The organism is Pseudomonas sp. S3_A09, from assembly GCF_054668065.1.
The window spans coordinates 4,625,001-4,846,235 of the sequence record NZ_CP162752.1 but is presented as its reverse complement, the minus strand read 5'-3'; the positions used below and the strand labels follow the sequence as shown (position 1 = coordinate 4,846,235).

222 protein-coding genes, 2 rRNA genes and 16 pseudogenes (2 of these 240 running past the window's edge) are annotated in these 221,235 nt (G+C 58.9%); 104 read left to right on the top strand and 136 right to left on the bottom strand.

Features of this window, described 5'->3' with window-relative positions:
• Both gacA and AB4N92_RS22815 read right to left on the bottom strand, forming a co-directional pair.
• A protein-coding gene (gacA, locus tag AB4N92_RS22820) for a response regulator transcription factor GacA (protein WP_010211277.1) crosses the window boundary here: on the bottom strand, positions 1-375 show its 5' portion. The gene continues 267 nt to the left of window position 1, outside the view; only the first 375 of its 642 coding nucleotides appear in the window; its start codon is at positions 373-375; its stop codon lies beyond the left edge, outside the window.
• 151 nt (positions 376-526) lie between these two features.
• Positions 527-892, bottom strand: a complete 366-nt coding sequence (locus AB4N92_RS22815; RefSeq protein ID WP_010211278.1) for a helix-turn-helix domain-containing protein — start codon at positions 890-892, stop codon at positions 527-529.
• A 112-nt stretch (positions 893-1,004) separates the two neighbouring features.
• On the opposite strand from AB4N92_RS22815, the pseudogene AB4N92_RS22810 reads away from it, so the two are divergent.
• Positions 1,005-1,155, top strand: a pseudogene (locus AB4N92_RS22810) (helix-turn-helix domain-containing protein); the annotation flags it as partial.
• 35 nt (positions 1,156-1,190) lie between these two features.
• Here the strand turns inward: AB4N92_RS22810 and AB4N92_RS22805 are convergent.
• A complete protein-coding gene (locus AB4N92_RS22805; RefSeq protein WP_010211279.1) occupies positions 1,191-1,622 on the bottom strand; it encodes a GNAT family N-acetyltransferase in 432 nt (143 codons plus the stop codon).
• Between the two features lie 612 nt (positions 1,623-2,234).
• On the opposite strand from AB4N92_RS22805, the gene AB4N92_RS22800 reads away from it, so the two are divergent.
• A complete protein-coding gene (locus tag AB4N92_RS22800) occupies positions 2,235-3,314 on the top strand; it encodes a 3-deoxy-7-phosphoheptulonate synthase (protein ID WP_021493367.1) in 1,080 nt (359 codons plus the stop codon).
• Between the two features lie 19 nt (positions 3,315-3,333).
• On the opposite strand, the gene AB4N92_RS22795 is transcribed toward AB4N92_RS22800, so the two are convergent.
• The 6 genes from AB4N92_RS22795 to AB4N92_RS22770 form a co-directional block, all read right to left on the bottom strand.
• Positions 3,334-4,035 (bottom strand): NAD(P)H-dependent oxidoreductase, encoded by a 702-nt coding sequence (locus tag AB4N92_RS22795; RefSeq protein ID WP_010211281.1) that lies wholly within the window; start codon positions 4,033-4,035, stop codon positions 3,334-3,336.
• 90 nt (positions 4,036-4,125) lie between these two features.
• The gene (locus AB4N92_RS22790; RefSeq protein WP_010211282.1) at positions 4,126-5,733 is read right to left on the bottom strand and encodes a 5-guanidino-2-oxopentanoate decarboxylase; all 1,608 of its coding nucleotides are present in this window, start codon (positions 5,731-5,733) and stop codon (positions 4,126-4,128) included.
• Positions 5,723-7,831 carry an acetate--CoA ligase family protein gene (locus AB4N92_RS22785; RefSeq protein WP_010211283.1) on the bottom strand — a complete coding sequence of 703 codons (2,109 nt, stop codon included), beginning with the start codon at positions 7,829-7,831 and terminating at the stop codon, positions 5,723-5,725. Before AB4N92_RS22785 ends, AB4N92_RS22790 begins: the two co-directional genes overlap by 11 nt.
• Positions 7,832-7,847: 16 nt before the next feature.
• Positions 7,848-9,008, bottom strand: a complete 1,161-nt coding sequence (locus tag AB4N92_RS22780; protein WP_010211284.1) for an acyl-CoA dehydrogenase family protein — start codon at positions 9,006-9,008, stop codon at positions 7,848-7,850.
• 27 nt (positions 9,009-9,035) lie between these two features.
• Positions 9,036-9,827: an enoyl-CoA hydratase/isomerase family protein gene (locus tag AB4N92_RS22775; protein ID WP_045792303.1), complete on the bottom strand. Its 792-nt coding sequence runs from the start codon at positions 9,825-9,827 to the stop codon at positions 9,036-9,038.
• 152 nt (positions 9,828-9,979) lie between these two features.
• On the bottom strand, positions 9,980-10,618 hold the full coding sequence (locus AB4N92_RS22770; RefSeq protein WP_010211286.1) for a TetR family transcriptional regulator C-terminal domain-containing protein: 639 nt from the start codon (positions 10,616-10,618) through the stop codon (positions 9,980-9,982).
• 255 nt (positions 10,619-10,873) lie between these two features.
• Here AB4N92_RS22770 and dkgB point away from each other — a divergent pair, with 255 nt between their 5' ends.
• Positions 10,874-11,692, top strand: coding sequence for a 2,5-didehydrogluconate reductase DkgB (gene dkgB / locus AB4N92_RS22765; protein WP_021493368.1), 819 nt, complete (start codon positions 10,874-10,876; stop codon positions 11,690-11,692).
• Here dkgB and AB4N92_RS22760 read toward each other — a convergent pair.
• The 7 genes and pseudogenes from AB4N92_RS22760 to AB4N92_RS22730 form a co-directional block, all read right to left on the bottom strand.
• Positions 11,689-12,114 carry a hypothetical protein gene (locus AB4N92_RS22760; protein WP_010211288.1) on the bottom strand — a complete coding sequence of 142 codons (426 nt, stop codon included), beginning with the start codon at positions 12,112-12,114 and terminating at the stop codon, positions 11,689-11,691. The genes dkgB and AB4N92_RS22760 overlap by 4 nt on opposite strands.
• Before the next feature lie 134 nt (positions 12,115-12,248).
• Positions 12,249-15,863, bottom strand: coding sequence for a transporter substrate-binding domain-containing protein (locus AB4N92_RS22755; RefSeq protein ID WP_198832172.1), 3,615 nt, complete (start codon positions 15,861-15,863; stop codon positions 12,249-12,251).
• 1 nt (position 15,864) lies between these two features.
• Positions 15,865-16,491, bottom strand: coding sequence for a response regulator transcription factor (locus AB4N92_RS22750; RefSeq protein ID WP_010211290.1), 627 nt, complete (start codon positions 16,489-16,491; stop codon positions 15,865-15,867).
• A gap of 298 nt (positions 16,492-16,789) precedes the next feature.
• Positions 16,790-17,506 carry an MgtC/SapB family protein gene (locus tag AB4N92_RS22745; protein ID WP_236266792.1) on the bottom strand — a complete coding sequence of 239 codons (717 nt, stop codon included), beginning with the start codon at positions 17,504-17,506 and terminating at the stop codon, positions 16,790-16,792.
• A gap of 16 nt (positions 17,507-17,522) precedes the next feature.
• Positions 17,523-20,227, bottom strand: a pseudogene (mgtA, locus tag AB4N92_RS22740) (magnesium-translocating P-type ATPase).
• Between the two features lie 421 nt (positions 20,228-20,648).
• Positions 20,649-21,251 (bottom strand): GNAT family N-acetyltransferase, encoded by a 603-nt coding sequence (locus AB4N92_RS22735; RefSeq protein ID WP_236266794.1) that lies wholly within the window; start codon positions 21,249-21,251, stop codon positions 20,649-20,651.
• 12 nt (positions 21,252-21,263) lie between these two features.
• Positions 21,264-21,422: pseudogene (locus AB4N92_RS22730) on the bottom strand (FKBP-type peptidyl-prolyl cis-trans isomerase); the annotation flags it as partial.
• Positions 21,423-22,072: 650 nt separating this feature from the next.
• Between AB4N92_RS22730 and AB4N92_RS22725 the strand changes: the two are divergent.
• Both AB4N92_RS22725 and AB4N92_RS22720 read left to right on the top strand, forming a co-directional pair.
• Positions 22,073-23,155, top strand: a complete 1,083-nt coding sequence (locus AB4N92_RS22725) for a hypothetical protein (RefSeq protein ID WP_460128308.1) — start codon at positions 22,073-22,075, stop codon at positions 23,153-23,155.
• A 142-nt stretch (positions 23,156-23,297) separates the two neighbouring features.
• The gene (locus AB4N92_RS22720; protein ID WP_460128305.1) at positions 23,298-23,978 is read left to right on the top strand and encodes a hypothetical protein; all 681 of its coding nucleotides are present in this window, start codon (positions 23,298-23,300) and stop codon (positions 23,976-23,978) included.
• A gap of 398 nt (positions 23,979-24,376) precedes the next feature.
• Here the strand turns inward: AB4N92_RS22720 and AB4N92_RS22715 are convergent, their stop codons facing one another.
• The 7 genes and pseudogenes from AB4N92_RS22715 to AB4N92_RS22685 form a co-directional block, all read right to left on the bottom strand.
• Positions 24,377-25,003, bottom strand: a complete 627-nt coding sequence (locus AB4N92_RS22715; protein WP_460128303.1) for a recombinase family protein — start codon at positions 25,001-25,003, stop codon at positions 24,377-24,379.
• 1,493 nt (positions 25,004-26,496) lie between these two features.
• On the bottom strand, positions 26,497-26,973 hold the full coding sequence (locus AB4N92_RS22710; protein WP_460128301.1) for a hypothetical protein: 477 nt from the start codon (positions 26,971-26,973) through the stop codon (positions 26,497-26,499).
• A complete protein-coding gene (locus tag AB4N92_RS22705) occupies positions 26,966-27,217 on the bottom strand; it encodes a hypothetical protein (RefSeq protein WP_460128298.1) in 252 nt (83 codons plus the stop codon). The genes AB4N92_RS22710 and AB4N92_RS22705 overlap by 8 nt, the downstream gene beginning before the upstream one ends.
• Positions 27,210-27,398 carry a hypothetical protein gene (locus tag AB4N92_RS22700; protein WP_460128296.1) on the bottom strand — a complete coding sequence of 63 codons (189 nt, stop codon included), beginning with the start codon at positions 27,396-27,398 and terminating at the stop codon, positions 27,210-27,212. The genes AB4N92_RS22705 and AB4N92_RS22700 overlap by 8 nt, the downstream gene beginning before the upstream one ends.
• 201 nt (positions 27,399-27,599) lie before the next feature.
• Entirely contained in the window at positions 27,600-27,830 is a 231-nt protein-coding gene (locus tag AB4N92_RS22695) for a hypothetical protein (RefSeq protein ID WP_460128295.1), read from the bottom strand.
• A 761-nt stretch (positions 27,831-28,591) separates the two neighbouring features.
• Positions 28,592-30,337, bottom strand: coding sequence for a recombinase family protein (locus AB4N92_RS22690; RefSeq protein ID WP_460128292.1), 1,746 nt, complete (start codon positions 30,335-30,337; stop codon positions 28,592-28,594).
• Positions 30,338-30,397: 60 nt separating this feature from the next.
• Positions 30,398-30,589 (bottom strand): annotated as a pseudogene (locus tag AB4N92_RS22685) (FKBP-type peptidyl-prolyl cis-trans isomerase); the annotation flags it as partial.
• 120 nt (positions 30,590-30,709) lie between these two features.
• Here AB4N92_RS22685 and AB4N92_RS22680 point away from each other — a divergent pair.
• From AB4N92_RS22680 to AB4N92_RS22670, 3 genes and pseudogenes are all read left to right on the top strand, one after another.
• A pseudogene (locus tag AB4N92_RS22680) lies at positions 30,710-30,874 on the top strand (FAD-dependent oxidoreductase); the annotation flags it as partial.
• Between the two features lie 112 nt (positions 30,875-30,986).
• A complete protein-coding gene (locus AB4N92_RS22675) occupies positions 30,987-31,874 on the top strand; it encodes a nitrilase family protein (RefSeq protein WP_010211295.1) in 888 nt (295 codons plus the stop codon).
• A 14-nt stretch (positions 31,875-31,888) separates the two neighbouring features.
• Entirely contained in the window at positions 31,889-33,061 is a 1,173-nt protein-coding gene (locus AB4N92_RS22670) for a hypothetical protein (protein ID WP_010211296.1), read from the top strand.
• 53 nt (positions 33,062-33,114) lie between these two features.
• Here AB4N92_RS22670 and AB4N92_RS22665 read toward each other — a convergent pair whose 3' ends face one another.
• Together AB4N92_RS22665 and AB4N92_RS22660 are read right to left on the bottom strand one after the other, a co-directional pair.
• Complete coding sequence (locus AB4N92_RS22665) at positions 33,115-33,735, bottom strand: transglycosylase SLT domain-containing protein (protein ID WP_021493370.1); 621 nt, start codon at positions 33,733-33,735, stop codon at positions 33,115-33,117.
• A gap of 165 nt (positions 33,736-33,900) precedes the next feature.
• Complete coding sequence (locus tag AB4N92_RS22660) at positions 33,901-34,869, bottom strand: hypothetical protein (protein WP_183703908.1); 969 nt, start codon at positions 34,867-34,869, stop codon at positions 33,901-33,903.
• A 175-nt stretch (positions 34,870-35,044) separates the two neighbouring features.
• Here AB4N92_RS22660 and AB4N92_RS22655 point away from each other — a divergent pair, with 175 nt between their 5' ends.
• Together AB4N92_RS22655 and AB4N92_RS22650 are read left to right on the top strand one after the other, a co-directional pair.
• Positions 35,045-36,535: a PAS domain S-box protein gene (locus AB4N92_RS22655; protein WP_010211302.1), complete on the top strand. Its 1,491-nt coding sequence runs from the start codon at positions 35,045-35,047 to the stop codon at positions 36,533-36,535.
• Between the two features lie 109 nt (positions 36,536-36,644).
• Positions 36,645-36,917 carry a DUF1652 domain-containing protein gene (locus tag AB4N92_RS22650; protein WP_010211303.1) on the top strand — a complete coding sequence of 91 codons (273 nt, stop codon included), beginning with the start codon at positions 36,645-36,647 and terminating at the stop codon, positions 36,915-36,917.
• Here AB4N92_RS22650 and AB4N92_RS22645 read toward each other — a convergent pair.
• Together AB4N92_RS22645 and AB4N92_RS22640 are read right to left on the bottom strand one after the other, a co-directional pair.
• Positions 36,880-38,073: an MFS transporter gene (locus AB4N92_RS22645; RefSeq protein ID WP_010211304.1), complete on the bottom strand. Its 1,194-nt coding sequence runs from the start codon at positions 38,071-38,073 to the stop codon at positions 36,880-36,882. The two genes, AB4N92_RS22650 and AB4N92_RS22645, sit on opposite strands and share 38 nt — an antisense overlap.
• 77 nt (positions 38,074-38,150) lie before the next feature.
• Positions 38,151-38,459: an RcnB family protein gene (locus AB4N92_RS22640; RefSeq protein WP_010211305.1), complete on the bottom strand. Its 309-nt coding sequence runs from the start codon at positions 38,457-38,459 to the stop codon at positions 38,151-38,153.
• A 153-nt stretch (positions 38,460-38,612) separates the two neighbouring features.
• Between AB4N92_RS22640 and AB4N92_RS22635 the strand changes: the two genes are divergently transcribed.
• From AB4N92_RS22635 to AB4N92_RS22620, 4 genes are all read left to right on the top strand, one after another.
• The gene (locus AB4N92_RS22635) at positions 38,613-39,170 is read left to right on the top strand and encodes a helix-turn-helix domain-containing protein (protein ID WP_010211306.1); all 558 of its coding nucleotides are present in this window, start codon (positions 38,613-38,615) and stop codon (positions 39,168-39,170) included.
• An 11-nt stretch (positions 39,171-39,181) separates the two neighbouring features.
• Complete coding sequence (locus tag AB4N92_RS22630) at positions 39,182-40,528, top strand: glutamine synthetase family protein (protein ID WP_010211307.1); 1,347 nt, start codon at positions 39,182-39,184, stop codon at positions 40,526-40,528.
• A gap of 18 nt (positions 40,529-40,546) precedes the next feature.
• The gene (locus AB4N92_RS22625; RefSeq protein ID WP_021493371.1) at positions 40,547-41,647 is read left to right on the top strand and encodes a DNA alkylation repair protein; all 1,101 of its coding nucleotides are present in this window, start codon (positions 40,547-40,549) and stop codon (positions 41,645-41,647) included.
• Between the two features lie 148 nt (positions 41,648-41,795).
• Positions 41,796-43,655, top strand: a complete 1,860-nt coding sequence (locus tag AB4N92_RS22620) for a DUF3857 domain-containing transglutaminase family protein (protein WP_010211309.1) — start codon at positions 41,796-41,798, stop codon at positions 43,653-43,655.
• 5 nt (positions 43,656-43,660) lie between these two features.
• Here AB4N92_RS22620 and AB4N92_RS22615 read toward each other — a convergent pair whose 3' ends face one another.
• Positions 43,661-44,554, bottom strand: a complete 894-nt coding sequence (locus AB4N92_RS22615; protein WP_010211310.1) for a LysR family transcriptional regulator — start codon at positions 44,552-44,554, stop codon at positions 43,661-43,663.
• 128 nt (positions 44,555-44,682) lie between these two features.
• On the opposite strand from AB4N92_RS22615, the gene AB4N92_RS22610 reads away from it, so the two are divergent.
• The 6 genes from AB4N92_RS22610 to AB4N92_RS22585 all read left to right on the top strand — a co-directional run bounded on the left by AB4N92_RS22610 (position 44,683) and on the right by AB4N92_RS22585 (position 52,509).
• Entirely contained in the window at positions 44,683-46,329 is a 1,647-nt protein-coding gene (locus tag AB4N92_RS22610) for a GMC family oxidoreductase (RefSeq protein WP_010211311.1), read from the top strand.
• A 74-nt stretch (positions 46,330-46,403) separates the two neighbouring features.
• Entirely contained in the window at positions 46,404-48,029 is a 1,626-nt protein-coding gene (locus tag AB4N92_RS22605; protein WP_010211312.1) for an MFS transporter, read from the top strand.
• Positions 48,030-48,257: 228 nt separating this feature from the next.
• Positions 48,258-50,207, top strand: a complete 1,950-nt coding sequence (locus AB4N92_RS22600; protein WP_031291485.1) for a DNA topoisomerase III — start codon at positions 48,258-48,260, stop codon at positions 50,205-50,207.
• A 131-nt stretch (positions 50,208-50,338) separates the two neighbouring features.
• Positions 50,339-50,779 (top strand): CBS domain-containing protein, encoded by a 441-nt coding sequence (locus AB4N92_RS22595; protein ID WP_016977364.1) that lies wholly within the window; start codon positions 50,339-50,341, stop codon positions 50,777-50,779.
• Positions 50,780-50,787: 8 nt separating this feature from the next.
• Positions 50,788-51,633, top strand: a complete 846-nt coding sequence (locus AB4N92_RS22590; protein ID WP_042571486.1) for an NAD-dependent protein deacetylase — start codon at positions 50,788-50,790, stop codon at positions 51,631-51,633.
• Between the two features lie 546 nt (positions 51,634-52,179).
• The gene (locus AB4N92_RS22585; protein ID WP_010211317.1) at positions 52,180-52,509 is read left to right on the top strand and encodes a hypothetical protein; all 330 of its coding nucleotides are present in this window, start codon (positions 52,180-52,182) and stop codon (positions 52,507-52,509) included.
• A 59-nt stretch (positions 52,510-52,568) separates the two neighbouring features.
• Here AB4N92_RS22585 and AB4N92_RS22580 read toward each other — a convergent pair whose 3' ends face one another.
• Positions 52,569-53,474: a LysR family transcriptional regulator gene (locus AB4N92_RS22580; protein WP_069672706.1), complete on the bottom strand. Its 906-nt coding sequence runs from the start codon at positions 53,472-53,474 to the stop codon at positions 52,569-52,571.
• 133 nt (positions 53,475-53,607) lie between these two features.
• On the opposite strand from AB4N92_RS22580, the gene AB4N92_RS22575 reads away from it, so the two are divergent.
• From AB4N92_RS22575 to AB4N92_RS22565, 3 genes are read left to right on the top strand one after another with little or no spacing between them, the layout of a single operon-like run.
• Positions 53,608-54,306: a CoA transferase subunit A gene (locus AB4N92_RS22575; RefSeq protein ID WP_010211319.1), complete on the top strand. Its 699-nt coding sequence runs from the start codon at positions 53,608-53,610 to the stop codon at positions 54,304-54,306.
• 34 nt (positions 54,307-54,340) lie between these two features.
• The gene (locus AB4N92_RS22570) at positions 54,341-55,000 is read left to right on the top strand and encodes a CoA transferase subunit B (RefSeq protein ID WP_010211320.1); all 660 of its coding nucleotides are present in this window, start codon (positions 54,341-54,343) and stop codon (positions 54,998-55,000) included.
• An 11-nt stretch (positions 55,001-55,011) separates the two neighbouring features.
• Positions 55,012-56,193, top strand: a complete 1,182-nt coding sequence (locus tag AB4N92_RS22565) for an acetyl-CoA C-acetyltransferase (protein ID WP_106120010.1) — start codon at positions 55,012-55,014, stop codon at positions 56,191-56,193.
• A gap of 187 nt (positions 56,194-56,380) precedes the next feature.
• On the opposite strand, the gene AB4N92_RS22560 is transcribed toward AB4N92_RS22565, so the two are convergent.
• Positions 56,381-56,797 (bottom strand): PaaI family thioesterase, encoded by a 417-nt coding sequence (locus tag AB4N92_RS22560; protein WP_047542796.1) that lies wholly within the window; start codon positions 56,795-56,797, stop codon positions 56,381-56,383.
• 149 nt (positions 56,798-56,946) lie between these two features.
• Between AB4N92_RS22560 and AB4N92_RS22555 the strand changes: the two genes are divergently transcribed.
• Complete coding sequence (locus AB4N92_RS22555) at positions 56,947-57,795, top strand: DUF4349 domain-containing protein (protein ID WP_069672707.1); 849 nt, start codon at positions 56,947-56,949, stop codon at positions 57,793-57,795.
• On the opposite strand, the pseudogene AB4N92_RS22550 reads toward AB4N92_RS22555, so the two are convergent.
• A pseudogene (locus AB4N92_RS22550) lies at positions 57,796-58,880 on the bottom strand (DUF1615 domain-containing protein).
• Positions 58,881-59,027: 147 nt separating this feature from the next.
• On the opposite strand from AB4N92_RS22550, the gene AB4N92_RS22545 reads away from it, so the two are divergent.
• Positions 59,028-59,642 carry a LysE family translocator gene (locus tag AB4N92_RS22545; protein ID WP_010211325.1) on the top strand — a complete coding sequence of 205 codons (615 nt, stop codon included), beginning with the start codon at positions 59,028-59,030 and terminating at the stop codon, positions 59,640-59,642.
• A 54-nt stretch (positions 59,643-59,696) separates the two neighbouring features.
• On the opposite strand, the gene hemB is transcribed toward AB4N92_RS22545, so the two are convergent.
• The 3 genes from hemB to AB4N92_RS22530 all read right to left on the bottom strand — a co-directional run bounded on the left by hemB (position 59,697) and on the right by AB4N92_RS22530 (position 62,332).
• Positions 59,697-60,671: a porphobilinogen synthase gene (gene hemB / locus AB4N92_RS22540; protein ID WP_010211326.1), complete on the bottom strand. Its 975-nt coding sequence runs from the start codon at positions 60,669-60,671 to the stop codon at positions 59,697-59,699.
• A gap of 116 nt (positions 60,672-60,787) precedes the next feature.
• Positions 60,788-61,630, bottom strand: a complete 843-nt coding sequence (locus tag AB4N92_RS22535) for a PhzF family phenazine biosynthesis protein (protein ID WP_044286961.1) — start codon at positions 61,628-61,630, stop codon at positions 60,788-60,790.
• Positions 61,631-61,633: 3 nt separating this feature from the next.
• Positions 61,634-62,332: a glutathione S-transferase N-terminal domain-containing protein gene (locus AB4N92_RS22530; RefSeq protein ID WP_236266795.1), complete on the bottom strand. Its 699-nt coding sequence runs from the start codon at positions 62,330-62,332 to the stop codon at positions 61,634-61,636.
• Positions 62,333-62,582: 250 nt separating this feature from the next.
• On the opposite strand from AB4N92_RS22530, the gene AB4N92_RS22525 reads away from it, so the two are divergent.
• Both AB4N92_RS22525 and AB4N92_RS22520 read left to right on the top strand, forming a co-directional pair.
• Positions 62,583-63,284, top strand: a complete 702-nt coding sequence (locus AB4N92_RS22525; protein WP_236266796.1) for a histidine phosphatase family protein — start codon at positions 62,583-62,585, stop codon at positions 63,282-63,284.
• Positions 63,285-63,328: 44 nt separating this feature from the next.
• A complete protein-coding gene (locus AB4N92_RS22520; protein ID WP_010211330.1) occupies positions 63,329-64,384 on the top strand; it encodes a permease in 1,056 nt (351 codons plus the stop codon).
• 110 nt (positions 64,385-64,494) lie between these two features.
• Here AB4N92_RS22520 and mnmH read toward each other — a convergent pair whose 3' ends face one another.
• From mnmH to AB4N92_RS22500, 4 genes are all read right to left on the bottom strand, one after another.
• Positions 64,495-65,589 (bottom strand): tRNA 2-selenouridine(34) synthase MnmH, encoded by a 1,095-nt coding sequence (gene mnmH / locus AB4N92_RS22515; protein ID WP_236266797.1) that lies wholly within the window; start codon positions 65,587-65,589, stop codon positions 64,495-64,497.
• Positions 65,589-66,623, bottom strand: a complete 1,035-nt coding sequence (gene selD, locus AB4N92_RS22510) for a selenide, water dikinase SelD (RefSeq protein WP_010211332.1) — start codon at positions 66,621-66,623, stop codon at positions 65,589-65,591. The genes mnmH and selD overlap by 1 nt, the downstream gene beginning before the upstream one ends.
• A 93-nt stretch (positions 66,624-66,716) precedes the next feature.
• Positions 66,717-67,469 carry a TerC family protein gene (locus tag AB4N92_RS22505; protein WP_010211333.1) on the bottom strand — a complete coding sequence of 251 codons (753 nt, stop codon included), beginning with the start codon at positions 67,467-67,469 and terminating at the stop codon, positions 66,717-66,719.
• A 28-nt stretch (positions 67,470-67,497) separates the two neighbouring features.
• Positions 67,498-67,749: a hypothetical protein gene (locus tag AB4N92_RS22500; RefSeq protein ID WP_010211334.1), complete on the bottom strand. Its 252-nt coding sequence runs from the start codon at positions 67,747-67,749 to the stop codon at positions 67,498-67,500.
• 134 nt (positions 67,750-67,883) lie between these two features.
• Between AB4N92_RS22500 and nhaR the strand changes: the two genes are divergently transcribed.
• Positions 67,884-68,786 (top strand): transcriptional activator NhaR, encoded by a 903-nt coding sequence (gene nhaR / locus AB4N92_RS22495; protein WP_010211336.1) that lies wholly within the window; start codon positions 67,884-67,886, stop codon positions 68,784-68,786.
• A 4-nt stretch (positions 68,787-68,790) separates the two neighbouring features.
• On the opposite strand, the gene AB4N92_RS22490 is transcribed toward nhaR, so the two are convergent.
• Positions 68,791-69,948: an MFS transporter gene (locus AB4N92_RS22490; RefSeq protein ID WP_236266798.1), complete on the bottom strand. Its 1,158-nt coding sequence runs from the start codon at positions 69,946-69,948 to the stop codon at positions 68,791-68,793.
• Positions 69,949-70,174: 226 nt separating this feature from the next.
• On the opposite strand from AB4N92_RS22490, the gene sstT reads away from it, so the two are divergent.
• Positions 70,175-71,395 (top strand): serine/threonine transporter SstT, encoded by a 1,221-nt coding sequence (gene sstT, locus AB4N92_RS22485; RefSeq protein ID WP_021492028.1) that lies wholly within the window; start codon positions 70,175-70,177, stop codon positions 71,393-71,395.
• Positions 71,396-71,464: 69 nt separating this feature from the next.
• Here sstT and AB4N92_RS22480 read toward each other — a convergent pair whose 3' ends face one another.
• Positions 71,465-71,974, bottom strand: coding sequence for a DUF1993 domain-containing protein (locus tag AB4N92_RS22480; RefSeq protein ID WP_010211342.1), 510 nt, complete (start codon positions 71,972-71,974; stop codon positions 71,465-71,467).
• 115 nt (positions 71,975-72,089) lie between these two features.
• On the opposite strand from AB4N92_RS22480, the gene AB4N92_RS22475 reads away from it, so the two are divergent.
• Complete coding sequence (locus AB4N92_RS22475; protein WP_010211343.1) at positions 72,090-72,737, top strand: YceH family protein; 648 nt, start codon at positions 72,090-72,092, stop codon at positions 72,735-72,737.
• A 57-nt stretch (positions 72,738-72,794) separates the two neighbouring features.
• Here AB4N92_RS22475 and AB4N92_RS22470 read toward each other — a convergent pair whose 3' ends face one another.
• Positions 72,795-73,613 (bottom strand): shikimate 5-dehydrogenase, encoded by an 819-nt coding sequence (locus AB4N92_RS22470; RefSeq protein WP_044286959.1) that lies wholly within the window; start codon positions 73,611-73,613, stop codon positions 72,795-72,797.
• 156 nt (positions 73,614-73,769) lie between these two features.
• On the opposite strand from AB4N92_RS22470, the gene AB4N92_RS22465 reads away from it, so the two are divergent.
• The 3 genes from AB4N92_RS22465 to AB4N92_RS22455 all read left to right on the top strand — a co-directional run bounded on the left by AB4N92_RS22465 (position 73,770) and on the right by AB4N92_RS22455 (position 74,823).
• Positions 73,770-74,141 (top strand): hypothetical protein, encoded by a 372-nt coding sequence (locus AB4N92_RS22465; RefSeq protein ID WP_047542811.1) that lies wholly within the window; start codon positions 73,770-73,772, stop codon positions 74,139-74,141.
• Between the two features lie 225 nt (positions 74,142-74,366).
• On the top strand, positions 74,367-74,561 hold the full coding sequence (locus tag AB4N92_RS22460; RefSeq protein WP_010211349.1) for a hypothetical protein: 195 nt from the start codon (positions 74,367-74,369) through the stop codon (positions 74,559-74,561).
• Positions 74,562-74,652: 91 nt separating this feature from the next.
• The gene (locus AB4N92_RS22455; RefSeq protein WP_010211350.1) at positions 74,653-74,823 is read left to right on the top strand and encodes a hypothetical protein; all 171 of its coding nucleotides are present in this window, start codon (positions 74,653-74,655) and stop codon (positions 74,821-74,823) included.
• On the opposite strand, the gene AB4N92_RS22450 is transcribed toward AB4N92_RS22455, so the two are convergent.
• The 4 genes from AB4N92_RS22450 to AB4N92_RS22435 all read right to left on the bottom strand — a co-directional run bounded on the left by AB4N92_RS22450 (position 74,820) and on the right by AB4N92_RS22435 (position 77,749).
• Positions 74,820-75,887, bottom strand: a complete 1,068-nt coding sequence (locus tag AB4N92_RS22450; RefSeq protein WP_010211353.1) for an AI-2E family transporter — start codon at positions 75,885-75,887, stop codon at positions 74,820-74,822. The two genes, AB4N92_RS22455 and AB4N92_RS22450, sit on opposite strands and share 4 nt — an antisense overlap.
• A gap of 103 nt (positions 75,888-75,990) precedes the next feature.
• Positions 75,991-77,199: a cytochrome c biogenesis protein DipZ gene (locus AB4N92_RS22445; protein WP_236266799.1), complete on the bottom strand. Its 1,209-nt coding sequence runs from the start codon at positions 77,197-77,199 to the stop codon at positions 75,991-75,993.
• Between the two features lie 31 nt (positions 77,200-77,230).
• Entirely contained in the window at positions 77,231-77,443 is a 213-nt protein-coding gene (locus AB4N92_RS22440) for a hypothetical protein (protein WP_236266800.1), read from the bottom strand.
• A 42-nt stretch (positions 77,444-77,485) separates the two neighbouring features.
• Positions 77,486-77,749 carry a DUF2790 domain-containing protein gene (locus tag AB4N92_RS22435; RefSeq protein WP_010211377.1) on the bottom strand — a complete coding sequence of 88 codons (264 nt, stop codon included), beginning with the start codon at positions 77,747-77,749 and terminating at the stop codon, positions 77,486-77,488.
• 224 nt (positions 77,750-77,973) lie between these two features.
• Between AB4N92_RS22435 and trhP the strand changes: the two genes are divergently transcribed.
• A complete protein-coding gene (gene trhP, locus AB4N92_RS22430; protein WP_198729844.1) occupies positions 77,974-79,287 on the top strand; it encodes a prephenate-dependent tRNA uridine(34) hydroxylase TrhP in 1,314 nt (437 codons plus the stop codon).
• A gap of 69 nt (positions 79,288-79,356) precedes the next feature.
• Here the strand turns inward: trhP and AB4N92_RS22425 are convergent.
• The 4 genes and pseudogenes from AB4N92_RS22425 to AB4N92_RS22410 form a co-directional block, all read right to left on the bottom strand.
• A pseudogene (locus AB4N92_RS22425) lies at positions 79,357-79,947 on the bottom strand (methyl-accepting chemotaxis protein); the annotation flags it as partial.
• Positions 79,948-80,262: 315 nt separating this feature from the next.
• Positions 80,263-81,036: pseudogene (locus AB4N92_RS22420) on the bottom strand (cache domain-containing protein); the annotation flags it as partial.
• Positions 81,037-81,156: 120 nt separating this feature from the next.
• Positions 81,157-81,987: an N-acetylmuramoyl-L-alanine amidase gene (locus AB4N92_RS22415; protein ID WP_021492040.1), complete on the bottom strand. Its 831-nt coding sequence runs from the start codon at positions 81,985-81,987 to the stop codon at positions 81,157-81,159.
• Positions 81,988-82,170: 183 nt separating this feature from the next.
• Positions 82,171-83,490, bottom strand: a complete 1,320-nt coding sequence (locus AB4N92_RS22410; RefSeq protein ID WP_162098524.1) for a Na+/H+ antiporter family protein — start codon at positions 83,488-83,490, stop codon at positions 82,171-82,173.
• Between the two features lie 277 nt (positions 83,491-83,767).
• Between AB4N92_RS22410 and AB4N92_RS22405 the strand changes: the two are divergent.
• A pseudogene (locus AB4N92_RS22405) lies at positions 83,768-85,009 on the top strand (PDC sensor domain-containing protein); the annotation flags it as partial.
• A gap of 396 nt (positions 85,010-85,405) precedes the next feature.
• Positions 85,406-85,915: pseudogene (locus AB4N92_RS22400) on the top strand (methyl-accepting chemotaxis protein); the annotation flags it as partial.
• Between the two features lie 25 nt (positions 85,916-85,940).
• Here the strand turns inward: AB4N92_RS22400 and AB4N92_RS22395 are convergent.
• The 4 genes from AB4N92_RS22395 to AB4N92_RS22380 are packed head-to-tail and all read right to left on the bottom strand — an operon-like array spanning position 85,941 to position 88,538.
• A complete protein-coding gene (locus tag AB4N92_RS22395) occupies positions 85,941-87,260 on the bottom strand; it encodes a sensor histidine kinase (RefSeq protein ID WP_010211383.1) in 1,320 nt (439 codons plus the stop codon).
• Positions 87,257-87,925 carry a response regulator transcription factor gene (locus AB4N92_RS22390; RefSeq protein ID WP_010211385.1) on the bottom strand — a complete coding sequence of 223 codons (669 nt, stop codon included), beginning with the start codon at positions 87,923-87,925 and terminating at the stop codon, positions 87,257-87,259. The genes AB4N92_RS22395 and AB4N92_RS22390 overlap by 4 nt, the downstream gene beginning before the upstream one ends.
• Positions 87,925-88,236, bottom strand: a complete 312-nt coding sequence (locus tag AB4N92_RS22385; protein WP_010211387.1) for a PepSY domain-containing protein — start codon at positions 88,234-88,236, stop codon at positions 87,925-87,927. Before AB4N92_RS22385 ends, AB4N92_RS22390 begins: the two co-directional genes overlap by 1 nt.
• Positions 88,236-88,538 (bottom strand): PepSY domain-containing protein, encoded by a 303-nt coding sequence (locus AB4N92_RS22380; protein ID WP_183703881.1) that lies wholly within the window; start codon positions 88,536-88,538, stop codon positions 88,236-88,238. The genes AB4N92_RS22385 and AB4N92_RS22380 overlap by 1 nt, the downstream gene beginning before the upstream one ends.
• Positions 88,539-88,695: 157 nt before the next feature.
• Between AB4N92_RS22380 and AB4N92_RS22375 the strand changes: the two genes are divergently transcribed.
• From AB4N92_RS22375 to AB4N92_RS22360, 4 genes are all read left to right on the top strand, one after another.
• On the top strand, positions 88,696-89,775 hold the full coding sequence (locus AB4N92_RS22375; RefSeq protein ID WP_010211389.1) for a hypothetical protein: 1,080 nt from the start codon (positions 88,696-88,698) through the stop codon (positions 89,773-89,775).
• Between the two features lie 1,230 nt (positions 89,776-91,005).
• Complete coding sequence (locus AB4N92_RS22370) at positions 91,006-92,190, top strand: tyrosine-type recombinase/integrase (RefSeq protein WP_198729842.1); 1,185 nt, start codon at positions 91,006-91,008, stop codon at positions 92,188-92,190.
• A gap of 206 nt (positions 92,191-92,396) precedes the next feature.
• Entirely contained in the window at positions 92,397-92,759 is a 363-nt protein-coding gene (locus tag AB4N92_RS22365; RefSeq protein ID WP_010211391.1) for a hypothetical protein, read from the top strand.
• Positions 92,760-92,787: 28 nt separating this feature from the next.
• On the top strand, positions 92,788-93,474 hold the full coding sequence (locus AB4N92_RS22360) for an SOS response-associated peptidase family protein (RefSeq protein WP_198729841.1): 687 nt from the start codon (positions 92,788-92,790) through the stop codon (positions 93,472-93,474).
• Here the strand turns inward: AB4N92_RS22360 and AB4N92_RS22355 are convergent.
• Positions 93,461-93,565: pseudogene (locus AB4N92_RS22355) on the bottom strand (lysis protein); the annotation flags it as partial. The gene AB4N92_RS22360 and the pseudogene AB4N92_RS22355 overlap by 14 nt on opposite strands.
• Before the next feature lie 149 nt (positions 93,566-93,714).
• Here AB4N92_RS22355 and AB4N92_RS22350 point away from each other — a divergent pair.
• The gene (locus tag AB4N92_RS22350) at positions 93,715-94,194 is read left to right on the top strand and encodes a DUF3617 domain-containing protein (protein WP_232920620.1); all 480 of its coding nucleotides are present in this window, start codon (positions 93,715-93,717) and stop codon (positions 94,192-94,194) included.
• Positions 94,195-94,538: 344 nt separating this feature from the next.
• Positions 94,539-95,021: a hypothetical protein gene (locus tag AB4N92_RS22345; protein WP_198729839.1), complete on the top strand. Its 483-nt coding sequence runs from the start codon at positions 94,539-94,541 to the stop codon at positions 95,019-95,021.
• 266 nt (positions 95,022-95,287) lie between these two features.
• Here the strand turns inward: AB4N92_RS22345 and AB4N92_RS22340 are convergent, their stop codons facing one another.
• From AB4N92_RS22340 to AB4N92_RS22300, 9 genes are all read right to left on the bottom strand, one after another.
• The gene (locus AB4N92_RS22340; protein ID WP_460128268.1) at positions 95,288-95,785 is read right to left on the bottom strand and encodes a DUF2514 family protein; all 498 of its coding nucleotides are present in this window, start codon (positions 95,783-95,785) and stop codon (positions 95,288-95,290) included.
• Positions 95,782-96,315, bottom strand: coding sequence for a glycoside hydrolase family 19 protein (locus AB4N92_RS22335; RefSeq protein ID WP_460128266.1), 534 nt, complete (start codon positions 96,313-96,315; stop codon positions 95,782-95,784). Before AB4N92_RS22335 ends, AB4N92_RS22340 begins: the two co-directional genes overlap by 4 nt.
• A 56-nt stretch (positions 96,316-96,371) precedes the next feature.
• Positions 96,372-96,749, bottom strand: a complete 378-nt coding sequence (locus AB4N92_RS22330; RefSeq protein ID WP_198729836.1) for a hypothetical protein — start codon at positions 96,747-96,749, stop codon at positions 96,372-96,374.
• The gene (locus AB4N92_RS22325) at positions 96,749-98,242 is read right to left on the bottom strand and encodes a hypothetical protein (RefSeq protein WP_460128264.1); all 1,494 of its coding nucleotides are present in this window, start codon (positions 98,240-98,242) and stop codon (positions 96,749-96,751) included. Before AB4N92_RS22325 ends, AB4N92_RS22330 begins: the two co-directional genes overlap by 1 nt.
• Before the next feature lie 9 nt (positions 98,243-98,251).
• Positions 98,252-98,887: a hypothetical protein gene (locus AB4N92_RS22320; protein ID WP_305469209.1), complete on the bottom strand. Its 636-nt coding sequence runs from the start codon at positions 98,885-98,887 to the stop codon at positions 98,252-98,254.
• Between the two features lie 328 nt (positions 98,888-99,215).
• Positions 99,216-102,779: a TipJ family phage tail tip protein gene (locus AB4N92_RS22315; RefSeq protein ID WP_460128262.1), complete on the bottom strand. Its 3,564-nt coding sequence runs from the start codon at positions 102,777-102,779 to the stop codon at positions 99,216-99,218.
• Positions 102,780-102,838: 59 nt separating this feature from the next.
• The gene (locus AB4N92_RS22310; RefSeq protein WP_460128259.1) at positions 102,839-103,432 is read right to left on the bottom strand and encodes a tail assembly protein; all 594 of its coding nucleotides are present in this window, start codon (positions 103,430-103,432) and stop codon (positions 102,839-102,841) included.
• Between the two features lie 55 nt (positions 103,433-103,487).
• Positions 103,488-103,907 carry a hypothetical protein gene (locus tag AB4N92_RS22305; RefSeq protein WP_460128258.1) on the bottom strand — a complete coding sequence of 140 codons (420 nt, stop codon included), beginning with the start codon at positions 103,905-103,907 and terminating at the stop codon, positions 103,488-103,490.
• A gap of 25 nt (positions 103,908-103,932) precedes the next feature.
• Positions 103,933-104,307, bottom strand: a complete 375-nt coding sequence (locus tag AB4N92_RS22300; protein WP_460128255.1) for a DUF2513 domain-containing protein — start codon at positions 104,305-104,307, stop codon at positions 103,933-103,935.
• A 164-nt stretch (positions 104,308-104,471) separates the two neighbouring features.
• Here AB4N92_RS22300 and AB4N92_RS22295 point away from each other — a divergent pair, with 164 nt between their 5' ends.
• The 3 genes from AB4N92_RS22295 to AB4N92_RS22285 all read left to right on the top strand — a co-directional run bounded on the left by AB4N92_RS22295 (position 104,472) and on the right by AB4N92_RS22285 (position 105,928).
• Complete coding sequence (locus AB4N92_RS22295; protein ID WP_460128254.1) at positions 104,472-105,074, top strand: DUF6338 family protein; 603 nt, start codon at positions 104,472-104,474, stop codon at positions 105,072-105,074.
• Positions 105,064-105,219 (top strand): hypothetical protein, encoded by a 156-nt coding sequence (locus AB4N92_RS22290; RefSeq protein WP_460128252.1) that lies wholly within the window; start codon positions 105,064-105,066, stop codon positions 105,217-105,219. The genes AB4N92_RS22295 and AB4N92_RS22290 overlap by 11 nt, the downstream gene beginning before the upstream one ends.
• A 91-nt stretch (positions 105,220-105,310) precedes the next feature.
• The gene (locus tag AB4N92_RS22285) at positions 105,311-105,928 is read left to right on the top strand and encodes a hypothetical protein (RefSeq protein ID WP_010211407.1); all 618 of its coding nucleotides are present in this window, start codon (positions 105,311-105,313) and stop codon (positions 105,926-105,928) included.
• A 212-nt stretch (positions 105,929-106,140) separates the two neighbouring features.
• Here the strand turns inward: AB4N92_RS22285 and AB4N92_RS22280 are convergent, their stop codons facing one another.
• From AB4N92_RS22280 to AB4N92_RS22235, 10 genes are all read right to left on the bottom strand, one after another.
• Entirely contained in the window at positions 106,141-106,905 is a 765-nt protein-coding gene (locus AB4N92_RS22280) for a C40 family peptidase (protein ID WP_460128251.1), read from the bottom strand.
• 2 nt (positions 106,906-106,907) lie between these two features.
• Complete coding sequence (locus tag AB4N92_RS22275; RefSeq protein ID WP_460128249.1) at positions 106,908-107,660, bottom strand: phage minor tail protein L; 753 nt, start codon at positions 107,658-107,660, stop codon at positions 106,908-106,910.
• Between the two features lie 11 nt (positions 107,661-107,671).
• The gene (locus AB4N92_RS22270) at positions 107,672-108,010 is read right to left on the bottom strand and encodes a phage tail protein (protein ID WP_183703351.1); all 339 of its coding nucleotides are present in this window, start codon (positions 108,008-108,010) and stop codon (positions 107,672-107,674) included.
• Positions 108,010-111,066: a phage tail tape measure protein gene (locus AB4N92_RS22265; protein ID WP_460128246.1), complete on the bottom strand. Its 3,057-nt coding sequence runs from the start codon at positions 111,064-111,066 to the stop codon at positions 108,010-108,012. The genes AB4N92_RS22270 and AB4N92_RS22265 overlap by 1 nt, the downstream gene beginning before the upstream one ends.
• A 27-nt stretch (positions 111,067-111,093) precedes the next feature.
• Complete coding sequence (locus AB4N92_RS22260; RefSeq protein ID WP_460128245.1) at positions 111,094-111,396, bottom strand: DUF1799 domain-containing protein; 303 nt, start codon at positions 111,394-111,396, stop codon at positions 111,094-111,096.
• 17 nt (positions 111,397-111,413) lie between these two features.
• Positions 111,414-111,794 (bottom strand): phage tail assembly chaperone, encoded by a 381-nt coding sequence (locus tag AB4N92_RS22255; RefSeq protein WP_042572017.1) that lies wholly within the window; start codon positions 111,792-111,794, stop codon positions 111,414-111,416.
• Between the two features lie 3 nt (positions 111,795-111,797).
• Positions 111,798-112,454, bottom strand: coding sequence for a phage tail protein (locus tag AB4N92_RS22250; RefSeq protein ID WP_460128243.1), 657 nt, complete (start codon positions 112,452-112,454; stop codon positions 111,798-111,800).
• Between the two features lie 72 nt (positions 112,455-112,526).
• The gene (locus tag AB4N92_RS22245; RefSeq protein ID WP_460128241.1) at positions 112,527-112,943 is read right to left on the bottom strand and encodes a phage tail terminator-like protein; all 417 of its coding nucleotides are present in this window, start codon (positions 112,941-112,943) and stop codon (positions 112,527-112,529) included.
• Positions 112,940-113,536 carry a hypothetical protein gene (locus AB4N92_RS22240; protein WP_460128239.1) on the bottom strand — a complete coding sequence of 199 codons (597 nt, stop codon included), beginning with the start codon at positions 113,534-113,536 and terminating at the stop codon, positions 112,940-112,942. The genes AB4N92_RS22245 and AB4N92_RS22240 overlap by 4 nt, the downstream gene beginning before the upstream one ends.
• Entirely contained in the window at positions 113,533-113,901 is a 369-nt protein-coding gene (locus tag AB4N92_RS22235) for a hypothetical protein (RefSeq protein WP_460128238.1), read from the bottom strand. The genes AB4N92_RS22240 and AB4N92_RS22235 overlap by 4 nt, the downstream gene beginning before the upstream one ends.
• A gap of 81 nt (positions 113,902-113,982) precedes the next feature.
• On the opposite strand from AB4N92_RS22235, the gene AB4N92_RS22230 reads away from it, so the two are divergent.
• Positions 113,983-114,363, top strand: a complete 381-nt coding sequence (locus AB4N92_RS22230) for a hypothetical protein (protein WP_460128235.1) — start codon at positions 113,983-113,985, stop codon at positions 114,361-114,363.
• On the opposite strand, the gene AB4N92_RS22225 is transcribed toward AB4N92_RS22230, so the two are convergent.
• From AB4N92_RS22225 to AB4N92_RS22155, 15 genes are all read right to left on the bottom strand, one after another.
• The gene (locus AB4N92_RS22225; protein WP_460128233.1) at positions 114,360-114,863 is read right to left on the bottom strand and encodes a DnaT-like ssDNA-binding protein; all 504 of its coding nucleotides are present in this window, start codon (positions 114,861-114,863) and stop codon (positions 114,360-114,362) included. The genes AB4N92_RS22230 and AB4N92_RS22225 overlap by 4 nt on opposite strands.
• A gap of 59 nt (positions 114,864-114,922) precedes the next feature.
• On the bottom strand, positions 114,923-115,507 hold the full coding sequence (locus tag AB4N92_RS22220) for a hypothetical protein (RefSeq protein ID WP_460128231.1): 585 nt from the start codon (positions 115,505-115,507) through the stop codon (positions 114,923-114,925).
• 47 nt (positions 115,508-115,554) lie between these two features.
• The gene (locus AB4N92_RS22215; RefSeq protein ID WP_460128228.1) at positions 115,555-116,520 is read right to left on the bottom strand and encodes a major capsid protein; all 966 of its coding nucleotides are present in this window, start codon (positions 116,518-116,520) and stop codon (positions 115,555-115,557) included.
• Positions 116,521-116,532: 12 nt separating this feature from the next.
• Complete coding sequence (locus AB4N92_RS22210) at positions 116,533-117,261, bottom strand: hypothetical protein (protein WP_166589390.1); 729 nt, start codon at positions 117,259-117,261, stop codon at positions 116,533-116,535.
• A gap of 79 nt (positions 117,262-117,340) precedes the next feature.
• Positions 117,341-117,805 (bottom strand): DUF6998 domain-containing protein, encoded by a 465-nt coding sequence (locus tag AB4N92_RS22205; RefSeq protein ID WP_241912441.1) that lies wholly within the window; start codon positions 117,803-117,805, stop codon positions 117,341-117,343.
• Between the two features lie 32 nt (positions 117,806-117,837).
• Positions 117,838-118,923, bottom strand: a complete 1,086-nt coding sequence (locus AB4N92_RS22200; RefSeq protein ID WP_460128225.1) for a minor capsid protein — start codon at positions 118,921-118,923, stop codon at positions 117,838-117,840.
• Entirely contained in the window at positions 118,898-120,316 is a 1,419-nt protein-coding gene (locus tag AB4N92_RS22195; protein WP_460128223.1) for a DUF4055 domain-containing protein, read from the bottom strand. Before AB4N92_RS22195 ends, AB4N92_RS22200 begins: the two co-directional genes overlap by 26 nt.
• Positions 120,313-121,614, bottom strand: a complete 1,302-nt coding sequence (locus tag AB4N92_RS22190) for a terminase large subunit domain-containing protein (protein WP_460128221.1) — start codon at positions 121,612-121,614, stop codon at positions 120,313-120,315. Before AB4N92_RS22190 ends, AB4N92_RS22195 begins: the two co-directional genes overlap by 4 nt.
• Positions 121,601-122,062: a DUF2280 domain-containing protein gene (locus AB4N92_RS22185; RefSeq protein ID WP_460128219.1), complete on the bottom strand. Its 462-nt coding sequence runs from the start codon at positions 122,060-122,062 to the stop codon at positions 121,601-121,603. The genes AB4N92_RS22190 and AB4N92_RS22185 overlap by 14 nt, the downstream gene beginning before the upstream one ends.
• Positions 122,063-122,093: 31 nt before the next feature.
• On the bottom strand, positions 122,094-122,717 hold the full coding sequence (locus AB4N92_RS22180) for a putative metallopeptidase (RefSeq protein WP_460128217.1): 624 nt from the start codon (positions 122,715-122,717) through the stop codon (positions 122,094-122,096).
• A 1,363-nt stretch (positions 122,718-124,080) separates the two neighbouring features.
• Positions 124,081-124,425, bottom strand: coding sequence for a hypothetical protein (locus tag AB4N92_RS22175; protein WP_460128215.1), 345 nt, complete (start codon positions 124,423-124,425; stop codon positions 124,081-124,083).
• Positions 124,422-124,760, bottom strand: a complete 339-nt coding sequence (locus tag AB4N92_RS22170; protein ID WP_460128213.1) for an MFS transporter — start codon at positions 124,758-124,760, stop codon at positions 124,422-124,424. Before AB4N92_RS22170 ends, AB4N92_RS22175 begins: the two co-directional genes overlap by 4 nt.
• Positions 124,761-124,806: 46 nt before the next feature.
• The gene (locus tag AB4N92_RS22165; RefSeq protein WP_460128211.1) at positions 124,807-125,511 is read right to left on the bottom strand and encodes a hypothetical protein; all 705 of its coding nucleotides are present in this window, start codon (positions 125,509-125,511) and stop codon (positions 124,807-124,809) included.
• Positions 125,512-125,765: 254 nt separating this feature from the next.
• Positions 125,766-126,005 carry a hypothetical protein gene (locus AB4N92_RS22160; RefSeq protein WP_044287500.1) on the bottom strand — a complete coding sequence of 80 codons (240 nt, stop codon included), beginning with the start codon at positions 126,003-126,005 and terminating at the stop codon, positions 125,766-125,768.
• Between the two features lie 102 nt (positions 126,006-126,107).
• Positions 126,108-126,341 (bottom strand): hypothetical protein, encoded by a 234-nt coding sequence (locus AB4N92_RS22155; protein ID WP_460128208.1) that lies wholly within the window; start codon positions 126,339-126,341, stop codon positions 126,108-126,110.
• 387 nt (positions 126,342-126,728) lie between these two features.
• Between AB4N92_RS22155 and AB4N92_RS22150 the strand changes: the two genes are divergently transcribed.
• Entirely contained in the window at positions 126,729-128,504 is a 1,776-nt protein-coding gene (locus AB4N92_RS22150; RefSeq protein ID WP_457243875.1) for a sensor domain-containing phosphodiesterase, read from the top strand.
• Between the two features lie 137 nt (positions 128,505-128,641).
• On the opposite strand, the gene AB4N92_RS22145 is transcribed toward AB4N92_RS22150, so the two are convergent.
• From AB4N92_RS22145 to AB4N92_RS22110, 8 genes are all read right to left on the bottom strand, one after another.
• Positions 128,642-129,187: a hypothetical protein gene (locus AB4N92_RS22145; protein WP_460128206.1), complete on the bottom strand. Its 546-nt coding sequence runs from the start codon at positions 129,185-129,187 to the stop codon at positions 128,642-128,644.
• Positions 129,184-129,789 carry a recombination protein NinG gene (locus AB4N92_RS22140; RefSeq protein ID WP_460128203.1) on the bottom strand — a complete coding sequence of 202 codons (606 nt, stop codon included), beginning with the start codon at positions 129,787-129,789 and terminating at the stop codon, positions 129,184-129,186. The genes AB4N92_RS22145 and AB4N92_RS22140 overlap by 4 nt, the downstream gene beginning before the upstream one ends.
• Positions 129,786-130,301: a hypothetical protein gene (locus AB4N92_RS22135; RefSeq protein ID WP_460128201.1), complete on the bottom strand. Its 516-nt coding sequence runs from the start codon at positions 130,299-130,301 to the stop codon at positions 129,786-129,788. Before AB4N92_RS22135 ends, AB4N92_RS22140 begins: the two co-directional genes overlap by 4 nt.
• A complete protein-coding gene (locus AB4N92_RS22130) occupies positions 130,298-131,095 on the bottom strand; it encodes a hypothetical protein (protein ID WP_460128198.1) in 798 nt (265 codons plus the stop codon). The genes AB4N92_RS22135 and AB4N92_RS22130 overlap by 4 nt, the downstream gene beginning before the upstream one ends.
• Positions 131,082-131,996, bottom strand: a complete 915-nt coding sequence (locus AB4N92_RS22125) for a helix-turn-helix domain-containing protein (RefSeq protein ID WP_460128197.1) — start codon at positions 131,994-131,996, stop codon at positions 131,082-131,084. The genes AB4N92_RS22130 and AB4N92_RS22125 overlap by 14 nt, the downstream gene beginning before the upstream one ends.
• Positions 131,993-132,709, bottom strand: a complete 717-nt coding sequence (locus tag AB4N92_RS22120) for a Rha family transcriptional regulator (protein WP_460130372.1) — start codon at positions 132,707-132,709, stop codon at positions 131,993-131,995. Before AB4N92_RS22120 ends, AB4N92_RS22125 begins: the two co-directional genes overlap by 4 nt.
• Positions 132,710-132,859: 150 nt before the next feature.
• The gene (locus AB4N92_RS22115) at positions 132,860-133,474 is read right to left on the bottom strand and encodes a hypothetical protein (protein ID WP_460128195.1); all 615 of its coding nucleotides are present in this window, start codon (positions 133,472-133,474) and stop codon (positions 132,860-132,862) included.
• A gap of 50 nt (positions 133,475-133,524) precedes the next feature.
• Positions 133,525-133,737, bottom strand: coding sequence for a transcriptional regulator (locus AB4N92_RS22110; RefSeq protein ID WP_042570967.1), 213 nt, complete (start codon positions 133,735-133,737; stop codon positions 133,525-133,527).
• Positions 133,738-133,825: 88 nt separating this feature from the next.
• On the opposite strand from AB4N92_RS22110, the gene AB4N92_RS22105 reads away from it, so the two are divergent.
• From AB4N92_RS22105 to AB4N92_RS22080, 6 genes are all read left to right on the top strand, one after another.
• Positions 133,826-134,485 (top strand): LexA family protein, encoded by a 660-nt coding sequence (locus tag AB4N92_RS22105; protein ID WP_241912504.1) that lies wholly within the window; start codon positions 133,826-133,828, stop codon positions 134,483-134,485.
• Between the two features lie 18 nt (positions 134,486-134,503).
• A complete protein-coding gene (locus tag AB4N92_RS22100) occupies positions 134,504-134,731 on the top strand; it encodes a hypothetical protein (RefSeq protein WP_460128193.1) in 228 nt (75 codons plus the stop codon).
• Positions 134,732-134,888: 157 nt separating this feature from the next.
• Entirely contained in the window at positions 134,889-135,194 is a 306-nt protein-coding gene (locus AB4N92_RS22095; protein WP_460128192.1) for a hypothetical protein, read from the top strand.
• Entirely contained in the window at positions 135,184-135,549 is a 366-nt protein-coding gene (locus AB4N92_RS22090; protein WP_460128191.1) for a hypothetical protein, read from the top strand. Before AB4N92_RS22095 ends, AB4N92_RS22090 begins: the two co-directional genes overlap by 11 nt.
• A 108-nt stretch (positions 135,550-135,657) precedes the next feature.
• Complete coding sequence (locus AB4N92_RS22085; protein ID WP_183703709.1) at positions 135,658-135,984, top strand: DUF2388 domain-containing protein; 327 nt, start codon at positions 135,658-135,660, stop codon at positions 135,982-135,984.
• 172 nt (positions 135,985-136,156) lie between these two features.
• On the top strand, positions 136,157-136,375 hold the full coding sequence (locus AB4N92_RS22080) for a hypothetical protein (RefSeq protein WP_460128189.1): 219 nt from the start codon (positions 136,157-136,159) through the stop codon (positions 136,373-136,375).
• 67 nt (positions 136,376-136,442) lie between these two features.
• On the opposite strand, the gene AB4N92_RS22075 is transcribed toward AB4N92_RS22080, so the two are convergent.
• On the bottom strand, positions 136,443-136,700 hold the full coding sequence (locus AB4N92_RS22075) for a hypothetical protein (RefSeq protein WP_460128187.1): 258 nt from the start codon (positions 136,698-136,700) through the stop codon (positions 136,443-136,445).
• 290 nt (positions 136,701-136,990) lie between these two features.
• Between AB4N92_RS22075 and AB4N92_RS22070 the strand changes: the two genes are divergently transcribed.
• Positions 136,991-137,242: a DUF1654 domain-containing protein gene (locus AB4N92_RS22070; RefSeq protein WP_460128185.1), complete on the top strand. Its 252-nt coding sequence runs from the start codon at positions 136,991-136,993 to the stop codon at positions 137,240-137,242.
• Positions 137,243-137,654: 412 nt separating this feature from the next.
• Positions 137,655-137,909 (top strand): hypothetical protein, encoded by a 255-nt coding sequence (locus AB4N92_RS22065; RefSeq protein WP_305437223.1) that lies wholly within the window; start codon positions 137,655-137,657, stop codon positions 137,907-137,909.
• 9 nt (positions 137,910-137,918) lie between these two features.
• Here the strand turns inward: AB4N92_RS22065 and AB4N92_RS22060 are convergent, their stop codons facing one another.
• Together AB4N92_RS22060 and AB4N92_RS22055 are read right to left on the bottom strand one after the other, a co-directional pair.
• Positions 137,919-138,122: a hypothetical protein gene (locus tag AB4N92_RS22060; RefSeq protein ID WP_460128182.1), complete on the bottom strand. Its 204-nt coding sequence runs from the start codon at positions 138,120-138,122 to the stop codon at positions 137,919-137,921.
• Positions 138,123-138,198: 76 nt separating this feature from the next.
• A complete protein-coding gene (locus AB4N92_RS22055; protein WP_241912417.1) occupies positions 138,199-138,714 on the bottom strand; it encodes a hypothetical protein in 516 nt (171 codons plus the stop codon).
• 578 nt (positions 138,715-139,292) lie between these two features.
• On the opposite strand from AB4N92_RS22055, the gene AB4N92_RS22050 reads away from it, so the two are divergent.
• The 8 genes from AB4N92_RS22050 (at position 139,293) to AB4N92_RS22015 (ending at position 144,038) form a co-directional block, all read left to right on the top strand.
• Positions 139,293-139,730, top strand: coding sequence for a hypothetical protein (locus AB4N92_RS22050; RefSeq protein ID WP_460128181.1), 438 nt, complete (start codon positions 139,293-139,295; stop codon positions 139,728-139,730).
• Positions 139,727-139,918, top strand: coding sequence for a hypothetical protein (locus AB4N92_RS22045; RefSeq protein WP_460128180.1), 192 nt, complete (start codon positions 139,727-139,729; stop codon positions 139,916-139,918). The genes AB4N92_RS22050 and AB4N92_RS22045 overlap by 4 nt, the downstream gene beginning before the upstream one ends.
• Positions 139,915-140,118, top strand: coding sequence for a hypothetical protein (locus AB4N92_RS22040; protein WP_123351017.1), 204 nt, complete (start codon positions 139,915-139,917; stop codon positions 140,116-140,118). The genes AB4N92_RS22045 and AB4N92_RS22040 overlap by 4 nt, the downstream gene beginning before the upstream one ends.
• Positions 140,119-140,484: 366 nt before the next feature.
• Positions 140,485-141,579, top strand: coding sequence for a hypothetical protein (locus AB4N92_RS22035; protein ID WP_460128178.1), 1,095 nt, complete (start codon positions 140,485-140,487; stop codon positions 141,577-141,579).
• On the top strand, positions 141,579-142,322 hold the full coding sequence (locus AB4N92_RS22030; RefSeq protein WP_460128177.1) for a hypothetical protein: 744 nt from the start codon (positions 141,579-141,581) through the stop codon (positions 142,320-142,322). Before AB4N92_RS22035 ends, AB4N92_RS22030 begins: the two co-directional genes overlap by 1 nt.
• Positions 142,319-142,882, top strand: a complete 564-nt coding sequence (locus AB4N92_RS22025; protein ID WP_460128176.1) for a siphovirus Gp157 family protein — start codon at positions 142,319-142,321, stop codon at positions 142,880-142,882. Before AB4N92_RS22030 ends, AB4N92_RS22025 begins: the two co-directional genes overlap by 4 nt.
• A gap of 7 nt (positions 142,883-142,889) precedes the next feature.
• Entirely contained in the window at positions 142,890-143,483 is a 594-nt protein-coding gene (locus AB4N92_RS22020; RefSeq protein ID WP_460128173.1) for a hypothetical protein, read from the top strand.
• A gap of 69 nt (positions 143,484-143,552) precedes the next feature.
• Complete coding sequence (locus AB4N92_RS22015; RefSeq protein WP_460128172.1) at positions 143,553-144,038, top strand: hypothetical protein; 486 nt, start codon at positions 143,553-143,555, stop codon at positions 144,036-144,038.
• An 88-nt stretch (positions 144,039-144,126) separates the two neighbouring features.
• On the opposite strand, the gene AB4N92_RS22010 is transcribed toward AB4N92_RS22015, so the two are convergent.
• Positions 144,127-144,912 (bottom strand): toll/interleukin-1 receptor domain-containing protein, encoded by a 786-nt coding sequence (locus AB4N92_RS22010; protein WP_460128170.1) that lies wholly within the window; start codon positions 144,910-144,912, stop codon positions 144,127-144,129.
• Positions 144,913-145,016: 104 nt separating this feature from the next.
• Between AB4N92_RS22010 and yejK the strand changes: the two genes are divergently transcribed.
• Positions 145,017-146,024, top strand: coding sequence for a nucleoid-associated protein YejK (yejK, locus tag AB4N92_RS22005; RefSeq protein WP_460128168.1), 1,008 nt, complete (start codon positions 145,017-145,019; stop codon positions 146,022-146,024).
• Positions 146,025-146,340: 316 nt separating this feature from the next.
• Here the strand turns inward: yejK and AB4N92_RS22000 are convergent, their stop codons facing one another.
• Together AB4N92_RS22000 and AB4N92_RS21995 are read right to left on the bottom strand one after the other, a co-directional pair.
• The gene (locus AB4N92_RS22000) at positions 146,341-146,571 is read right to left on the bottom strand and encodes a hypothetical protein (protein WP_010211474.1); all 231 of its coding nucleotides are present in this window, start codon (positions 146,569-146,571) and stop codon (positions 146,341-146,343) included.
• Positions 146,572-146,703: 132 nt separating this feature from the next.
• A complete protein-coding gene (locus tag AB4N92_RS21995) occupies positions 146,704-147,069 on the bottom strand; it encodes a response regulator (RefSeq protein WP_173603463.1) in 366 nt (121 codons plus the stop codon).
• A 72-nt stretch (positions 147,070-147,141) separates the two neighbouring features.
• On the opposite strand from AB4N92_RS21995, the pseudogene AB4N92_RS21990 reads away from it, so the two are divergent.
• A pseudogene (locus tag AB4N92_RS21990) lies at positions 147,142-147,318 on the top strand (DUF2303 family protein); the annotation flags it as partial.
• A 38-nt stretch (positions 147,319-147,356) separates the two neighbouring features.
• On the opposite strand, the gene AB4N92_RS21985 reads toward AB4N92_RS21990, so the two are convergent.
• Positions 147,357-148,040, bottom strand: a complete 684-nt coding sequence (locus AB4N92_RS21985; protein WP_460128165.1) for a hypothetical protein — start codon at positions 148,038-148,040, stop codon at positions 147,357-147,359.
• A 57-nt stretch (positions 148,041-148,097) separates the two neighbouring features.
• Here AB4N92_RS21985 and AB4N92_RS21980 point away from each other — a divergent pair, with 57 nt between their 5' ends.
• Positions 148,098-150,155, top strand: a complete 2,058-nt coding sequence (locus tag AB4N92_RS21980) for a DNA cytosine methyltransferase (RefSeq protein ID WP_460128163.1) — start codon at positions 148,098-148,100, stop codon at positions 150,153-150,155.
• A gap of 102 nt (positions 150,156-150,257) precedes the next feature.
• On the opposite strand, the gene AB4N92_RS21975 is transcribed toward AB4N92_RS21980, so the two are convergent.
• Positions 150,258-150,866, bottom strand: a complete 609-nt coding sequence (locus AB4N92_RS21975; RefSeq protein ID WP_460128162.1) for a hypothetical protein — start codon at positions 150,864-150,866, stop codon at positions 150,258-150,260.
• A gap of 295 nt (positions 150,867-151,161) precedes the next feature.
• On the opposite strand from AB4N92_RS21975, the gene AB4N92_RS21970 reads away from it, so the two are divergent.
• The 3 genes from AB4N92_RS21970 (at position 151,162) to AB4N92_RS21960 (ending at position 152,355) form a co-directional block, all read left to right on the top strand.
• Entirely contained in the window at positions 151,162-151,434 is a 273-nt protein-coding gene (locus AB4N92_RS21970; protein WP_460128160.1) for a DUF4406 domain-containing protein, read from the top strand.
• A gap of 46 nt (positions 151,435-151,480) precedes the next feature.
• Positions 151,481-151,681 (top strand): hypothetical protein, encoded by a 201-nt coding sequence (locus tag AB4N92_RS21965; RefSeq protein ID WP_198730232.1) that lies wholly within the window; start codon positions 151,481-151,483, stop codon positions 151,679-151,681.
• Between the two features lie 404 nt (positions 151,682-152,085).
• Positions 152,086-152,355, top strand: a complete 270-nt coding sequence (locus AB4N92_RS21960; protein WP_198730236.1) for a hypothetical protein — start codon at positions 152,086-152,088, stop codon at positions 152,353-152,355.
• Between the two features lie 143 nt (positions 152,356-152,498).
• Here AB4N92_RS21960 and AB4N92_RS21955 read toward each other — a convergent pair whose 3' ends face one another.
• The gene (locus AB4N92_RS21955) at positions 152,499-152,912 is read right to left on the bottom strand and encodes a TonB family protein (RefSeq protein ID WP_010211484.1); all 414 of its coding nucleotides are present in this window, start codon (positions 152,910-152,912) and stop codon (positions 152,499-152,501) included.
• Between the two features lie 324 nt (positions 152,913-153,236).
• On the opposite strand from AB4N92_RS21955, the gene AB4N92_RS21950 reads away from it, so the two are divergent.
• From AB4N92_RS21950 to codA, 10 genes and pseudogenes are all read left to right on the top strand, one after another.
• Positions 153,237-153,473 (top strand): hypothetical protein, encoded by a 237-nt coding sequence (locus AB4N92_RS21950; protein ID WP_460128157.1) that lies wholly within the window; start codon positions 153,237-153,239, stop codon positions 153,471-153,473.
• An 85-nt stretch (positions 153,474-153,558) separates the two neighbouring features.
• The gene (locus AB4N92_RS21945; protein WP_010211488.1) at positions 153,559-153,771 is read left to right on the top strand and encodes a helix-turn-helix transcriptional regulator; all 213 of its coding nucleotides are present in this window, start codon (positions 153,559-153,561) and stop codon (positions 153,769-153,771) included.
• Between the two features lie 63 nt (positions 153,772-153,834).
• The gene (gene queD / locus AB4N92_RS21940; RefSeq protein WP_003190259.1) at positions 153,835-154,191 is read left to right on the top strand and encodes a 6-carboxytetrahydropterin synthase QueD; all 357 of its coding nucleotides are present in this window, start codon (positions 153,835-153,837) and stop codon (positions 154,189-154,191) included.
• Positions 154,192-154,318: 127 nt separating this feature from the next.
• Positions 154,319-154,693, top strand: a complete 375-nt coding sequence (locus AB4N92_RS21935; RefSeq protein ID WP_010211492.1) for a hypothetical protein — start codon at positions 154,319-154,321, stop codon at positions 154,691-154,693.
• The gene (locus AB4N92_RS21930) at positions 154,690-154,887 is read left to right on the top strand and encodes a helix-turn-helix transcriptional regulator (protein ID WP_010211493.1); all 198 of its coding nucleotides are present in this window, start codon (positions 154,690-154,692) and stop codon (positions 154,885-154,887) included. The genes AB4N92_RS21935 and AB4N92_RS21930 overlap by 4 nt, the downstream gene beginning before the upstream one ends.
• A gap of 25 nt (positions 154,888-154,912) precedes the next feature.
• Positions 154,913-155,086: pseudogene (locus AB4N92_RS21925) on the top strand (N-acetyltransferase); the annotation flags it as partial.
• A gap of 3 nt (positions 155,087-155,089) precedes the next feature.
• A complete protein-coding gene (locus AB4N92_RS21920; RefSeq protein ID WP_010211495.1) occupies positions 155,090-155,713 on the top strand; it encodes an NUDIX hydrolase in 624 nt (207 codons plus the stop codon).
• Positions 155,714-155,904: 191 nt separating this feature from the next.
• Positions 155,905-157,173 (top strand): cytosine permease, encoded by a 1,269-nt coding sequence (gene codB, locus AB4N92_RS21915; RefSeq protein WP_010211496.1) that lies wholly within the window; start codon positions 155,905-155,907, stop codon positions 157,171-157,173.
• Positions 157,170-158,375 carry a PucR family transcriptional regulator gene (locus AB4N92_RS21910; protein WP_198832164.1) on the top strand — a complete coding sequence of 402 codons (1,206 nt, stop codon included), beginning with the start codon at positions 157,170-157,172 and terminating at the stop codon, positions 158,373-158,375. Before codB ends, AB4N92_RS21910 begins: the two co-directional genes overlap by 4 nt.
• A gap of 27 nt (positions 158,376-158,402) precedes the next feature.
• Entirely contained in the window at positions 158,403-159,638 is a 1,236-nt protein-coding gene (gene codA / locus AB4N92_RS21905) for a cytosine deaminase (protein WP_010211502.1), read from the top strand.
• 8 nt (positions 159,639-159,646) lie between these two features.
• Here codA and AB4N92_RS21900 read toward each other — a convergent pair whose 3' ends face one another.
• From AB4N92_RS21900 to AB4N92_RS21880, 5 genes are all read right to left on the bottom strand, one after another.
• Entirely contained in the window at positions 159,647-161,797 is a 2,151-nt protein-coding gene (locus AB4N92_RS21900; RefSeq protein WP_021492048.1) for a lipase family protein, read from the bottom strand.
• 14 nt (positions 161,798-161,811) lie between these two features.
• Positions 161,812-162,588 (bottom strand): hypothetical protein, encoded by a 777-nt coding sequence (locus tag AB4N92_RS21895; protein ID WP_236267151.1) that lies wholly within the window; start codon positions 162,586-162,588, stop codon positions 161,812-161,814.
• Complete coding sequence (locus AB4N92_RS21890) at positions 162,581-163,417, bottom strand: DUF4123 domain-containing protein (RefSeq protein ID WP_236267150.1); 837 nt, start codon at positions 163,415-163,417, stop codon at positions 162,581-162,583. The genes AB4N92_RS21895 and AB4N92_RS21890 overlap by 8 nt, the downstream gene beginning before the upstream one ends.
• Positions 163,417-165,435 (bottom strand): type VI secretion system tip protein TssI/VgrG, encoded by a 2,019-nt coding sequence (gene tssI / locus AB4N92_RS21885; protein ID WP_236267149.1) that lies wholly within the window; start codon positions 165,433-165,435, stop codon positions 163,417-163,419. The genes AB4N92_RS21890 and tssI overlap by 1 nt, the downstream gene beginning before the upstream one ends.
• A 305-nt stretch (positions 165,436-165,740) precedes the next feature.
• A complete protein-coding gene (locus AB4N92_RS21880; RefSeq protein ID WP_047542840.1) occupies positions 165,741-166,715 on the bottom strand; it encodes a diaminopimelate epimerase in 975 nt (324 codons plus the stop codon).
• Positions 166,716-167,189: 474 nt separating this feature from the next.
• On the opposite strand from AB4N92_RS21880, the gene AB4N92_RS21875 reads away from it, so the two are divergent.
• The gene (locus tag AB4N92_RS21875; protein WP_021492053.1) at positions 167,190-168,341 is read left to right on the top strand and encodes an MFS transporter; all 1,152 of its coding nucleotides are present in this window, start codon (positions 167,190-167,192) and stop codon (positions 168,339-168,341) included.
• A gap of 58 nt (positions 168,342-168,399) precedes the next feature.
• Here the strand turns inward: AB4N92_RS21875 and AB4N92_RS21870 are convergent, their stop codons facing one another.
• From AB4N92_RS21870 to AB4N92_RS21800, 15 genes are all read right to left on the bottom strand, one after another.
• Positions 168,400-169,311, bottom strand: coding sequence for a hypothetical protein (locus AB4N92_RS21870; RefSeq protein WP_235364519.1), 912 nt, complete (start codon positions 169,309-169,311; stop codon positions 168,400-168,402).
• A 494-nt stretch (positions 169,312-169,805) separates the two neighbouring features.
• On the bottom strand, positions 169,806-170,006 hold the full coding sequence (locus AB4N92_RS21865) for a zinc finger domain-containing protein (RefSeq protein ID WP_420820064.1): 201 nt from the start codon (positions 170,004-170,006) through the stop codon (positions 169,806-169,808).
• Positions 169,963-170,772 carry a hypothetical protein gene (locus tag AB4N92_RS21860; protein WP_235364520.1) on the bottom strand — a complete coding sequence of 270 codons (810 nt, stop codon included), beginning with the start codon at positions 170,770-170,772 and terminating at the stop codon, positions 169,963-169,965. Before AB4N92_RS21860 ends, AB4N92_RS21865 begins: the two co-directional genes overlap by 44 nt.
• Positions 170,773-170,996: 224 nt before the next feature.
• Complete coding sequence (locus AB4N92_RS21855; protein WP_045792324.1) at positions 170,997-173,402, bottom strand: TonB-dependent siderophore receptor; 2,406 nt, start codon at positions 173,400-173,402, stop codon at positions 170,997-170,999.
• Between the two features lie 97 nt (positions 173,403-173,499).
• Positions 173,500-174,450 (bottom strand): FecR family protein, encoded by a 951-nt coding sequence (locus AB4N92_RS21850; protein ID WP_010211524.1) that lies wholly within the window; start codon positions 174,448-174,450, stop codon positions 173,500-173,502.
• Positions 174,451-174,467: 17 nt separating this feature from the next.
• Positions 174,468-174,968 carry a sigma-70 family RNA polymerase sigma factor gene (locus AB4N92_RS21845; protein WP_010211526.1) on the bottom strand — a complete coding sequence of 167 codons (501 nt, stop codon included), beginning with the start codon at positions 174,966-174,968 and terminating at the stop codon, positions 174,468-174,470.
• Positions 174,969-175,013: 45 nt separating this feature from the next.
• Complete coding sequence (locus AB4N92_RS21840) at positions 175,014-175,697, bottom strand: CGNR zinc finger domain-containing protein (RefSeq protein ID WP_236267148.1); 684 nt, start codon at positions 175,695-175,697, stop codon at positions 175,014-175,016.
• Between the two features lie 96 nt (positions 175,698-175,793).
• Positions 175,794-176,408, bottom strand: coding sequence for an adenylyl-sulfate kinase (cysC, locus tag AB4N92_RS21835; RefSeq protein ID WP_047542846.1), 615 nt, complete (start codon positions 176,406-176,408; stop codon positions 175,794-175,796).
• On the bottom strand, positions 176,405-177,634 hold the full coding sequence (locus tag AB4N92_RS21830) for an MFS transporter (RefSeq protein WP_047542850.1): 1,230 nt from the start codon (positions 177,632-177,634) through the stop codon (positions 176,405-176,407). The genes cysC and AB4N92_RS21830 overlap by 4 nt, the downstream gene beginning before the upstream one ends.
• Positions 177,635-177,644: 10 nt before the next feature.
• On the bottom strand, positions 177,645-178,415 hold the full coding sequence (locus AB4N92_RS21825) for a class I SAM-dependent methyltransferase (protein ID WP_010211531.1): 771 nt from the start codon (positions 178,413-178,415) through the stop codon (positions 177,645-177,647).
• Between the two features lie 7 nt (positions 178,416-178,422).
• The gene (locus tag AB4N92_RS21820) at positions 178,423-179,559 is read right to left on the bottom strand and encodes a Rossmann-fold NAD(P)-binding domain-containing protein (RefSeq protein WP_021492059.1); all 1,137 of its coding nucleotides are present in this window, start codon (positions 179,557-179,559) and stop codon (positions 178,423-178,425) included.
• A complete protein-coding gene (locus AB4N92_RS21815) occupies positions 179,556-180,281 on the bottom strand; it encodes an SDR family oxidoreductase (protein WP_010211533.1) in 726 nt (241 codons plus the stop codon). The genes AB4N92_RS21820 and AB4N92_RS21815 overlap by 4 nt, the downstream gene beginning before the upstream one ends.
• A gap of 10 nt (positions 180,282-180,291) precedes the next feature.
• Positions 180,292-181,020: a sulfotransferase-like domain-containing protein gene (locus AB4N92_RS21810; protein ID WP_010211534.1), complete on the bottom strand. Its 729-nt coding sequence runs from the start codon at positions 181,018-181,020 to the stop codon at positions 180,292-180,294.
• Positions 181,017-182,240: a transaldolase family protein gene (locus tag AB4N92_RS21805; RefSeq protein WP_047542853.1), complete on the bottom strand. Its 1,224-nt coding sequence runs from the start codon at positions 182,238-182,240 to the stop codon at positions 181,017-181,019. The genes AB4N92_RS21810 and AB4N92_RS21805 overlap by 4 nt, the downstream gene beginning before the upstream one ends.
• A gap of 25 nt (positions 182,241-182,265) precedes the next feature.
• Positions 182,266-182,988, bottom strand: a complete 723-nt coding sequence (locus AB4N92_RS21800) for an HAD family hydrolase (RefSeq protein ID WP_047542856.1) — start codon at positions 182,986-182,988, stop codon at positions 182,266-182,268.
• A gap of 253 nt (positions 182,989-183,241) precedes the next feature.
• Between AB4N92_RS21800 and AB4N92_RS21795 the strand changes: the two genes are divergently transcribed.
• The 4 genes from AB4N92_RS21795 (at position 183,242) to AB4N92_RS21780 (ending at position 187,372) form a co-directional block, all read left to right on the top strand.
• Positions 183,242-184,042, top strand: coding sequence for a glucose 1-dehydrogenase (locus AB4N92_RS21795; RefSeq protein WP_047542858.1), 801 nt, complete (start codon positions 183,242-183,244; stop codon positions 184,040-184,042).
• Positions 184,035-185,861, top strand: coding sequence for a glycoside hydrolase family 15 protein (locus tag AB4N92_RS21790; protein ID WP_460128147.1), 1,827 nt, complete (start codon positions 184,035-184,037; stop codon positions 185,859-185,861). The genes AB4N92_RS21795 and AB4N92_RS21790 overlap by 8 nt, the downstream gene beginning before the upstream one ends.
• Positions 185,862-185,909: 48 nt before the next feature.
• Positions 185,910-186,383, top strand: coding sequence for an isochorismatase family protein (locus tag AB4N92_RS21785; protein ID WP_010211539.1), 474 nt, complete (start codon positions 185,910-185,912; stop codon positions 186,381-186,383).
• Positions 186,384-186,457: 74 nt separating this feature from the next.
• Positions 186,458-187,372 carry an alpha/beta fold hydrolase gene (locus AB4N92_RS21780; RefSeq protein WP_010211540.1) on the top strand — a complete coding sequence of 305 codons (915 nt, stop codon included), beginning with the start codon at positions 186,458-186,460 and terminating at the stop codon, positions 187,370-187,372.
• Here AB4N92_RS21780 and AB4N92_RS21775 read toward each other — a convergent pair.
• Entirely contained in the window at positions 187,306-188,310 is a 1,005-nt protein-coding gene (locus AB4N92_RS21775; protein ID WP_045792332.1) for a GlxA family transcriptional regulator, read from the bottom strand. The two genes, AB4N92_RS21780 and AB4N92_RS21775, sit on opposite strands and share 67 nt — an antisense overlap.
• Before the next feature lie 90 nt (positions 188,311-188,400).
• Here AB4N92_RS21775 and inhA point away from each other — a divergent pair, with 90 nt between their 5' ends.
• The gene (gene inhA / locus AB4N92_RS21770; RefSeq protein WP_021492064.1) at positions 188,401-189,081 is read left to right on the top strand and encodes an isonitrile hydratase; all 681 of its coding nucleotides are present in this window, start codon (positions 188,401-188,403) and stop codon (positions 189,079-189,081) included.
• A gap of 362 nt (positions 189,082-189,443) precedes the next feature.
• Here inhA and AB4N92_RS21765 read toward each other — a convergent pair.
• Positions 189,444-190,072: pseudogene (locus AB4N92_RS21765) on the bottom strand (LysE family translocator).
• A gap of 160 nt (positions 190,073-190,232) precedes the next feature.
• Here AB4N92_RS21765 and AB4N92_RS21760 point away from each other — a divergent pair.
• The 3 genes and pseudogenes from AB4N92_RS21760 (at position 190,233) to AB4N92_RS21750 (ending at position 194,273) form a co-directional block, all read left to right on the top strand.
• A pseudogene (locus tag AB4N92_RS21760) lies at positions 190,233-190,747 on the top strand (sigma-70 family RNA polymerase sigma factor).
• Entirely contained in the window at positions 190,734-191,684 is a 951-nt protein-coding gene (locus AB4N92_RS21755) for a FecR domain-containing protein (RefSeq protein ID WP_021492066.1), read from the top strand. The pseudogene AB4N92_RS21760 and the gene AB4N92_RS21755 overlap by 14 nt, the downstream one beginning before the upstream one ends.
• A gap of 105 nt (positions 191,685-191,789) precedes the next feature.
• Positions 191,790-194,273, top strand: coding sequence for a TonB-dependent siderophore receptor (locus AB4N92_RS21750; protein WP_038453069.1), 2,484 nt, complete (start codon positions 191,790-191,792; stop codon positions 194,271-194,273).
• Between the two features lie 247 nt (positions 194,274-194,520).
• On the opposite strand, the gene AB4N92_RS21745 is transcribed toward AB4N92_RS21750, so the two are convergent.
• The gene (locus AB4N92_RS21745; protein ID WP_186007426.1) at positions 194,521-194,817 is read right to left on the bottom strand and encodes a hypothetical protein; all 297 of its coding nucleotides are present in this window, start codon (positions 194,815-194,817) and stop codon (positions 194,521-194,523) included.
• Here AB4N92_RS21745 and AB4N92_RS21740 point away from each other — a divergent pair.
• The 12 genes from AB4N92_RS21740 (at position 194,717) to AB4N92_RS21685 (ending at position 210,140) form a co-directional block, all read left to right on the top strand.
• The gene (locus AB4N92_RS21740) at positions 194,717-196,156 is read left to right on the top strand and encodes an undecaprenyl-phosphate glucose phosphotransferase (protein WP_010211547.1); all 1,440 of its coding nucleotides are present in this window, start codon (positions 194,717-194,719) and stop codon (positions 196,154-196,156) included. The genes AB4N92_RS21745 and AB4N92_RS21740 overlap by 101 nt on opposite strands.
• Positions 196,156-197,616 carry a mannose-1-phosphate guanylyltransferase/mannose-6-phosphate isomerase gene (locus AB4N92_RS21735; protein ID WP_236267146.1) on the top strand — a complete coding sequence of 487 codons (1,461 nt, stop codon included), beginning with the start codon at positions 196,156-196,158 and terminating at the stop codon, positions 197,614-197,616. Before AB4N92_RS21740 ends, AB4N92_RS21735 begins: the two co-directional genes overlap by 1 nt.
• Position 197,617: 1 nt before the next feature.
• Positions 197,618-198,529, top strand: a complete 912-nt coding sequence (locus AB4N92_RS21730) for a glycosyltransferase family 2 protein (RefSeq protein ID WP_010211549.1) — start codon at positions 197,618-197,620, stop codon at positions 198,527-198,529.
• 29 nt (positions 198,530-198,558) lie between these two features.
• Positions 198,559-199,335, top strand: a complete 777-nt coding sequence (locus AB4N92_RS21725) for a polysaccharide biosynthesis/export family protein (RefSeq protein ID WP_010211550.1) — start codon at positions 198,559-198,561, stop codon at positions 199,333-199,335.
• 14 nt (positions 199,336-199,349) lie between these two features.
• Positions 199,350-201,341 (top strand): GumC family protein, encoded by a 1,992-nt coding sequence (locus tag AB4N92_RS21720; protein WP_045792334.1) that lies wholly within the window; start codon positions 199,350-199,352, stop codon positions 201,339-201,341.
• On the top strand, positions 201,341-202,531 hold the full coding sequence (locus AB4N92_RS21715) for a glycosyltransferase (protein ID WP_045792335.1): 1,191 nt from the start codon (positions 201,341-201,343) through the stop codon (positions 202,529-202,531). The genes AB4N92_RS21720 and AB4N92_RS21715 overlap by 1 nt, the downstream gene beginning before the upstream one ends.
• On the top strand, positions 202,521-203,849 hold the full coding sequence (locus AB4N92_RS21710) for a GH39 family glycosyl hydrolase (protein ID WP_045792336.1): 1,329 nt from the start codon (positions 202,521-202,523) through the stop codon (positions 203,847-203,849). The genes AB4N92_RS21715 and AB4N92_RS21710 overlap by 11 nt, the downstream gene beginning before the upstream one ends.
• Before the next feature lie 8 nt (positions 203,850-203,857).
• The gene (locus AB4N92_RS21705) at positions 203,858-205,075 is read left to right on the top strand and encodes a glycosyltransferase family 4 protein (RefSeq protein ID WP_241912390.1); all 1,218 of its coding nucleotides are present in this window, start codon (positions 203,858-203,860) and stop codon (positions 205,073-205,075) included.
• Complete coding sequence (locus AB4N92_RS21700) at positions 205,066-206,169, top strand: glycosyltransferase family 4 protein (protein WP_236267144.1); 1,104 nt, start codon at positions 205,066-205,068, stop codon at positions 206,167-206,169. Before AB4N92_RS21705 ends, AB4N92_RS21700 begins: the two co-directional genes overlap by 10 nt.
• Before the next feature lie 2 nt (positions 206,170-206,171).
• Positions 206,172-207,599 carry an O-antigen ligase family protein gene (locus tag AB4N92_RS21695; RefSeq protein WP_010211556.1) on the top strand — a complete coding sequence of 476 codons (1,428 nt, stop codon included), beginning with the start codon at positions 206,172-206,174 and terminating at the stop codon, positions 207,597-207,599.
• Entirely contained in the window at positions 207,599-209,008 is a 1,410-nt protein-coding gene (locus AB4N92_RS21690) for a lipid II flippase MurJ (protein ID WP_236267143.1), read from the top strand. Before AB4N92_RS21695 ends, AB4N92_RS21690 begins: the two co-directional genes overlap by 1 nt.
• Before the next feature lie 85 nt (positions 209,009-209,093).
• Entirely contained in the window at positions 209,094-210,140 is a 1,047-nt protein-coding gene (locus tag AB4N92_RS21685; RefSeq protein WP_010211559.1) for an acyltransferase family protein, read from the top strand.
• A gap of 26 nt (positions 210,141-210,166) precedes the next feature.
• On the opposite strand, the gene AB4N92_RS21680 is transcribed toward AB4N92_RS21685, so the two are convergent.
• The 4 genes from AB4N92_RS21680 to AB4N92_RS21665 all read right to left on the bottom strand — a co-directional run bounded on the left by AB4N92_RS21680 (position 210,167) and on the right by AB4N92_RS21665 (position 214,558).
• Positions 210,167-210,742, bottom strand: coding sequence for a DUF4174 domain-containing protein (locus tag AB4N92_RS21680; protein WP_010211560.1), 576 nt, complete (start codon positions 210,740-210,742; stop codon positions 210,167-210,169).
• Positions 210,743-210,906: 164 nt separating this feature from the next.
• Positions 210,907-211,539: a glutathione S-transferase N-terminal domain-containing protein gene (locus tag AB4N92_RS21675; RefSeq protein ID WP_044286936.1), complete on the bottom strand. Its 633-nt coding sequence runs from the start codon at positions 211,537-211,539 to the stop codon at positions 210,907-210,909.
• Positions 211,540-211,551: 12 nt separating this feature from the next.
• A complete protein-coding gene (locus AB4N92_RS21670) occupies positions 211,552-212,130 on the bottom strand; it encodes a GNAT family N-acetyltransferase (protein WP_042571016.1) in 579 nt (192 codons plus the stop codon).
• Positions 212,131-212,200: 70 nt separating this feature from the next.
• Positions 212,201-214,558, bottom strand: a complete 2,358-nt coding sequence (locus tag AB4N92_RS21665; protein ID WP_236267142.1) for a DNA polymerase II — start codon at positions 214,556-214,558, stop codon at positions 212,201-212,203.
• 195 nt (positions 214,559-214,753) lie between these two features.
• Between AB4N92_RS21665 and AB4N92_RS21660 the strand changes: the two genes are divergently transcribed.
• On the top strand, positions 214,754-216,991 hold the full coding sequence (locus AB4N92_RS21660; RefSeq protein ID WP_236267141.1) for a TonB-dependent receptor: 2,238 nt from the start codon (positions 214,754-214,756) through the stop codon (positions 216,989-216,991).
• Positions 216,978-217,182: pseudogene (locus AB4N92_RS21655) on the top strand (hypothetical protein); the annotation flags it as partial. The gene AB4N92_RS21660 and the pseudogene AB4N92_RS21655, both read left to right, overlap by 14 nt.
• Positions 217,183-217,229: 47 nt before the next feature.
• Here the strand turns inward: AB4N92_RS21655 and AB4N92_RS21650 are convergent.
• Positions 217,230-217,697 carry an SRPBCC family protein gene (locus AB4N92_RS21650; RefSeq protein ID WP_010211569.1) on the bottom strand — a complete coding sequence of 156 codons (468 nt, stop codon included), beginning with the start codon at positions 217,695-217,697 and terminating at the stop codon, positions 217,230-217,232.
• A gap of 98 nt (positions 217,698-217,795) precedes the next feature.
• Between AB4N92_RS21650 and AB4N92_RS21645 the strand changes: the two genes are divergently transcribed.
• Positions 217,796-218,197 (top strand): GFA family protein, encoded by a 402-nt coding sequence (locus AB4N92_RS21645; RefSeq protein ID WP_031290841.1) that lies wholly within the window; start codon positions 217,796-217,798, stop codon positions 218,195-218,197.
• Here the strand turns inward: AB4N92_RS21645 and mrdA are convergent, their stop codons facing one another.
• Entirely contained in the window at positions 218,198-220,090 is a 1,893-nt protein-coding gene (gene mrdA, locus AB4N92_RS21640; protein WP_010211572.1) for a penicillin-binding protein 2, read from the bottom strand.
• A gap of 142 nt (positions 220,091-220,232) precedes the next feature.
• On the opposite strand from mrdA, the gene AB4N92_RS21635 reads away from it, so the two are divergent.
• Positions 220,233-220,355: a hypothetical protein gene (locus AB4N92_RS21635; protein ID WP_258189770.1), complete on the top strand. Its 123-nt coding sequence runs from the start codon at positions 220,233-220,235 to the stop codon at positions 220,353-220,355.
• Positions 220,356-220,426: 71 nt separating this feature from the next.
• Here the strand turns inward: AB4N92_RS21635 and rrf are convergent.
• Together rrf and AB4N92_RS21625 are read right to left on the bottom strand one after the other, a co-directional pair.
• Positions 220,427-220,542, bottom strand: a 5S ribosomal RNA gene (gene rrf, locus AB4N92_RS21630).
• Positions 220,543-220,698: 156 nt separating this feature from the next.
• Positions 220,699-221,235, bottom strand: a 23S ribosomal RNA gene (locus AB4N92_RS21625) (it continues 2,355 nt past the right edge of the window).

The following is a 221,235-nucleotide window of genomic DNA, read 5'->3' as shown; positions in this document are numbered from 1 at the left end:
TATGTAGCGCTGGCCGGCAAACACCAGGCGAATGGCTTGCACCATCTCCGCCAAGCCCGCGCCCTTGGTCAGGTAACCCGCCGCTCCCGCCTGCAACAAGCGCGTCGGGAACGGGTCTTCTTCACACACAGTCACCACCACGACTTTGATGTCCGGATGGCTGCGCAACAATTTGGTCGTGGCGCCAAGACCGCCGATACCAGGCATCTTGACGTCCATCAGCACCACATCGGGTTTCAACTCCCGGGCCTTGATCAGGGACTCTTCCCCGGACTCGGCCTGGCCGACTACTTGCAGGCCATCGATGTCAGCCAGCATTCGTGTAATGCCTGTACGAACGAGATCATGGTCATCGACTACTAGCACCCTAATCAAGCAGACACCTCGCGATATGGTCTTATAGGTTGCTGAACACCTTAGCAAAAAACCAAGGCGCAGACCTAGCTGCAAGCGTCATATATATAGAGTTTGAACACACAGTAGCCATCCACCGAGTGGCGAACGGCTCTATTTGCTGGGCAATAGGTCAGGAATTCCGGGGCTGCGGCTTGATTTTTCTACTCTGCAAAATGGAGTGCTCGGCCAGGGTTGCCGTCAAGCGGCGTATAGCAGCCTGGTCTTCCTTGAACATTACGCGGTAGTCACCCAGTACCTTTTCTTCAATCTGGCTGAGGTTTTTCAGTTGAATCGGCGTAATCACGCCGGTCAGCACGTACAACACATCAACGCCTCTCTCGGCAACACGCGACAAGTAGTCGGCCTTGGGCACGCGCCCTCCACTTTCGTATTTGCCTTGTGCGTTGGCTTCAACGCCGCCTATTTCACCAAAGACTTTTTGCGACAGGCCAAGTCGCTCTCTTTCTTGCCTCAAACGCGAACCGATTCCACTCATTTGAATGCATGCTCCTATTTGGCACACCTCAAGAGGTGACACGCTCATCTCTTTATTAAACGAACTTGAACGGCTTTAAACTACGCCCGGAATCCGTAATGCTGCATAAGCCAATCCGGCAACCACCTATCAAGTGCTCGCTGGGCGCAAAAAGGGACGGCGTGGAGAAGCCCATAAGGTAGCGGTCCTTTTGGGCATGAAAGAAGGGATCATCCTTTATTAAGGCTGATGGCCAAAACAACGATCAGGAGGTCGTCTCCTGAAGCCAGTATGCGCCTATTAGGATTGACTGCATGATTTAGCGGGATGGGCAGACACGCTCCATACGCCAGAAGCAGTCCTCCTCACCGACAATGCTCAACCCCCTACGCTGATAGAGCCGCCTGGCCGGATTGGTCTTGAATACCGTCAAACGCAGCAAACCCAACGCCTGCGCCTTGAGCGCCATCTGCTCCAACACCCAACTGCCCGCACCCAATCTGCGACACGTTTCGAGCATATGCAGCTCTCGGATGTAGAGCGCACGGCTGTCGCGGCTCAGGCTGACAAAGCCCATCACCCCGTCGTCATTGCAGATCAGCCAGTTTTCACGGCCAGCCCAGGCGACGTCAAAACCATCGTTGGACCACATCAGCCCGTATTGCCGGTAGTAATGGCTCATAGCCTCAAAGGTCAGGGTGCGTGCGAACGGCAGGTCAAGGTCCGTGGCTGCGCGTAAGTGAAACGCCATCTGTCCGTATCCATCCCAATTAGAGTGTCCACAGCATATCGGCACTCACCCCATAGTCGTAAGTAGCCCATGACAATAGAAATTTCTGATTGAAACTACCGGTGTGCGTCAAGTAAGCTCTGCCAATCATTTGGAGACACACCATGTTGCAACTCACCCACACTCAGGTCTGCCCTGCTACCAGCGCCCCGCGCGCGGTATCGGCTACCCGTGTGAACGGTTCGAGCGCAGCAGTAAGCTTTTATTTTGGGTATTGGTTTAGCCACTGGCGCGCCTGATACCTGAAATCGGCGCCCACTACTCAAGGGGTCGCCTACCAGAGAAATCTAAACCCCCGGTCGGCTCCCCGACCGGGGGTTTTGTTTTTTCAGGCCTCTATTAATTTCGCAGAACACTTAAAGGACACACGACATGAACTACGCCACCTATTACCGCTACGACACCTCCACCGCATGGCGATTTAGCCAGCTCCGCTCGGGACAGCCTGCCGCCTCCGATCGGTCACCTCTTGGTGGCAAGCCAACACACGTAGCCAATACGGCCAATTGTCGAACACCCCAGTAGGGCAGAGCGCGCGGGAACAGCCCGCCGCTTGCCCAGGAAGCCTTGAATATGAACTCCGCCACCGCCGCTCTGCCGATTTCTGCACTGACCAGCGCCAATGAAGCCCTGACCCAGCGCCTGCCCAGCTCCCTTGAGCTCAAGCACCAACTGCCCCTCAGCCCGTTCCTCACCGAACAAGTCCACGCCCATCGCCACGCCGTGCGCGCCATCCTCAATGGCGAAGATTCGCGTTTGCTGGTGATTGTCGGCCCGTGCTCGATCCACGACCCTGAGTCGGCCATGGAATACGCGCGCAACCTAAAGAAGCTCGCGCTCGAAGTCAGCGACCAGATGCTGCTGGTGATTCGCGCCTACGTCGAAAAACCGCGCACCACTATTGGTTGGAAAGGCCTGGCCTACGACCCACACCTGGACGGCAGCGATGACATGGCCGCCGGCCTCACGCTGTCCCGCCAGTTGATGCGTGAAATGCTGCGCCTGGGCTTGCCGGTCGCCACGGAGCTGCTGCAACCCATGGCCGCCGGCTACTTCGATGACCTGCTCAGCTGGGTCGCGATTGGCGCGCGCACCACTGAATCGCAGATCCACCGCGAGATGGCCAGCGGCCTGGGCATGCCCGTGGGTTTCAAGAACGGCACCGACGGTGGCGTCGCAATTGCCTGTGACGCGATGCGCTCGGCGTCCCACCCGCACCGTCACTTCGGCGTCGACAGCCAGGGCCACCCGGCGATCATCCAGACCCCAGGCAACCCTGACACTCACCTGGTGCTGCGCGGAGGTCACCGTGGGCCGAACTACGATGCGCAAAGCGTGGCACAGGTGAAGCACGATCTGGCCAAGTCCAAGGTGGCGGCGCGCATCATGGTCGATTGCAGCCACGCCAATAGCGGCAAGGACCCGTTGCGCCAACCGGCGGTGTTCAACGAGGTGCTGGACCAGCGCCTGCAGGGCGACACCTCGCTGATCGGCATGATGCTCGAAAGCCATCTGTTCGAAGGCTGCCAGCCGCTGAGCGCGTCGATGAAATACGGCGTATCGGTGACCGATGGTTGCCTGGGCTGGAATGGCACCGAGCGGTTGTTGCGCAGTGCGGCCGAAAGGTTGCGGGAACAACGCAAGACCGACTGACATTTAAACGGTAATCCGCTCAGGATAGGGGGTATAGCGCCTCATCGAACTGCGCCAGCTTCGGAAACACCAAGGGCTGTTCATCCGCCAGCCCTTGCAACCGCTGCTCATACGCCACCAGGAAATCCTGCCGCGCTTCAGCGCTGATGTACGGCACATGCCACGCCACAAACGGGGCCAGCACGTCATAGCCCACATACGCCAACGTCCCGCGCAGAATCGGCCGCAGCATATCCTCCAGCGGCCCATGAATCGCGCCCTCACCGAACATATGCTCGCGCCCGCCCAGGGTCACCGTGATCATCGCCCGTTTGCCCGCCAGCCCGCCCTGATCATAAAAGCGCTTGCCGCCGTAACACACCCCCGACACCAGCACCCGGTCGATCCAGCCCTTGAGCATCGCCGGCGCCGAGAACCAGAAGATCGGAAAGTTGAGGATCAACAGGTCAGCCCACAGCAGCTTGTCCAACTCGCCCTGGATATCTGCGGCGATTGACTGCTTCTTCACCCCCAGGCGCTGCTCCAGGGCATATACCAGGTAATCCGGATTTTCCCGCGACGAAAAGTCCGCCGCCGACGCCACCGGGTTCCACCGCATGGCGTACAAATCGCTGACCTTTACCGCATGCCCCAGGCCCTCCAGCGTGGCGACCGCCCGATCGCGCAAGGCCGCGGTGAATGACTGCGGTTCAGGATGGGCGTGAACAATCAAAACCTTCATGGGATGTCCTCAAACAGTGTGCGCCGCCCGTTGGGCCAGCAGATGATCGAGCCAGTCGGGGTCCCCCCCCTGATCTTGTCTCTCCAAAGGTCAACAGGCACAGGCATGTTTCAACTCGATCAAGGTCACGCCATTGCGTTTGAAAGCGTTGCGCAGGTCCGTCTGTAATTCATCCAGGTTGCGGGGCTGGTTCACGGTGCACCCGAACGCCTGGGCGAACAGCGCGAAATCCGGATTGCGGGGCAGCACGCCGATGGGCGCGATATCGAGGCTCAGCATGTCGTCACGAATCTGGCCAAGGGCGTCGTTGTTCCACAACAGCACCACCAACGGGCTGTCCAGTTCTTCCACGGCGGTGGCCAATTCCTGGGCGGTATAGAGGAAACCACCGTCGCCTACCAACACCAGGCCCGGCCGTTGTGGCGCGCCAAACTTGGCGCCGATGCCGGCAGGCAGGCCGTAGCCCAGGGTGCCGTAGCCGGTAGGATGCAACCAGCTGCGCGGCGCACGGCTGCGGTAGGCGTAATTGCCGGTGTAGGCCAACTGGGTCATGTCACTGCTGATGAACGCATTGGCCGGCAATTCGGCTTCAATACGGTCGAGAATGGCTTGGTGGATGGACTGCAACGGGCCGTGCCCCGATTCGATCGCGTGCAGCAACGCCGCCACTGTCGAGATGGCGGCTTCAGCGTTGCGCGCGGTGGTCGGCAGGCGTTCCAGCAAGGCCAGCACGGTCTGCTGCGCATCGCCTTTAAGCGCCACGGCACAGGGGTAGAAATCATTGAACTTGCGCGCGTCGATATCCACCCGCAGTAGCTCGCCGCCGAGAGGCAAACGCTCACACCAATAGTCGGTATCGGCCATTTCCGTGCCCACCGCCAGCACCACATCCGCCTCACTGATCAGTTGCCACCCGGGTTCGACGCAGAGGGTGGAACCGGCATTCAGCGGGTCATTGACAGGCAGTAAACCCTTGCCGGCCACGCTGGTGAAGAACGGCGCCGCCAACTGCGTGCTCAAGCGCTGCAATGCCTCGCCAGCCGCCAACGCACCGCCTCCGGCGATGATCATTGGGCGTTTGGCTGCCGCGAGTTTGGCCGCGCCCTGATCCAGGGCTTTGGCCGGCGGCAAACCGCGATCTGGCCGGCGTACGACCTCGTTGCTCCAATCGCGCTGGATTGGCGCGGCCAACACGTCCAGCGGCACCGAGATATGCACCGGGCGGGGTCGCTCGCTGTCGAAGATGGCGTAGGCACGGGCGACCAGTTCAGGCAAGTCCTCAGCGCTCAGAGCGACCGCCGAAAACGCGGTGATCGGCGCCGTGATCGCGCGCTGGTCCTGGGTCTCATGCAGGATGCCCCAGCCCTTGCCGAGGCTGACGGTGCTGTTGACGCTGGAAATCACCAGCATCGGAATCGAATCGGCATAGGCCTGGCCAATAGCGGTGGCGGCATTGGTCACGCCGGGGCCGGTGATCACAAAACACACCCCCGGCTTGCCGCTGACCCGCGCGTAGCCATCAGCCATAAAGCCGGCACCTTGCTCATGGCGCGTCAGCACATGGCGAATGCCGCTACCGGGCAGGCCGCGATACAGCTCCAGGGTGTGCACACCGGGAATGCCGAATACCGTGTCGACGCCATAGTTGGCCAGCAGTCGCACCAGGGCCTGGCCACCGGTCATCGCTTTATCGTACATGTTCATCTCCTAGACGGATCAACGCATCGACCGCCGTGGCGCCCTGGGCATTGACCAACAATGGGTTCACATCCAGCTCCAGCAACTGCCCGGCATTGGCGCAGGCGTAGTCGGCCACGGCACGAATGGCCGTCACCAGGGCGTCCAGATCCGCCACTTCACGCCCGCGAAAACCTTGCAGCAATGCTGCGCTGCGCAGGCTGAGCAAGGCGTTGCGGATGGCACTGTCGGTGGTCGGCAACAACAGGCTGCGGCTGTCCTTGAGCAACTCCACCAGGATGCCGCCGGCGCCGATGACCAGGGCCAGGCCAAAGTCGTTTTCGCGTTTGATGCCCACGATCAACTCCGCCAACGGCGGTGTAGCCATCGACTCCAGCAGCAATTGATCGAAGACGACATGCGGTGCATAAGCCGAGATGTGCGCGCGCATCTGCTCAAGTGCAGCGGTCAGGGCCCTGCCGTTTTGCAGGTTCAGCACCACGGCACCGGCCTCGGTTTTATGCGGCAACTGCGCGCTGACCGCCTTGAGCACCAGGGGATAGCCCAGCATTTCTGCATCGCTGACCGCCCTGCCCGGCGTACTCAATACGCCGGCCGGTGTCGTAAGGCCGAATGCACGCAAGGCTTGCTTGGAGGCCCATTCGTCCAAGGCCTCGCCTCTGTCATCCAGGGCTTTTGGGCACAACGGTTCGAGGATCGATTCTCCTCGCTCCAGCAACACGCGGCGGTTGCGCGGGTAGTCGGCAATCCGCCCCCAAGCGGCCAATGCATCCTCTACGCCTTGCAGCGCAGCAATTCCCTGAGCATGCAGGCGCTCGCGGGCATGGGGCGGCAACAGTTCGGGAAGTGCCGAAGTGACGAACCCGGTCTTGCCATGGCGACCGAGCGCGGCGCAGAACAGCTCCAGCAACAGGTCGCACTCCTTGCGCTCACCCGTGAATTCGGCCGGGTAATCCAGCACTAGCATGGCGGCGTCGGCGGCGGTTCGCAGCACGGTGTCGAGCATCGCGTCGAGGGCATCACGGTCGCCCCAGATGGCGGTGGTGAAATCCAGCGGATTGACCAGGTTGGCGTAACTGGGCAGCACCTGGGCCAGTTCAGCACGTTGGTCGTCGTCCAGTGTCGGCAAGGCCAGGTGATTGCGTTCGGCGTAGTCGGCAATCAGCCCCGCATCGCCACCAGAACAGGCCAGTGCAATCAAGCGATTCCCCTCCGGAAGATTGCCGCACGCGGCGGCCTTCAGGGTTTCGACAAAACTCACGGGGCCGCTGACGCGGATCACGCCCAGGCGCGCAAACAAGCTGTCGTACAGCGCGTCGGAGCCCGACAGCGAACTGGTGTGACTCAAGGCCAGTTCCGCACCGATCTGCGACACGCCGGTTTTCAGCGCAATGATCGGAATGCCTTTCTCCAACGCCTTGTGCGCTGCTCGGGCAAACCCCGGCACATTCTTCAAGCCTTCCAAATGCAGGCCGATGGCGGTGACGCGCGGCTCATCGAGCAACACGTCCATCAGCTCGGCAACGCCCAGTTGCGCCTGATTACCGACCGAGGCCATGTAGGCCACTGGCAGCGAACGGTCGCTCATCGACAGGTTGTAGGCGAAGTTGCCGCTCTGGGTGAGCACCGCCACGCCCTTCTCTACCGACTTGCCGCCATGGGCCACCGGCCACAGCGCCGAGCAGTGCAGGTAGTCAAGCAGGCCGTAGCAGTTGGGGCCAAGCAAGGCCATATCGCCCGCAGCCTTCAGAAGTTGCTGCTGCAGAGCTGCACCGCCGGCCCCCGTCTCGGCAAAACCGGAGGCGTAGCATATGGCACCACCCGTGCCGATAGCGGCTAGCTCAGCCACGCAGGTCAGCGTCAACTCGCGATTGGTGGCGATAAACACCGCATCCGGCCCGCACGGTAAATCGGTCACGCGGCGCACGCAGGGGATGCCATCAAGGCTGTCATGCTGCGGGTTGACCAACCACATCGGCCCGGTAAATCCGCCGTCGGCACAGCGCTTGAGCGCACGCGCCATGCTGCGTCCACCAACGAAAGCCAGGTGCCGGGGCGCCAGCAGGCGTTTGAGATTGTCGCGAATAGCCTGGGACATACGCTCTCCTCGCCGATCAGCGCAACAGCGGCCGCAACAGTTCACGGGCGATGATATGGCGCTGGATTTCCGAAGTGCCTTCCCAGATCCGCTCGATCCGTGCGTTACGCCAGATACGTTCAACCGGCCCTTCATCCATCAAGCCCATACCGCCAAAAATCTGCACCGCCTCATCGGCGACCTTGCCCAGGGTTTCACTGGCGAACAGCTTGGCCATGCCGGCCTCGCCATCGGTCATGCTGCCCTGATCCATCTTCCAGGCAGTGTGCAGGGTCAGCAGTTCAGCGGCCCGGATCTGTGTGGCCATGTCGGCCAGCTTGAAGCTCACGCCTTGGTAGGTGCCGATCGGCTGGCCGAACTGCTTGCGGTCCGCCGCCCATTGCAACGACACATCCAGGGCGCGCTGGGCCTGGCCGACGCAGTTGGCGGCCACCATCACACGGCCGGCCGTGAGCCAGGCATTGGCCACCTCCCAGCCTTTGCCCACTTCGCCCAGCACCTTGGAAGCCGGGACGCGGCAGTCATCGAAGAACATTTCATAGGTGTGATAACCCCGGTTGCTTACGCACTTGGGGCCACGGCGGATGGTCATGCCGGGGGTGCCACGATCGACCAGGAACGAGGTCACGGCATTGCGCTGCCGGCCATTGTGTTCGTAGGTATCGGTGACCGCGAACACGATGGCAAAATCGGCGTGCCCGGCATGGCTGATAAAGTGCTTGCTGCCATTGATTACGAAGTCATCGCCACTGCGCACGGCGCGGGTCTTGATGGCGTTGGCATCGGAACCGGCGCCGGGTTCGGTCAAGGCAAAACAGTCGACTTTCTTGCCTTGCACACAGGGCAACAGGTAGTCGCCAATCTGTGAGCCGGTGCACGCCATCAGGATCTTGGACGGCCGCGCGACAAACACATGCAAGGCCCACGAGACTTTGGACAGCTCCCGCTCGATCAGGGCCTGGGACAGGTAATCCAGGCCGCCGCCCCCCACCTCTTCCGGCATGTTGAAGGCATAGAAACCGGCAGCAATGGCCTTGTCGCGAATCTGCGCAGCCAGCTCGGGCGAGACCGCGTCGGCACGGTCCACCGCCTCTTCATGGGGCAACAATTCCTTGGCAACAAAACTGCGTACCGCGTCCACCAACATGTCTTGTTCTTGGCTGAGTTGGAAATTCATGGCGCTACCTGTTCGGAGGTGTTGTTGTTATTTGCCGCTGAAAATCGGAAGGCGTTTTTCCAGGGAGGCGCGCAAGGCTTCGGTACCGTCGGCGCTGCGTCCGCACAACAGCCCAGCGGCCAGTTCGGCCTGCAGTTGCGCGGGCAGGCTGCGCTCGGCGCCGTCACGGATCAGGGTCTTGGTCTGGGCGAAGGCAAAGGTCGGGCCGTTGGCCAGGCGCGTGGCGAGTGCGGTGGTATGGGCGTGCAGGTGATCATCCGTGACCACTTCACCGACCAGGCCCGCAGCCAGGGCACGGTCGGCGCTCCATAGCTCGTCAAGGAACAGCAGCCGCTTGGCTTGCTCGCTGCCGATCAGGCGCGGCAAGTGCCAACTGGCACCGGCATCCGGCGAGTAGGCCATGCTGGTGTAACCGGCCTTGAAGCGCGCCGATTGGGCGGCGACGCGCAGGTCGCAGCACAGGGTCAGGTCCATACCCGCGCCGACAGCGGTGCCGTTGATTGCGGCAATCGTGGGTTTGTCGAGGGTGTGCAGGCGGGTCATCAAGGCGTGGGCAGTGTCGGTCCAGCCATAAGTTTCGAGGGCGCCACGGGCTTCGGCGGCGGCCCACTCAGCCAGGTCGGCACCGGCGCAGAAGCTGCGACCGTTGCCGGTCAATACCACCACACGCACAGCGGGGTCGGTGTTGAAGGTATCGAGCAAGGCGTGCAGGTGCTTGAGGGTGGGAATGTCCAAGGCATTGCGCTGCGGGCCACGGTTGAGGGTGATCCAGGCAACGCCAGCTTGCACCTGAGTGAGCACGGGCGAATCGATAGTCATGGCTTCCTCGAATTATTTTAGTTGGCTTGAGGGGTGCGACACGAAACGATACTAAACAAGTGTTCAGTAAGAAGGCAATCGGCAATCAGCAAATATTTTCAGGAGGGGTAAACGGCCGGCCTGAACCGTGCGTCCAGGCGGCTGGAGAAGGCTCAGGGTTTGAGCTGATAACGCTGGCGCCCACCGGCCTGCAGGCCATCGACCCAGGCTTCGCAGATCTGGATGCCCTGCTCCGGCGTGAACGTGCCAGGGTTGAGCCCCGACTCCAGCCACAACCCATCGAGCAGCGCGCTCAGTCCGATGGCGGCCAGATCGGCGTCGAAGTGCTTCCAGCCCTCCTCCCTGGCCATGTCGGTCAGGGCCGAACGCATGATGGTGCGGTACTCGCCATAGGAGTGTTCGTGAGCCAGGTTGATCGCCGGCGCTGTCTTGACCGCGCCCCAGAAAACCAGCCAGGCGTCCAGCAAGTGCGGGTCGAGCAATTCGGCGGAAAATGAGCCGCGGAACAATGCCGACAGGCGCTCCCGAGGGTTAGGCGGCGCCTTGGCCATGGTCGCGCGCAGCAGGCTCATGACCTGATCGGTGATGGTGCGGTAGGCCTCGGCCACCAGTTCGTCCTTGCCCGAATAGTGATGGCTGATCAATCCCACCGACACCCCGGCCTCGGCACTGATCTTGCGAATCGACGCCCCCTGAAAACCATCACGCTTGAGGCACGTGAGCGTGGCCTGGACCAGATTGGCCTTGCGCACTTCCGGGTCCATCCGGGAAAAACGGGATTCCTGGGTCATGCGGCGAATTCCTACGATTGAGACGGCAGCACGACTCTACATCAGTCGCGATAACCCGGCGACACCTGATCCAGCGTCCGCAGCTCAGGTCGCTCATGCGGCAATGCGCGACCAATCGATAGCACGCCGCGAGCTGTTCACGGCGCTGCTATTCGTGATTTGCGGTAAAGAGTCCTTTTCGGATTCGGCGGTTTTTCCGAAGGAACAACGGGCGGATACTCAACGCCATTGTTCACACCCCTTCAGGAGTTACCGATGTCTATCCCAACGCAAAACGTCCCAGCCTTCGGCCTTGGCACATTCCGCCTGCAAGGCCAGGTGGTGATCGATTCCGTGAGCACCGGCCTGGAACTGGGGTACCGCGTGATCGATACCGCGCAGATCTACGAGAACGAAGCCGACGTCGGCCAGGCGATTGCCAACAGTGGCGTCCCGCGTGACGAGCTGTTTATCACCAGCAAGATCTGGATCGCCAACTTCGCCGAAGGCCAGCTGATTCCAAGCCTGCGTGAAAGCCTGAGCAAACTGAAGACCGACTACCTGGACTTGACACTGATTCACTGGCCCTCACCGGAAAACCAGGTACCTGTCGCCGAATTCATGGGCCAATTGCTGGAAGCCAAGCACCTGGGCCTGACCCGCCAGATCGGCATTTCCAACTTCACGGTCGACTTGATGAAACAGGCGATTGCAGCCGTTGGGGCCGAAAACATCGCTACCAACCAGGTCGAACTGCACCCCTATCTGCAAAACCGCAAGGTCGTGGATTTCGCCACCGCCAACGGCATTCAGGTCACGTCCTACATGACCCTGGCCTACGGCGAGGTGCTCAAGGACCCGGTGATCCAGCAAATCGCCGAGCGCCATCAGGCGACCCCGGCGCAAGTGACACTGGCCTGGGCCATGCAATTGGGCTACGCCGTGATCCCATCATCGACCAAGCGCGCCAACCTGGAAAGCAACCTCAAGGCCCTGCAACTGACCTTGAGCGCTGCCGATATGGCACAGATTGCCGAACTGGAACGCGGCCATCGCCTGACCAGCCCCAAGGGTATCGCGCCAAAGTGGGATTAAACACCGGCCACGGGCGCACGGGATAACTCCCGCAGCCACGGCAGCACGCGCAGGCCGGTGGTGGCTGCGGGTGGGTCGATGATGTCCATGAAGTGTTCGAGGTTGACGTTATCAGGCATGCCGGGCAGCCGCATCAGCACCGCCGGGGTTGCATCAGCGGTGCGGGCGCTCAGGTCCAGATAATCGTAGACCAGCACATGGTGTGCCTGAGGTTGAGGCCCGCAAGCGTGGGCCGTCAGCCCCGAATTGATGATCAGCACATCAAACGGCCGGGCCGGGATGGCGGTGAGCAACAGGACCTCTTCAAGGGTTTCCACCGGTACGATTCGGAAGTACCCCAACCGGTTGAGCATTTTTTCGATATGCAGGCGTTGCAGGTGTTGTTCATCGGCAATCAGTATGGTCAATGCTTTGTTTGGCATGGCGGAACCCTGGGCATGCAGCGCTCGTCAGTGAGCGAGGCCCATTTTCCAGACATATCCCGAGGACAAAATCAGGCTTATTCCCGTCCAACGTAGGAGTTCTCCCAAATCCACCGAATGGCTAGCCACCTGGGTCAAGACTGCTTGATGCACGTGCTCAAGCTGTGATGCAAGCGATCCATGGCATGGCCAATCGCGTCAACCGTAGCCGCCAACGCATCACGGTCCCTCCTTTCACACACGTCCTCCAGCGTTTCACAACAAGCGACCAGCGCCTGCGACTTGACCATACGAGCCCCACCTTTGACGCGATGGGCCAGGTCATGCAACTTGCCGAAATCCGTGCGTGCTCTCAGCGTCGATAGCACCAAGCGGTCCTCTGCCAGGCTGTCGAGCAATGGCGCCAGCAACTCGTTGAGCCCAGCAGTATCGCCCCCTGTCAGGGCGACCAGCGTACTCAAGTCACATACCGGCACGACCTCTTTCTCCTCCGGCGCCGCGGTGCGCGATGCCAATGCCGTGCGCAGATCATCGAGGCCGGTCGGTTTGAAGAGACAGCCGTCCATGCCCGCCTGCCGGCAGCGCTCGGTCTCCTCGGGCTGGGCGTTGGCGGTGAACCCCAGCAACAGGCATGGCACCAGCCCACGCTGGCGCTCTTGGGCACGGATATCACGTGCCAATGTATAGCCATCCATGATCGGCATGTTGCTATCAGTGATCACGCCATCAAACTGCCCGTCCTGCCAGAGCGCAAAACCCTCGGCGCCGTCTTCGGCCGTGACGATGCGATGCCCCAGGAAGCTCAGTTGCCGAGCTAACAACAGACGGTTGGCCGGGTAGTCGTCAACCACCAGGAGGTTCAACGCGTGAGTCGCAGGCGCGGGAGGCGCAGGTGCGTAAACCGGTGTGGCCGTGGCCGTGGCCAGCGTCAACGTCAGGTCCACCCTCGTCCCCTTGCCCAACACACTGCTCAAATGCAATTGGCCGCCCATCATTTCGCACAGGTTGCGGCTGATCACCAACCCCAGGCCAGAACCGCTGCGCGCCGACTGGTCGTTGTTGCTGCCTTGGATAAAGGGGCTGAACAAGCGCTGCTGATCTTCGGCACTGATGCCAATCCCCGTATCCTCCACACACAACCTGAGGCTCAAGTGATCACCGGCCAATGTCGGTGTGCTCTGGGCCCCCAGGCGCACCTGCCCGGTGGCGGTAAACTTGATAGCGTTGCCCAGCAGGTTGGACACCACTTGCTTGAAACGCAAAGGGTCGATCAGCACCGCCCGGTCGATCATCGGGTCGAGCTCGACTTGCAGCAGCAGCCCCTTGTCCCGCGCCAGCCCTTCGAACACCCGCGCTACGGACGCCAACAACTCATGGAGATTGGCCTGTTCCAGGCTCAGGGACAGGTGACCGGTTTCAATGCGCGCAATGTCCAGGATATCGCCGATCAACTCCAGCATGCTCCGGGATGCCATCGAAGCCACCTCCAACGCATCCTGATCGACACGGCCCTGCTCGGCGTTTTTCTGGGCCAATTCGATCATGCCAATCACCGCATTCATGGGGGTGCGGATCTCATGGCTCATGATCGCCAGGAACGTCGTTTTGGCACGGTTGGCGGCGTCCGCTTCCTCCTTGGCTTCCTGCAGTTGGCCAAGCAGGCGCTGACGTTCGCTGACATCCACCCAACCGGCAATCATGCCCACGACGGCGCCGTTGCTGTCACGGTACGGCAGCATCCACTGGTAAATAGTCAGCACACCGCCACCCGGCACCTTGAGCACGCGATCCTGGATCTGCGGCTCGCCGCGCTCCATCAGGCTCAAGTAATCGGCATGGAACGACTGAGCCTGCGGCGGGTTGCCCGTGTCGGTTTGCACCACGGTCTTGCCGATCACGTCCTCCAACTTGAAGCCAAACACATCCAGGTAAGCGTTGTTGCAAGCCATCAAGCGGCCTTGGCGATCGCGCACGTAGATCGGATGGGGAGTGCCGTCGATCAGCACGCTCATGAACCGCATCTGGTCGCTCAAGGCCTGTTCTGCCTGGGCACGCTTGTGGATCAAGTTGCGCAGGTAGAGCACCCAGCCCAGGGTCACCAGCAGCAGCAACGCAGCCAGGCCAAACCCCTGGATGATCACATTGCGATGGCTGCTCCAGTAGCTGTCATCAATGATGATCTCACTGCGCCAACGGTTGCTCAGTTCGTCCATTTCCTCAGGTGTGATACTCAACAACGCCTTCTCGAGGATCGAATACAGCTCCAGTTGGCTGCGGTTGACGCCAAAGGCAATGCGTGCCGGTTCCGTGCCGATCGTGGTGGTGATACGCAGACGGTCTCGATAATTGCGCGCAATCATGTAGCGTGCGCTGATCAACGACACGATAGTCGCATCGACACTCCCCTTCGCGACCAGGTCCATGGCGGCCTCAGGGTTCCCGACGTCGACAAACTGGATACCTGGATAGTCGCGTGCTATCTGTGCACCGAGGCTGTTGCCACCAATGAACGCCAGGCGTTTACCGGGCATGTCTTCCAGGGTGAGCAGCCGTTCATCACTGGCACGCGCCACCAACACGTAAGGATTGGACAGATAAGGTCGGGTAAAGCGGACCTTTTCGGCACGCTCGACGCTGGGGGTGATGACCGCGAGCATGTCCGCTTGCCCGCTGCTGACCTCATCAATTTGCCGAGTTAACGAATTGCCGTGGACCATCTCGAACTTCAAGCCCGTGCGCAAGCTGATCCGCGACAATACCTCGTCGCTCAGCCCCACGAACTGCCCCCGCTCATCTAAAAATGACAGCGGCATGAACTTGTCGAGCACCGCGACCTTTACCCGCGGGTGCTTCTCCAGCCAGCGCTGCTCACTGTCGCTCAAGCGCAGTCGGTCTGCCTCCAGAACCCCACTGTCTGCGGCGCTCCAACGGCGCAGGATGCTCATTTGCTGACTGGCGGGGATCACGGCCAGCGCTGCGTTGATGATATTCAGCAGGCGGATGTTATCCGCAGTGAAAGCAAACCCGAACGGATTGACCTCCAGCCCGGAAAAATCGGCCATACGGATATTATTGAGGTGGTTCTTTTTGATCAGATAACGGGCACTGATAATGTCGCCGAGGTACACATCCGCCTGACCAAACGCCACGGAGCCGATGGCTTGGTGGGTCGAGCCATACAACAGCAGTTGCGCCTTGGGGTAATAGGCCTGGACAGCGTCGGGTTGCATGTAGTGGTAGAGCATCGCCACGCGTTTGCCGGCCAGGTCGGCGCTCAGTAAATGACTGTCACCCGCGCGGGTTATCAGCACGGGTTGATCATTGGCGTAGGAACGGGACAGCACCAGGCCCTTGTCGGCGGCTTCGTAACCATTGGCCGATCCTACTAAATCCACTTGGCCCAGCTTGAGTGCCTCGATCACCTCATCGCGGGTGTCATAGCGTCGAACTTCGATAGGCACGCTTAAGATGAGGCTGATCAGCCACGCGTAGTCAGCGGTGATACCTTCAAAATCCTTGTTATTGCTCAAGTCAAAAGGTGCGTAGTCCGGCGCCGACACCCCCATCACCAATGTGCGTCGCTGGCGTAACCAGCGCCAGTCGCTCTCATCGAGCTCCAGCCCTGGGTTTTCAAGGGTCGCGTGGCCAAGGAGCTGTAGGGTGTGCGGCTCATCCAGGGCCATCGCTGCAGGGGAAAACAACCCGATCAGCAGGATGGCCGTGAATCTCAACAGCCGGGTGGTCGTCATTTCAGATCAGATGATTGCGCTGGGCGAACTTGGACAGGTGCACCACCGAAGACATGCGCAGCTTCTCCTTGAGTCGCGTCTTGTAGGTGCTGATGGTTTTGTGGCTCAACAGCATATCCTCGGCGATTTCCTTATTCGTCAGGCCTGTGGCCAGTCTTTGCAGCACCGTCACTTCGCGGTCCGACAGCGAATTGACCAGCTCTTGCTCAGTGGTCTGCAAATCGTCACGGCGCACTGAACTGGTGGCCACGCTGGGGAAGCAGCTGTAGCCGGACCGGATCGCCCTGATCGCCTTTTGCAACTCGTCCAGTTCACCCGTCTTGGCCACAAAGCCCATGGCCCCGGCGCGCATGCAGCGGGTGGAGAAGAACACGGCCAGATAGGAGGTCAGCACCAGGATCTTGCAAGGCAGTTCCAGCGCCTTGATCCGGCTGATCACCTCCAATCCGCCAAGCTTGGGCATGGCCAGGTCGAGAATGATCAGATCCGGGCGCCGCTCACGCGCCAGCTGCATGGCATCGGCACCATTGCCCGCTTCATAGATTTCATCGAAGCCTTCTTGCTTCAACAGGTACTTCACGGTGGCGCGGATAAAAGGGTGATCATCCACAATTAAAGCTTTGCTCATAAGACTCCCCGAGGGATCAGTACGCTTACATATCACACGGGACCTATCTACCTGTGAAAAGTAACAGTTCCGACAAACGGTGCTGATAACTCTGCATGACACTACAGGTAGTAAAGACCCCTCCTTTTGATAAATCACGGTCAATACGTTGAGCTGCGCCTTGGTTCCTGAGGCGCAAGGGCGCAACCTTAACAACGGCGCGGCTTATCAAATGAAGGGATAATCTCGATTGATTGTAGGACTTTTCCTCGCAGTAGCTTAGTCCGCTTTGCACGGGATAACGCCTGACGGCCGGGAACTACTCGGTGGTACTCGGGCTCCAGAATGCCTGCACCACCAGGGTCGACATCGAGATTCGCGCTACCAGCGCATCCAGTTCGTCACCGTCCACCGACGTGACGGCCAGGGTCGCTTCGATCTCCACTTCTTCCGTGCCGAAGGGGCGCACGTCCACGTCGCTGGCCGGGTAGTTGCAACGTGCCAGCTCTGCTTCCAGCAAGGCCAGCACGGCTTTCTGCTGGGTACGCCGGGCGATCACATACAGGATGTTGGTGACCTCTGCCGATACCACGTCCAATGGTTGACGGTTGATGTTGTTGACGATCGGGCGCAGCAAGGTGTTGGCGGCCAGCACAAACAGCGTGCCCAGCAGCGCTTCGAGGACCAGGTCGGCACCCGCGCAGGCCCCCACTGCCGCCGATGCCCAGAGGGTGGCCGCCGTGTTGAGCCCACGCACGTTGCCCTCCTCCCGCATGATGACACCGGCACCGAGAAAACCGATGCCCGAGACCACGTAGGCCACCACCCGCACCGCGCCTTCCGCGCCACCGAGCCGGCTGGCCATGTCGATGAAGATCGCCGCGCCCACCGCCACCAGCACGTTGGTACGCAGGCCCGCCGTGCGCTGGCGGTACTGACGCTCGAAGCCGATCAAGCCGCCGAGGACAAAGGCCGCAGTGAGGCTGACCAGGGTGTCGACCAGGGATTCGAGGTTGATGTTGTTGATTGCTTGCATAGGACATCCTCCCTGCTTATTGCCAGCCAAACTTACGGATGTAGTAGCCCTTCACCGCCTGGGTCAGCGCCATGTACGCCAGCAGGATCACCGGCAGGAATACGAAGTACAGCGACGGCAGCGCCTGCAACTTGAAGTAATGCGCCAGCGGCCCCATCGGCAGGAAAATGCCCACCGCCATGATCACGCCGGTCATCACCATCAACGGCATCGCGGCACGGCTTTGCAGGAACGGAATTTTCGGGGTGCGGATCATGTGCACGATCAGCGTCTGGGTCAGCAGCCCCACCACAAACCAGCCGGACTGGAACAGGGTCTGGTGGTCGGGGGTATTGGCGTCGAAGACATACCACATGAGTGCGAACGTGGTGATGTCAAAGATCGAGCTGATCGGCCCGAAAAACAGCATGAAACGGCCGACATCTCCCGGCTGCCAGCGTTGAGGTTTGCTGAGCATTTGCGCGTCGACGTTATCGAACGGTATCGCGATCTGCGAAATGTCATACAGCAGGTTCTGCACCAGCAGATGCATCGGCAACATCGGCAAAAACGGGATGAACGCACTGGCCACCAGCACCGAAAACACGTTGCCGAAGTTGGAGCTGGCAGTCATCTTGATGTACTTGAGCATGTTGGCGAAGGTGCGCCGGCCTTCCAGCACGCCCTCCTCCAGAATCATCAGGCTCTTTTCCAGCAGGATGATGTCGGCGGCTTCCTTGGCGATATCCACCGCGCTGTCCACCGAAATGCCGATATCAGCAGTACGCAGCGCCGGGGCATCGTTGATGCCATCGCCCATGAAACCCACCACATGCCCATTGGCCTTGAGCAAGCGCACGATGCGTTCCTTATGGCTCGGGGTCAGCTTGGCGAACACATTGGTGGTTTCCACGGCCTTGGCCAGTTCGGCGTCGGTCATGGCCTCGATGTCGTTGCCCATCAGCAGGCCCTGTTGCTCCAGGCCCACTTCGCGGCAGATCTTGGCAGTGACCAACTCGTTATCACCGGTCAGCACTTTCACTGCAACGCCGTGGGCTTTGAGCGCCTTGAGCGCAGGCGCGGTGCTTTCCTTGGGGGGTCGAGGAAGGCGACGTAGCCGATCAGCGTGAGGTTGTTCTCATCCGCCAGGCTATAGGTGTCGCGACCCGGTGCCATCGGCTGCGCGGCCACGGCGACCACGCGCAGGCCTTCTTCGTTGAACGCGGCAGTGACCTGGCGGATGCGCGCCAGCAGGTCTTCGGTCAACGCTTCATTGACGTCGCCATGGCGCACGTTGTTGCACACCGACAAAATCTCTTCCACCGCGCCCTTGCAGATCAACAGGTGCGGCTGGCCTTGCTCAGCGACCACGACGGACATGCGGCGACGATTGAAATCGAACGGGATCTCATCGACCTTCTGGAACGCCGTGCCGACTTTCAGCTCGCGATGCACCTCCACATGCTCCAGCACCGCCACGTCCAGCAAGTTTTTCAAGCCCGTCTGGTAGTAGCTGTTGAGGTAGGCCATTTCCAGCACATCGTCGGACTCTTCACCCCACACGTCCACATGGCGCGCCAGGAAAATCTTGTCCTGGGTCAGGGTGCCGGTCTTGTCGGTGCACAGCACATCCATGGCGCCGAAGTTCTGGATCGCATCCAGGCGCTTGACGATGACTTTTTTGCGCGACAGAAACACCGCCCCCTTGGCCAGGGTGGACGTGACGATCATCGGCAGCATTTCCGGGGTCAAGCCCACGGCAATCGACAGCGCGAACAGCAGTGCTTCGGTCCAGTCGCCCTTGGTGAAACCGTTGATGAACAGCACCAATGGCGCCATCACAAACATGAAGCGGATCAGCAACCAGCTGACCTTGTTGACGCCGTGCTGGAACGAGGTGGTCGCACGGTCAGTCGCGGTCACACGCTGGGCCAAGGCACCGAAATAGGTGCTGTTGCCGGTGGTCAGGATCACCGCCGTCGCCGCCCCGGACACCACGTTGGTGCCCATGAACAGGATGTTCTCCAAGTCCAGCGGGTTGCGGGTCTTGGTGTCCTGCTGCTGGGCGAACTTCTCCACCGGCATCGACTCACCGGTCATCGCCGCCTGGCTGACGAACAGGTCCTTGGCGCTGAGTACTCGGCAATCGGCAGGGATCATGTCCCCGGCCGACAGCACGATCAGGTCGCCCGGCACCAATTGCTTGATCGGCAATTCGATGCGCTTGGCTTCATCGCGGCGTAGCACCGTGGCGGTGTTGCTCACCATGGCTTTCAGCGCATCGGCGGCCTTGTTGGACTTGGCCTCCTGCCAGAAACGCAGCAGCGTCGACAGCACCACCATGGAGAAAATCACCGTGGCGGCCTTAATGTCTTCGGTCAGCCAGGAGATCACCGCCAGCAAGGTCAGCAACAGGTTGAACGGGTTTTTGTAGCAGTGCCACAGGTGCACCCACCCTGGCAGCGGCTGTTCGTGCTCGACTTCGTTGAGGCCGTATTGCACGCGCAGAGCGTCAGCTTCCTGGGTATTCAAACCCTCAGAGTGGCTGCCCAGCGTGCCGAGCAGCTGCACCGCACTGCTGTTGGCCGAAACCACCAGGGTTTGCGCCAGTGTCGGCGGCACTTCGCGGCTGACGCTGGCGTCGGTCACGCTATCGAGCATCGCCAGGCGGCGGAAATGCCGGGCGATGTGCCGGGTCCGCAGGAAGCCGGCAAAGAACTCTTTCAACAGAGTCAAGTTCATGGTGTTACTCCTGCGCGAGGAAAAAACCGTCGTGCAGGTACCGCCGTCTGCACCGCGCCCGTTTTATAGGCACAGCCAGCGTGGCCCGCCTGCCGCAAAAGGCAGGCGCGTCCGTAGCATCCCGAGGTGAACCGGGTGCTGGTCAGCGTCGATGAGAGGGATTCGGGCAGGTGCCAGGACTGGCCGCTGCCGGGATGCCGCTTCTCGCTTTTAGTGGCGAGACAACGGCATCGGAAAAATGCGCGTTACCTTGCCAAGCCTGTGCCGGTTACCGAAACCGGCCGACTACTGTCACTCGAACAAGTACCCACTGAGGGTCTCCGCTATTGATGAAAACGCGCGAAGCTTACGCCCCGATGATGGGAGAGTAAACCGTAGGAAAGTGTCCGCATGGGGAATAAGAAAATTCTTCAGGATGGGTTCAGGAAGGCGCATCCACTTGATCCCGCTGAACCAACGCCAAGTAATCACCCACCTGCCCACCTGTCAGCGCCTTGACCTGAATCGATACCCGGTTCACCTGGCGGCCCAGGGTGATCCCCTCGCGGGTGCGTACCTGCACATAGCCAAGCTTTTGCCAGAAGCGCTCCGCCTTGGCGTTGCCGATGACCACTGTCAACCGCAACCAGTGAGCGCCATTGCGAACCGCCCAGGCTTCAAGATCCCCATGCAGTTGCTGCGCCAGCCCAGTGCCATGCAAGCGTGCATCCACCAGCAACAGCCCGATATGCCACACGCCAACGGCCAGCAAGTCCGCCGCGATGTTCACCACCGCGACCAGCCGGTTTTCCACATCGCGGTAACCCAGCCAATACATCCGGCTGCATGCCCACCCTGCGGGCAACTGTCCCTGCAATTCTTCATGCGCTTCGGTCGCCGTGGCCGGCTCGCCGTTGACCGCAATGAAGTAATCCGGCGCCCGCTCGAAAAACCGCTGCAGCTCCTGCTCATCACTGCTGTCCAGCTCAACGACCTGAATGCCCGCGACAGAGCACCCCGGCAACAGCGGTGAATCAACGTCCATGTTCACTCGCCCTCAATCGTCCCGCGTCAGTACTTCCAACAACTCAATCTCAAAACGCAGATTGCTGTTGGGCTTGATATGCGCACCCATCGATCGCTCGCCATAGGCCAGATGCGCCGGCACGAACAAGGTACGTACACCGCCCACCTGCATGCCCATCAAGCCCAGGTCACAACATTTTCGTATGTAACACTACCATTAGCTCAAAACAACCAAGCTCACAAACGATACTCATTCGCTTGGTTACGGCGGTGAAGTCCCCTAAAGCTGTAGCCTTTTCATAGCCACTCGTCAGAAAATACAGTATTTGAGCGAGCTTTCTAACGTGAGGCATTTGTGAAATGATGGCTCGATGATATTTAACGCAGATTTGGCGCGTAAAAAGGGACTTTTATGTCATATACGTATAGTGCTCAGCTAACTGAGTTATGTATCAGGGGCTTCCAGTGCCCCCCACAAGGGTCTGTTCTTATTCAAAGGGATGCTTGGAGGTGGGTAGCCAACCCGGTGAGCGCAGAGTGCTTCGCTCCTGTAGGTGTCCGCAATCCGCCAAGACTGCTCAAGGCAACCGATCCAGCTGAAAAATGCTCATGCTGGGGTTTATCCATGTATTGCTCTTACGACCAAAGTGTTAGCGCATTTCAGAGTGTACAAAGGAGCTTTCCTAAAGCCCGCAAAATCTTCGGAGGGTACGCAGCGAACGTACTGATAACTCCCGCTGACGGTGCATGTACCTCGGCTGATCGCTACGGTCATTTTGACTTGCATCCATTTTCGGCAAGTGCTTTGCAGAGCAGCATATCGGCCTTGAGATCTATACCATGAGTTTTCCTAGAATCGTTGGTCCAAAGGTCGAACCAAAAGTTCTTTCCAAACATTCTTGGAATGCCGACCTTATCGAGTTCGAAGGGCCGTTACTGAGCTTGTACAAAGGTGAGCTTGGTAACGACTTACTGTATGCATGGCTGGACTGTACTGAAACTCGAAATAGGTGGTGTGTAATTCCCATTGGACGAAAATCGCTTAGAGATTATCTTGAGCAAGAAAAAACTCTTCTTACGGTGTATCAGGAGTCTGAATGGCTAATTATTTTCCACACCGGATCAGCCCCCAACAGAAGAAACTCGATACAGCAAACCACTTGGCAAAACTTGCCTCAGGAATATTTACCCGACCAAGATTCATATCTTGCTCCAGCAATCGCAACTCAAGCAGCTGCAAAATTAGCCGAAGAAGTCAGCGAAGAATACTTTCTGGGACTTGATGGAGATATGTACCTCGACGACATATCAGTCATTCCGAAAGTTTACCAGCAACTGTATTCATTTCACTATGGATTAGAACACTTGGATCGCAGCGCTGTGCGGGGAGCTTTAAGTCGCCTAGCTGGCAGTTGGACTGGTGGCTTTAGTGCAGTGCATCTGTTCACTGGACTCAACGCTGTGACTCCGTCGATTCATCGCGCACAAGTTACCGAACTGCGATTTAACTCGCCGGGACATATTAAACTAGATCTACTACCAGAACTTGCTAGACGGATTGAAATATCCGCATTGCAAATCCAAAACGACGACTCCTACGTTGCACTTGAACAATATTATGCAAGCGTGTACAGATACTTCAAAGACAATAGAATCTCTGGATTTGACGATGACCGCAACCCTGCTGATGCAAACCTCACAGCGGAAGTAAATGTGCGCTTAAATGAACTAATAGAGTTTTTCTTTCGACTAATGCAATGGGAAGGCTACAGAACGTCTTTTGCATACCTCAACATAGACGCCCTACATCAGCTTCGCGTCCTACTCGCCTACTACAGAAGACTAAGAAAATTACGACCATACCTAATTACAGGCAGACTTTTTCTAGGTGAATCGAAGCTTATAAACCCGGACGCCACCTGAAGCAACGCACAATACTAAAAGTTATAGTTACGATGAACCAAAAGAGCTAAACCCTCTCAAACCCAACAGTTAGTTGGGCTTGCGAGCCGGTCGCGGCCGAATTTGTGACATCTTCGCTTGAAGCTAAATTTAAAGGGTCGCCATGACACAAAAAGCCAACATGACTGTGGATGAATTCAGAAATGCCATGGACGACGACACAGGATTCAAGTCTAAGCGAAGAGCATTAACATTTGTCTCACTATTATTAATAGCTCTAATTGCAAGTGGCGCAGAAATCAAAGAGGCCAACACCTTCATCTTTAAGATAGTATTTACGAACCACGCGGGTCTCAAATACTTACTGGCACTCGCTGTAACGTGCTGCATGTTAAGGTATTTTGCATATTCAGAAAAATATCATGCCCAATTATATAACTTCTGGTCAAATAGAATGCTAAATGATTTCAAGATTTTCTATTATGATCACGAAAGCGAATCAGTGGGAGGATTGCTTGGAAGAAAGATCGACATCTATGGAGGTGATGAACCCGGATTAAAATCACCAACATATATAAAGACCGGCCTCCTAAAGAGAACCATTGCGTATCCATCAACAGGAAGTAATGATTACCATGGAGAATACACTTACTTTGAACACATCAACCTAAATGACTATACAGAAAGTTGGAGTAAGGCAGAGTTTCGCAAGCTGCTGCTTGCCGAGACAAAGTATCGACTAGAAGCTTGGATCAAATACCGAGAGACACTTGATTTAATCTCACCATACCTGCTTGGATTTAGTTCTCTAACGATATTCCTGTACAAATATTTCTACCCATAACTCCATTTAAATGGATCATTTGCGTACTTGTGACTTTCCGCCTCCCGTTTCAGACTCCGCATTTAGATCGAGCTTCTAGTAACTTGATTATTTCAATGTAGAACGAGTACTAGAGGAGGAACAATACTCCCCAAAAATATTCAACCTCCTTGTATTTAGGTTCTCGACTCCAAGTCGAATCCTTATTTGCAGATGGCCAAATCCGGTAGGTATGGATATTGGTCTGATGGGTTTAACGCCCTAGGTTTTTTGGCAGACCACCCCCGTCAAAGAATGCAGAAATCCGGCGGGGTGTCTGAAGTGACGCATAGGACTGCGTAGGAGTGCGTATAGGAAGGTTTAACCGAGTGGGAATGCACCAGCTCACCCGGCTTTCTCGTTACACCTGTGAGCTTTGCTTATAACTCTGGATTGATAGATGCCTTCACCTTTTGGACTGTGGTTGTGCTGCACTCCAATAGCCCAGCAACTGAACGAATACTCTTGCCGTCATTCAGCAGTGTTGTAATGCGGTTGCGCAGTTCTGTGTCCGCCTGACGCCCTTTGTAGGAACCCTGCTGCTTCGCCCTCTCGATACCTTCAGCCTGACGACGACGACGGTCTTCATAGTCCTTACGGGCGACTACAGCCAGCATGTCGAGCAACATGCTATTGATCGCTGCAATCATTCCCTTTGTGAAGTCGTTCATACCTTCGGTTGGTTTCAATACTGCGTGACTGGTGCTCAGGTCGAGGGATACCACTGTCACTTTCTTAGATGCGATCTTAGCTTTCAGTGTTGCCCAATCAGCAGGAGACAAGCGGGAGAGTCTGTCGACTTGTTCAATCAGCAGCACGTCGCCTTCATGACTGTCTTCCAAAAGACGGAACAGCTCAGGACGTTCCAGCTTCGTGCCTGATTCGTTCTCTATGTAGAAGGCTGCGATCTTATGACCATTTTCAGCAGCGAACGATACAAGGGCTGCTTTGGCACGGCTGGCATCTTGCTCAGAGGTTGATGCCCGAAGGTAGGCACGGATAAACATGCTGAAGCCCCTGCGTGTCATTTAGGATGTATCACATTTTGATGTGTCACGCAGGGTGTGTCAATAAATGTATTCACGTTCTTTCAAAGTTCGTTTTGGATACTTTATGTACAGCTATGCTGTGGTGCCTGATGTACACCCTAAATGCCACGCTGGCGACTTGTTGGGTTGGGGTTTACTCCGTGTAAGGTTCAACACGTCTGCCGTGGCGATATGGCGAGGTTGTCGTCTGTCGGGAAAATAGTCTGTGAGAGGCTACAAAGATTATGGCTCAGACGCTTCTGAGTGACGCACGACGGTATTGCCACTGGTACCTAAGGATGCCATAGGATAGGAGCTAACAACGCCCAGCGGCTATCACAGGGGGTTTGTAGCTAGCTTGCTGATGGGTGATCATCCAGCACTGGCTGTGACTAGCTTTCTTCTCAAAATCAACCAGATTGCATTGCTTGCGAGGAAATCAGGGAGAAAGTGAGACTTGTGCTTAACGCAAAAATGACTCAACCCTTATAAAATCAGGGCTGTAGCGGAGGTGGTGTGTAAATTCGTATGTGATGGGTGTAGTTATATCCCTGATAATGCTCCTGATAGCGATCAACCATGATGGCAACCGGAATGTAGTACGAATTTTTAAATGGAAAATATCATCATCCACAATAAGCCCCTGACGCTGTGTGGGCAGTCAGAGGTCGGTAGGCTTGGATTGGTATTGAGTTGAGCGTAAAGCCTTTCAGGCGCGACTATGGAGCGTTACAGCTATCATCAAATGACGATGGTGAACCATCAAGAGTATGATTGATGAGAATGTTGTATCACCTTAACGGTGGGAGGTGAACGTCTGGTATTTGGTTCCACTTCGTTCCTCCTTGCCTGAATGTTCTTCAAATGATTTCTGTGTGAGACACAGAAGATGCTGATATGTTCTGATTGACAATCAGCGATGGCATCTAGAGTTTAACCACTCTCATACAAAGACGTGTCCGCCAGTGAGCGTCAGCGAATGCCTTTCAGAAGAGATGAGTAGCGAAGCCATCTCGCTTTTGATCTTACCCTGAGTTTACTCAGAAGAGTTATTCTTAATAGTTATACAAGGTAGTTACCTTGTAATATTATTCTTTAAAGATAATACTCTTTTATTAGAGAGGTGTATCCTCTCTCTCCTCTTATCTATCTCTAATATACTTACTCTGCTTGCTAGCAGAGAATATACATATTCTTAAATATAAAGCTTTTGCTTTACCCACCTCGCTACGCTCGGCGGCTGAATGCCCATTCTACAGGTAAAAACACATTCTGTCAAGACCTATTCTCATTTAGTGATCATTCTCGTTTAGAAAAGTGGAGCAGTTCACCACCTTTCCTGTGGGCAAAAAAAAGCCCCGTACAGCCTTTTAAGCTGTCGGGGCTACGCTGGGTAGGGTTGCATCAGGAACGCTCTGTAAAGCCGTTGTGGGAGCTTTTAGCAGGTATCGCTAGCAGCGTCTGTCACTGGATTACCCCGGAATAACAAGTGAGGAATATGTGTCGCTCACCTCTTTGTCGATTTCTAACAGTCGTTTGTTACGAGCGTCGTCGAGCTTCTTCTGCTCTTTCGCTTCAGCTGCCTGCAATAGTTGTTGACGTAGCAAGTCTTGATATCGGACGTGTTCAGCTCGTAAGAATTCAACATATTCAGCCTTCACTCGCACTCGAATGTCATCAATATCTTTCTGCTGCGCATCGTCTGGCTTAATCATCCAACACGAATGATTGAGTGATTCATGTGTGACTGCTTGATTACGAGCCACTGTGTAACCCTCTGCTACTTTCGAAGCTACTAGCTCAAGGAAGTCGTGAGTTAATGGTGACCGTACATGGTCCATACTCTGCGTAGTCCCCCGGTAGACATTAACCCAGCTATCAACACGAGCTTCGAACTCAGCATCATCCCATTTTGGTGGTACGCCCTTGATGGTAATTTTATCAGTCATTTTGTTTTTCCTTCTTTTGTCGAATGTGATTGACCATCAACTGAATGATGGTGGTTTGGTATTGTTCCTCACTGAGCTTAGTGATGGTGTTGTTAAAGGTGGTGATTGTATTTGCATCACCTTCAACGCTATCAGCGCTCTGTACTTGTACCAGATGTTGTTTTGTTTGTTGTTGCATTGCACGTCGTCGTTCAAATGCTTTTGCGAGGCCAGCCGTAAAATAATCTAGACTAGTACTACTCATTTGAATTCTCCTGAGCTTCATAAAACGCTGACACACCGTACTCAGTTGTCAGTTTGTCGATGATGTCTGTGGCTCTACGAGCTTCAACCTTGTCGCCAACTGCAATTGCTGAATTGCGCAGTGATAGGTAATGTTTAAGTTGAAGCACCGCCAAGTGCCTTTCGAGTAGTGGCGTATTCATCTGTTGTTTATCCTTTTGGTTTGTTTGTATTGAAACTAGGCTGACATAAGGCTGATTTGACATATTCAACCCTTGATTTACGTGGCTTACAGAGGCTTAAAAGTGGCAAGCTATAGGGTGGCCTAGGGTGGCAGATATTTAGGGCTGTAGGCGCCTTATAGAGGCTCAGCGATAACGAGCGGCAACAAGCTCAACCTTACTTTATTTACCATTACTGACTTGTTCTCTAAAGCTTGGAGAGCTAGCCATAAGTTCACCGACAGACACATGCACACCTTTGGCAATTGCTTTCTTATGTAGTTTATAAAAGTGGTTCAGTACGATGATTGAGACTTCATAAAAGCTATAGTCATTGCTTGGTGTTAGCGGTGTTGAACTGGTTATCACTTTCTGAATGAGTTGTGATGGCTTATGGACGACGATGTAATTCAATGCTCTATTCCTTTTGTTCGATAGGGTTGTGATCCTCTGACTTGTGGTTAAGTATTTTGGATTATGGTGGTTAGATATTTGCAGCTTTCTTCGCGTCAGCTTTTCTGAGGTTGTTCGTGATAGTACTGATCATCACGTTTACCATGTGAGTTGGATTAGTATTGCCAGTGCGCACCATCAATGCTTCCAACTGCTTCACAGACTCTTGATTGAGGAATATTTTCATTGCGAACTCTCATTGCACATTACGCGATCATGCGCATATTGATTAATCGAAGCACCAGCAGTATTAGCAGCAGCCTTCAACAGTGCGTAGTTGGTGAGACTGAACAGGATGGATACTGGAATCATTGTTACTCTTGATTGCCTCCAATACTTTGCACGACAGGCAGCATTACAAGTTTTCGTTTGTGGGCGTCGGTTGATCAATTCTTTATTACAGGCGATGCAATGGGTTGTATGCATAAGATGCTACCTCGTTAGATAATTAGGAAGTGTTAATTGTGTTCGCTATGGACAAACAAAAAACCCACACCGGTTAGGGATATGGGTTTTTTGTTCAGGAGAGAGATTGTTGGAGGATCAGACCACAGTGCAACGCCGAGAAGGAATGGGCAAGGGTTACATTAGAGGGAACCGCAGCTGCTGGCTAAAAAACAACTGGAAAGACGGTGTGACCTGATCAACTCCAATGAAGACATTATGACACAAATAAGAATGATTGTCAATACCGTTTCGTGTATCGCGAACACAAATGTCAACTATTTTGAGTCTGTTTCAATTCCAGACTTCATGTACTCCATTGCAATGTCCGCACTTTCAAATCTCAGCACAGATACTCCCTTGCGGCTGTGTTTGTCGGTCGAATTGAGTAGGGTTGGAGGTTTAGCGTATTTATATGATCGTTCCGCAATATGTACTAAATCCCCGTTCGGAATGTTTCCATATAAACGTACATCAGGCACTTCAGGTATGGCTTGAGAAATAGTGAATTCTTCTTCACCATTACGAATGCGGTAACCCAATGTCATGTTTCCCTTGCGAACGACACCAGCATAAACCCATGGATGATTCTCATTAGGCAGGTAAAGCTTTCTTCCCGGCTGTACGACTATTGAATACCCCGCTTGTTTGAGCAATGCAGAAAGTTGTATAGGGTCACGGAAGGCAAGACGATCATGCTCCAAATTTGATTCATAACCAACATAGTTTGACTTGGACTTAGACTCAACACCATCGTCGTCTGTGCGCCCCAATATATTCAACTCAATGTCAATTGCTGCACGACGTTCATTTACCAAATCAAACTCAGCCTCTAACTCCACTGAGTCTACTTTTGCTATCTTCTTTGCCAACCTTTGGATTGAGGCTGTCACTTCATTACGTTCAGTAGTAAGGGTAAGCTTTCGCTTTTCATTGTCGGTTAGTTGAATAACTTTCATCGCTTTGTCAATCCATGCTGGTGCAGTCTGCAAATAGACAAAGTGAAAAACTTGATAAGGTATTGTTTCTTTGTTCGTACAACCAGCATCTTTAAGACGATGGTGTGTAAGACACCTCATATTGTTAGGCTTACCATTTTTATTATGAATGATTAGGTTTGCACCACACACACTGCACTTCACAATACCAACAAGAAAATTCTTTGAGGTTCGTTCTCTGGGCTTTGTTGCTACGGCGCTCTTTCTGTGTTGTGCTTGCAGGAACAATTCATTGGAAATTACTGGTGGGTACACACCAAGAATGATCTGAGAGGGCTTGTCTGGATCATCCTTACCATACTCCCAATTACCAATCGCCGCTTGATTCCTTAACCATGCTTCTACAGTTGGTCCAGAACATTTTACCAACTCTGGTACTCCGCTAGCTCTCAGGCGATTAGCAATCGCCGTCTTGCCAACACCAGACACATACAGTTCGAATGTTTGCTTGATGTAGGGTGCAACATCATCATTCAACCTGCCATCACTGTGAAGCCAGATAGGCGTATTCCGCTTTACCTTATTTCCTTCTTTGGCTTGTTCAAGGCGTATCGCATAACTGGCCTTTGTACGCTCACTCAGCTGTTTTGAGTAGCCATACGCTGCTTGTATCTTGGCTACAAGCAAGAACAAGTGACCGCTTGCTGCTGATTCATGGGTATACGTCACCTTGTCATCAAGGGTGATGATGGATACACCGGCAGCAAGGATTGGTGTTATCACCTTGTTCAACATGTCCAGCGGGTGAAGCCTGCCTGTACGGTCAATGGCTTCTACCAACACAACATCACCAGCTTTGATATCACCAGCTTCGACGGCTGCCAATAGCTTGGCAAAGCCACCACCGTCCTTTACGTGTTCACCGTGGTAGCCAGATTTGCCAAAGTCTTTGTAGGTGAGTTCGGACAGGGTGTACTCAGGATGCTCTGTGAGCCACTGGGTCACCATCTGCTGCTGACGTTCGGCACTGCTGCCTGTGGTCTGACGGGCACTGCTAAAGCGAATGTAGGGAATGGCTGACGGCATACTGCCTGCTTCCTGCTGCTCAAAAGAGCAGGATACATCGTAGTGTCACCTAGAACAAAGCTGGTCCCAGCCCTTGATCACGCGCCCGGTGCCAATCACACACTGGAACGGCTTGCCGCGCTCCCAGGAAGAATCGAACACCGTGCCGTCTTCCAGGGTGCCGGTGTATTGAGTGGTGATCAGCGCGCCCTTCACCACGGTTTTGCCGGTGCCGGGGCGGATGTCGGTGATTCGGAGTTCTTCGGTGCTCATAGGGCGCTCGTTGACGGTACAAAAGGGTGGGTTTTCCCAGAATCGGGTGGGTTTGGCAAGTGTGAAGGTGGAACCGTCGCTGGAGGGCATGCACTCGAGTTAACGCGGTGTCGTTCAGGGGGTTTGTACCTCTGCGGCGAATCCTTCTCCGTAGATTCGGGCTGGACAGAGCCCTGCTTCAGGGGAGCAATTGATACCGTGATAGCCATTTGTAATAGAACCCAAGCCAATTTCAACGGAGGCTTTACCATGCATGACTACCCAATCTACAAAGCCGAACCATAAAAGAAAGAGACTACAACTCAAGGGGAATCACCTGACTTTCAATTAAACATTCGGTCGCCTCTTATAAACGCCCAACCGACTCCCGGTTGTATAACAATAAGAGGTCACCGCCATGAGCGAACCAGCAAGCCCCGCCCGCGTAGCAGTCATCCAACTGGACCCTCAGGTTGGCATGAACAACCGGTCCAGCAACCTGCATCAAAGTCTTGCACTGGCGACCGAAGCTGCAAACGGTGGAGCCAACCTGATCGTACTGCCCGAGCTCACCAATTGCGGGTATTTCTTCAGCAGTCGCCAGGATGCCTTTGATCATGCCGAGCTGATTCCAGGCGGCGAAAGTGTGCGGGCATGGATAGATTTTGCCTGCAAACACCAGGTGTACCTGGTGACAGGCCTGTGTGAAATAGACGGTATGCAGTTGTTCAACACAGCTGTGCTGCTAGGTCCCGACGGGTTCATCGGCAAATACCGCAAGGCACATCTATGGAACCTGGAAAAACTCTGGTTCACTCCGGGTGATACCGGATTTCCAGTATTTGAAACACCGATAGGCCGTATTGGCTTGCTGATTTGTTGGGATATCTGGTTCCCGGAGGTGCCACGTATTCTCAGCCAGCAGGGCGCCGATATTATTTGCAGCCTGAACAATTGGGTATGGACGCCACCGCCGCTATTCGATGAGGCAGGCAAATGCATGGCGTCGTACCTGACGATGACCGCCGCCCACGTCAATAACGTGTTTATCGCTGCCGCCAGCCGCATCGGCGAAGAGCGTGAAGCGCGTTACCTCGGATGCTCGTTGATTGCCGGAACCAACGGCTGGCCGATTGGCGCGGTAGCTTCAGCCAATCGCCAGGAAATCCTGTTCGCCGACGTTGATATCACCAGCGCCCGCAGTGCTCCGATCTGGAACAGCCTCAATGACCTGCAGCGTGATCGACGCATTGATCTCTACGATCAAATGCTCGGCTACTCCCGACACCCTGCCCTTCCACGCTGATCGGAGGGCGCTATATGAAAACCTTCATTACCGAAACGAGGGCCCGCCGGTCCAGGGTAGATCTCACCGTCCTGATGTTGGGGTTTGCCAGCATGGTACTGGTGCTCTGGGTGGCGCTCAGCAATCAATGGTCATGGCCGGGCTACGCCGAAATGGTTGCAAGCCTGCCCCATCCTGTTGCCTGGCTTCGATGGATAGTCGGGGATATCAGCGAAGTAGCCTTCTATAAGCACGAATTGGCATCACTCGGTTTGTTGAGCGGCGCCTACCTGGCATGGTGGGCGAGCAAGCACGGTAAAGCCTGGCAAGGATTTTCTATTTCCTACGGAACAGGGCTATGGCCTTGGCTGGTGACAAGTTCACTGCTGGGGCTAATGCTGAGTAATCTTCTGTGGGGCTGGAGCGTCACTGCACAGACCTGGCAGCCAACGTTTGCGGCATTCGTCTCGTTACCGGCAGCCATGGTGCTGATGTTCGGCGGTGGCTGGAAAGTTGCTGTAAACGGTGCTGTATTGGGCGCATTGCTGGTGACACCCATTTGCATGCTGATCGTGAACTTCGTATGCGTTCCACTGGGTCTTCCAGTGGTGATCGGCAACGTGGTGGGCATGGCGATCGGCAGTGTCATTGCGTTTGTACTGTGTCGTCGAGTGCCGTCGTTGGTGAGTTCTGACTACATAGCCCCCGCCAAGCCAGCACCCGCCAGACCGCCCACTTACGGTATTGTTTGGAGCCTGCGTCGGGTGCTGGCAGATTTTTCCGAAGCGCCTTTTTTCGGCAACGAGCTCGCCAGTCTCGGGTTGCTGGCAGGTGTGCTGGTGGCCTATGCACTGAACCCGATCAGCCCGGCGTATGGATCAGGCCTGGTCTTGCCCCTGCTGGCGGCCCAAGCGTTGACATCGGCGTTGGGCGTCGCGATCTGGCGAAAACAGTGGATGAAACGAGGCTGGTATCCGACCTACGTTCCGCTGGTCTCTGTAGTCCCGGCGGCTGTATTGACCCATGGTGGCAGTTGGACAGTCATCGCTTCAAGTGCACTGCTCGGGGCGCTGATCGCTCCGCCACTGGCCTCTGCGATTGCGGGGCGCTTGCCCGTACACTTTCATCCGTATATAGGCAATGTCACTTCCATGGCGTTGAGTACGTTGATGATAGTGCCTCTGGTAGGCTGGTTGATCAAGATGTAGATCCTCCCCCACGCTGCACTATTCATGCAGCGTGGGGAACAGCGTTTACCCTCTTACAACCACCGCCAAAACCGACTCCAAAACCCCCGCCCCAAATCATCCTTGCACCGCGCATATTGCGCCGCATACATCTGCGAACGCGCCTGTACCTTGCTGGCCACTGGCGGCAACCACGCCTTCGCGGCATAGGTGCGCTGGCGGTAGCCGCCCCAGCCTTCGTGGTAGTTCAGGTACTGGCCGTAAGCGTCGTATTTGTATACGCCGTTAACGGTGTAGGTCTTGTCCATGTACCAACCGACAAAGTCGATGGCGTCGTCGAAGTCCTGGCGGCTGGCGCCGCTGCGGCCAGTACTCTTGCGGTAGTCGTTCCACACCTCGTCCTTGGCCTGGGCGTAGCCGGCAGCGGTGGAAACGCGGCCCCAGGGGATGATCCACAACAGGTATTTGCGTGGGGCCAGGGCGTCCTGGTGGAAGCCGGACTCCTGATACATGATGGCGAACGGCACCTGGATCGGCACGCCCCAGCGTTTTTGCGTGACTTTGGCGGCGTCGTACCAGTCGTCCTTTTCGCGGAAGATACCGCAGAGGTCATTGGGCGTGCGTGGCGGCGAGGTGCCGCACGCCGCCAGCATGGATGTGAGTAATAACAGTCCGACAGCTTTGCCTGCACTCAAGGGGCACCTTTGCGGGATACGCGTAAAAGGCCGGCATTTTACCCATTCATTGAGGTTGATGCCGACCTGTCATCCGCACCTGCCCAACTGATCCAGCAACCGGATGGCTGCCGACGGTGGCAGGTTTGATGCCGGCGAAAAGCAGCGTCCTTGCTGCACACGCCGTTAAGCCAACGGCACTCGACGCGTGGTCAGGGCCATGCGTCCCACAAAGAAACTCAGCGCTGCGCCCAGCAGCAACATAGCCAAGGTGCTCCAAGCCGCACGGGAGAGTTGTTGAGCCGCCACTTCACCGGCTTCACGGGCTTTCTGCTCGGCCTGCTGCTTCAACTCATCGACCTTTTGCATGGCTTGTTGGTAAGCCTGGGCATAGTTGTCGACGATCTGCGTGGCCTCTGCCTTGCTCTTACCGGTGCGGGCAGCAACGATGTTGACCAACGCGTCTTTATCCGCAGCATTCAACGCAGGCTCACCAGACGCTTTGACACGCTCGAACCATTGCTTCAACTGATCGCCCGCCTGGGCCGGGTTGATCGCAGCGTCGGTGGCGGTCTGTTTGCCATCGGCGGCGGCCTGATCGGATTTCTGTTCGACGTTGGCCGGGTCCAGCTCAGGCTTGCCGCTTTGCTTGAGCAAGGTGTCGAGTTCACCTTGCAGGCTGTTCCAATCCAGCTGGATGCCCTGCTCGTTCAGTTGCTGCTTGACGCTGTCGCCAAGGCCCGGCGCTGCCGCCGCGATGCCGCTTCCGGCTGCCGACAGGCCCTTGCCCACCACATTACCGGCGGTGCCGACGACACTGGCGGCCAGCCCGGCCAGCAGCCAAGTAGTGAGCAAGGTGGTCAGGGTCCAGGTGAGCACGCCGTGCAGGCCGCCACGATCCGGGGCGGTCCGCCCAGCCACAAAGGCCCCCACGCCGATTGCCACCAGCGTCGAGACGAACAGCCAGATCCCCGCGCCCGTGCCAAAACCGCTGAGCGGGTTGCCCGCCTTCATCGGGTCGACAGCGCTGGCACCGATGGCCGTTCCCAGCACACTCAGCACCAGGTAGGTCACCAGCGCAATTGCACTACCGGCCAGCACGGAACTCCAGGACACGCGAAACAGCGAACGGTTGGCTTCATAGACAGTGGTCATGTTCGATCCTTTTACAGTGATTGACCATTTCAGTCTGGCGAGCCTGCGGCTTGCCGTCCCCGCTCAAATGCACCAGGTCATCTAGTGCATTCGTACCCCGTATTGCGGATTTTCTTTGCACTATCCTGAGGTGCGGATGTCGTACTTTCCATGCGCCCAAAACCCCGGAGATCTCATGACCCAGGACGTTCTAGCCAAAGAAACCAACCGTCGCCAACTGCAGCAGATCATCTCCGGGCTGTCCGACGGTGTGATTCTGGCCGAGATGGATCAAACTATTCTCTGGGCCAACGAAGCAGCCCTCGCCATGCATGGTGTGGGCGACGTGATGGGGCTAGGGGCCGATGGCCAGCAATATGCCAAGCGCTTCGCCCTGCGCTACCGCAACAACCACCCAATACAGCCAGAAAACTACCCGTTGGCCCGAGCGGCCGCGGGCGATGAATTCAGCGACGTGGTGGTGGAAGTCACGCCCACTGCCGATGAAGAGAAAACCTGGGTCCACCGCCTGCGCAGCCTGGTGATCACCGACTCCCGTGGCGAGCCTGAATTACTGGTACTGATCCTCAGCGACGCCACCGAATGGGCCAGCGCCGAACAGCGCTTCGAAAAAACCTTCAACGCCAACCCGGCGCCGGCGGTGATCTGTCGCCTGAGTGACTTGCGTTACATCAAGGTCAACCAGGGTTTCCTGGAAATGACCGGCTACAACCGCGACCAGGTCATCGGTAAATCCGTCTATGAGCTGGATGTGCTGGAACAGGCCGAACGCAAGGACCTGGCCATCCAGCGCCTGGGTGAAGGCGCCACCATCCCGCAGATGCAGGCCGAGCTGCGTTTGCCTGAGGGCGGCAGCAAATTGGTGATTGTTGCCGGTCAGCCTTTGGACATGAACGAAGAAGACTGCATGCTGTTTTCGTTCATGGATCTGGAGCCGCGGCGCAAAGCAGAAATCGCGCTGCGCCAGAGTGAGGAGCGCTTCGCCAAATCCTTCCGCCTGACGCCCGTTCCGACCCTGGTGTGCAGCGCCAGCAACCGCCAGGTAGTGGATATCAACGAAGCCTTCATGAGCATCACCGGCTACACCAGCGAAGAGCTGATCGGCAAGTCCATCGAAGACATCAGCTTTATCGACAGCCCCCAGGCGGGCGCGCAGTTGTTCACCACCCTGGAAAAAGCCGGCAACCTCGACGGCCAGGACCTCAAGGTGCGCAAGAAAGGCAATGAGGTGATCGACTGCGTGGTGTCCGCCGACACCGTGATCATTGAGGACGTGCCGTGCTACCTATTGGTGATGATGAACATCACCGAACGCAAACGCTCCGAGCTGGAGCTGGTGGCGGCCATCGAGGAAGTGATGCAGGACGCCTCGTGGTTCAGCCAGACGCTGATCGAAAAACTCGCCAACGCCAAAAGCGTCAACAGCCCCAACAAGCCGAATATCGCCTACACCGACCTCACCGCCCGTGAGCGTGACGTGCTCGGCCTGATCTGTGAGGGCCTGGCCGACAAAGAGATCGCCTCACGCCTGACACTGGCGCCCAATACCGTGCGTAACCATGTGGCCACGGTGTATTCGAAATTGGGCGTGCACAGCCGCAGCGCGGCCATCGTTTGGGCCCGTGAGCGCGGGCTGTTTGCCGGGGAATTGCGTGTTAAGAAGTAGGCCATGAAAGTGCAAATGCACTAGTGTGGCTAGTGCGAATTCGCCTTATTGCAACGCGAGGCGCGCCCTACCCTTCAGGGAACGAACATTTTGCCCTGAAGGAACTTGCATGTTTACCCTCTCGCAACTGCGAAATTGCATCGAAGAAGGCCTGTCGCCACTGACGTGTGAGTTCACCCTGTGCAGGGACGCGTCGCTGACCCTCAAGGTCTACGACGCCGAAACCGGCCGGGTCGACCTGGTGGTGACCGGGATCAGCACCAATCGGCTGCAAACCCCGCAAGAAGTCGAAAAGATGGTGGAAGAGTTGCGGTACGAACTGCACAGCAACACCATGGGCAAGCTCACGCTGGATGATTTGCCTTTAACGACGCCCCGATGAAATAGAACACCCCGCCCCCGACGATGAACGCTCCCAGCATGTAAAACATGTAGTGGGCCGGTAGGCTGGCCAGCACTAGCCCACACAGCACCGGCCCCAGAGCCGCCCCCAGGTTGGACAGATTCTGCGCCCCGTAGTACATGCCGCGCAGGTGGTCCGGGGCAATTCGGTCGATAAACATGTACTCGGCCGGAAACACGATGATCTCCCCCACCGTGAACACCGCCATCGCCAGCACCCACCACAACACACTGGTGGACAGCGCGAATCCGACGATTCCCAACATGAACATGCCCAGACCCGCGATCAGCCACTGGCCCAGGTAGCGGTGCGAAATACGCCGCCCGATCACGTATTGCAGGGTAATCACCAACACCGCGTTGGTGGTCAGCACAGCGCTGACCACGGTGTAGGTGTATTCGGCGGTGGTGGTGGTCACCAGGTATTGCGACAGCCACGCGGTGAACTGACCGAACACCACGGCGCTGAGCACGCCGCCTAGGGTGAAGCAGACCAGGCGATGATCCCTTAACAACACCCGGCCGACGGCAAGGAACGGCACTGGCTTTTGCGTGGCATCCACGGTCGTCAGAGTACGGTCGCCCCAGCGCCAGTACAGCAGGAAAAAACTCACCCCCAGCAGCGCCGAAAGGATGAACGGCAAGCTGATATCCAGCTTGGCAATCATCGCCCCGAAAAAAGGCCCTACGGCATAGCCAATATTGGTCAGGGTGTACTTGATGGAAAACACTTCGCTACGTGCATCTTCGGGCAACAGGCTGGCGAAGCCGGCTTTGACGGCGATATCGATTACCGCGTAAGCCAGGTTGATCAGGATCAGGCAGCTGTAGAACGCCCAGATATTCCGCGCCAGCACGGTGCCGATGAAGCCCAGCACAAACAACACGCTGAAGGCCAGCAGCAACCGATAACTGTTGATACGGTCGACCAGAAACCCGCCATACACGCTGAGCAGCGAGCCGACGATCAGCGAACTGCCGATCACCAGACCGACCTGTGTGATATCGAGGGCGAAGTGACTGGTGAGGTAAATCACCAGGTACGGAAACGTGATTGCCTTGGCCAGCGTGAGCAGCAACGTGGCGGACAGCAGCAGGTTAACGGTGCGGGGGTAGTTTCTTATTGTGGCAAGCATCCTGCTCTCTTTCCTTGAAGGTAACGCGGACTTTTCAGCCGGTTACCTTAACTCAAGAACAGGGCAGAAATGCAAGGTCATTTCTTGACGGGCGTGATCTCAAGGATGGTGCCGTTGGTGGTCTTGAGCAGCACGAATTTATCGCCCACCCGCGCCCACTGGCTGTCTTCTTCAGGCTGTTTGAGGCCGCGTTTTTTCCAGTCGCTGACAGCCGACTCCTTGCGCATCAGGATATCAGGCGCACGGTCGCCTTCTTTCAGGTCGCGGGTGTTGATGTTCGAAGGTTGCACGGTTTCCTGAGGGGTATCACCGGCCTGCACGACGAAGCTGGCGGTGGACAGGCTGGTGGCGACCAGCAGGCAGGCGAGTAGGGATCTGGACTTCATGGGTGCTCCTTCAATGAATGGTGCGTACCCAACTTCGGACCGCTAGCGCGCATGATCATTCAATCAAGCCTCACACCCAACCGCTTTAAGGACGTCATTGCCTGCGTGAAATAAATCCTGTAATTTTTCATGAAATTTATCGAAATAAATTTCATGACCCCACAAGAAGAACTCGCCACCCTCGCCGCGCTGATCCACGACCTGCGCAAGCACAAAAAGCTTACCCTCGCCCAGCTCGCGCAAAAAATCGAGCGCTCGGTGGGTTTCCTGTCCCAGGTCGAGCGCGGCCTGTCACGCCCGACGGTGGCGGACCTCACCGCCATCAGCCACGCGCTCGATGTCCCGACCACCTACTTCTACAGCCAGCCCAAGCCCAAGGCCGTGGACTGGATCACGCGCCCCAACGAGCGGCGCACGGTGTATTACGCCAATGGCATCACCGACATCCTCGTCTCGCCGAGCATGAACGGCGCCTTTTCGATGCTCGACAGCCTGTTGGCGCCCGGTGCCAACAGCGGCGAACAAACCATGAGCGACCGCGCCGAGCAGGCCGGTTTTGTGCTGGAGGGCGAGTTGACGCTGTGGGTAGAGGGTGAGGCCGACTCCGTCACCCTCGGCCCCGGCGACAGCTTTCACCTGGCCAGCTTTGCCCATTGCCGCTACGCCAATCTGACCGACCTGCCCGCCCGCGTGTTGTGGGTTTACAACTAGGAGCTGCACCCGTGAAAAGCCATGCCTCCACGTTACTGGCCGAAGTCCGGACCTTTCGCCAGAACCATCCCGACGTGCGCTATGTCGACCTGATCGCCCTGGACATTCCCGGGCATTTCTACGGCAAGCGTTATCCCATCGAGATGCTGGAAAAAGTCGCCGCCGGCAGCCCGTTGAAGCTACCGCAAAACGCCGTGCTGCTGGGGGTCCAGGGCGGGCTGTTCAAGATTGGCGACTATTGCTTCAACGACGGCGACCCGGATGCCAACCGCCGCTTGGTGCCGGGCACGCTCAAGCCGGTGAGTTGGGAATCGCAGCCATTGGGTCAGATGCTGATCACATCAGACGGCACCGAAGCGCCCATCGAATTCGAACCCCGTGAAGTGCTGGCCAAAGTGCTGGAGCGCCTGCAGCACAAGGGTATTCACCCGGTGGTGGCGTTCGAGCTGGAGTTTTATCTGTTCGACAAAAAACTCGACAACGGGCTGCCGCAATTTGCTCGCGACCCACTGAGCGATGACGCCGACGACCAGCCCAACCTGCATATCGAACGGCTGTCGCGCTTCAGTGAAGTGCTGGACGACATGGCGCAAACCGCCAAGGACCAGGGCGTAGACATTACGGTGATAACCGCTGAAATCGGACCCGGTCAGTTTGAGATCAACTTCGGTCACCTCGACGATGGAATGCGCGCCGCCGACTGGGCCGCCCTGTTCTGCCGCAGCACCCGGGGCGTGGCGCTCAAGCACGGTTACCGCGCCAGCTTCATGGCCAAGCCCTACCTGCAATACCCCGGCAGCGGCATGCACGTGCATGTCAGCCTGTATGACGGCGCGGGCAATAACCTGCTGGCGGCGCACCAGCAGCAACCGTTGCGCCATGCCGTGGCCGGTTGCCTGGAATTGTTGCCCCACTGCATGCCGATCTTCTCGCCCAACCACAACGCCTTCCGCCGCCTGGGCGCTACGGTCAACGCCGCCACCCGTGCGAGCTGGGGTTTTGAAGACCGCGACGCGTGCGTGCGCATCCCCGAGTCCGACCCACGCAACCTGCGCATCGAGCATCGCCTGGCCAGTGCCGATGCCAACCCGTATCTGGTGCTGGCGGCGATCCTCGTCGGCCTGGAGCACGGCCTGGAAACCAAGCACGAACCCATCGCCCCGCTGAACGAGGACCGCAGCAGCGGCACTGACTTCCCCCTGGAAATGCTCGACGCCGTGCGCGCCATGCAGCATCAACCGGTATTGCGCGATAAGCTGGGCGCCGAATTTGTCGACGTGTACTGCGAAAACAAACGCCAGGACCATCTGGCCTTCCAACAAGAGATCCACGCGCGGGAATACCGCTGGTTTCTCTAACCGCCACTGGAATCACCGATGACCGACCAAAGCGCCCCGGCCCTCAAGGACATTTTCAACGTCGAACGCCTGCAACACATCGCCAATGAGATGACGGCGGTGTACCCGGCGTTCGACGCCAAGGGCTTCCTCAAGCACGCCAAGGCCGGGTTGGCCGAGTTGTCGGTGATGCAGCGCATGGCGCGGGTCAGCGAGAGTCTGTACGCGGTGATCCCGCTGGACTATCCGCAGACCCTCAAGGTGCTTTACGCGCTGGCCCCGCGCCTGAACAGCGCGTTTGTCAGCCTGTTCCTGCCGCATTTCGTGGCGAGTTACGGGCTGGATGACTTCAAGCGCTCCATGGCCGCGCTCAAGTACTTCACCACCTTTGGCTCCGCCGAATTCGCCATCCGCCACTTTTTGCTGCACGATTTCCCGCGCACGCTGGCGGTGATGCAAGCCTGGTCGCTGGATGACAACGAGCACGTGCGCCGCCTCGCCAGTGAAGGTTCAAGACCGCGCCTGCCGTGGTCATTCCGCCTGGCCCAGGTGCAGGCTGACCCTGAGCTGTGCGCGTTGATCCTCGACAACCTCAAGGCCGACAGCAGTCTCTACGTGCGCAAGTCCGTGGCCAACCACCTCAATGACATCACCAAGGATCATCCGGACTGGGTGCTCAGCCTGATCGAGGGCTGGAGCCTGGATAACCCTCATACCGCGTGGATCGCCCGCCATGCCTTGCGCAGCCTGATCAAGCAAGGCAACACCCGCGCGCTGACGATCATCGGCGCCGGCGCCAAGGCCGAGGTGCAGATCCACCACCTGCAGGTCACGCCAGCGGTGATCAACCTGGGCGAACGCATCAACCTCTCCTTCACCCTCGAATCTACGGCCGCCACGCCACAGAAGCTGGTGGTGGACTACGCCATCGACTACGTGAAAAGCGCCGGCCACAGTGCGGCGAAGGTATTCAAGCTCAAGGCGTTTACCCTCGGCGCGGGTGAGCGTCACAGCCTGCGACGCGAGCAACATATCCGCGAGTTGACCACGCGTAAGCATTACCCCGGCAAACACGTGGTCCACGTGCTGATCAACGGAGAGAAGCTAGCCAGCGCCGACTTCGAACTGCGAGACGACTGACACAAATCAAAGAAAAGGCTCTAGAACGGGCCTTTCAGCCGTAATAATTGTCGAACAATCCTGGCTTTCTCAGTTGCGACCCATTATCATCCAGCGCCTTCTCGCTACCCGTCGGGGTAGCTGTTTCAATGTGTCACCTGAGGCGCCCATGTACCGTTTTTCGTTTCACCGCCCCCTGATTGCACTCAGCCTGGGGCTTGCCGCTCCTGGCGTGTTCGCCGCGCTACAGCCCCTGGCCGAAGCGCCACTGGCCAGCGACACCGAGTTGCACTGCCACTTCAACCGTGACGCCAGTACCGACTGCACCACCACCTACCGCTATACGATCCTCAAGCCGAACGGCCGCGAAATGCTTTCGCGCATCGACTTCGATTACTCCGAGGGCGACACCTTCGAAGTGCTCAGCGCGCAGTCCACCCAGCCCGGCGCCAAGCCGGTGGCCCTGGATGCCACGCAAATCGACACCCGCACCGCGCCCAACCCGGACCAGGGTTTCAGCCGTGATAAGCAGACCTCCCTGGCCTTCCCCAACCTGCGCGTCGGCACGCAGATTCGCTACACCGTGCGCGAGCACCACGCCGCCAAGCCCTTGATGACCCAGTTTCATTACGTCCTCAAATTCGGCCCCAGCCCGGCGCGGCGCGACCGGTTCAAAGCGCGGTTTACGGCAGAGCGCCCCCTCCAGTGGCGCAGCGAACTGTTCGAGGGTTTCAACGTAAGCGTGTCGCAGAACGGCAAGACCCTGGACGTGGTGCAGAAGACCCCGACCTATCTCAACTACATCAACGAAGCGTCCAACGCCGCGTTGTTGCGCATCCCGCGTATCGAGGTGGGTAGCGCCCTGGAGCGCCAGGCGTACTTCGGTGGTTTCGCTCAAGCCTACAACCAGATCCTCGGTGCCAACCTGCCGCCGCAAAGTGCTGCAGCTGTAAAGGCCGTACGCGGTTTGGCGCCGGCGGAACAGGTGGCCGCGTTGATGCAGCACATCAACGATCACTACCGTTACCTGGGTGATTGGCGTGCGACCGAGCGCGGCTATGTGCCGTTCAACCTCGATGAAATCGAGCAGCACGGTTATGGCGACTGCAAGGACCTGGCAATCCTGCTGACCGCCTTGCTCAAAGCCACTGGCATCAAGGCCGAGACCGCCTGGGTCAGCCGTGGTGATGTGGTCGAATCGCTATTGATCCCCGGCACCCAGGCGCCGAACCACGCGATCGTGCGCGCCGAAGTGGACGGCCAGGTGTGGTGGCTCGACCCGACCAACCCGGTGTTTGCTCCCGGCCAAGTCATGCCCGACATCCAGGACCGTTGGGTGCTGGTCAACGACGCGCAGGGTCAAGTGCGCGAAGAACATATCCCCCTGGAACGTCCCGAAACCACCCTGCGCCTGGACAAACAGGTGCGCTACGACCAGCAAGGCGCCGGCACCACCCAGGCCACGATCACCTTCAGCCGCCTGCCGCTGATGCAACTGAGCGTCGCCGACCGCCAGCAAGGCAGCACCGCGACCGACCAGGACATCTGCGCCAACTTCGGCAACGAGATCAGCGACTGCCACATCACCCGCGCGGCCACCGGCTTTGTGGTGCATGACGGGTATACCGTCACGGCGCAGATGAATGACCAGCGGGCGCTGGAAAAGCTGGCGAATGACTATGTGTACAGCGATGAATCGCTCAAGGGTCGTTGGGATGGCTTTATCAACTATCGCCGACAAGGGCAGCAGGCCGAGCTGGATCTGGGTAATCCGCAAACCCATGACTACACCATCACCCTGAGCGGCGGGCAGATGGAAAAAACTATCCCTGGCTGCCAGGTGCGCTCGCCCTGGTACGACATGGATCTGGAGGGTTCACGACAGGCTGGCGGGTTGCGCTACCACTATCGCCTGAGCCAGAAGGTGCGATGGTTGGGCCATGACGAGATTGTCAGCACGGCGTTCGGGAAGATGATTGAGGATGCGCGGGCTTGCGCGGAGCAGGTGCATCAGGTGGTGAAACTCTAACGCGGCTACAGGGGTTCGCCGAGCAACAAACGTTGCTCGCGCGCACACAATTCCACCACGTAATCCCACAACACCCGCAACCGCACCGACTTGTGCAACTCCCGGCGCGAGCTGATCCAGTAGCTGCGCTGGATCCCCTCCCCCGGCAGCAACGGCACCAATTCCGGATCGCCCGAGGCCATGAAGCACGGCAACACTGCAATCCCCAACCCGGATCGCGCGGCCTGGTGCTGGGCGATCACACTGGTGCTGTGGAACACCACCTTGGGGTTGCGGCAGAAACTGCTGAGAAACTTGAGTTCCTGGCTGAACAGCAAGTCGTCCACGTAATCGATCCACGCATGTGCCGCGAGGTCTTCGCGCTTCTCAATCGGTGGGTTGCGGTCCAAATAAGTGCGGCTGGCGTAGAGGGCCAGGCGATAATCAGTGAGTTTGCGTGTGACCAGTTGATCGACACTTGGACGCTCAAGATGGATGCTGATTTCCGCTTCGCGGTTGAGGATGCTGACAAAGCGCGGCACCGCCACCAATTCCACTTCCAATCCGGGGTAGCGATCGAACAGCCCGCCCATGCGGCTGGCGAGGAACATCACGCCCAACCCTTCGGCCACCCCGAGGCGGATCTTGCCCAGAGGCGCGGCGGAGTGGGTCAGTTCGTCTTCGGCCAGCAGCGCGACATTTTCCATGGCTTCGGCATGCTTGAGCAGGGCTTCGCCGGCGGGGGTCAGCTCGTAGCCCTGGGCATGCTGCACAAACAGTGCGGTGCCGAGGCTCTTCTCGATGGCCTCGATGTGCCGGGCCACGGTGGCATGCGTGGTTTTCAGGCGTTGCGCGGCGGTGAGCAGGCGGCCGCTGCGCTGCAACTCGAGAAAGTACCGCAGATCGTTCCAGTCGAACATAACGCCTCCATTGCATGAGCCTCGGTTACGCTGTTTAAAAACGCACAGCAGCTGGGTAAAAACTAACATTTTTAAGACGAAAACTAACAACTAGGATGGAACCATAAGAAAAACAAGCGAGGCTTGCGATGCCCATTGCTACTGCTGAATACGATTACATCGTCGTAGGCGCCGGCCCCGCCGGCTGCCTGCTGGCCAATCGACTGTCCGCCAACCCTGCTCACCGGGTGCTGCTGCTTGAAGCCGGCGGCCGCGACAATTACCCCTGGATCCATATTCCCGTCGGCTACCTGTTCTGCATCGGCAACCCGCGCACCGACTGGTGCTTCAAGACCGAAGCCCAGGAAGGCCTGCAAGGCCGTGCGCTGAGTTACCCACGGGGCAAGGTGCTGGGCGGCTGCTCGTCCATCAACGGCATGATCTACATGCGCGGCCAGGCTCAGGATTACGACGGCTGGGCGGCAGAAGGCAACGCAGGTTGGGCTTGGAAAGACGTGCTGCCGCTGTTCAAGCAGAGCGAAAACCACTTTGCCGGCGGCTCGGAATTCCATAGCGACGGCGGTGAATGGCGCGTCGAACAGCAGCGCCTGCATTGGCCGATCCTGGATGCCTTTCGTGATGCGGCAGCGCAGAGTGGCATCGCCCCTGTCAACGACTTCAATCAGGGCGACAACGAAGGCTGCGGCTACTTCCAGGTCAACCAAAAGGCCGGCGTACGCTGGAACGCGGCCAAGGCGTTCCTAAAGCCGGTCCGCCAGCGCCCCAATCTGACGGTGTTGACCGACGTGGACGTAAACCGCGTGCTGCTGGAAAACGGTCGGGCCTCCCAGGTGATCGCGCGCCAACATGGCCAACAGGTGAGCTGGAAAGCGCGCAAGGAGATCGTGCTGTGCGCCGGCTCCGTCGGGTCGCCTGGCATCCTGCAGCGCTCGGGGATTGGCCCGTCCAATGTGCTTAAACCTTTGGGTATCGACGTACTGCATGAATTGCCGGGCGTCGGTGGCAACCTGCAAGACCACCTGCAACTTCGGCTCATCTACAAGCTGGAAAACGCCCGCACCCTCAACCAGATCGCGGGCACGCTGTGGGGCAAGATGGGCATGGGCCTGCGCTACCTGTACGACCGCAGCGGCCCGTTGTCGATGGCGCCCAGCCAACTCGGCGCGTTTGCCCGCTCGGGCCCGGAACAGACGTCGGCCAACCTCGAATACCATGTACAGCCGCTGTCGCTTGAGCGCTTTGGCGAACCGCTGCACGCATTTCCGGCGTTTACCGCATCTGTCTGCGACTTGCGCCCGCAAAGTCGCGGACGAATCGACATTCGCTCGGCCAACCCGGCGGACGCACCGCTTATCCGCCCTAACTACCTCAGTCATCCGGAAGACTTGCGGGTGGCCGCCGACGCGATTCGCCTGACACGCCGTATTGTTGCCGCACCCGCCCTGAGCCAGTTCAAACCGGTGGAATACCTGCCGGGCGATTCGCTGCAGTCCGAAGAGCAATTGCACGAAGCCGCCGCGCGTATCGGGACGACGATCTTCCACCCGGTCGGCACTTGCCGCATGGGCAGCGATAAAGACGCGGTGGTGGATGCTCAACTGCGGGTGCACGGGGTGCCCGGATTGCGCATCGCCGATGCGTCCGTCATGCCGCGCATCACGTCCGGCAACACCTGTTCGCCTACGCTGATGATCGCGGAGAAGGCCGCCCAGCTGATCCTTTCGCCGACTACAAGGAACCTTGCCCCCGAGAGAGAAATGACTGCACCCGCATGACCCGTAGGACAACCGGCGCTGAGGTTGGCGCCGACAGTGGAACAACAATAAATAATCACTGTGAGGGCTACCCGATGTCAGAACAAGCTCAACCCCTGGGCGCGGCGGTCAATACCGCCATCACCCGCAACGAATCCAAGAAGGTCATCTTCGCCTCGTCCCTGGGGACGGTGTTCGAGTGGTATGACTTTTTCCTCTACGGCGCCCTGGCGGCGGTGATCAGCAAGCAGTTCTTTGCCGGGGTCAACGACACCACGGCGTTCATTTTTGCCTTGATGGCCTTCGCGGCTGGCTTTGTGGTGCGCCCGTTCGGTGCACTAGTGTTTGGCCGCCTGGGCGACATGATCGGGCGCAAATACACCTTTTTGGTCACCATCATCCTGATGGGCGTGGCGACTTTCTGCGTCGGGCTGCTGCCGACCTACGCCAGTATCGGTATTGCGGCACCGATCATCCTGATCGTCCTGCGCATGCTGCAAGGCCTGGCGCTGGGCGGCGAATACGGCGGCGCGGCCACGTATGTGGCGGAGCATGCGCCTGCGGGCAAGCGTGGGTTCCACACCAGCTGGATTCAGTCCACCGCAACGCTCGGCCTGTTGCTGTCGTTGCTGGTAGTGCTGGCCTGCCGTTACTTCACCGGGGACCAGTTCGAAGTGTGGGGCTGGCGCATTCCGTTCCTGTTCTCCATCGTGCTGCTGGGTATTTCCACCTGGATCCGCATGAGCCTGCATGAGTCGCCGGCGTTCCTGAAAATGAAAGAGGAAGGCAAGGCCAGCAAGTCGCCGATCCGCGATTCATTCGGCAAATGGGAAAACCTCAAGATCGTGCTGATTGCCCTGTTCAGTATCAACGGCGGCCAGGCGGTGACTTTCTATGCGGCGCAGTTCTATGTGCTGTTCTTCCTCACGCAGTTCCTGAAAATGGACCCTGCCCTGGCCAACATGCTGCTGATCATCAGCGTGGTGATTGGCGCACCGTTTTTCATCTTCTTTGGCTGGCTGTCGGACAAAGTGGGACGCAAACCGGTGCTGATGCTCGGTCTGTTGCTGGCGACCGCACTGTACTTCCCGATCTTCAAGAGTCTGGCGCACTACACCAACCCGGCGATGGACCAGGCCAGCAACCAGGCACCGATCACCGTGCTGGCCGACCCGGCCACCTGCACCTTCCAGTTCGACCCGGTGGGCAAGGCGAAATTCGACAGCCCGTGCGACAAGGTCAAGACCTTCCTCGTCAAGCAGGGCCTGCCTTACAGCAGCGCCGCCGCTCCGGCCGGCAGCCCGGTACAGGTGAGCGTGGGCGACGTGCGGATCGAAGGGTTTGACGAAAAAGCCCTGCGCGGCGCCGTGACCCTCGCCGGCTACCCGTCTTCGGCGGATGTGGCCCAGGTCAACAAGACCATGGTGGTGGTACTGATCGTGGCGCTGATCCTGATCGCCGCGATGTGCTACGGCCCGCTGGCAGCGTTGATGGTGGAATTGTTCCCGACACGTATCCGCTACACCTCGATGTCCCTGCCTTACCACATCGGCAACGGCTGGTTTGGCGGGTTCCTGCCGACCGTATCGTTCGCCCTGGTGGTGTACACCGGCGATATTTTCTATGGCCTGTGGTACCCGGTGGTGGTGACCGGCGTGAGCCTGATTGTGGGAATGATCTGCCTCAAGGAAACGCGGCATGTGGATATCGATAAGAACTAACCCGGTCTCCTGAACACTGGAACACCCCTGTGGGAGCGGGCCTGCTCGCGAAGAGCGTGGATCAGTCGCAGAAAAGTTGACTGATCCACCGCCTTCGCGAGCAAGCCCGCTCCCACATTTGTTTTGTGATGACCACACAAATTGCTGTACATCCATACAGATAAAGGTTGATCAAAGCCCTCCGACTGAGCATCCTGCAAGGCATCAACCCGATCTGATGTGATGACCATGCGGCTGTACCTCTGTGAAAAACCCTCCCAGGCCAAGGATATCGCGGCCGTACTCGGCGCCAGTCGCCGGGGCGACGGCTGCTGGCTGGGCAATGGCGTCACGGTCACCTGGTGCATCGGCCACCTGCTGGAAACCGCCCCGCCCGACGCCTACGACGAGAAGTACAAGCGCTGGGTACTGGCCGACCTGCCGATCGTCCCGGAAAAATGGAAGATGCGCGTCAAACCCAAGACCGCCAACCAGTTCAAGGCCGTCAAGCGTTTACTGGGAGAGGCCCAGGAACTGGTGATCGCCACCGATGCCGACCGTGAAGGCGAGATGATCGCCCGTGAGCTGGTGGAGCATTGCCGCTATCGCGGACCGATCCAGCGGCTGTGGCTGTCGGCGCTGGACGACGCCTCCATCCGCAAAGCCCTGGCGGCCCTCAAGCCCGGCGCCGAGACCTTCAGCCTGTACCACTCGGCCCTGGGCCGTTCTCGCGCTGACTGGCTGATCGGCATGAACATGAGCCGCCTGTTTACCTTGCTTGGGCGCCAATCCGGCTACCAGGGCGTATTGCCCGTGGGACGGGTGCAAACGCCGACCTTGCGCCTGGTGGTGGACCGCGACCGCAGTATTGCCGATTTTGTACCGGTGGCTTACTGGGCCATCGATGTCGACCTGCAGCACGAGCGCATCACGTTCACCGCCCAATGGCGCGCGGCCGAGGATGCCTGTGATGACCAGGGCCGCTGCCTCGACCCGCAACTGGCGCGAGACGCCGCCGACGCCATGCGCAACGCCGCCACCGCGCGGCTGGTCAAGCTGCGCACCGAGCGCATGCGCGAAGTTGCCCCCCTGCCCTTCGACCTCGGCACCCTGCAGGAAATCTGCTCCAAGAAACTCGGCCTTGGCGCCCAGGAAACCCTGGATATTGCCCAGTCGCTGTATGAAACCCACAAAGTCATCACCTACCCACGCAGCGATTGCGGCTACCTGCCACTGAGCCAGCACAGCGAAGCGCCGAAGATTCTTGCTGCACTGGCGCGCGCCGATGCCGCGGTGAACGAACTGATGCCACATATCGAGACCCAGCGTCGCTCGCGGGCGTGGAATGACGCCAAGGTCAGCGCCCACCACGGCATCATCCCTACCGGTGCCGGCAAGGACGTGGGGCAACTCACCGGCAAGCACCGCGCGGTGTACACCTTGATTCGTGCACGCTACCTGGCGCAGTTCCTGCCCAACCATGAATACGACCGCACCCAGGCGGACTTCGATTGCGCGGGGCAAGCGTTGCGCGCGGTGGGTAAAGTGGTGATCGAACCCGGTTGGAAACGCGCGTTGCCAGAAGCCCTGGCGCCGGCAAAAGGGCGGGAAGCGCCAGCCCCACAAGCATTGCCGGCATTGGTGCAGGGCCAGGATTATGCGGTGGCCAAGGTCAACCTCAAGGACCTGTGGACCCAACCGCCCAAGCCCTTCACCGAAGGTGACCTTATCAAGGCGATGAAAAACGTCGCCAAGCTGGTGGAAGATCCGCTGCTCAAGCAAAAGCTCAAGGACACCACTGGCATCGGCACCGAGGCCACTCGCGCCGGCATCATCCAGGGGTTGCTGGACCGGGGTTACCTGGTGAAGAACGGCAAGGCGCTGTCGGCCACGCCGGCGGCGTTCAGCCTGATCGATGCAGTGCCCCGCGCGATTGCTGACCCGGGCACCACCGCGATCTGGGAGCAGGCGCTGGACATGGTGCAAAGCGGCGAAATGAGCCTGGAAGAATTCGTCGCCAAACAGGCGGCCTGGATGAGCAAGCAAGTCGCGCGCTGCAATGGCATGCGCATGACCATCACTGGCCCGGCCAGCCCGGCAGGTCGAGGCGCCACACCGTGGAAAAAGAAACGTAAAAGCGCGCCCCGCAAGACGGCGGCCAGCCCCAAGCGGGCGAAAAAACCGACAAATGCCGGTTAAACACCGAAAAAATCCGGCGAATGACGTTTTTCGACGGGTTTAACGCCGCTTTGGACCTTGCCGCGGCGTGGGCCGTCTAGGATTCTGTATGGGGACCCTGACCCACTAACAACAACACCGGAGTGGCCGCCATGAAAACCGTTGCACAAGTGCTCAAAGCCAAGGACCAGAAAAACCAGGAAGTCCATGTCATCAAACATGACCACACCGTGTTTGAAGCACTGGTGCGGATGTCGGAGAAAAACGTCGGCGCCTTGCCGGTCGTCCAGGATGGCGTGGTGGTAGGCATCATCAGCGAACGTGACTACGCACGAAAAATCATGCTCAAGGGGCTGTCGTCGGTCACCACAAAAGTCCATGAGGTGATGAGCTCTCCGGTGATCACCGTCGACACCCATAAAAAGGTCGATGAGTGCATGAACATCATGACCGACAGTCACCTGCGCCACCTGCCAGTGGTCGAAGACGGCAAACTGCTGGGGTTGCTCTCCATCGGTGACCTTGTAAAAGAAGCCATTGCCGACCAGGCCGACCTGATCAAACAGCTGGAGCAATACATCCGCGGCGAATAGGGGAACCCATGCTCGACACGCTGGAACATACAGAGGAGCACCTCGACACCCTGTACCGGGCCTTGGCGGAACGGCGTTTTCTGGTATTGACCGGTGCGGGGATCAGCACGTCGTCTGGTATTCCCGATTACCGCGACAGCGAAGGCGTGCGCCGGGGCAAGGCGCCGATGATGTACCAGGAATTCCTCGCCACTCCGCAGGCGCGGCGCCGTTACTGGGCGCGAGCAATGCTGGGGTGGCCGAGGGTACGCATCGCGCAACCGAACAAGGCGCACCTGGCGCTGGCGGCGCTGCAACAACGTGAGCGAATCAGCGGGTTGATCACCCAGAACGTCGACACCCTGCATGATCAAGCCGGCAGCCATGACGTGATCGAACTGCACGGCAGCCTGCACCGGGTGCTGTGCCTGGACTGCCAGTTGCGCAGCCAGCGTGATGCGATCCAGCGGCAGATGGAAATCGACAACCCCTACCTGGCGCACGTCCACGCGGTGCAAGCACCGGATGGCGACACCTTGCTCGATCCTGCGTTTGAAGAACACTTCCAGGTTCCCCGCTGCCCCCATTGCAATGGCGAGCGCCTGAAGCCGGATGTAGTGTTTTTTGGCGAAAACGTAGCCCCGGCGACAGCCGCCAGGGCGATGAATGCGGTAGAGCATGCCGAGGGTTTGCTGGTGGTGGGCTCGTCGCTGATGGCCTACTCGGCGTTTCGCCTGTGCAAAGCCATGGTCGAACAGGGCAAGCCGGTCATTGCCATCAACTTGGGCAAGACTCGAGGGGATGAGCTGTTGCACGTGAAGATCCAGGCGTCGTGCGAGCGGTTGTTGCCGCTGTTGACCGACCGTTTGCGGTAACCCGTACACCGCCAATCAAAACTGTAGGCGCTGGCTTGCGGGCTCCTACCGAGCTTTGTGTCGAATTCACTGGCTCGGCCCTACGACTCCCCCCTCCAGAAAATGACGCCCAAGTCACGTTTTCCTGCATTCTCCCGTCCTCACGGCGATTTATGTAGTGATAAAAAATAATCACTACATAATCGTTGACGTAACGTTTTTGTCCTTGCATTATCGAGACGTCTCCCGGATCGGGAGCGTTGGTAACAAGCGTTTTGAACAAGCTCGTCTGACCGCCGAGCTGTTTTTTCCGGATGTGCACTGCCCACAAGGCGGATTGATGAAGCTGACCGGACCGAGAGGCTCGGTACAAGGCGCTCAAATGCGGCTTGTCTTCGTTATGAAAGCATTGCGTAGCAGTTCATCAGCAAGACTACATGCATCAGGTTCAAGACCCTGCCCGTATTCGGCAGACAGTCGCTGACGCCCGGTTTTCTTAACCGGAGACAACTAAAGATGTTTTAACGAACCAACTGATAGATCGCCAACTGGTCAAGGGGCTTACACATGAATCTGAACAACCAACCAACTATCGAAGAATTGGCTGAGATGTTCGCAGCGCAGAAAGACACACTCGACGACCATATCCTGTGGATTGGCAAATCGGGCGAAGTCCAAATCGACTGCCTGGCGCCCCACACCGAAGAAGCCGAGTTCGACCGCAATAACCGTGAACTGGCAGCGCGTCTGAAAATGTACCGTCGTGGCCAGGGCTATGTCGGAAAGAAAGCCGCCGCCGATCGCAACTTCATCGAGCAGGTCTTCCACACACTTAATACCGAATGGCAGAACCTCAAAGGCCAATCGAACGTTAAAGTGATTGATAGATACTGCTGATAACAGCATTAAACAGTTAAGCCCGCTTGTTAGTGCAAGCGGGCTTTTTAATGCCTGTCTTATAACAATGCAGGAAACCGCCCCTTTGCCGCCTCATCCCGGAAAATATCAAACAACACCTGCGCCGCCGCCGACAGCTCATGCCCTGGCTTGGTCAGTACACCAATCGGCCGTTCGATCACCGGATCGCTCAAGGTGATGCAATGAGCGCCCGCCTCCTCCATTTGCCGTGCGCACAACGCGGGCACAGCGCTGACGCCCAAACCGCTGGCAACCATCTTGCCCACCGTCGCCAGTTGATGGCTTTCCAGGGCTACCGGCAGCTTCATGTGGAGAGCGCCCAGGTGTTCTTCCAGCATCACCCGCACTGTGGAAGGCCTTTGCAACGTGATGAACGGCTGTTCCAGCAAGGTGTTCCAATCGATTTCAGCACACTCTGCCAAAGGCGAATCACCAGGCACCACTGCGATGAAGCGATCAAGGTACAACGGCGTAAACGCCAGTGATGAACCTTCCGCAGGCTCGAACGCCACGCCCAACTCCACCTGCCGGTCGCGCACCATCTCCAGCACCTGCTCATTGATCAAGTCATGCACGGTCACATTCACTTGAGGGTAACGCGCGCGGAATGTCTTCAGGATCGGTGGCAGCAAATTGCCCGCAAACGATGGCATCGCCGCGACGGTCACTCGGCCACGCTGCAAGGTGAACCGCTGGCGCAGTTCGTCTTCAGCGTTGTCCCAGTCGGCAATCAGCCGGCGCGCCAGGGGCAGCAGGGACTCGCCCTCAGGCGTCAGGGCAACGTTGCGTGTATTGCGGCTGAATAAACGCCCGCCCAGCCCTTCTTCCAGGCCCTTGATGGTCAGGCTCAACGCCGATTGGGAAAGGTGCAGACGCTCGCAGGCGGCGGCAAAACTCAGGCTTTGGGCCACGGCGAGAAACGCGCGCATCTGTTTAACTGTCATGACGCGACTCCAAACGGTTCGGCGACTATGCTGTTTTTTAAATCAATCAACCTTAAAAAACAACTTAACAAATCAATCAGCCGGAGCAACACTCGGTTCATTGGCTGGCCCACAAACAATAAAAGAGGTGCATATGGCAGGTTTCGATAAACGCGTGGCGTCCTACGAGGAAGCACTGGCAGGCCTGGAAGACGGCATGACCGTACTCTCCGGCGGTTTTGGCCTGTGCGGCATTCCCGAAAACCTCATCGCCGAGATCAAGCGCAAAGGCACCCGCGACCTGACCGTGGTTTCCAACAACTGCGGCGTCGACGGTTTCGGCCTGGGCGTGCTGCTCGAAGAGAAGCAGATCAGCAAGGTGATCGCGTCCTACGTCGGCGAGAACGCGCTGTTCGAGAAGCAATTGCTCAGCGGCGAAATCGAAGTGGTGCTGACCCCCCAAGGCACCCTGGCCGAAAAAATGCGCGCTGGCGGCGCCGGCATCCCGGCCTTTTTCACCGCTACCGGCGTTGGCACGCCTGTGGCCGAAGGCAAGGAAACCCGCGAATTCAACGGTCGTCCCTACCTGATGGAAGAGTCCATCACCGGCGACTTCGCCATCGTCAAAGGCTGGAAAGCCGACCATTTCGGCAACGTCATCTATCGCCACACCGCCCAGAACTTCAACCCACTGGCCGCCACCGCCGGCAAGATCACCGTGGTCGAAGTGGAAGAAATCGTCGAACCGGGCGAGCTGGACCCGGCGCAGATCCACACCCCTGGCATCTACGTCGACCGGATCATCTGCGGCACGTTCGAGAAGCGCATCGAACAGCGCACCGTGCGCAAATAATCCGCCTCCAGCCCGAATAATAAGGACACCTAAAATGGCTCTTACCCGCGAACAAATGGCTCAACGCGTCGCCCGCGAAATGCAGGACGGCTTCTACGTCAACCTCGGTATAGGCATTCCGACCCTGGTGGCCAACTACATCCCCGAAGGCATGGAAGTGATGCTGCAATCGGAAAACGGCCTGCTCGGCATGGGTCCTTTTCCTACCGAAGAAACCATTGATGCCGACATGATCAACGCCGGCAAGCAGACCGTGACCGCTCGCATCGGTGCGTCGATCTTCTCCTCCGCCGAGTCCTTCGCGATGATCCGCGGCGGCCACGTCGACCTCACTGTACTTGGCGCGTTTGAAGTGGACGTACAAGGCAACATCGCGTCGTGGATGATCCCCGGCAAACTGGTCAAAGGCATGGGGGGCGCCATGGACCTGGTGGCCGGTGCAGAAAACATCATCGTGATCATGACCCACGCGTCCAAGGACGGTGAGTCAAAGTTGCTCAGCCAGTGCAGCCTGCCGCTGACCGGCGCCCACTGCATCAAGCGTGTATTGACCGACCTGGCCTACCTGGAAATCGAAAATGGCGCTTTTGTCCTCAAGGAACGCGCACCTGGCGTCAGCGTTGAAGAGATTGTGAGCAAGACCGCCGGTAAACTGATCGTCCCGGACCACGTTCCAGAAATGCACTTCCAGTGAGGACAGATTCCATGCAAGACGTCGTGATTGTTGCTGCCACCCGCACCGCCGTGGGCAGCTTCCAGGGTTCGCTGGCAAGCATTCCGGCTCCGGAACTGGGCGCCGCCGTGATCCGTCGCCTGTTGGAACAGACCGGCCTCGACCCGGCCCAAGTGGATGAAGTGATCCTCGGCCAGGTACTCACCGCCGGCAGCGGCCAGAACCCGGCACGCCAGGCCTCGATCCTCGCCGGCCTGCCCCACGCGGTGCCGAGCCTGACCTTGAACAAGGTCTGCGGCTCCGGCCTCAAGGCCCTGCACCTGGGTGCCCAGGCCATCCGTTGCGGTGACGCTGAAGTGATCATCGCCGGCGGTATGGAAAACATGAGCCTGGCCCCTTATGTACTGCCAGCCGCCCGCACCGGTTTGCGCATGGGCCACGCCAAAATGATCGACAGCATGATCATCGATGGCCTGTGGGATGCGTTCAACGACTACCACATGGGCATCACCGCCGAAAACCTGGTGGACAAGTACGGCATCAGCCGCGAAGCCCAGGACGCTTTCGCTGCGGCGTCCCAGCAGAAAGCCACTGCTGCTATCGAAGCGGGCCGCTTCGTCGATGAGATCACCCCGATCCTGATTCCCCAGCGCAAAGGCGACCCGGTGGCCTTCGCCGTGGATGAGCAGCCGCGCGCCGGCACCACTGCCGAGTCCCTGGCCAAACTGAAACCTGCGTTCAAGAAAGACGGCAGCGTCACCGCCGGCAACGCCTCCAGCCTCAACGACGGCGCCGCTGCAGTGCTGCTGATGAGCGCCGACAAGGCCAAGGCCCTCGGCTTGCCGGTACTGGCGCGCATCGCCAGCTACGCCAATGCGGGCGTAGACCCTGCCATCATGGGCATTGGCCCGGTATCGGCCACCCGCCGCTGCCTCGACAAAGCCGGCTGGAGCCTGGGCGACCTGGACCTGATCGAAGCCAACGAAGCCTTCGCCGCGCAATCCCTGGCGGTGGGCAAAGAGCTGGAGTGGGATGCAGAGAAGGTCAACGTCAACGGTGGTGCCATCGCCATCGGCCACCCGATCGGCGCATCAGGCTGCCGTGTGCTGGTGACGCTGTTGCACGAAATGATCAAGCGCGATGCCAAGAAAGGCCTGGCAACGCTGTGCATCGGTGGCGGCCAGGGTGTGGCCCTCGCTCTCGAACGCAGCTGATTCAAAGAGCAACATAGAAGAGGCCCGGTTCCACGAAAACCGGGCCTTTTCTTCTTCTCGATCCCCTGAAAGGACACGGTCAATGTGGGAGCTGGCTTGCCTGCGATGGCGGTCTACCTGTACCCGATGGTTAACCTGACCCACCGCTATCGCAGGCAAGCCAGCTCCCACATTTGACCTCCAATCGTCAGTCAGAACGCGGCACCGCAAACACCGCACTCGCCCGCGCCACCACCTTCTCCCCCACCTGCAGGCTCACCGTAGCAAACGCCATCTGCCGCCCCCGCTTGTGATGTTCCAAGCGCACCACAATCCACTCCCCCACCTGCACTGCACCCAGGTAATCCAAGGTCATGCTCGCGGTAATCAACGGCAACGGCGGCTCACTGGAAAACGCCATCGCATAACCCATGCCGATATCTGCGAGGGTCGCCAACACTCCGCCATGCACGGTGCCGCGTCCATTGGCGTGACGATTGTCGGCACGCAGGCCGATTTCCAATTGCAGTCCCTCCCCTCGGCAATATGCCGGGCCGAGCAGATCAAGCAAGGGACTGCTGCGCGGCAGTGAAACAAAGCCTTCTGGTACGACGTGAGTGATCATGACGGGCTCTTCCTTAGCATGAGGGTTGAGATGTACGCCTCGCCGGTACCAGCGGCCATGACCATCCATCATGCAAATCCCCCGTGATGCTTTGCGTTAATCCACCAGACCCGCTTTAATCGCCGCACCGCCCCCTTCAAGGAACTGCAATGCGCCACACGGACGGCAAATCCCACCCACTTCGTGGACCAATTTTGATGCTACTGGCCGGCCTGGCGCTGGTCGGCTGCTCGCCCAGTGACTCTTCGCGCGCGAGGGTGATCAACGGCGAACAAAGCCGTGCCGGCGCTCAATTGGCCTACGAACACGAACTGAGCCTGGCCCTGCCCGGCGCCCTGCTCGCACCGCGTATGCAGGCCACCCGCGAAGCCTGCGAAACCGCGCGCTTTGGCGCCTGCAATATCCTCGGCATCACCGAAAACGGCAGTGGCGGTCAGATCATCCTGCGCATCGCGCCCACCGGTGTTGAGCCGATGGTCGCGATGGCCGCTGAAGGTGGCACGCTCGGCCAGCGCATTACCACCGCCGAAGACCTGGCCGATGCCGTTGCCGATGTGCGCCGTCGCCAGGATCGGCTGCAATCCCAGCAACTGCGCCTCGACGAACTGGCCAAGCGCAAAGACATCACCGTCAGTGACCTGATTGCCTTGAGCAAGGAACAGGCGGGCATTGAAAACGAACTGCAGGAACTGGCGCAGGTCGCCGCCGGCCAGCAACGCCGACTCGACACTAACCGTGTGACCCTGAATTTCCGCTCCTCCGACGGTGCGAACCAGCAGTCACGGTTCAGCCGGATGTTCAACAACCTGGGCGACAACTTGGTGGAAGGCACCGCCGACGCCCTAGAGCGGTCAAGCTATGTGCTGCCGTTCGTGATCCTGGCATTCCCGGTGGTGTGGTTGTGGGTATGGCTGTGGCGGCGCTTTGTAGTGAGGAGCCGTCCTGTGGTGAGCGGGCAAGCCCGCTCACCACAGGAGCCCCGCTCGAACAAAAATTGATCAGCGTTTCAGGCAACGCTGATACCGCTCATCCACCCGTTTGGCGAACCAGGCGGTGGTGAGGTTGCGGGTGATCTTGGGACTCTTGAGCGCGATGCCCGGCAGGATCGCCCGTGGCATCGGCTTGCCCGCCGCCTTGTCGGCCAGGGCAAACACGCGTTTGTAGAGCGTGGTGTCCTCGAAATCCAGCTGCTCGCCCTGCTCCAACTGGCTGCGGATGCTGGGGTTGCGCATGTCCAGCTTGGCGCCCAATGAACGCACCGCCAGCTCAGTTGTGCCCGGCAGCAGTGAACCGTAGCGAATCAAATCTCCATCCAACGCCAACTCTTTGCCCGCCGCACGGCTGACGGCGGCCTGGAACGCGGCATTGCGACTGGCGTACCAGCCAGCATTGAAGTCGGCAAAGCGGTACAACGGCTGGTCATAGTTCACTGGGTAGCCGAGCAAATGCGCGATGCCAAAGTACATACCCCCCGGCGGGTAAAGACTTCGCGGCGAATGGTGCCGTCCACCGTGTAGGGATAACCCCGCGCCTGTTTTTGCGCAAAGTCGATACTCACCTGCATCGGGCCTGCGGTATGCACCGGGTTGAAACCACCAAACAGCGTATTGCCCAGGGGCACCATGCTGATGAAGTCATCAAAGATGGCGCTCAGGTCTTTCTCCGTGCGCGCGGCACTCAGGCGGTCAGCGTAGGTCTTGCCGGTGGGCGAGCGCAGTTGCAGTGCGCTGCGTACGACGAACGCCGGTACGTGGACTTTTCCGGCACGCCGCAGGATTTCATCCTGGGCGATCTTGCCCATGTTCGGTACCGGCGGGTCGACCTGAAAAGTGGATTCCTGCTCGGTAACCGCCAGCACGGCGCAGATGTTTTCTGTGCTGGGGTAGATTTTTTGGGTGTCGAAGGCGGTGTAGATATCCTCGGCCCAACCTTTGCGGTCAGGCACCTGGGCCGGCAGCAGGCGCACGATCTGCGCCTTCACCTCGGCCTCGCTGCGCTCCGGCTGTTGCGGGTTGCGCGTGGTAGAGCAACCGGCCAGCACCAGCAAAGTGGCAAGGCAGAGGAACAGGCGGCTTGAATACATTGGGCTTCCTTGGATGGCGACGGGCCAGGCGTTGCAGATATCGACCGGCAAGTCTAACCAGGGTTCGCCCACCTTGTGCACTCGCCAGTGACCCGTAAAACGTGACAGGATCGGTCATCGACCATTCGTACACGGAGTTTGAATGCCATGCTCAGCCTGAACTTCCTGATTACCTGCCTGATTGTCGTATTGATCCCCGGCACCGGTGTGATATTCACGGTGTCCACCGGCCTCACCGCCGGCAAGCGCGCCAGTGTATTCGCAGCGCTGGGCTGTACCGCCGGGATCATCCCGCATTTGCTCGCGTCGGTACTCGGCCTTTCCGCCCTGCTGCACACCAGCGCATTGGCGTTCGATATGCTCAAGTACGCAGGCGTTGCCTACCTGCTCTACGTGTCATACGCCACCTGGAGGGACCGCTCGGCCTTTGCGGTCAGCGAAACCCCTACGCTGTCCAGTGCACGAAGCCTGATGTTGCGCGGACTGTTGATGAACATTCTCAACCCTAAGCTGACGATTTTTTTCCTGGCCTTCCTGCCCCAGTTCGTCACGCCTGGCAGCACTGCGCCGGCCCTGCAAATGCTGGTGCTGAGTGCTGTCTTCATGGGGATGACGTTTGCGGTGTTCGTGGTGTATGGCCTGCTGGCCAATGTATTTCGCCGCGCAGTGATCGAATCGCCACGGGTTCAGAATTGGTTGCGGCGCAGCTTTGCGGCGGCCTTTGCGGGGCTGGGGTTGAACCTGGCGTTTGCGCAGCGCTGACACACCGAAAAAACGGTAGGCGCTGGTTTGCCAACGCCTACCGTGGGGATGGGCTTAGATCCCGGCCAGCGCCAGGTCCATCGCGAAGTAGGTGAAAATCAGGTCCGCACCTGCACGCTTGATCGATCCCAAGGTCTCGCGCACCACGCGATCCTCATCAATCGCACCCGCCTGGGCGCCGAACTTGATCATCGCGTATTCGCCGCTGACCTGATACGCCGCCACCGGCAGGCGCGAGGCTTCGCGGATGTCGCGGATGATGTCGAGGTAGGCACCGGCTGGCTTGACCATCAGCGCGTCCGCGCCTTCCTGCTCGTCCAGCAGCGACTCGCGCACCGCTTCACGGCGGTTCATCGGGTTCATCTGGTAGCTTTTGCGGTCGCCCTTGAGCGCGCTGCCCCCGGCTTCGCGGAACGGGCCGTATAGGGCCGAGGCGAATTTGGTCGAGTACGCCATGATCGGGATATGGGTGAAGCCCGCATCATCCAACGCGCGGCGGATCGCCTGGACCTGGCCGTCCATCGCTGCCGAAGGCGCAATAACGTCAGCACCGGCGCGGGCGGCAGCCACGGCTTGCTTGCCGAGGTTGACCAGGGTTGCATCGTTGTCGACATGGGCACCGTGCATCACACCACAGTGGCCGTGGTCGGTGTATTCACAGAAGCAGGTGTCGGACATCACGATCATTTCCGGCACGGCGTCCTTGATGATCGAGGACATGCGCGAGACCAGGCCACGCTCCTTCCAGGTGTCGCTGCCGCTGGCATCCAGGTGATGTGACACGCCAAAGGTCATGACCGACTTGATGCCGGCACGGGCATAGCGTTCGACTTCACCGGCCAGTTTTTTCTCAGGGATGCGCAATACACCGGGCATGCTGGTGATGGGCACGAAGTCGTCGATTTCTTCTTCGACGAAGATCGGCAACACCAGGTCGTTGAGGGTGAATTCACTTTCCTGAAACAAACCACGCAGCTCCGGAGAGCGGCGCAGGCGGCGTGGGCGGGCTTGGGGGAACTGGCTGGTCATGGCTTTCCTATCAGAAGGCAGAAATCTTTGGGGCGAAAGCTTATGCCCCTTCGCCCCGGCAGCACAAACGCCGAGGGGCCAATAGTGTATTGCGCCGCCCGTAACAATTCATTGATCTAGAGCTGCAGTCGCCCTTCGATACAGACGGCCACCGCGCCGCCAACCCAGATTTCATCGCCCTGACGCTCGACGCGAATCCGCCCCGCCCGTCCAATGGCCGTGCCCTGGCTGACCACATAACACTCAGGCGCCAGGCCCTCGGCCAGCAGCCATTGGGCGACGCCAGCGTTCAGGCTGCCGGTGGCCGGGTCCTCCGGGGCGCCATCACCCGCGATGAAGGCGCGGACCTCAAACTGCGCGTCCACATCGTCGTGAGCAGGGTCGCACGGTGCAATCACCCCCACTGCCAAACCGAGCAGTTGCGAATAGTCCGGTTGTAGAGCCAGTACCTGATTGCGGTCAGCCAGCATCACCGCCAGCCAGCCCGCGCCGTTGTCGACCCATTGGCTGCGCACGATGGCCTCGGGTGCAAGGCCCAGCGCCAAGCGCACGCGTTCAACCAACGAGGCCTCCAGCGGCCCGGAGCGCAATAACGGTGGCGCGATAAATGCCAGTTCTTCGCCCTGGCGACGGATACGCACCAGGCCGATTTCGCACTCCTGGATGATCTCCTCGCCTTTTGAGACCCCGCCGGCCTGCAGCCACGCGTAGCAACTGCCCAGCGTCGGGTGCCCGGCGAACGGCAGCTCCGTCAAGGTGGTGAAAATTCGCACCCGATAGTCAGCCCTTGGATCACGCGGTGTCAGCAAAAACGTGGTTTCACTGAGGTTGGTCCAATTGGCGAAGTCCGCCATCTGCTGGTCAGTCAGGCTGTCTGCACCGAACACCACCGCCAGCGGGTTGCCTTTGAGCGCCACACGGCTGAAGACGTCCAGCTGTTTGAAATCGAAAGTCGGCATGCTTTAACTCGGAATATTGAGGCCACGGATCACTGCCGGCCGTGCGACGAAACCGTCCAGCGCGCGCAGCACGTTAGGAAAGTCGGCAATGCCCACGAGGTCACCGGACTCGTAGAAGCCGATCAGGTTGCGGATCCACGGGAAGGTCGCGATATCGGCGATGCTGTACTCGTCGCCCATGATCCAGGTCCGGCCCAGCAGGCGTTTCTCCAGCACGTCGAGCAAACGCCGGGATTCGGTGGCGTAACGATCGCGGGGACGCTTGTCTTCGTAGGCCTTGCCGGCGAATTTGTTGAAAAAACCCAACTGGCCAAACATCGGGCCGATACCGCCCATTTGGAACATCAGCCATTGGATCGTTTCATAGCGGGTGGCCGGGTCTTCGGGGAGCAGTTGGCTGGTTTTTTCCGCCAGGTAGATCAGGATCGCGCCGGACTCGAACAGCGCCAGTGGCGAACCGCCGGGGCCATTGGGGTCGATGATCGCGGGGATCTTGTTGTTGGGGTTCAGGGACAGGAACTCGGGAGACAACTGGTCCTGTGTCTCGAAGCTGACTTTGTGCGCTTCATAGGGCAGGCCCAGCTCTTCGAGCATGATTGAGACTTTCACTCCGTTGGGCGTCGGCAGTGAATAGAGTTGCAAGCGCTCGGGATGCTGAGCAGGCCATTTGCTGTTGATCGGGAAAGCGGCGAGTGGGTTCATCGCAAGTACCTGGGCAGAAAGCAACCATGATAGTCATCTACCACGCGTCCTGCATGAGTCATCAATGCGCAATAACTGCTGGCTATTATCCCGTTTGGGCGAACCAATAGGCCCGCGGGCACTCTCAAGTACGCTCAAACAGTGAATGGAGGCAACGCGTTATATCGACAGGGAACACCGCAGGACGCCGGATGCGTTACTGGGGCCGGGCTTGTCCGCCTTAACCCGATGCACTGAAGACTCGACACTAATGACCATCAAGCCTTTGTGCCTTGCGCGACATGTGAAACGATATTCATACATCATGTTGCCGCTGTTATTGGTTGGCGGCGCTCTCGGCCTGACCCTGGAATCGCGCATCAGCAGCGCCGAACCCGTGGATGGCGTGCAAACCCTGGTGTTCCTGCGCCATGGTGAAAAACCCGCCGGGGGCCTGGGGCAACTCAATTGCCAGGGCCTCAACCGGGCAATGAACCTGGCCACGGTATTGCCAGACAAATTCGGCAAGGCCGATTTCGTCTTCGCCGCCAACCCGACACGCAATGTGGAAGAAGGCGAGCTGGACAATTCCTACAGCTATATTCGACCGCTGATGACCATCAGCCCCAGCGCCATCAAGCTGGGCCTGCCGGTGAACATCAAGTTTTCCGCGAATGACACCAGCGCCCTCGCCGACGAGCTGGTGGAAGACAAGTACCACAACGCCACCATCTACACCGCATGGTCCCACGGCTACCTGCCGGAGCTGATCAACAAGGTGGCCAGTGAAGCGTCGGGCGAAAAACACACCATCACCGACGACTGGTCCGGCAGCGACTACGACACGCTGTATGTACTGACGCTGACCTGGCACAACGGCAAGGCCTCCTTGCTGAGCCGCAACTACAAGCAAGGCTTGAACGACGGCGCCGAAGGGTGCCCGGCACCGACACAAGTGAGTGCCGATAGCTGACAGCGTATGATGCGTCGCTATTGACTCACCTGCGGACTCACACCATGCCCAACGTCACTTCATCCCAGCCCAACCGAGGCTGGTCTTTCTGGTGGAAACCAGCGCTGTTCCTGCTGATTGCCTGTGTTGGCCTCTACTACGTGAAGTGGTCGCCCTACTACCTCAAGGCCTTCGTGGCCGCCGACAACCACAGCATCGGCGCTTCGATCCTCAACGATCAGCAAAGCGCGCCACTGGCCGCTGCGCTGGCCTATGCCCAAGTGTATTTCCTCGCGATCTGGAAGGCCGCCGTGCTGGCGGTGATCCTCGGTTCGCTGTTGCAAGTGCTGATACCCCGCGATTGGCTGCTGCGCCTGTTTGGCCGTGCCGGACTCGGGTCTACCTTGCGCGGCGGGCTGTTTGCCTTGCCGGGGATGATGTGCAGCTGCTGCGCGGCACCGGTTGCGGCAGGCATGCGCCGCCAGCAGGTGTCCGTGGGCGCGGCGCTGGCCTTCTGGATCGCCAACCCGGTACTCAACCCTGCCACCCTGGTATTCATGGGCTTTGTGCTGGGCTGGGGCTTTACCGCGTTACGCTTGGTGGCAGGCATTGTGCTGGTGGTGGGTGTGTCGCTGGTGGCGCAGCGCATTTCGCGGCCGGATCAGGTTCCTGAGCCAGCGCTGGAGGCGATGGCCGAAGTCAGCGTTGTCGAGTCCCAACCCTTCCTGAGCCGCTGGCTGCGCACCCTGTGGCAACTGTTCTGGAGCACCATCCCGGTCTACATCCTGGCGGTGCTGATCCTGGGCGCGGCGCGGGTGTGGCTGTTCCCGCATGTGGATGGGGCCATGACCAACAGCCTGGTGTGGCTGGTGCCGTTGGCGATTGTCGGCACGTTGTTCGTGATTCCTACGGCGGCAGAGATACCTATCGTACAAACCATGATGGCCCTGGGCATGGGCACCGGCCCGGCCGTGGCCCTGTTGATGACCTTGCCCAGTGTGAGCCTGCCGTCACTGCTGATGCTGCGAAAGGACTTTGATGCGCGAGTGCTGGCAACGGTTGCCGGATTGACCATGCTGGTGGGAGTGGTGTGTGGGTTGATCGGAGCGGTGCTTCTTTAGGTTTTGGATGAGCTTCAGGCGCTCATCGAAGGCACGCCAGCTTGCACGTTTGACGGTGTTCACACACCAGCCTGTGGGTGCCGGCGTGCCTGCGATGGCACCCGAAAAGTTCACCCCATTCGTTCGCGCAGATACTCCAACACCGCGCCCTGCTCCCCGGCAAACTCGATCCGCGCGCCTTTGCTTTCACGCTGGAACGCGTACATCGGGTCGTAGTACTCGCGCAGCAGCCCCTCGATCCAGACCCGATGCAAATCCACTGCGCCACTGCGCGCCTGCTCCGCCAGGGCGTCCTGCATCACCGCTTGCAGTCGCTGGAAACGTTCGCCACCGAGGCGCTTGTGAATATTGGCCAGGCTCTGGGTCAGCCGCTCGGCAAACAGCGCGTGGCCCTGCTCGCCAAATACGTCGACGAACTCCGCACACAGGTCCACGACATAATCGCGCAGGATGCGTTCGACTCGCCCCTCGACGCTGTCCTCCAGCCAAACCATGGGATAAGTCTGCATCCCCTTGTGCAACGGCAACGGCAACGCACAACTGCCAATCATGCGGCTCTCGTCCTCGACCACGAATCCCTCGATGCCGCCGGCACGTTTCTTCAGCAGGTCCACTGCCAGGCGGTTTTCAAAGTCGATGTTGGACGGCTGGCCCGTAGCACGCTTACCGAAGCTGGAACCGCGATGGTTGGCATGCCCCTCCAGATCCAGGGCATTGCGCAACTGGCCGAGGACTTCGGTCTTGCCGGTGCCGGTCATACCGCCCAGCAACACGAAATCACATTGTGTGGCCGCTTGCTCGACGGTCTCCAGCAAAAAGGACCGCATGGCCTTATAGCCGCCGCCGACACGCGGGTATTCAATGCCCGCCTCGGTCTTGAGCCATTGCTGCACGATCTGCGAACGCAGACCGCCGCGAAAGCAATACAGGTAGCCCTCGGGATTGGCCTGGGCGAACTGCGCCCACTGTTCGATGCGTTGCGCCTTGATCGCGCCGGACACCAGTTCGTGTCCGAGCACGATTGCCGCTTGCTGGCCCTGCTGCTTGTAGCAGGTGCCGACACGCTGGCGTTCATCGTCGGTCATCAGCGGCAGGTTGACGGCCCCAGGGAACGCGCCTTTGACGAATTCGACCGGCGCGCGGGTGTCCATCATCGGCCGGTCATTGAGGAAGATGTCGCGGTAGTCAGTGATGTCAGTCGCCATTAAAACACCTCTACCGCGTGGCGCTGTCGCTCAACCAATGCGCCGATAGGCTCAAGGCTCAGGCCCAGTTCCGCGGCCACTGAATGGAACTCGGCATCGCCCTCGGGGGTGACCGCTATCAAAAGCCCGCCACTGGTCTGCGGATCGCACAGCACGCGCTTATGCAGCTCCTGCAGACGCCCGAGCTTGCTGGAATAACTGTCAAAGTTGCGCAGGGTCCCCCCCGGCATACAGCCCTGCTCCAAGTAGTCCTCAATCCCAGGCAGGCGTGGGACTTTTGCGTATTCGATGCGTGCCGACACCCCGCTGCCGTCAGCCATTTCCACCAAATGGCCCAAGAGGCCGAAGCCAGTGACGTCGGTCATGGCCGTTACCCCCGCCAGTTTGCCGAAACGGCTGCCAGGCTTGTTAAGGGTACACATCCAGTCACGTGCGAGGCCGATGTCTGCCTCGCGCAACTTGCCCTTCTTCTCAGCGGTGGTCAGGATGCCGATGCCAATGGGCTTGGTGAGATACAGGCGGCAACCGACGGTAGCGGTATCATTGCGCTTCATATGGCGCTTTTGCACGATGCCGGTCACCGCCAGCCCGAAGATCGGCTCCGGGGCGTCGATGGAGTGACCGCCCGCCAGGGGAATACCGGCTTCATCGCATACCGAACGGCCGCCACGGATCACCTCCCGCGCAATCTCCGGCGCCAGCACATTGACCGGCCAGCCGAGAATGGCGATGGCCATCAGCGGGTCGCCGCCCATAGCGTAGATGTCGCTGATTGCGTTGGTGGCAGCAATCCGGCCGAAATCGAAGGGGTCATCGACAATCGGCATGAAGAAGTCAGTGGTCGAGACCACGCCGCGCTCGTCATCAATCGCGTACACCGCCGCGTCATCGCGCGACGCGTTGCCCACCCACAGGTTGGGATCGAGGTTCTGTGCGCCGCTACCGGCGAGGATCACCTCCAATACCTGGGGCGATATCTTGCAACCGCATCCCGCGCCATGGCTGTACTGGGTAAGACGAATCGGCTCGTTCATGGTGGACCTCACGCTATCAAGTGCGCGAATTCTAACAGACAGCAAAAGCCGGCTGGGCTCTTGTGAGCGCAGCCGGCCTATTGGGTGCAGCGGTTACTGACGGGCAGCCAGCAAACGCTTGTGACGGTTACGTCGGGCGATGTTCAGGCACTCGATCGCCGCCGAGAACGCCATGGCCGCATACACGTAGCCTTTAGGCACATGGGCGCCGAAGCCTTCGGCGATCAACGTCATACCGATCATGATCAGGAAGCCCAGGGCCAGCATTACCACGGTCGGGTTGTCGTTGATGAACTTGGCCAACGGCTCGGCCGCCACCAGCATTACGATCACCGAGGTCACGACGGCAATGATCATGATCGGCAAGTGCTCGGTCATGCCCACGGCGGTGATGATGCTGTCGATGGAGAACACCAGGTCGAGCAACAGGATCTGGCCGATGGCCGCGGCGAAACCGATGGCCACGACGTTGCCGGCGCTGGTTTCCTTCTCTTCCGGCTCCGGGTCCATGCTGTGATGGATCTCGGTGGTCGCCTTCCACACCAGGAACAGGCCACCGGCGATCAGGATCATGTCCTTCCACGAAAACGCCTGGCCAAACACTTCGAATACCGGCGCGGTCAACTGCACGATGAACGCGATGGTACTCAACAGGCCCAGACGCAACACCAACGCCATGCTGATACCGATGCGCCGCGCCTTGGCTCGATGCTGCTCCGGCAGCTTGTTGGTGAGGATCGAGATGAAGATCAGGTTATCGATGCCCAGCACGATCTCCATGACGATCAAGGTCGCCAGGGCAACCCAGGCGGTGGGGCTGGCGGCCAGTTGTAAAAGGTAATCCATAGGTCAGTCCTGACGTTGTGCGGGAAAATTAGGCTTCTTTGCTGTTCGATTCTGTTTCTTTCTCTTCCTGATCATCCTTCTTCTGTGGGTTGATCAGGCCATTTGTCGCTTCACTCAATGCCTGCTCGGCCGCCTTATGCGTGTCATCGATGGCTTGCTTGGCCGATTCGGTGGCCTTGCCCAGCACCTGCTGCGCGCTTTTTTCGACCTGATCGCAGCCGCTGATCACCACCAATGAAAGCGCAAGCAACGATGCCGCGCCCAGGGAATTGAGTTTCATGATGTCTTCCTCGTTAGAACCATTGGGTCCAGATAGTGGCCCCGCGATAGCGAGGCATTCTATGCAGGTGAACAGTTCAGGAAAATTCGTATTTTTCTCGCGTATACTTCGATTTTTACGAAGTGATGGTTGCCATGCTCAATTACCGACAACTGCACTATTTCTGGGTGGTGGCCAAGACTGGCAGCATCGTGCGTGCGTGTGAGCAGCTTAACCTCACGCCCCAGACCATCAGCGGGCAGATTAGCCTGTTGGAACAAACCTTTGGTATCGCGCTGTTTCAGCGCGTCGGCCGTCAGCTGGAATTGACTGAAGCCGGACGCCAGGCCCTGCCCTATGCCGAGCAGATGTTCCAGACCGGCAATGAATTGGAGGCCATGCTGCGCGCGCAGCCCAATGAACAGCAGATCCTGTTCCGCGTCGGCGTGGCGGATGTGGTGCCCAAGTCCATCGTCTACCGGCTGATTGCGCCGACCATGGAGTTGAGCGAGGCGATCCGCATTACCTGCCGCGAAGACAAGCTCGAACGCCTGCTGGCCGACCTGGCCATCCAGCGCCTGGACCTGGTGATTTCCGACAGCCCCATGCCGACACACTTGGACATCAAGGGCTACAGCCAGAAGTTGGGCGAGTGTGGCATCAGCTTTTTCGCCACCCAGGCGTTGGCTGACACATACGGCGGGGATTTCCCACAATGCCTGCACGGCGCGCCACTATTGATTCCAGGGGCGGAAACCGTGGTCCGCAGTCGTTTGCAGCGCTGGTTTGCCGAACAGCAGATCCAACCAAAAATCATCGGTGAATTCGACGACAGCGCCTTGATGCAGGCATTCGGCCAATCCGGCAGCGGGATCTTTATCGCCCCCAGCGTGATTGCCGATGAAGTGGTGCGCCAGTACGGCGTGGCGCTGATTGGCCAGACCGTGGCGGTGACCGAGTCGTTCTACGCGATCTCGGTGGAACGCAAGGTCAAGCACCCCGGCATCGTGGCGATTACCGAAGGCGCTCGACGGGAGCTGTTCACCACCCTGCCCTGACGGCTCAGGCCTGGGAGGCGACCGGTTGCTTGGCGGTCATCAGCCACAACGCCAGCAGGATCGACACGAGGATAAACCCGGACGCGGCAAAGCCCAGGCTGCCCAAGCCGAGGGTGTCGATCACATGGCCACCCACCATGGCGCCCAGGCCGATTCCCAGGTTGGCCCCGGCGATGTTGAGTGACGCCGCAAATGCCGGTGCATGAGGCGCGGCCTTCATCAAGCGCACATGGCTGACCAGAAACATCGCCGCCTGGGTCACGCCCCACACGGCCATCGCCGCCGCCAGGCCAATGGTGGAATGGATCGCTGGCACCAGCGCGACCATGCCCGCAATCATGAAGCCACAGAACACCATCGACGCGATCAACGGATGGCGATCCACCGCACGCCCGCCCAACGAATTGCCAATCAGCCCGACGGCACCGAAGCCCATCAGGCACCAGCCCACCAACGTACCGTCGAAACCGGCCAGGCGCTCCAGGATGTCCGCTAAGTAGGTGTATGCCGTGAACATGCCGCTGAACACCAGAGTCGACAGCAGGATATGCGCCTGCATCAGCGGGTTACGCAGGATCTTGAACTGCGAGCGCAACGTCACTTCATCATTCTTGGGCTGGGTCACCGGCAGGTAGATAAACAGCAGCAAGGCCTTGGCCAACGCCACCACCGCGAGGATGGCAAACGCGGCGCGCCAGCCGAACATATCGGCAATCAAGGTACCCACCGGAATGCCGAAGACCGTGGCGCAGACGATACCAAAGCCGATCTTCTCGATGGCACGCCCGGCGAATTCCGGGCCGACGATGTCCACCGCCGTTTCGCTGGCCAACGCCCAGAACACCGGTAGCCCCAGCGCCGGGATCAACCGCGCCAATGCCATCACCCAGATATTCGGTGCCAGCGCCGCCACCGTATTGGCCACGCCGAACAGGATCAGGATGCTGATGAACAGCCGTTTGCGTGGGAAACGCGCGCAATAGGCTGTCAGAAACGGACCAAAGGCCGCCACGGTAAACGCGAACAAGGTCACCAGCAGCCCAGCCTGGGACACACTCACATTCAGGTCCCGCGCGATGGAGGGCAGCAGGCCGACAATGACGAATTCCGTGGTCAGCACCGTAAAGCCGGCGGCTGACAGCAGCAGGATGGGAAACAACATGAAAACTCCAGAAACGACGACATCAACGACAGCCCGAAGGGCCCGCTGACGGAAGGAAAGATGAGAGGACGGAATCTTAACAGGATTTTGCAAAGACTGGGACGGGCGGGTGACGCAATGCCGCACAGGCGAGGACATTTCCTACAGCGTGCTAGACTTCGCGATCCGCGTCCTACAGCCATTTCTGCGTACGCCGCTGTGCCTCCAAAAACTAGAGACAAGTGTTATGACTGCTGCCCCATCCCTCCTGCAACGACTGGCGCGCGTCAGCCTGGTCACGCAAATCGTCATCGGCCTGATCGCCGGCATCCTGCTCGCCCTGCTGCTGCCCGAGGCGGCCAAGGCCACCGGGTTTATCGGCAAGGTGTTCGTCACGGCGCTCAAAGCCGTGGCACCGATCCTGGTGTTTGTGCTGGTGATGGCGTCGATCGCCAACCATAAGCACGGCCAGGAAACCCATATCAAGCCGATCCTGTTCCTGTACCTGCTGGGCACCTTTGCTGCCGCCGTCGTCGCGGTAATTGCCAGCATGTGGTTCCCCTCCTCGCTGGTGCTGGCAACCCATGATGCAACGGTCAGCGCACCGGGCGGCATTGGTGAGGTGTTGCAAAGCCTGCTGTTGAGCGTGGTGGACAACCCGGTCAGCGCGCTGATGAACGCCAACTTCATCGGCATCCTGGCCTGGGCCATCGGCATGGGCGTAGCCATCCGTCATGCCGGCGAGACCACGCGCACCGTACTCGACGACCTGTCCAACGGCGTCACGCTGATCGTGCGTGTGGTGATCCGCTTTGCGCCGTTGGGCATTTTCGGCCTGGTAGCCTCGACCCTGGCCACTTCCGGCTTTGGCGCCCTGCTCGGCTACGCCCACCTGCTGGTGGTGCTGATCGGCTGCATGTTGTTCGTGGCGCTGGTGGTCAACCCGGCCATTGTGTTCTGGAAACTGCGCCGCAATCCGTATCCATTGGTGCTGATGTGCCTGCGTGAAAGCGGTATCACCGCGTTCTTCACCCGCAGTTCGGCGGCGAACATCCCGGTCAACCTGGCCTTGAGCAAACGCCTGGGCCTGCATGAAGACACCTACTCGGTGTCGATCCCACTCGGTGCCACCATCAACATGGCCGGTGCTGCGATCACCATCACCGTGCTGACCCTGGCCGCCGTGCACACCTTGGGCATCGCCGTCGACCTGCCAACTGCCGTGCTGCTCAGTGTGGTCGCGGCCATCTGCGCCTGCGGTGCTTCCGGCGTGGCGGGCGGCTCGCTGTTGCTGATCCCGCTGGCGTGCAGCTTGTTTGGCATTCCCAGTGACATCGCCATGCAAGTAGTCGCCGTGGGTTTCATCATCGGTGTGCTACAGGATTCGGCGGAAACCGCGCTGAACTCGTCCACCGATGTACTGTTCACTGCCGCCGCTTGCCTGGGCAAGGAAGAACAGCCGGCTTAATCGCCAGCCACAAAAAAGCCCGGGGCCGTTCACTGAAGAACGACCCCGGGCTTTTTTGTGGCTGGATGCTTAGAAAGCGCCCATGTAGTCGCGCTTGCCCACTTCCACGCCATTGTGACGCAGCAGAGCGTAGGCGGTGGTGACGTGGAAGAAGAACTGCGGCAGGCCGTAGGTCAGCAGGTAGGACTGGCCGCTGAAGCGCTTTTCTTTCGGCGTGCCTGGGCGAGTGATGATCTCGATGCCTTCCTTGCCGTCGATCTGCTCGGGCTTGATGGTGTCGACAAAGGCCAACACTTTGGCGATCAGGGCTTGCAGGTCGGCAAAGGTGACTTCGGTATCTTCATATTTCGGCACTTCGATCTCGGCCAGGCGTGCGGAAACGCCCTTGGCGAAGTCGACAGCGATCTGCACCTGGCGAACCAGTTGGAACATGTCCGGGAACAGGCGTGCCTGCAGCAAGGCGTTCGGCTCGATGTTCTTGGCGGTGGCGTGGGCTTCGGCTTTGGTCAACACACCGCTCAGGGCGGTGAGCATTTGCTTGAAGACCGGGATGGAGGCGGCGTACAGGGAAATAGTCATGGCAGTCTCTGGGTAATGTCACGGTTTGAACCAGCGGCGATTATAGACATGCCGGGCGCTTGTCTTTTATTTTTTCCGGCTTACGCTAGTGAGCTCACTGCATAGGGAAAGCGCGATGACCGCCGAGCACGACACCGAGACCCCTGAGCCGCGCCTGAACAGCACGGAAATCCGCATCCTGGGCTGCCTGATCGAAAAACAGGCGACCAACCCGGAAACCTATCCCCTGACCCTCAATGCCCTGGTACTGGCCTGCAACCAGAAGACCAGTCGCGAACCCGTCATGAACCTCAGTCAGGGCCAGGTCGGCCAAAGCCTGCGCGCATTGGAGGGCCAGGGTTTTACCCGCCTGGTGATGGGCAGCCGCGCCGACCGTTGGGAACATCGGGTGGACAAGGCGCTGGAACTGGTGCCAGCCCAGGTCATCCTGATTGGCTTGTTATTCCTGCGAGGGCCGCAGACGGTCAACGAACTGCTCACCCGCAGCGGGCGCATGCATGATTTTGAAGATACTGAGCAGGTGGTGCACCAGCTTGAGCGTTTGATTGCGCGAGGGTTGGCGCTGCTGGTGCCGCGTCAGGCCGGGCAACGGGAAGATCGGTATACCCATGCGCTGGGTGACCCGGCGGACATCGAGACGATTATTGCGGCGCGGGGTAGCCCGGCAGAGCGTGGGGTTGGGGTTTCCGTGGACCGGATTGAAGAGCTGGAAGCGCGGATTGCAGCGTTGGAAGAGCGGTTGGCGCTACTGGAACAGGCCTAAAACAGTCAACGTGTGGGAGCGGGCTTGCTCGCTCCCACGTTCGTTCCAGGCAAGGCTTCAGTTTCGGGCGAAGGCCACTGCCGCCTGAAACTGCTCATCGGTCGGCCGCACGCCGGTATAGAGCACAAACTGCTCCAGCGCTTGGATGGCAATGACTTCCAAGCCGGTAATCACCCGCTTGCCCTGGGCCCTTCCACGCACGATCAATGGTGTTTCCGAGGGGATCGCAACCACATCGAACACAGTCTCCGCGACATCCACCGCATCAGCGTCAAACGCCAACGCGTCTGCCTCAGCCCCGCCGGTCATGCCGATGGGCGTCACGTTGATCAGCATCTGCGGACGCATATCCGCCAATTCGGCTCGCCACTCATATCCCAGGTTCTGCGCCAGCGCCCGGCCTGCTGCTTCGTTGCGCGCAACGATTACGCCATTGGCGTAACCACCGTCACGCAAGGCACTGGCCACGGCCTTGGCCATACCGCCGCTGCCACGCAGAGCGAAGGTCGAGTCCTTAGGCACGGCATGCTTCTTCAGCAGTTGCTCGATGGCGATGTAGTCGGTGTTATAGGCCTTGAGGTGCCCGTCGGTGTTGACGATGGTGTTCAGGGAGTCGATGGCTTGAACCGAATCGTCCAGTTCATCCACTAAGGCAATGGCAGCCTCCTTGAAGGGCATGGAAACCCCGCAACCCCGCACGCCCAGCGCGCGGATACCACCGATCGCGCCGGGCAAATCCTGGCTGCTGAAGGCTTTATAGTAGAAGTTCAGACCCAACTGCTCGTACAGGTGGTTATGAAACCGCAGGCCGAAATTCCCGGGACGCGCCGACAGAGACATGCACAGTTGGGTGTCCTTGTTGGGGTGCATCTGCATGGATAACTCCTTTGAGTAAGCAATTGGGTACAGACCTTACACAACCTTTACCTAGCGGCTGTGCTGTTTTTCAGAAATACGTTGTCTTAAAAGTATCCCCGCGACATTACTTGAGTCTATTGATTGCAGACCACAAGCGCTGGGGCTAACCGAGGAATGACCATGATTCGTACAATCCCCAAGATCGCCTTGCTGGTTGGCGCACTCGCGATGGCAGGCCAAGCCTCCGCCCATGGTGGTGGTTGGGGTGGCCCGGCCGTATTGGGTGCTTTAGTCGGCGCAGCCGTCGTGGGCTCCGTGGTTGCCAGCCAGCCGCGTGACGTCTACGTGCAGCAGCCGGTGTATGTGCAACCGCAGCCGGTGTACGCCGCGCCGCCGGTCTACTACGCACCGCCGCCACCGGTGTATGTGCAACAGCAGGTTTATTATCGTCCGGCGCCGGTGTATTACGGCCCACCGCGTGGCTATTACGGTCCACCACGCGGCTACTACGGCCCTCCCCACGGCTATTACGGTCGCGGCTGGTAAGCGGATCGTCTGAAACAGGCCTCGCCGGATTGCGGGGCCTTTTTTTGCCTGGAAAGTCCGGATTCATGCCGTCAAGGTCGCTCTGAGGACAATGCCCGGTGCGCAATCGCACATCATCGACACCAATGTCTACTTGCTCGAACCGGCCTTGCGCTGTCATGTTTGTGTCACGACAGCCTTCCACTATCGATCCTGTCCACCCAATAACAACAAGGACGACTGACCATGCCCACGCAAAACCCGCACCGCACCGCTGGCCTCTGCACATCCAGCAAAGTCTACAGCGCCCTCACCGAACTCAAGCACCTGGAGGGCCACCGCAGCGCCAAATTCCTCGCGCTGCTGGCGGAAAACCTGGTGCGCAAGGGTCTGCTCAGCGAGCAGGAAGTGGTGAACATGCTCGATCAAGTGGTGGACTGACGTCTCGCGTCGATGTCGACTATCGAGCCAGGTGATTTTTCCTAGATCAGCCTGCCCCGTACAGTGACCTCCATAGCAATCGGAGGTCCTTATGGCCACTATTCAGATCATGTCCGTCATCGGCAGCGCCGTCCCCGCCCCTCTTCGCCAGCTGGGCTTGCTCGCCTGCTGGTACCTGGTCCGCGATGGCGAAGCCATCAGTGGTCCTTTTATAAGCAGCCGTGAAGCAGCTGCAAGCCTCAAGCTTGAAGCTGCCTTTTAGGGCAACGGCAACTTGACTCGCGGCTTGCTCTCCACGAACAACGCCCAACTGGACATGAACAAGGCCGCCACCAGCGGCCCGATCACGAAGCCGTTCAAGCCAAAGACCGACAAACCGCCCAGGGTCGAGATCAGGATCAGGTAATCCGGCATCTTGGTGTCCTTGCCCACCAGGATCGGCCGCAACACATTGTCCACCAGGCCGATCACAAACACGCCAAACAGCGCCAGCACCACGCCCTGCCAGATTGCGCCGCTCAATAAGAAGTAGGCGGCTACCGGCCCCCAGACAATCCCCGCGCCCACCGCCGGCAACAACGACAGAAACGCCATCAGTACCGCCCAGAGCAATGCACTGGGAATATCCAGGAACCAGAAGATCAACCCGCCGAGCGCACCCTGGGTCACGGCCACCAGCACGTTGCCCTTGACCGTGGCACGCACCACCCGATTGAACTTGAGTTGCAACCGGCGCTTTTGTGGCTCGGCCAACGGCACCGCGGTGCGCACCTTACGTACCAGTTCAGGGCCATCGCGCAGCAGGAAATACAGCAGATACAACATGATGAAAAAGCTCACCAGGAAATCAAACGTGCCCTGGCCGAAGCTGAATGCCTGAGTGGCAAAGAACTGACTGCCTTGCATTGCGCTCTTGACGATTTTCTCGCGCAACCCTTCAAGGTTGCCCATGCCGAAACGGTCCAGCAGGTGCTGGAAGTACGGCGGCAACACATTCTTGAACTGCTCGATATACCCGGCCACGTCCAGCTTGCCGCTTTCGATGTTCTTGTAGAGCGTCGCGCCCTCTTGCACCAGCAAGGCGCTGGTGATGATCACCGGCAGGATCGCGATGATCAGGCAGGCACTCAAGGTGGCCAGGGAAGTGAGGTTGCGGTTCCAGCCAAAGCGCTGCTGCAGGCGCCGCTGCATCGGGGCAAAGATGATGCCGAGGATCACCGCCCAGAACACCGCGCCGTAGAACGGCAGCAATATCCAGATAAACGCGATGGTCACCAGGCCCAGCAACAACAGCAGGGTCTTGAATTGCAGATTGGTTTGATTCATGTCCGGTCCATGTCAGAAAAGCAGAGGTCCCTTGTAGACCCTGTTGCTTAGTCCGCAGCGAAACCTGGGAGTGCCCTCGGTTATTGAACAAGCATAGACCGCATCACTGAATGGCCTTGGCTTCGCTCAACAACGTCTGGATCATCTGCTCCTGCGCGTCATAACGGCCTTCGCCGAAGTGGGTGTAACGCACTTGCCCCTTGGCATCGATCAGGTAATGGGCGGGCCAGTACTGGTTGTCGAAGTTGCGCCAGATCGCGTAGTTGTTGTCGATGGCCACCGGGTAGGTGATACCCAGCTTGCGCACCTGGTCCTTGACGTTGCCGATGATGCGTTCATAGCCGTATTCCGGGGTGTGCACGCCGATCACCACCAAGCCGTCCTTCTCGTACTTCTTCGCCCATTGCTTCACATACGGCAGCGTGTGCTGGCAGTTGATGCAGTCATAGGTCCAGAAGTCCACCAGCACCACTTTGCCTTTCAAGGATTCGCGGGTGAGTTCGGGTGAGTTGAGCCACTCGACCGCGCCGGCCAGCGACGGCATGGCACCGTTGGCATTGTCCTGGCCAGGGTCGGCCTTGACCTTGCTCACCACGTAATCCACAACTTTGGGCACGTTTTCCAGTACACCCTTTTCCAGGCTGCTGACACCTTCGGACGACGTACCGGCGAGTAAGGTTTTGTCCGCACCGGTGGAGATCACCACTGCTGCAGCCAGTACCGCCACACCTGCCCCACGGCGCAGCCAACCGGTCACCGGAATCGAGGCCTTGAGTCGATTGACCAAGCCGCGCCCGGCAAAGATCAACGTGCCCAGGGACAAGGCGCTGCCCAGACAGTAGGCCACCAGCAACAGGCTGGTCTGCGCATTGGCGCCTTGCAGCATCGCGCTGGTCAGGATCACGCCCAGGATCGGCCCGGCGCACGGCGCCCACAGCAGGCCTGTGGCGACGCCGATCAGGACCGACTTCAGCGGGCCGGACAGCGTGCGGCTGTCAGGATCGAGACGGTTGCCCAACACCACAAAGGGGCGGGCCAGCCAGCCACCGATCCGTGCCGAGATCAGCGACAGCGCATACAGCCCCATCACGATCAGCGCCACATGGCGGCCGGTGTTATTGGCCTGTATTACCCACTCCGTGCTGACCACGGCCAGGCTGGAAATCAGCGCGAAGGTCAGGACCATGCCGCCGAGGGTCAGCAGGATCGAACGGCGGGTGCGGTCGACGCCGGCGAACAGAAACGGCACCACCGGCAGGATACAAGGACTGAGGACGGTCAGGACGCCGCCCAGGAATGCGATGAGTAGCATGGTGTTCACCTTATCGAGTGGGGAGACGGCTTCACGCCGTCTGGTGGTCCAGCGCCTGGCCAAGTGGTGTGCGACGGCTGCCGTCCTCCACCAGCAGGTCATGGCCGGCGCCGTGTTGCACCGGGGTCAGTTGGAAACACGTGCTGGCGGCGCAGCTGCTTTTCTCCACCGCGGCGTTGGCGTGCACGGCAGTGCCGGCGAGGGCAAAGGCGGTGGCGGTCAAAAAGCGGGTCAGATGGTTCATGGCGGTTTTCCTGTGGCAAAAAATGGGAGAGGTCAGCGCGACTCAGTTGTCGCCGATGCAGCCGTCGCCGAACTTGAGGTAATCCAGCACCTGGGTCTTGTCGTGGGAGTCCAGGTAGGTCATGCGCGCATTCACCACGCCACAGGCGGGCTTGGAGTCCTGGCTCATCGACACCACTTGCTTGATGTCCAGGTGGGTGCCGTAGGTGTAGGTTTGCGCGGCAGTGGCGGCTTCGGCGCGGGCCGACAAGGTGCAGATGTTCAGGGCGGCAAACAGGCAGGCGGCGTAGATGGCTTTGGTGTTCATGGCGGTTGACTCCAGGTTTTCAGGGTTGGAGGCGGTGTGCCTCGTTGGAATCAATTAGAAGCCCCTGAGGTATCACGCCTGTGTCGGAAAACCGCGCGGATAAATCGATACGTATCCACAGCCCCCGCCGATACACAGCGATACAAAAAGCCCAAAGGACGACCTGGATCAATAAACCGCCCTCGCCGCTCGGCTACCTTCGCGACCTTTTGCGACCCGTGCCCATGCCTCCCATCCTCGCCCCCGAACTGCTCGCGCCCGCCGGCACCCTGAAAAACATGCGTTACGCCTTTGCCTACGGTGCCGATGCGGTCTACGCCGGCCAGCCGCGCTACAGCCTGCGGGTGCGCAATAACGAGTTCGATCACGCCAACCTGGCCCTCGGCATCCAGGAAGCGCACGCGTTGGGCAAGCGTTTTTATGTGGTGGTGAACATCGCGCCGCACAACGCCAAGTTGAAGACCTTCCTCAAGGACCTGGCCCCGGTGATCGCCATGGGGCCGGACGCGCTGATCATGTCCGACCCCGGATTGATCATGCTGGTGCGCCGGCACTTCCCGCAGATGCCGATCCACTTGTCGGTGCAGGCCAATACGGTGAACTGGGCCAGTGTGGAGTTCTGGCAGCAGCAAGGCATCTGCCGGGTAATTCTGTCGCGGGAGTTGTCTCTGGAAGAAATCGATGAGATCCGCCAGCAAGTGCCGGCCATGGAGCTGGAAGTGTTTGTGCACGGCGCGTTGTGCATGGCCTATTCCGGACGCTGCCTGCTCTCGGGCTATATGAACAAGCGCGATGCCAACCAGGGCACCTGCACCAATGCCTGTCGCTGGAAATATCAGGCGACCCCGGCTGTGGAAAACGCCACGGGGGATATCGTTCAGCAATGCCAACCCACCCTGGGCACTGGCGCGCCCACCGATCAGGTGTTCCTGCTGCAAGAGGCCAACCGCCCCGATGAACAGATGCCCGCCTTCGAAGACGAGCACGGCACCTACATCATGAACGCCAAGGACCTGCGCGCCGTGCAGCACGTGGAGCGCCTGACCCGGATGGGCGTGCACTCACTGAAGATCGAAGGCCGCACCAAGTCGCACTTCTACTGCGCGCGCACCACCCAGGTGTATCGGCAGGCCATTGATGATGCGGTGGCCGGTCGCGCCTTCGACCGCAACCTGATGACCGACCTCGAATCCCTGGCCCAGCGCGGCTACACCGAAGGTTTCTTGCGCCGCCATGTGCACGATGAATACCAGAACTACCAGAACGGCAGCTCAGTGTCCGAACGCCAGCAGTTCGTCGGCGAGCTGACTGGCGAGCGCCGGGGCGGGCTGGCCGAGGTCAAGGTGAAAAACCGCTTCGCCCTGGGCAATCACCTGGAATTGATGACCCCTGCCGGCAACTTCCACTTTGACCTGGAGAGAATGCACAACAGCCAGGACGAGGCTGTGGAGGTCGCGCCGGGGGATGGGCACACGGTGTACGTGCCGGTCCCGGCGGAGATGGATGTGCGCTTCGGCCTGCTGATGCGCGACCTATAACGGTATCGCGTTCAACCAGACACTGAAGCGGGTCGGCCCGTGACAGGAGATGAGCCCTCTTATGGCTGATCAGATCCGGAACTGGCCGACCAACTGCCCCAGGCGCTGACCCAGCTCCGCCAAGCTGCGGGACGTCTGGGCGCCCAATTGGGTTTCGTCGGCGACGCTGTCCACCGCCACAGCGATCTGATGCACGCTGCGGTTGATCTCCTCGGCAACGGCGGTCTGCTCTTCGGCGGCGCTGGCGATCTGGGCGTTCATCGAATTGATGGTGCCGATCAACTGAGCCATGGTGTCCAGGGAGGCCCCGGCTTCGTTGGCCTGGGCCGAGGTGCCGTCGCCGGCATCGCTGGAACGGCGCATGGCCTCCACCGCGGCCTCGGTGCCTTTTTGCAGGCGGTCGATCATGCCCTGGATTTCCTGGGTGCTGGTCTGGGTGCGGCTGGCCAGGGCGCGTACTTCGTCGGCCACTACCGCAAAACCACGCCCAGCCTCGCCTGCCCTTGCGGCTTCGATGGCGGCGTTGAGTGCCAGCAGGTTGGTCTGTTCGGCGATGGAACGGATCACGCTGAGCACACTGACGATGGAAGACACGTCCTGCTGCAGGCTGTCGAGGGACACGCCGCTGCTGCGGATGTCGTTCACCAGCGCATGGATCTGCGCAATGCTGCCGTCCACCACACGCTTGGCGGCCTGGCCTTCGGCATCGGTTTGCTGGGCAGCGACCGAGGCACCCTGGGCACTGCGCGCCACTTCTTGCGCAGCCGACGACATCTGGTTGATCGCGGTGGCAACCTGGTCGGTCTCGTGGCGCTGGCGTTCCATGGCCTGTTCGGAACGCTGGGCCTGGTCGGAAACCTGACTGACCAGGCCGGTGAGTTGGCTGGTCATCTCGGTGATCTGGCGCACCAGGCCGTGGATCTTGTCAACAAAACGGTTGAACGCCCCCGCCAGATCGCCCAGTTCGTCCTGGCTGGTGATGGCCAGGCGGCGGGTCAAGTCACCTTCGCCGGCCGCGATGTCGTCGAGGTTGGCTTTCATCAAGTGCAGTGGACGCAGGATAGTATTGGCCAGCAGCATGCCAACGGCAGCGATCACCAACAGCAGCACCACGGCCACGCCGAGAATGCTCAGCAGCACGCCCTCCATGCGTTTCTGCACCTTGGCTTCGACCACCGCGACCTGGGCTTCAATACCGTCCAGGTTTACCGACGTACCGATGACCATGTCCCATTTCGGCAGGTATTCGGTGTAGCCCATCTTGGGCACCAATTCGGTCTGGCCCGGCTGGGTCGAGCTGTATTGCAGGTAGTGGGTGCCGTCCTTGCCGACCTTGACCAGGTCTCGGTTGACGTACACGCCATTGGGGTCTCGGTTGTCCTTGAAGCTCTTGCCCACGCCGTCGGGGCTGTTGCCCTTGAACAGGCGGATGGTCTCGGAGTCGTAGCCGAAGAAGTAGCCGTCCTTGCCGTAGCTCGTGTTGGACAGCAGTTTGACCACCTGCGCACGCGCAGCGGTATCGCCAGGCGCGGCCGCGTCGTAGAGCGGCTTGATGGTGCTCATGGCCACTTCGACATAACTTTGCAGGGTGGCCTTGGCGTCGTTGAGCAGGCGCTGGCGGGTTTCTTCCACCTCGTTGCGCGCCTGGCCCTGCAAAATCCACACGGTGGTCAGGCTGATGACCACGGCAAACAGCAGCACCGGCACTACGGCGAGGGACAGGACTTTGGCCTTGAGGCTCAGACGCATGGCTTTTCTCTCTCTTATTAGTGGCGACTTGAGAGGTTAACGGCCAATCGCGCGGATTCTGTAGGACCCCAACGTCTGATGGCGCGCGCACTTACTGCTCCAGCTCGGCCATTGCGGCGTTCAGGACAGATACTTTTCCACCAGGGCCAATGCAACGGCCTCGGTCTCGGCATCAGGGATACCCGAGATACCCGCAGGCCGGAAATGCATCTGGAACGCCCGGATGACCTGGCGGGTTTCGTCGTCCAACACGCCGCTCTGCGGGATCGTGTAGCCATAAGTGGCAAGGGCGCGTTGCACAATGCTCACGTCAACCGTTTGAGATTCAGGGCGCCCGGCCAGGTGCTTGTGTACCGTGACTGCGTCTGGCCATGCGCCGATACCGTGTTCGGAAAGCGCCTGCCAGGGAAACAACGGACCGGGGTCGGATTTACGCAAAGGAGCAATGTCACTGTGACCGACAACGTTTTGCGGCTCGATGGCGTAGCGCTTGATCACGTCCGCGGCGAGGTGCTTGACCAGCGCCAGTTGCGCTTCAGTGTAGGGGAACCACAGCCGCCCGGTGGGGCCTTCAATGAAGCCAGCGTTGACGATCTCGATGCCGATGGAGGTGTCATTGAGGTTGGCCCGGTTTCCCCAATGACTGACGCCGGCGTGCCAGGCGCGTTTTGCCTCCGGCACCAACTGCAAAACCACCGGTAGGTTGTGGTGCTTGTGCGGAGTGCTATAGGCGAGGTAATGCGCGCTGGCGGTGCCGTTGGTCAGCGCATCCAGGGAGTTTTTGTCGTCAAAGACCGTGTAATGCAGGACTAAAAAACGAATCCGCTCGTTCTGGTTTGGGGAGGTGTGTGTGGTGTCAACGGCATAGCCGTTTTTTACAATCAGATTTTCCGGCGCCGTGACGCAGGCTGTCATCATCAGAATGGCGAGCAAAAGGACGGCTTTTTTCATCGGAGTACGTCAACGTCGGGTAAGAAGCTCCGGAATATAAAGACCATCGACAGTCCAACGATCTTCCCCTGCCGAGTGCAGGTCGATTTCAGAAAATCACTACCCAAGCCCGAGACTCTTCCGACAAAGGCGGCGGCAGGCGCCGCCACCGAGACGAATCTGCAGATATGCGCGGCGAGGCTGTTAGAGCGTCATCGCCGCCAACCAGCCAAACGCCAGCAACGGGAGGTTGTAATGCAGGAACGTCGGTACCACCGTGTCCCAGATATGGTGGTGCTGGCCGTCGACATTCAGGCCGGAGGTCGGGCCGAGGGTGGAGTCCGAGGCCGGCGAACCGGCATCACCCAGTGCACCGGCGGTGCCGACGATGCACACAATGGCCACCGGGCTGAAGCCGAGTTGCACGCACAGCGGCACAAAAATCGCGGCCAGGATCGGTACCGTGGAAAACGAAGAACCAATGCCCATGGTCACCAGCAGCCCCACCAGCAACATCAGCAACGCGCCCACGCCACGGTTATGGCCGATGAACGCCGCCGAGGTTTCCACCAGCGAGCGCACGTCGCCGGTGGCCTTGAGCACTTCGGCAAAGCCCGACGAGGCGATCATGATGAAGCCGATCATCGCCATCATCTTCATGCCTTCGGTGAACAGATCGTCGGTATCGCGCCAGCGCACGATGCCCGACACCGAGAAAATCAGGAACCCGGCCAGGGCGCCGATGATCATCGAGTCCAGCCACAGCTGGATGATGAACGCCGAGGCAATCGCCAGGCCGGCCACCAGCAGCGTCAGCGGGTTGTATTGCACCGCCACTTGCTCGACCCGCTCGATTTTCTCCAGGTCGTACACGCGCTTCTTGCGGTAACTGATAAACACCGCCACCAGCAAGCCCACGACCATGCCGAGTGCCGGCAGGCTCATGGCGTGGGTGACGTTGACCTGGCTGATATCCACGCCGCTCTTGGCCACGTTGGCCAGCAGGATCTGGTTGAGGAAGATATTGCCGAAGCCCACCGGCAAAAACATGTAGGGCGTGATCAGGCCGAAGGTCATCACGCAGGCGATCAGGCGGCGGTCCAGTTGCAGCTTGGTCAGCACGTAGAGCAGCGGCGGCACCAGCAACGGAATGAACGCGATGTGGATCGGCAGGATGTTCTGCGAGGCAATCGCCACCACCCACAGCAGGCCGATCAGCAGCCATTTGACGTGGCCGCCGCCGCTGGCGTCCTGGCGGTCCACCAGCAGCAGCGCCTTGTCAGCCAGGGCGTGGGCCAGGCCGGATTTGGCAATTGCCACGGCGAAAGCGCCGAGCAAGGCGTAGGACAACGCCACGGTCGCACCACCGCCCAAACCGCCATTGAAGGCTTTGAGCGTGGCGTCTATGCCCAGGCCACCGGTCAAACCACCCACCAGGGCGCCGACGATGATGGCGATGACCACATGCACGCGGGACAAACTGAGCACCAGCATGGTGCCGACCGCGGCAATGACTGCGTTAATCATGGTTACCTCAAGCAGAAAAACATAAAAAACAGGCATGCCCGCGCCCAGGCGACCATCGGGTGGCAACCAGCGTGCAGGCGTGAAGGAGGTCTTATTAGAGGGCGCGCACTGTGCAGCAGGTGGGCGCTCATGTCAAAAGCAGGGAGTGAACAAGGCGTTTTTGTGGTGAGCGAGCACCTCATCACAAAGCAAGTTTAAATTGATCGTTTGAATAAAGAAAAGTTGAAATCAGCCGATAACCGAGCTCTATGTGTTTTCAGGTAAGGACGTACCGATGTCGCTTAGGCAGCTCTCCATTCAATGGAAAATCACCCTGCTCGCTGGCCTCTGCCTGCTGGGAATCGTGACCCTGCTGGTGGGTCTGTCGCTGTATCGCATGGAGCAGAGTTCGCAGCAGGTCAAGGCGTCCAGCATGCAGATGCTGGATGAAGCCGCCCAGGCGCGCATCGAGGCCCAAGGCGAAGTGCAGGCGCTGGGCATCCGCCGCCAGTTCATGGACGCCTATCAGTATGGCCATGGTTTTTCCCGCCAGGTGCTGTTCCTGCGTGAACAGGCCGAGAAGCGCTTTCTCGATGCCTTCGACACCCGCGAAGACCTGACCCGCCAGGTCAAGGCCGCGCTGCAGGCCAACCCGGATCTGCTCGGCCTGTCCCTGGTGTTCGAAGCCAATGCCCTGGACGGCAAGGATGAGTTGTTCGCCGGCCAGGCTGAACTCGGCAGTAACGACAAGGGCCGCTTCGCCCTGTACTGGTCGCAGCCGACACCCGGCAAGTTGGAGTCGATGGCGCTGCCGGAAAGCGACATGTCCGACACCAGCGTCGGCCCCAGCGGTGAAAAGGCCAACGCCTGGTTCACCTGCCCACGCACCCTGCTCAAGCCGTGCGTCATCGAGCCATACTTCTACAGGATCAACGGGCAAAACGTGCTGATGACCAGCATCGTCTTCCCGTTGATGGCCAACGGCAAAGTCATTGCCTCGCTGTCGGTGGACATCAACCTCAACAGCCTGCAGGCCGTGAGCCAACAGGCCAGCCAGAAGCTGTATGACGGTCAGACCCAGGTCAGCATCCTCAGCCCCACCGGTTTGCTCGCCGGCTATAGCCCGGACGCGAGCAAGCTCAGCCAGCGCCTGGATCAGGTCGATACCGCCAACGGCGCGCAATTGATCGACGCTTTGGCCAGCAGCACGCATATTCGTAGCCTGCGCACCGATCATCAACTGAAGGTATTGGCACCCTTTGCGCCCATCCCGGAGGGCAAGCCGTGGGGCGTGCTGCTGGATGTGCCGGAGAAAGTCCTGGTAGGCCCGGCTGAAGCGCTGAAAGCCCAAATGGACGCCGAGAACACCCGTGGCACCTTGCTGGAATTGGGCCTGGGCCTGCTGGCTGCGGTGGTCGGCTTGATCCTGGTGTGGTTGATGGCACGCAGCGTGACCCGCCCGATCCTCGGTGTGGCGCACATGCTCGAAGACATCGCCAGCGGCGAAGGCGACCTTACCCGCCGCCTGGCCTACGACAAACAGGACGAATTGGGCCAGTTGGCCGGCTGGTTCAACCGCTTCCTCGACAAACTGCAACCGATCATTGCCGAGGTGAAACGCTCGGTTCAGGACGCCCGTGGTACTGCGGACCAATCCGCCGCCATTGCCACTCAAACCAGCGCCGGCATGGAGCAGCAGTACCGCCAGGTCGACCAGGTGGCCACGGCGTCTCACGAAATGAGCGCCACCGCCCAGGATGTGGCACGCAGCGCTGCGCAGGCCGCACAAGCCGCTCGCGACGCCGACCAAGCCACCCGTGATGGCCTGACAGTGATTGAGCACACCACTCACAATATCGGGGCGTTGGCGTCGGACATGAGCACGGCCATGACCCAGGTCGAAGGCCTGGCTGCCAACAGCGAAAAAATCGGTTCGGTGCTCGAAGTGATTCGCGGCATCGCCGAGCAGACCAACCTGCTGGCCCTCAACGCCGCCATCGAGGCCGCCCGCGCCGGTGAGGCCGGCCGTGGGTTTGCAGTGGTGGCCGACGAGGTACGCAACCTGGCGCAGCGGACCCAGGAGTCGGTGGAAGAAACCCGCCTGGTCATCGAGCACCTGCAAAACGGCACCGAAGCGGTTGTCGGGTCCATGGGTAACAGCTATCGCCAGGCCCAGGGCAGTGTCGAACAGGTCGGGCAAGCCGTGACGGCCCTGCGCCAGATTGGTGATGCCGTCACGGTGATCAGCGACATGAACCTGCAGATCGCAAGCGCCGCCGAAGAGCAAAGTGCCGTCGCCGAGGAAATCAACAACAACGTGGCGACTATTCGCGATGTGACCGAGTCGCTGTCGGAACAGGCGAATGAATCGGCACGGGTGAGCCAGGCGTTGAACAGCCTGGCGAATCAGCAACAAGGGTTGATGGATCAGTTCAGGGTCTAACCAGACAATTGTCGAGGCGCCAGGTTTATCCTTGGCGCTTCGGCAATTCGATCAGCACTTTCAACCCACCCAGCTCGCTTTCCTGCAACTGCAACACCCCGCCCCACACCTCGACGATGTCCCGCACGATCCCCAACCCCAAGCCATGACCATGGATCTGTTCATCCAGGCGCGTGCCACGGCTGAACACCTGGTCACGCTGGGTTTCGGGAATGCCGGGACCGTCATCCTCCACCGCCAACAGGTAGTTGCGGCCAGTCTCCGTGACGGTCAGGCGCACCTCGGCATCCGCCCATTTGCAGGCGTTGTCCAATAGATTGCCGAGCAGCTCCAACAGGTCTTCACGGTCCCAAGGCAGTTGCAGGCCGGACGCGGCGTGGTAGTTCAGGTCCAGGTGTTCGCCATGGATCATGCTGAGGGTGGCGAGCAGGCCGGGCAGTTCTTTTTCGCAGTCAAACAGCACGCCCGGCAGGGTTTCCCCGGCCAGGCGCGCGCGGTTGAGTTCACGGTTGAGGCGTTGTTGCACGTGCTCCAATTGATCGCGCAACAGCTTGCTCAGCTCGGGGCGATCCTTGAGCGCGTCGCTCGACGCGGCACTCAACAGCACGGCTAACGGGGTCTTGAGGGCATGGCCGAGGTTGCCCAAGGCATTGCGTGAACGCTTGAGGCTGTCTTCGGTGTGAGCCAGCAGGTGGTTGATCTGCGCCACCAACGGTTCCAGTTCCAGCGGTACCTGGGTATCGAGCTGTGAACGCTGGCCCTGTTGCAGTTGGGCGATCTGGTTGCGCGCGGTTTCCAGCGGGCGCAAGGCGCGCCGTACGGTGATCCGTTGCAGGATCAGCACCAGCAGCAGCGCCGCCAGCCCTAGCACCAGACCGATCTGACGCATGAGACGGAAGCTTTCCCGCACCGGGGTGTAGTCCTGGGCCACGCTGATGGAAATCGGCTGGCCAAAGCGTTTGTAGTCCGAGCGCAGCACCAGCAGTTGCTGGCCTTCCGGTCCCAGTTGCAGATTGCCCTTGATCCCGACTTCGGGCAGGCGCGGCAGTTCCTGGTCCCACAGCGAGCGGGACCGCCAGTGGGTGTCGGCAAAGTCGATGCGGAAGTAGTGCCCGGAAAACGGACGCTGATAGGCTGGCGACAGGCGTTGTTCATCCAACTGCACACCGTTAGGACCACGCACCAGCGCCACCAGCAGGTTCTCGGCGTCGTTGCGCAACCCGGCTTCCAGGTAACGCTGCAAACCGGCTTCAAACAGCCACAAGCTGGTTTGTGCCAGCACCACGCCTACGATCACCATGACACTGACCAGGCCCAGGCTCAGGCGTCGCTGGATCGACTTCATGCAGGGCTGGCGCCAAACCGGTAACCCTGGCCGCGGCGGGTCTCGATCACGCTGCGGCCCAACTTGCGCCGCAGGTGGTTGACGTGGACTTCCAACACATTCGAATCGCGTTCGGTTTCGCCGTCATACAAATGCTCGGCCAAATGGCTTTTCGACAGGATCTGTTCGGGGTGCAGCATGAAGTAGCGCAACAGGCGGAACTCGGCGGCGGTCAGCGGGATCTCTGCGCCATCGCGCAGCACGCACTGGCGGCCTTCATCCAGGTGCAGGCCGGCGGATTGCAAGGTGGGCTGGTTGGCCTGGCCGTGGGAGCGACGCACCAGCGCTTGAATGCGCAGGTACAGCTCCTCGGGGTGAAACGGCTTGCTCAGGTAATCATCGGCGCCGGCCTTGAGCCCTTCGATGCGCTCGGCCCAGGAATCGCGGGCGGTGAGGATCAGCACCGGGGTGGCCAGCGCGGCGGCACGCCATTGCGCCAATACCTCAAGCCCAGGCAAACCGGGCAGCCCGAGGTCGAGGATGATCAAGTCATAGGGTTCGCTACGCCCCTGGTACGCGGCGTCGCGACCATCGGCGAGCCAATCGACGGCATAGCCCTGGCGTTGCAGCCCGGCCAGCAATTCATCGGCCAGGGGGACGTTGTCTTCCACCAAGAGCAGGCGCATCAGTCTTCCTCATCTTTGATCAGCACACCGGTGCTGGCGTCCAGCTTGATCTCGCGCACCACGCCTTCGGTGGTCACCAGTTCCACTTCATAGGCATATTGGCCGTGCTTCTTTTCCAGTTCGGCTTCCAGCAGGCGGGAACCCGGATACCGCGCCATGGCCTGGTGCAACAGCTGCTCCAGCGGCAGGATCACCCCCTGCTGGCGCAGCGACAAGGCTTCATCCTGATTGAGGTCGCGGGCCGCCAGGCTGGAGCAGAATGCCATGAGCACCAGCGCGGCACGACTGCTGGCGCATAGATTAACCTTCATTACGTTTCCTGATGATTCTTGAGAACCTGCCCGGTGAGCGCGTCCAATTCAACGTCCCATTCGATGCCCTTGGCATCTTCCAATTCGACCTCGTAGACGTACTTGCCGTAGGCCTCGTCCAGGTCGGTATCCAGCAGCGTCGAGCCGGGGTGCAGGGCCAGGGCCGCGGCTTCCAGTTTATCGAAGGCGACAATAGTAACAGTGGCAGGCACTTTCAGTGGCTTGTCGGGGTCCACGGCTCGGGCCTGGGTCGCCATGAGGGCGATCATACCGGCGGCGACCAGAGCGGTGAGGCGCTTCATGATATGTCTCCGTTACAGGATGTTTTCCTACGCCGGTCACCGTACGCGCTGCAACTTAACTGAAACTGAATTGCCACCATGGCAATTCCAGGCAAGGCCTTTTCACACATTCCGCGAGATTTTCTATAATGCCCCGCTCGCTCGAACAGAGACCGGTATGACAGCTATCCACATCAAGTTTCCCGCCCTGACCCTCAAGGCCGGCAAACGCGCCTTTGCTCGTATTCGTGCGCAAGGCCTCACACCGGCCGACGTCGGCATCCTGCCCGGCGCGGCCGGCGGCCCCAAGGCATTGGGTATCCAGGGCCTGGACCTGGCGCTGTTCGGTGACTGGTTGCCCCGCGCGCCACGGGAACGGGCGCTGATCGGGGCGTCCATCGGCTCCTGGCGATTTGCCAGCGCGTGCCTGCCCGACCCGGTGCAAGGCCTGCTGGACCTCGGTCGTCTGTACAACGAGCAACGTTTTGCCAAAGGCGTGACCATGGCCGAGGTCAGCCAGAGCTGCCAACGCATGCTCGACGACCTGCTGGCCGGTCGCGATGCACAGCTACTGGATAACCCGAACTATCGTCTGAACATCATGGTGGTCAAGAGCCACGGCCTGCTCGCCGATGACCACCGTGGGCGCCTCGGGCTGGGCCTGTCGTCGGTGATCGCCGACAACCTGCGCGGCCGCGCGCGGCTGTCGCGGCACTTTGAGCGGCTGATCATCCACGACCCGCGCCAGGCGCCACCGGTGCACCCACTGAAGGATTTCCCGTCGCGCTTCCTGGCCCTGGAACTGGGTAACCTGCGCCAGGCCCTGCTAGCTTCGGGCTCGATCCCCATGGTAATGCAAGGCGTGCGCGACCTGCCGGGCGCAGGCGCCGGCACCTACCGCGACGGCGGCCTGCTGGACTACCACCTCGACCTGCCCTACCACGGCGACGACATCGTGCTGTACCCGCATTTCACCGACCGGGTCATCCCCGGCTGGTTCGACAAGGGCCTGCCGTGGCGGCGCAGCAACCCGCAAGGTCTGCAGGACGTGTTGCTGCTGGCACCGTCCAAGGACTACCTCGCCCGCCTGCCCCACGGCAAACTGCCGGACCGCAGCGACTTCAAGCGCTTCATGGGTGACGATCCTAGCCGCAACAAATACTGGCAGACCGCGATGAGCGAAAGCCAGCGGCTGGGCGATGAGTTTCTGGCATTGGCGGACAACGGCCGATTGGGCGAGAGCCTACAGCCCCTGTAGGTGCCACCTCACCGCTAACCACGATGCGAAGCGAGCGGCTCTTGCTCTTGCTCTTGCTCTTGCTCTTGCTCTTGCTTTTGCTCTTGCTCTTGCTTTTGATCTTAGGCGCCCCGTCAAACACGCTGGCCGGAATTCGACAGGGATTTGGGGGGTAAACCGGCAGGGATGCCGGTTTAGCCGCCCCGCGCCATGGATGGCGCGTGGCGGCGGCCCCCCAAATCCCTGTCGGATTACGGGCACACCGAGCCTAGGCGAGGTGCCGAGTGTTGGGGCAAGAGCGCTTTGGTTACTTTCGCGCTTTTCGAAAGTGACCCGCCGTAAGGGCGGAACCAATAGCCGCCGTTACCTAAATAACGGATATATACCCGGTCAGATCCAACATCCAGGTCGGCTGTCAGGCCGCCTTCGCAGGCAAGCCAGCTCCCACATTTGGAGTGCGGGGTAACACTTAGATTGTGGTCGTCTGTCAGGCCGCTTTCGCGAGCAAGCCCGCTCCCACATTTGGTTTGCGGGGTAATAGTTAGATTGTGGTCGGCTGTCAGGCCGTCTTCGCAGACAAGCCAGCTCCCACATTTGGAGTGCGGGGTAGCAGTTAGATTGTGGTCGTCTGTCGGGCCGCCTTCGCAGGCAAGCCAGCTCCCACATTTGGAGTGCGGGGGAATAGTTAGATTGTGGTCGGCTGTCAGGCCATCTTCGCAGGCAAGCCAGCTCCCACATTTGGAGTGCGGGGTAGCAGTTAGATTGTGGTCGTCTGTCGGGCCGCCTTCGCAGGCTAGCCAGCTCCCACATTTGGAGTGCGGGGTAGCAGTTAGATTGTGGTCGTCTGTCGGGCCGCTTTCGCAGGCAAGCCCGCTCCCACATTTTGGATCGCGGGATAACAGGTAGATCGCGACCGGCTGTCAGGCCTCCATCGGTAGCAAGCTCCCTCGCCACCTGCAATCTACATTTTGCCCCAAGCCGCGCCCTACAGAGGGACGGTATGCGCAGCGACGGATCAAGCTGTTAAACTCGCCGCCTGCCAGACACCGACCGAGCTGAAAACACTGTGGAAATCTTCAAGAATTCCACGGTAGCCTCCCGCCACAAACCGCCTCGAATCACCATCTCCATAAGCGCCCGCTAGTCTTAGCTTTAGGCGTATCACCGCGTACCATTCAATACCTTCCCAATGCAAAACAGTTAGTACATTATCCAGTACATTCAAAATTGAACGCGTGGAGCAATGTACTAGTGGCACTCACGGACACAGCAGCGAAGCAGGCAAAGCCCAGGGAAAATGGATACACCATCCCCGACTCGCTCGGCCTTTCACTCTATGTGGCGCCAAGCGGCGTAAAGAGTTGGCATTTTCGATTTACATGGCTTGGAAAGCAGGTGCGCATCTCGATCGGGACTTACCCGGAGACCGGCCTTAAGGAAGCGCGCGCACGTAGGGACGAGGCGCGAGAGGACATCGCAAATGGAGTAGATCCGCGCGATTCAAGAAGGGAAAAGAAAGCCGGGATGATCGCGGCAGGCGGGCAAACCTTCCGTCGTGTCTATGACGAATGGCTGGCGTTCAGGAAGGGGAGCATTTCGCCGGGCACCTACAGGGTGATCAGCAATGCCATGGCGCTGGATGTTCTGCCAACGCTTGGCGATCGGCAGATCGACGCTATCAAGCGGGCCGATGTCATTGCGCTGATTCGCCGGGTGGAAAAGCGGGGATCTGTGGCCACTGCCGTGAAGGTACGCCAGCGCATGAGCCAGGTGTTCAGCTATGCCATCGCTACTGGCGTCATCGAGGCGAATCCAACCGCCGAGATGCACGCCGTGACCGAGAAGATGGGCCAGCACAAGCCGCACCCATTCCTTCCGTTCAGCGAAATGCCCAGGATTATGGCGGCGATCCGCGACTGCGCCTCAGGCCAACAGCTGAAAGCCGCGCTGATGCTGATGATCTACACCGCTTCCCGTCCAGGTGAGGTCCGACACGCCGAATGGTCGGAAATCGACCTGGACGCCGCGATATGGACCACGCCTGCCGCGAAAATGAAGATGCGACGGGATCACGCAGTCCCGCTATCGACACAGGCCATCGCCATACTCGAGAGCATGATCCCCATCACCGGCGACAAGCGGTACGTGTTCATCAACCGCAACAGCACCACCGCGCCGATCGGGACAAACTACGCCAACAACGTCATGGATTCCTGCGGGCTCACCGGCATCCAGTCACCACACGGGTTCCGTCACCTGTTCTCCACCGAGATGAACGGACGTGGGTACAACCGTGACTGGATTGAGAGACAGCTTGCGCACGCCGATAGTAGCTTCATCCGTGACGTGTATAACCACGCCACCTATCTAGATCAGCGCCGAGGGATGATGCAGGAATGGGCCGATCTTGTTACACCAACCACTTCGCCGACCTAAATGATCAGGCTGTGCGGATTAGCTGGAGTATTCCAAAGGCGCTAGACAAGGGGTTTCAGCGACTTCTGAGGTCCCGAAGCGTCCCTCAAGGGAACAACGATTGGTACAAGATGCATCCATGCCTGGCGTCCTGCCGACGAACACCACTCCCAAATCCGTAAGGCCTCGATTACTGTATACATATACAGCATTTGAGTTTACCCATCATGAACATCGACGAAGACACCTCTGAGTGGCTTGGCTGCCCTACGCCTCTGGAAATGTACCAACATCAATGCGCCCTGCTCGAGGATGAGCTCATCCAAACCCAAGCTTTACTGAGAAAGGCCCGGGCGAATATCGCAGGACTGGTCCAGATGAATGATCTGCTGGTCACCGGCAAGGCCGTGGCGGAGGCTGCGCTCAAAAAAGCTCTCGAAAATATCGCACGGAACAACTTCGAGAACTCAGAGCTTTCCGGAAAAGTTCGAAGCCTGGAATTGGTTGCTCACCAACGCGACCAGCTGTTCAGGGAGAATCAGCGGCTTCTAGGCGAGATTCGTCAAACCCAGTCCCACAGTACCAGCTAGGCTTAGTTGACGCTTGGAGAGAAGGATCATGTGCGGACGACTGACGCAATACCGAGGGATCCATGACTTTGTTGCAGCTTTGAGCATGCCCAATGCCTTGGCGAACTCCGTGGGAGATCAACCAATTGAGCGCTACAACGTCGCACCGACTTCCGCAGTTGCGCTGTTGCACATGCAGGGCGACATGCTCCATGCGGATCCCGTTCGCTGGGGTTGGCGACCGCACTGGGCGAAAGATCGTGCGGCACCAATCAATGCACGCGTGGAGAAAGTCGCCCACGGCCCGTTCTTTCGGGCTATCTGGCCGCACCGGGCGATCACGCCAATCGATAACTGGTTTGAATGGGTGGATGAAGGCGGGGCAAAGAAGCAGCCCTACCTGATCCGCCGGCGGGATGGTGAACCTATATTCTGTGCCGCAATCGGTCAGCTACCGGATGCTGATGAAGGCCCAGGTGAGCATGACGGCTTCGTCATCATTACCGCCGACAGCGCTGGCGGCATGGTGGACATCCACGACCGGCGGCCCGTGGTGCTGACACCGGATCTTGCCCGGGAATGGTTGGACCCGGCCACGCCCAAGGAACGCGCCGAGCAGATGGTGCTGCACCAAGGCGAACCGGCCGAAGTCTTCGAATGGTTCAAGGTCGACACGGCCGTGGGCAATGTGCGTAACAAAGGCTCCGAACTAATCCGGCCCGTCAGCGCGCAATAGCCCTGACATACGCCTGGCATGCCCGCAGCGCAATCACGGCGTTATCCCCGTCGTTGGTGATGGCGATAATTCGTTGAGCATGTGCTGGAGCACATTGGGTATTGCGGGCTACGCGAGTAACGCTGACCATGCCGTGGGCAGTTTACGCGCGCAGCTGGGAATCAATGACTCTTTCGAAGCGAGGAGCACTTGTTTTCGAAGTATCCTGCTCAACGTGATCATCTACAAATAGGATGCATGATGAAGTTCTTCGCCATATTGTTGTCGACTGCAATTGCTTTCTCAGTAACATTTTTGGCGTCAGCCGCTGAACCATCGCTGCGTCTGCAACGCGCTTCAGGTTTGTGGAAGGTTACGCCGTCCACCTCGCCATTTTCTTGGGAAATATGCGTCGACCATGAGAAAGACAGGCTTATAGATGACGACCTCTGGAGTGACTTCGAACAGGAGTGCAAAATCGAATCTAAAAGCGGTAACGTCGATAGCTACAGTTTCAAATCACGTTGCCCTGAGGCGATTATGGCCGGATCTTTCAAAGGTGACCTTGCGAAATCCTATGTACTGACGGCCGATACGTCGTTCGAGCTAAATGGAAAAATTGAAAGGCAACAAACAGTGATCAATGGCAGCTTTCAGGGCGAGTGCCCGGCGGATATGGAGCCGGGCGTGAAAAAAATGCGCGGAGGAATGAAGATCAATTCTCCATACTCCAATAGATGAAAGGTTCGAAGCGTCATCGCTGACGGACATCGAATGCAGCTGCATCGATTGCCACGTATAACGCTCAATGGTGGCTGAGGTCAGTGCCCTCGCAGCTTCTAGGCGTTCCATATATCCTTCGGGATGATCTTGGGCTCGCTTTTGTGAGCGCTGGTCTGTTGGGGTGACTCCATCGTAAGAGAGTCTTCAGTCTTGGATTTTGGCGCTCTGCGTTTTCGTGGCAGTGCTTGAGTTAAGAGTACTGAACAAACTTTACGGATCGGCAAGGCAAAAGTAGTTAAAAATTTTTAGAGCCAGCCGGCGCGCGGCGCTTCGAGCCGGATAGTTAACTCAAGGAAGGAAATATGAATCGCTTATTGATTGCTACATTTTGCCTATTGCTCCTCTCTAGTTGCACAACAAGCGTCAGTTCTGGCGCGCGCGAGAAAGTGTGGTATTCCGAAGGAGAGAGACCAGCCACCGCCCCTTGGCACGTCTATTTGGTATTTACTGACGACGGTCATTTCATATATTGGCGCACTGTAGAAAAACCCGATGATGTACTCAAAAAAATTGACTCCTATATCAAAGGCACCGGTCTCGATGTTGGTAGCCCGGTGCCATACACACGAACTGGAAACGACTTAAACGCGGTTTCGCGAACCCCGTTCCTAAGTAGAACGGGTGAGACGGTCTACACTGATGTCCGCACCTTTAAAGGGCGCTTTGTCGGCGACGCTTTAGAAATAGATTTCGAAAGAATCACTGTCTGGCCTCCTCGTCCTACATTTTCTGAAGGCGTCAGACGATGGTCGTTGAAAAGACTTAGCTCCTTTCAAAATAAGTGAAAAGCCGAGTGTGATGGCTTTTCTTGTCAATATTAGGACTACCAGAGAGGCATCAACGACATCCACTACTTCTATGGAATGAGTCCCACAGCGGAAGTCGTTCAAGATTATGGAAGCACTCTGGCAAAAAAAGTGTAGTCCGCCCAGCCTCAGAGCTAATTGACAAGCTCTGGAGGCTGCGGACAGATGCCGCTCATAGCCCATGTGCTGCCGCCACTCAGTCGACGGAGTCCTATTCTGCTTTTCCTAAATGAACTGAGATCATGCTAATTTTCTCGACCACGAATGTAGGTCATCGATTGATAGCTCCGCTCACAGGCCAGCCCAGCTATTCGGGCTCGGTCATACGCAGCAGCCAATTCTCCCGCTCTTTTGTCAGCCCGCTGGAGCAGGTCGGAGAGCACCATTGCGGCGCGGGTGGCTGACGCGCCTCGCTGGGCAACTCCGGAATCGCCGGGGCAGGCACTGGCGGCAAGCTTGCCTGCGTCGACGTGCAACCGGTCACCAGCAGCATCAGCGGCACCAGCATCAACATCTGCAGCTTTGTTCTGTTCTCGCGCATTGCTTGCCTCCTTGTTCACGGACGCCTGGCGGCGCTGTTCTTCGGCGCGGGCATCGTTGCCCGCTTTGGTGACGGCGATAGCCTGGGCCTTGCCGATGCCTGCCAGCCTTGTGCCATAGCGCCAGTCCTGCAACTGCCAGGCAGCGCCGAAGCCGATGGCCACCGCCACCAGCAGCGCGAGCAGCTTCTGCACCGGCGTCATGCCAGCACCTTTTTCGCCCGCTCCCACAACTGCAAGCGATCTTCCAGGCCGTTGAGACCACCATTAATGCGGCGGGTGATCTTCGTGAAGTCACCCTGATCCGCCAGCGTGTTCAGCCCTTTGGTGGACCAGAACCAGGCCGCAGACATCGCCGCGTGCCGGGGCAGCTCGAGCAGTTCCGGGTTGCTGATGAGGTCCAGGCCCAGCGCCTCGCCGCAGGCAGCGTAATTCGCCCGCCCGGTGATCTGGATCAGTCCGCGCCCTCGGTATTTCGAGCCGTCACCCTTGACGGTATTTCCCAGATCGGCACGGCCTTCGTACGTGAGCTGCTGCGCAGTGGGCCCCCAAATCTCGCGCACGTAGCGCAGTTGGCCGGATTCGTGCCCAACCTGGGCGATGAATGCAGCTGCGCGCGCGGTGCCCACGATGCCATAGCGGTTCATAGCCGTGTTCAGGGCAGGAACAAAAACGCCGGCTTGGTGGCCGGCGTTAGGGAGGATCTGCAGCAACTGCTGCTCAGTGATCGGCATGCTTTTCTCCAGGCACAAAAAAACCGCTCAAGGCGGCTGGTGTGTTCTTTACCGGCTCAGGCTGGCTGAACTGGTCGCTTGCTCATGTCGGGGAAGTCAGGGTTGTCCGCTGTCCACTTGCGCAGGGCGCGCCAGTACAGCTTCCAGTCTTCTATGGAGCCAACGATGTCTTCCTCGCCAAAGTCGATTGCTGTAACCGTCTGCTGGGCGATCGGCATCTGCTCTTCACGCCAAGCGTTTTCCAACACGCTCAACCTTGCGATCAGCGTCTCCTGGGTAATTGCCCATGTGCCATCGGCCTGAGCCGTGTAGTCCATGCTGTTATCGCCTTGGGGCCTCTCCCCTTCCATTTCGATCCAGCCTTCATCAGGGCCTTTGTCCGTCTCGTCGCCCTCGAAGAAGTTCGAGCCTACCCTTGCGTAAAATCGAATCATTAGATCGCCCCCTTAAGTTTCCAGACCTTTACGCGCACTGGTGCGGTGGTCAGAACTGCACCTGTATAGCCATGCCCGCCTCCGGTAGAAGCGCTTGGCAATGCAACGCCACTCGCACCAGCCTGACAGATGATCTTGTCCGTCGGCAGGATCTGCTGTGCATATGCGCCGTAGGATGCGCCACCACTACCCGCATTACCGTCAAGCCTGGGTTCTGACCAGACGCCCCCAATTAGGACCTCTAATACCGTCATCACATGAAACCCAGGAAATGGGTTGTCTGAGGTAAATCTAGATGCCGAAACAATGTTCCCCGGAGCAGCTGCAGTGCCACCATTGGGATAGATAATTGCAAAATCGGCGGCAGCCGAGTCAAGCTTTAGATCAACCTTCCTATCAATAAACGCAATAAATCCAGAGAGGTTTCCGCCAGCCCAAATACTGGAAATAATATCCCCGGAAGTTGTTATAAACACGCCAGCACTTAGAGTCACACCAGCACCAGTGACCAGCACGCCAGCCTTAGTGATTGTTACAGCTGGACCTGCGCCAGACTGTCCATACCCTGGGGAAAGTTTCAGAGCGCCTGACGGCTCACAATAAACCGCACCTCGATTTCCGCCTGCTTTATCACTGAACCAAAGAAACGCATTCTCTGTGTCCGCAGTAGCCCTGATATTCACTCCGCCGCCATTGGTAGTAATAACACCACCAAAAAGAGTTCCACCAAGCGCGCCTATCTGAATTCGGGTCAAACCTTGAGCATCATCAATCAGCCGCACACTGTTATCAGCTGAGTAAACAAACCTTACATTCGCCGTCGAGTTTGGATCTGTGACATCTTCTCGGCGAAGAGTTAGGCCACCAGAAGATCCAACCTGAACAGCGCCCTTAAAGCGAGGCACCACTCCGGAAACCGAGTCAACCGCGGCGAGGAAGGCATTGGCGTTGCCAAGCTTATCGGCCTCGGTCTTCGCCCGGTCGGCTTGTGTCAGCGCATTGGCCGCAGAGGTAGCGGCATTGGTCGCAGAGGTGGCCGCTGCGTTCTTGGATACCGTTGCAGATGTCGCGGCGCCGGTGGCGGTGGTGGAAGACGTAGAGGCACTGGTTTCGGATGCTTTGGAGTTGGTCTCAGATGTCTTGGCGTCGGTCTCTGACAACTTTGCCGCAGCGGCCGAGGCCTGCGCATTGGCCACCTCCTGATCCAGGTCTTTAAACTGGTCGGTGATGGCGCGCAGCCGATCAGCTGACTCTTTGACGTAGCCCTGCATCGGGGCAATGGTGTACACCCCTGCAGCGACTGTCGCCCCTTGGTAATTCGGGGCTATGGAAATGGCCGTATTGCTCGCGATGTTGGTGATCTCGTACCACCGGCCGTCCGGCCCACGGAAAGCATCACCCACTCGCGCGTTTGCTATAAATGCCGTGCCGGTGCCAATTACCGCGTTACTGTCGGCCGCAACGGCAACAGTTCCTGTTTTATACCAGGCCATTTAAGCCTCCTAAGAAATTGGCTTTGCAAACATTAACGGCAGGAAGAAACTTGAACCGTTAAAGTCCCCAATATTTTGCAGCTGAGCAACGACACGATTGTTTGCGTAATCCCAGAAACAAGAAAGAAGCGAGAAGGTGCTTCCGCCCGGTATATTCATCGCAATATTATTGATCAGCATGTAGTTTCCGGTATTCAAAGGAACAGCGGCATAGAACGTGGAAATCCATCGCCCTACAGAAGGATTCGATGCGCCCCCATAAGCCCAGCCAGCAACTACATCCGTAAACTGTGCGCAAGGCGTTCCATTGTCGAATAGTTGTTTTGCGTCTCCGTCCCACAACCTGAGACCATATTTGGCAGTTGGTGCGGACTCATAGGCCGCAACAAAAAAAGACCCAGACCCTCCGCTTGCCCCGTTGATGAACCCCGTCCAGTTTCCGGGAGAGCCCTTAAGGCTCACCCATTGGAAGCCCCCGGTTGAAGGTCTGACAAAAATTAACGGTGGTTCTTGCGACGTGATCACCGATGGAAAATCACCGCCACCCGGCCCATAGATCCCTTTGTGTATAACAACCAGCCGTGCAAACTCAGAGTCAAGCGTTACAACATCTGAGTTATTATTAAATGTTAGTCCATGTGACATTATCTATACCTGAATACTAGAAGTCGCTGAACTGATGTCCCAACTCTGCCGGTTGGCATATTTCTATTTCTAAACCAAACCTGAACTCCGTCCGTAAGCATCTGTACATCGAACTGAGACAAACTTGCGTCTTGGCCGGATGGGTCCCCTGAGTACTGCCCATTAGGCAAACATATCCCGATATGAGTAGAGGGTTTCACTCCGGGGATGGATACAAAAGTACTACTGCCCACCGTGCCGATAAGGGCTGAATAAACAACCCTCACGGTGAATGAGTTCTCATCCAATTCAAGGAGGCCAGTAGGCCCCCATATCCTGATTCCTCCGATCATGCTGTCAGATCCCCCAACTGCACCCGCTTGACGTTGTTTTCGTCGTACACCTTGATTGCACGATTGGTCATCGTCAGGCGACCACCACCAGGTGCCGGGCCGTTAAACTCCAAGTTTCCGGCTTTATCGAGGCGCCACCCTTGAACACCAGCGACATAGTTGTCGGACTGCAGCGCCTCTCCGATCTTCAGCATGGTGATGCTGCCGTCCTGGATGAAGGCTGAGCGCATGAAAACCTGACCGTTCACCACCGCGAATGGCGAAGAAAGAATCCCGTTGATGTTGTTCACCACAGCGAACCTGTCAGCGCTCACCAAGAACTGGCTCTGCAACTGACCATCCACGTTCTCGATGCCAAGCCCAATCCCCGCCGCGACGTACTGCCCGTTTTGGTTGAGCTGCATCTTCACCGACCACATGGTGGAGAGCTTGCCATCGGTGCTGGCCTGGGCCTGGCTTACCGTCTGGATATCAGCTGAGTTATCACCGATCTGCACCCCAATCTGTTGGATGGCCTGGGCCGTGGCCTGGCGGTCGTTGACCACAACGCTTTCCAAGTCGGTCACAGATCCGCTGACATCGCCCACCTCGGCGGCCAACTCAGTCGTACGCTGAACCATGGCCGCGTTCTTCGTGGCCTGGGTCTTCACCTCCTGCGCAAAGCTCGCCTTGGCGTTAAACCCCTGTAGCGCATCCGCGAGTTCGCCTTCGCCGGTGTCATCCCTGTACGCCGCCTGCAGCACCTGAAGACTTGATGCCTGGGCGGTGACCACGCCGTCGAGCTTGGTAATGTCGGCGGTGTTGGTGGATACCTGCTGTGCCAGTCCATTCGCAGTCTCTACCGACTGGCCAACATCAAGCCAGTAGGTAGCGTTGGGCGGCGGAGTATTGATGGGAACGCTCTGGACGGCCTGATAGATCCTCCCGCCCTCCACGACCATCTGACCTTTCAGGTAGGTGGCATCCTTGTCGTAACCCTTCAGACCGTCCAAGGCGTTGATCCGATCTTGCAAGCCTGGGATCTTATCGATCTCGTCCAGGATGTCCTGACCAAGCTCAGTGCGCCCAACCTGGCCGGCGATCAAGTCCAGCACAGGATCGGCGTCTGCGCTCGCCATCCCCGTTACACCGTTGCCAACCGGATAGAACGGCCCGACGTTGCCGGTCCGGTCCACCAGGCGCGCCCAGAAGAACAAGGTTGCGCCCGCCAGAAGCGACTGCATCCGGTAATCGGCCTGCGGGTAAGCCAGGTCGGCCAGCTTGGTCGCCGCTCCCAGGTCGTTCGCAGGGCCGTACCACAGCTCGGTACGCTGGGTATCCTCGGCGCCAGCAGGGAAGCCCCACTTGATGCCGATGCCGAACAGTTCGCTGGTGGTGGTCAGGAATGAAACCGCCGGCGGCAAGCCTACCTTCCCTTCCAGGTTGGTCAGGTCGGAGTTCTTCCAGATCGACGAGATTTCGAAGGCGCTCACCGAACGCACGCGGGCCAGGTAGGCGCCCGAGTAAATGCCGGTGACATCCACGCTTGTAGTGCCCGTGCGCTGCAGCTTGATCCAGTTGCCGCTGTCCTTGCGCCACTCCACGTCATAGGCGACCGCTCCGGTCACGGCGGGCCAGGATATGTTCATGGTGCTGATGGCGATGCCCTGGTTCACCGCGTAGCTCGACGTCAGCGTGACGCTCGCCGGCGCCGGAACGACGGTGATCGGCACAACGCTGATTGGGCGCTCTTCCAGGCGCGCGCCGGTGTCGATGTGCGCGAATTTGCTCGGGTCATACTGCACGGCCGAGATCTCGAACACGCCTGGCTCCGGCCGGGCCACGCTTACCACCCTGTACAACGGGATTGCCAGATCGTCGGCATCCAGCGCCCACACCAGTTCGGGTTCGGGCGCAACGGAGTAGGCAACGGTAACGGTGACCTGCCGGCCGCTGACCAGTTGCACGGTGCGGCCCTCGCATTTGCCGTCGGGCAGGTTGAGAATCAGCCGATCGCCGGGCTTGGCCTGGGTGTCGCGATCCAGGGTGATGACCTTGCCATTCACCGCCGAGATGCGCCCACCGACCGGCCGGCCAGCAAGCAATTCGTCAGCAATTGGGATCACGTAACCAGGCAGCGGGATACGGCCATCCAAGCCGACTTTGAAGCCTACGGCCCGATCCTTGGAGTTGGTCAGCAGCGCCCACTTACCGCGGCGCTGGGCTTCGGATTCGCGGGTGCAGCCGATGGCGCTGATCTCCAGTGGGTTATCGCCGTAGCGTCGCTGCAGCTTCTGGTCGGTCACAGCTGTGACGTCGGTGTCGAAGTTGTTCAGCGGGTTGTCGTAGCTGACCAGCGCACGGCTGTAGCGGGTGCGTTCCGAAGCGCTGGAATAGGTGAACTTGCCATCGATGACGTTCGCCCGGGTGTAGGCGAAATCGAAGTCGGTAGCCCGAGGCATATCAGCCAGGGTGAACACTTGGCCCTGGGCCCAGTAAGTCATGCCACGGTAGATGGCTGAGATATCACGCAGCAGCGACCATGCGTCAGCCTTGCTCTGCAGGTTCAGGTTGCAGATGAAGCGAGGCTCCTGGCCGCCCTTCCCGTCCGGCACCAGTTGGTCGCAGTACTGCGAGATGCGATACAGCTCCCACTTGTCCACCATCCACGGCTTGATGCGGCGGCCGAGGCCGAAGCGGTCGTTCGTGGTGATGCCGAGCGTCGCCCAGGTCGGATTGTTCGTGTAGCCCTCCTTGAAGGTACCGTCCCACACGCCGCTGTATGTGCGCGATGCGGGGTCATAGTTGCTCGGTACCGACCATTTTCGAGCCTTGCAGCCCACGGTCACGGCCGGGATGCTGCGAAACTGTTCTGCGGAAAACTCAATGAAGAGTAGCGCGGTGTTCGGGTAGCGAATCTTCGCGTCGATTACCTCGGTGAAGCCAGCAATCTGCATGGTGTCGGAGATTTTGTTGTTGTTCTGGTTTGCAGTCAGTCGAGTGATCCGCATCCGCCAACCCGAACTCGCCCTCGGCAAATCGATGCGGCGCGTGCGCTCGTAGACGCTTGTAGTCTTTCCGGACACGGCCTCATTCAGCACTTCCTGGTACGCACCACCGTCAGTTGCTAACTCGACCTTGTAGCCAATCGTGTACCCGTTGATGTTCCCGCCCGAATCGACCGATTGAAGTGCCGGCCAGGCAAAGCGCACGCGCACAGCAGAAAGCTGAGTGTTGGTGATGGCTCGAACCCAGGGCGTGCCACTGCGCAGCTCCGTACCGATCGTTGTTTCGTTCGCGATCGACGGGATGCCTTGGATATAGGTTTGGTCTACCGCCCCGGTGCGCCACTCCCACTTAACGTTCGGGAAGTTCATGTTGCCTTGGGGGTCTTGAAGCGGGGTGTTGTCGAGGAAGATGTCTCGCGCGGTAGGCGTGCCTTCGAACTCTCCCTCGCCCACGGCGATCAGCATTTTGGCTATGGCGACAGAGCGCAGACTATCCGGCGCTTCAGTAGGTGTTTTGGGCTTATCCGATCCGCCCTTGGCGCCATAAACGTCGATTTTGTGTGCTGCGCCCATGCTTTCCTCCAGGCAATAAAAAGCCGCCTCATGGGCGGCTACGGTGCTGCAAGTGATAGTTACATGCGATCTTCTGCGTAGATCTCAGCGCTGATAATCGCGCCGCCCCACCGGCGCTCGCCGATGCAGAGCGGTACAGGGTTACCGGATGCCGTGGTGTTCTTGGCGCTGCCGAAGGCGTAGCCGGGGGTATTCTCGGGCGCAGCGCTGGTTTTAAGCCCGCTGGCTTGAGGGCTCAGCATCTGAATAACACCGCCGGCGACAAGACCAATGCCCGCTCCTATGAGCGGAGTACCGAAAGGCGTTGCAGAGAAAATAACACCCACAACAATCAAGATCGCACCGACGATGGTTTGAAGAATGCCGCTGCGCTTGCTGCCTACGACCACGGGCGCAATGCGGATGTCTCCGGAACCGTTGTAGCTCAGCTCCTTCTCCCCGATATTGCGCTTATCGCGAAACACCGCGAATTCAAGGCCGCGAGACTTGGCATTCGAAAGAAACCGCTCGAATCCAGGGATCTGCACGCATAGCGCTTTGATCGCCTCCGCCGGCGATTTCACCGCGAGCCTGAACGACTTCCCGAACTGACGTAACTGCCCGTGCAGACGAATCGTTGTCATGGGTTGATAGTTGATCGCTGATGCCTGCATCACTTTCTCCGGACAATAAAAAACCGCCCGGAGGCGGCTTCATGGCTTTCTTGGTTCAGTTGTAATCGACATAGGGCCCAATGTAGAACCCGGCCATGTCGCCGCTGATGCGGTACAGGCTTTCCTTGCCAGGCTGAACCGTCGCTGCGATGGTTCGAATTGCAGCGCCTGCGCACAAGCCAGAGCCCGCTAGGCCGGCGCCCAGATTGGGCGATCCCGGGGGAAGGTAGAATGTAGCCCGCTGACCAGTACCGATTTTTGCAGCCCTGCGGCCGTCGACATAAACAACAATGTCGCAGCCAGAGCCGACAGCGCCCGAGTCGCGTACCACGGTGATTTTTCCGCTCTCGCCAGCCGGTTTAGTCTGGAAGGCATAGACCTCATCGGACGGTACCGGCTTCGCATCCCGCACTGAGATCGCCGATGAGGCGCACCCCGCCAACATCGCCACCGCCGCAGCTATCAAAATCCGCATGTCGTTGCCTCTTTGGTTTGTGTGATTACGGCAGTTCAATGCCCAAGCGCTCTTTGAGAATTTGCTTGCCATAGGCTTTTCCCAGCTCGACAAGCATTCCAAGGCCTGCACCGCCAACCTTTTCGGCACCTTCCTTAGTTCGCCTCCACACTTCGCCATCACGCACCGCATCCAGAAACTCATGACCCCGATACGTAAGCCGCTTGGGCTGCCATTCAAAATGACCTATGCCGCCCAGGCTGATGCCCGATAGCAGTCCAGCCTCATCAAGAAGCATCACGTGATAGGAGAGCTCTTTATCAGACCTGCCTTCAATTTTCAAAGTCATCCAGCTCTGAGCATCGTCGTTAGCTTCGACGGCAAGCAGGATCTCGCGCACTATCTCTTTATCAAGTTTCATCATGGCGTCCTTCGGCGGCGAACCAGAATGGTAGCACCAGCATTAATCCAATAGCACGCCGGGCCTGTCTAGGCATCCAGCGTGGATGGAATACCAGTGGCAATACGACAGCGTCAGATAGTAGCATTTTGACCTCAGCCACCCTAGGACAGGCCGCCCGTTCAATGGACGACGTTTCAGAGAAAATCATTCCGCTTTTACAGCAGTTGCTTCCTGGCTTCTTTGCAATGATGACTTTTTACTGGTTTGCATCAGCACCTAAGCCCACTCAGTTTGAGCGAGTAATTCAAGCGCTAGTTCTTACAGCAATAATAAGCCTAATGATTGGACTATTAGAAAAGCTTTTTTATTTTCTAGGCCATTTCGTAAGCTTTGGAGAGTGGGGCGCCGAGCATACAACTATATACTCAATCATTCTCGCAACAATTATGGGTTGCGCTTTAGCTTACGCAAGCAATCGCGATATAATTTTCGATAAGGCCAGAAGATACAAAATAACAAAAAAAGCATCTGCAGATGACTTTATACATATTTTAAGGCAAAACTCAGAAAGCAAAGTAATTGTAAACTTTAAAGATGACAGGCGCCTATGCGGCGCAGTCAAATCATATCCAAACGAAATATCAACAGGAGTGATATGGATAGGAAATCCCCGCTGGATGGATGATACGAAGACGTACACAAACAATCAAATCAACTCAATACTTATTAATATTTCAGACATTAAGTTTATTGAATTCATTGAAGAAGTTAAAGATGAGCAATGATAAGAAAATCGCTGATAAACTGCAAAGTGTAACCGGGAACGAAGAATTCAATAGCTCGCCAAAAAACACAAAAAAACTGCCAGATAATTTTTTTTCACCACCACCACCACCACCACCACCACCACCACCACCCCAAAAAAAATAAAGAAAGGCTCGGCAATACTTTAGTCCTTCGCCTGCAAGCCCAAGGACTGGGGTTGCGCCAATATCGGCGCGTTTAGGACCTGGAGGTCGCTATGGGCAACGAATACGAAAATTGGGGCTATAGAGCAGGCCCCAGTGATGAAATGAAGCAGGAGATTGGGCAGATCGTCATTAATCACGCTCTATGCGACCCACCTCTTCTTGACCTATTCGTGACGCTCTCCGGAGTATCCGCCGCGACTGCGTACATCTTGATTCAATCCCTGAACCTGAAAGCCGGAGGCATGACAAAAGCCATCCTCGACATGGCGAAAGCGAAGCAACCGCCAATCAGTTCTGAGCTGAACGCAAGGCTCTCGAAAGCTATCGGCGAATATCGGAAGCTATCGCTATTGCGAAACGAGGTCGCACATTGGCAATGGACACCTTCTCCCGAGGGAGTGCAGGCTGCCCAAGCCACTAACATCATGCGCAGGAACAGCGATGACTCAGCTTTCGCCAAGGAATTCAGCCTGCACAGTCTCAAGCAGCTTTCGGTGGGTTTGATAACAACGTTTTCGGCTTTGAGTTTGTTCGCCGGCCTGATTCAGCATCCTGACATTCCCGAACATGCTCTCGTAAAGGTTTTTGCCAATCTAGACGCTATCTCGTTCAAGGTGAATGAGGCACTTCTGTCTTTGCCAGAACCTTCGGCTGAAGAACTGCCATGATCCGGAATACCTCCTCCAAGAGGTGAGTGGACATTAACGGATCGTAGAGGCTGTAGATGTACTCCATGGCAGCCTCAGTCATCGCACTGGTTACGATTACCTGTTCCAACTCATGAGGCAACCGCTCTGCAAAGCGCGCCAGGTTCGCGTGGCTTTGCGCCGTGAGCCAACTTGATAATTCTCTCACGCTCGCCTCCTAAGCCAATGCCACATCATGTTGGTTGTATTACGTCTTTGTGCCTGAGGATCAGGCGTGTTCGTTCATGCCAGGGACCGCCGAAGACGATGATTTCTGAAGGTCGTCCATAAAGGTGATGCAGCAGGAACGGCCCAGGCCCGAAGGCGCCCGACTCTTCCCCTGGTAGCACCGGATCGGTGCCGAGGTAGATCCCGGCATGATTCGGGTGAACCGTCCGCCCGACGTGCATGACGATCAGATCGCCGCGCTGCGGCCGGTCGACGCGTACAAACCCGGCCGCCTCGTAGTGTTGCTCGTACAGGCTGGCGCTTTCCGCGTTTTCCCACCAGCCGTCGGCGCGCTTGAAGGCTTCGAATTCCAGACCCCATTCGCGCTGGTACCACTCGGCACAAATACCCCAACAGTCCCAAACCCCATGAACAAATGGGCGATTGAGCAGCGGCGTGCTGCCCGTTGGCGTGATCGACCTGAGGTCGCCCTCGGGCCAACTCAGAATGTGCCAGGGCAAGGCCGTGGCCTCGCACATGGCCAAGTCATGCGGTGACGGCCGGCTGGTGGCATCCGGGTGCGAGTGAACGATCCCGATCACCTCGCCCAAATCTTCCGCCGCGGCGTAATCCTCGGGATCGAGCCGAAACTCTTCGTTCGGCTCTGTGGCGATGTTCCTGCATGGGAAGTACTTCTGCGCGCGCCCTATCGCCAACAACAGCCCGCAACACTCTCTCGGGTACTCGGTTGCAGCGTGCGCCTGGATCGCCGCGATGATGTGCTTGCGCATAGTCAACTCCTGCTGATCAAGTTCACAGCGGGAAATCCACCGAAATTTAGCTCTTCGTTTTCGCCGAATCTGAGCTTGCAGGACGACAGACAGCCCTTGCACTGATCCTTCGAGGGGTCATCCGTGGGGTTGTCTTCGTCATCAAACATCGCTGTCCCCGTGTAGTTACAGTCAGGGCCCCTGTATCCCCCTGTCATGGCCCAGTGACAAAACGTCGTCATCTGGCGCCCGGGCAGACCGTGGTTATCGATCTCACCCGGGGAGGAGAGCTCCCATACCACCGCCTCGCCGTCCTCGCTGGTTTTCTGGTCGATGTACCAGATCTCCAGCGCCTCCTGGGTTGGGTCGGCAGTTGGATTGCCTTTCGGATAATTCGCCGCATCCAGGTACTGGGCTAGCGTCTCACGGACCGTCAGCTTGAACTTGAGCATGTCCTCGAAAGCCAGGCACAGCGCCGTGACGCGACCGTTTATGTTGCCGGCGGCGAACGTCGGGCGTGAGGCGGTGCCGTCGCTGCTGGAGGAAATACCCTCGATCTGCACCGGCCACGCCGCGTATTCCTCGCCCTGCCACCAGATGGACTTGGCTGGCAGATCCTCTTCCGAGTGCTCGTAGGCCAGCAGCTCTTCGGGCGTGTGCGGAATCGCGTGCCCGTGGAAACGCAGGTAATCGGCGCCGTACTCGGTCCCGTCGATTTCAAACAGGCGAATCTCGCCGCCGGGCTCCAGTTTCTGGATGTCCGTGATCAGTGCCATGGGCGGTTATCTCAGGGGTGAAAGGTTTGCTGAAAATTGGCGTTGATGGCGTAGACCTGTCCGCCGCGGTGAACGGGCTTGTAGCCGTTGCACTTGTAGAGGCCAAGCTCCCCGAGGGGCGGAGTCCAGAGAAAAGCCTTTGCCCCCTTGTGCCGATCAAGGAACGCCTTAATCAACATCACCCGAGGCTTGGCGCCGGTGAAGACGAGCGGCCAGGACTGGGACTGGTTGTTGAGGCCGTCCTCGACTGACTGCTCGTAACCGTCGCCGAACTGCTTGGTGCGGACGCGCTGGGCAACATCCCCTTCCGCGCCCTTCTCCGTTTCCCAGATGAATCGTTCGATGGCCATCAGCGCCCCTTGATTGCTTTGTTGATGACGCCGCCCTGGCGCATGTCCTTGGTCCGCAGCTCCTGATACTTCTGCTCGACGAACGTCGCCAGCTCTTTGCCGAACAGGTCGTAGCCGGGATCATTGGATGAGGACGACGCGTTGCCGTCGCCGTCGATGTGCACCTCGACATTGATCTGCGTGCCGCCAGCCCCACCGCTGCCCATGGCCACAACCCCAAGCTTGCCGCTCGACGTCCGGGTCAACGGCATGATTGCTTCCTCACCAGCTTCGCCCATGACGCCGGTCTTGCCGTTGGCCATGCCGAACGCCGTGGGCTTGCTGACGATGGAGTTGGTGAACGCGCCGCCGTCGGCGAACATCTGCACACCGCCCGACCATGCGCCGCCCTTGGCTTGCGGAAAGTAGGTGTTTGAATAGCCAGCCTGGGATGCACCGAGGTTCGACGACGCGGCACCAGCAGACCCGGCCGCCATTCCATTGCCACCTCCGGCAGCGCTACCACCGAGGTAGCTCGCTGCCGCCCCCACCAAACTGCCCAGCAATGCCGAACTCGCCTGACGCGTAGCAATGCGCGCCATATCCGCCAGAATCGACTTGGTGAAGTCAGCAAACGACAGCTTCCCGGTCATGGCGAAGTTGACGATCGAGTCCTCCATGGAACTGAAGGCGTTACTGAACAGACTTTTGGTCTGGCCGGCAATGTTCTGCGCCGAATCCAGGTAATTGTCCCAGGCCGCCGTGGCGCCCTTCGTCCAATCGCCCTGGGCATTCTCCACATCCGCGTAGTTCTGCCGGATCTGGTCGGTAGCCGCCTTGTTAGCGTCCGCGAGCGCCTGCGATTTACGCTTGAACTCTTCCTCCGACATGTTCCGCGATGGGTCGGACTTCTGGTTGGCCAACTCCAGCGACTGCTGAGCGAACCGATCTTGCTGGCTGTTCAGCTCACCGCTGAGTGCGTTCTGGCGATCGCCCTGCCCAACGCCGATAACTGCACGTTGGCCGGCAAGCTCCAGGGCGCGCTGTTGTTGCCCGAGCGCCTGCACATATGTGCTGATTGCCCGCTCCTGCTTGGCGAGTCGCCCAGTCTCGTTGGTCGCCAACACCTCAAGCTGGCTGTCAGCATCCTTTTGCGCCTTGACCATCCCTGCGCGTGCGTCGGCGATCTTCTGGTCCAGCTGGATGCTTTGCGCGGCAGACGTGGTTTTCTTACCCTTCGCTGCCTCCAGTGCGGCAATCTCAGCCTCGTACGCCGCCGTGGTTTGGTCGAGCTGATTGCCAATCAGCGCCTGGCGCCGCAGCAGATAGTCTTCCTCAGACAGCAGGCCGGCCTTCTGCGCCGCTTCCAGTTCCTTCTGGTAGTTTTTGTAGGTGTCGGTGATCGCCGCAAGTGCGTTCTTCGCGTCGTTGAAGCTGGTCAGGTCAACTTGGGTCCCGGCGGTTTTCGGGTCTTTGAACTTGTCGTTGATGTTGGCGATGTTTTTGTCGATCGTTGCCTGGGCCAGGCGCGGGTCATTCGGCGCAACCTTACGGATGTCGTCGAGTTGCTTTTTGTAGTCCTTGAGCGCATTGGCCCGCTTCTGTTCATTAGTCCATGAAGACTTGGTGAGCGCGTCGACTTTTTGCATGGACGTGACAGCGGCCTGTTGAGCTTTTGCCTGGTCGCCTTCCAACTTGGCTATTTCAGCCTGCGCCGCCTTTTGGTCCTCGAGCATATTCAGGCGGTTTTGATAGAGATCGATCATCTCCTGCTTGTTTTGGAACAAGCCAACGTCACCCGACTGCGCGCTAGCCAGATCTCGGCGGGCCTGTTCAATATCAGCACCAATGTCTGGGCGCCCGATATTCTTGAGGTTGTCCGCAGCGCGTGCAACCGCGTTGTAGCCTTTCTCCCAGAAACTCAGGTTCTCCAGAATCTTCGGCGTGCGCTCGTTGATCGCATCGGCATATTGCTCAGTCGCCAGCTTTACGGCGCCGGCGTGGTCACCCTGCTCTTCCAACGCGGCAATCTGCGAGTAAACCGAAGCGGTGAGGTAGTGGTACTGCTCGTTCAGCGCAGCAGATGCCTTTACCGGGTCATCGGCGAGCTTGACGAACTCAGCAACAGTCTCGCCGACCGCCTTGCCGGTGGCATCCTGCATCGACACGGCGGCCTGGGTGATCCCAGTGAAGCTCTCGCCGGCGATCTTGCCGTTGTCTGCCAGCAGCGCCAAGACTGCGGCCGCCTGGCCGGTGGTGCCCACGGTAGCGCTGACCTGCCGAGCCATGTCGCCCAACTGTCCGGCACTCACGCCGGCGTAGTTGCCAGTAAGGATCAGTGATTTGTTATAGCGGTCCTGCTCTTCGCTGCCCTTGTAGTAGGCAACGGCGAGGCCACCGACGGCTGCAGTGGCCAGGGCCAGCGGGGCCAGGATAGCGAGCAGTCCAGCCGCACCAGCGCCAGCACCGGCGCCCAACTGAGCCACGGCACGAACGCCGCTACCCCAATCCCCCGACGACAGCGCGTTGCCCAACTGCACAACGTTTTCCTGCGCCTGGCGGGTGCCGAGGCGCAGCTTGTCGAAACCGGTGGTGGTCTTTTCGAGCTTGGCGTAGTCCTTGTCGATCTTGCTCAGGGCAGTGTTGTACTGGTCCTGGCTGATGCGGCCGGCGTCCAGGTGTTTGCCCAGTTGCTCGACCTGTGTATCCAGCTTGGCCAGAGCGCCGCGAGCAGGGTCAATCGCCCCCAGCAGGCTGTTCAAGGCCTTCTGCTCATCCATCGCAGACTTGGCCAGGGCAATCTGCTGCTTGTCGAGCTGTGCCGAGATCTTCGCCGCCTCGGCCTCGCCATAGGCGCCGGTCTTGGTCAGCTTGGCAAGAGCGTCACGCTGCTTTGCCAAGTCCTGGGTGGTTTTGGCACTGGTAGAAATTGATTTCTCCAGCGCCTGCATTTCGTTCATCAGCGAAACGGCGGACTGCTCGGCCCGGCCGCCGGCCTTCGCCATTTCATCCAGACTCGTTTTCGCCTGGATTGCATCGGCCGAGTCGATCTTGACGCCGAGTTCTGCAATGTTCATCGACTCACCTTGAATAAGTGCCCGCGGTTACGGGCTGTTTTCCCTCTCCTCCGCCATGACGCGCAGAGCCTCTCCTTCCAGCACCTGGAGGTCTGGGAAGATTTCAGCGAGTTTCTTTTTCTTGATGCCGAGGAAGCCGGCCACGTCGCGGATGCAGCTGTAGTCGAGACCGATCGCGCCGCCGGCGCCTGCTCGCCACTGGGTGGACATTCGGTTAAAAAGAAGGAAGGCTGGCCAGTTGCAGGGCCAGACCTCCACTTCTTCAACCAGGTCGCCATGGGCAAGGCCAAACATCCCGATAATCGCGTCGGGCACGCTCGGCGAGTACATGGCGCGGGCAGCGTCGGTCAGTTTCCCAGTCGGGCCTGGCTGTAAGCGCCTTCGTAGGCCTTAACGACTGCCTCGGCGGCACCCTGGCAGGACTTCACGAATGCGACGATGTTGTCGTCGCTGTATTCGTCATCGAAGCCCCAGCCGACTACCAGGTCCTTGATCTGCTGGGTTTGCTGCTCGGTGTCCACGGCAACCACTTCCGACCAAGAAGGCTTGTCGCCCAGCGCGGCCCGCGCCTTGTTCCGCGCCTCGTTCCATTCATCGAACAGAGCGGCAAGCTCGGTGCGATCTCGGTACTTGAAGGTGAATTCGACCTTCTCGGGTTCGCTGCCGACGATCGGGATCAGCACGGGCGCATTGAACGTAGCCTTTTGCGCAATACGGATCTTAGCCATGGGTTACACCGCCGCAGTCAGGTAGCGGGTCGGCTCGGCCTGCAACGCCAAGCTGACGGTACGAGTCAGCAGGTTGTTACGGGACACCGCTGGCTGCTTGGAGAACGACGTGTAGGTGCCGTACAGCAGGGTGTCGTTACCGGGCAGGTTCAGGCGCGCCGCTTCGATCTGCTTGCCGGCGTCCGCCTTCATCAGCACCCCGTTGAACGCCTGGGCCGGGTCATCAGCGATGGTGAGCACCATACTTGCCGCTGATTTGTCGGTGGGGATCTGCTTGCCCTGGTCATCCTCGAGGAACACCACATCCAGGTAGTTCTGTTCGCCGCCGGAGAAGGCCACGTCGGAGATTTGCGGGATCTGCACCCAGGTCAGCACTTTGCGCATCGTGCCCGCGCCGCCCGCTGCCGGGAAAACCTGAGTATCCGTGGTGTCGATACCTTCCAGGGTGATAGCCGTCGCGGTGGCCGCCTTCACGCGCGCCACCTTGCTATCCAGCTTGCTCCAGCCAGACGTCAACAGAACAATATCGCCGGCAGCGATGGTGCCACCTACAACGGTGGCGACCGCCTCGGCAGCGTTGCTGATGGCAGTGAACGCCAGTGCGGTCGCGTAGGTTGCGGCGTGCTGGAAGGTGCCGCCGTTCGGGAGTTTGTAGCCCATGGGGTATTTCCTCTTTGCAGATGTGAAAAACCCGCTCAATGGCGGGTCTCTGGGTTTGCCCAATGGGCGGGATCAGTTGGTGTCGGCTCGGTACAAGAGCGAGACTGGAACGGTATAAGTTGAATCGCCTGTGATGCCGGGCCCTGGGTCAACTGGCGACATGGTCACCACGGTGACGGCGCCCTGCGTGTCCCTGGCGTATAGCGGGAACAGGTCAACCAGTTCGGTGGTTATAGGGTTGGTCTTGGTCTTGCCGGTGCTCGCCGGCGCGATGATGCTGACCTGAAACACGCCGGTGAACAGACGGTGATCACCGCCGAGCGTGTTGCTCGCCGTGTCGCCCGGGATAGTGAAGGCTCGCAGGTAGGTCTCGCCCGCCGCCGGCGTGTACGCCGTGTTCTCGAAAACGATCTTAAGCTTCTCCGACCTGCCAGCATTCCAGGCGATCAGCTTGGCCTCATAGATCGAGGCGATGATTGCGTGACTCATACCTGGTTGTTCCTGATGGCCTCTAGCACGATCTGCTGGAAGCGAGCCACGGTTACCCGGACCATGCCGCCGGGGGCCTGGGTCGAATGGCCGAACTCCAGCGGGATGGCATAGGGCAGGTTGTTGATGATGTAGGCCATCTGGCCGGCGGTGAAGTCGCTCATCGCAGCAACAAGCGCCGCTGTGGTTTCGGTTCCACTCGGGTCTACATCGTCGAAGGTGACACTCTCGACAACGCCCAGCGAGATGTGCCAGTTCGCGCGGAACCGGCCACCGACGTAGCCCTCGGGCGCTTTTACGTCCATGCCGTCGTTGAGCTTACGGCCCGTCTTCAGCCTGCCACCCTTCGTGAGGTTGGCCGGATCACTGCGCAGCGCGCTGTTGTGATCGTCGACGGCTTTGTTGTACTGCGTCGCCACTGCGTTCTGCGCCCAGATCTCCGGGTTACCCACGGGGGACATGCGAATCAGGCTGCTGCCCACCTCGATGATGATCTCGCGCACACTGGCGTCGATGGCTTCGCTGGTCTGGGCGGCGAACTCGGCCAGACTCAGGGCGAAGCTGCCGGATTGTCCGGCGCCTGCGCGGCTCACGACCGTACCTGCAGCTCGTACAGGATCGGTGTGCCGGCGGGGTTGATCTCTTTCAGCGGAGGTACGATTGACCAGGTGCGGCCTTGGGCGGCCACCTTGTCGAGCAGCCCGGGCACCCAAGCTAATCCCTGCGGGGCGATCTTGAGCTTTTTGTCGCCCTGCCTGATGAGGCTGTTGTTTTGGAACTCTTGGCCGGTGAAGTCGAGCAGGATGCCCTGGGCGATTTGCTCGACGGTTGCGCCCGGCGCCTCGCCGCCCAGCTCCGGGTCGTACTCGCCAGGCTCCGTCTTGCTGATGGTCACTGCCTGGCCGAACTCTGTGATCATCTCCAGAGCCATCACGGCCATTTCGTCGTAGAAGGCCATGGTGGCTCCAGATGCATATGCGTTATTGGGCGGTTACTATCGACAGCTCAACAAGCCGCCGGAAAAGAAAAGGAAATCAAGATGACCACTGAAAATCAGCACGCACTCGAAGTCATTTCCAGGATGCGCAGTCTGTGCTCTCAGGCCAATGACTTAATGGCATTGCACGCAGGTAAATCCAGCTTCAATCGACTGGAGAAAGATAAGCTTCAGCAGGGGTTCCGATCTCTCAAGGAGGAACTGAAGCGGTACGCAAAAACTGGAACGATCGATGGAAAAAAGCGCGATCGCACTGAGCTTGAAGAGTTTTATTTTGAGCCCGCAGTAAGCACTGCTGCAGCTAATATCCTGGTAAGCGTGAATGCTGACCCAGCTTCACAGGCATGGTTCTCCTGTGTCTACGGAATTCAAACGGACGTCGGCCATCTACTTTCTCAACTGACAGAACAGTTTCCAAACTAGGCCCGGACAGCGAACAGCCCGCGCTTTTGCAGGTAATCCGCAAACTGCGTAGCACTTGGCCGATCAGGTGCCGCTGGCAGTAGCCGGTTGCTGGTGTTTGGGATCGCCGCGTACTGCCGGGTCACCGCACCTTCGACACGATCCAGCAGCACGGCGCCTTTGCGTTTTTCCACCGGGTCGATATCGTCCTGATGGATTTCTGCGGCCAGGGCCATCTGCCCGTACTGGATCCTCGCCGGAAGGTAGTTGTTCGGCTTGATCTCGTGATCCAACAGCACTTCCCGACGCGGCCAGGCCAACGCCTGCTCGCTGCTCATCTTGCGGCCTTTCCAGGTCTTGCCATCCATCGCCAAGGCGGCTCGGCGCAGCAAAGCTTCTTGCTCGGGAACGCCCCCAGGGATGACCGTGCCGAATTTCACGGCATACAGGGCCAGATCCTCCGCGCTCGCGTAACTTTCGGCATCAGGCTTGCCGGTTCCGTCCTCGATGATGAGTGTCATGCGTTAACTCGCTGGAATGGTTTGAAGATTGGCTGCCGGATCAACGACAGCCAGCAGTATTACTCCTTGCTCAGCTCAGCTACGAGCTTTTCCAGGGACTCTTTCGAGGCATTAGCCCGGTACTGGACCTTGGCCTCATCGAGCGTTGCCTTCAGCGCCGCGATTTCTTCAGCCTCATCACTCGGCGGTTTAATCGAGCCATTCTTCAGGGCCCCAATCTCTTCGCGCAGCGCGTCGACAGTCAGGACCAGGCCGTCACGCTCAGTGGTAAGCTCTCCAACCGAAGCATGGATGTTTCCGAGTACATCAAACAAGCGCAACGCCAGTTCGCCGGACTCTGGACGATGGATTTCGCCAGCTTCCAGCCCGTCAACAAGGATCTGGATTGATCCATGCTCAGCACGCAAAGCTGCCATGGCTTTTACCAATTCGGCCTGGTCTGCCGCACCAACAATCTGCACCCGCTTGGCTTCCTTCACCGACACATCGATGCCGGCTGCTTCGTACGCATTGACCACGCTCGGCCAATCGCCAATCACCAGCACACTTGTCACACCCGCTTCGGGCTTATCGAAGTGTTCCGGATTGCGATAACGCTTCTCCGGGTCGAAGCCGCTCAGCTGGTTGCTGTAAGTCAGTTCCATGTGTTTCTCCAAGGCGGCCATTGCTGACCGCGCGTTAAGTTTGAGGCTTAGCCGCCAGAGACAGGAGGCGTCGCAGTGAGCTTGATCATTACGCCGGCGGTAACCTTATTGCTGCCCGCGTGCTTGACCCAGTTGGCAGCAGAACCGACCGCAGCCAGGGTTGGGTTGGAACCGCCAGTAGTGGCTTTCCAGCTGTAACCCAGCACATCGATGTTCACGGTGCCTTCAGCGCGGTAGCCGATGCTCAGGTTTTCTTCGTCGTTCACTTCGTAGGAACGGAAGCCCGGGGCCTGAGACTCAGTGATGGTTACCGCGTTTGGCAGCAGGCCGAAGATCACGTCCGCCGGCGCGGTATCGGTCACCAGTACAGGCTTGCCCAGGGTGCCAGGCAGGCCGCCGTAGATCACGACACCAGCTTCTTCGTAGATCTTGTTGGTGATCGCTTCGTCGACGATGTCGAAATAAGCACTGGAGTGCATGACCCACAGAGCGATACGGCCGAACTTGTCGCCGAACTTGCGCATGCCGCGGGTCAGCGTCTTCTTGCCGTCGGTTTCGATGTTGGCCGAAACCACCATGTCAGCGTTGGAACCGATGGCAGCGCGCAGACCAGCGGTTGCGTACTGGATGAAGCCTTCCAAGGTCGCATCAGCGACGTCGGCACCGACGATCTGGGAGAACTCCTCGACCGGACGACCGCGGCGCTTGAACGCCTCTTCGGTGGTCTGGTATGGACCGTACTTCCATGGAGCTTTGACGCCAACAGCTTCGCCGGCGGAGATCTTCTTGGCAGTTACCTTGCCGTCAGAGTTGACGTCGCGGTGCTCCAGAGAGCCGTTCAGCTTGTAGAGAGCGCGCTTGCGGAAGTCGCCTTCGATCAGTTCATTGTCCAGCACCATTGCGCCGTTGGACGATGCGTTGAATACATCCAGGTTGTCCTGGACACGCTCCAGGTATGCGGTTTGCGCCTCATCGTTGTAGATGATCAGGTCGCTGTTAACGGTTGTAGCCATGGATCAATCCCCTTACTTGGGCAATGCGAGATATGCGGTTTGGCCGTGCTTGCGCTGAAAGTCGCGCTTCTGCTCGGAGGTCATTTCGGAGCGCTTGAATGCAGCCTTGCCGCCACCCCCGCCCGGGGCGAATGTCCCTGAAGCCCTTGGCCACAGATGAGGTGCGCTTTCGCGCAGAGATTCCGCCCATTCGAGCGGAGTCAATGGGGTTTTGCCGTCTTTACCGAGGATGACCTGGCCGGATTCATCAACGGCGACTGCATCGCCATCTTCGTTAAGGGTGAACACGCCTTTGGCGCGTAGGATGATGTCGTCTGTTGCTTCGGGGAGAGCACCAGCTTTCAGTGCGGCACCGCGTACCGAGTCGCCCAGGACTTTGCCCTGGAACTTGGCGGCGAAGGATTCGGCCTTCTCGGCACGCTCGCTGATGGCCTTCAACTGCTTGTCGTAGTCACCGCGCAAACGCTCGGTGCGGCGATTGAACACCTCGTCCACCTTGCCCTCGGTCAGCAGCTTGGTTTCTTCGTCCTGGCCCGCGCGACTGAGCAAGCCTTTGACGGCGTCGATGTCGATGCCTTCAAACTGGGTTTCGAACTGGGTCAGCTTGGTGGAGGTGTCCTTCAGCTTTCCCAGCAGCTCGGTATTTTTGGTTTTCAGCCCGGTAACAGAGGCTTCAACGGCAGTCGCGATAGCGGCCTTGATTGCCGGGTTTTCCAGGTCGATTTCGTTTTCTTCTGCCACGTTGATTCACCCCTTGGGTTTGGTCGCCCGCTTTGCAGGCATAAAAAAACCCGGCTCATGGCCGGGCTTTGTATTGAATTTAGCGTCTTGGTATCCGCTCTGACTCAGGAACACTTTGATTGATGCGCTTCAGCATCGGCATCAACGCTCCATGAAGGCCTGTCTTGGTAGCTTTTCGAGCGGCGAGCTGCGCTTGAATGAGGTGACCTGGCCCGTTGTAGATTTCCTCGAACGTGCCGTCTCTATTCATTCGAATGCCCAGGTAATAGTCCGGCACATGATGCACGGGGAATGTGAGGCTGGTTCCGAATGTAGTTTTGATCTGCACGTTACGACCATCATCCGTGACCGCATCATGATGTTTGGTTAGCCCTTCATTGAGGGTCAAGCCATAAGCCAGGCTCGCAACCACCTCTCCAATGTCGCCGACCAAGCGGCCATCCGGCGTGAATGGTTTTCCGGGGTACGCTTTCTGGAGCATCGAAACGGCTTCGAAGAGCCCTTTCAGTGCCTGCTCTATTTGTCCCTGAATTGCTTGATCCATGATGGCTCCTTGATAAGAGCGATCATCCTATATCAGATCCCTGCTCGCTCGAATGCGAGTGGCTCAAGCCCTTTCATCTGCACCAGGGTCAGCGGCGAGAAGTTGCGATCAAGCTGCAGCTCAGCGAAGCGCTCGACGGTCAGTCCGCCCTCCCGGAACAGCTTGGCCCGGACAGGACCGATGGCGACGTCCTGGAACGAGGCCGGCTGCTGCTGGAGCCAGTGGTAGTAATCGAGGTCAGCACTGACCTGCTGCCCGCCATCAGCACCCACCGAGGCACGCGTTGCGCCCTTGGCGAACATCGCGCTGAGCTTAGTCAGCAAGATGAACGTGGTTCGGCAGTTCGGGTGGAACGGCGGCCTTGGACCGGAATCCACCGGAAACTTGCGCTTATCCATCGAGCGGCACAACTGGCTGGTCTTGCTATCCAACGTGGCCACCATCTGGATCTCTTGCACGATGTCCGTGTTGGCCTTGGCCACCTCCATCCGGGCCTGGGACGACACATGCTGAATAGCGGTGTGCACGACCGTGCTGGCATTGCGGTTGGTGGTAGCCAGGATGCCGTCTTTGTACCCTGCTGCCTTGGTGCCGCGAATGTTGCGGATGATCTGGAAGTTCGTCTGCCCTTCGAAGAAGCCCTGCCGGATGGTGCCGGTGACACGCTCACGCTCGGCGCCTGTCCAGCCCTTGATGAATGCCTTCAGCAGCTTTCCGCCGCCGGTGCCACGCACGCTGATCGGGTTCGTCAGCACTGCACTCCGAATTGCCGCAGCTGTAGGAGCCACCACATCAAGCGTAACGCCCACCGGGGCCGACTTGGCCAAGCTTGTCGCTTCGAACTGCGCTTCGTAATTGGCGATGTCGATCAAGTCGAGGTTTAGCTGTGCGCTGTAGCGGTCGAAAATGCCCAGCAGCAGGCTATCCACTTCCTTGAGCAGCGCCTCCAGGCGCTTGACGTTGTACTCGGTCAAATCCGACTGGGTCAGCCGGTCGCGAATGGAACGGTCAATTTCCTTGAGGAAGGGAGCGAACTTGCCCACCTCCCCCGCCTTCAGCTTTTCGAGGAAGACCGCGTGCCGGATCGTGGCATCAAGGATTGCTTGGTTTGCCGCCATTTGGTGTGTCCTCGTTGTCCAGACCCAGGCCGTCCCCCTGCTCTTGCAATTCGCCATCGATCTGCAGGTCTGTCCGTTCTGGCGCGATCAGGCCCAACTTACGCAGGTATGCCCGAAGATCTGCTTTCGCAAAGCCGCCGTTCTGCCACAAGCCGACCAAGGCCGTGATCATCTGCGGATCAGCCGTGAGCTCTACGAATTCTTGGTTGACCTGGTAGGCGACCTTCTTTTCAGCGATGCCCATGTAGGCACAGCACCACATGATTGCCCGGGTGTATGCCTCGCTGACGTTTGCAACACAGCCGGCCAGCACCGAAGTGGACGCCGATTGGTCGCCGCGTGCCTCGGTTGCCGTCTTGGACGACAGAGACGCCACGACCATCCGCGCCCCGAGTTCGATCATCATCTGGTTCTTGTCGTTCATTGCCTCCTTGACCAGCGTGTTCGGCAATGGCTGCGCGTAACCGAACTGGCCGCCGGCCGGCAGCATCATTGGTGCCCTAGAGCCGACGTAAACGCCGTTCTTCTCCATCCAGTCGCGCCACTGCTCGTCCAAGCCAGAAATCCATGGCTGGGCCTGACCACACCAGAAGACGCTGTCTTCGTAATCGGCGCTGTTCCGGTAATGGCCCAGGTTGATCATGGCGATATCGTACAGCGGCGACTCGTCGATGCTTGGATCGTTGTTCTGCGCGCCGACGAAGGTGAACGGGATCTCCTTGAGGCGACCGGTTACGCCTTCGGGTTTGAACTCGTCGATGACTGCTAACGGCCCACCACCTTTAGGTCCGGACCTACGCCAAACACGGCAGACGAAACCGTCATCCTCCAGCGCCAGTTCCCGGTACTGCTCAGCTGTCTTGTAGCCGAAGCCGTCAGGAATCTCAGGCGATTCGCGAAGCACCACAAGCGTCAGCACGCTGTGACCGTTCACCATACCTGTGCGCCAGTTGATGATGTCTTCGGCGCAATAGGACAGGATCACCGAGTGACCGCCGATGCCGTCGTCCTGGTGATAGTCGACGTATAGCCCGTGGCGGCCAGCCTCAAGCACCTTTTCAAGCGTGCCCTGGGAGTGCTGGTAGATGCTCACCCCGGAGCCGTTGGCGTTGTCTTGCAGGTACTCCAGTTTCTTCGGCACTGTCAGCGTTGGATCTTTGTGAAAGGCCAGGCCCAGCAGCCCGTTACGGGTGTGCCCGGTGGCGTTCTTGAACACCGCGCGCTCGCGGTAAGCTCGATTCCTGTCTTCGTTCTCCGGCGACTTATCGTGCGCGTTGATGTACGGGAGCCGATCGACAACCCGGTGCTGACCGGCACAGACGTCGCGGACGGTAGCCCAGCGGCCCAGCGCTTCGATGTATTCCGCCCGCTTGAAGGAGACGTCGTTGCTCATCGGGCGTATCCCATTTTAATAGCGGTGACCGGTTTTATGATTGGGTACTCGCGGTGGATGAAGTAGCCGCCGGCGTCGTTCGCGTGATCGATGCCGGCGGTTTTATCTGGCTCCCCGTTCGCGCCCCACACCTGTTGTTCCAGGCCATCGGCGTAGGTCGGACAGGTGAGCGAATTGATCAGGTAGCGGCGCTCGCCCTGCGCATTGCAGAAGACGGCGTTCATTGCGTTGATTCGATCTTTCACCGGCGGGTTTGCCGCTGGAGCGATGACCGCAAAGCCGGCCTGCTTGAGCATGGCCAGGTCAGTGATGCTGGCGTTCACGGACTTGCGCGAATCACCCGAAGCGTCCGGGTAGATCCTGATTTCGCAGGTCTTCTTGAAATCGTTGCCATCGTGCTGCCAGTAGCGTTCCTTGATGCGTCGGATCATGTCAGGCGTGTCATAGCCGTCGATCAGCTCATCCACGGCCCTGGGCAGCCCCTGGTCGCGCTTAACATGGGTAATTGCCGCCATCTTGCCGACGTTGAAGTCCATTCCGATGAACAGGGGCTCACCAGGCTGCACTGTGTCGAAGCACCCATTGAGCTTGCGGTCGTAGGCTGTGTAGATCGTGCCAGACGTCAGGTTGACAAACTGCCCACGGAGATAGGCTTGAATCAATTGCGGCGGATACGACTCCATCAGAGATGCGATGTAGTCATCCGGCAGGTTCAGCTCGTTATCGAACGTGCTGGCCTGTACCAGGCCGTACATGTCGTTCAGCACAGGCTTGTCACGCAGCTGTTTCACGAACTGCTGGTAGACGAACTTGAAGCCCTCAGGCGTGGTAGTGACGTCCACCCCGTTCTTTAGTCCAGGCAGGTTGTAACGCATCCGGGCAATGATCTTGCGCCAGGCCTGCTGAGCCTTCAGCAAGCTCATCACGTCCAGTTCATCCACAAGGGCCTGACCGATCTTGAAGCCGACGATGGTCTGGGGCTTCTCCATCGAGCGGCATATCACAGTGCCGCGGTACTGCCGGCCGCTGTAGATGTGAACTTCGTGGTTTGCCTGGTTGATCTTGGTCTTAAGCCCCCAGTCGTAGGCCACCTCATCCATGGTCGGATAGAAGATGTCCCGGATCTGCGGGTAAGTCGGTGCAAAGTAGCCAGCGTTAACGCAGGGCCACTCCATGAAGTGCTTGCTGAGTGCCGAGCAGCCCACCCAGGTCTTGCCTGAGCCGAACCCAGCCACGAAGGCACGGAATTTATGAGGCAGCGTGAGGAACTGAGCCTGCGGAACATTAAGGCTCGGCATTCGGCTTCCTCGCATCCACCACGTCGACCTGGATGCGGGTCGGGATTGCTGGTTCTTCCCCAGCCTCTTCTTTTCGAGCCCTGTTGACGTAGATGTCACCGGTTTCTTTCGCGGCCTGCTCCAGGATCTGCATTGCCAATCCGATGTTCTTCATCGTCTCGGCCTTCTCCACAAAACGGTTCATGACGCGGAGCCGGAAGGCACGGTTGGCGATCGGGATGTCAGCTGTCTCTTCACGGAATCGCGTTCGCGTGTCCTGAAACAAGGTCGCCCACTTAACTGCTAACCCCTTCCCCGCAGCCTTGGTTGGGTCGTGCGTCTCCACCTGCTGGCGGCTCACCACAACCCCGTATTCGTTCTTGACGGCTTCCACCACCTGGGATGGGGTGTCAAAGCACGCCAGCGCCTGAACGATGAAGCTCTTCACCTCATTTTTCAGGGCTGCCATAAATTCTCATCCGTCTAGAGCCTGTCAAGAATCAGGCCGATCTCAGCAGACAGGTTCCGCAGGCCCTCGCAATGTTCAATTTCCCCACCTCAGCAGGACTGTTTGCAGCATCCACCAACGCTTGAACGTCAGGGCTTGCACCGTAGCGGCGGACGACACCGACGAACTCTTCGACGTCGTGGCCCTGCAGCTTGATCTTCGGTGCACCTTCTTGGGTGAATGCTGGTTGACCGAATTTGTCGGTCGCGTGAGCCAGGTGATACAGCTCGTGTTCCAGGAGCGCGCAGAACTCAAGGTCGCTGCACTGGGCGCAGTAGTCAGCAGCTAGGGTGATGATGAAGGCAGGCACATCGCCGAACCAATCACGCATCTGTTGCTCCATCCGCGCTTTCTGCCAGCCACCGGCGCGGAACGCCACCTGTTCGGCCTGGCCCAGAACAGTCCTACCCTGCTTCTCGAAGCTTGACGATGCCCACATGACCCGGATGTCTGAATCTAGTAGATGGGCATGGTCTTCGTTGTGAATGCTGCCGGTGTTGGCAAGGATCTCGGCTTGCAGCCATTCCCACACCTCGGGGGCTGGAACTAGACGTATGCCGAGATCAGAGAGACCCGAAAGCTCAAGCAATGAATTAGGAGGATAGGGTCTTTCCACTGAGCACCTGATTATTCAAACACGCCCCAATCAATTTCAGACCAAAAAGTGGGGCGAATACAGCCCTCGTGGGCGTGTTAACTGTGGAGGATGGGTAGCTCAACTAGTAAACGGAGCTACAAAATGCAAAAAGCAGAGATTGCCTTGATTCTGACCCTCGCCACGCTCGCTGCTTGGCCATGGCTGAAAAGGCTCTTCACCTGGAAATCGGCACTCGTGCTTGCACTGGGCGGGGGCGTCCTATGGCGCCTAGTCAAGACTTAACCAAGAAGAAATCCGACTCGGAGGGGCTCGTTCGATCGCCTCCCAGTCGGGTTGCCTAACTGTCATGAGGTCACGCTGATAGTTGAAATATTGGTTAATTGTCGGCGAATTTGGAGTGGAATCTCTCCTAGTGCAAGGAAGCTTGCAGCGGTATCTTGTTAAGAGACACCCTCATAAACGCTCAGGGACTTGCAATGACTAGGGACAATTTTTCAGACATCACAAAGCTTCGTCTGGCCTTAAACGTACGATTTATGTGCGTTTACCCACCCTGCCAGAAAGCTACTCATGGCCCGTCCCTTTCAGGCGACACTTTAATAAATATCGGCAACGCTGCTCACATCACCGCTGCATCCACCAATGGGCCTCGATACGACGCGTCCCTTACTCCAGAGCAACGCAGGGCATATGAAAATGGAGCTTGGTTATGTGCAACGCACGCCACTCTAGTAGACAGGGCTCCTGAGGATTTTCCGCCTAGTGTTCTTCAAGGATGGCAACGTAGTGCTGAGGCCAGAGCACGCAATGACGTCTATGGCGTTTCGACAGCGGCCACAACTACTCAACCTGAAATCAGCTCTGCTCTCGCGAAGTTCATCCCGCTCGCGGGTAAAGCTATTGAATTCCGTATGACAAGATTTTTTTTCGCCGGGTTTCAGGTGCCGAAGGAATCAGTCAACGCTATGCAGCGCCTAATCCGAGAGTGCTCAGGCTATCACTGGCACCCAGGTCACCCTTGCCACTCTGGCAATCACGTGACGCTTTCAAAACAGGATTATGTAATCAGCACCATTCGGCAAATGATCGATTTGCTCTCAGATAAAACCAGATGGGTTTCTGATCACACCGGTTATTCCGTCGCGTATGCTAGCGAGTCTCATATGAACGCTGCATTCGAGTCATTGAAAAAGGCTTACGGCGAGGTAGATTCCACACTTCATGAACTTAGGCAGTATATGAGGGGGCAACCCAACTACTCGGCGTAATGATATGCAGACTCTTTCGCTACTCTGTTGGTTGCGGCTAGTGCGACCAATTCACGGTTGCGTTTTTCCATAACGTCTCGACACAATTTGCTGACTCGCAAAAGTGTCGCGACTTACCTGCCTCGCCGCTCGATTCCGCCTGGCGCCTTGTCGCAACGCATGCAGTGCTCACAGTTCAGCGTGCGGCATAGCCAGGCTTTCACCTGCTGCCAGTATGTGACCATGAAAATATGCCGGCCACCGGCCAGGGCCAGGGAAACATGCAGCGTCAGGCCGGCACTGGTCGGGCCGAAGAAGATGTTCTGGCTGCGAGCCATGACGACGAAACCGCTGATGGCTACCGTCGAGTAGATCAGCTTCCCGAGAATGCCGTCCCTCACCTTCCCGCTCAATACACACCAGGCTGCCCACAGCGCGATAAGGCCGCAGGCGATGGAGTTGATCAGTTCAAGATTCATGGTGGATTGCCTCCCCCGAACCGCTGTCGAATGAGCGCCCAGAGGTCAGCGGATTTGATGGCTCGATTGATGGCCGCCAGGAGCGAGCCGCCGAAGGCACCCAGCAGGAAGCCGATACCGGCGACGATCTTCGGCTCGGTCACGCCCAAGTAGGTGCTGACCATGCTCGTCAGGTAGATCGAGCAGGCCATGCCGGTGATGAGGAAGATCATCCAGGCGCGCCAGTCGGACAAGTCGTCCTTGTGCCACCAGCTCGCAACAACGGCGCCGATAAGGCCCGCAATCAACAATTCGAACCTGTCGATCTTGTCGAGCAGGCGCTGTAAGTACTCCATGCGCTCGACTCCGTGGGGCATGTTTTAAGAGAATGGTTGTCGCGAATTACTTGGGCGCCTGGGTGATCTTCACCAGGCCATCAGGCAGGATTTCCATGTGGGATGCCTTCACGATGATGTCGGGCTTTAACTCGCCCGCCACGCCAATGCCGATTCCGAACCCAGCAGCATACGGCTGGCCGGTCGGAGACAGCTCAACCCGGACCGACCACTCACTCGCGACCTTGGCTTTGGCTATCGACGCCTCCGTCACCAGGTCATCGCGCAAATACACCTTGCCGTCGGCGACAACGAAAGGGCTTGGCCCTTCAAGACTTCCAAGTCGAACGCGAATCTGGCCGTTATGGAAGATGCTGAAGCCACCACCAACCAAGCCATTCATCTGAGCGGACACCGAAGCCTTTTCGATACGATCCGCGACCTCTTCGCAAGTCTCGAAGCGCTCATAGGTCAGCGTTGTACGAACATCCGAGCCGTCACGATCAAACGAGATATCCTCGGTTGTGATATCAGCACTAGCGCGGCAATCGGCCGGGATCTTATCCAGCTCCGCACCGATGAAGGCGTAGTACTCCACAGCATTGGACGGCAGATCGAAATTCGACCAAGAGCCCGCAGTCACACCAATAAGCCGAGGCTCGGCGCTGGTCGACGCGTCAGAACTATGAATCTCGAACTCGCCAGTGACGCTGTTGAACTTCCAGCCGGAAACGCCCGGCACGTAATTGTCGGATTGGATCGTGCGGGACATTTTTCCGTGCCTCATAACGAGAAAAGCCCCAGCGAATGCTGAGGCCCTGAATAGGTGCGCGGTCTTTCCCGCTGTCTGCCAAAGACAATCCCAGCGTCAACGCCCCAATGCATCGATCGCGCCGTTAGTGTCTCGCGCCACCCTGGAAGCACAGTGAGGTCAGGGTGCACGGGCTGCCGGTGTTGATTCCGTATGTCGCACTACCGGCTATCGACGTCCAGGCCTTCCCGAAGGCTGTCCTGGCTACAGGTGAATCAGAAAGCCGGCGAGATATCGAAGTAGTAGTCCTTCCCTTCCTCGAAATGCTCGGCCCGGTCGGCAGCCACATTCACGACGTATTCGCCGTACGGGGTGTACTTGCCGTAGATCGCATCCTCTTCCGCAGGATTGGCAGACCACACGGCGCCGAAGTGCAGGCGGGTCAGTGATTCCGTCGAGCCCTGAACAGGCCCTTTGGAGCGAAGAGTCATTTTGCAGCGGGTGATGTAGGTCATCGGTAGATCCTCGAACGTCGATTGAGCAGGAGGGTCTTTCCGGTCTTTCGCCTGCATTTTGGCAATAAAAAACCCCGCTCTAGGCGGGGCTTCATAAAAACTTTAGTCGCTTGAAGTTTGAGGGACTGGGGCCTCGTCGATGCTGATGCAGTGCTCAATATCCGTTATTTTCTTCAGTGCAAGCTCGGCCGTTGAATAAGCTCCGAACATTCTGCCCTGATAAAAAACAACCCACGCAAACTGAATATCCGCGTTGCCAGCCTGCCGTACAACCAACTTCTTGAACCGTTCCGCCAAGTCGTCGACATGCATCTGTGCCATGCCACGCAAAACCATGACGCTCTCCCAGTTTATAGTCGGAATCTCTATTTTCGACTCTGGACAGACTGAGAGCAACAAAAAGCCCGACATATTAGCCGGGCTTCGCAGTGCAACTTCCTAACGCGCAAGATCGATAGGATGAATAAATAATCTCTCATTTTCTCACTCAGTGCAACATTTTTTGGGTATCCGAACTTTGCTTGTAGCTCCGCCGATTAAAACCTATCCAGGGCTTTCCAGATTTTTGCCTACATCCTTTCGAACGGTAAAACGGTCGTATCCGGGGTATGCGCCATACGTGTGACCGGGTCTAACCTATTGGAGCGATAGGTAAATGAAGTCGTAGGTCTGCAGGGGATCTGATACCGTTTAGCCATATGGTCGTGATACACGAGGCTAATTATGGACGTAAACGCCCATTTTCCTGAGTACGAAGCAGAACGCTTAAAACGCGTTGAGGCCCTCTGCCCGCAAAATGAACAAGACGATGAAGTCTTCGAAAAAATGATTTCGATGACTTCAGAATACTTCAATGCTCCCATCGCGCTAATTTCTATTGTCGATAAGCACCGCCAATGGTTCAGGGCTCGGATTGGGATTGAAGAACACACTACACCACGGGACGTTTCGTTCTGCGCCCACTCGCTACGCGACAGAAAGCCCTTAGAGGTTTTGGACGCGCGAGATGATGAGCGCTTCAAAGATAACCCTATGGTCACCGGCCCGCCCTTCATTCGCTACTACGCTAGCGCACCACTTCTCACAAGTGATGGTTTCTCCTTGGGCAGCCTATGCATAATAGATACTTCAGCTCGAGAACCAATGAGCAAGCGAGATGCGGGAATGCTCGTTTATTTTGCTCAACTCGTTGTAATGAGGATTACAAGCTTACGCTCACGGAACTTCATTGATCAGCCTACTGGACTTTTCAATCGACTTAGATTGGAAGAAGATATCCGCATGGCAAGCTCCAGCGGCATTCAGCATGACCTTTTTGCGGTGGACGTAATATCTCCGAAATTTTTGAATGACGTAGTAAAAGCACTTGGTTACAGCTTTTCTCAAAAATTAATGCTCGACGTAAAGACTAGACTTCAGTCTTTACTACCTAAAGATTATCTTCTGTACAAAATTAGTCCCACACGTTTTGGGTTTCTTTTGAAAGCTGGCGAGCCGGTCGAGCGCCTCTGCCTTGACATTCTTTCTAACTTTTGCGAACCGGTTGATTGTCAAGGAATTCCAATACCTATGCAGCCAGGCATTGGAGTTTTGAAGATCGCTGATGCAGAAGAGAGGGACTGGCTACGCCTGGTGGTAGGCGCTGCCGACGACGCCAGAGTTCGTAACTTGGGATGGACAATGTATCAGCCTGAGTTGGACGCAGCTCAGCAGCGAGCATTTGTGCTACTGAGTTCCTTGCCTGACGCCGTTCGATCTGGAAATCAACTGAGCCTAGTTTTCCAGCCGAAAATCAGGTTACCTAGCCTAGCATGTGAAAGTGTTGAAGCCTTGATCCGGTGGAATCACCCTACGCTCGGACCTATCAGCCCTGCAGAATTTATACCATTGGCAGAGAAAACTGCGTTGATGCATTCGATTACCTTTTGGGTACTTCATGCCGTAGTTTCCCAAGCGAAAGTATGGAGGCGCAAAGGTATTGAGTTACGAATCTCCATGAATGTGACTGTCAGTGATCTTGAAAACTCAAAATTCGTAAACAAAATCACAGAGTACATAAACGACGGCGCACTCCTACCCAAAAATCTAGAACTTGAATTCACTGAAAGTATGCACATGTCAGACCCAAAGGCAGTTATTACTCAGCTAGAGCGCGCCCGTGGGTTAGGCATTGATATTTCCGTGGACGACTTCGGCACTGGCTACAGCAACTGGACATACCTAAGGCAACTTCCGGTCAGTACGGTAAAACTAGACCAGTCACTGATCAGCAATCTGGACACAAACGAAAAAGATAAGAGGTTAGTTAAGACACTAATCGAGCTTGCGAGAGGGTTAGGGTATCGAGTCGTAGCAGAGGGAGTCGAGACCAAAAGTATCTTAGATCTAATTACGCCCTGGGGGTGTTCAGAGGCGCAGGGATACCTGTTCACACCCCCACTGAAAGCGAAACCACTAGAAGAATGGCTGGAGCAAGGTGGTTTCAACGCGGCCATGTGATCGGACTACAGAGCCAGGTACTGAGTCCTTTTAATTCATTAGAACTTGTCGGCGGGAAGCTCGTTTCCAGCTCCCGCCCATCTCACAAAGCTGGGGTCATATAGGCCACCTTTCCAGTTCATCGCCGCGGCAATTTATTATGCAGCGAACGTCTCAATTAGCCCCTCCGCGTCAAGGAGCTCTTGAGCGGCCACCAGCGCATCATTCATCTGACGATCCAAAGCTTTTCGTATGGAAGACCGCCACCGATAACGAGTCGATTCCGGCTTGCCGTCGTTATCCCAGTTGGCTATGTCGTACCAGGCAGCCGGCAGCACCGCGGCGGAGCGCTTGCCCTCGGCCCCTGCCACTTGCGGAATGGCCCAGGTCAGCACAGCGCATTCCCGGAAGCGTTTCGGCGCCGGCGTGCACACCGAGTTAAGCAGCTCAAGAATGGCGTCGTGCTTGTGCTCCTGATGCGTTGAGTACTTCGCAACGAGCACCCGCCAGTGAGCCGGGGTCAACGTCTTATGTAGCCGACCGAACACCCAGCAGTCCTGCAGAAATGCTGCCTCCTTGCCGACAATCTCCCCCTTCTGCTTGGCACATTGCACCTTCGGCTCAAAGTCGCAGCCGCCGGCGGAACTGATGGTTTCGGCCGCGAGGGCTCGAACTACTGCTGAAACAACGTTGCGATAGGTCATGCGGCTTCACCTTTTTTCAGTTCTCTGGTCTTTGCCCGGTATTTGGCCTTGATGGCCTTGATCTCTTCCACGGTGTACTTGCAGGGCGGGTGTAGCCCCTCCAGCCAAGCCACCTTCTCGGCGCCGATGCGCAGCACCAGGCGGATGCGGTACTCCACGGCATTGCCGGACAGGTTGCGATTACACTTCACGCACTGCCGGTGGATGTTCAGCGGCTCGAAACGCAGCTCTGGGCAGGCGCCGACTGATCGGTAGTGCCCGGCGTCCCACCGGCTGCCGGTCATGAGGTCGTTGTCGTTCGGCGTCGAGTCGCAGCTGATGCACGGCAGGTGCGCATCACGCAGGCGTACGTACTCGTTAACTGCGGCCTGGGCTTCGCGCAGGTGGTCCGCCCTGCTCTTCAGCTTCTCCTTGCGGACCTTGATCTCGGCGCGCTCGATCTGGTCCAGGGCCTTGCGGGCCTTCGGCGCGTGGCGCGGCCCGTCGACGAGTGCGCACTTCGGACTGCATACGGCCTGGCCCAGGCGCGCAGGCACGAATGAGGCCCTGCACGTTGCGACACGGCACCTCTTTGGCTTGGGCGGCTTGCGCTCAATCGTCATGCAGCCTCCTTGAATGCTTCGAACTCGGCCATTTCGGTCAGGCGCTCTTCTGTGAGCGTTGGCCAGTCATGCAGCACCAGGTACGCGCAGCACTGCCGCCAGAAGTCTTGGAATGTCTCCTCCCCCATCGAGTCGTAGGAAAGGCTGCGGGGGATCTTGCGGGTGAGCTGGCCCAGGCCAGGGATGTCGAACAATTCCTCGTCGCAGTACACGCCCGACTCCAACTGCAGGGTCTTGATCGCATCATGCGATTGCTTCCCGGAAAACCGATCGATGTTCTGGCTCAGCACCCGGCCCAGGCCGTGGACCAAGCCGTTGAACCGTGGGTTGCGTGGCTGCTTGAGGTCGGCGCGGATCTTCGTGTTGATCCGGAAATCCCGCTCCCGCAGGATCGACCGGTCTGCGTCGGAGGACGGCACGAACGCGGCCACGTCCTTGCCGGTGGCGGGATCTACAAGGCGGCGCAGAACCAGGTATACGGGCATTGGGCGAGGTTTTGCTGACTTGGTCATTGCGCCGCCCTCTTCGCTTCCAAATCTTGGGCCTGCTTGATCAGCAGAGCCCTGCGATCCGCCAACTCATTTGCCGCATCAATCCGCATTTCGGTTTTCCGCTCAGCACTGGCCTTCCGCATTTCCATCATCGAGTTCTTCACCAGCTCCAGCTTCTCGCGGATCACCGGCTCTGGCCGGGTAACGTTGCCAGTGAGCAGACCGGCGATAGCGCGTCCGTCTTCGGTGACAGGCTCGACACTAAGGTCTGCTAGGTACTTCTGGCCGTGCTCACGAGGAATGCGCTTCAGCTCCATCGCCTTGGTCACAGCCTGGATACGGCGGTTGGCGTCGAAGCCTACGGATACGTGCCAGTTGACTGGCTTCGCGTCCTCGCGGGACTGACCCACGAACCGCTGGTAGGCGTCGATGAACGCCATGCGCGCACCGATTTTGTCGCCGCCATCCAAGATGGGTTTCGCAGCGGCCAAAGCCAGCTGGATCTCGTCGGTCAGCACCACCGTTTCAAACTCGTCGTTGGTGGTCATGGCGATGGCCCAGGCCTCGTCCTTGCCTGGACGACCGTCGGATGTCTGGACACGTTGCAGGATGTCGGCCATAGCCAGCTTGCCCTTCACTTCGAAGCGGCACGCCTTCAGCGCCGCCTTGACGACAGGCACCGGGTAGGCACAGAGGTCTTCGGCCATCATCGCGGCGGTCCCCGGATTCATTTCCTGGCCCATGGCCTCGGCAGTTGCGCAGATGGCAGCGGCCAGCCCGGCAACCTGCTGGTCATTCATTTCAAAGGTATTCATTGCGGTCACCTGCTTGGCGTTTGGCCAGAACCATCTGGGCTGCCTGCTCCGCTGCGGAGTGGTTCGCTTCCGTCCGCTCCATCTGGCGGGCAGTTGTGCCGTTGATGCGCTGCCCGGTCACCCACTGCGTGTGATAGCTCTCGGCGTTGACCAGCAGCTCGTTGACGCTGTGGCACTTACGCAGAACGGCGGCATCGCTGGCTTTCAGGAAGTGGGCGGCGACGTGGTGGGCGACGTCCGCACCAAGGCGGTCAACCAGCAGCGCCATCTGCTTGCCAATCTTTGCGTTCCACACCGGCCAGGCGCCGTAACGCTTGCGGTAGGCCATGGCGTAGTTCGCCCAGACCTTAAAGGTTTTGCAGGTCTGGTCTTTCGGCCCCGGCATGTCGGCGGGAATCTCAACTCGTGGTTGCTGGGGAACGAATGGCACGACCTGTCCCGTCACGACCTTGGCGGTAGCATGGGGCGTAATTGGTTCAATGACCGGTTCCATGACTGGTTCAAGAGAGTTACTGATTCTGGGTGCAGCTGCTGCACTACCCCCTGGTGCAGGAGATTCACTAGGGTGTGAACCTGCTGCACCACCCGGGTGAACCTGCTGCACTACCCCTGGTGCAGGAGGTGCACCACCACCGTCGAGAGTGAGGAAGTAAACGTTTGACGAATTCCCCTTCGGGCCACCCTTCCGGATCTCCTTGCGCAACAGCCCCGCCTCACACAAAGCAGTGATGTGGTTCATGACAGAGCGCTTGCTGATCTCGCACTGGTCTGCGATGTGCTGATAGGACGGCCAGCACTCGCCTACGTCGCTCGCGTTGTCGGCCAGCTTGATCAGCACCAGCTTGCGCAATGGGTTTCCGACGCGAAGTTTCATCGCGGCGACCATAAGGCCCATGCTCACGCGGCACCTCGCATTGCTTTGTCATGGGTGAACAGGCCGTCCCAGGTCTTCTTCATGGGCAGCTCGCCGGCCAGGTACAGGTCGTAGAGGCGTGCGGCGCCCTTCTTCAGCAGAACGGGCGTATAGGAGATAAACGGGTCTTTGCCGTGCGGGGTGACTTCGACCTGGTGCTCGGTCATGTACTTGTCGCGGGCGTACGAGCCAACACGGTGGCGGGTGCCGGACTTGCTCTCGTTGTAGAGCCAACTCCGTGCTTCCAGGTAATTCCCCACCTGCATTACGTTGACGCCATTGAGGCCCTTGCAGAACTGGGTGTGGGTCATGCCTTCCTTGAAGAGGTTCTCCAAGGAATGGATCTTCGTGGCCTGCTGCTCGACCTGGGCGGTGAGCATCAAGCGGGCCTTTTCAGACTCCATGGCAATGTTCAGGATTTCGAGGGTGGTCAGTTGTTGAGGGCTTACCACCTGAGCTTCCAGTTCCTGCCAGCGATCAACCAGCGCTGCCGTGAACTCAGGGCTGAGCTGAGCGACAATAATGAAACTGTCCCGCTTGTTGACCAGGTATACCGTCATAGGCCTTGATCCAGGCCCGTCATGAGAGGTTTCCTCCGATGCAGTAAACCTCACCACGGTCTTTTCGGAGAGGCGCTCAATGGTGCGCTTCACGTTATCGTGGCGAGCATCCAAAAGTTCGGATATTTCTCGTGACGACATTGTCCGCGCCACGTTTTGTGATTGCGAGAAACGTGGCACGAGATTGTTGGGGCTATTGATCGATTCGGTGTGTTGGTGCATGATTCGCTCCAGTTGTTTACCGCTGTAGAAAAAGCCGACCTCGTACGTCGGCTTTTTTGTGCCTGGAATTCAGGCGATGGATTTCAGTGCAGGCTTGCCGTTGATCAATGCTTCAGCCTTGCGGCGCAACTCCCCCGCCTTCGCTTCAACCTGACGGCACTGCTTGGCGAAGGCCGGCAAGTGCGGCAGGTCTTGCTCGCACATCACTTGGTCGTCAAACACTTCGCTGCCGGTGTCAATCACATCACCCAGAGCACGGATCAAAGCACCGAAGCTTTTGTTCGCACATTGTTCGCTGGTCATCTGGCGGGCACCGGTCAAGCCGTGTCGGCTCGCCAGCTCGTTCAGACAGTGATCGCGGTATTCAGGCTCAAGGGCGTTGACCCACGACTCTTCCAGCCATGACGGCATTTCCTGATCGCCGTTCAGCCAGCGCTGTACACGCTTGAGCCAGCGGCCGGTCGCCTTCACGAACTCACTCACGTCGCCGGTCAGTTGGGGCGAATTGAAATCAGGGACGACCTTCTCTTTGGCGCGATCAGGGATCGACAGGTACAGCTCGCGGCTTAGCGCCTGGGCGAAGTCGTCCTGGCTCAGGCTGGTGCGGGCGATCTGGTTTGCTGCGTGGGCGACCAGCACCTGATCACGGGTTTGTACGGTGTGTCTGGAACTGGACGTTTGCATGGGGACTGCTCTCTTCTAACCTGGCTTCAATGGAACGGCGGACAGGGATGTCAGGCGGCGGACTGGGCGCCCTTTTGGGGAATACACAGCTCGCGAGCAGTGATTTTTCCACCGGTCAACTCTTCTGCCTTGAAAGCCTTTTCGGCGCGCATCGGGTGAATCCCGGCAACCCAGTACGAAACTGCGGCTTGAGAAACGTCGAGCGCTATAGCGGTTTTGGTTTGCCCGCCGAAGAAGTCGACGAGCCTTTCGATAGGGGTCATAAGAGCACCCTCCTGATAAGCCTGCTTATATCCTAAGTAGAAGGACACTTATTTGCAAGCCGATAAGGGAACTTATAAATTTCAGCTGATGAGCACACTCGCCGAACGAATCAAAGCCGCACGCAACCACGCCAAGCTGACGCAGAAGGCGCTCGCCTTAAAAGTGGGTGTTGAGCAACCGGTAATCTCCCAGCTGGAGACCGGGAAAAACCTTCAAAGCGCACACTTGCCGAAGATCGCCCATGTGTGTGGTGTGAACGCTATTTGGCTCTCCGAAAATACCGGGCCAATGACAGGTGTGAGCGCTACAGAGTCAAATATCTCTATTGCGGCGCAGCCCACCAAATCATTCCGCTATCCGGTAGTGAGCTGGGTTGCCGCCGGCGCCTGGGCGGAAGCAGTAGAGCCCTACCCGGCTGGAATCTCGGACACCTACGCATTTTCGGAGTACGACTCCAAAGGCCCAGCGTTTTGGCTGACAGTCAAAGGTGACTCGATGACAGCGCCCGCCGGCCAGAGCATCACCGAAGGCACGCTAATCCTGGTGGACACCGAGGCCGAGGTTGCGCCAGGTAAGCTGGTGGTGGCCAAGCTGCCGGACAGCAACGAAGCGACATTCAAGAAGCTCGTCAGCGATGGCGGCCGGCTGTTCCTGAAACCGCTGAATCCGAGTTACCCGATAGAGGCAGTAGACGAGAACTGTCGGATAGTGGGCGTGGTTGTACAGGCACTGCAGAAGTTTTACTGATGCTTTTCAGGAGGCCCAATGTCCCTCACGAAGCCAAACCAGCAACTGCGCCGCGATCTCAAGGCGATCGCCTCAAACCTTGAGGAGTCCTGTATCGACCTAGGTAAGCTCGCAGAAAAACTCAGCGATGCAGACGCCATAGCCCTGGCGGGGTTAGTAGGTACGCTTTATGAGGAAGCCGACAGGCTGGTGGGGTATGCGAATGAGGTGAAGGCGGGGCAGATAAATCGGAGCACGCACGAATAGGCGCGTGGTATGGCGTGGAGGGCAACTATAAATCCGCGGTTTTTTTGTTCAGGCGCTGCAGACGTTTTACTGATCGATGCTGTGACCTTTGCAGGGCCAACAATAGGAGAGGGTAAAAGGGAGTGCCGATCTGTTTGGCCTCCATCAAGGAGCACAAATGAAGACCGATGATGATATAGGAATAGACGAAGCGCTAACGCTAAAAGCGGACCAGGTCGAGCGCTATTTAGATCTCATGAAGTGCAACAGGCCATGTGAAGCATGCGGCCATGAACACTTCAAGGTAGAAAAAACTGAAGATGACGTTGCCTTCATTGCTCACCCGCTATTCAAAGATGAAGAGCTTGGTCTCGTATACGTCCCCGTGACATGCGCTAGGTGTGGAAACACCAGGTTCCTGAATGCAATAACCATGGCAAGGATAATCATGGGCGACCATAATGGAGCTAAGAATGGCAAATGATAATGTCGTGGGGTTTCGCTCAGGCAAATCTGATGGATCAGGCCTACCACCTGGAGGCGACACAATGGAAGCTCGCGTAGTAGCACTTGAAAAAGCATCCCAAGATATTCGGGAGAAGCTTGTGCGCGTGGAGATGCGCCTGGACGGAATTGAATCGCATATGGCCACGAAAGTCGATATTTCCAATCTGGTCTCAAAAGACGATCTCTCATCGTTTGTTCGTGCCAGTAGCAAAGATATTCAGGACCTTGCCGTTTCTTTTCATAAGACGATTAATGAGCAGACTTGGAAGTTTGTAGGGGTAGCGACAGGGCTTGCAGCTATCGCTTTTACCGCCGCCAAGTTCATACACTAAAGGCCTTTCGGCATTCGCGAGCCCGGCCCAGCGCCGGGCTTCTTGTTTCTGGCAAGCGCCCTGCTCTGCTATTGTGGCGCTCCCTGGACGCAATGGAAGCAACGAAGAATGGACTCATGGAAGACCCTGGCGATCGCCCTACTGGCATCGGTCAGCACGCAGGCCGTATCAGGTGATGGCGCCAACCCTATCGCTGCCGCGATATTTCTCACAATCTCCGCGCCAACCATTTTAATTGGCGCAACCACATCCCTCACGACCGAGCCGCCGAAGGTTTTCAAGTCAGCCAAGACCGACGCCCTGACGTTCATCGGTTCGGACGGAGAGATTCGCGGCGCCCAGTTTGAGCAAGCATCTCGACACTATCGATTGAGCTATAGGTCGCCCCTCATGTCCGATATGCAACTCGCCAAGGCAATCGCGACGTCCTACTGAGCACACATTTCACATCCCTTTCACAGTCGGGCGCTTATGGTTACTACAGCTCCTAGAGAACATCCTTTAAGCCCGCTACTCCCCATCGCGGGCTTTTCTTTGTCTGCGATTTGCTCGCGCTCCCAAGCAGCCGTCGACTACTCTTCCAGCATCAATGACTGGAGCCAAAGCTATGCCCCATACCGAATATTCACTCCCAGACACCCTTGAGCGAATCTATGAGAACCAACTCGCCCTGGAGGCTGCACTAATGGAGTTTACGCTGCTCATCGAAGGACAAGGCAATGCTGAGGTCGGCGGCAACGTACGTGGCGCTTTGGAGGCGATCGGCGAGAATGCCGGGCACATCAAACAGGGCTTAGCCAGGTTGAAAGCCCAGGGGTCAAACTGACGCCCTACCCGATCTGAGCCCACCATTGAGCGGGCTCTTGCTGCCTATCCTTCGCCAAAAAGCCGCGTCATCCTCGGATCACCTTGAGGCGATCTCGACCGGCATCTGTGATCGCATTCTCCCCTTCATCGCTGATGCGATAACGACCGGACACCATCTTCGCAATTGAAAACCTGACCAGCCCGCTTCTGGATAGGGCCTCGCCTACTTCAAAGCTCATTGCCTGCTCCAGGTCGAAGATTCTTATCTCCCCGATTTTGTAACGGGCAAACGCTACCAAGGCTGCATCCAATTCTTCTTTCTTGACCTGTCGAGTAACGTCCATTTGACCTCCATGCCATGACTGTCCCGCTCCGTGGTCTACCAAGCGACGGACCGGGCAACTTGTTGAAAGCGGACCGTACTACGCTCCTACTTGGGTCGCTACTGGCTTTCTATCCAGGCCAGTCAGTGAGCGAGCTTCTCTATACCTGCGAATTTGCCTGACGCGACCCTGCCCCAAAACTCTCCGGCAACAGAAATATGCATTTATGCATGAAACTTCTTGTTGCCCTCTTGCCAATATTTGCCAGCAAGAATACTGTTCATTCATACAGTTATCGCAAGGAGCGAAGCATGATCCAGGCACCCTACCCCTCGGCAAAGCAACGTAATTCCTACGAGCTTGTAGGTCGCCGTCTACAGCGCATCATTGCCGCCCCAGGCGTGCAAAAGGTGCAAGCCGTCGTCGTCTCTAGGCGAGAGGACGAAAGCTCCGAGGCCTGGCACCAGGTCATCCAGGAGATCGGAGATACCGCCGGCATTCGCATCGAGAGCTTGAACGGCGACACCGTAAGGATCGGTTGGCGAGAATACTGTGACTTGTGAAAGAGCCCGCCGCTGAGCGGGCTTTTTATCGCCCGCAGGAAAATATATAAGCCTGCTTATTGACGAATAAAATAAGCTCACTTATATTCATTCCATCGCAGCGACACACAGCCACTGCGAAGGGCCTCCGCCCGCCGCTCTTTGGTTACACCCCCTGCCGGATCAATACCGGCCCAGATTCAAAGGCAGCGATGAACCGGCCTAAACGGTTCAAAGGGTTGGCAACTGACCCGGGCGTGCAGCGTAAAGCGCCAAGAACAGTTATCCAGCGGGAGAACAAGCCGAAAGGCCCGCGGCTGGAAGAACATTTGATTCAAGCCGGTGACCGACGCCAGTAGCGGGTCACGGCGGAAAGCATCACTGAAGCCCGTTCAACGAGCGGGCTTTGGGATGACAACCGGGAGTAAATGAAATGCCGAAGTACATGCTCGACTACATCCGGCTTTGCCGGGAATGCAGCCTGGATCTGCGCACGATCGGCAACATGATCAGCATAGTGATTCCAGCTCTGCAGCGTGAGGCAGCCGGGCTGCGCAGCGCGGTTAGCGAATTTGCCGGGCAATTCCCTGAGCTTGAGCAAGACGCCGAACTGCTGGAATCAGCCATACGAGCTGGAGTCCAGCGCTGCACGCCTCAGCTTCACCAGCAAGAGCTGTTCGCAGCATGACGGACCTTTTCACTGATGCCCATCCAGAGCGGTGGGCAGCGGGAAAACCACCGGAGCAGGACCGTGAACAAAGTCATTCACATCACCCAGCGCGGCGAACTGCAGGTATTTGCCGATGACAGCCTGGCCGCCTGCCTCCATGAGGCAAACAGGCTCAACGCTGAGCATGGATACACCAGCGGCGTTAGCGTCGTTGAATGCGAAGGCGGTCATCGAATGACGGCGGCCGACTGCAAGGCGGCCGCCCGATCCTCTCTAAGAGAGCGCGTCGAGCTATCAAGGAGCGAGTTCAGATAGTGCGTTTGTTTTCATGGACATCTCGAAGTGCATGCCACGCCAAGTAGAAGACACCCGTGCGTCCGCAGAACAAGCCGACCGTAAACCCTGATGCGGCACCAGCAAGGACGAGCATTTCCACAGTGGCCGAGAATTCTGGATGTACGGCAGCTTGATAACCGATGAAGTATTTCACGGCAAAAAAGAGAAGCGAGATACCAAGAACTTTCCATGTCCCAGGAACGATCAGGTGCTTGCCCCCCTCGTCCAAAGTCAGTCCGCGTCGAGGAAATAGTGCAAATGCGACTAAGCCACCTAAAAGCATTCCCGTGGCCCAACTGCCCACGGTCAACTCAACGCGCTCCGCGTAGCTGAGAGAAAGGAGTGACCAGACCACCAAAACAACCGGTGTGATGATCAGCGACCGCTGACTTTCACGACTGGTTTTCCTGGCACTAAAACCGTAGTAGCAGACCAAAAGAAATGCGCCGTAAACCCAGAGTGGCGTGCCTTCCAGAGCATCGAGCATTGTTCAGCTTCCTTGCAAAAGTCTGTGGCCGGATGCTGGCACAGCCTTGTAACTGTTGCCACTTATTTCAAACAAGATGAGCTCCCTGAAGAGGCTGTATCGGAATGTCGGCGGGTCATGAAAAAAGCTGAGCTGGATTGGCGAGCAATGCGATACACCCGGACGCAGCCAATCGTCACAGTCAGGACCGACATTCCAATGCAGCTTCGATAGGTGGCCACTGCCTGCCCAGTCAGCGAACAACAGGAGATACGGCCATGAAGTAGATCAACGATTCACCCGCGTGGCGTAGCAAGCCTCAAGGCTTCGCCCAATACCCTAACAGGCAGCGGAAAGCAGGGTCGTCGATGTCACCGCGCATCAGCCGAAAGGTAGGCCTAACCCGAATGAAGAAGAACACCGCAGGCGAGTCCGAGGGCATAGCTGGCCAGACTCGACACATCCCGGGCAGTGCCGGGCGCCTGCACCCTTCCCCACCTCTATTACGTCAGCACTCCTCCCCCGCGCCCATCGGCAACCAGCGGGAGGCATGAGTGTTGACGAATACAGGTGAACAACCCGCCACTTTGGAGGCGACCATGAACGCAGCATTGAAGATATGCCAGGAGCGTTACGACGCTCAGTTGCCTCCAGAGTTCAGCGACGGCGATGAGGTGACGGACTGGCTTGAGCATTCGGCAGAGCGCCTGGTGTGCGGCGTCGACATCAAGTGGAAGCGCCGCTACGGCCAGCCGCAGGTGGTGACGTTCGACCGGTTCTGCACGGTCTTGCAGGGCCACCTGAACCAGCGCCAGATCGACGGCCTGGACCAGCGTGATTCGTTTGCCCGCCTGCTGCTGTCGGCAATGCTCGGCAGCCAGAGCGATGCCCGGTCCCACGCAGCCGACCTACTGGGCCAGCAGCGCCCGATTGAAGCGGTCGAGAAGATCGCTGTGGCGCTGCTGAGACCCTACGCCGAAGACGCTGTAGCAGCGGAACGGGAAGAGCGCGAAGACGACGTGGATGCATACCTATGAGCCCGCACATCCTGATCGATGAGGCGCTTGAAGCGCTTGAGCATCCCAGCAGCGAGCCAGGCGCCCAAGCCGTCGTGGTGCGGATGATCACCAACATGCTCACCGGCGACGCAATCACCGTCGATGAATTCAACCACTACTGCAAGCGCTTGCTGAAAATCACCAGGCACCGCAAGGAGGCTGCATGACCACGCCAATAGTGAAATCGCTGATCGACGAGCAAATCGAGGAGCTACCCGCCGACAGAATGATCCTGGCCTTCACCCACACCAAGTGGCTGGGCGCTCTTTCGCTGGCACATGACGCCGGCATACCCAATGTTCACGCCTGGAGCGGCAGGGCCTGCCTGTGCGGTGAGTGGACTGTCGCTTACGAGGTGAAGGCATGATCAGCGTATTTCTCTGCTCCCCCACGAACAGCACAATGTTCACGCGGTGCTGCCGGGTGGCGATTTGTGATGATCAAGCCAAATGCCCGAGCTGTGGGCAAGAGGTCTACCCGGGCGCCGATGCAACACCACACCAGCGCCACGTTTCGCGCTGGAACATGGCTTTCGGTCCTACGCGCCAAGCCCAGACGCAGCGGTCGCTATGACCACCCGCCAGCGGCACCGGCGCCGCGCCATCCGCGCTCTGTCGGCCATCGTTGGTCTGACCTTCCTCACCATCGTTTTCTTGGGGTCCGCCCTCGGCGGCCTGATCACCCAATAAATTATTCCGCACAGCGCCCCGCAAGGATGGCGCGGGAGATAGTCATGCTCGCAGCAATTGCAGATCGCATCCGTTCCAAATCCTACGAACTTCCCCTGTCCCGCGATTATGTCCGCCACTGGGGCCTGAAAGAGGCCATCCGGGAGCTGGTGCAGAACGCCCTGGATAGTGAGTCACCTTTCGAATACGCCTTTGCTGACGGCCAGCTGTTCATCACCAGCCGCTTCGCAAGGCTGGAAGCCAGCACGCTGGTGCTGGGCAGCACTTCCAAGGCTGACCGTTCGGATGCCATCGGAAGTTTCGGCGAAGGCTACAAGATCGCCCTGCTGGTACTGACTCGCAACGGCTACGACGTGAAGGTCCTAAACGGCAATAAACAATGGGTGCCTGAGTTCCGACATAGCGACCAGTTCGACGCTGAGGTGCTGTGCATCAATGAGACTCCAGCGCACCGGCAGAATCAGGGCGTGGAATTCATCGTGTCTGGCCTCACCGAAGATGACGAAGCTGAGATTCGCAGCATGTGCCTGCGTATGCAGCCTCCCATGAGCGACGTCATCGGCACCAAGTACGGCCACATCCTGCCCTCCCGACCAGGAAAGCTCTACGTCGGCACGCTGTTCGTGTGCGACACCGATCTGACCTACGGCTACGACATCCTCCCTGAACACCTGCAGCTTGAGCGCGACCGCCAAACAGTCAGCGGATGGGACCTGAAACAGGTGTCGAAAAACGCTTGGATCGACACCGGACGCCTGGATGAGGTGGCCGAGAAGATCGAGAAAGGCATTCCTGACGTTGAATATGTGGAGTACGGCAGCACCGAGCTTGTGCGCGAGGCCTGCTACCGGTTGTTCCAGCAGAAGCACCCCGGTGCCATTGCTGTTCAATCCCAGGAAGAACTGAACAACCTGGTCAAGCAGGGAATGACCAACACCGTACTGGTGAGCCGGACTTTCCACTCTCAGGTTTCAAACTCGACTTCGTACAAGCAGCAGGTCTCCCACATCGTTGCCATCCAGACGCCCAAAGCCGCCCTGGAAGAATGGTATCGCGACAACAAAAAGTACATGAGCAGGCTGCCGTCGGCTGCCTTCAAAGAGCTGGCCAAGCGTGCTGACGGCTGGAGGAACAAGTGATGTCCGAGAACACCAGGATATGGGACCAAGTCGAAACTACCGACCCCGAGGTCACCAAAAAATTTACCGGCGCAGGCGGTTTCAAGGGTACCGCCATCAGGCCCACTTACCTGATGCATCGGGCCACAGAGCTGTTTGGCCCGTGCGGTGAAGGCTGGGGCTGGACAGTTCTCGAAGATCGCTTTGACGAAGGCGCGCCCCTTCAGGCGCCAACGAAAGAGTGGCCTGGAGCGCCAATGATCTGCGCGAAAGTGCATACCGTAAAGGTAGAGCTTTGGTACACGGGCAAGGCCGGGCAGAAATGCACAATCCAGCAGTACGGCCACACACCATTCGTATACCTACAGCAGGGGAAAATCCTTACTGACTGGGATACGGCGAAAAAGTCCCTCACCGATGGCATCGGTAAGTGCCTGCAAGCCTTGGGCTTCGCAGCTGACATTTACCTGGGCATGTTCGACGACCCCACCTATGTCGACAACATCACCGAAGAATTCAAGATCGAGAAGGCTGAAGACAAAGACGCCGAAATTCTGCGCCAAAAACAGGAGCGCATTGACTGGCTCGCCTCGGCTGTCGAGACCATCGGCAAAGCGGTAACCGCCTACGAGCTGAAGACACTGAACGTGAAATACATTCGTGAGGCAACACGCCGTAACGAGCCGGCTTTCATCGCGCGGATCACCCGGGCGTTCGAAGAGCGTAAAGCCACCCTGGAAAAATTGACTGAGGACGCAGCATGACTCAACTCTACGCACTGACCGGCAAGCTGGCTGAGCTCCAGGCCATGGCCGACACCGATTATGAGGGCTTGAAAGAGGCTCTTCAGCATGCCATGGACGAAGTGCAAGGTGACTTCAACGACAAGGCCGACAACATCGTCATGTTGCGCCGGAACATTGAAAGCGACGTGACGGCCATCGACAACGAAATCGAGCGCCTGGCTGAACTAAAGCGGATCAAGTCCAACAGCGTGTCGCAGATCAGCGATTACCTGCGCCGCAACATGGAAGCCGCCAACATCAAGTCGATAAAGCGGCCGCTCTTCACCATCACTCTGGCCATGGGCAGCGAACGGGTCATCGTGGACAACGAAGATGCAGTGCCGGACGAACTGACCACTGTGAAGTCGAGCATTGCTCCGGACAAAAAGGCTATCGCCGCCAAGCTCAAAGAAATCCGCGACCACAACGCCGAAGTCCGCAAGCGCATGGATGCTGGGGAAGACGCCGAACACGAACTCCTTCCCGAACCAAACTGGGCTCACTTGGAGCGCGGCGACAGTTCGATCCGCATCAAGTGAGGTCAGCATGATCAGCAACCACCTCAGCCTGGTCGAGGCGCTGCGCCCGGCCTCGGATGAACTGGCCGCCCAGGTTGAGCAGTACCTGGCAGCCGGCGGCAAGATCGAAGTGGCCGAGCCAATCGGCTACAAGCCAAAGCCCATCACCTACAGCAACCAGATGCCTCCAGCGCCCAGGCCATTCGTTCGACGCCGGGTTGAAGCAGATTCCCTACCCCTCGACAAGGAGGACATCCGCACCCAGGCGCGGCTCAAGCTGGTTGAGCAGATACGTCAGCTTGGCGTCACGCACACCCAGACCGAAGTTGCGGCCGCCCTTGGTGTCAGTCGGCGACTCATCTACAACCACGCCGCCAGGTATGACATCACCTTCAAGACACCAACCCGAGGCGGCGCAAAAAACTTGGTGCGCAAGCTAATTGATGAGGCTCGGGACGCAAAATTCGCAGAATGGATCAAGGCATTCAAAGAGCTGGGGATAACCCGCCGCCAGTGTTGCGGGAAGTTGGCTATCGGCTCCAAAACTTTTGACCGAATTATTGCCGCCCACGGAATCGACTATCCAAAGTCTCGCGCTGGCGGAAAACGATGCGCCGCATAGCCCGCATCCAGCAACGCAAACGTCAAACCTGGCTCTCACTGCCGGCCAGCGGAATAGAAGAGGTAGGCCATGGCAGCCGAACAGAAGGAACGCACAGCCAAGCTTGCCGAGAAACGGCAGGAACTGGGCGAGCAGGAATTGCGGCACACGGTCCCGTACGGAACCCGGCAGATGCTCGACGAACTGATGCGCTGGCATGAGATCGAGGAAGTCAGCGAAGCGGTGCAGCTACTGGTGCTGAATGGCCGGGCCAAGGATCTGCCACCGGCGCCGCCAAAGGTCAAAGGACGGTCCGACATCATCCGCCATTACTTCCGCGAGAGGATGCGCGAACGGCTTACAGCGCTCACCGCCGACCTGGGCGAGACAAAGGATCGAACGACTATCTGGCGACTGAACACACATGCTCACTCGCTGGGCGCCGAGAAGTCCGCCGACCTGCTTGCAATTACGCGCCACGATATGGCCGTATCTGAAAACGTGGCGCGTAAATTACGGCAAGCAGGTTTTGCCGAATCACTCCAAATGAACGCCGAAGACGACGGCGACGAATAACCCACCCTAATTGCTGCGTCCAGCAACAGTTTGCGTTACTGCCTAACACTAGGCAGCAACTCGCGCCTCAGGTAAAAAACTCTAAATATCAGACTTTCTTGCCGTATCCATCAGCATAACCAAGGGAGTTTATTACTACAGGTTGTTCTGATATAAACTCAACGAAATAACTAACTCCTTTTTTAATCTCAGGCCCTGTAAATCTCCTGAAGAAAAAAACATTATCAGAATTAGTGGTAGTGTTCGAAAAGCTTGTCATTATCACACCAGTAGGGTTTATATCGCCAGAGGCGCCTATACGCTCTGAAGTGTGTAAGAACCCGTTCGTGTGAATCTCAACCGTCAATCCATTTATAGGTGAAAGGTTGCTGGTCACTTCAACAATCAACGCAAACTTTCCATCTTTACGCTGCCCCAAATCATAAGATTTAATTACTGCGTTTGAATAAGGCTCAAGCTTATTTCTCCTAGCTTTGTCTTCGATACCTGAGACCAATTCCTCGCAAGCGTCTTCGAAAGATTTATCCGTAAAATTAGAGTAGAGTTTTTCGCGCAGCATGAATGGAACCTTACAAGCCTCAATCAAAACAGGTATTACAAACTTATTGCCGAGACCCTTCTCCTCGGCCACCTCCATTATCAGACCGCCATTAACTTCTTTTTTAACCCACTCGGATTCAATTGAAGTTGGCGACAGGAACACTAAAAGCTTATCAGCACCTTCAACACCCTCTGAAATTTTAGAGATGAGTGAATCGCCCGGCGTCATCTCCCACTCATCCAGCCACACCTCATATCCTTTCTCCTCTAAGTAAGAGGCTACGTGCCTGACTGTAGGCTTATCTTTTGAATTGTGGCTTAAGAAGAGTTTCATTTCGCTCCTTGACCCGGCTCCATGCCGGTCACCCGTAATACCCCAACCCCAACCAAATTGCCACCACCGGATACGGAGGGCGGCGCTTACCTGAGGTAAACGAAATGCCTGTACGCCATAGCGTCATCCACAAGATCGACAAGAAGCCAGACGGTAGCCCGGCCGTGCTGTTCGTGGGCGCATCCGAGCAGATCGAAAGCCAGGCCCGCGACGATCTGATGAGCCAGCTCAACGAAAGCTACAACGCCACGGTCGGCAAGGGCTGGGGGTTCTTCCACCAGGAATCAGGCGCATACCCATTCAGCGGATGGCTCGGCAAGTACCTGGCCGGCGTAACCGACTTCCTGGCCTTCAGCACCATCGCCGTCGAGCACCTGACCAAGCTGTTGGAAGAGTCGAACCTCACCACCGGTGGGCACGCCCTCTTCTGCCACTATCAGCAAGGCATGACCGATTGCCTGGTCATCGCCCTGGTGCAGGAAACCGAAGCCGTGACCATGACTGAAGAACTGGCCCTGATGACCGTGAAGCGCCTAGACCTGGACCACATCCGCCTGGCCGCACGCATCAACATCAGCGAGTGGCAGACCAACCGCCAGTCGAAACAATACATCTCGTACCTGAAGGGCAAGCAGGGGCGTCGGCTGAACGACTTCTTCCGCGACTTCATCGGTTGCCAGGAAGGGATCGATGGCCCAGGCGAAACCCGGACCTTGCTCAAGGCATTCAGCGACTTTGTTGAAAGCGAGGATATCCCCGAAGAATCGGCGCGCGAGAAGACGCACACCCTGGTCAACTACTCAATGGCCCAGGCCAAGCTGGGCGAGCCGATCACCCTTGGCGAACTGTCGGAGTTGATCGACGAAGACCGCCCGAAGAGCTTCTATGACTTCATCAAGGCGAAGGACTACGGACTTTCCGAGGCTCTGCCACCGGACAAGAAGACGCTCAACAAATTCCGGCGTTTCACCGGCCGGGCTGAGGGCATGTCGATTAGCTTCGAGGCGCACCTGCTGGGTGACAAGGTCGAGTTCGACAAAGCCGGCGGCACCCTGACGCTGCGCGGGCTACCAACTCAACTGACGGAGCAGCTCAAGCGCGCCAGTGCTTGAGTCAATTTGGCGGGCCGGTTATGAGGGCTGAGAAACTTGTTTCGTTTTCATCCAGATCAGCGTGCCACCCTTCTGGTACCGCCTACTCCATTCGTCATGGCAATCCTTGCACTTAACGAGCAACTCTTCATCCACCGCATCACGACCGCCGATAACCTGGAAATTTCCAAGGTTGTCGTCGCCGTCATAAGATTGCATTGATCTTTCGCAGCACTCGTTTGGAAACATCACCCTCTCCTATATCCGGCTCCATGCCGGTCACCCGTAATACTCCAACCCAAACCAAATTGCCACCACAGGTAACGGAGGACGGCGCCTACCCAATATCGCGATCAACCCAAAGCTTTGCGAGCCAGGCTGGGATCAATAACGTTCGTGCTGCATTCAACTTTGACCTAGCATCTGGCGAGCGATCGATCTCAGTGCCAAAGTAAGCGATCCAGCTTCCGTCAGGCTGCAACACAAGCTCCGTCAAGTACGTGCCGACTTCAGCTATGGTCAGGCCGCTTTGCTCTGCAAGTAGCTTGTTTGAAGGCTTTTCGTCCACGCTTTCCTCCTTGATCCGGCTCCATGCCGGTCACCCGTAATACCCCATATCAACGAATCACGCCAGACGGCGAGGCCTATCCGACCACACGGAGACCTTTTTGTAAGCGATCCTGGAGGCGCTACGGTGTGCTCAGGGTTGAACGCCAAGCATTGCAACCGACTGGTCGATGAAATCACCAAGAAGCCAAGGCTTTGGGAGAAATCTTGCATTTGGCGGAAGCTCGTCTGCCCGAACACGCTGATGGCCTGATGTTACGAGGACAGGAATCTCTGGCCATTGCTCAGAAATCAGCCACGCCAATTCAAATCCATTAATTGTCCCTGGCATCTTTATATCGGTAATCACTAGCCCAACGTTGGACGTGGATTCCAAAATCAGCCGAGCCTTATCCGCGTTTGGAGCGCCAATGGTCTGAAGCCCCTCAAGATCCAGAACCTCCTGGGCCAGCTCCAGAAGCACGGGCTCATCCTCTACAACAAGAACAACTCTCTCCATGATCGTTTCCTGATTTTTTATATGGGATACCCATATGAATCGGCGGCGAGCAGCGGGTTCCCTCATTTTCACCAAGTAATCACGCTGCGCCTGTCGGTCATTACCAGCGGCTCGCAGCCACTTCTGAAGCTGCGCTGGGTTGGAGAAGAGGTCCAACGCGAAGACATTGCCCAGGAATTCAAAGCAGTACTCCAAGAGCGGATCGGCAGCAGCGCTTCGCTCTATCGTGGTGCTTTTGATCCTAAATAAGCAAATGGCAGCTCCAAAGCCGGGGCTGCCAACTTTTGCTATTGAATCCCGGGCTCTTCAGGCAGTTCAGAGAACCAAGGAAGCACTCCATCAAGCTTTTCTACGACAATTCTCCTGATTTGCGCAACGCTATTATATTCAAACATTGCTACAGCGACGGAAAGCTGAGAGAGTTCTGTCACTATATTAAGAACTTTAGCCTTTTCGCTAGCTGTTCTTAACATCGCATTAGTTTTTTGGTAGTCATGGAGAGCGGAATTCGAGTGTATTTTTGCTTCGTATTTCTCTATCGACTCAATGATTTCTTGCTGCAAAGAAATTTGTTGATTTAACAACTGCAAAACAGTGTCTTGGAATTCCGAAACACGTTTGCGTTTAGCGTCCTCAGCAATAGAGGAGTTTTGGTTCAGCTGAGCTTCGAATGTTTGCTGCTGGACAGCATTCATTCGGTCGAATTCTTCTCGTTGAGCGTCTAAAAGCTCACGCTGTAAGTAAACCGTCTTCAAAACGGCAAGCAGCGTGACAAATGAAACCAAGGGCCCGAAGATCCCACCCATGTAGCTACCAAAGTTTGACCAGTCCGAAGAATTGTCTGATAGAGCGCCGCCAAACTTTAAGCGATAAGCACAAATCGCAATTACAAATGAAACCACAATGCTTGCACTTGAAAAGAACCAAAAAAACTTGAGTGCATGTGCCGTTTTTCTCGTCTTTGAATCCATGTGCCCCCCTCCCTTTTATTTAAATGATCGCACGAACCCCTCATGCGAGGTAACCTTATGTCCGCACAACAGAAGAAACACCCCTTCGACTTCAAAACCCAATACGGACTCGGCTTCAACCCTCAGGACGATGAGATCGTTGTCGACTTCTTCTGTGGTGGTGGCGGCGCCGGCACCGGTCTGGAAATGGGCCTGGGCCGCGCGGTGAACGTGGCGAAGAATCACAGCCCGCAAGCGATCAGCATGCACACCGTGAACCACCCGGGAGCGAAGCACTTCACCACCGACGTGTTCGAGGGTGATCCGGACACCGAGTGCGGCGGTAAGGCCGTGGGCTGGTTCCACATGTCGCCGGACTGCACCCATCACAGCCAGGCGGCCGGCGGGCAGCCGCGCAAGCGCGAGATCCGCAACCTGTCGTGGATCGGCCTCAAGTGGGGAGGAAAGAAGCGGCCCCGGGTAATCAGCTTGGAGAACGTGAAACAGATCCTGCAATGGGGCCGACTGATCGCCAAGCGCGACAAGGCCACCGGGCGAGTGGTGAAGCTGGACGGCAATATAGCGGCACCTGGCGAGGTCGTGCCGGTGGGCCAGCAGTTCCTTATTCCCGATCCAAAGCAGCGCGGCTGCACCTGGCGCCGTTTCGTAGCCCTGCTGGAAGGCATGGGCTATGTCGTTGAATGGAAGGTGATCAAGGCGTGCGACTTCGGCGCGCCCACCAGCCGGGAACGCCTGTTCATGATCGCCCGGTGCGACGGCCAGCCAATCGTGTGGCCAGAGCCGACCCACGCCAAAAACCCCACGAAAGGCCAGCAGAAGTGGAAAACAGCCGCTGACTGCATCGACTTCAACGACCTAGGCAAAAGCATTTTCGGTCGCAAAAAAGACCTGGCCCCGGCCACATTGCGGCGCGTTGCTAAGGGCATGAAGAAGTTCGTCATCGATAGCGCGGCGCCATTCATTGTGCCGATCGCCAACTGGTCCGGCGAGGCAGTGCAGTCAGCCGACGAGCCGCTGCGCACCGTCACTTCCTACCCGAAGGGCGGCGCCTTCTCGGTGGTCAGCCCAATCATCGGGCCGGCCACGCACCAGGGCAGCGACCGAATCAACGACCCGCTCGACCCGTTGCCGACGGTGACCTGCGCCAATCGCGGCGAGCTGACGCTGATCAGCCCCACACTGATTCAGTCGGGGTACGGCGAGCGGCCTGGCCAGGTGCCGCGAGTGCCTGGTCTGGATCAACCACTGGGCACCGTGGTCGCTGGCGGCGTGAAGCACGCTCTCGCAGCCGCGCACCTGGTGAAGTTCCGATTCAACGATGCGGGCAAGGCGCTGGACGAGCCTCTGCCGACCATCACCAGCGGCGGTAACTATCAGCGCCCGGCCGGTGCCGCTCACGCTATGGGCATCTCCACGGTGTTCATGGCCCAGATGAATGGCGGCTTCAACACCACCGACGCCAAGAGCATCGAAGACCCGATGACCACGGTCACAAACACCGGCAGCCAGCAGCAACTAGTGGCGGCGAACCTAGTGCACCTGCGCGGCAACTGCGATGCACGGGACGTGAACGACCCGCTACACACCGTAAGCGCCAGCGGCCAGCACCACGGGCTGGTCAGCGCATTCATGGAGCGGGCATTCGGCGGCAGCGTGGGCCAAGGCCTGGAAGAGCCGGCGCCGACCATCACCGCCGGTGGTGGGGGCAAGAGCTCACTGGTGTCGCTCACTCTCTCGCCAGAGCACGAAGCCGGCGCCCTCCGGGTCGCTGCCTTCCTGATCAGCTACTACGGCACCGAGAACGTCAGCGCTTGCGATGCGCCTTCACCGACCATCACTACCAAGGACCGGCTCGCCCTGGTCACGGTGATGGTTCAAGGCACACCCTACGTGATCGTCGACATCTGCCTACGGATGCTCAAGCCAGCGGAGCTATACAAGGCCCAGGGCTTCCCGGCCGACTACATCATCAGCCATGGTGCCGACGGTAAGCCGTTCACCAAAACCCAGCAAGTGCACATGTGCGGCAATAGCGTCAGCCCCCCGCCGATGGCTGCGCTGGCACGGGCCAACGACCCGTGGCGCACTGAGCAACGCCAAGCACGCGCCGCGTAACTCTCCCCACTCCATCGCCCGGGCATGGCCCGGCATAGGACGCACATGCCCAGTGCAATCGATTTGTTCGCTGGCCTCGGCGAATTTAGCAACGGCTATAGATTACTTGTCCGCCGGTAGGCTAAGGTCTTTTTTCGCTTGCCCCCATGCTTTTTCAATTTGGTCCACTATTAAATTTTCAAGGCGGCTTAGCTCATCTCTGAGATCTGACGAGGAAAACTCACCCATCACGAATGAATTAATATCAACCAATACCTTAGATGACAGGCTATTGATTTCTTTTGCCAATTCACTTTTAGTGCCGACATAAAACTTTATTTTAATTTGGAGAAAGAGCGCATCTCGCTTCTTAGACATTATCACTGCGATATCTTCTGAAGAAAACTCTTCTTGGTCTAGCATATTTATAACTATCGCTACACACTGGAGAAATTCAGCCGAAGCGACTCGAAGCTGCTCCATCCACACGTTCCGGAGCGACGCTGCGTTGGCTCGTATTTGGTTCTTCTGGACTTTATATGTAAAGAAACCAATTACCAAACTTGACAAAATAGATGCAACACCAATGAGCATAACACCGAGATCTGGCTCGCTGACTATTTCAATTTTCGGCGGAATCTCCAGCCCACTTAAAGTTACTGCCTTACTTTGTTCATGCTGGATAAATCCTGCATATTTACTTCCTTCAGCATCAAGTTCAAACCAACTCATAAGTACTCCCCCAAAACGGTCAAATTTACCCCATAGACTTCCCGATGCCCATAGAAAACATCCGCAAGGTAGTCACCGATTCTCTGGTCAGGATGATCTCCGCCGTAACATCGACGACCCCGCCGGCGAACGAGTCGCTGCACGATTTCATTCAAGGCCCGATTGACCGTGCGGTTGAGCGGACCAGCGCCGCGGTTGCACCAGGCGTGACGGCCGCGTGCTCTCGCATCAACCGTGTCTAATTGGCCGGGCCGATGACTGGCTTCGAAGACTTCAACTTCCCGCGTTCAACGCCATGGCCGCCCGACTCCGCGCTCGGGGCTTCGTCGTCGAGAACCCAGTAGACCAAGCCATCGTCGAGGGCGCGCAGTGGGCCGACTACATGGCCTACGACCTCACGCGCCTGGAACTGTGCGGTGTGATCGCCCTGTTGCCGGACTGGGAGCGGTCACAGGGTGCGCGACTGGAAGTCCTAATCGCCGAACGCCTCGGCATGACGGTTGTGAATGCCCATGATCTCGTAACGAGGGAGAATGCCGCAGTACCAACATTTTTCAAGCTGATGTAAAAAGTACAGCTGCCATTTCAGAAATTCACTGGATTCCGACCAACACATGCAGATCATTCGTACTGGAACAGTTTTGACAGGCGAATACGCCGGTTGGACGATAGAAATTCAGGATGACCGCGCTGGTGAAACCGGAGGTTATTACCTGTTCCTGGTCAAGAACGAATCAAATGGTTTCGATTCTTGGTTTGAAATCATAGAGCAGCTGCAGCAACAAATTTCAGAACTCGACGTTCGCTGGAATTAGCGCCTCACTCTTTCGTTCCCCCCTCCCCCTCCCATTTCAAAGTCAGCCGCTATAGCGGCAAGGACGAAGTCATGCCTGAAGAAATTGCAATCCACCTCAATCGCGCGGCGCGAGATGTGGTCGTCGAACGTCAGCGCCAAGTTTCAGCCGAAGGCTATTCGCTGTACCGCGACGATCTTTACGTGAATGGCGAACTTGCCGAAGCCGGCGCGACCTACGCAAGTCTTGCGGGAAAGCCGACCACGCGCAGTACGGCATGGCCCTGGAAGCAGGAGACGTGCAAACCAAGCGCTGATCGGCGTCGTGACATGGTCAAGGCAGCGGCCCTACTCTTGGCAGAGATTGAGCGCTTGGATCGAATCGGCCTGATAAATCACCGACTGGTGCGGCGGGACGAAAACGGAATGTTCCAGCACCCCGACATGCCTAACTTTGAAGAGGGTGACGACGACAAGTGCAAAGCATGGATCACTGAGCAGGGCCTGAAAGTTCAGATGGTGAGCCTTGAATATGCAGACGAAGCGATTGCCGACCGCTACTTCGAATCCAACGACCCTGATTGCAGCTACTGGGAGCCCGAGCGCCCGGATGGTGAAGGCTGGTTCTGCCTGGCCATCCATGACACCGACGACGGTCCGGTCTGTTGGTGGGCGCGCCGCGAGGTAACGCCATGATCGCCACCCTCTGGTTCGCCTACGTCTTCATCTACAAGGGGCCGAGGCCATGAGTGAGTACCAGATCTACCTCGGCGACTGCTTGGAGGTCATGAAGCAGTCACCAGACGCCAGCGTCGACATGGTGCGCAATCGCCTTAGGGCTATTCTCCGCGATATTGATGGGTAACCAGATCTTTTGGGCACATACCCTGTGCGAGGCAATACACAAAGGGGGCAACTACATGAACACCACCATTCTTAAGGATTGAAGGTGGAGGCGCGGGCGCAGGGGATGCAGCCGAAATCAATTCCTTTGCCTCCGGAACAAAAAATTCTGACCCTGAGTAGCTGATGACTTTCTGGTGCGACAGGTTGCCTCGAGCATCGACGATGAACTCGACTGCAACTGTGCCCTCCAGCCCATTGAGGCGAGCTTGTTCTGGGTAGTGCTTGAACCTAGAGATATGGATAAGCAACTGATATTCCCATAAACGTTGCTCTGCAAGTTGTTGAGGGCTTGGGCCGCTAACGCAGGCACAAAGCAGTAAAGCAATCACAATCCAGCTGTACTTCATGAACGCATTTCCTTTGGCGTTTCCATCCGAGAATCAAGGCTTAAGAAAGGGACATCGCGAGTCCAGCATTACGATTGAGGTTGCTCGAAAACATCCGCGTTAACGAGGCAGCCCCCCACGCACTATCCTTCTCGCTCTCCTTTAAGAATCCTTCTCATTAAACCATAGATCCCTGCCGGTGAGCGGCGGGCGAGGTATTCGTATGTCCGACTTTCAAACGGAAACCATGCCCGTAGCGCGCAAGCAGCACCAATGCTGCGAATGCTACGGCCCGATCCAACCTGGCCAGCAGTACCAGCTCATCAGCGATGCTGGGAGGGCGACATGGCCACCTTCAAAACTTGCTCGTCCTGCGTAGCCGCACGCTCCTGGGCAACCGCCCAGCCTGAATGGGGTGGGGATGGCGAGCACCTCTACTACTTCGGCCAGCTGGAAGAAGACCTCTCGTACCTGGCGCCAGAGATTCGTGCCGGGGACGGCCGACGCTTCAAAGCGTACCGCTTGCAGCTGCATATCACGCGGCGGCGCATGGCTGCATCAGAAGCCCGAAAAGCGGCGTAATCCTAAACCACCTTCTGCCGCCCAGTGCGGCAAGGACACCCGCAACCAATCATTCCACCCGGCAACGGCGTGGCGAGGTATTCCTATGACTACTGCAGAAAATATTGATCGCTTCCTGCGCCTCGGTGAGGTGCTTCGTACTACCGGCCTCGGTCGGAATACAGTTTATCGGCGGATCAGGGAGGGCACATTCCCAAAACAGGTTAGAATAGGCCCCAATTCGGTCGCCTGGCGCCAATCGGCAATTGCTGAATGGATGACCTCAACAACGCCCAGCAACGACCAATCAGTACATTGATCAGTACACCAAAAGCTGACAATCGCACAGAGCCCTTTAAAACCCTGCCCTACAGGTCATACCGTGGAAATCTTCAAGGAATTTACATTCGAATCCGCCCACCGCCTGCCCCACGTACCGGAAGGCCATAAATGCGGGCGCCTGCATGGGCATTCGTTCAAGGTGGCGATCCACCTGAGCGGCGACCTGGATCCCCATACCGGCTGGATTCGCGACTTCTCGGAGATCAAGGCGATTTTCAAGCCGCTTTATGAACGCCTCGACCACAACTACCTCAACGACATCCCTGGCCTGGAAAACCCGACCAGCGAAGTGCTCGCCAAGTGGATCTGGAATGAGTTGAAACCTCTGCTGCCTGAGCTCAGTGCGATTCGCATCCACGAGACCTGCACCAGCGGCTGCATCTATCGCGGCGAGTAATCGACTGCGTCCATAAAAACCACCTTCGGGTGGTTTTTTTGCGCCTGGCATTTATCCATGTAAAGCGACCTTGACACCCCAATGGCCTACACTTAATGTAAAGCACCCTTTACTTACGGAGATGACTATGTCGGTCAAACGCTTCTTGGTGGAATTCGCGGTGACAATGCTGGCGTATATGCTGTGCGTGGTGGTTTCCAGCGCCTACATGTCGTCCATGCCCAACGGCGCCGCCCGAGTTGCCCTGGCTTTGCTGCCGGTCATTCCGATGATCGCGATGGCAATTGCGATCATCCGCCGGCTCAACGCCATGGATGAAATAGGCCGCAAGATCCAGTTGGACGCACTGGCCGTGGCCTTTGTGTGCACGGCCCTGACGACCTTCAGTTACGGCTTCCTGGAAACCGCTGGCTTCCCACGGTTGTCGGCCTTTATGGTGTGGCCGATCATGGGCGGCGTCTGGTGCGTCGCCACGATCATCGGCACAAGGCGCTACCAATGAACAACCTGATGCGCCAGTTGCGCTCGGGACTGGGTTGGTCCCAGGCCGACCTCGCCGAACGCCTGGGTGTGTCACGCCAAACCGTCAACGCCATCGAGACCGGCCGCTACGATCCGAGCTTGCCCTTGGCGTTCAAGATCGCCAAGGTGTTCGAACGACCTATCGAAGACATCTTCGAAGCGCCGGCAGACTGATCGACTGTCCAGAGGAGCCCGCTGCAATTTTGCCGAACACCAGGCGCTGGATGCCGGCTTCGCGGCCATTCGTCTATACACCAACGCAGCCATGCACGAGAACATCACGCTGTACACCCGTCGTGGCTGTATCGAGACCCACCGGGCCGAAAAACATGGCCTGCGGCGGGTGTACATGACCAAGAAACTCCGGGAGTAACCCATGGAAAACACCTGGCTGGCCCAGGCCAAACGCTTGCAGGCGTTGGCGTCCACAGGGCTGCACTTTTGTACCGATGATTTCGAGCGCGAGCGCCTGGAAGAAATTGCCGAGATTGCCCACAGCATGCTCGCGCAGCTGGGCAATGTGCCCTTGGAGCGCATCACCGGGCTGGTCACGGATTTTGCCCAACGCTACTCGACGCCGATGATCGACGTGCGCGGGGCGGTCATCCAAGACGATCGAATTCTGTTGGTACGGGAGTTGACCGATGGCTGCTGGGCGTTGCCGGGAGGTTATGCGGATATCGGTTTGTCGGCGGCGGAAAATATCGTCAAGGAGATTCGCGAGGAAGCCGGGCTGACGGTGACGGCGCGCGCCCTATACAGCGTGACGCACAAGGCCAAGGGCTTGTATCGGCCGGATGTGCGCGACTTCTATAAGCTGTACTTCCTCTGTGAACCGGTAGATCAGTCGGCTCCGATGGCAGGGTTCGAGACCACCGAAGTGGGCTTTTTCCGGCTGAATGACCTGCCGCCACTGTCTCGTGGGCGCACCATCGAAAGTGATCTGGAGGCTGCATTTGCCTTCCACCGTGGCGAGATCACCCAGACGCTGTTCGACTGATCCAATTTGTATCACGGCTGCACCGCTTTCGTGCCCGATTGGGCACGCCGAACACTCTTTCCCGCGCTCCTTCCCGTTTTGGCTATAAATACTGTGCACAGTGCACAAACCCTACCGTGCGTGTGTCACTGCTGCCCGATGTGGCACGCGCGGTGCAATAGGCCTGCGTCACTCATTCAGGAGCAAGGCACATGACGCAGCAAGAACCGGGCAACGATTACCCCCTCAGCGAAGTCCCGATGCATGCGCGCAAGGGCCTGGCGTCTACTGCCATGGTGCTGCTGGGTTTTACCTTTTTTACCGCGACCATGTTTGCCGGCGGCAAGCTGGGAGTGGCGTTCAGCTTTACCGACATGCTCGGCGTCGTCGCCCTGGGTAACCTGCTGCTGGGTATCTACGCCGCAGGCCTGGGTTACATCGCCTTCAAGAGTGGGCTGAATTCGGTGCTGATGGGACGCTTCTGCTTCGGCGAAATGGGCAGCAAGCTCAGCGACTTGATCCTCGGCTTCACCCAGATCGGCTGGTACGCCTGGGGCACCGCCACTGCCGCCGTGGTGCTGGGCAAATATTTCGAGCTGGGCCAGGGCAGCGTACTGGCGTTGATGGTGCTGTTCGGCCTGGTGTTCTGCGCCACGGCCTACGTTGGTTATCGCGGGCTGGAAATCCTGTCCTACATCGCGGTGCCGGCCATGGGCATCCTGCTGTTTCTGTCGATGTGGGTCGCCACGGTCAAAGTCGGCGGGCTGGATGGGCTGCTGGCGGTGGTGCCGAGCGGTGAGCTGGACCTGTCCACCGCGATCACCCTGGTGTTCGGCACCTTTGTCAGCGGCGCGACCCAGGCCACCAACTGGACGCGTTTTTCGCGCTCGGCCAAAGTGGCGGTACTGGCGAGCCTGATCGGCTTCTTCATCGGCAATGGATTGATGGTGCTGATTGGCGCCTACGGTGCCATCGTCTATCAGCAACCGGACGTGGTTGAAGTGTTGCTGCTGCAAGGCTTTGCCATGGCGGCGATGGCCATGTTGCTGCTCAATATCTGGAGCACCCAGGACAACACGATCTACAACTTCGCTGTGGCCGGCTGCAACCTGTTGCGCACCAAACGCCGCAAGACAGTCACCCTGGCCGGCGCCGTGATCGGCACCCTGCTGGCGTTGCTCGGCATGTACGACATGCTGGTGCCTTACCTGATTCTGCTGGGCACGGTGATCCCACCGATTGGTGGGGTGATCATGGCGGACTTCTTCTATCGCTATCGCGGCCGCTACCCGCGCCTGGCGGATGCGCGCCTGCCGGCATTCAACTGGCCGGGGCTGGCGGCCTATGGCGTTGGCACCGTGCTGGCGTTCAATTCGCCCTGGGTCGCGCCGTTGGTGGGTATCGTTGCAGCGTCGCTGACCTACATCGTGCTCACCGCCGTCCTACGCGTGCGTGCGCCTCTGGCTGATGCCCAGGCATGAGCTTGACCATTGCCGATGTACTGGCGCTGCCGGGCCTGGAATCCATGCGCCTGCGCGCTGGCGAGACCGGGTTGGATAACGGTGTGCGCTGGCCTTATGTGGCAGAAAACAGCGGGATTGCGGAATGGGTGCTCGGTGGCGAGCTCGTGTTCGTCACCGGGATCAATCACCCGCGCGACGAAACCAACCTGCTGCAATTGCTTGAGGAAGCCTGCGAGCGTCAAGTGGCTGGCTTGGTAGTGCTGACCGGGCCTGCGTATATCCAGGCGATTCCCCAGCGTTTACTCGATGCCGCCGAAGCCGCCGGCATGCCGTTGATCGAACAGCCCTACTCGCTGAAAATGGTGCTGGTAACCCAGGCCATTGGTTCGGCGCTGATCCAGTCCGAACAACTGGGGCGCTCGCGGCATGATGTGCTTGAGCGCTTGCTGACCGGCGACTACCAATCCCTGGAACTGTTGCTGCACCGGGCCACGCAATTGGGCATGCCATTGGCCGGGTATTGGCAAGTGGTGCAACTGCAGTTGGAAGGCAACGAGTTGCTGTTTGCCCAGGGTGATGCGGCTTCGGTGGAAGCGCAACTGGCGCGACAACACGACGTTATCAGCCGTCGACTGCGGCAATTCTCGGCCGGTTTGCCGGTGCAGGGACGAGCCGGCCAATGGACAGTCCTGCTGCCCGCGCCGGATGCCGTGGCGGCGTTGACCAACCGCCAACAGCTAGCCCATTGGCTTAATCCGCTGAATCTACGCTTGGCGCCGCTCAAACTGTTTATCGGCCTCAGCGCCGCAGCGCACCCACCGGCACACCTGGCCCAGGCGCAGGATGAAGCCCGCCAGGCACTGGCGGCTGCGCGGCGCTTCAGTGAGCGTGCCGGGCTGTGCGTGTACGACGAATTGGGCGTGCTCAAGCTGCTCAGCGGCGTGCGTGATCGCGCCCTCCTCGATCAATTCCTGAATGAACGCCTCGGCCCATTGCTGCGCCACGACTTGCACCATGGCCCCAGCCTGATGCCCACCCTGGAAGCCTGGTTCCATGAGAATGGTAACCTTGTGGCCGCCGCCCAGCGGCTGGCCGTGCACCGCAATACATTAACGCACCGTGTCCAGCGCATCGAAGCCCTGTGCGGGCTGACGCTGGATAACGCTTATGATCGCCTGGACATCGGTATAGCGCTGATGATCTGGCGACTGTCTGCCTGATTGTTTTTAGCCAAGAGGAACTTGCCCATGCACATCATCAACGCCCGCCTGCGCAACCGTGAAGGCCTGCATGATCTGCACCTGGAACATGGCCGGATCGCCAGCATCACGCCACAAACGACAGCGCCCGTACTGGCATCTGGTGACCTGGACGCCGCCGGCAACCTGGTGATTCCACCCTTCGTTGAACCGCATATCCACCTGGACGCCACCCTGACGGCCGGCGAGCCCCGCTGGAACATGAGCGGCACCCTGTTCGAAGGCATCGAGTGCTGGGGCGAGCGCAAAGCCACCATCACCCAGGAAGACACCAAGACCCGCGCCAAGAAGACGATCCAGGCCCTCGCCGCCCACGGTATCCAACACGTGCGCACCCACGTCGACGTCACCGATCCGGACCTCACCGCGCTCAAGGCGATGCTGCAAGTGCGCGAAGAGAGCAAGCACCTGATCGACCTGCAAATCGTCGCCTTCCCCCAGGAAGGCATCGAGTCGTACCGCAACGGCCGCGAACTGATGGAAGAAGCCATCCGCCTGGGGGCCGACGTAATCGGCGGTATCCCTCACTTTGAATACACCCGCGACCAGGGCGTGAGTTCGGTGAAGTTCCTGATGGACCTGGCCGAACGTACCGGCTGCCTGGTGGACGTGCACTGCGACGAAACCGACGACCCCCATTCACGTTTTCTCGAAGTGCTGGCCGAAGAAGCCCGCAGCCGCGATATGGGTGCCCGCGTCACCGCCAGCCACACCACGGCCATGGGCTCCTACGACAATGCCTACTGCGCCAAACTCTTCCGCCTGCTGGGGCATTCGGGGATCAGCTTCGTCTCTTGCCCCACCGAAAGTATCCACCTGCAAGGACGCTTCGACAGCTTCCCGAAACGCCGTGGCGTCACCCGGGTCAATGAACTGCTGGAGGCCGGCATGAACGTGTGTTTCGGCCAGGATTCCATCGTCGACCCTTGGTACCCCTTGGGCAACGGCAACATCCTGCGGGTGCTGGAGGCCGGTTTGCATATCTGCCACATGCTCGGCTACCGCAACCTGCAAAGCGCCCTCGACCTGGTGACCGACAACAGTGCCAAGGCCATGGCCCTGGGTGACCGCTACGGTCTGGAACCCGGACGGCCCGCCAACCTGCTGATCCTTTCGGCGGACAGCGACTATGAGGTCATCCGCAGTCAGGGCTTGCCGCTGTACTCGATCCGCAACGGCAAGGTGCTGATGCGGCGTCAGCCGGCGCAGGTTGAGTTTGTGTAAAACCGGGTTCAGACAATCGAGTCGATATCCAGCGTTTGCACCCTCCCCCATTCGTGATGCTGCGCGGGGGGAATGCTGGCGACTTGCGACGGCTCACGGTTTTCACGGTGGCTGAACCAGCGCTTGAGGCTGGGTTGCACGTTGGCGCTATGGGCTTGACTGCCGTAGACATCACGGGCTTCCAGGCGGCGCCAGCGCAGAGTCGCAAGGCGCTCACGGCTGGTGTGCAAGCGGTCGATCTCGGTATTCAGGGCTTCGTTGTGTTCATAGCCTCGGTCGTTGGCAGACCTTAGGCGGGCCAGTTCCCGGCGCTTGTTGCGCAGTTGTTGGCGCATGGTCTCCAGGGCCAGGTCGAGCAGCTCGAACTCGCTTGGCGTGACCAGTGGGCCGTTGCTTTCCTGGGTTTGCTGCCAGCGACGTAGCGTTGCCCACGCCGCCGGAATGTAGCTGGCAGTCATGAAGTGCTGGTTGGCCTGGAACAGCTGTCTCAGCAGGTTATCCCGCTCGGGCATGTCGCCACGCAGTTGCAAGGTTCGGTTGCAACCGGCCTCTTGGATGGATTCACAACCGGGTTTCCACAACACCGAAGACTGTGTGCCATCCGGCAGCATGATCGGCATGAAATGGTGCTGTTCGCCGTGGTGTTGGTAAGGGTTTGCGCCAAAACGCACCAACCCGGCGGCGAACAGCAGGCCGCCCGGTGCAGGGGCGCTGAACAGTGTGACGGCGCCTGGGATCCAGAGTTTGGCGGTGGTGTTCATCCAAGGGGCCGGGACGCTGGGGACGGGATCGTTGTGGTTGACGATACGGTGGTGGACCAGGGTTGAAGCACCTTGGGTGAATTCAGAGTCGGCGGCGCGGGGGGCGCCGTAGGTGTAGAGGAGGATGTTGTAGTTGCACTCCGGAGCCCTGCGCAGACCTTCTGCGAGGAGTAAAGCGATTGCGCCGCCCAGGCTGTGGCCGCAGATGATAATTCGTTGGCCGGTATGGAATTGGTCGAGGTAGTGCAATACGAAATCGCGCACTGCCCGGTAAGCCTGATAAAAACCTTGGTGGGCCTTGCCGACTCCTTCCGTGTAAGGGACCTGATGAGCGTTTGCATCTCGCATCCCGTCCGCACCACTGGCGGTACCACGCACCGCGATCAGGATTACTTCATCGTGATGGGTAATAAACGCCTGAGTATCCGTACCAAGCGCTTCATCATCGAAAAAGTGCACATTCGCTGGATGTTCCTGCTTTTCCTGCAGCTCCGGTTGGTTTTGTGGGTATAGCTCTGGATCGAAGGGCAAAATCTCAAAACGCTGGGAGTAAGGGACCTCTTCGTAAAGGGGGAAAAAACGGTCGACTTGTTCTGCATCAAATCGCCAGGCCTCATGGAAACCCGAAAGCTCTTCGGCAAATAGATGCCCGATGCTGGGATCAAGGGGAAAGCGAACGTGGTCGTGGGGCTTTTCAGGTGGCACTTGGCCGAAGTTGCAATAACTCAAGGTGGCCATCAATGCCAACTGATAAAGGTTCAAGGCGCAGAAACCGTCGTCGGTTGAAAGCATCGGGCGAAAGGCCCTGAGTGGTCGAACTTCCAGAGCGGTGTGGTTGTTGGGAAACAACACGACTCCTACCAAGTTTGATTGAGGTGGTCCAAATCCCAGCTCACCCATCATGTTCAACGCGTGTCGCAGGGGTTGATGACTCCGCTGCGCAACCGGTGGCAAATGGGCGACATGGCGGACCAAATCACGCACTTCCACTTGATAGAACCGGTTGGCCTTGTGCTGAGCAGGATTACTGTCGAGGCGCTGGCCATCAGAGGCGGCAAACCGAGTCTGTTCAGCCCGAACTTGAAGCTCGGTGATAGGAAGTTTGTAGGTGGGGCGCAACATCAGTTGTAGATAGGGGGGCTCTGTTCCTGAATACAGATCGTCGAGAACAAGTACCACAGGCCCACAGAAAATATTGTCTAGCTTGGCAAACCCTTCTCCATTCAGCCTGCCTTTGTACTCCTGCCCTGCACTATCGTGGACGGTGTATGGCAGTCCCCCATACGCCGCTCCCACGCCCAGTTCGTCGACCAGGCAAAAGCTCACCCAATGCCCGCGCAGTGAACAGGCTGGCTTGCTATCACTGAAAAAAGATTGCTTCCATGCATCCTGCTTCATGACCTTGCTCCTTGTTATTGACACGATGGATAAACATCACAAACGCGACCATCCGGCATTTTTATCGGTTTAAAGTCGGAGGTGTTGCCGTTACAAAACGCATAAAGGTCTTCAAAGCTTTTACCTTTACAACGCTTCCAGCCACCCGGAACGACCACCCAGTTATCACCAACAGCCGGTTCTTCCTTGTCCGTGACCGTCAGCACCAGCCTGAGCGTTTTCCCCGCTAACCGATCACGTTGAGCAGCACCACCGGCCAGGGACTCCTGCAACGGCCCTATTGCATTCTTCGAACGACATTGCAGAAGTTTCCTGATCGCATGAAACGGCCCCACAGTCCTGAAGCGCCACTGACATTGCCCAATCAGTTCCTGCACACCTGACTCGGGCATGCCAGGTTGATCATTCCAGCGATCTCGAATGGCGATGCCTGCACGATCGCCCCCCACATCCGTATCTCGCTTACCCCACTTCGCATACATATCAAAATCGACACTTCGCAAAACCGTAGGGCAACCTTCAATCACCTCACTCAACGGCAGTTCAACACTCACGCGCTCGGCCACAGGCTTGTAACGCGCAATAAAAATCTTCCGCTCCGGCCTCTTGCCCCGACGCCTTGGCAGCGTGCAGGTTTCCCCGGTCGCAGGCCCGTAGTTGGCTCCCCCGATGAAGCGGAACTCCGCCGGCAGATCCACCTCCAGCGTAAAGTGGTCAACCGGCTTGCCCGCACAGCCTGTCAGCGTCAGCATCCCCACCACAACCCACGCACCAAGCCTTCGCCTATTCATCCTTTCCCTCCATTGATCGCCACTGCTCCACCACCCGTTCAAAATGATCACCTGGCGCTTCCCCAACCAGCGGTTGCCACCGAATGAGACTGTTGCGTGTGGCCTCCTCCAACCGTCGCAACACCAGAAACTCCAATTGTTCCGGCCCTCTCCATTGCCAGACACGCGCCAGCTCCAAGACTTGGCCCAGCCAGATTCTCGGGTCCTGGAATTCCACCAAAGCGACCAGTTCTTCGCTGTGTACAGCCAACAGGTAACGCAGAATATTGGCGTGCAGGATGGCTTCGGCGTTCGGGTTGGGCGTGTTCAGCCAAGGAACCGGGTCAGGCAGCGGATACTCGCCGACAGCCGGGTTGTCAGCCGTGCGCCAGCGGTCTTCGTGCCAGTAGCACACGCTGATCAAGGGGCCAAGAAAGACCGGCCAGTGGTCCGCACCCAGATAGTCCAGCGCACGTGCCAGGGTACGGTTGTCGTGAAAGCGGTACAGCGATTGCTCGCCCTCCGGGCCCGTCAGCAAACGGTCGCGCCAGTGCCGAGTCACCCCAGTCAGGTCCTTGCACGGTAAACTGCCCAGCCAGCCCCAGTTATTCTCAGGCTGTTGCAAGAGGTCTCGTAATGCAGGCTCGCTCATCTGCTTCAACAGCAAGATCACGGGGCCCTCCCTCATGAGATCCGCCAGCGCAGTCTCGGCATAGAGGCTGCGGTAGTCTGACAAACTGCGCACCGCCAGCAGTGGCTGATGCGCGGCATTCTGCCCATCGAGGATCAGGCACAGGCTTCGCCCTGCCTGCTGCTGTTGGTTTATCCATTGACTTGGCGAGTTCTGCATCAGGCCGCCCTCCCTGGCAGATCACACAGGCCTTCGCGACAATGCTCACACACCGGGCAATAGTCCGCTCCCAGTTGCCTGGCCAAGTTCATGATCGTGCCTTGTACCTTGGAGACCTCAGGCATACCGGCCACCCTGAAAGCGCTCGCCAATTGGGTAACAGACGCCGAACCGCCCAGCGCGATGGGACGGCTGCTAAAAATGCCACCCGCCTGGATGACCAGATGCTCTCCACCCGCCTTGAGGCTCAGTTGTGACCCGGCATCAATCACCAGGCTGGCACCCGATTTAAGGTGGAGCTGCTGCCCTGCCTCAATGACCAAGGTCTGTGCCACGTGGGTCCGGCTATCGCCATGCACATCAAGGTAGTCGCTCGCCCTGAGCAACACTTTGCGGTCGCCGGTGACCTGACGATGCTCTTCGCTTTCCAGGTGAGTCGTGCTGATCCCATGGATGACTTCTTGCCGTTCCCCTGCGACCTCCAGCCGACTGTCATGGCCCACCCGTTGCTCCAGGTCCCGCTGCGCACGCAGGTAGACAAGTTCCTCGCCCCGGCGATCTTCCAGGTACAGCTCGTTGGAGCCTTCGCCGCCAAGGGAACTGCTGCTGCGCAAAACGCTGCGAGTCTTGTGCAGTGGCAAGGGATAGGTCGGCCGATGCAATGCATTCGGCAGGCAGCCGTTGATCAGGGGGCGGTCGGGATCCCCGTCCAGGAAGGTCACCAGCACTTCCATGCCCACACGCGGGATCATCGTTGCACCGAACCCGTCACCGGCCCATCCGGACGCCACCCGCAACCAACAACTGCTTTTATCATCCGCCTCGTCCAGGCGGTCCCAGTGAAAGCGCACCTTCACTCGGCCATACACATCGCAATGCACGTCCTCACCGGCGGGCCCGGTCACGGTTGCGGTCTGGCTGCCATTGATGGTCGGCTTGGTATGCCTGAGAGAGGGTCGATGCACGGCCTGCCAGGGTGTTGCGGTAAAACGATTGCGATAGCCCTGGAATACGTCGGTTGCCGGCGTCGCTTCCTCCAGCACCTGGGGTTGATAACCCTCATGACGCACCGACGTGATCAGCCACAGGTCGTTGCAGGAGGGGTCGGGATGATCGCGTATCTCAAGGAAGTGCCCACTGCGCAGCACTGGCTGATCACTCTTGCCCAATGCCCGATACCGGTCGCGCTGGTGAAGCTCCAGACTCCGCCGTGCCAACTGCTTGCCACGGGTATGACCGGTGAATCCTGCGGGATACTGATAGTCCTCAAGTGGGAGTGTCGACGCGGCCCCCGCGCTGTCGTGCAGGTGCACGGAAGGATGTTCGAAGTCGTAATCACGACGCACCGTCTTCTGGCTGCGGATGCCCAGGCGCACGTCGAAACGCTGGATAACCGGCGTATCGGCGTGCGGCCCGCCAGGAGCGCTATAGCATTGCACGGGCAAACGCGGGAACACCGTTTGGTCATCGCCAAATACCAGCAGGTGGGCGTCCACGCTGTGACGGAAATGATAGTGAATGCCCTCCTCTTCACACAGCCGCTGGATGAAGTGAAGATCACTCTCAGCGTACTGAACACAGAACGTACGCGGCGGATAAACCACGGGGCCAAGCTCGAAGGCGTAAGCATCCGCCAGGATGCCATGCTGCTCAAGGACCTCGGCGATGATCTGGGGCACGCTGCGCTGCTGGAAAATCCTTTGGTCGCGTCGGTGCGCAAGGTAAGCCAGGCGGGGCGCCAGGGTCAGGTGATAGCGCGTGGTGCGCCGACCTGGGTCATCCCGGCCAACGGCGTAGACCTGCCCATGCAAACCGTCGTCCGCTTCGCCGAAAGCCAGGTAGGCGGGTTGGTGGAGCAGCGCTTCCAGATCAAGGGAAGGGTTTTCGCTGACCACCTGTATGTGAATGAAAAACGGTTGATCGAGGACTTCACTGCCTTTGAATGCCAGGACTTGCAAGTCGATATCTATATGTGGAAGAACCAGATTGAAACGTGACAAAACAAACGCGTTAACCATCCGTTGTTACCCGCCGTTAATAAATGAACACCCGGAGACAGGCCCTCTCGCCAAACAGAGAATTAGTTATCGAGAAAAGGCGCTGGAACGTCTCAAAGCTTAGTCATTTCGGGGAGGAATCGACCGTTTTAAAATAAAAAAGAAGTTTCGTACAACTAAGCTGGAAGTGTCTTTTACACAATAATAAAACGAGCCAGCGTGCCATTTCTTAATAACAAGAAATGCCCTACACCGACTTACATCGGCATGACTAACTGACATAGAAATGGCTGACACCGGTTAACAGTGTCAGCCGTTAAACAACTTCATTCTTGCAACTGCGCAGTGCCGAACAGACTGACGCTCAGCAACGTTTCGGCCTGGGTGTGCAAGCGAACTGGCGCAATGCCACCCGGCATCACCACTGCAACCTCACCACTCTCCACCCAGCCCGCCCGCCAAGCGGCACAAGCCACCGCACTGGCGCTGGTTCCGGAAGACGCGGTGGGCCCCTCCCCCCGTTCGAACACGCGCGCGATGATTCGATTGCCGGGCTGGCGCGCCGCCCATTGCAAGTTGACCCCTGCCGGACAGGGCCGACCACCACCCGCCGGGGGAGCAAACGCAATGGTCTTCAAGGGCTCGTACAGTGCGGGTTGCTGCATCTGAGTGTTGTCCGGCAATGCCGACACCTGCTCGACCAGTGTCACGCAATGGGGGTTGCCCACCCGCACAAATTGGCTGGCCGCCCACTGAGGGTTGATCGCCGCCAACTCGCTCACATGACTCAGTTCAGTTTCATCCACCTCCATCTGCGCCCCCACCACCTCAGGCCCGAAACCAGGTACCCCCAACTCAAGCCAGAACCCCGCAACCTGTTCACGGATTGCCGGTTCAACCCATGTCGACACGGGTGATACCGCGTCCGATTTGTCGTGGTGCACCCTCAACTCACAGGCCCCGCTTAGCAGGCCCTGGTCAGTGAGTGCCTGGGCAAAAATCGTCAGGCCATTGCCACTGCGCTCGGCCAAGGAACCGTCGGTGTTGACAATCATCAAGTCAAAGGGCGGCTCGGCCTGGAACGGCCCGACCAGCAAGCCATCGCAGCGATGAGACTTGGCACTGGCTGGACGCGGCAGCGAGCCCCAACTACATTCGGAGGCGATGGCCGCCGACGTCCAGTTGCTGCGCGTACGCGCAGCCAGCTCAGCGCTCTCGGGTACAGCAATGCCCGCGTCTCTCAACGAGGCCGGGCTGACCACGCCATAGATATTGCCGCGGGCGTCGTAGAACAGGGTCATGGGGTCGTCCACCTGTGCATGCGCTGAAGAAGGGGCAGATTGTGTGGGATCTCGACGCTGCACACCATCCTGCAAGCACTACACGTTCAATCCCCTGAACGGACGTTTTCATCAGGCCGAAGTCCGCGCGCCGTCGCCATGGTCTTTTGCGACAGTGTGCGCCGAGGAGGTTGAAGTCAGCGTCGATAGGCAAACGCCTGCCTGATAGGGTTTCGGAGGCGGCCTGGAAGGTGGTAATCCGCCGCGAGGGCCCAGGGGTTCAAAAGCCCCCACGGGGATTACGCACCTTCCAGACCGCCTCGTACACACTCGATACCGTTTGTGTGGCGACGAACCCTCCTGACGTTCCGGGTTTGTAAAAATAAAATTCACGACCACGACTTCCCCCAGGGAACCCGGCTCGCGCACCACGACCTGATGTGCAAGGATGTCACGCCGGACATCGTTCGTAGAACGCAAAACCAAGGATTTTTCATGACTGCCATTCCCACCTCAGCGCCCGTGGTTCCCGGGCGGTTAGAGCAAATGTCGACCCGTATCGCTTTCTTCATTGCTGGCTTCGGCATCGCAGCCTGGGCGCCGCTGGTGCCCTATGCCAAGGCCCGTGCCGATCTGAGCGAAGGCACCCTGGGCCTGCTGCTGTTGTGCCTGGGCGTCGGTTCGATCATCGCCATGCCCGCCGCCGGTGCGTTGGCGTCGCGCTTTGGCTGCCGACGCGTGCTGAGTGCCGGAACGATCATGATCTGCCTGGCGTTGCCAACGCTGGCGACGGTCAGTTCGATTCCGCTATTGATGGCGGGGTTGTTCCTGTTTGGCGCTGGCCTCGGCACCGTGGATTCTACGGTCAACCTGCAGGCGGTGATCGTCGAGCGAGCCAGCGGCAAGACCATGATGTCGGGCTTTCACGGGCTGTTCAGCCTGGGCGGGATTGTCGGTGCAGCGGGCGTTTCGGGGCTGCTGGGGCTGGGACTGTCGCCATTGCAGGCGACGCTGGTGGTGATTGTGATCACGCTGGCGGCGCTGCTCAAGGCTGCACCGCATTTGCTGCCTTACGGCAGTGAGAGTTCCGGTCCGGCGTTTGCCGTGCCCCACGGCGTGGTGCTGTTCATCGGTTGCCTGTGCTTTGTCGTGTTCCTGGCCGAAGGTGCGGTGCTCGACTGGAGTGCGGTGTTCCTCAGTGCCGAGCGCGGCCTGGACGAAGCCTATGCTGGCCTGGGTTACGCAGCCTTTGCCTTGACCATGACGGCCGGGCGCTTGACCGGTGATGCCATCGTGCGCCGGCTGGGGGCTACCCGGGTGATCGTGGCCGGTGGCGCACTGGCTGCGGCCGGTACATTCCTCGCCACATTGTCCCCGGCCTGGGAAGTGGCGTTGTTGGGTTATGCGCTTGTAGGCGCCGGGTGCTCCAATATCGTCCCGGTACTCTATACCGCTGTGGGCAAACAGAACGTCATGCCAGAGCACATTGCCGTGCCGGCCATTACCACCTTGGGCTATGCGGGGATTTTGGCAGGGCCTGCCGTGATCGGGTTCATCGCCCATGGCAGCAGCCTGGCCACTGCCTTTCTGTTAATTGGAGGGTTGCTTGCGGCGGTGGCGGTCAGTGGAAAAATCCTGCGCGTCTGAACACAGGGCGGCATCGCCGGCTTGATGCTTTCAAGCCGCTGATGCGCGCCTGCCTACGTTATTTCCCCTTCTCTTCCTTGTCGTTCTCCAGCCAGCGGTCAATGCTGTAGTTCTTCAACCAGCCATCATCGTTATGACTGCCAAAGAGGTTGTAGCCATTGGCTTTATAACTGTCCAGAGAGGCCATCAAACCCGGCCGCTCCATCAGGTTCTTGGCCAGGTATACCTGTTGTTCGCTGTACATTTTCAACGGAAACCCGGTGCGCACATCCCGTAAAGGCTCGCCGTTCTTATCCGTCTGGTTCGGATCCTTACTGATCTCGATGAGTGTGTCTTTTTTGACGTACCGATGTTTTTCGAAAAAGAATGAGCGGTCTTCCGACTTATCCCGCAAGTCATCAAACACGCCTCTGAATGCCTGGACGACCTGAGCGTCGGTTTTCGCATGGAACGGATCCGCGCTTTGCGTGTTGGGGTTCGTATTGCCGATCTCTGAGTCACCAGCCCTGGTCAAACTGTCATGCGTGATTTCACCGCCCTTCGCAATTATCGCTTCGTTCAGTCGGGGTCGGTTGAGTATCTCTCGCGCCAACATGATGGTGCGTTCCGAGACTTTGCTGCTGCTGGGTTCCTCTTTGGCGATCTCCTGTAAAGAACCCTGGGTCAGCCGGCCATCTTTCTTGAAAGCGTCCAGCAATGACAGGTTGTTCTTCAAGTCGGTCGCCAGCAGATGGTCGTCGGAACTGACGAAGGGGTTGCCAACTTTCGTCATGCCTCCGTACAGATTCTGGCCGTCGAAGTGCCGGTCGGCGCCGTTCGCGAAACGGGTGTTGATTGGCTGCGCGGCCGGCAGCGGCTTACCCAATGCGCGGGCATCGACCTCATAGCGAGACTGACCACTCCCCGTTGGCCCTGGTGCGTTGGACCCAGCCGTTTGCGTATAGCTCGGATTATTGACACGACCAATCATGATTCACCTCCACCCTAATCTAGATTCCGTAGCCTGGGCCTTGATTGCCTGATCCTCGAAAGGGCCTCGAAATCAAGATGGCACAAGCAGCGATTGAGTGGCCCGCAGGAAACAACGGTTCCGAAGAAGCTCGTCCAAAACGCTGGATAGACCCTGGGGAATCTTAAGCGCTTGTAACCAGCTCACCTGCCGCGCATCCATGCGTTGGAAAATCCTGCCGTGTAAAACGGCATTACTCAGCGGCGGGACAACTTGTTCCAAAGACTCGCTAACAGGGAAGTCACAGCGCTGGGCGCCGACTCCTCCGTGAACACCCGAGAACCTTTGTCAAAGTCTTCGGCGGTGGGCGCCTTGAAGCTGAACCTCGGCGAGGATGTGAGGTTGAGACCCTGCGGCTCTCGTGGATTTTTTGCCTCCTGTGTCAGTGCCGCCAAATTCGAGGGGTTGTACTGGGAGTGACGGGGTTCAAATGATGTCGAGTTCATGGTCCAGACCTAATCCGGTAGATGAAGGCCCCCAGCGGCACTCAATGGCCGCTGGATATTTTCTTTGTGGTAGATCTTCGCAATCAGTTCCATGTGATTGGGGTGCAGGGTTACGTCAAGCGCTTGCCGCCCCCTGCCGCCTAGCGCACGGCAGGGAGCCCCAGGTCTAACCCAGCAATGTGTACAATTCCTGGCGAGAAATCCTGCCATCGCGCTGCCAGCTGTAAATATTATCCATCGCTGATCTCAGATCAGAACGTGCCATGACCTCCCGCGAAAGCTGGATGAGATGGTCGTTGTAGGGATTGCCGGACAACGGTTGCGTTGCACGTGCATTGAGCTCCCTGAGCTTAATCGTGCTGCTGAAGTACCCGCCCTTCAGCGCATTGAAATTATTCAGCATGTCTTGAACGATTTGCTTGTCGTCACTCAGTTTCAACGGATTGTCCGAACGAACAAAACTGGTGATATCGTCCCTGGACAAGCGGCCATCCAACGCACCGGTACTGCCGTTGCGATCGAGCGATTGCAGCAACCCGGGACGCCGCAGCACCTCGTTCGCCAATCGAATATTCGGGTCCTTGTAAGGGTTGCCAGTCAACGGCTGCTTGGCCACTTTCTGCAGACTTTGTTCCGTGACATAACGTGAAGGCCAGCGCCCTTTGAACGCGTCATAATTATTCAAAAGGCCTTGTGCCAATTGCTCGTTACTTTGTTTCGAGTAATAGGGGTCTGGCAACGAGGGGTTCGGACGTGGTGGCGGGCCGGGATTCGGGCGTAAGTTTTCCGGCAGTGGACGCGGCGGCGGGCCACCGAATACCGGGCCGGCGTGATTGGACTGCGCAGTGAAATTGACGCCTACCGTAAGCTGGACACTTGATGCGGCAGCAGATCGCTCGGCACCGGGCTTAGCATCTCCGAGGGAGGCGTTATCGAGGGAAGGAGCGACGCTCTGATTGTATGCTGATACCGACATTCCAGTTCTCCAGTTCGGTGTATTCAGGTGCCTGACTTTGAGTCGTCAAGGAAGCCAGCAAAGGCAGGCATCTTCTGTGTGGCAGAACAGTAGGAACCGGTTCCTGAGACCGCTGAAAGTTTCCAGAATCGAAGTAGGAAGAGCATCTGATCGAGTGAGAGACAAGACGGTCTGTCGGCAGGCAGCGCCGCTCGACCTGAGCAGGAAGAGCGGCAATGTGTCGATCAGAACCCGACGCTGGCCTGTACGAAGAACGTGCGGGGCTCCCCCAGGTACAGCCCGGAGTTGTTGTCGCTGGAGCGGGTGTAGTGCTGCTGGTCGAAGACGTTTTTCACGCCCACGCCCAGTTTCAAGTTGGACAACTGCTCGCCAAAGTCGTAACCGCTGCGCACGTTGACTGAGACATAGCCTGGGATATCACCGTACTGACCGTCAGCCGTGCCTTGAGTGATGTAGGTACTGGTCGTGCCGGGGGCGCGCTGGCCGGACTGGGCGTACACATCCAGGTTGTGGGTCCAGCGGTTGACGTCATAGCGCAGGCCCAGTGTGGCGACCTCACGGGAGTACAGCGGCAGGTCGCGCCCCTTGAACGGTACGTCGCCTTCCGAGGTGGCCTTGGTGTAGGTGAAGCCGGCATTGGCGGTCAGGCCGTCCAGACGTGGGTCCAGGTTCGACAAGTCGTAATGGGCCGACGCTTCGATGCCGGTGTGCTTGGTCGCGCCGAGGTTGGTCCAGCCCACGTCGTTGCTGACGTATTGCAGCTCATCCGAGAAGTCGATGTAGAAGAACGTCAGCTCACCGCCCCACACATTGTCGTTATAGCGCGTCCCCACTTCGTAGGTTTTGGCCTTTTCCGGGTTCAGACCATTGGCCGTCTGGTCGCCGGTGCCGCCCTGACCCAGTTGGAAGTATTGCAGGCTGCCAAACGAGGTCTCGTAGTTGGCGAAGAGTTTCCAGGCGTCGGATACGTGGTACATCACGCTCAAGGCCGGCAGCGGTTCGTTGTTGTGGACTTCGCGGCGTTTTTCCTGGGTACGGGTGCCATTCAATGCAACCACCGGGCGATCGTGCCATTCGGTACGGATGTCCTCGAAGCGGATGCCCGGCGTGATGGTCCACTTGCCGATATCAACCTTGTTGTCGATATAGAACGCGTTGGCCTCGGTGCCCCCCGTACGGTCCTGATACACGTGACCGTCGCTCTGCCCACCCGGCGTCGGCACATTGTTGACCAGGTTCAGGCTGGTGGCCTGCTCATGCATGCCTTCCTTGAGGTAGCGATAGCCCACACTGACTTCCTGGGTACTCGGGCCCACATCGAACACATGGGACACCCGCGGCTCGATGCCAAAGGTGTAGTAGGTGCGCGGGTAAGAGCCAATCGTCCTGAGGTCGCGGTTGGCGATGTTACTGCCGCGGAAACTGTCGGAATAGTAAGTCAGCACTTCGGCCTGGGTACGGTCATCGATCTGGCGGATGTACTTGAAGGACACGTCCTTGCGGCGCCCGCTGAAGTTGTCCCAATCACGCACCGATTGGTACGGGTTGGCATCGAATTGCTTCTGGGTCAGGCCGCCGGGCATATCGGCGCTGGCGTCGTAGTAGTGGAAGTTCAGCGAGAAGTCGTCTTGATCGGTCGGTGCCCAGTGCGTCTTGAAGATGACGTCGTCGATGTCGTTGGCGTTATTGCTGTTGCGGTAACCGTTGCCATTGACCCCGGAGTACAGCAAAGCGGCGCCGATGCCGTTGTCGGCGGTACCGCCGATAAAGGCGTTTTCCACGTGCTTCCAGCCGCCGTGGGCAGAGGTTTGCAGGGTGGTGCCGACTTCGCCGGAGAATTTCTCGGGGATGGCACGGGTCACGAAGTTGATCACGCCACCGACGTTTTGTGGCCCATAACGCACGGAGCCAGCACCGCGCACCACGTCGATGCTGTCCAGGTTGCCGGCGGAAATCGGTGCCATCGACAGTTGTGGTTGCCCGTAGGGTGCGAACGCAGCCGGCACACCGTCGATCAGCACGGTGGAGCGTGGCGACAGCCGTGACGTCAAGCCACGTACGCCGACGTTGAGGGAAATATCGCTGCCGCCGGTGCCATTCGATTCCTGCACCTGTACACCTGGCACACGGCGCAGCACGTCGCCGACGTTCATTGCGCCCTGCTCCACCATGGTTTCGCGGCGGATCACGGTGCGCGCGCCAGCATGGTTCTGCACCACTTCAGCGTTGGCATCGCCGAGCCAGTCGCCGACCACCTTGATATCAGTGGCACCCAGCTCCAGGGGCGAGCCGGCTTCACCGGTGCCGCTGTTCAGCGGGCGCAGGGTCACGGAACCGGCGTCGATCTGGTAATCCAGGCCGCTGCCTTGCAGCAATTGGCGCAGGGCTTGTTCAGGGGAAAGGTTGCCGTCTACCGCCGGCGCCTGCTTGCCCGCGACCAGATCGGGGCTGAAGAACACTTGCAGGGAAGTTTGCTGGCCCAGTTGGCTCAGCGCCGCGCCCAGGGGCTGGGCCTGGATATGAATGGCGTCGGCGGCGTAGGCCGCAGGGAGCGTGGCACTGACTGCGAGCGCCAGGACGAGCGGCGCCCAGCGGGAAGTTTTATTGTTGTGGATGGCGAGTTTTTTCACGTCGAACCTAATCCTGTGATCGCAAGAGTATGCGGCTGTTAATGCAAACCAGTTGCAGTTGCAGGAGAAGACGAAGAACTCGAAAAAAACCTGAATGTCAGCGTGAAATAATTTCCTGGCTGCCGTCCGGCAAGGTCCGCAAGGCCACCGGCAGGATGTGCGGCAAGGCCTTGAGCAAGGCGTCAGTGTCGTTGGCCTTGAACACGCTGGTCAGGCGCAGGTTACCCACCGCAGGTGTACTGACCCGCAACGGACGCTCGCGGTAGCGCGAAACCTCGCGTGCCACTTCGCCCAGCAAAGCGTTGTTGAAGACCAGCTTGCCCGTGCGCCAGGCGGTCAATTCTTCAGTGTTCACCGTGTAGGCCGCTGCCACCGATCCTTTGTTGTCGACGTGGGTGCCCAGGCCAGCCGTCAGCGTCACCAGGTTGTCCGGTGAATCACCCTGTACCTTCACGGTTCCGGCCTCGACCATCACGCGAGTCTGGCCTTCATCACGGCGCACATCAAAGCGCGTGCCGGTCACCGTCACCTGCCCTGCCCCGGCAGCCACGACAAAGGGTCGGCTGGTGTCATGCTCGACGCTGAACATGGCTTCGCCCTGCTTGAGTTCCACGCCACGCCGGCCTTTTTCATACTGCACCGCGACCACGGTGCGGCTGTTGAGGTCCATCACCGAGCCATCGGGCAACGCCACCTGGCGATGTTCACCCACACCTGTACTGAACTCGGCGCTGTAGGGTTTCGGATGATCGAGCCCACTGAACAGACCCAAGCCCAGGGCCACCGCGATCACACCGGCGGCCACCGCATAACGCAACACGGCACGCCGCTTGGGCCGCTCCACCGGGGCTTCGCACAACGCCTGCAAGCGCGCTTTAGGCAGCAAGCCGGTGGCACTCCAAAGGCCTTGCAGCACATCAAATTCATATTGGTGATCGGGATGCTCATTACGCCATGCGTCGAAGCGCTGGCGTTCGGCAATGCTCAACTCGGCGTCCTGCAGGCGCACAAACCATTGCGCGGCTTCGTCTCGGGCACGGTTGTCCATCGTGGAAGATCCTTGGGTCATGGCGCCATCGCGTCCAGGCGGTCGCGCAGATGCCGCAGGGTGCGGATCATATACTTTTCCACCATGTTTTTAGACAGGCCCAGGCGTTCGGCGATTTCCTGCTGGGTCAGGCCCTCGATTTTCTGCCAGATGAAAATCTTGCGGCAGTTGAGCGGTAACTCAGACAAGGCCCGCTCGATAGAGTCCGCCAACTGGATCGCGTGCATGAAATGCTCCGGGTCGCCACTGTTGGGCGAACGCTGATCAAAGGCTTCCAGCGTGATAGCTTCGCGACGGTCTTCACGTCGATAGGCATCCACTGCGATGTTGCGCGCGGTTTGATGCAGATAAGCGCGCGGTTGCTCAACCTCGCTGGATTTTGACTCCAGCACCCGCACAAAGGTGTCATGGGCCAGGTCTTCGGCCTGTTGACGGTTTCTCAGGCGGCGCGTCCAGGTTCCGATCAACTCTTCGTAATGTTCGAAAAAGCCTGTTCTGCGGGGCGGCTGAGGGATCATCGCGGGTGCACTGGGGAGGCGGGGCGTGAATAGTAATGCTTCCTATTAAGCGGAGCAATTGCTACCCGTCATATCACCTCGAAACGAGTGTGTGCTGCCCACCTGCCTCAGACGACTGAGTTTTTCACGGCTGCCGCACACGCTCATCTGACACCATTTGCGCTGCTTGTTCTTGGAGATGTCGAGGAACACCCAATCGCAATCAGTGGCGCTGCAACTGCGCAATGCGTGCAGTTCACCGGACACCAGTAACTGCGTGGCCTCGATGGCCAGGCGCCCGAGCACCATGGTCGTCAGCTCCTGCGTCGTGGTGCAGGGCTTCCACGCCCAGGCAGGTTTGCCATCGACAGAACACAGCACCCGCCAGGCAACGCCTTGCTGGAAGGCCCGGTTGATGTGCTGCAACGCGTCATCGGGCGCGGCCCCTTGTAACGACAACGGATAGAACGCCGCGTACAGGCATTCCCTGAACGCGATGATCGCATCCAGGTCCGGCTGGTAGGCCATCGAAGACTCGAACACCATCGGCTTGTAGTCGTCAAACTCTCGGGCCGAGATCAACGACGCGTGCACTGCCCACTCGAAGAAGAACTGGAGACTGGTGAGCCGTTCTTCCATGACCTTGAGCGAAGTGCCAGGACGACGGCCGTTGGTGGTATTGATAAAATCCAACACCCGGGCCCCACCAATCAAACGGATCGATTTTGCAGTGCCCGTAAAATGTGTCATGCCTACTCCTGAAAAAACGCGTTCTCCCTGCGATGGCGCAGATTACCTTGTTTTTTCAGCATGCAGACAGCGTCATCCTCGCGCAAAGACAGACGGCTAGGTGCAACCGTCGTTATGCGCCACCCAATCAAGAATCGTCGCGACCGACTGTTCCACTGAAAGCGCCTGGGTATCCAAATGCACTTCCGGAAACACCGGTACATCGTAGCGGGAGTCGATACCCGTGAAGTTTTTGATCAACCCGGCGCGGGCTTTTTTATACAGACCCTTGGGATCACGTTTTTCCGCGGTTTCCAACGGCGCATCCACATGCACTTCGACGAAAAACTCGTTGCCGATGATCGAACGCGCAAAGTGCCGGCTGGCCGACGAAGGTGAAATCAGCGCCACGATCACGATCAACCCCGCCTCCAGCATCAACCGCGCCACTTCGGCGACGCGACGGATGTTCTCGTCGCGGTCGCTGTCGGTAAACCCCAGGTCCCGGCACAGCCCGCCGCGTACCGAATCGCCGTCGATAATGGCAGTGATTCGCCCCAGCTCCTGCAGCGCGATATCCAACGCATCAGCAATGGTCGACTTCCCGGACGCGGAGAGGCCGGTCATCCAGATGACCACGGGTTTGTGTTTCATGCTCGGATGCCCGGCGCGCCGGCGGCTGAACGCAAAGGCGTGCAGGTTCTGGTTTGAAGTGTCTGGAAAATAACTCATGACTGCTCGCCCTCCCCGACCGAAATGGGCCGTTTACCCAACAGGAACACCATCACGCATTGCACGAACAGCAACAGCGCCACCACCCAGTAGACCGTCGAAAACGACCCGGTCAAATCCTTGGAAAACCCGCCCAGGAAATTGCCACACACGCCACCCAGGCCGATCAACACGTTGGCAATACCGAAGGCCTGGGTCAGACGGCTGACCGGGACGATTTGCCCGATATAACTGGGGACCAGCCCGAAGATGGGATAGAACGCCAGCGCAAACAGAAACGCCGCCAGATAGAACAACGGCAGGCTGTTGAAACTGAACACCAGGGCGGCGGCCAGCCCCGCGCTCAGGAAACACATTGCCAGCGACGCGCGCACGCCCACCTTGTCGGCGATCCAGCCCACCAGAAAACCCGACGCCATGCCTACGGCACCAAGGGTGGTCCAGATAAACCCGGCGTCCCGTACCGACACACCCAATTCATCGCGCAGGAACGGCGCCAGGTAAGTCTGGAACGGCAGCAACGCCATGCCATTGAGAAAGGCAATGGCCCAGGTCAGGTACAACGAGCGACTGAGCCAGGGTTGCTGACGGTCAAAGGCGGTGGTGTCCTCGCCGGAAAACCCGGCGTCCTGGCCCGCAGCCAGGTTGCGCAACAGAAACCACGCCACCCCACACAGGGCCACCGAGATCAGCCCGGCGGTGAGCCAGATCGAGCGCCAGCCACCATTGAGTGTCAGAAACGACACCAGCAAACCGTTGATGAATACGCCGTAGCTGGTGCCGCTGGAAATCAGCCCCATGACCCGCGAGCGATTGCCCGGGCTGAAGCCCTTGGTAACGATCTCCGCCAACGGGATATACACCGAAGCGGAACAGCCACCGAGCAAGATCAACAGCGCCCCCGACAACCAGATGCTGTTACTGACGCTTAACCCCAGCAGCGCCAGGGACGTCATCACCGTAGACACCAGGCTGATTTTCCATCCCTCGAAAAACCGGCTGATATAGCTGGTAACCGATGAAAACAGCAGGAAACCAATCTGCGCGCCGCCGGTGATCAGGCCCACGGTGGTGTAGTCGAAACCGATGTCGCGGCGCATGTCCACCACCAGGTTGGCGAACAGGTAAACGCCAAAACCATAAGTGCTGGCCACGAACCCGGTGAGGACCACCGCCAGCACGACGCTGTCCAAGGGGCGCGCATTGCTCTGTACGAGTGTGCTCATCAAGCCCTCCTTATTCGGCGCGCGCAGTGTGGATGACGAAATCACAATCCATCATGTCGTAGTCCAGTTCGAAATCACCGTAACTCTCATGGTGGGTGAACCCGGACTTGAGCACCTCCCCCTTCAATTCGCCCGGCAACAGGGGATAGACCTGCAGCCGGTACAGTTCCGCGTTATCAAAGGAATAGATGAACTCACACAGGTGCTCATCGACCTGTCCCAGGCTGACCGACGCGTTCTTACCGCAGTAATAGTAATTTCCGCTGGCCTTGTAGTTGCCGGCACGGATGGCGAAGAAATTGCGCTGATCCACAATCAGCAAACCACCCGGTTTGAGCAAAGCCCTGAACCTCGCCAACACCCGCAACCGATCGTGGGCGGCGAAGACATGGCACAGCGAACTGCCCAGGCACACCACGGCGTCGAACTGGCCCAGTTCCTGGGGATCCAGTGAGTGCCAGTCGCGATAATGGGACTGAATGTCCAGGCCATGTTTGCGAAAGTTCGCCCGCGCCTTGGTCAACATGGTGCTGCTGCCATCCGTGGCAACCACCTCAAAGCCCGCCTGCTTGAGTTGGACGGCATGGAAACCGCTGCCCGTCGACACGTCGATCACCGAGCGCACACCGTGGCTGCGCAGCAGGTTTTCGAAGAACCCGCCCTCCCCGGCCTTGCGTTTTTCCCAATCGATCAGCTCATCCCAACGCTCGACGAAATCCGCCGAATATTGCCTGGCATAGCTGGGTACATCGTTGTGCTTGCGCCCCGATATCTGATTCATCACACACCTACCAGGTTGAATTTTTGAAGGCCAGGTATTTACTCGCCAGCTCATGGGCAAACTCGGCGGACTGCTCGATGGACATGGTGTTCCTGGAGTACCCCAGCATCGATTGCATGACGGCCATGCAGTGCGGGTTGTAAGTGACCGAACCATCACAGTGGATTTCGTCGATGCCGTCCTGGCTCTGGCAGATGCTATTGATGCGCACCGCCTCATCCTGTGGACAAGCCTCGGAGAACTGCACCTGGATCCGCCCTTCGTGCAGCCACACTGGATAGCCGCCCGGAAGCCCGAGAGGACCCGGCGCATGCACCAGGACCGGCACGGACGAGAACAGCCCTTCGATGACCGTGACCGCAGAGCACGCGGTGAGGAATTGCCCATCCACCCCGCCCAGGCGACGGAACTCGGACTTCACCGTTGAGAAAATCGCCTCGGCCGGCAGGCGCGCCACCTCTGGCCGATTGCGCACGTCATACAGCAGGCGGTAGCTGGCACGCGGTGGCAAACCACCGCGCGGCACGTAGTGGCTGAAGTAGTGCTGGGCATACAGCTGCACTTGCACATCAGCGGGTGCACATTCAAGCAAGCGTGCGATGGAAAGGCGCACGGCCGGAACCAGATTGGCCACATTACCGACGCCAATGTCCGGCGCCAGGCCGATGCGCGCCAGGATCGGGTTGACCGCATCGGGGAACGCCGCATTCACGGTTTTGGTAGCGATGCCGGAGGCTTTCACCGCCTGCATCAAGCAATGCATCAACGTCAGGTGCATGGGCAGCCAGGGACCGAACTGGGCCTGGTCGAGCTTCTCGAACGACAGCTTGGGCAACCCGGTGATGACCCGCCATGACTGCAACGACGCGCAGTTCACCAGCATATCCGGGGCTTCTTCACGTAACAGCCGCGTGACCTTGCCGATGTCCGTCAGGTCGGCAATCACCGGTTTGATGTCGATAAACTGGCCCAGTTGCGCACAGGACAACGCCACCAGGTTGCACAGCCGGATCGTGGCCTCCTCATTGCGGCCCAACACCACAAACTCGAACGCGTTTTTCGGCCCCAGAATCTTCAGGATCTGCAGGCACAGGTTGCCAGCGCCCACCAGCAACAGTTTCCTCTTACGTACCGGAAGGCTCATCGTGGGTAGGCTCCATTGTCGACCGGAATCACTCTGCCAGTGATATGGCGCATCGCATCGCCCACCAGCAGCAAGATGACCTCGGCCACGCCACTGGGCAGGATCGGCTCCTTGAGCACTTCCTGGCGGGCGTACTCGGCGCGTCGGTATTCGGGGATGGTGCCGTAGATGGCGGTTTCATGGATCAGTGCCGGAGAGACCGCGTTCACCCGTACGAACGGCGCAAAGTTCCAGGCATTGGCCTTGGTCAGGCCGATCACCGCCGCCTTGGTGGCGCCGTAGAGCGCATCGCAGCTGCCCACTTCACCGGCCACCGAAGCGATGTTGACGATGCTGCGCGGGGCTTCATGCTGCATTTCCCGTTCGGCGAAGTCCTTGGAGAGGTAAACCAGTGCCTTGAGGTTGACGGTGAGGATCTCGTCTATCTGCTCATCGGAGTAGGCATAGACACTTTTGCCGTGATAAATACCGGCGTTATTGACCAGGCCGTCAATACTTGCATGCCGCTCATAAAGCGTTGGGATAAACCCCTTGATAACAGCCATATCCGAGAAATCAGCACTGTGCGCCTCGAATACATCAGCACCATACAGACCTTGCAGCACGTTAAGGCCCTCGGCATCCTTGTCCGCACCGATCACGAAATAACCCTGCTGAATCGCCAATTCCACAGTGGCTCGGCCAATTCCGTTGGCCGCTCCAGTAACAATCAACTTTTTCATACAACAATCCCTATTGGCAAAATTCATTCATGCGCGCGTAAAACGTTCGATGGTATTCATACATCGCTTTTAACTTCGGATACTGTTCAACTGCTTCAATATCGACGCCCTGCTTATCTGGCGAAACTATCCGCTCACTGTTTTCCGCTTCGACATGCCAACTACGCCACGTCTTCCATTGTTGTGGGCACTCACGTTTCCACGTCATGGCGTGTGGCAGAAACTCTATATTCAAGTGATCACACAATTTGCGAATCACCCGCTCCGGTTCTGCGGCCAAATCATCGGCATTGATCACATAAGGCACTTTCCCCGTCAGTTTGGTGACGACACAAAATATGTCGTACAGCGCTTTATGCCCGATGGCCTGCAAGGGCATTTCGGGATGCACCCGATGATGGGAAATAATGCTGCTGGCGGGTTCGCGAATAAGAAAGATATTGTCTTGTTGCGCGAGAAAGCCAATATCAACTTTCAAGTCATCCAAACAGTGATAACACATGTCTTTATGAAAGACATTCGCACGCTCACGGGCATCAAGCAGATGTTCTTTAATGCCTTGGTAAGTCGTGGGCAAACTGTGATCCCACTCATCAGAGGGGATTGCCGAGTCCTCGGAGAATGCCATATGCGCAAAAGGCTCATGGAAGACCTCGAAATCGCCCCGCTCGATAAATACGCGCTCAAGCACCGTGGAGCGCGAACGTGGGTGCGCCCACAACCCGATCATCCTGTTCATGCAATCACCCCAAATTCGGCGGCGAGCAACGCGTTGAGTGCGCGTTTGAACGGTCTGGTCACTGGGCAGAGCCGAACGCAGTAATCCGCCAGGCGCCGATGCGCGCTGTTGGCTTCATTGCAGGCGTTGATAAAGGCTTCATGGTTACCGAAGTCGTACGGTTCAATGCTGTCGACAAAGTAGGCTTCGTAGAAATAGGGGATGCGAATCAGCTTCGCAAAGGTCGACGTGGGCGGTTTCTGGTGCTCCAGCGCGGGTACGACGGGTTTGCCATGGCTTTCGCGCTCGATCAGGAACTCCACCACCTCCGGTGTCAGCGTGTAGCAGGTCGCCGTCTGCCCGGTCTTCTCCAGATGCCAGCAATGCTTGTTGCCACGTTCGTCCACATCGACCTTTATGCTGGAAAGCAGGGTCTTGACCGGCACGCTCGAGGCCGCCACCAGCGCCTGGATCTGCTCGTAGATCAACAACTCAGCCCAGCGCAGTTCCTCGGCACTCAAGGCCAGACCACGCTCGGCAGCCTGCAGCGTGAACTCGGGCTGGCAGGCGAAACGCCCGATCATGAAGGTGATCACGTACTTGCAGCGCCCGGTGTCGATCCCGTTGCTGCGCGCAGTCGCCAAGCCGCGCTCGATGGCTTGGATACCGGCCTGGAACTGCGCAACCGTGAAGCAGAAGGTGATATTCACCGACCCACCCTGGGCCACCAGGTGTTCGACCGTGACCAGCCCTTCCAGACTGCCGGGCACCTTGACCATCACGTTCGGCGCCAGGCGCTGCAACTCCAACCCTCGGGTGATCATCCGTTCGGTACAGCGCACGTCAACCGGGTCGACCTGGGCGGAAATCCAACCTTCGACCTGTGCCGATTGCACCCACCGTGGCATCAGCGTCGCGGCACCTTCAACAATGACCTCGTTGTACAACTGCTTGCGCAACTCACTGGGAGACAGGTTGGCCAAGTTGAAACGTGAGGACCAATACTCACGCTTATCGAGGATCACGGCCGTCACCAACCGGGGGTTGGTGGTCGCACTGCACAAGCCCCAAGGTTGGGAAAACTCATCCGGCATCAACGCTTCTATATAAACCGCGGCCGCCGGGTATTTTTCCAGCAGGTGTTGTTTGTACGGCAGGTACACGGCAGGCGACGAATCCCACCACACTTCTGAAGATTGATCGTTGCGTTTGAGCCGTTCCAGGTAACCAAGTGTGTTCACAACGCCGCCTCCCTGAGTTAATAAGTCAATTGAAAATGGTCAATACTTCACGCATGTCGGCAATCGGCAATGCTCCCGCCGCGGCCAATTGCGCATGCCGATGCGGTGGACCAAAGCCCAGCACTTTTATTTGGGCAGCAACGGCTGCCTGGATACCCGTCACACTGTCTTCAACTACCAGCGCATCACTCACATCAATACTGTAAGTGCGACAAGCCGTCAGAAACACCAAGGGATCGGGTTTCCAACGACCCAATTCATAACAGCTGAATATCCGCCCTTCGAAATAAGAAAACAGTCCAGCCAGGCGCAAACAGTGTTCTATCTTGTTGCGTGGTGCACTCGAGGCGACGCAATAAGGCACTTCCAAACTTTCCAGCACTTCGACTATTCCTTCCGTCGCTGTCAACCCGAGTGTCAGCGCGTGCAGCGCTCGCTCGCGAAAGCGTTGTTCAAACACTTCGTCCACACTGATATTTAATATCTGCTCGGCTTCGCGCAAACACTCAGCAATCTTCCGCCCACGAAAGTGTTCGGTGAAATGTGTCACCTCAAGCATCGTGTCGCCCTGAACAAGAGCATTAAGCATGGAGATCAATACAGACAGGGTTATTTCTTCACTTTGGACGAGGACACCATCGCAATCGAAGATGACTAACTTAGGCACGCCAACTAACTTATGCACGCCAACTAAGGCCGCTGCTTTTACCAGAACGGGTAGTTCCCCTATATCGGCCGAATGGCACATGGATTTCTCTTATAGGTGGCCCCGCGATGACTTCCGAACTACCAACGGAGCGGGTTGATGTGTGCCTATAAGACACGCGGCGAAAAAGCCTGTCAAACGCTTTTGAGCGGTTTTTTAGTATCTTATGGTTATTTTTTATAGTTCTGTTATTCCATTTTTCACCATGGTTGTAGTCGCTAATTTCACACGGGTGAACTTCCTTTGCGCGCGATCAGTCAGCTACTTGAACTCACGAATTCAAGGTCGGCGAGCAATGCGTATTTCGTTGGAGCAACAAGTAGCGCTGGTGACCGGTGCCAGCTCCGGAATCGGTGCCGGCGCGGCCAAGGCGCTGGCGCAAGCCGGAGCGGCCGTGGTGCTCAATTACAACAGCCAGGCCGCACCGGCCGAGGCCCTGGCAGAGCAGATCAACGCCGAGGGGGGCCGGGCGATTGCCATCGGCGCCAACGTCTCAAAAGAAGACGATGTGGAAAGTCTTTTTGCCCAGACCCTGGATGCCTTCGGTCACCTGGACATCCTGGTGGCCAACTCCGGGATGCAGAAGGACGCCAACCTGGTGGACATGAGCCTGGAGGACTGGAACGCGGTGATCGGCGTCAACCTCACCGGCCAGTTCCTGTGTGCCCGCGCGGCGGTGCGCATCTTCAACCGCCAGGGCGTGCGCGAAGGCGTATCGCGGGCGGCGGGCAAAATCATCCACATGAGTTCGGTGCACCAACTGATCCCCTGGGCCGGGCATGTGAATTACGCAGCGTCCAAGGGCGGCGTGGAGATGCTGATGCGCACCCTCGCCCAGGAAGTCAGCGAACAGCGCATCCGCATCAACGGCATTGCGCCTGGGGCGATACGCACCGCGATCAATCGCGCGGCCACCGAAGGCGCAGCGCAGAAGGAACTGTTGAAGCTGATCCCCTACGGGCGAGTCGGCGACGTGGAAGACGTGGCCAACGCCGTGGTGTGGCTGGCCAGCGATGCGTCCGATTATGTGGTCGGCAGCACGCTCTTTATTGATGGCGGCATGAGCCTTTATCCGGAGTTCCGTGGCAATGGTTGATTTGAAGAACGAACAACAAAGCCCCATCGATGCCCACGGCATCATCGGCGATATGCGCAGTGCCGCACTGGTTAACGACAAAGGCAGCATCGACTTCTTCTGCTGGCCGGAATTCGACAGCCCGTCGATCTTCTGTTCACTGCTGGACAGTCCCGACGCCGGCATTTTCCAACTCACCCCGGACCTGCCCAACGCCCGTCGCGAACAGATCTACCTGCCCGACACCAACGTGCTGCAAACGCGCTGGCTAAGCGACGAGGCCGTGGTGGAGATCACTGACTTGTTGGCCATCAGCGAGGACGTTGATGACCTGCCGCTGCTGATCCGCCGGGTGCGTGTGGTCAGTGGCAAGGCCGACATTCATCTGCGCTGTGCGGTACGCCACGACTACGCGCGAACGCCCACCCAAGCCACCCGTGACGATGGCACGGTGTGCTTCAGTGCCGAAGGCCAACCCGGTCTGCGATTGTCCGGCAGCTACCCGCTGCAGATCAAAGACGGTGCCGCCGTGGCCAGCTTTACCCTGGGCCAGGAAGAAGGCGCCGAGTTCGTCCTCGGTGGCCAGGAGGATGAACGGGTGGACAGCCGCTGCACCGACCTGGCGCTGGCCCACACCTTGACGTTCTGGCGCGGCTGGATCGCGCAATCGAACTACCGCGGGCGCTGGCGCGAAATGGTCAACCGCTCGGCCCTGGCCCTCAACCTTTTGACCTCGCGCAAACACGGCGCAATCATCGCCGCCGCCACTTTTGGCCTGCCCGAGACGCCCGGCGGTGAGCGCAACTGGGACTACCGCTACACCTGGATCCGCGATGCATCGTTCACCGTCTACGCCTTCATGCGCCTGGGCTTTGTCGAAGAAGCCAATGCCTATATGCGCTGGCTCAAAGGCCGGGTCAGCGACTGCTGCAACCAGCCGACCAAGATCAATATCCTGTACGGCATCGACGGCCGCCAGGAATTGCCGGAGGCCGAACTCGACCATTTCGCCGGCCACGGCGGTGCCAAACCCGTACGCATCGGCAACGAGGCGTTCGACCAGATCCAACTGGACATCTATGGCGAACTGATGGATGCCGTCTACTTGGTCAACAAGTACGGCGAGGCCATCTCCCATGAAGGCTGGAAACACACCGTGGAGGTGGCCGATCAGGTCTGTGAAATCTGGAACACCAAAGACGTGGGCATCTGGGAAATGCGTGGCGAGCAGCATCACTTCCTGCACTCACGACTGATGTGCTGGGTGGCGCTGGACCGCGCCATCCGCCTGGCCTCCAAGCGTTCGTTGCCGGCGCCGTTTGCACGCTGGGACCAGACTCGCCAAGCGATCTACGCCGACATCTGGAGCAACTTCTGGAACGAAGAACGCGGGCATTTCGTGCAGCATACCGGCACCACGGCGCTCGACGGTTCCATGCTATTGATGCCGTTGGTGAGGTTTGTCGCGGCGACCGATCCACGCTGGCTCTCGACCCTGGAAGCCATTCAGAAAAGCCTGGTGCGCGACGGCATGGTCTACCGCTACCGCAACGACGACAGCCAGATCGACGGCCTGCAAGGCACCGAAGGCGCGTTTGCAGCCTGCTCGTTCTGGTACGTCGAATGCCTGGCCCGCGCCGGGCAAGTGGAAAAGGCCCACCTGGAATTCGAACAACTGCTGCGTTACGCCAACCCTCTGGGCCTCTACGCCGAAGAGTTCGACAACCAGGCCCGGCACCTGGGCAATACACCCCAGGCCTTGAGCCACCTGGCGTTGATCAGTGCGGCATCGTTTCTGGACCGTAAACTCAGCGGGCAGAAAACCACCTGGCAACCCTGAAGTGGCCTGTGCACAATGGGCAGGCCCTCGACTACGGACAGGAACGCCATGCGCCAGGTACTGCTGATCATCGACGTGCAACCTTCCTTCAACCCGCCCACGTGGCTGGTGGACGGCATCAACGCCCTGCTCGGGCGCATGCCGTCAGTCGCCACCGTGGAACGCCATGACGAAAGCATCACGCCCTTCGCCCGGCAGCTCGGCTGGCAACCGGCACCGAATGACCAGAGCCTGATTGCAGCCGACCGCATCTTTATCAAGCATGGTTACGCCCCGACACCCGAGACCGTTGCCTACCTGAAAAGCCTCGGGCCAGAGCGCGTACTGGTGTGCGGCATCCAGACCGACACCTGTGTGCTGGCGGCGGGGTTTGCGCTATTTGACGCGGGGTTGCAGCCGACCTTGATCAGCGATCTCACGATGGGTTCGTCGCTGGACCGGTCGGGGCAGCTGGGCGTGGACCTGTGGCGGCATCACTTCAAGCATGTGCTGTGCCGCGCCGACCTCGGCCTGGACACGTAACGCCCCAGCCTTCAATCCCGCACCCTGCCGTCACGCCTTTCGGCTAGAGTTCCAGCACCTGACAGGAGCCCGCCATGACCATCGCCTTCCCCCTGCACACCGTGCGCACCACCCTGCTCGACGTGGCTTATGAAGCCCACGGCCCACTCGACGGTACGCCGGTGATCCTGCTGCATGGCTTCCCCTACGACCCGCGCGGCTATGACGAGATCGCGCCGGTACTCGCCGCGCGCGGGTGTCGGGTGCTAGTGCCGTATCTGCGCGGTTATGGCCCGACGCGTTTTATCAATGAGCAGGTGATGCGTTCCGGGCAACAAGCGGCGTTGGCCAAGGACCTGCTGGATTTCATGGATGCGCTGGGCATTCCCCAGGCGACCCTCGCCGGCTATGACTGGGGTGGGCGTGCCGCGTGTATCGTCGCGGCGCTGTGGCCCGAGCGGGTGCGCGGGTTGGTGACCGGGGATGGCTACAACATCCAGGACATCGCCAAGTCACTGAAGCCCAGGGCGCCGGTGACGGAGCATCGCTTGTGGTATCAGTTCTACTTTCACACCCAGCGCGGCGTGGACGGCCTGACCGCCAACCGGCGTGAACTGTGCAAGCTGTTGTGGGCACTGTGGTCGCCGTCCTGGGCCGAGGGGCCGGGCCTGTATGAGCAGACCGCGCCGTCGTTCGATAACCCGGATTTCGTCGAGGTGGTGATTCACTCGTATCGCCATCGTTTCATGTACGCGCCCGGCGACCCGGCGTTGGAATCCATTGAAGCCGCGCTGGCCCTGCAACCGACAATTTCAGTGCCGAGCATTTCGTTGTGCGGCGCCGATGATGGCGTGGGCCCGCCGCCCGACGAGGATGATGACATCGAGCATTTCAGCGGGTTTTACCGACGCCAGGTGCTGCCGGGCGTGGGCCACAATATTCCTCAGGAAGCGCCACACGCCACGCTTGATGCGCTGCTGGAACTGCTTGGCGAAAAGCGCTCGCGGTAGGCCTGGGGCGTCACCGACAGGGCGCGAAGGAAGCTGCGTCGCAAGGTCTCTTCACAGCCAAACCCGCACTGCACAGCGATGCGTTTGATCGATGCGGTGCTGTCCGCCAGTTGGCGGCGCGCGGTTTCGACGCGGATCAATTCGACGGCGCGTGCCGGGGTCTGGCCGGTTTCGGCACGGTAGTGGCGCACGAAGCTGCGCTCGCTCATGCCGGCCTGGGCGGCCAGGGTGGGGATGTTCAGGTCGAGGGTCAGGTTTTCGGCCATCCAGGCGTGGAGTTCGGCGAAACGGCTGTCGTCTTTTTGCAGGGACAGGGTCACGCTGAATTGGGACTGACCACCGGGGCGCTTGAGGAACACCACCAGGTGCCGCGCCACTTCCAGGGCGATGGCGCGGCCCAGGTCTTCCTCCACCAGCGCCAGGCACAGGTCGATGCCAGCGGTGACACCGGCGGACGTCCAGACTGCACCTTGCTGAATGAAAATCGGGTTGGACTCCACCGTCAACGAAGGAAATTTGCGCGCCAGCTCTTCGCAACGGGTCCAATGAGTGGCCACGCGACAACCGTCGAGCATGCCGCTGGCGGCCAGCAGGAACGCGCCGGTGCAGACGGACGTCATGCGCCGGGTGTGCTTGGCTTTCTCGCGCACCCAATCTACCAGGGCCGGGTCTTCGGCAGCGCCGTACACGCCCCAACCGCCGGCGATCACCAACGTATCGCACGGCGCGTCCGCAGCCGGTAACGGCTCGGCCACCAGGGCCAGGCCGGCGGAGGTCATCACCGGTTCCGCTTGGGCGGCGATCACCGACACCGCGTAAGGCAAGGGTTCGCCGCGCTGGCGCGCCAGGTCATTGGTGGAGGCGAACACCTGCAGCGGCCCGGTCACATCGAGCACCTGGGCATTATCGAAAGCGAGGACGTGAACGATTCGAGGCATGATTGGCGTGATTCGTGGCTTCAATGGCGTATTCGCCAAAGCCTAGGCCTCTAGAGTGAAGCCGTCCACCCCTTTCACGGAGCTTCATTCATGACCTTGCAGATCGGCTTTCTGTTGTTCCCCGGCATCCAGCAACTGGACCTCACGGGCCCCTACGACGTGCTGGGTTCACTGCCGGAGGTGAACCTGCACCTGGTGTGGAAAGACCTGGAACCCATCACCTCCAGCACTGGCCTGGTGTTTACCCCGACCATGACCTACGCCGACTGCCCGCGCCTGGATGTGATCTGCGTACCCGGCGGTTCCGGCGTGGGCGCACTGATGGAAGACCCGCAGACCCTGGATTTCCTCAAGGTCCAGGCACAGACCGCGCGCTATGTGACCTCGGTGTGCACCGGCTCGCTGGTACTGGGCGCGGCAGGTTTGCTACGGGGACGCAAGGCGACGACACACTGGGCCTACCACGACCTGCTCGCCCCGCTCGGCGCCATCCCCGTACACGAACGCGTGGTCCGTGACGGCAACCTGCTGACCGGCGGCGGCATCACCGCCGGCATCGACTTCGCCCTGACCCTGGCGGCCGAGTTGTACAGCGAGGCGGCGGCGCAACTGGTGCAGTTGCAGATTGAATACGCCCCCGCGCCACCCTTCGACTCCGGCCGCCCGGACACCGCGCCCCAGCACGTGCTGGAAGAAGCCAACAAGCGCACCGTCGAATCGCGCAGAGTGCGCGGTGAGATCGTCGCGCGCGCGGCGGCACGGTTGGGCTGACTCTGCCAAGCAGCTGCAGGCGCCGGCTTGTCGGCGATAGTCGTAGGTATCTAAACGCTAACCACGATGCGAAGGGAGCCGCTCTTGATCTTGATCTAAGGCGGTCCCCCAAATCCTTGTCGGATTACGGGCACACCGAGCCTAGGCGAGGTGCCGAGTGTTGGGGCAAAAGCCCTTTGCTTACTTTGGGCTGGGCCGGCATTCCGGCCTTTCCAAAGTGAGTCGCCGTAAGGGCGAAACCCATAGCAGCCGTTACCTAAATAACGGATAGGTACCCGGCCTGATCCAACATCCAGGTCGGCTGTCAGGCCGCCTTCGCAGGCAAGCCAGCTCCCACATTGATCAGCCGTACTCTCTTCAAGTCAGGTTGGGCGAGACATCACCGCCAAGCGCACCGCCAACACCGTCAACACCGTCGCCAACCCCCATTTCTGTAGCCAGGCCCCCTGTGAGCGACGGGCAAAAAACCGACTCAGCGCCCCACCAAAAATGCCCAACAGCCCATGAAATACAGCTGCAATCACGGTCAACACCCCCCAAGCACCATCAACTGCACCGCAATGTCCCCTGCTTCCGGCCGTACAAACTGCGGCAAAAACACCACAAAAAACAGCAACGCCTTGGGATTGAGCAAGCTATTGAGCATGGCCTGCAAAAACACCCGGCCCAAGGGCACACGGTCGATGTGCCCCGCATTCGGCACGGGGCGTTTCTGCAAGGTCTTGAACACCAGCCACAACAGGTAGACCACCCCCGCATACCGGATCACGTCAAAGGATGGCGGCCAACTGGCAACCAACGCCGTCACCCCGGTAGCGGTCAAGGCGGTCAACAGCACGTCGGCCACGCCAATACCCAGGGCCGATGCCATCCCCCCGCGCCAACCATGGGTGACGCCATGACTGACCACAAAGGCCATGTTCGGCCCCGGGGACAACAGCAACAACAGCACAGCACCGGAAAATACCGCCAGGGTCGCCAGGTCGATCATGCTCAAGCCTTCCACCGGGAAAAGCCTGCAGATTAGTCCGTGCATCCAGGGCGGACAAAAAATTGTGCTGGATACATTGCGCTGCGGCAATTGCGAAGCGTCATGAGCAACGATTAGAATGCGAAACATTATCAATTAAGACAGCTGCGCCAGGATGCCCATGTCGAGCGATCACCCACTGGACCATGCCGCCATCGGCCAGCTTTACCATGCCCATCATGCCTGGCTGCGCGGCTGGTTGAGCCGCCGCACCGGCTGCCGCGAACACGCCGCCGACCTGGCCCAGGAAACCTTCGTGCGCCTGCTTAATGCGCGCAGGCAGCAAACCTTGCAGCAGCCGCGCGCGTACTTGAGCAGCATCGCCCGCAGCCTGATGATCGACCAATACCGCCGCCGCGAACTGGAGCGCGCCTACCTGGAAAGCCTCGCGCACTTCCCGCAAGTCGAGGTGCCGTCGGAAGAAACCCGCCTGTTGATCCTCGACAGCCTGGAACGTATCGACCGTCTGCTCGACCAGCTCAAGCCGCGCGTGCGCGAAGCCTTTTGCTGGCGCAACTGGATGGCCTGACTTGCGCACAGATCGCCCTGCGTCTCGGCGTGTCCAAGGCCACGGTGGAACGGGACCTGTCCAAGGCGCTGCACGCGTGTTACCGGTTGCGTTATGTCGAAAACTGACGCGCAGCTGGTCGACCAGGCGATCCAGTGGATGATCACCCTGCGTTTCAATGTCGCCGACGATGCCAGCACCGCCGCCTTCGAACGTTGGCTGCACACCAGCGCCGAACACCAGCGGGTGTGGCAGCGGGTGACAGCGATGAATGACGATTTCAATCATCTACCGGCCCAGGTCGGCCGGCATGCCCTGCGCGGGGCGCGCCAACGCATCAGTCGCCGTGAGGGCTTGAAACTGCTGGGCCTGGTGGCCGGCGCCGCGGGCTTGACCTGGCTCGGTCGCGACTACACGCCCCTGCCCGCCTGGATGGCCGACTATCGCACCGCGACCGGCGAACGGCGCTGGGTGGCATTGAACGATGGCAGCCGGATCCAGCTCAACAGCGCCAGCGCGATCGATGCGTCGCTCAACGCAGACCGACGCTTGGTGCAGTTGCGCCAGGGAGAAATCGTGGTGAATACCGGGGCCGACGACCGCCCTTTCTGGGTCCAGACCCGTGACGGTTACCTACGCGCCCTCGGCACGCGATTCCTGGTACGCGAAGACGCCTACGGCACTTTGCTCGCCGTGCAGCAAGGCGCGGTGGCGGTGTTTGCCGACAGCCAGACGGCCAGCGCACGCCAGGTCCTCAAGCCCGGCGAACAGGTGGTGTTCAACCGCAGCGGCATTCGCCCGGCGGTCGCCAACGGCCTGGATCCCTGGGCCTGGAGCGATGGCGTGATCAGCGCCCACCACATGCGCCTGGACGATTTTCTCACCGAACTGGGTCGCTACCGCAACGGCTTGTTGCGCTGCAGCGAGGCAGTGGCCGGGTTGCGGGTGTCGGGGACTTATCAGTTGGACGACACCGATCAGGTGCTGGGCCTGGTGGCGCAGTCGCTCAAGCTCGATGTCACGTACCGCAGCCGCTATTGGGTGACCGTTTCACCGCGCGTGTAAATTTTCAAAAATAAATGAGGTGAATTCTCATTGCCGCTCGACCTGTAAGGAAAGGCCGATCAACAGGCCAGTTTTATCCACTTCCTTCAGGAGCATCCCGCGGTCATGCAAGCGTTCCCTTCCCCTCGTTCCCCCCTCAAGCGTGCGGTACAGGCCGCCTTGCTTGGCGTCTGCCTGAGCAGCGCCTTGCCCGTGGCCGTGATGGCCGAAACCCCGGCCAGCGACACCCAGGCCCGCGACTGGAACATTGCTGCCGGTGCCCTGGCAACAGCACTGGACCAGTTCGCCCGCCAGGCCGGCATCAGCCTGTCGTACGACGCCACCAGCGTCGCCGGCAAAACCAGCCCGGGTTTGAGTGGCCGCTTTGATTCTCAGCAGGCCCTCGAACAACTGCTACGCGGCCAGGGCCTGCAAGCCCAACGCCAGGGCAACAGCACCTGGATGCTGCTGCCACAAGTGGCCGATACCGGTTCGCTGAACCTGGGCGCCACCCTGATCAACGGCGAACGTCTGGGCGCCACCACCGACGGCACCGGCTCCTACACCACCGGCGCGGTCACCATCGGCAAGGGCGAACACAGCCTGCGGGAAACGCCGCAATCGGTGAGTGTGATGACTCGCCAATTCATGGACGACCAGAACGTCACCACCATCGACGACGTGATGGAACGCACGCCCGGCATCACCACCTACGAGTCACCCATGGGCGGCAAGTACTTCTACTCCAGAGGCTTCAAGATGCTCGGCCAGTACCAGTACGACGGCGTGCCCCTGGACATGGGCAAGGACTACGTCCAGGCCGACAGTTTCAGCGCGAACATGGCGATTTATGACCGCGTGGAAGTCCTCAAGGGCGCCGCCGGCATGCTCAAGGGCGCCGGCACCGCCAGCGGTGCGGTGAACTTCGTGCGCAAGCGTCCACAGGCCAAGCCCACCACCAGCTTGTCGCTATCGGCCGGCACCTGGGACAACTACCGCGCCGATGTCGACACCGGCGGTCCGTTGAATGACAGCGGCACCCTGCGTGGTCGCGCGGCGGTGAGCCAGCAGACGCGTGGGTCGTACATGGACATCGCCAAGCGCCAGGACCAGGCGTTCTACGGCGCGCTGGATTTCGACCTCACGCCGGACACCACCCTGGGCGTCGGCGCCAGCTACGAAGATGTCGACGCCACGCCGTGCTGGGGCGGCCTGCCGCGCTATGCCGACGGCAAAAGCGCCAACCTGAGCCGCTCGACCTGCCTGGGCCAATCCTGGAACGACTGGCAAAGCCGGCGCACCACGTTCTTCGCTGATGTAACCCATCACTTCAACGATGATTGGAAACTCAAGGTCGCGGCGGTCCACAGCCGCAACCTGCAAGACACCAAGTATGCCGCCAGCGAAGGCACCATCAACTATGGCAACCCGGCGCCCACGGCCAACTCCTATGCTGCGTTGATGGACTACGACCACAAGGACTTCGGCCTCGATGCCTATGTGGACGGCAAGTTCGAAGCCTTTGGCCTGGAGCATGAGCTGATCCTCGGCGCCAACGGCAGCCGTGGCACCCAGGACGATGTGTACGCGATCCAGAACCTGCCCAAGCGCCAGAGCATTTACCAGCCCGACCACCACTTCCCTGAGCCGGATGACAACACCTTCTGGCCGAACATGTATCGCGGCGGCACGGTCAAGGAAACCGCCACTCAATACGGCACCTACGCGACCTTGCGCTTGCGCCTGGCCGAGCCCTTGATGTTTATCGTCGGCAGCCGCGTGAGCTGGTACGAGAACCGTCGCCAGTCCAACAACCTGGCCTGGGGTGAATGGGCAGTGCAGGACGCACGCACCAAGGAAACCGGTGAAGTCACCCCGTTCGCCGCGCTGATCTATGACCTCGACGAGCACCTGTCGGTGTACGCCAGCTACGCGGATATCTTCCAGCCGCAGAGCTCTTACGCCACCGTCGATGGCGCGGCACTCAAGCCCAAGATCGGTGACAACTACGAGCTGGGGATCAAAGGCGAATGGTTCGACGGACGCCTCAACAGCTCCGTGGCACTGTTCCGCGCCATCGAGAAAAACGGCGCCGAATCCGACTACACCACGATGTGCCCGACTTCCGCCGATGGTTATTGCTACACCGACACCGGCAAAGTGCGCGCCCAAGGCGTGGAGACCGAAATCAGCGGTGAATTGCTCGAGCGCCTGCAGCTTTTCGGCGGCTACACCTACACCCAGACCAAGTCTCTGAAAAACATCGACAGCCAGGTCGAAGGCGGTTCATCCAACACTTACGTGCCTCGGCACATGCTGCGATTGTGGGGTGACTACCAGCTCGACGGCGCGCTGGCGAAATGGAGCGTGGGCGCCGGGGTCAATGCCCAAAGCAGCAACTACCGCGTGCAAACCATCAAGCTCGAACAGGCCGGGTATGCGACCTGGAGCGCACGCATGGCGTACCGCATCGACGACACCTGGACCGTGGCGCTCAACGGCAACAATTTGTTCGACAAAAGCTATTACAACACAGTCGGTACCGCCTCCTGGGGTAACTTCTACGGCGAACCACGCAATTTCACCGTTAGTTTAAAAGGCAACTTCTGATCGGGCGAACGCCCCGGTGGCAGGGCGGTAAGTACGCCCTGCCACGCTCTATTTGTCCCCCTTTCCTTCCTCGCCTCAAAAAAGGTTTTTCCTTTAAGCAGGAAAAATCCGACATTTGTTCCTACACTCAAAAACACACCTTATTAACGAGTGTCCAGACAAGGAACGTCAATAAAATGCCTCAAAAAAGACTAATTAACCTATCTAGCACGCCACTTCCGCACGGCAGTCAATTAATTGACAAGACTCAGTAAGGACGCACGCCTTTAGTCACCACCCCAGTCACCACCCTGCAAAATCCATTCAAATGGATAGCTACATTTGGAATGGGAAGTTGCGTATTACCCAGAGTAGCCAGTTTGTCCAGCGCGCCAAAGCAGCCTGCTGCTTTATTGAACAAACAATCAAACAGCGAAGTCTGGAGTGCAATGAGGGATGTTTTTATGCGAGAGAAGTCGTCTGTCGACAGTTTGTTTTTAACGCGCGCCGGTTTTGTTGAGTTCTTTGTTGTTTTCGTCAAGTTGATCCATGGCCTGACGGCCATTTTGCCCCCACTGGTCCTGGTACTCTTCCTGGACCCGATAGACCCTGAGCTGCGCGCCCACTTCCTGGGCCTGCTGGTGTTTTTCGCGGTCCTGACCATTATTCTGTTCCAGGCCCTGGGCATCTATTCCGAAGAATTGTTCAGCAACCGGCTGCGCCTGAAAACCAAGATCAAGGCCTGGACGGCGGCTTTTTGCATCCTGCTGTTCATGTACCAGATTCTGCAGTTCTTCCCGCAATTGACCCCACGCAACCTGGTGACGTGGTACATCGTCAGCCTGGGGCTGTTTTGTCTTGAACGCCTGGTAATGCTGCGCCTGTACCGCCGGCTGATGCGTGCCGGCAAATACCTGCAACGTACGGTGATCCTGGGCTTTACCGACACCGCGGTGCATGTCGCCGATCATTTGCAGCGCAACGGCGATATTCGTTCCGGCCTGGTCGGCTTCATCGATGACCGCACCGAACGCATTCCCAAGGAGCTGAGCAACCTGCCCCTGTTGGGCAACACCCGCGACCTGGAAAAACTGATCCGCGCCGAGCAGGTCAACCAGGTGATGATCTGCCTGCCCTGGGCTGCCGAACAACGCATTCACGGCCTGGTCAACCGCCTGCGGCAGTTGTCGGTGAACGTCGTGCTGGTGCCGGACATGGCCGCCCTGCGCTACGGCCACAGCAAAATCACCGACGTGGGCGGCATCCTGATGTTCAACACCTCGCAGTTGCCGCTGCGTGGCTGGTCGCCGGTGATCAAGCGCTGTGAGGATTTGCTGCTGGCCAGCCTGGCGTTGGTGGCGCTGTCGCCGGTGATGCTGGCAACGGCGATTGCCATCAAGCTCGACTCCAAGGGCCCGGTGTTGTTTCGCCAGAACCGCTATGGCTACAACGACAATGAAATCCGCGTGTTCAAGTTCCGCTCGATGTACACCGACCAGAGCGACTTCACCGCCGAACGCCAGACCACTCGCGAAGACCCGCGCATCACCCGCGTGGGCCGCATCATCCGCAAGACCAGCATCGACGAGCTGCCGCAACTGTTCAACGTGCTGCTGGGCAACATGTCCATGGTCGGCCCGCGTCCGCATGCCACCGCCACCAAGGCGGCCGGGGTTCCCTTCGAGGTGGCGGTGAGCGAGTACAGCTCCCGGCACCGGGTCAAGCCGGGCATTACCGGCTGGGCGCAGATCAATGGTTACCGGGGTGAGACCGACACCCTGTTCAAGATCCAGAAACGTGTCGAGTACGACTTGGAGTACATCTCCAAGTGGTCGGTGTGGTTTGACTTGTACATCGTTTTCATGACGGTCCCGGCCGTCCTTTCCACCAAGGAAGTCTATTGATGAACACACTCAACGGATTAATTCCCTGCATCATTTCCGGTGGTTCGGGCACTCGGCTGTGGCCGGTGTCTCGGCAGAACATGCCCAAGCCGTTCATGCGCATGCGCGACGGCCAGAGCCTGCTGCAGAAAACCTTCCAGCGCGCCGCCAAATTGCCCGGCGTGGAAAGCGTGTTAACCGTGACTAACCGTGACCTGCTGTTCCGCACCCTGGATGACTATCGCCTGGTCAACAAGGCCCACCTGCCCCTGGACCTGCTGCTGGAGCCGTTCGGTCGCAACACCGCGGCGGCGATCGCCGTGGCGGCGCTGCATGTGCAAGAACATTTCGGGGGTGAGGCGCAGTTGCTGGTGATGCCTGCCGACCATTTGATCCTCAATGAAGTGGCGTTCGCCGAGGCCGTGACCCAGGCCCGGGACCTGGCCGAAGCCGGCTACCTGGTGACTTTCGGCATCCAGCCGGACCAGCCGGAAACCGGCTTTGGCTATATCGAACAAGGTGAACGGCTGGGCACGGGCAACCGGGTCAAACGCTTTGTGGAAAAACCCGACCTGGCCACTGCCCAGGCCTACCTGGATGGCGGCAAGCACCTGTGGAACGCCGGCATGTTCTGCTTCAAGGCCAGCACCCTGGTGGACGAACTCGCCACCCATGCACCTGACGTGCTGGAGGTTGCGCGTGCCGCCCTGGACCACAGCCAGAGTCTGCAGAACAAGACCTCGCGCCAGCGTGAACTGGACTCGGAGGCCTTTGGCAGTGCGCCGGATATTTCCATCGACGTGGCGCTGATGGAGAAGTCCACGCAAGTCGCCGTGGTCCCCTGCGATATTGGCTGGAGCGATATCGGTTCCTGGGAAGCCCTGCGCCAGCTCACCCCGAGCGACGCTCATGGCAATCAGGTCAATGGCGAAGCGATTCTGCATGACGTGCACAACTGCTACATCGACTCGCCCAAGCGTGTACTTGGCGCCGTGGGTGTGCGTGACCTGATCATCGTCGACACCCCGGATGCCCTGCTGATCGCCGACGCCCACCGCAGCCAGGATGTGCGCTACATCGTCGCCGAGCTCAAGCGTCAAAACCATCCGGCGTACAGCCTGCACCGCACCGTCACCCGGCCGTGGGGCACCTACACCGTGCTGGAGGAAAGCAGCCGTTTCAAGATCAAGCGCATCGTGGTCAAGCCTCAGGCATCGCTGTCACTGCAGATGCACCACCATCGCAGCGAACACTGGGTGGTGGTCAGCGGCGCGGCGCAAATTACTAACGGCGAGCGCGAATTCCTGATCAACGCCAACGAGTCCACCTACATTCCGGCCGGGCACAAACACCGCCTGACCAACCCCGGCATCATTGACCTAGTGATGATTGAGGTGCAGAGCGGCGAGTACCTCGGCGAGGACGACATTGTGCGCTTCGACGACATCTACGGGCGCGCCCCGGCAGACGTGAAGAAATAACATGCGCACGTCACTGATTATCCCGACCCGCAACGCCTCCAGCCACCTGGCGCGTCTACTGCCGGCGCTGCGCATGCAAACCCTGCAACCTGACGAGATGCTGGTGGTGGACAGCGCCTCCAGCGATGACACGGTGGCGCGCTTTCGCGAGTTCGGCGCACGGGTCGAGGTGATCGACGCGCGTGACTTCAACCACGGCGGCACGCGGCGCTGGGCCAGCGAACAAGTGTCCGGCGACGCGCTGATCGTGATGACCCAGGACGCGATTCCCGCCACCCCCGAGACCTTCGCCAATCTGCTCGCCGAATTGCAGCAGGACCCGCTCAACGGCGTGGCGTACGGCCGCCAGTTACCCCACCCCGATGCGGGTGTGCTGGGTGCACAATCGCGGCACTTCAACTACCCCGAACAGAGCCGCAGCAAGAGCCTGGCCGATGCGCCGGAGCTGGGGATCAAGACCTGCTTCAGTTCCGACTCGTTTTCCGTGTACCGGCGCAGTGTGCTGCAAGCGGTGGGCGGTTTTCCGGCGGATGTGATCGGCAGCGAAGACGCCTATGTGGCGGCGCGCATGCTGCTCGAAGGCTACAAGGTGCGCTACGCCGCCACGGCGCTGGTGCATCACTCCCACGATTACAAGCTCTTGGATGAGTTTCACCGTTACTTCGATATTGGCGTGTTCTACGGTCGCGAACCGTGGATCAAGCAGGCCTTTGGCGACGCGGGAGGCGAAGGCAAGCGCTATGTGCTGGCCGAACTCGCGGCCTTGCGCAAAGCCGGTGCCTTGTACCGCGCCCCCGAAGTATTGGTACGCAGTGCGTTCAAACTGCTCGGCTACCGGCTGGGCCATCTGGAGCGTCGCCTCCCCCTCGCCCTCAAGCGGCGCATCAGCATGTTTCCCGGTTATTGGAGGTGAGCATCATGCCCTACAGGAAGTCCCCCTTGATGAAACGAACCCTGCTTGTCGTGGCCATGATGGCCTTGGCCGCCTGCAATACGCCGGCACGCATCGTCCCGCCCGATGACAAAACCGTCGAGGAAGGCAAACGCGCCCTCGACCAGCTTGCCCAACTGCCGCCGGCGGTGGAACGCATCCGCATCGGCGACCAGTTGCGCATCGTGCGCGATGCCGGCGAGATGCCGACGCTGTCGGCGTTCAACGTCAGCACCATCTATGAGCTGACGCTGTACACGGTGCAGACCGACGGCAAGATCAACTACCCGTTCCTGGGACCGGTCCAGGTCGCCGGACGCCAGCCTTCGGAACTGGCCACAGAGTTGACCAGCAAACTCGCGCCCATCTACCGCGAACCGCGCGTGACCGTGAACATCAACCAGGCGCCGGGCAGCTCGATCATCGTCGGCGGCGCGGTGAACAACCCGACGGCGGTGCAACTCGGCACGGCCAACACCCTGGAACAAGCCATCATTGGTGCCGGCGGGGTCAGCCCGGCGGGCAACGCGAGCATGGTCGCCCTGCTGCGCGAAGACGCCCAGGGTGCATATCGCGCGTACTTCCTGGACTTCAGCCAGTTACTCAAGACCGGCCCCAACGGCCGCAAACCCGTGCACCTGCAACGCGGCGATGTGGTGTTCGTGCCCAAATCCAACGTGGGCGAGCGCATCCAAGGGGTCGATACCTACATGAACCAACTGATCCCGTTCACCAAGTCCATTGGGGTTGGCTACAACTACACCCGAACCAGCGGCGGCAATAACTAAAGGAGCGACATCCCATGATCGAGATCCGTTCTTTTCGTGATCTTCTGCGCTTGTTCTTCATCTTCCGGCGTGAGTTCAAACTGGCGGCGATTGCCGCGCTGGTGATCATCCTGCTGGGGGCGTTCCTGCTGCCGGCCAAGTACGAGTCCACCGCGCGGCTGTTGGTGAAACCTGGGCGCGATTCGACCTTGCCCATCGAGATCAGCAACCGCCAGGCGCTGGTGATGCCCAGCACCCAGCGTGACCCGATTGTCGACGAGGAGCGCCTGCTCACCGGCCGGCCCATCGTGCGCGCGGTGGCTGAGCATTATCTGGAAGTGATCGAAAACGCACCGCCGCCGGAGGGTTTCTGGAAGCGCACCAAGTACTACGTCAAGAGCGGCGTGGGTGCGGTGTTCGACGGCGTGCGCGTGATCATGGAAACCGTCGGTATCGTCGAAAAAACCTCCCCGGTCGAACGTCTGGCTGCCGGCCTGGAGAAGAACTTCGAGGTGAGCCACGCCGCCGGTTCCACGGTGATGGACATCAGCTTCAAATGGAGCGACCCGGAAATCGCCCAGGCGGTGGTCAAGGATTGGGTCGAGACCTACATCAACGAGCGCACCGAGGCCCTGGGCCGCAAGAGCCTGTACGCGTTCTATGAAGGCCAGGTGGCCAACAGCGCGACCGAGATCAAGAGCTACAAGGAACAGATCCTCACCCACCTGAACAAGATCGGCGCCGCGAGCATCACCGACCGCCTGGAAGACTTGTCCGAGCGCATCAACGTGCTGCGCGGCGAGACCTTCAACACCACGCGGCTGATCGCTTCGTCCGACAGTGCGATCCAGAGCACACGCACTCAGCTCAAGGGCCAACCCAAGGAAGTCACCACAGTGCGCCAGATCGCACTGAACCCGCAGCAGCAGGATTTGCGTCGCCTGCTCAACCAGAAGCTGCTGGAAAAGGCCGACATGATGCGCACCTACACCGACAACGCGCCGCCGGTCAAAGCCCTGGACGCGTCGATTCGGGCAATGCAGATGCAGGTCAACAACGAGAGCAACACGGTGCAAGCGTCAGAGAACCGTGCGCCAAACACCTTGGAAATTCACTTGCAGCGCGTGTTGCTGGATGAAACCAGCAACAACCAGGCGCTGCGAACCCAGCTGGTTCAACAGCAGAAACAACTGCTGACCCTGGAAGCCCAACGCAAGGAGGCCCTGGAGATTGAGCCGGAGCTGGCCCGCCTCTCCCGCGAACTGAACACCACCGAGCGCAACTACGCGCTGTACGTGGATAACCTGGAAAAGTCCCGCATCGACCGCGAGCTGGATAACAGCCAGATCAGCAACATCGCCGTGATCGAAGAGGCCACCCTGAACCCGGGCCGCATCTTCCCGAAAACCCTGGTGATGCTGGTGTTGGCGATTCCGTTTGCCATCGTGGTCGGCCTGCTGGTGATCTACTTGTGCTACCTGCTCGACCAGCGGATTCACGACGGTGGCCTGGTGGAACGCAAGTTCGGCTTGCCACTGTGGACCACCCTGCCGGAGCTGGACACCTCCACCGCGCAAAGTACCAACGCGTTCAATGCGAGCATCTACCGCTTGTACAGTCTGCTGCAGCCCGACCGCATTGCCGAGCACGGCGTGACCCTGGGCCTGACCTCGGCGCGCCATGGCGAAGGGGTGACCTTTGTGGTGGAGCAACTGCGCCAGCTGCTGCATGAAAACGGCATCAATGTGCGGGTCGGCGGGGTGGAAGCCGCCGCACCGGGTGAAGTGGTGTTGCTCGACGCCTCGGCCCTGCTGGATAACCGCGAAGCCTTCATCAACCTGCGCCGCGCCGACCTGATCGGCCTGGTGGTGGAAGCCCGCAAAAGTACCGTGCCGGTGGTGGAGCATGCGCTGTCGATCCTCAACACGGCGTTTGGCAAGGTGGACGGCATCATCATCAACCGTCGCAAGTTCGAAGTGCCGGGCAAGGTGTTGCAGACCATCGGTAAATACCGGGGAGCGTTCTGATGCGTATCGCCCTGCTCGCGCCCTTGCCGCCGGAAAAGAACGGGATCGCCGACTACGCGAACCATTTCCGCACGGCACTGGAACACCTCGGTGTGACGGTGCTGACGCCGTTGGCCGGGGTCGCGGGCAACTCCGAGGCGATCAAGCAAGCCATCGCAGCTTTCGACTGGCAATCCGTCGACTTGGTGCACGCTGAGCTGGGCGGCGGGCGGCTCGGGGAATTCCTGGCCTTGCGTGAACTGCGCAAGGCTTACCCGCAGTTGCCACTGACGGCCACCGTGCATGACCCGGAGCGCATCGTGTGGCGACGTGAACAGTTGCCGTTTCCGCTGAACCTAATGGCGCGTCTGCCCAGCCCATTGCCGCAGGCGGCGGTGGTGCTGGCCGACCCGCTGACCCTGCGCGAAGAACGCCAGGTGGCCAAGGGACTGACCCGGTTGGTGACCCTCACCCGACTGGGCGCCGACTGCTTGACCCAACGCATGCAACTGCCGGCCGGCAAAGTCGCGGTGATCAACCATGCCAACCTGGCGATTGCACCGGCAGCATTGCCGTCGCTGGACACCTTGCGCCTGCTGTATTTCGGCTTTATCTACCGCGGCAAAGGTATTGAAGACCTGGTGCAGGCCCTGGCGAATGTGTTCAAGCAAGCCCCTCACTTGCGCGACCGCGTGCGCCTGACCCTGGCCGGCGGCACTGCGGCGGAAATGGCGTTCGGCGCGGGCGGCAACTACCTGGAGCAGTTGAATGCCCAGATCGCGGAATTGGGGCTGACCGACGCAATCGACTGGCGCCTGAACCTGCCGGCCGATGAGATCGCCCAGACCATTCAGGCCCACCATGTGATGGTGCTGCCCTATCGCGAATCGAAAAAACTCGGCCTGCTGGGACGCCAGCGCGGCACCAGTGGCGCGCTGTCCTGGGCCACCGCCTGTGGGCGCGGCGCAATCACCTCCGACGCGCGTGCGTTTGCCGAGGAAGTCGCCAGCGGCAACGGCGCGATCTACCCCGAAGGGGATGTGGCCGCGCTCGGCGAACAGCTACTGCGCTTGGCACGCACGCCACTGCTGGCGCGGGATTGGGCCGAGCGGGCCGGGGAAATCGGCCGCGAACGCCTATGGCCGTTGACCGCGCAGAAGTTCAAGCAGCTCTTCGAGCAGGCCATCACCGGAGCCCCTTATGGCGCGTAAACGCACTTACCTCGCCACCTTTGCGGTGGTTGCAGCCCTGGGCTTGACCGCATTCTTGTGGGGACGCCAAGCGGATGCCGAAAGCCATGTACTCAAGGGCACCAAGGAAGTGGTGTGGAAGGATTTCCTGGGGGTGAATGCGCAGTTTCTGTGGTTCAGCCCCGAGCGCTACCAGAAGCAGATCGACCGCCTCAAGGCCCTGGGCCTGGAGTGGGTGCGCCTGGATCTGCACTGGGATCAGCTGGAAACCGCGCAGAACCAGTACAAGCTCGCCACCCTCGATGAGCTGGTGGGCAAGCTGCAACAGAACCAGATCAAGTCGGTGTTTTACTTAGTCGGGTCGGCACGCTTTATCACCAGCGCGCCACCGATGTCGCAGTACCCGGACCAGTACCCGCCGCAAGATCCCAACGTGTTCGCCAACCGCATGGCGCTGCTCTCACAGCGCTACCCCAGCGTGGATGCCTGGCAAGTCTGGAATGAACCGAACTTGATCGGTTTCTGGCGCCCGGTGGCGGATCCTGCCGGCTACGCGAATCTTCTGACCGTTACCACCAACGCGTTACGCGCCGTGAACCCGAACAAACCGGTGGTCGCCGCCGGTATGGCGTTTTTCAGTGAAATGCCCAACGGCCAGACCATGTTCGACGCCTTGGGCGCGCTGGGCGTGGCCAGTCTGAACACCATCATCTCCTACCACCCCTACACCCAATTGCCCGAAGGCAACGACCCGGCCAACCTGGACTTCTTCACCAAATCCGCCCAGCTCAACCAGGCCCTGCGCAACGGTGGCGTGCAAACCTTGTGGAGCACCGAGTGGGGCTGGTCGACGTACAAGGGGCCAAAAGACGCCCAGGACCTCATCACCCCTCAGGCCCAGGCCGACTACGTGGTTCGTCGCCTGGCGCTGATGAGCGCGATGGATTACGACAAGATTTTCCTGTTCACCTTGAGCGACCTCGACCAGCGCGCCAGCGTGCGTGACCGCTCCTATGGCCTGCTGGATATCGACACCAACCCCAAGCCGGTCTACACCGCACTGAAGAACTTCCTTGATGTCAGCGGGCCGAAGCTCACGCCGGGTGATCCGCCTGCTGCCGACGCGCTGCCCGATGGCCTGTTCAGCATCGGCTGGACCCGCACCGATGGGCGCAAGCTGTGGTTCTTCTGGTCCGCCCAGGGCGGCAACGCGCACCTGCCGGGCTTGGCCAGCGCCACCCTGTACGACCCGCTGCACGGCACACAAACCCCGGTAAGCGGCACCAATGGCCTGACCGTTCCGGTCAAGTCGAACCTGCAAATTCTGTTATGGGAGTGAGGCCTGCCATGCGCATTTTATGGATCCTGCCCTACTCACCCTGGCCCGCCACCAGCGGCGGCAAGACGCGCCAGTTCCACCTGCTGCGCAGCCTGTCCGCGCGTGGGCATCGGATCACCTTGCTGCTGCATGACAAACATCCGGTGTCACTCACCGACCGCCAGGTGCTGGAGGCGTTTCTCGAACAACTGATCATCCTGCCGCGTCGCCCTCTGCGCAGCGTGAAGACCCTGCTCGCCGGGCTGTTTGCGCCCTACCCGCTGCTGGCGAGCGTGAATGGCTTGTCGGGCGCGTTGCAGGACCGGTTCAACCAACTGCTCAACGAGCATTGGGATGTGGTGCAGATCGAGCACACCTACAGCTTCCAGCCCTATGAAGAGGCGCTGGCGCGCAAATCCCAGCCGTTCGTGCTGACCGAACACAACGTCGAATCGGCCCTAGGCGCGGCCACTTACGACCGCTTGCCGGGTTGGTCGCTGCCGTTCATTCGCTATGACCAATGGCGTTACACCCGCTGGGAACGGCGCGTGATGCGCCAGGCCACCCAAGTGGTGGCGGTGACCGACAGCGACGCCCAGGCCCTGGAACCCATCGCCGGCAAACCGGTGTCAGTGGTGGTCAATGGCGTGGATTGCGATCACTTCGCCACCGCCCGACCGGACCCGTCGACCCTCCGCGTGCTGTTCCTCGGCAACTACGAATACGCGCCCAACGTGGACGCCATCGAATGGGCCCTGGACGAAATCCTGCCCAAGGTCTGGGAGCGTTGCCCGCAGGCGCGAATGAGTGTGTGTGGCTTCGGCATGCCGGACAGTTGGCGTGAGCGCTGGCCGGACCCGCGCATTGAATGGCAAGGGTTTGTGCCCAACCTGCTGAAACTGCAGTCGAGCTGCTCGGTGTTTCTGGCGCCGTTGCGCCATGGTGGTGGTTCCAAGCTCAAAGTGCTGGAAGCGTTGGCCGCGGGCCTGCCATTGGCAAGTACCGAACAAGGCGTGTCCGGGTTGGACCTGGTGGAAGGCCTGGACTACCTCGGCGGGCAGACCGCTGTGAGCCTGGCGGACGCCGTGGTGCGCCTGCTGCAATTTCCCGATGCCGCCGCGGCCATGGGCGAAGCCGCCCGCGCCTATGTGCGCCGCGCCCACGACTGGAGCGTCGCCGCCAGCCAGTTGGAAAAGGTGTACGCCAGCCTTTCGCCCCTGAATCAAAAGGAGCCCGCATGCGTGTAGGCCTGGATTACCGCACCGTCGGCACCTCGCCGCAATCGGGCATCAGCCGCCAGGTGTACGCGCTGGAAAGCGCCCTGCACGGCCTGCCGGGCATCGAGCTTGAGCGGTTCACCGTGGCTCCCTTGGGCGATGAAACCCGCTTGCGGGCCCATTGCCCGGCCTGGGGCTGCGCTAAAACCGCCATGCACCAGCCACACAATCGCCTGCGTTTCGAGGCCGGCTTTTTGCCGCGTGCGTTGCGTGAGCAGCATATCGACCTGTACATCAGCACCTTCAACATGGGCATGCCATTGCCGCCCCACCCGAAGGGGCTGCGTACGGTGGTGCTGTTGCACGACCTGTTCCAAATCACCCTCGACAACTATCACGCCAACCGTCTGAAGGCGCTGATCTACAAGACCAGTGATCGCCTGTCGATTGCCTACGCGGTGCACAGCGCCGATCGGGTGTGGACGCCGTCGCAGTACAGCGCCGATGAAACCGCGCGGTTGTTTCCCAAGGCTGCGGGTAAGATTCGGGTGTTGCCCAACCAGGTCGATGCCTTTTCCGAACAGGCAGCGGATCTCAGTGCACGCCAATTGCCTGAACGCTATTGGTTGCTGGTGGGCACCCGCGAGTTGCGCAAGAACGTGCCGTTCCTGGTAGACGCCTGGCAGCAGGCGCGACGCCAGTCCCCCGCCGTGCCGGAGTTGGTACTGGTGGGCAGCCTCGACCATTTGCCCGAGGCCCAGCGCACCCTGCCGGGCATTCGTGCGCTCAGCGGTGTGTCGGATGCCGAGTTGCATGCGCTTTATCGCCAGGCTTCGCGCCTATGGCAGCCTTCCTATGCCGAAGGCTTCGGCCTGCCAGTGATCGAAGCGCTGAGCGTCGGCACCCCGGTGGCGGTGGCCAGCGGTACCTCGTTGGATGAAATCACCCCGCCCTCGGCACCGCGTTTTTCCCCCACCGATGGTCCGGCGCTGACGCAATTGATGCTCAGCCTCGGCGATCGCGCGGAAGAAGAATCACCCGAGCAACGCCGGCAATGGGCGCAACGCTTCAACCATCAAGCCTACCGCCGACGCCTGGCCGAACTGATCGAGGAATTGAAGTGAGAGTGAACCTGCCCAGCCTCGTCGCCATCCTCTTCGGCCTCCTGTTTGGCGCCGCCGCCCTGCTGCTGTCACCGGCCAAGGCGTTCCTCGCGGTGATCGGCCTGGCCGGCGCGGTGACCATCCTACGCTTTCCGTTCTGGGGCCTGCTGCTGTTTGCCCTGGTTGCCACGTTCATGCCCTATTCCACGGTTAACCTGGGCATTCGCAGTACCGTCAGCGAAGCTATCCTGGCGATGACCTGGGGCGCGGTCCTCTGGCAAAACTTCCTGGTACGCCTGCCGGATACGCCGAGCCTCACCCGGCGCCCGACCGACCAGATGCTGTTGTGGCTGATGGTGTTCAGCGTGTTCCCCTTCATTGTCGGTCAGGTCACCATCCACGCCGACAGCAGCGGCGTGGCCAACTGGCTGCGTTGGTTGCTGAACTTGTCGGGGGTGTTCCTCTGCGCCAAGTTGCTGGTGGACCACAAGCACCGCGAGTCCCTGGTGATCGCCCTGCTGCTGGGCAGCCTGGCGATGCTGATGCTGTCGATTGCGGTGTTCGTGCGCACACGCTCCGGAGCCGGCATTGCGCCGGTGCTGGCACTGTTCAATTACGGCAACTTCGACATGCTGAAATTCGGCCTGGAAGCCATGTCTTCGCGGATGGGCTCGCCGTGGATGCACCCGAATGCCATCGGCGGAATCATGGCGCTGCTGCTGCCCCTGGCGTTTTGTTTCGGCATGACCGAACAAGGCTGGAAACGCGCACTGGGACTGGGCGTGGCGTGCCTGGGCGCGGCGGCCTTGCTGTTGGCGAGTAGCCGTGGGGCAATGGTCAGCCTGGCGCTGGTGCTGCTATGGATGGCCACGCGCCGGGTGCCCTACACCGGACGTCTGCTGATGATCGGCGCGGCGCTGACCGCCGTGCTGGTGATGGCTTATCCACCGCTGCAGGAACGCCTGGCGACGATTTTTTCTTCGAGCAACGCCAGTACCGAAGTGCGTTTCGACGAGTACCGCATGTTTCCGCAGGCGATGGTGTCGTACCCGTTCGGTATCGGCTTCAAGGTCGATCCGCCCGTGCCTGGCACGCCCTTGCTGGGCATCTCCAACCTGTGGCTGAACTACATCTACAAGACCGGCATCGTCGGCATGCTGTTCTTTATCGCGGTCACCGTGCGCTGGTGGCGTGAAGCCCGCCCGGAAAGCGGCCCGATCCGCCTGACCAAAGACAACGCGCTGTGGCTGGGCACCACAGCCGGAATTCTCTCGGCGCTGGTCAGCGGCCTGTTCGACCACTACTTCAGCTTTGCGGTGGTGATGGTCGCGCTGTTCTGGCTGATGGTCGGCATCAACGTATTGGAGGCACGTCGACTGTTTCCGGCACGCCTGCCTCAGGTGAAACGTGTGGTATTCGGCAAACCCGTGCTTGATGGCGCACAGCCCTGATGCTGGGCTCCGCCGCCTGGCTGACACTGGCGACGCTGCTGGGCCTGTGCCTGGGCTTTGCCCGTGAATGGCTGCTGGTGGCGGCCTGGGGCGCGGGCGAACGCAGTGATGCATTCCTGATCGCACTGTTTTTGCCGGAGGCGCTGCGCATGTCATTGGCCGGCGGCGTGCTGAGTGCCGCGGCGCTGCCGCTGTATCTGGCGCGCAAGGACGACGAGCGGTTGGGCTGGTTGGCCGCGTTGTTCCCCGCACTGTTGCTGATCGCCCTGGTCACCAGCCTGTTGCTGACGCTGCTGGCGCCGTGGCTGGTGCAACTGCTCGGGCCAGGCCTGGCGGCGAGTGCCACGGCGCTCGCCAGCAGTAACTTGCAGATCGTCGCCTGGTGCGTGCCGGGGTTGATGCTGCACGCACTGTTCAGCATCCCGTTGCAGGCCAGCGAACGTTTCGTGCTGGCTGGCTTGGGTTCGTTATTGTTCAATTTGCCACCGGTGACCTACCTCGCCCTCGCCGGCACCGCCACCCAACCGCACGCCCTGGCCCTGGCCTGCCTGGCCGGCAGCTTGTTGATGCCGTTGGCGCTACTGCCATCGATGTGGCGCCAGGGCTGGCGGCCGTGGTGCTGGCAATTGCCGTGGGCGCTGCTGCGGGAATTGGGGCAGCGCATCGGTCCATTGTTACTGAGCAACGGCGCCAGCCAGGGCCTGGCGCTGATTGAACGGCTGGTGGCATCGCTGTTGGGTGAAGGCGCGGTGACCTGGGTCAACCTGGCGCGCAAGCTGATGAACCTGCCGCTGATTGCGCTGATGAGCCTCAACCAGGTGTTGCTGGGCATGATGAGCCGTCGTCAGGGCGATGAGCGCCTGGCCCTGCTCAAGCGCGGCCTGGAAACCGCCAGCGTGCTGACTCTGCCCGCCGGTGTCGGCCTGGTGGCGGCGGCCCCGAGCCTGGTGGCGTTGCTGCTGCCCGCGCAATCGCTGGACTCGCCGTTGCCGCTGCTGCTGGCGTGGTTTGCCGTGCCGCTGGTATTCGGCGCCTGGAACGCCTTGCTCGCGCGTTATGCCTACGCGGCCGGGGATACGCGCCAGCCGCTGCGCTGCGAACTGCTCGGCAGCCTGGTCAATGCGCTGTTGTTGGGCGTCCTGCCGTTTGTGTTTGGCCTGGCAGGCATTCCGTTGGCGGCGCTGGCCGGGGTGATCTGCACCGCGCTGCTGCTGATGCAACGCCAGGCCTTGCTCAGCGCCCTGCCCTGGGCTCGGAGCTGGCTGCTCAATGCCGTGCTGATGGGTGTGGCGGCGTTGGCGCTGTTTCGGATTGAAAGCGTGTGGCTGCAACTGGGGCTGAGCACCCTGGCCGGTGCAGTGGTGTTGCTGGGCATGGGGCTGTGGTTGAAGCCGTGGCGCAAGGCATGACTCATGCCGCGCATTCCCGTTGACGATTTTCGCTGGCAAGCCAGCTCCTACAAGGGCGGTGGTTTTTTTAGAGGGAGGGGTTCAGGTGAAACATCGTTGGATTCAAATGGACATTGCCAAGGGCATTGGCATCCTGGTGATCGTATTCGCCCACAGTTGGTTCGTCGCCACCTCGCCGGACCTGCTGTATCCGGTGCTGGCGTCGTTCATCCTGCCGCTGTTTTTCTTTTTGTCCGGGGTGTTTTTCAAGCCTGAGCAGCCCTTCGTGGAGATGGCGGTGCGCAAGGCCGACGGCCTGCTCAAGCCGTTTTTCTTCACCATGCTTATCTACGTGATCGTGCGCAGCCTCCTGCGGGGCCAGCCGCTGCTGCCGGATATCGGCGGCGTGCTGTATGCCTCGGTGGACACCATCCCATGGCAGGCGCTGTGGTTTCTGCCGCACTTCTGGGTGGCGATCCTGTTCAGTTGGCTGATGCTGCGGCTGATCCAGCGCCTGAAGCTGTCGCTGTTGCTGAGTTGCGCACTGGTCACGCTGCAATTGATCGTGGGCGTGTGGATGCTGCCCTGGTTCTGGCAACTGCCGGTCACGCTGGGCGGGCACACCTGGGTCCTGCCGGGCCTGCCGTTCAGCCTGGATATCACGCTGATCAGCAGCACCTACTTCATTGTCGGCTACCTGCTGCGCGACTGGCTGCGCGCCCACTCGGGCTCCTGGCTGACGCTGGTGGTCTCCGTCGCGCTGTTTATCGCAGTATTCACCTTCACCTGGGACACCATGGACCTGGCGCAGCGGCGCTACGACCACTGGTTATGGACCACCCTGCCCGCCGTGATCGGTGTATACGCGTGCTGGGCGCTGGCAAAGGTGCTGATGGTCTCGACCTGGGTCACGCGGGCTATGACCTACATCGGCCAGAACACCCTGATCCTGCTGATCTTCCATGGTGAAATCCAGCACAAGACCTTCGACCTGATGGAGCGCCTGGGGCTGCACGCGTTTGCCGCGGCCTGCATCGGTTTTGTGGTGGCGGTGGTGGCGCCGTTGTTGATCGGGGAAGTGATCAAGCGGGTGGCGTTCCTGCGGTTTTTCTACTTTCCGTTTCCGGTGCGAAAACCACAAAAAACCCTGTAGGCACTCACGCCTACAGGGTCTTGGGTTCAGTCATCCAGCTGTTGCGGTGCAGGCTTGCTGCCATGTTTGGCAGGCTTGGCGCCCTTGGCTGGCGCAGGGGCCGCAGGTTCAGGCTCCGGGGCGGCGGCGGTTTCTTTCTCGGCCATCGGCATCTGGTCGATGGCAGTGAAGAATTCCTTCAAGTCGAGGGTATCCGGTGGCACGGTCTTCTCGACTTTCTTCTCGCCGTCCTTGCCCACCAGGATCACTTTGGTGCCACTGCCGGCACCCAGTTTGAGGGCACGGATCAGTGCGTTGGTTTCCGGGGGCGTGAGCTTTTTATTGTCCTTGGGGTCCTTGGCGAACTTCTCGCCTTCGGCGCCGATGCTGCCAAACTTCACGGTGTAGAACACCATGCTGCGTTCTTCGAAAGACTGCTTGGTCGCAGGCTCGTCCAACTGTTTCTTGAGGGTCGCCAAGGTGTCGTTGCCGGAATCAAGCTCTACCACTACCAGCGGCCGGGCCTTGCCCAAGTCTTGCTTGAGCGGGTTGATATCATCAGCAGCCAACAGCGGCCCCGTAAAAGCCATCAAGGTAGCCAGGGTCAGCGACCGGATGAGCATGCGCACCTCCTTTGTATTCCATGCAGGGTTCTTGAGTTTCATGTCTGCGACAGTCAAATTCAAGGATGATTCCTACACCACGTTACGAAAGCGTAGGACAAGACGCCCGCTACGCAAGGGTTTGGTGGGCGCACCTGTCATTGTTTCCACTGATTTCGGAAACATCATGAGACCTTCCACGCGGGCCAATGCCGCGCAAATACGGGGGCGACGACAGGGTCGGCATCCACTTGCGCCAGGCTTTGGGCAAAGCCCGGCGCCAGACCGTTCAACACCTCCCGCGCTTCATCCCAACGCGACACCGCCGCCGCCATCACGCCCAACGCGTTCGGCGCGCCGTTCGGGGCGAACAACTGCCCATCGAACTGATCGGCAAACACCACCCAGGCCTGGTGCAAGTATCGTCGAGTGCCTGTCACCAGCTGCGCCTGTACGGTTTCGTTGACGTCGCCGAGCCAGCGTTGCGGGTAGTCAATGATGCCGATCGCCGAATAGCAGTTGGCCGCGATGTACACAAGGCCGCGAATGATCTGCGCGCGGTCGCCGGCCAGCAGCTCCGAGGCGGGATATTCCAAGCCCAGGTGGATCAGGATCGCGGCGCTTTCCGTCAACACCTGGCCATCGGGGGTGATCAGGGTGGGTACCTGCTTGAGCGGGTTGATCCGGGCCAGCTCATCACTGCCCTCACCCTCTGCCCAGGAGGCCGCGTCCACCCGTCGCCACGGCACCGCACAGCGCTGTAGGGCGACTTCGATCATGCAGGAGCCGGATTCGTCGATGCCATAAAGGGTGTACATGGGCTTTTCCTCCTAGCGTTGCAGTTTGGCCTGCAAGTTGGCCTTCACCTGCGGCCATTCCGAGTCGATGATGCTGAAGCGCACCGAGTTGCGCTTGCGCCCGTCGGGCATGATGCGTTCGTGGCGCACAATGCCTTCCTGCACGGCGCCGAGCCGCAGGATCGCGGCGCGGGATTTTTCGTTGAGTTCGTCGGTGGTGAATTGCACGCGCACGCAGTCGAGCACTTCGAACGCGTAGGTCAGCAACAGCAGCTTTGCTTCGGTGTTGATCGCGCTTTTCTGCGTGGACAGCGCCAGCCAGGTATGGCCGATTTCCAGCTTGCGATTGATCCGGTCGACCTTCCAGAACCGCGTGCTACCCACCACCTGGCCGTCATCACGACGCACCAAGGTAAACGGGATCATGCTGCCGGCGTCACGCCCTGCAAGGGCGGTGTCGATGTACTGATCGACGGTGTCCGGGCCCGGTACGTTGGTGACCTTGAGGTTCCACAATTCGCCATCGGCTGCGGCTTCGAGCAAGGCGGTCTTGTGTTCCCTTTGCAGCGGCAAGAGTTCGACCGTGGTTCCGGTCAGAGAGATCAGGGTCATGGTGCAAGCGCCGTCTGGGTGGTCATCAGTGACAGAGAGTGCAGGCTCCCACCCGGACGAATCAAGCGTTTTAAAACAGGCCCATCTGACCGCCCACCAGGGTGCTGAAATCGTCATTCACGAACGGCAGGATCGCATCCGCCACCGGCTGCAGTTGCCGGGTGACGTAGTGGTCGTAGTCGATGGGCGCGTGCCGCACTTCCAGCGGTTCCGGGCCGTTGACGCTGATCACGTAACTGATCCAGCCACCGCGCTGGTACTGGCGCGGGCGGTTCATGCGATCGTTGTACTCATCGGCCAGGCGCGCGGCGCGGACATGGGGCGGCACGTTGCGCTCGTAGTCGTCCAGCTGACGGCGCAGGCGTTTGCGGTAGATCAGCAACTCATCGAATTCGCCGCTGAGGGTACGGCGCACATAGTCGCGGATGTAATCCTGGTGGGGCTGGCGATGGAAGATGCGCTGGTAGAGTTCCTGCTGGAATCGGCGCGCCAGGGGCGACCAGTCGCTGCGCACGGTTTCCAGGCCTTTGTAGACCATTTCTTCACGGCCATCGCTGTGCACCACCAGCCCGGCGTAGCGTTTTTTGCTGCCCTCCTCTGCGCCCCGGATGGTCGGCATGAGGAAGCGGGTGAAGTGGGTTTCATACTGCAATTCCAGGGCGCTTTGCAGCCCGAATGCCGTTTGCAGGTGCTCGCGCCACCAGTCGTTGACGTGCTGCACCAACGCCCGGCCGATGCGCCCCGCGTCCTCCTGGCCGTGTGCACTGCCGAGCCAGACAAAAGTCGAGTCGGTGTCGCCGTAGATCACCTCGTAACCTTGGGCTTCGACCAGCTCGCGGGTCTGGCGCATGATCTGGTGGCCGCGCATCGTAATCGACGAGGCCAACCGCGTATCGAAGAAGCGGCAGCCACTGGAACCGAGTACGCCATAGAAGGCGTTCATGATGATTTTCAGGGCCTGGGACAGCGGGGCATTGTGTTCACGCTTGGCCACTTCACGGCCTTCGGAGACCCGCGCGACGATGGACGGCAGGCAATGCCGGGTGCGAGAGAAACGTGCGCCGCGAAAGCCTTCCACGGACTCGTTGTCGTCGGGGTGCTTGAGGCCTTCGATCAGGCCCACCGGGTCGATCAGGAAACTGCGGATGATCGACGGGTAAAGGCTTTTGTAATCGAGCACCAGCACTGATTCGTAGAGGCCCGGGCGTGAGTCCATGACAAAACCGCCGGGGCTGGCCTGGGGCGGTTTATCGCCCAGGTTCGGCGCGACGAACCCCTGGCGGTGCATCAGCGGCATATACAAATGGGTGAACGCAGCGACGGAGCCACCGTTGCGGTCGGCCGGCAAGCCGGTGACGCTGGCGCGCTCCAACAGGAACTTGAGCAGTTCGGTTTTCTCGAAAATCCGCGTGACCAGTTCGCAGTCCTTGAGGTTGTAGCGCGCCAGCGCGGGCTTGTCCTCGGCGAACATGCGGTTGATTTCGTCCATGCGCTGGTACGGCGTGGAGATGTCCTTGCCCTCGCCCAGCAGAGTTTGCGCGACGTTTTCCAGGCTGAAGGATTCGAAGCTCCAGGTGGCCGAACGCAGGGCTTCGATGCCATCGATGATCAAGCGCCCCGCCGCCGCCGCAAAGTAATGGTTGCGGCTGCCGTGTTCGCGCCAGGCCATGGGTTCTTCACCCCGCCCGAGCATGAGCGGCACATTGAGGCGCTGGGCATGTTCGTGGAGCACGCGCAGGTCGAATTGCACCACGTTCCAGCCGATGATCGCGTCGGGGTCGTGCAGGGCGAGCCATTGATTGAGGCGTTCGAGCAGTTGGGCGCGGGTGTCGCAGTAGTCGAGCTTGAAGTCCACGGCGGCGGGTTTGTTCGGCGGGCCGAGCATGTACACCTGGCGCTCGCCGCAGCCTTCGAGGGCGATGGAGTAGAGATCGCCCTGGGCGGTGGTCTCGATGTCGAGGGACACCAGCTTAAGCGACGGGCGGTAGTCGGGCGCGGGCTTCATCTGCGCGTCACAGAGCACGCCGGTGGCGTCCGGTGTGCCGCCGAACCACACCGGTGCGGTGATGAAGCGCTCCATCATGTAGCGCTCGGGTGGGCGCACGTCGCCTTCGTAGACATCAACCCCGGCAGCGCGCAGGCGTTTTTCCACGTCCATCGCTTGGCGGTGCTGGCGCGTATACAGGCCCAGCACGGGGCGATGATGAAAATCGCAGAGCTGCAACGGGCGCAACTCGATGTCGCGCTCGCCCTTGAGCAGCCAATCCAACGGCTTGCGATGGGCCTCGGGGATGAACATCACCGACGTCTGCACGGGTAGACGGACAAACCTCGGGCCTTGGTCGGTGGCCAGCCAGAAGCTGACCTCCGTACCCGCCGGGGTATCTCGCCAATGCCGGGTCAGGACAAAACCCTGCTGTAAATCCACCGTACCGCACCTCAGGAATCGCTTTCAGGGCGTGATTCTACTCGGCATCCGCGCGCGCAGACCTGAATCTCATAAATTTGTTGCAAGACGTTAATAATAATTACTATCATTCACGACGGAGTCGTATCCGCGCAGTGAGGACGCGCAACGCTGTTGCCCTTTTCCCCACATAACGGTTCGCCGTCAGGATCGACCATGCCCATCCGTGCCACCTTTGCTGTGCCATTTCGCCCTACCCTGCTCGCCCTTTGCTGCTCCATGAGCCTCACAGCCCACGCCGCAACACCCGCCACTCCGGAGGATGCGAACAACCGTCAGGATGGCAACACACTGGAACTGGGCGCCACCAGCATCAACGCCGAAGCGCCCGCTCCAAACGCCCTGCCTCCGGTATACGCTGGCGGCCAGGTGGCACGCGGCGGTCAGTTGGGTGTGCTGGGTAACCAGGACATCATGGATGTGCCGTTCAGCATGGCCTCCTACACCGAAAAGTTGATTCGCGACCAGCAGGCCGAAACTGTCGGTGATGTGCTGCTCAATGATTCGTCCGTGCGCCAGGCGTCAGGTTTTGCCAACCAGGCGCAGACCTTCATGATCCGTGGCCTGCCGCTGAACGGTGACGACATTTCCTTCAACGGCCTGTACGGCATCCTGCCGCGCCAGATCATCTCCACTGACGCCTTGGAGCGCGTGGAAGTGTTCAAGGGACCCAATGCCTTTATCAACGGCGTAACGCCAGGCGGTTCGGGGATCGGCGGTGGTGTGAACCTGCAACCCAAGCGCGCCGACGACGTCCCGCTGCGTCGCTTCAGCACCGATATCAGCAGCGATGGCCGAGTGGGCGAGCACTTGGACATAGGCCAGCGATTCGGTGAAGACAACCGTTTTGGCGCGCGGGTAAACCTGTCCCAGCGCGAAGGCGATACCGGCATCGATGATGAAAACCAGCGCTCGAAACTGTTTGCGGTCGGCCTGGATTACCGCGGCGATGCGTTGCGCCTGTCCAGTGACTTTGTGTATCAGAAGCAACGCATCAACGGCGGGCGCAACTCGGTGTTCCTGGGCACGGCCACCCATATCCCGGATGCACCGTCGGCTGACACCAACTACGCGCCGAGCTGGAGCAACACCAACCTTGAAGACACCCTGGGCATGCTGCGCGCCGAGTACGACTTGAACGACAACTGGACGGTTTATGCGGCAGGCGGGGCCAAGCACACCCGTGAAATGGGGCAGTACTCGTCGGTGACGCTGACCGATAACCTTGGCAATGCAACCGCCAGCGGTTCGACCATCGCGCATGAGGAAGACAACAGCAGCTTGATGGGTGGCCTGAATGGCAAATTCCAGACCGGCCCTGTGAGCCATCGTCTCAACTTCGGCCTGGCCGGCATCTGGACCCAGGCGCGCAATGCCTATGTGTTCGCCACCCCACGCACCCTAACCAACATCTACAACCCTGTGACGGGAGCGCCACCGGCCCTGAATAATCCACGCAATACCCCTGGCACCGATTTCAGCGACCCGACCATCACGGCCAAGACCTTTGTGCGCAGTACGGCAGTGTCCGACACCCTGGGGCTCTTCGACGACCGCCTGTTGGTGACGGTCGGTGCACGCCGCCAGCAGATCGTTGTGCAGGGTTACAACTACATGAGCGGTACCCGCACGGCCAATTATGACGAGTCGATCACTACGCCGGTCTACGGCCTCGTCTTCAAACCCTGGGAACATGTGTCCTTCTACGCGAACAGGATTGAAGGCTTGGCCCAAGGTCCGACTTCCCCTGTCAACTCCGGGAACAGGACTGTTATTGGCGGAGGCCAGCCCTATGCACCGGCACGCTCCAAGCAGATTGAAGCCGGGGTAAAAGTCGACATGGGCACCTATGGGGCGACGTTGGGTGTGTACCGCATCGAACAGCCTGGAGCCGGCTACGTACAGGTCATTGATGCTACGACAGCGCGCTACGTGCGAGAGGGCCAGCAGATCAACAAAGGCGTGGAGCTGAACGTGTTTGGCGAACCGGTTAGCGGCCTGCGCTTGCTGGGCGGTGTGACAGTCATGAAGACCGAGCTCAAGGACACGCAAAACGGTGCCAACGACGGTAACCGCGCGATCGGCGTGCCTTCGTTCCAGCTCAATGCCAACGTGGATTGGGATGTGCCTGGCCTGCAGGGCGTGACGCTCAACGGCCGCATGCTGCGCACCGGTGGCCAGTATGCCGACGCCGCCAATAACCTGAGCCTGCCAGCGTGGAACCGCTTCGACATAGGCGCACGCTACAACTTCAAGGTGGCTCAGCGGGATGTCACCCTCGGTGCCACCGTGGAAAACGTTGCCAACGAGAAGTACTGGGAATCAGCCCAGGGCGGTTTCCTCAGCCAGGGCGATCCACGTGTCGCCAAGCTGTCGGCGACTGTGGACTTCTGATCACCGTTGCCTGTGTCAGGCGGTTGCCCTGGCCGCGCTTCTGTCCGCCCAACCTCGTCGCCCACGCTGTCGATATCCGCCGGTCAAAATCCGTTGAGGCCGATGAAGTCACCACAAAGGTATTGGCGGTGGATGCGGCCAAGCATCAGGTAGTGCTGGCAGGTGCCGAAGGCGGTGAGGTGCAGGTGAAGGCTGAATAGGTTAGAAAAGTGGGCATCAAGCATGATGCCCATTGCGGTCAAGCTTGACGGGCTTGGCTCAGGTAAGTTTCGATGTTGCCCATCTGCTCATCCCAGCCACGGGAATTCATCTTGAAGGCTTTCTGCCGCCGTGCCTCAGGCACTGCGTCAAACCCCGACTCGACCACCCGCAGTAGAATGCCCGGTGCTCGGTCCTCAATGGTGAACTCCACCAGTGTCGGGGTTTCCTGGTCGTAGTCGACGCCCTCTTCCACCGCGAAGGGGTGCCACCGGAACGAGAACAGTGTTTGCGGCAGGATGCGTTCGATTCTGGCCTTCCAGATCACATGCTCGTAACCGGGATAAGTGATCGGCGCCTCAAGGGTTTGCCCGGCAACAAAGCTTTTGCCGCTGAGGGCGATACCAAACCAACTGCCGAATTGCTCGGCATCGGTGAGGGCTTCCCACACCTGTTTACGTGAAGCGTTGAGCAGGACTTTTCGTTCGATGCGATCTAATACGTGCATAAGTCACCTCCTCCATTGACAGTAGGCGACATCAAATAATGCGCAACCTTGGGTTGTAAGCAATCATGATGACCCCATCCTTGAACCGGCTATACGTTATGACTGACCCGTTGAATGGAAGTTGCTTCTGTAAAGGCGTGCGCTACCAAGTGGACGGCCTCGACATGCCCATCAGCCACTGCCACTGCGACAGCTGTCGCAAGGTGCATGCGGCAGCATTTGTGGCGACGGCGGGCGTGATGCGTGAACACTTTCGCTGGACCCAGGGCGAAGCCCTGCTGGCGTCGTTCGAATCGTCGCCAGGCAAGTTCAGGCATTTCTGTTCGCGCTGCGGTTCGCACCTGATGGCGGAGCGCGGGCACCAACCTCACGTCATTGTGCGGGTGGCGACGCTGGATGATGATCCAGGCGTCAGGCCCACCGCGCATATTTGGACATCCCATGCGGTGCCCTGGCTTGCCTATGAAGGTGTAGAGCAGTGGGACGGGTGGCAAACCTGATTAGACCTTCGGGTCTCCGGGTGCTTTAGCCGGGGTCGCGTACTGCGGCTTCAGGTGACCTTCTTGGTCGAGTAACCAGGCGTCCATGATCTGGCGCACTACCGGTCCTGCAACACGACCGCCGGCCTCGCCGTTTTCGATCATCACCGAAATCACGATCTTCGGATGTTCGGCTGGCGCGAAACCGACGAACAAGGCGTTGTCGCGGTGGCGTTCCAGGGTCTTTTCACGGTTGTAACGCTCACCCTGCTTGATCGCGACCACTTGTGCCGTACCACTCTTGCCGGCGATGCGGTATTGCGCACCTTGTGCGGCAGCGCGGGCAATGCCGCGTGGGTCGTGCATCACCAGCTGCATGCCGTGGTTGACCTGCTCCCAATCACGCGGGTCCTTGAGGACGACGTTGGGCATCGGGTTTTCATCCACGGGAGGCACGCCATTGATGGTCTTGGCCAAGTGAGGCCGATTCCACACGCCCTTGTTGGCGATCAGCGCTGTGGCTTGGGCCAATTGCAGCGGTGTGACCTGCATGTAACCCTGGCCGATGCCGAGGATCACGGTTTCACCCGGGAACCAGGGTTGCCGGCGGGTGGCGCGCTTCCAGGCCTGGGAGGGCATCAGGCCGGCTGACTCTTCGAACATATCCAGCGACACTTTCTGACCCAGGCCGAACTCAGCCAGGTAGTCGTGCAGGCGATCGATGCCGAGCTTGTGGGCTAGGTCGTAAAAGTAGGTGTCGTTGGAGCGCATGATGGCGGCGTCCATATCTACCCAGCCGTCGCCGCTGTGATTCCAGTTGCGGTATTTGTGATCGAAGTCCGGCAGTTGGTAGTAACCCGGGTCGAACACGCGGGTCTGGGCGGTGACGACGCCACTGTCCAGGCCGGCGATGGCGACCTCCGGCTTGATGGTCGAGCCTGGCGCGTAGAGGCCCCTGAGGACGCGGTTGAACAGCGGCCGATCGATGGAGTCATGCAGGGCGGCGTATTCCTTGAAGCTGATACCGGTGACGAACAGGTTCGGATCGAAGCTTGGCTTACTGACCATCGCCAGCACTTCACCGGTCTGCGGGTCGAGGGCAACCACCGAACCGCGTCGATCACCCAAGGCCTCTTCTGCGGCTTCCTGGAGGTGAACGTCGAGGCTAAGGACAATGTTTTTTCCCGGAATCGGATCGGTGTGCTTGAGCACACGCAGTACGCGGCCCTGGGCATTGGTCTCGACCTCTTCATAGCCTACGTGGCCATGCAATTCGGACTCGTAGAAGCGCTCGATCCCGGTCTTGCCGATGGACTGGGTGCCCCGGTACTCCACCGAGTCGAGGGCTTTGGATTCTTTCTCGTTGATCCGCCCTACGTAACCGATGGAATGGGCAAAGTGAGCGCCCAGGGGGTAGTGACGAACGAATTGCGGTTCTACGTCCACACCCGGTAGGCGAAACTCATTCACGGCCAGCAGCGCGATCTGCTCTTCGGTCAGCTCATAAAACAATGTCACAGGAACGAAGGGGTGCCGCGCTTGCTTCAGTGCCTTGTCGAATACAGCACGGTCTTCTGCCGGCAAGTGCAGCAAACTGACGATGGCGTCCAACTCCCCCTTGAGGTCGGTGGTGCGTTCACGGGTGATGGTCAGGTTGTAGCTGGGACGGTTGTCAGCCAGCACGACGCCGTTGCGGTCATAGATCAACCCACGCGTCGGCGTAATAGGCAGCACGTGGACGCGGTTGTTCTCGGAAATAGTGGAGTGGTAGTCGAACTGCACGACCTGCAGGAAGTACATGCGTGCCACCAGGGCGCAGGTGATGCCAATAACCAACAGCGCGCAGGCAAGCAGGCGTTTGTTGACCAAGCGGTTTTCTTTTTCGTGATCCTTGATCGGTATAGGTTCAGGCATTTCTACAGCATCTCGTTGAAGAAGGTCGACGCCGCTTCCTGCGGTTGAAAGATCAGTCCTTGTGAAAATGTGCTGCACCATACCAAAAATGCGGAAACACTTTGTCTCCATTTGCCCAACGGCAGGTTCATGAGCCGCTTTTATGAGGAAAGTCGTAGAGGAAGAGCGTGCGCTGGTCGGGATGCAAAAAGAGGGGATTCATGAGGAGTGGCGCTTCAATGGTCTGTTATCGGTGACGGTGTTGACCAGCAGCGCACGGCAATGAGTCTCTACGTACTTTTCGACCGCCCAAAACAAAACCCCATCTGCTTTCGCAAATGGGGTTTCGGAATTTAATCTTGACGATGACCTACTCTCACATGGGGAAACCCCACACTACCATCGGCGATGCATCGTTTCACTGCTGAGTTCGGGATGGGATCAGGTGGTTCCAATGCTCTATGGTCGTCAAGAAATTCGGGTACTGAGTCGTGACCTGGTGGCCTCGCTTCAGCAAATTGGGTATGTGACAGATCGGTGTTTTGTGAGATATCGAACTTTCGGTTCGTATCATCTTCACACACCGCAATCTGATGCTCGTTAGAGTAGTCAAATTGCTTGGGTGTTATATGGTCAAGCCTCACGGGCAATTAGTATTGGTTAGCTCAACGCCTCACAGCGCTTACACACCCAACCTATCAACGTCGTAGTCTTCGACGGCCCTTCAGGGAACTCAAGGTTCCAGTGAGATCTCATCTTGAGGCTAGTTTCCCGCTTAGATGCTTTCAGCGGTTATCTATTCCGAACATAGCTACCCGGCAATGCCACTGGCGTGACAACCGGAACACCAGAGGTTCGTCCACTCCGGTCCTCTCGTACTAGGAGCAGCCCCTCTCAAATCTCAAACGTCCACGGCAGATAGGGACCGAACTGTCTCACGACGTTCTAAACCCAGCTCGCGTACCACTTTAAATGGCGAACAGCCATACCCTTGGGACCGGCTTCAGCCCCAGGATGTGATGAGCCGACATCGAGGTGCCAAACACCGCCGTCGATATGAACTCTTGGGCGGTATCAGCCTGTTATCCCCGGAGTACCTTTTATCCGTTGAGCGATGGCCCTTCCATACAGAACCACCGGATCACTAAGACCTACTTTCGTACCTG

Excerpts from the sequence above, each read along its gene's own strand:
- AB4N92_RS22815 (WP_010211278.1), bottom strand. The coding sequence starts at position 892 with ATGAGTGGAATCGGTTCGCGTTTGAGGCAAGAAAGAGAGCGACTTGGC.
- AB4N92_RS22805 (WP_010211279.1), bottom strand. The coding sequence starts at position 1,622 with ATGGCGTTTCACTTACGCGCAGCCACGGACCTTGACCTGCCGTTCGCA.
- AB4N92_RS22800 (WP_021493367.1), top strand. The coding sequence starts at position 2,235 with ATGAACTCCGCCACCGCCGCTCTGCCGATTTCTGCACTGACCAGCGCC.
- AB4N92_RS22795 (WP_010211281.1), bottom strand. The coding sequence starts at position 4,035 with ATGAAGGTTTTGATTGTTCACGCCCATCCTGAACCGCAGTCATTCACC.
- AB4N92_RS22790 (WP_010211282.1), bottom strand. The coding sequence starts at position 5,733 with ATGTACGATAAAGCGATGACCGGTGGCCAGGCCCTGGTGCGACTGCTG.
- AB4N92_RS22785 (WP_010211283.1), bottom strand. The coding sequence starts at position 7,831 with ATGTCCCAGGCTATTCGCGACAATCTCAAACGCCTGCTGGCGCCCCGG.
- AB4N92_RS22780 (WP_010211284.1), bottom strand. The coding sequence starts at position 9,008 with ATGAATTTCCAACTCAGCCAAGAACAAGACATGTTGGTGGACGCGGTA.
- AB4N92_RS22775 (WP_045792303.1), bottom strand. The coding sequence starts at position 9,827 with ATGACTATCGATTCGCCCGTGCTCACTCAGGTGCAAGCTGGCGTTGCC.
- AB4N92_RS22770 (WP_010211286.1), bottom strand. The coding sequence starts at position 10,618 with ATGACCCAGGAATCCCGTTTTTCCCGGATGGACCCGGAAGTGCGCAAG.
- dkgB (WP_021493368.1), top strand. The coding sequence starts at position 10,874 with ATGTCTATCCCAACGCAAAACGTCCCAGCCTTCGGCCTTGGCACATTC.
- AB4N92_RS22760 (WP_010211288.1), bottom strand. The coding sequence starts at position 12,114 with ATGCCAAACAAAGCATTGACCATACTGATTGCCGATGAACAACACCTG.
- AB4N92_RS22755 (WP_198832172.1), bottom strand. The coding sequence starts at position 15,863 with ATGACGACCACCCGGCTGTTGAGATTCACGGCCATCCTGCTGATCGGG.
- AB4N92_RS22750 (WP_010211290.1), bottom strand. The coding sequence starts at position 16,491 with ATGAGCAAAGCTTTAATTGTGGATGATCACCCTTTTATCCGCGCCACC.
- AB4N92_RS22745 (WP_236266792.1), bottom strand. The coding sequence starts at position 17,506 with ATGCAAGCAATCAACAACATCAACCTCGAATCCCTGGTCGACACCCTG.
- AB4N92_RS22735 (WP_236266794.1), bottom strand. The coding sequence starts at position 21,251 with ATGGACGTTGATTCACCGCTGTTGCCGGGGTGCTCTGTCGCGGGCATT.
- AB4N92_RS22725 (WP_460128308.1), top strand. The coding sequence starts at position 22,073 with ATGAGTTTTCCTAGAATCGTTGGTCCAAAGGTCGAACCAAAAGTTCTT.
- AB4N92_RS22720 (WP_460128305.1), top strand. The coding sequence starts at position 23,298 with ATGACACAAAAAGCCAACATGACTGTGGATGAATTCAGAAATGCCATG.
- AB4N92_RS22715 (WP_460128303.1), bottom strand. The coding sequence starts at position 25,003 with ATGTTTATCCGTGCCTACCTTCGGGCATCAACCTCTGAGCAAGATGCC.
- AB4N92_RS22710 (WP_460128301.1), bottom strand. The coding sequence starts at position 26,973 with ATGACTGATAAAATTACCATCAAGGGCGTACCACCAAAATGGGATGAT.
- AB4N92_RS22705 (WP_460128298.1), bottom strand. The coding sequence starts at position 27,217 with ATGAGTAGTACTAGTCTAGATTATTTTACGGCTGGCCTCGCAAAAGCA.
- AB4N92_RS22700 (WP_460128296.1), bottom strand. The coding sequence starts at position 27,398 with ATGAATACGCCACTACTCGAAAGGCACTTGGCGGTGCTTCAACTTAAA.
- AB4N92_RS22690 (WP_460128292.1), bottom strand. The coding sequence starts at position 30,337 with ATGCCGTCAGCCATTCCCTACATTCGCTTTAGCAGTGCCCGTCAGACC.
- AB4N92_RS22675 (WP_010211295.1), top strand. The coding sequence starts at position 30,987 with ATGAGCGAACCAGCAAGCCCCGCCCGCGTAGCAGTCATCCAACTGGAC.
- AB4N92_RS22670 (WP_010211296.1), top strand. The coding sequence starts at position 31,889 with ATGAAAACCTTCATTACCGAAACGAGGGCCCGCCGGTCCAGGGTAGAT.
- AB4N92_RS22660 (WP_183703908.1), bottom strand. The coding sequence starts at position 34,869 with ATGACCACTGTCTATGAAGCCAACCGTTCGCTGTTTCGCGTGTCCTGG.
- AB4N92_RS22655 (WP_010211302.1), top strand. The coding sequence starts at position 35,045 with ATGACCCAGGACGTTCTAGCCAAAGAAACCAACCGTCGCCAACTGCAG.
- AB4N92_RS22650 (WP_010211303.1), top strand. The coding sequence starts at position 36,645 with ATGTTTACCCTCTCGCAACTGCGAAATTGCATCGAAGAAGGCCTGTCG.
- AB4N92_RS22645 (WP_010211304.1), bottom strand. The coding sequence starts at position 38,073 with ATGCTTGCCACAATAAGAAACTACCCCCGCACCGTTAACCTGCTGCTG.
- AB4N92_RS22640 (WP_010211305.1), bottom strand. The coding sequence starts at position 38,459 with ATGAAGTCCAGATCCCTACTCGCCTGCCTGCTGGTCGCCACCAGCCTG.
- AB4N92_RS22635 (WP_010211306.1), top strand. The coding sequence starts at position 38,613 with ATGACCCCACAAGAAGAACTCGCCACCCTCGCCGCGCTGATCCACGAC.
- AB4N92_RS22625 (WP_021493371.1), top strand. The coding sequence starts at position 40,547 with ATGACCGACCAAAGCGCCCCGGCCCTCAAGGACATTTTCAACGTCGAA.
- AB4N92_RS22620 (WP_010211309.1), top strand. The coding sequence starts at position 41,796 with ATGTACCGTTTTTCGTTTCACCGCCCCCTGATTGCACTCAGCCTGGGG.
- AB4N92_RS22615 (WP_010211310.1), bottom strand. The coding sequence starts at position 44,554 with ATGTTCGACTGGAACGATCTGCGGTACTTTCTCGAGTTGCAGCGCAGC.
- AB4N92_RS22610 (WP_010211311.1), top strand. The coding sequence starts at position 44,683 with ATGCCCATTGCTACTGCTGAATACGATTACATCGTCGTAGGCGCCGGC.
- AB4N92_RS22605 (WP_010211312.1), top strand. The coding sequence starts at position 46,404 with ATGTCAGAACAAGCTCAACCCCTGGGCGCGGCGGTCAATACCGCCATC.
- AB4N92_RS22600 (WP_031291485.1), top strand. The coding sequence starts at position 48,258 with ATGCGGCTGTACCTCTGTGAAAAACCCTCCCAGGCCAAGGATATCGCG.
- AB4N92_RS22595 (WP_016977364.1), top strand. The coding sequence starts at position 50,339 with ATGAAAACCGTTGCACAAGTGCTCAAAGCCAAGGACCAGAAAAACCAG.
- AB4N92_RS22590 (WP_042571486.1), top strand. The coding sequence starts at position 50,788 with ATGCTCGACACGCTGGAACATACAGAGGAGCACCTCGACACCCTGTAC.
- AB4N92_RS22585 (WP_010211317.1), top strand. The coding sequence starts at position 52,180 with ATGAATCTGAACAACCAACCAACTATCGAAGAATTGGCTGAGATGTTC.
- AB4N92_RS22580 (WP_069672706.1), bottom strand. The coding sequence starts at position 53,474 with ATGACAGTTAAACAGATGCGCGCGTTTCTCGCCGTGGCCCAAAGCCTG.
- AB4N92_RS22575 (WP_010211319.1), top strand. The coding sequence starts at position 53,608 with ATGGCAGGTTTCGATAAACGCGTGGCGTCCTACGAGGAAGCACTGGCA.
- AB4N92_RS22570 (WP_010211320.1), top strand. The coding sequence starts at position 54,341 with ATGGCTCTTACCCGCGAACAAATGGCTCAACGCGTCGCCCGCGAAATG.
- AB4N92_RS22565 (WP_106120010.1), top strand. The coding sequence starts at position 55,012 with ATGCAAGACGTCGTGATTGTTGCTGCCACCCGCACCGCCGTGGGCAGC.
- AB4N92_RS22560 (WP_047542796.1), bottom strand. The coding sequence starts at position 56,797 with ATGATCACTCACGTCGTACCAGAAGGCTTTGTTTCACTGCCGCGCAGC.
- AB4N92_RS22555 (WP_069672707.1), top strand. The coding sequence starts at position 56,947 with ATGCGCCACACGGACGGCAAATCCCACCCACTTCGTGGACCAATTTTG.
- AB4N92_RS22545 (WP_010211325.1), top strand. The coding sequence starts at position 59,028 with ATGCTCAGCCTGAACTTCCTGATTACCTGCCTGATTGTCGTATTGATC.
- hemB (WP_010211326.1), bottom strand. The coding sequence starts at position 60,671 with ATGACCAGCCAGTTCCCCCAAGCCCGCCCACGCCGCCTGCGCCGCTCT.
- AB4N92_RS22535 (WP_044286961.1), bottom strand. The coding sequence starts at position 61,630 with ATGCCGACTTTCGATTTCAAACAGCTGGACGTCTTCAGCCGTGTGGCG.
- AB4N92_RS22530 (WP_236266795.1), bottom strand. The coding sequence starts at position 62,332 with ATGAACCCACTCGCCGCTTTCCCGATCAACAGCAAATGGCCTGCTCAG.
- AB4N92_RS22525 (WP_236266796.1), top strand. The coding sequence starts at position 62,583 with ATGACCATCAAGCCTTTGTGCCTTGCGCGACATGTGAAACGATATTCA.
- AB4N92_RS22520 (WP_010211330.1), top strand. The coding sequence starts at position 63,329 with ATGCCCAACGTCACTTCATCCCAGCCCAACCGAGGCTGGTCTTTCTGG.
- mnmH (WP_236266797.1), bottom strand. The coding sequence starts at position 65,589 with ATGGCGACTGACATCACTGACTACCGCGACATCTTCCTCAATGACCGG.
- selD (WP_010211332.1), bottom strand. The coding sequence starts at position 66,623 with ATGAACGAGCCGATTCGTCTTACCCAGTACAGCCATGGCGCGGGATGC.
- AB4N92_RS22505 (WP_010211333.1), bottom strand. The coding sequence starts at position 67,469 with ATGGATTACCTTTTACAACTGGCCGCCAGCCCCACCGCCTGGGTTGCC.
- AB4N92_RS22500 (WP_010211334.1), bottom strand. The coding sequence starts at position 67,749 with ATGAAACTCAATTCCCTGGGCGCGGCATCGTTGCTTGCGCTTTCATTG.
- nhaR (WP_010211336.1), top strand. The coding sequence starts at position 67,884 with ATGCTCAATTACCGACAACTGCACTATTTCTGGGTGGTGGCCAAGACT.
- AB4N92_RS22490 (WP_236266798.1), bottom strand. The coding sequence starts at position 69,948 with ATGTTGTTTCCCATCCTGCTGCTGTCAGCCGCCGGCTTTACGGTGCTG.
- sstT (WP_021492028.1), top strand. The coding sequence starts at position 70,175 with ATGACTGCTGCCCCATCCCTCCTGCAACGACTGGCGCGCGTCAGCCTG.
- AB4N92_RS22480 (WP_010211342.1), bottom strand. The coding sequence starts at position 71,974 with ATGACTATTTCCCTGTACGCCGCCTCCATCCCGGTCTTCAAGCAAATG.
- AB4N92_RS22475 (WP_010211343.1), top strand. The coding sequence starts at position 72,090 with ATGACCGCCGAGCACGACACCGAGACCCCTGAGCCGCGCCTGAACAGC.
- AB4N92_RS22470 (WP_044286959.1), bottom strand. The coding sequence starts at position 73,613 with ATGCAGATGCACCCCAACAAGGACACCCAACTGTGCATGTCTCTGTCG.
- AB4N92_RS22465 (WP_047542811.1), top strand. The coding sequence starts at position 73,770 with ATGACCATGATTCGTACAATCCCCAAGATCGCCTTGCTGGTTGGCGCA.
- AB4N92_RS22460 (WP_010211349.1), top strand. The coding sequence starts at position 74,367 with ATGCCCACGCAAAACCCGCACCGCACCGCTGGCCTCTGCACATCCAGC.
- AB4N92_RS22455 (WP_010211350.1), top strand. The coding sequence starts at position 74,653 with ATGGCCACTATTCAGATCATGTCCGTCATCGGCAGCGCCGTCCCCGCC.
- AB4N92_RS22450 (WP_010211353.1), bottom strand. The coding sequence starts at position 75,887 with ATGAATCAAACCAATCTGCAATTCAAGACCCTGCTGTTGTTGCTGGGC.
- AB4N92_RS22445 (WP_236266799.1), bottom strand. The coding sequence starts at position 77,199 with ATGCTACTCATCGCATTCCTGGGCGGCGTCCTGACCGTCCTCAGTCCT.
- AB4N92_RS22440 (WP_236266800.1), bottom strand. The coding sequence starts at position 77,443 with ATGAACCATCTGACCCGCTTTTTGACCGCCACCGCCTTTGCCCTCGCC.
- AB4N92_RS22435 (WP_010211377.1), bottom strand. The coding sequence starts at position 77,749 with ATGAACACCAAAGCCATCTACGCCGCCTGCCTGTTTGCCGCCCTGAAC.
- trhP (WP_198729844.1), top strand. The coding sequence starts at position 77,974 with ATGCCTCCCATCCTCGCCCCCGAACTGCTCGCGCCCGCCGGCACCCTG.
- AB4N92_RS22415 (WP_021492040.1), bottom strand. The coding sequence starts at position 81,987 with ATGAAAAAAGCCGTCCTTTTGCTCGCCATTCTGATGATGACAGCCTGC.
- AB4N92_RS22395 (WP_010211383.1), bottom strand. The coding sequence starts at position 87,260 with ATGAAGTCGATCCAGCGACGCCTGAGCCTGGGCCTGGTCAGTGTCATG.
- AB4N92_RS22390 (WP_010211385.1), bottom strand. The coding sequence starts at position 87,925 with ATGCGCCTGCTCTTGGTGGAAGACAACGTCCCCCTGGCCGATGAATTG.
- AB4N92_RS22385 (WP_010211387.1), bottom strand. The coding sequence starts at position 88,236 with ATGAAGGTTAATCTATGCGCCAGCAGTCGTGCCGCGCTGGTGCTCATG.
- AB4N92_RS22380 (WP_183703881.1), bottom strand. The coding sequence starts at position 88,538 with ATGAAGCGCCTCACCGCTCTGGTCGCCGCCGGTATGATCGCCCTCATG.
- AB4N92_RS22375 (WP_010211389.1), top strand. The coding sequence starts at position 88,696 with ATGACAGCTATCCACATCAAGTTTCCCGCCCTGACCCTCAAGGCCGGC.
- AB4N92_RS22365 (WP_010211391.1), top strand. The coding sequence starts at position 92,397 with ATGAACATCGACGAAGACACCTCTGAGTGGCTTGGCTGCCCTACGCCT.
- AB4N92_RS22360 (WP_198729841.1), top strand. The coding sequence starts at position 92,788 with ATGTGCGGACGACTGACGCAATACCGAGGGATCCATGACTTTGTTGCA.
- AB4N92_RS22350 (WP_232920620.1), top strand. The coding sequence starts at position 93,715 with ATGAAGTTCTTCGCCATATTGTTGTCGACTGCAATTGCTTTCTCAGTA.
- AB4N92_RS22345 (WP_198729839.1), top strand. The coding sequence starts at position 94,539 with ATGAATCGCTTATTGATTGCTACATTTTGCCTATTGCTCCTCTCTAGT.
- AB4N92_RS22340 (WP_460128268.1), bottom strand. The coding sequence starts at position 95,785 with ATGACGCCGGTGCAGAAGCTGCTCGCGCTGCTGGTGGCGGTGGCCATC.
- AB4N92_RS22335 (WP_460128266.1), bottom strand. The coding sequence starts at position 96,315 with ATGCCGATCACTGAGCAGCAGTTGCTGCAGATCCTCCCTAACGCCGGC.
- AB4N92_RS22330 (WP_198729836.1), bottom strand. The coding sequence starts at position 96,749 with ATGATTCGATTTTACGCAAGGGTAGGCTCGAACTTCTTCGAGGGCGAC.
- AB4N92_RS22325 (WP_460128264.1), bottom strand. The coding sequence starts at position 98,242 with ATGGCCTGGTATAAAACAGGAACTGTTGCCGTTGCGGCCGACAGTAAC.
- AB4N92_RS22320 (WP_305469209.1), bottom strand. The coding sequence starts at position 98,887 with ATGTCACATGGACTAACATTTAATAATAACTCAGATGTTGTAACGCTT.
- AB4N92_RS22315 (WP_460128262.1), bottom strand. The coding sequence starts at position 102,779 with ATGGGCGCAGCACACAAAATCGACGTTTATGGCGCCAAGGGCGGATCG.
- AB4N92_RS22310 (WP_460128259.1), bottom strand. The coding sequence starts at position 103,432 with ATGCAGGCATCAGCGATCAACTATCAACCCATGACAACGATTCGTCTG.
- AB4N92_RS22305 (WP_460128258.1), bottom strand. The coding sequence starts at position 103,907 with ATGCGGATTTTGATAGCTGCGGCGGTGGCGATGTTGGCGGGGTGCGCC.
- AB4N92_RS22300 (WP_460128255.1), bottom strand. The coding sequence starts at position 104,307 with ATGAAACTTGATAAAGAGATAGTGCGCGAGATCCTGCTTGCCGTCGAA.
- AB4N92_RS22295 (WP_460128254.1), top strand. The coding sequence starts at position 104,472 with ATGGACGACGTTTCAGAGAAAATCATTCCGCTTTTACAGCAGTTGCTT.
- AB4N92_RS22290 (WP_460128252.1), top strand. The coding sequence starts at position 105,064 with ATGAGCAATGATAAGAAAATCGCTGATAAACTGCAAAGTGTAACCGGG.
- AB4N92_RS22285 (WP_010211407.1), top strand. The coding sequence starts at position 105,311 with ATGGGCAACGAATACGAAAATTGGGGCTATAGAGCAGGCCCCAGTGAT.
- AB4N92_RS22280 (WP_460128251.1), bottom strand. The coding sequence starts at position 106,905 with ATGCGCAAGCACATCATCGCGGCGATCCAGGCGCACGCTGCAACCGAG.
- AB4N92_RS22275 (WP_460128249.1), bottom strand. The coding sequence starts at position 107,660 with ATGGCACTGATCACGGACATCCAGAAACTGGAGCCCGGCGGCGAGATT.
- AB4N92_RS22270 (WP_183703351.1), bottom strand. The coding sequence starts at position 108,010 with ATGGCCATCGAACGATTCATCTGGGAAACGGAGAAGGGCGCGGAAGGG.
- AB4N92_RS22265 (WP_460128246.1), bottom strand. The coding sequence starts at position 111,066 with ATGAACATTGCAGAACTCGGCGTCAAGATCGACTCGGCCGATGCAATC.
- AB4N92_RS22260 (WP_460128245.1), bottom strand. The coding sequence starts at position 111,396 with ATGTACTCGCCGAGCGTGCCCGACGCGATTATCGGGATGTTTGGCCTT.
- AB4N92_RS22255 (WP_042572017.1), bottom strand. The coding sequence starts at position 111,794 with ATGGCTAAGATCCGTATTGCGCAAAAGGCTACGTTCAATGCGCCCGTG.
- AB4N92_RS22250 (WP_460128243.1), bottom strand. The coding sequence starts at position 112,454 with ATGGGCTACAAACTCCCGAACGGCGGCACCTTCCAGCACGCCGCAACC.
- AB4N92_RS22245 (WP_460128241.1), bottom strand. The coding sequence starts at position 112,943 with ATGAGTCACGCAATCATCGCCTCGATCTATGAGGCCAAGCTGATCGCC.
- AB4N92_RS22235 (WP_460128238.1), bottom strand. The coding sequence starts at position 113,901 with ATGGCCTTCTACGACGAAATGGCCGTGATGGCTCTGGAGATGATCACA.
- AB4N92_RS22230 (WP_460128235.1), top strand. The coding sequence starts at position 113,983 with ATGACCACTGAAAATCAGCACGCACTCGAAGTCATTTCCAGGATGCGC.
- AB4N92_RS22225 (WP_460128233.1), bottom strand. The coding sequence starts at position 114,863 with ATGACACTCATCATCGAGGACGGAACCGGCAAGCCTGATGCCGAAAGT.
- AB4N92_RS22220 (WP_460128231.1), bottom strand. The coding sequence starts at position 115,507 with ATGGAACTGACTTACAGCAACCAGCTGAGCGGCTTCGACCCGGAGAAG.
- AB4N92_RS22215 (WP_460128228.1), bottom strand. The coding sequence starts at position 116,520 with ATGGCTACAACCGTTAACAGCGACCTGATCATCTACAACGATGAGGCG.
- AB4N92_RS22205 (WP_241912441.1), bottom strand. The coding sequence starts at position 117,805 with ATGGATCAAGCAATTCAGGGACAAATAGAGCAGGCACTGAAAGGGCTC.
- AB4N92_RS22200 (WP_460128225.1), bottom strand. The coding sequence starts at position 118,923 with ATGGCGGCAAACCAAGCAATCCTTGATGCCACGATCCGGCACGCGGTC.
- AB4N92_RS22195 (WP_460128223.1), bottom strand. The coding sequence starts at position 120,316 with ATGAGCAACGACGTCTCCTTCAAGCGGGCGGAATACATCGAAGCGCTG.
- AB4N92_RS22190 (WP_460128221.1), bottom strand. The coding sequence starts at position 121,614 with ATGCCGAGCCTTAATGTTCCGCAGGCTCAGTTCCTCACGCTGCCTCAT.
- AB4N92_RS22185 (WP_460128219.1), bottom strand. The coding sequence starts at position 122,062 with ATGGCAGCCCTGAAAAATGAGGTGAAGAGCTTCATCGTTCAGGCGCTG.
- AB4N92_RS22175 (WP_460128215.1), bottom strand. The coding sequence starts at position 124,425 with ATGAATCTTGAACTGATCAACTCCATCGCCTGCGGCCTTATCGCGCTG.
- AB4N92_RS22170 (WP_460128213.1), bottom strand. The coding sequence starts at position 124,760 with ATGGAGTACTTACAGCGCCTGCTCGACAAGATCGACAGGTTCGAATTG.
- AB4N92_RS22165 (WP_460128211.1), bottom strand. The coding sequence starts at position 125,511 with ATGTCCCGCACGATCCAATCCGACAATTACGTGCCGGGCGTTTCCGGC.
- AB4N92_RS22160 (WP_044287500.1), bottom strand. The coding sequence starts at position 126,005 with ATGACCTACATCACCCGCTGCAAAATGACTCTTCGCTCCAAAGGGCCT.
- AB4N92_RS22155 (WP_460128208.1), bottom strand. The coding sequence starts at position 126,341 with ATGGTTTTGCGTGGCATGGCACAGATGCATGTCGACGACTTGGCGGAA.
- AB4N92_RS22150 (WP_457243875.1), top strand. The coding sequence starts at position 126,729 with ATGGACGTAAACGCCCATTTTCCTGAGTACGAAGCAGAACGCTTAAAA.
- AB4N92_RS22145 (WP_460128206.1), bottom strand. The coding sequence starts at position 129,187 with ATGACCTATCGCAACGTTGTTTCAGCAGTAGTTCGAGCCCTCGCGGCC.
- AB4N92_RS22140 (WP_460128203.1), bottom strand. The coding sequence starts at position 129,789 with ATGACGATTGAGCGCAAGCCGCCCAAGCCAAAGAGGTGCCGTGTCGCA.
- AB4N92_RS22135 (WP_460128201.1), bottom strand. The coding sequence starts at position 130,301 with ATGACCAAGTCAGCAAAACCTCGCCCAATGCCCGTATACCTGGTTCTG.
- AB4N92_RS22130 (WP_460128198.1), bottom strand. The coding sequence starts at position 131,095 with ATGAATACCTTTGAAATGAATGACCAGCAGGTTGCCGGGCTGGCCGCT.
- AB4N92_RS22120 (WP_460130372.1), bottom strand. The coding sequence starts at position 132,709 with ATGTCGTCACGAGAAATATCCGAACTTTTGGATGCTCGCCACGATAAC.
- AB4N92_RS22115 (WP_460128195.1), bottom strand. The coding sequence starts at position 133,474 with ATGCAAACGTCCAGTTCCAGACACACCGTACAAACCCGTGATCAGGTG.
- AB4N92_RS22110 (WP_042570967.1), bottom strand. The coding sequence starts at position 133,737 with ATGACCCCTATCGAAAGGCTCGTCGACTTCTTCGGCGGGCAAACCAAA.
- AB4N92_RS22105 (WP_241912504.1), top strand. The coding sequence starts at position 133,826 with ATGAGCACACTCGCCGAACGAATCAAAGCCGCACGCAACCACGCCAAG.
- AB4N92_RS22100 (WP_460128193.1), top strand. The coding sequence starts at position 134,504 with ATGTCCCTCACGAAGCCAAACCAGCAACTGCGCCGCGATCTCAAGGCG.
- AB4N92_RS22095 (WP_460128192.1), top strand. The coding sequence starts at position 134,889 with ATGAAGACCGATGATGATATAGGAATAGACGAAGCGCTAACGCTAAAA.
- AB4N92_RS22090 (WP_460128191.1), top strand. The coding sequence starts at position 135,184 with ATGGCAAATGATAATGTCGTGGGGTTTCGCTCAGGCAAATCTGATGGA.
- AB4N92_RS22085 (WP_183703709.1), top strand. The coding sequence starts at position 135,658 with ATGGACTCATGGAAGACCCTGGCGATCGCCCTACTGGCATCGGTCAGC.
- AB4N92_RS22080 (WP_460128189.1), top strand. The coding sequence starts at position 136,157 with ATGCCCCATACCGAATATTCACTCCCAGACACCCTTGAGCGAATCTAT.
- AB4N92_RS22075 (WP_460128187.1), bottom strand. The coding sequence starts at position 136,700 with ATGGACGTTACTCGACAGGTCAAGAAAGAAGAATTGGATGCAGCCTTG.
- AB4N92_RS22070 (WP_460128185.1), top strand. The coding sequence starts at position 136,991 with ATGATCCAGGCACCCTACCCCTCGGCAAAGCAACGTAATTCCTACGAG.
- AB4N92_RS22065 (WP_305437223.1), top strand. The coding sequence starts at position 137,655 with ATGCCGAAGTACATGCTCGACTACATCCGGCTTTGCCGGGAATGCAGC.
- AB4N92_RS22060 (WP_460128182.1), bottom strand. The coding sequence starts at position 138,122 with ATGACCGCCTTCGCATTCAACGACGCTAACGCCGCTGGTGTATCCATG.
- AB4N92_RS22055 (WP_241912417.1), bottom strand. The coding sequence starts at position 138,714 with ATGCTCGATGCTCTGGAAGGCACGCCACTCTGGGTTTACGGCGCATTT.
- AB4N92_RS22050 (WP_460128181.1), top strand. The coding sequence starts at position 139,293 with ATGAACGCAGCATTGAAGATATGCCAGGAGCGTTACGACGCTCAGTTG.
- AB4N92_RS22045 (WP_460128180.1), top strand. The coding sequence starts at position 139,727 with ATGAGCCCGCACATCCTGATCGATGAGGCGCTTGAAGCGCTTGAGCAT.
- AB4N92_RS22040 (WP_123351017.1), top strand. The coding sequence starts at position 139,915 with ATGACCACGCCAATAGTGAAATCGCTGATCGACGAGCAAATCGAGGAG.
- AB4N92_RS22035 (WP_460128178.1), top strand. The coding sequence starts at position 140,485 with ATGCTCGCAGCAATTGCAGATCGCATCCGTTCCAAATCCTACGAACTT.
- AB4N92_RS22030 (WP_460128177.1), top strand. The coding sequence starts at position 141,579 with ATGTCCGAGAACACCAGGATATGGGACCAAGTCGAAACTACCGACCCC.
- AB4N92_RS22025 (WP_460128176.1), top strand. The coding sequence starts at position 142,319 with ATGACTCAACTCTACGCACTGACCGGCAAGCTGGCTGAGCTCCAGGCC.
- AB4N92_RS22020 (WP_460128173.1), top strand. The coding sequence starts at position 142,890 with ATGATCAGCAACCACCTCAGCCTGGTCGAGGCGCTGCGCCCGGCCTCG.
- AB4N92_RS22015 (WP_460128172.1), top strand. The coding sequence starts at position 143,553 with ATGGCAGCCGAACAGAAGGAACGCACAGCCAAGCTTGCCGAGAAACGG.
- AB4N92_RS22010 (WP_460128170.1), bottom strand. The coding sequence starts at position 144,912 with ATGAAACTCTTCTTAAGCCACAATTCAAAAGATAAGCCTACAGTCAGG.
- yejK (WP_460128168.1), top strand. The coding sequence starts at position 145,017 with ATGCCTGTACGCCATAGCGTCATCCACAAGATCGACAAGAAGCCAGAC.
- AB4N92_RS21995 (WP_173603463.1), bottom strand. The coding sequence starts at position 147,069 with ATGGAGAGAGTTGTTCTTGTTGTAGAGGATGAGCCCGTGCTTCTGGAG.
- AB4N92_RS21985 (WP_460128165.1), bottom strand. The coding sequence starts at position 148,040 with ATGGATTCAAAGACGAGAAAAACGGCACATGCACTCAAGTTTTTTTGG.
- AB4N92_RS21980 (WP_460128163.1), top strand. The coding sequence starts at position 148,098 with ATGTCCGCACAACAGAAGAAACACCCCTTCGACTTCAAAACCCAATAC.
- AB4N92_RS21975 (WP_460128162.1), bottom strand. The coding sequence starts at position 150,866 with ATGAGTTGGTTTGAACTTGATGCTGAAGGAAGTAAATATGCAGGATTT.
- AB4N92_RS21970 (WP_460128160.1), top strand. The coding sequence starts at position 151,162 with ATGGCCGCCCGACTCCGCGCTCGGGGCTTCGTCGTCGAGAACCCAGTA.
- AB4N92_RS21965 (WP_198730232.1), top strand. The coding sequence starts at position 151,481 with ATGCAGATCATTCGTACTGGAACAGTTTTGACAGGCGAATACGCCGGT.
- AB4N92_RS21960 (WP_198730236.1), top strand. The coding sequence starts at position 152,086 with ATGTTCCAGCACCCCGACATGCCTAACTTTGAAGAGGGTGACGACGAC.
- AB4N92_RS21955 (WP_010211484.1), bottom strand. The coding sequence starts at position 152,912 with ATGAAGTACAGCTGGATTGTGATTGCTTTACTGCTTTGTGCCTGCGTT.
- AB4N92_RS21950 (WP_460128157.1), top strand. The coding sequence starts at position 153,237 with ATGGCCACCTTCAAAACTTGCTCGTCCTGCGTAGCCGCACGCTCCTGG.
- AB4N92_RS21945 (WP_010211488.1), top strand. The coding sequence starts at position 153,559 with ATGACTACTGCAGAAAATATTGATCGCTTCCTGCGCCTCGGTGAGGTG.
- AB4N92_RS21935 (WP_010211492.1), top strand. The coding sequence starts at position 154,319 with ATGTCGGTCAAACGCTTCTTGGTGGAATTCGCGGTGACAATGCTGGCG.
- AB4N92_RS21930 (WP_010211493.1), top strand. The coding sequence starts at position 154,690 with ATGAACAACCTGATGCGCCAGTTGCGCTCGGGACTGGGTTGGTCCCAG.
- AB4N92_RS21920 (WP_010211495.1), top strand. The coding sequence starts at position 155,090 with ATGGAAAACACCTGGCTGGCCCAGGCCAAACGCTTGCAGGCGTTGGCG.
- codB (WP_010211496.1), top strand. The coding sequence starts at position 155,905 with ATGACGCAGCAAGAACCGGGCAACGATTACCCCCTCAGCGAAGTCCCG.
- AB4N92_RS21910 (WP_198832164.1), top strand. The coding sequence starts at position 157,170 with ATGAGCTTGACCATTGCCGATGTACTGGCGCTGCCGGGCCTGGAATCC.
- codA (WP_010211502.1), top strand. The coding sequence starts at position 158,403 with ATGCACATCATCAACGCCCGCCTGCGCAACCGTGAAGGCCTGCATGAT.
- AB4N92_RS21900 (WP_021492048.1), bottom strand. The coding sequence starts at position 161,797 with ATGAAGCAGGATGCATGGAAGCAATCTTTTTTCAGTGATAGCAAGCCA.
- AB4N92_RS21895 (WP_236267151.1), bottom strand. The coding sequence starts at position 162,588 with ATGAATAGGCGAAGGCTTGGTGCGTGGGTTGTGGTGGGGATGCTGACG.
- AB4N92_RS21890 (WP_236267150.1), bottom strand. The coding sequence starts at position 163,417 with ATGCAGAACTCGCCAAGTCAATGGATAAACCAACAGCAGCAGGCAGGG.
- tssI (WP_236267149.1), bottom strand. The coding sequence starts at position 165,435 with ATGGTTAACGCGTTTGTTTTGTCACGTTTCAATCTGGTTCTTCCACAT.
- AB4N92_RS21880 (WP_047542840.1), bottom strand. The coding sequence starts at position 166,715 with ATGACCCTGTTCTACGACGCCCGCGGCAATATCTATGGCGTGGTCAGC.
- AB4N92_RS21875 (WP_021492053.1), top strand. The coding sequence starts at position 167,190 with ATGACTGCCATTCCCACCTCAGCGCCCGTGGTTCCCGGGCGGTTAGAG.
- AB4N92_RS21870 (WP_235364519.1), bottom strand. The coding sequence starts at position 169,311 with ATGATTGGTCGTGTCAATAATCCGAGCTATACGCAAACGGCTGGGTCC.
- AB4N92_RS21865 (WP_420820064.1), bottom strand. The coding sequence starts at position 170,006 with ATGGCAGGATTTCTCGCCAGGAATTGTACACATTGCTGGGTTAGACCT.
- AB4N92_RS21860 (WP_235364520.1), bottom strand. The coding sequence starts at position 170,772 with ATGTCGGTATCAGCATACAATCAGAGCGTCGCTCCTTCCCTCGATAAC.
- AB4N92_RS21850 (WP_010211524.1), bottom strand. The coding sequence starts at position 174,450 with ATGGACAACCGTGCCCGAGACGAAGCCGCGCAATGGTTTGTGCGCCTG.
- AB4N92_RS21845 (WP_010211526.1), bottom strand. The coding sequence starts at position 174,968 with ATGATCCCTCAGCCGCCCCGCAGAACAGGCTTTTTCGAACATTACGAA.
- AB4N92_RS21840 (WP_236267148.1), bottom strand. The coding sequence starts at position 175,697 with ATGACACATTTTACGGGCACTGCAAAATCGATCCGTTTGATTGGTGGG.
- cysC (WP_047542846.1), bottom strand. The coding sequence starts at position 176,408 with ATGAGTTATTTTCCAGACACTTCAAACCAGAACCTGCACGCCTTTGCG.
- AB4N92_RS21830 (WP_047542850.1), bottom strand. The coding sequence starts at position 177,634 with ATGAGCACACTCGTACAGAGCAATGCGCGCCCCTTGGACAGCGTCGTG.
- AB4N92_RS21825 (WP_010211531.1), bottom strand. The coding sequence starts at position 178,415 with ATGAATCAGATATCGGGGCGCAAGCACAACGATGTACCCAGCTATGCC.
- AB4N92_RS21820 (WP_021492059.1), bottom strand. The coding sequence starts at position 179,559 with ATGAGCCTTCCGGTACGTAAGAGGAAACTGTTGCTGGTGGGCGCTGGC.
- AB4N92_RS21815 (WP_010211533.1), bottom strand. The coding sequence starts at position 180,281 with ATGAAAAAGTTGATTGTTACTGGAGCGGCCAACGGAATTGGCCGAGCC.
- AB4N92_RS21810 (WP_010211534.1), bottom strand. The coding sequence starts at position 181,020 with ATGAACAGGATGATCGGGTTGTGGGCGCACCCACGTTCGCGCTCCACG.
- AB4N92_RS21800 (WP_047542856.1), bottom strand. The coding sequence starts at position 182,988 with ATGTGCCATTCGGCCGATATAGGGGAACTACCCGTTCTGGTAAAAGCA.
- AB4N92_RS21795 (WP_047542858.1), top strand. The coding sequence starts at position 183,242 with ATGCGTATTTCGTTGGAGCAACAAGTAGCGCTGGTGACCGGTGCCAGC.
- AB4N92_RS21790 (WP_460128147.1), top strand. The coding sequence starts at position 184,035 with ATGGTTGATTTGAAGAACGAACAACAAAGCCCCATCGATGCCCACGGC.
- AB4N92_RS21785 (WP_010211539.1), top strand. The coding sequence starts at position 185,910 with ATGCGCCAGGTACTGCTGATCATCGACGTGCAACCTTCCTTCAACCCG.
- AB4N92_RS21780 (WP_010211540.1), top strand. The coding sequence starts at position 186,458 with ATGACCATCGCCTTCCCCCTGCACACCGTGCGCACCACCCTGCTCGAC.
- AB4N92_RS21775 (WP_045792332.1), bottom strand. The coding sequence starts at position 188,310 with ATGCCTCGAATCGTTCACGTCCTCGCTTTCGATAATGCCCAGGTGCTC.
- inhA (WP_021492064.1), top strand. The coding sequence starts at position 188,401 with ATGACCTTGCAGATCGGCTTTCTGTTGTTCCCCGGCATCCAGCAACTG.
- AB4N92_RS21755 (WP_021492066.1), top strand. The coding sequence starts at position 190,734 with ATGTCGAAAACTGACGCGCAGCTGGTCGACCAGGCGATCCAGTGGATG.
- AB4N92_RS21750 (WP_038453069.1), top strand. The coding sequence starts at position 191,790 with ATGCAAGCGTTCCCTTCCCCTCGTTCCCCCCTCAAGCGTGCGGTACAG.
- AB4N92_RS21740 (WP_010211547.1), top strand. The coding sequence starts at position 194,717 with ATGCGAGAGAAGTCGTCTGTCGACAGTTTGTTTTTAACGCGCGCCGGT.
- AB4N92_RS21745 (WP_186007426.1), bottom strand. The coding sequence starts at position 194,817 with ATGGCCGTCAGGCCATGGATCAACTTGACGAAAACAACAAAGAACTCA.
- AB4N92_RS21735 (WP_236267146.1), top strand. The coding sequence starts at position 196,156 with ATGAACACACTCAACGGATTAATTCCCTGCATCATTTCCGGTGGTTCG.
- AB4N92_RS21730 (WP_010211549.1), top strand. The coding sequence starts at position 197,618 with ATGCGCACGTCACTGATTATCCCGACCCGCAACGCCTCCAGCCACCTG.
- AB4N92_RS21725 (WP_010211550.1), top strand. The coding sequence starts at position 198,559 with ATGAAACGAACCCTGCTTGTCGTGGCCATGATGGCCTTGGCCGCCTGC.
- AB4N92_RS21720 (WP_045792334.1), top strand. The coding sequence starts at position 199,350 with ATGATCGAGATCCGTTCTTTTCGTGATCTTCTGCGCTTGTTCTTCATC.
- AB4N92_RS21715 (WP_045792335.1), top strand. The coding sequence starts at position 201,341 with ATGCGTATCGCCCTGCTCGCGCCCTTGCCGCCGGAAAAGAACGGGATC.
- AB4N92_RS21710 (WP_045792336.1), top strand. The coding sequence starts at position 202,521 with ATGGCGCGTAAACGCACTTACCTCGCCACCTTTGCGGTGGTTGCAGCC.
- AB4N92_RS21705 (WP_241912390.1), top strand. The coding sequence starts at position 203,858 with ATGCGCATTTTATGGATCCTGCCCTACTCACCCTGGCCCGCCACCAGC.
- AB4N92_RS21700 (WP_236267144.1), top strand. The coding sequence starts at position 205,066 with ATGCGTGTAGGCCTGGATTACCGCACCGTCGGCACCTCGCCGCAATCG.
- AB4N92_RS21690 (WP_236267143.1), top strand. The coding sequence starts at position 207,599 with ATGCTGGGCTCCGCCGCCTGGCTGACACTGGCGACGCTGCTGGGCCTG.
- AB4N92_RS21680 (WP_010211560.1), bottom strand. The coding sequence starts at position 210,742 with ATGCTCATCCGGTCGCTGACCCTGGCTACCTTGATGGCTTTTACGGGG.
- AB4N92_RS21675 (WP_044286936.1), bottom strand. The coding sequence starts at position 211,539 with ATGTACACCCTTTATGGCATCGACGAATCCGGCTCCTGCATGATCGAA.
- AB4N92_RS21670 (WP_042571016.1), bottom strand. The coding sequence starts at position 212,130 with ATGACCCTGATCTCTCTGACCGGAACCACGGTCGAACTCTTGCCGCTG.
- AB4N92_RS21660 (WP_236267141.1), top strand. The coding sequence starts at position 214,754 with ATGCCCATCCGTGCCACCTTTGCTGTGCCATTTCGCCCTACCCTGCTC.
- AB4N92_RS21650 (WP_010211569.1), bottom strand. The coding sequence starts at position 217,697 with ATGCACGTATTAGATCGCATCGAACGAAAAGTCCTGCTCAACGCTTCA.
- AB4N92_RS21645 (WP_031290841.1), top strand. The coding sequence starts at position 217,796 with ATGACTGACCCGTTGAATGGAAGTTGCTTCTGTAAAGGCGTGCGCTAC.
- mrdA (WP_010211572.1), bottom strand. The coding sequence starts at position 220,090 with ATGCCTGAACCTATACCGATCAAGGATCACGAAAAAGAAAACCGCTTG.
- AB4N92_RS21635 (WP_258189770.1), top strand. The coding sequence starts at position 220,233 with ATGAGGAAAGTCGTAGAGGAAGAGCGTGCGCTGGTCGGGATGCAAAAA.